Genomic DNA, 230,686 nt, shown 5'->3' with positions numbered 1-230,686 from the left:
CCGTCGTCGTCCCCGTCGCCTCCCTGCTCTACCTCGCCTGGGTGGACTGGCGGCTGACGCTCGTCGCCCTCGCGCCCGTGCTGCTCGGCCTGCTGCTCCAGCGGATGCTCCAGAGCGAGGACCGGCAGCGCGAGGGCCGCCGGATGGGCGAGGCCATGGGGCGCATCGGCGCCGCCTCCGTCGAGTTCGTCGAGGGCATCTCGGTCGTCAAGACCTTCGGCGGCGGCGGCCGCGCCCACCAGCGCTACCGCAAGGCCGCCGACGAGTTCGCCGACTTCTTCCTGACCTACGTGGCGGGCGCCGCGGGCCTCGCCTCCCTCGCGGCCCTCGTGCTCTCCCCGCCCTTCGTCCTGCTGCTCGTCCTGGCCGGCGGTACGGCCCTGATCGCGGCCGACGCCATGCCGCCCACCGACCTGCTGCCGTTCCCGCTGCTCGCCGTCGCGCTGACCGCCCCGATCGCCGCGCTCGGCCACGGCCTGGACAACGTCCACGCCGCCGAGCGGTCCGCCGAGCGGATCCGGGCCATGCTCAACGTCGCCCCGCTGCCCGAACCGGTCACCCCGGCCGAACCGCAGGGCGACCGCGTGGAGTTCCGCGGCGTCGGCTTCGCCTACGACACCGGCCGGCCCGTCCTGCGGGGGATCGACCTGGTCCTCGAACCGGGCACCACCACCGCACTCGTCGGCCCCTCCGGCGCGGGGAAGTCCACCCTCGCGCAGCTGGTCCCGCGCTTCTCCGACCCGACCAGCGGCTCCGTCCTCCTCGGCGGCGCCGACCTCCGGGACATCCCCGGCGAACTCCTCTACCGCCACGTCTCGTTCGTCCTCCAGGACGTCCGGCTGCTGCGGACCGCAATCGCCGACAACATCGCCCTCGCCGTACCGGACGCCGACCGCGCCGACGTCGAGCGGGCCGCCCGCGCCGCCGGCATCGACGAGCGCATCCGGGCGATGCCCCGCGGCTACGACTCCGTGATCGGCGAGGACGTGGGCCTCTCCGGCGGCGAGGCCCAGCGCCTCTCCATCGCCCGCGCCCTGCTCGTCGACGCCCCCGTCCTCGTCCTCGACGAGGCGATGTCCTTCGCCGACGCCAAGACGGAGGCCGAGGTGCGCGCCGCCCTGGCGACCCTCGTCGAGGGCCGCACCCAACTCGTCATCGCCCACCGCCTGGAGACCGTCGCCCGCGCCGACCGGATCGTGGTCATGGAGGAAGGGCGGATCGTGGAGAGCGGCAGCTACCGCGAACTGATGGACATGAACGGCAAGTTCGCCGCCATGTGGCGTGCCCAGCACGCCCGTGCCGGCCGGAAGAAGGAGATCGGCCGATGATCAGGCTGCTGCTGCGGGTCCTGGGCGAGCGGCACTCGGGCCCCCTGCGCCGCACCGTCGCCCTGATGTCCGTCTGCGCCGTCGTGGAAGGACTGTCCTACGCGCTGCTCATCCCGCTGCTCAAGGCGCTGCTCGACGGCGACGCTGGGGACGCCTGGCCGTGGCTCGCCGCCTTCGCCGCGGCCGTCCTGGTGACCTCCGTCCTCGGCTACTTCAGCGACAAGGCCGGCTTCCGCACCGGCGGTGAACTCTCCCGGGGCCTGCACCACCGCCTCGGCGACCACCTCGCGGGCCTGCCCCTCGGCTGGTTCACCCCCGGCCGGGTCGGCGACGTCTCGGGGCTCACCAGCCGCAGCGTGATGGAGGTGATGTCCGTACCGGCCCACCGGCTGCGGCCCCTCATCAACGCCACCCTGATCCCGCTCGCCGTCGTCGTGGTGCTGTTCTTCTTCGACTGGCGCCTCGCCCTCGCCGGCCTCGTCGCCGTCCCGCTGATCGGCGGCGTACAGCGCTGGACGTCCAAGGCCACCGCCCGGCAGGACGCCGAGCGGGCCCACAGCAGCGACGAGGCCGCGGGCCGCGTCGTCGAGTTCGTCCGCGCCCAGCCGGTGCTGCGGGCCGGCGGCCGGACCGGCGAGCGCTTCGGCCTCCTCGACGACGCGCTGCACCAGCAGTGGCGCAGCAGCCGGCGGGCCGCGCTCAGCGGCGTGCCCGGCCTGCTCGGCCTCACCTTCTCCGTCCAGGCCGTCTTCACCGCCGTCCTCGCACTCGGGGTGTACCTGACGCTGGACGGCGGACTCGGCGCCCCCGAACTCCTGGCCATCATGATCCTGGCCGCCCGCTGCGTCGACCCGCTGCTCTCGCTCGCCGACCTCGGCGGCATCATGCGGGTCTCGCGCGGCGAGCTGGAGCGCATCGACGCCGTCCTGACCGAACCCCCGCTGCCGCGCTCCGAGACGCCCGCGACCCCGGCCCACGACGGCGTCCACCTCGACGCGGTCGGCTTCCGCCGCGGCGACCGCGAGGTGCTCACCGGACTCTCCCTGGACGTGCCGCAGGGCCGGCGCGTCGCCGTCGTCGGCTCCTCCGGCGCGGGCAAGAGCACGCTCCTCCAGCTCGTCGCCCGCTTCCACGACGTCGACGAGGGCGCGGTGCGCCTCGGCGGCGTCGACGTGCGCGACATCGACAGCGAGGACCTGATGGCCCGGATGTCCATGGTCTTCCAGGACGTCTACCTCTTCGAGGGGACGATCGAGGACAACGTCCGGATCGGCCGCCCCGGCGCCACCACCGAGGAGGTGCGGGCCGCGGCCGTCGCCGCCTCCCTCGACGAGGTCGTGGACCGACTGCCCGACGGCTGGAACACCCAGGTCGGCGAGGGCGGCGCCGCCCTGTCCGGCGGCGAACGCCAGCGCGTCTCGATCGCCCGCGCGCTGCTGAAGGACGCGCCCGTGCTGCTGCTCGACGAGGCCACCTCGGCCCTCGACCCGGAGAGCGAGGCGGCGGTCCAGGACGGACTCGACCGGCTCATGGCGGGGCGTACGGTCATCATGGTCGCCCACCGCCTCAGCACCGTCGAGAACGCCGATCTGATCGCCTTCCTGGAGGAGGGCAGGATCGTCGAACAGGGCAGCCACGAGGAGCTCGTACGGCGAGGCGGCCGGTACGCGGAGTTCTGGCGCATCGCCGCACACGCGGCGGCCTGACGGCACGACGGCGAGCGCTCGCCGGTCACACTTCGTCCGACACACGGGGGGTAGGGATGTCACGCAGCACCGCAGTGCAGCCGGTGGATCTCCGCGAGGAGCTCACCGCGCTGCTCGGCGTCGCACTCGGTCCCGACGACGAGGACGCCAATCTCTTCGAACTCGGCTTGCAGTCCTTGCAGTTGATGACCCTCGTCAATCGGTTGAACCGGTCGGGCGCGGGCGTCGACTTCACCGAGATGGCCCAGGACCCCCGACTCCGGTCCTGGGAGGCATTGTTGACGGCCCGTCGGTCCGAACCGGACCGCGCGCCGGAGGAGCCCGCCGTGCCCTTCGACGCGGGCGCGCCCTTCGGGCTCACCGCCGTGCAGCAGGCCTACTGGATCGGCCGGGGCGCCGACCGGCCGCTCGGCGGCGTCGGCTGCCACGCCTATCTGGAGATCGACACCCGTGACGTGGAACCGGACCGGCTCGAATCGGCCGTCCTGGCCCTGATGCGCCGGCACCCCATGCTCCGCGCCTCCTTCGCCGACGACGGGACCCAGCGGACCGGCGAGCAGATCACCTGGCCCGGCCTCACCGTCCACCACCTCGCGGAACTCCCCGACGGCGGGGACGAGGCCCTCGCGCGGTTACGGGACCGGCTCTCCCACCGGGTGCTCGACGTCGCCCGCGGCGAGGTGTTCGACGTCCAGCTCAGCCGACTCCCCGACGGAACCCAGCGCCTCCACGTCAACGCCGACCTGCTCGTCGCCGACGTCCACAGCATCCGGCTGCTCCTCTCCGACCTGGCCGCGCTGTACGCCGACCGCACGGGCGTCGAGGAACTCGGGTACGGCTTCCCGCAGTACCTCGCCGACACCGCCGCCCGCCGGACGGCCGACCGCGAGCGGGCCCGCGCCCACTGGCGGCGCCGGCTCCCGGACCTCCCCGGCGGACCGGCGCTCCCGCTCGCCGTGGACCCCGGCGACATCGGCGCGCCCCGCTTCGTACGCCGGGACCACACCCTGTCGCGGGAGGAGTGGACGGCCCTGCGGCAGCGGGCCGCCGAGCACGGCGTCACCCCGGCCGTGCTGCTCGTCACCGCCTTCTCCGAGATCCTCGCGCGCTGGAGCGGACAGCAGCACTTCCTGCTCAACATCCCGCTGTTCGACCGCGACCAGGGAATCCACCCCGACATCACCCGCATCGTCGCCGACTTCACCAGCCTGCTGCTCCTGGACGTGCGGCTGGCCGGGGAGGACGGCTTCGCCGACCGTGCCCGGGCGATCCAGCGGCGACTGCACGAAGACGTCGGCCACGCCGCGTACACCGGGGTGGATGTCCTGCGCGACTTCGTCCGCACCGACACCGGAACCCCTCGTACGGCTCCGGTGGTCTTCGCCTGCAACCTCGAGTCCCCGCTGGTTCCCGACGACTTCGCCGACCGGTTCGGCGAACTGTCCTGGATGGTCTCCCAGACCCCCCAGGTCTGGCTCGACCACCAGGTCTACGGCACCCGCGACGGCGGACTGCTCCTCGCCTGGGACGCCGTCGAGGCCCTCTTCCCGGACGGCGTGATCGACACCATGTTCACGGCCTACACCGAGCTGCTCCGGGGCCTCGCGCAAGCCGACTGGAACCGGCCACCGGACATACCCCTGCCCGCCTCCCAGTTCCGATGTCGCGCCGACGTGAACTCCGTGACCCGCCAGGAGAGCGGCCGCCTCCTGCACCAGGCGTTCTTCGAGCGGGCGGCGGCCCGGGCCGCGGCGCCCGCGCTGCTCTGGGGCGAGGACGGCCGCCTCACCCACGGCGAACTCGCCGACCGGGCACTGCGCGTGGCCGGAGCGCTCGCCGCCCGGGGCGTCGGGCCCGGCAGTCCCGTCGTCGTCACCGCGCCCAAGGGCCCCGACCAGATCGCGGCCGTGCTCGGCGTCCTCGCGGCGGGCGGCACGTACGTCCCCGTGGGCGTCGACCAGCCCCCGGAGCGCAGGGACCGCATCCACGCGCTCAGCCGCTGCGTCCTCGTCCTCGACGGTACGGGCACGGCGCCGGAGCAGGGGGCCGGGACGCCCCGCCTGCCGCTCGCCGAGGCCCTCCGCGCGGCGCCGCTGGACGCCCCCGTGCCGCTGTCCGGCGAGGAGACCGCGTACGTCATCTTCACCTCGGGCTCCACCGGCACGCCCAAGGGTGTCGAGATCAGCCACCGGGCCGCGGTCAACACCGTGGAGGACATCGACGAGCGCTACGGGATCGGCCCCCGGGACCGGGTGCTCGCCGTCTCCGCGCTGGACTTCGACCTCTCCGTGTGGGACGTGTTCGGACCGCTCGCCGAGGGCGGCGCCCTTGTCCTGGTGGACGAGGAGGACCGGCGCGACGCCCACCGGTGGCGCACGCTGTGCGAGCGGCACGCCGTCACCGTGTGGAACTCCGTACCGGCGCTCATGGACATGCTCCTGACGGCCTCCGACGGATCACCGCTGCCGCAGACCCTGCGCCTCGCGCTGCTCTCAGGCGACTGGATCGGCCTCGACCTCCCCGGGCGGCTGGCCCGGGCGACCGAGGGCCGGTGCCGGTTCGTCGCCCTCGGAGGCGCCACCGAGGCGGCGATCTGGTCCAACGCCCACGAGGTCACCGAGGTGCCCCCGCACTGGCGGTCCGTCCCGTACGGCAGGCCGCTGGCCAACCAGCGCTACCGGGTCGTCGACCCGCACGGCCGTGACTGTCCGGACTGGGTGCCCGGAGAGCTGTGGATCGGCGGTACGGGAGTGGCGCAGGGATACCGCGGTGAGTCCGCGCTCACGGCGGAACGTTTCCCCGACGCCCCGGACGGACGCTGGTACCGCACCGGCGACCAGGGGCGCTACTGGCCCGACGGCACACTGGAGTTCCTGGGCCGGATCGACCACCAGGTCAAGATCAATGGCTTCCGGGTCGAACTCGGCGAGATCGAGTCGGTGCTCCAGACCCACCCCGCCGTCGCGCACGCCCTCGCCGCCGTCATCGGCGACCGCACACGGGAGATCGCGGCGGCGTTCCTGACGCAGGTTGCTCCGGCCACCCCGGCGGCCGCTGACGTTCAGGCGCTCGCCGCCCTCCAGGCCTCCGCCACCGCCCTGGCGAGTGCGGAGGGCGAAGCCGAACTGGCCGAGACGTTCCTCGCCGCGCTGCTCGCCCCCCTCCTCGGCCCGCCACAGGGCGCCCCCGGGGAGCAGGGACCCGCCGAGCCGGCCCCGCTCCTGGCGGCCGGGCCGAACCGTGAACTCGTCGCCTCCTGGCTGGAGTTCCTCCGAGGGCGTGACGTCCTCGGCGGCCCCGAAGGCTCCCTGACCCGAGGCCCCCGCTGGAGCACCGTGCGCGACGGGGAACGGGCCGGCGCCCTGCGCGCCCGGATCGCCGGAACCGCCCTCCAGCCGCTCGTCGACGCCTGGGCCGGTGCGCTGCCCTTGCTGAGCGCGGTGCTCGCCGGCACGGCGCCCCTCGACGCCCTGGACGACGACCCGGTCCTCTCTCCCGACGGCCTCGCGCTCCAGCCGCCCGGCACCGCGGTCTGCCTGGACGCCGTCGCCGAGCAGGTCGAATCCCTGCACCGGGAGGCCGCCCGGCCGCTCGACGTCGCCGAATGGGCCGGCGCGGGCGGCCGGAGCGCCGCCGCGCTCCTCGACCGGATCAAGCCCGGCACGGTCGACTACACGCTGCTCGACCCGCGCGCCGCACGGGCCGCCGCCGCCGAGGACCGGCTCGCGGGCCGCGGGCACCCGGTGCGGACGGCACGCCAGGACGCCTTCGCCGTCCCCGAGCCGAGGCTCGCGGCCTTCGACGTCCTGGTGGTGAACGACGTCCTGGGCCGGGAGCCGGAACCGGACGCGGCGGCGCGGGTGTTCGCGCTGATGGGCAGGCCCGGCGGGCGGCTGTTCCTCCTCGCACGGGAGACGGCGTCCCCGGCGGCGATCCCGACCGTGGCCACCCCGTCCCCGGCCACGGACGCGCCGCGATGGCTGCGGGCCCTGGAACTCGCCGGGTTCACCGACCGCGAGGTGACCCTTCGCGAGCCCGACGGCACGGCACTGATCACCGCCCGCCGCCCCGCCACGGAGCCCGCGACGGAGTCCGGGCCCGCCGCGCTCCGCTCCTGGCTCGCCGACCGGCTGCCCGCGCACATGATCCCGGGCTCCCTCGTCGGGCTCGCCGAACTCCCGCTGAGCGCCAACGGCAAGGTGGACCGGCGGCGCGTCGAGCAGGCGCTGCGCGAGGCCACCGCCCCGGCGGAGGGCGTGGACGATCCGCCGAGGGGCCCCGTGGAGGAGGCCGTGGCGGAGCTGTGGGCCCGTGTCCTCGGTGTCCCCGTGACCGCGCGCGGGGCGGGTTTCTTCGCCCTCGGCGGTGACAGCCTGACCGCGACCCGCCTGGTCGCCGCCATTCGCGGCCGCCTCGGGGTGGAGCTGCCGATGCGGGACGTCCTGCGGGCTCCGACCGTGGCGGGAATGAGCGCGCTGGTGGGCGAGTTGAGAGGGGCGTCCGGTTCCGGCACCGACCGGGGGCCGGGCGGCGAAGCCCGGGCCGGAGCGCCGGGTGACCCGTCCGACGCGCTCGTGGAGTACGAGGAGGGGGAGCTGTGATCCCGGCGGACCACGCTGCCCCGTCCCCGCTCCGCACGTTCTCGCCGCGCACCCACGCGCGGGCCCGGCTGATCTGCTTCCCGCACGCAGGCGGGGCCGCGGGCGGCTACCGGGCGTGGGGCCTGGACGCGCCCTGGGACGTCGAGGTGTGCGGGGTGCAGTACCCCGGCCGCGGCGACCGCTTCGACGTGCCGCCGGCCACGGACCTGGAGAGCCTCCTGGACGACCTCGTGCCGGGGCTGTCCCGGGGGCGGACGGGCGAGGAGCTCGCCTCCACCGTGCTGTTCGGGCACAGCATGGGCGCCCTCGTGGCGTACGAGGCCGCCCGCAGGCTCGCGGTGACCGGCCGGCCGCCGGGGGCGCTCGTCGTCTCCGGGCAGCCGGCCCCCCTGCGGAGCCGGGGCGGCGCCCTCCACCGCGCCTCCGACGCCGAGCTGCTCGCGGACCTGACCAGGCTGGGCGGCACCGCGTCGGACGTCATGGACAACCGCGCCCTCCTGGAGGCCCTGCTGCCCGCCGTCCGGAGCGACTACCGGATCGCCGAGACCTACCGTCCGCTGCCCGGCGCCCCGTTGGGCATCCCGGTGACCGTGCTGTACGCCGACGACGACCCCGAGGTCACCGCGGACGAGGCCGCCGCCTGGGCCGGGGTCGGCACGGGACCCTGCGCCGTGGAGGTGTTCGGCGGCGGTCACTTCTATCTGGAGACGCGGCGCGCGGACGTCCTTCCCCGGGTGTTCCGGGCGGTGCGGGCCGTGCTGTCCGAGACCGTCCCCGCCTGGCCGTCCACCCCGTGAGCCCCGCCGGACGGCGGCGGCAGCGGGGCCGTACACCCATCGTTCCGCACCGGACCCGAGAGGATTCCCATGCAAGAGGGCTGTGTGCCGTGGCCTGAGTCGGCGGTTCGTACGTACCGGGAGGAGGGCTACTGGACCACGGAGGTCCTCGGGGTCTGGCCCGCCGCCCGCGCACCGGAGGCACGGGCGAGAACCGCTCTGGTGACGCGGGCCGGGGTCCTGACCCACGAGGAGGTCGACCGCGCGGCCGACCGCATGGCCGCCGGGCTGCTGGGCGCGGGTCTGGCACCGGGCGACCGGGTCGTGGTGCAACTCCTCGACGAGGCCGAGCTCGTGGTGCTGAGCCTGGCGCTGTTCCGCACCGGCATCCTGCCGGTGTACGCGCTGCCCGCGCACCGTTCCGCGGAGATCACCCACCTGGTGAGCACGGCCGGGGCGGCGGCCTACGTCTGCCCGGAGCGGGTGCTCGACTGCGACTTCCGGCTCCTCGCCCAGGAGGTGCTCGACCGGACGGACAGCCTCCGGCAGGTGTTCGTGGCGGGCGATCCCGGGCCGTTCACGGCCCTGTCGTCCGTCGACGCGGAACCCGTGGCGCTGCCGGCGCCCGACCCCGAGGACGTGGCGCTCTTCCTGCTGTCCGGCGGCACCTCGGGGCCGCCGAAGCTGATCCCGAGGACCCACGCCGACTACGCGTACCAACTGCGCGAGACCGCGCGGCTCTGCGGGGTCGGCCCCGACAGCGTCTATCTGGCGGCGCTGCCGGTGGAGCACAACTTCGCCCTCGGCTGCCCCGGCGTCCTCGGCACGCTGCGCGCCGGCGGAACGGCCGTGATCGCCCCCGCGCCCACGGCCGACGCCTGCTTCCCGCTGATCGAGCGGGCACGCGTGACGATCACCTCGCTCGTCCCGCCGCTGGTGCCGCTCTGGCTCGACGCGGCGGAGTGGACCGACCACGACCTGTCCTCCCTGGAGGTCCTCCAGGTCGGCGGCGCCCGGCTCGATCCGGACACGGCCCGCCAGGTCCCGAAGGCCCTCGGCTGCACCCTCCAGCAGGTGTACGGGATGGCCGAGGGCCTGCTGAACTTCACCCGGCTCGACGACCCCGAGGACGTGATCGTCCACACCCAGGGGCGGCCGCTGTCACCGGCCGACGAGGTGCGGGTGATCCGGGAGGACGGGGCCGAGGCAGGACCGGGGGAGGTGGGGGAGCTGTTCACCCGTGGCCCGTACACCCTGCGCGGCTACTACCGCGCGGGGGAGCGCAACCGCACCCGGTTCACCGAAGACGGCTTCTACCGCACGGGCGACCTCGTGCGGCGCACCGAGCACGGTGACTTCGAGGTCGTCGGCCGGATCAACGACGTGGTCAACCGGGGCGGGGAGAAGGTGCCCACGCTGGAGGTCGAGGAGCATCTGCTCGCCGCCTTCCCGCTCCTCGGGGCGGCCGTGATCGCCCTGCCCGACGCCCTGATGGGGGAGCGGACCTGCGCCTGCGTCGTCCCGCGGGACCGTGCGAACCCGCCGACCCTGCGGGAGGTGAAGGCCGCGTTCCGGGGCCGTGGCGTCGCCGCGTACAAGGTGCCCGACCAGCTGGTGGTCCTGGAGCGGCTGCCGATGACGGGCGTCGGCAAGGTCGACAAGCGGGCGCTGCTCGCCCAGCTGGAGACCTGACCGGGCCGGGGTCTGGTGGGGCCGGACCGCCGGGGCCCCGATCAGGCGTCAGGGCCCGGACCACCGGACGGTGGTCCGGGCCCTGACGTCATGTCGCCTTCCGCCCGGGCCCGGTCCGGGCGAGCAGCCCGTCCACGATCGCCAGCAGGCCCTCGCGGTGGGTGTCCCGGGTGGTGATCTCGTCCCACTGGGCGGCGAGCGAGGCGAGCCGGGGGAACTCCTCCGGGGTCAGGGCCGCGAACGCCCGGTCGCGGTGCGGCGGCCGCTCCAGCTCGGCGTGGTGCCGCTCCCGGTTCACCCGGATGGTCAGCTCGCCCGCGGTGTAGTACCAGATGACGCGGTAGGCGTAGACGGCCTCCTCGGGGCTCAGCCCGCAGCCGATCGCCGCGTCGATCATGTTCTCCACGATCCACAGGGCGGAGACCGCCATCAGGTCGTCGGAGGCGAGCACCTCCACGATCCACGGGCACTCGGCGAGGATGTCGTGCAGTGCCTGGCTCGCCGCGATCAGCCGCTCACGCGGGTCGGCCGGCAGCTCGGGGCGCGGGAACCGCTGGGCGTGCCGCTCCAGCAGCAGGAGCAGCAGCTCGTCCTTGTCGCGCACGTGGTGGTAGAGCGCCATCGCGGTGCTCGACAGCTCCGTCGCCAGCCGCCGCATCGACAGGTGCTCGGGCCCCTCCGTGTCCAGGACGTGCTGGGCGGCCGTGAGGATGGCCTCCTGGGACAGGCGGGGTGGGCGTCCGGTCCTGCCGGTGCGTCGGGTCTGAGGTGTCATCCTCGTGTCTTCCTGTTGCTCGTGCCGGGTGCGGAACGGGGCGTCGGTCGCGGGGCGGTGGCGGCCCGGCCCGGGTCCGCCGCCGCCCGGCCCCGGCACCGGCCGTCCCGCTCATCCGGGGCGCCGGGCGGAGGGTGACGCCGATGTCATCATGCCCGGTCCGCCGGTCGGGACCTCCGTCGTCCGGGCCGTCGTGCGCGGCAGGTGACGGGTGATCCAGTCGGCGGTGTCCCCGGGCGGCAGCGTAGCCGCCATGACGTGGACGCCGGACGGGACCCGGCCCCGGGTGACCTCGTCCGTGGTGATCGAGGCGATCACTCCCACGAGGCCGGACACGTCCGTGCAGTGCAGGAGCGCGGTGCGCCGCACCGGGGTGCCGTCGGGCGTCAGACCGTCGAGGGACCCGTACATGACCTGGTACGGAGAGCTCCCGGCGGCGTCCCGGAGGCTCGCCCTGGCCAGTTCTCTCGCGGCCGCCATGAGGGCCCCGCCGTCGCCTGCCGCCGGGTGTCCGAGGGCGAACCGGTCGAGGAAGGCGGGTACCCCGGGCCCCTTGAGGACCTCGTGCCAGTGGGCCTCGTGGAGTCTCAGCAGGTAGGCCTGCTGCCGTAGTTCCTCGGGGAGGACGCGGCGGACGGCGACGGCGTGGGGCGGCAGCGGCGGGGCGGGGGAGGGCAGTTCCTCGGCGAGCGCCCTGAGTTCGTCGTCGGCCGCGTCCGGGGCGGTGGTACGGCCGCCGGTGCCGCCCGTGGGGCCGGTGGCGGGCCCGCCGGCCCCGTACGGCTCCTCCGGGAGGTCCACCGCGAGGCGTTTGCCGAGCAGGCAGGAGACGGCCGTGTGGGGCGGGATGGCGCCGAGCCCGCCCCACCAGCCGCTGAACCGGGTCGCCGAGTCCAGCCCTTCGGCCAGCCAGCGCGGCACCCAGCCGGCCAGCGTGCCGGAGAGTCCGGTGAAGAGCACGGCGGAGCGCGGTCCCGCCGGGGTGCGTGAGCCGCCGTCGTCGGTCATGCCCACGTAGTGGACGCCGGCGGCGAGGACGGAGGCGCGGACCCGGCCGCGCAGCGAGAACGCCGTGCCGGAGCAGTCGAGGACGGTGGCGCAGCCACGGCTGAAATGAGTCAGCCTCTGGCTGTCGGAGGCGTCGACCACCGCAGCCTCGGCGCCGGCGCCGAGCTGCCGGGCGATCCGCCAGGCCGCGGCGGCCGAACGGCCGCCGATCCGCAGGCGGTAGCCGCCCTCGGCGGCGAGGATGCGGGCCGCGGCCGCGCCCACGTTCCCGTATCCGCCGAGGATGCCGATCATCGGTGCGGGGTGCGTGTTCATGCGTGTTCTCCCGGGTGGGGCCGCCGCCCGCCGAGCAGTCCCTCGACGATGTCCTCCAGGGCCCTCCGGTGGGTGTCGCGCGCGGTGAGCGCGGGCCAGCGGTCGGCGAGCGAGGTGACTCGGGGGAACGCCTCGGGCGACAGGGTGGCGAAGACCTGCTCGCGCTGGGTGGGGCGGGTCAGTTCGGCGTGGTGCCGGCGGCTGGTCGTACGGATCAGGAGGACGCCGACGGTGTAGTGCCAGATGGCCTGATGGGCCTGGGCGGCCTCTTCCAGGGTGAGCCCGCACTCGACCGCCGCGTCGAGGAGGGCCTCCATGACCCACAGCGCCGCGACGGCCAGCAGGTCGGGCGAGGCCAGGATCTCGCGCAGGAACGGGTACTGGGCGAGGACGTCGTGGAGCAGCTCGGCGGCGGCGAGGAGCCGCTCGCGGGGGTCGTCGGGGAGGACGGGCCGGACGGCGCCCCGGGACCGGGAGGCGACGAGCAGGAGCAGCAGTTCGTGCTTGTCGCGGACGTGGTGGTAGAGGGCCATCGGCGTGATGGAGAGTTCCTTGGCGAGCCGGCGCATGGACAGCTGCCGGGGTCCCTCGTCGTCGAGGATGCGCAGCGCGGCCACGACGATGCTCTCCTGCGAGAGGGGTGCGGCCCGCCGCGCACCTCCTCTGCGCCCGTTTCGGGGCTTCATCCTTGCTTCTCCCATCGGAGTCGTGGAGCTGTCCGGTCCGCGCTCCGGCCGCAGGCCGGATCACCGTGCTGCGCTGGGCTCTTGGGGAGGGGGGTGACATCGACAGGAGCCCGGGCTACAGTTATTGTACGCGTACGTCTTACGAGTAAGAAAACTAAGGAGGCGGAGCGATCGCGGGAGGCGACGACGGCGTCGGCGCCCGTACCAGACGGCCCTGCCGCTCATCCGTGGACGGTGCGACGGGCAGGGTCCCGGGCGGCCCGGCAACTCCCCCGTGCAAAAGCGCCGGGCCGCCTTCACCGAGTCCTTCGTGACGGGAATTCATCCATGGTGTGGTCAAATCGTGGGGTGACCGAAAGTTTGTTGATTTGAGTTGAAGTTGTTAGGTAGAGTCGGCCACCTGTTCGACCACTCCTGGGGATTTTCAGGGCGTTGTCGGGGGAGTCGGCGACCCGGGTGCAGCGGACTAATTCCGGGTGCACGACGGTGTGTGGGAGAGAACGGCAAGGTGCTCTCCTCCTGCATGCCTAAACGATTCTTCGGGCCAGGTCGGCGTCGCGGTCCCATTCCGCGACGCTCTTCCCGTGCTGCCTTTTCCGTAACGCTTCGTTAATACTTCTCTGGTTATCTCCTGTGGGATCGGTCGAGTGTTTTCCGCCCTTGTAGTGGTCAATTTCGGTCGTCAGCTGCAGGAGGAAGAACCATGGCTTTCTCGTACCATTCAACGATCGTGCGCACCCATGTCGATCCACTGGTCGCGGCAACCGGGCTCGCCGCCTCGGGCCTGTTCGCCACCTACGTCGTCTACGAAGGCCCGCACGGCTGGTCGGTGGCCGGCGGCATCGCGGCCGAGGTCCTGCTCAAACGGGACACCGTCCGATGTACCAAGGACGGCCACACGGTCGAACGGCCCTGGCAGGGCGACCCGTTGGCCCAGGTGCGCGAGTTCCTCGACGGCCTCGAACTGGACGGCTGGCGCGCGTACGGCTGGACCGCCTTCGAGCTCGCCTACGCCGTCGCCGGCCGCCCCGTCGACAACGACGTCCTGCTCCACCTCGTCGTGCCCCGCACCGAGATACGCCTCTCCGGCCACCAGGCCGTCCTGCGCGGCGTGGACCCGGCCGAGACCGCCCGCGTCGAGGCCGCCCTCACCGCCCTGCGGCCCGGCCCGGAGATCCCGGACCGGCCCGTCACCGCCGACATCGAGGCCGGAGCCGCCGCCTACCGCGAGGCCATCGCCGGCGTCGTGGACCGCATCCGCGACGGCGAACTCCAGAAGGCCGTGGTCTCCCGGATCGTCCCCGTCAGCTCCGACGTCGACCTCCCGGCGAGCTACCTCGCCGGACGCCGCGCCAACACCCCCGCCCGCTCCTACCTGCTGGCCATGGGAGACCTCCAGGCCCTCGGCTTCAGCCCCGAGACCGTCGTCGAGGTCGAACCCGACCGCACCGTCTCCAGCCAGCCGCTGGCCGGCACCCGGGCCCTGACCGGCGACCCCGAGCAGAACCGGCGGCTCCGCGAACGGCTCCTCGCCGACCCCAAGGAACTCCACGAGCACGCCATCTCGGTCAAGGTCGCCGTCGACGAACTCGCCGGACCCTGCAAGCCGGAGACGGTGGTCGTCCAGGAGTACATGGTGATCAAGGAGCGCGGCTCGGTGCAGCACCTGGCCTCCAAGGTCGTCGGCCGGATGCCCGAGGACGCCAGCCCCTGGGACGCCTTCGCCGCCGTCTTCCCCGCCGTCACCGCCTCCGGCGTGCCCAAGCACGCCGCGTACGACGCCATCGTCGCCAGCGAGCCGCGCGAGCGCGGCCTCTACGCGGGCACGGTGATGACGGTGGCCCAGGACGGCTCCATGGACGCCGCCCTCGCCCTGCGCAGCGTCTTCCGCCGCGGCGGCGAGACCTGGCTCCAGGCGGGTGCGGGCGTCGTCGAACACTCCGTACCCGACCGGGAACTGGAGGAGACCCGGGAGAAGCTGAAGTGCGTCGCGGACCGCCTGGTGGCCCGCGGCACCGGGCACGGAGCGGTGCCGGTGACGGCATCCGAGAAGCGTCTGAATGTCTGACTCACCCCCCACCGAGCGGTCCGACGACCGCGCACACGACCTCAGGAGGCGACAGGGCGATGCCGACAGCGGGGGAGCTCTTGGAAGTACAACTGCTCGGTCCGGTACGGGCCTGGCGGCACGGAAGAGAAGTCGTCCTCGGCCCGCCCAAGCAGCGAGCCGTGTTCGCGCTGCTCGCCGGCCGGGCGAACGACGTGGTCAGCGTGGACCACATCATCGACGCCGTCTGGGGCGGGGACATCCCCCAGACCGCGGCCAACGGCGTCCACACCTACGTCGCCGGGCTCCGGCGGGTCCTGGAACCCGAACGCAGCCGGCGGGAGAGCGGTGAACTGCTCATCTCCACCGCCGGCGGATACGCCCTGCAGACCGACCCCGAGGCCGTCGACGCCACCCTCTTCGCCCGCCGGCACGCCCAGGCGCGCCGCGCCCGCACCGAGGGCAGGCTCCAGGAGGCCCTGGAGACCGCGGAGTCCGCACTGTCCCTCTGGCACGGCGAGGCGCACTCCGGGGTGCCCGGACCGTTCGCCGCCATGGAACGGACCCGGCTCCAGGACCTGCGGCTCACGGCCGTCGAGGAGTGGGCCGCCGACATGCTGGAGGCGGACCGCCCCGTCGAGGCCGTCACCGTGCTCCTCGGCGCCGTAGCCGAGGAGCCGCTGCGCGAGAAACTGCGCTGGCTGCTGATGACGGCCCTCTACCGCTGCGGCCGCCAGGCACACGCCCTGGAGGTGTACGCCGAGACCAGGAGGCTGCTGCGGCACGAACTCGGCATCGACCCCGGGCCCGAACTCCGGTCCCTGCACCAGCAGATCCTCACCGGAAGCCCCGGCACCTGGACCGGGCCCGCCGGCAGCTACGCGATCGCCCCGACCGGACCCCGGACCGCGGGCCCGGAGCCCGCCAAGGCCCGCATGCTGCTCACCGACACCCCCAGGCCCGCCCAACTGCCTCCCGTCGCCCGGGGGTTCGTCGGGCACTCCCGAGAACTCGGCCAGCTGGCCCGGCTCCTGACCGAGAACGACGGCCGGAGCGCCTCCACCCCCATCGTCGTCGTCGACGGACCGGCCGGCGTGGGCAAGAGCGCCTTCGCGCTCGCACTCGCCCACCGGGTCTCCGAGCACTTCCCCGACGGCCAGCTCTACGTCGACCTGCGCGGCACGAGCATGGAGGGCCGCTCCCTGAGCGCCTCCGAAGCCCTGCTCCAGGTGCTGCGCAGCCTCGGCGGCGACAACGCCCGCATCCCGGGGGACCTGGCGAGCAGAGCCACCCTGTACCGGAGCCTGCTGCACGGCAAGCGCGTCCTCGTCATGCTCGACGACGTGCTCAGCGCCGACCAGTTACGGCCGCTGATCCCCGGCGGCTCCTCCTGCGTGCTCAGCACCGGCAGGCAGCGCCTGGGCGGTCTCGCCGTCCGCGACGGCGCGCACCTGCTCCGGCTCGGCCCGCTCGGCACCCAGGACGCCCTGACGCTGCTCCGCTGCCTCAGCGGGGACCGGCTGCGGCACCAGGAGGCTGTCGCCCGGCGGCTCGTGGGACTGTCCGGAGGGCGGCCCCTCGCCCTGCGGATGATGGCCGAGACCCTGGCGGCCAACCAGGACGTGCCGCTCGCCGCACTCGTCGAGCGCTTCGCCGCGGAACACGGCAGGCTCGACCGGCTGGCGGCCGGCGGCAACGCCTCGACGAGCCTGCACACCCTCTTCGAGACGTCCTACCAGGCGCTGCCCGACGAGGCCGCCCGGATGTTCCGGCTCCTCGGGCTCTTCAGCGAGGGCCTCATCACGGTGTCCGCCGCGGCCGACCTCACCGGCACCACCGAGGCCGCGGCGGCGGTCACCCTCGAACAGCTCGCCCAGCACCACCTGCTGGTCGTGGCCGGCCGGGGCGAGTACCGCTTCCCCGAGCTGATGCGGCTCTACGCGGCCGAGTGCGCCGAACGCGAGCCACTGCCCCACCGCAGCGCCGCCGTCGCCCGACTGCTCCAGGCGGCCGCCTCGGTCGCCTAGCCGCCCACCCGCCCGGAAGGAGCGGGCCGGAACCGTGTGCCCCGTGCGCCCCCCGTGGCCACGGGGCACACCCGTGCCCCCGCGGGACGCCCACGGAGCCATCAGAGACCGTTCAGAGCATCTGTAGGCGGCTGAAGGAGAGTGGTCGCCATGAGCAGCAACCAGGTGGCACTCCTCCTCTTCGACCTCGCGTTCATCCTCGTCCTCGCCCACGGACTCGGCCATCTCGCCACCCGGATCGGACAGCCGCCGGTGGTGGGCGAGATCCTCGCCGGCGTACTCCTCGGACCGACCCTCCTCAACGGCGCGGTCTCCGACACCCTCTTCCCCCACGAGATCCGGCCGCTGCTCGGCGCGATGGCCGACGTGGGAGTCACCCTCTTCATGTTCGGCGTGGGCCTGGAGATCGAACGCCAGGCGTTACGCGGACGCGGCCGGATGGCCGCCGGCGTCAGCCTCGGCTCGACGGCCGTCCCCTTCGTCCTCGGGATCGGCCTCGGCTACTTCCTGCTCCGCGGCCACCCCACCGACCAGAAGGCGGCCTTCATCGTCTTCATCGGCCTCGCCGTGTCCGTCACCGCCTTCCCCGTCCTCGCCAGGATCCTCTCCGACCGCGGACTCACCGGCACCACGCTCGGCGGCATCGCCCTGGCCACGGCCGCCCTCGTCGACATCGTCGCCTGGACCGCCCTGGCCGGCGTACAGGCCGGGATCGGCAGCTCCGGCAGCCACTGGCGGGTCGCCCTCATGATCCCGTTCGTCCTCGTGCTCTTCCTCGTCGTACGGCCCTGGCTGCGCCACCGGACCCGCCGCGGCGACGGCCGGGCCACCACCTCCTCCTGGTGGTACGCGCAGATGCTGATCGGCGCCCTGCTCTGCGGCGCCGCCACCGAGGCCATGGGCATGCACTACATCTTCGGCGCCTTTCTCTTCGGCCTGATCATGCCGAGCGACGGCGCCGAACGGCTGCGCGCCGACCTCATGCAGCGCACCCGCACGGTGACCTCGCTGCTCCTGCCCGTCTACTTCGTCGTCGCCGGACTCAAGGTCGACCTCCGGCAGTTCGGCTGGGCGGAGACGGCGGAACTGGCCGCCGTCCTGCTCGTCGCCGTGGCCGGCAAGTTCGGCGGCACCTACCTCGGTGCCCGCGGCACGGGGCTGCCCGGCAGGCCCGCCGTGGCCCTCGCCGCGCTCATGAACACCCGCGGACTCACCGAACTCGTCATCCTCGGCGTCGGACTCCAGGCCGGACTGCTCGACGGCTCGCTGTACTCCCTGCTCGTCGTGATGGCCCTCGTCACCACGGCCATGACCGGACCGCTGCTGACCCGCACGTACAAGAAGCCCGTGATCGTCCCGGAGCCGGGAAGCCCCACCGGAGAACCGGTGCGGGAGCGCGACCGCTCCACCTCCGTCACCCCCTAGGGGGAGCGGCCGGCAGCCGCGTCGCGGCCACCAAGGACCAGAAGGAGACGCACACATGCTCTCGGCCGGACTCCGGGAACCCGTCCGCCCCCTCGCCCCAGCCCACGACCGGCCCGACGCGGCCGCCCGCACGCTCGACGGGCTGTTCACCCGGGCCGCCCGGCGCCACCCGCTGGCCCCCGTCGTCCGCGAGGGGCGCCACGTCCTCTCGTACGGCAGGGCCGAACTGCTCTCCGCACGGCTCGCCACCGCCCTGCTGCGCGCCGAGGTCCAGCTCGGGGACCCCGTCGTCGTCCACTGCGAGGACCACCGGCAGGCGGTCGTCGCCCAGCTGGCCGTCCTCAAGGCGGGCGGCGTCTGCGTCCCCGTACCCCGCGACCTCGACACCGGGCAGGCTCGCAGGACCGCCGCCGTCAGCGGCGCCGACACCGTCCTGTGCGGCCGCGCGACCCAGCGGGCCTGGGACCACGGCGGCTGCCGGCGCAGCTTCCTCCTGGACGACCCCGAGCTGTGGAAGCGGATCGCGGCCCGGCCCCTCGACCGGGCCCTGCCGCGCTCCGCCCCCACCGAACCCGCCTATCTGCTCACCGCCGAGGAGGACCCGGAGGCGTCGTCGGGCCACCTCGTCGACCACCGGGCCTGGCACCTGGCCATGGCCGCCAGAACCGCGCAGATCGGCCCGGCGGGCCGGACCGTCACCGTCGCCGAACACCCCACCGGCCCCGCCACCCTCTCCGCGATGTGGTGGGCCTTCGCCTCGGGCAGCACCCTGCACGCCCGGCCCGGCGGGCTCGTCGCCGGGCTCGACGGGGTCGTCGCGGTCTGCGAAACGGGGGAGTACACGCGCGTACTGGACGCCCTGGCGGCGGAGCCCCGCCCGCCGCGGCCCCGGACGGTCCTCCTCGTGGGCGCCCCGTGCCCGCCCGAACTGGCGGCCCGGCACGCCGAGCTGCTGCCCGCCACCCCCCTGCGGGCCGAGTTCGCGCCCGGGCGGAGCGTGCTGCCCTGGGCGGTGAGCACATACGCCGCGGGACAGGACCCGACCGCCGGCGCGGGCCCCGTCGTCGGGGCGGCGCCCGGCGTGCGGCTGAGCGTGCGCGGCGCCCTGGGGGAGAACCTCCGCACCGGGCAGCCGGGGGAGGTGTGCGCGCGGGGGCGGACGCTGCCCTTCGACGTCATCGGCCACCGCGCCGGCCCCGGCCGGGGCGGCGTCCTCCTCCGCTCCGGCTTCGCCGGACGACGGAACCCGGACGGGGGCGTCGAACTCACCGGCCCCCGCCCGGCCCAGGCCCCGCGGACACGCTGACCGAGCGCCGAGACGCCCCGCAGGCCAGGCGGTGTCTTCCATCGATCTAGGCGACAGGGATGATGTTGACACTCAGTTTCGGGTCAGCCGCCACTGTGGCAAGGTAGGCGTGAAATCGCAGGTCGAATGTGTACTCGCTGCCGTCGGCCGGGATTCCCCGGTGCTGAGCCATGGTCCTGGGGTCGGACTCCCACGGGTCGATCGTCCTCGTGCCGTTGGCGAAGGAAACTGTTCCCGCCGACCGCTCTTCCCAGTCCCAGTTTCCGAGGTTCGGACTCGTTCCCTCGATGCGGTAATCGAATCGATAGGATTCGTACGTCCTGGAATCTCCTTGGTACTTCGGGGGTGGGCACTGCACCGAGATTCCCGTGAAGTAGTCTTCGCTGAACCCTCGTGATTCGCGTCGCAGTCCGTTCCCCAGCGGCTTCACTGTACTTTCCTGCGGGCCGGTGAATCGCCACCGGACTTTGTTGGCGCCAGAATTTTCGTCCATTCGGTCGGGCGGCCCGGTGGGCGGGGCGTATTCATCCACCACGGGGTCAGGAGGTGTGGGAATGTTGAGCAGCGTATCGGCCTTGTAGTCGTATTCCACTCCTTCTCTGGGGTCGCTCGGCATCTGCCGGGCGAGCCTCATGCCCCCGTTGGCGTCCGGGCATTCCAGGATCCAGCCCATCTTCACCACGACATCCGATACGACGCTTCTCCGTACCAGTTTCAGGCCTCCGCCGGATTCTTTCATCCATTCGTCGGAGACTGATTTCACCTTGAAATATACAGGCCGGGCAAGGATCGTCTTTCCGGTGAGAGGAACGATTTTGACCTTGTCGCTGACGCTGAAGGAGACCTTCTCCTGCTTGCTGACTGAATCTGCGCTGCTTGCGCTGAATCCGAGCAGGCCGGAAATCGCGCCGTCCGGGAGGTTGGGGTACTTCGCCCTGAGAGCGTTCTCCGCCGTTTTCACGACGATCCCCAGTACAGATTTGACGGTGCTGCGCCAGTCCTCGCTGCCGCCACCGCCACCCACGGGGATCGTCTGAGTGGTGGATCGCTTTTCTTCGATCGTCAGCTCATGGGCCCCGCCCTTCACCTGGATGGGCCTACCCGCATCCTCGATGTAAATTCCGTGCCTCTGGTAGAACGGTAGGGCGACCGCATACCGAAGGCCGTTGGCAGGAATGGCGTCAGGGCTCGCGAATGAATCCCTCCCCATCCCGCTCACCCCGGGGGCTTTTTCGACGGTGTACGACTCGGTCATTTCTCTCCACTCCCTGCGGCACGTGCGGCAAGTCGCCGACGCCAACAGGCTTCCCCCACCAGCGACGGGCCGGTGACGGGCGAGCGGAATGATCACTCTCCTGGGGGCCCTGCGCGACGCCACCCCGGGGGCCCGTGCTGAGGGGATCAGAAGTCGGCGGGTCGCACCGTCATGGACTGGGGTGACTGCCGGGGAACGTTGTCGCACCGGTAGGCCCCCGGCCTCCGCTCGAGGACCAGGCCGAGGCAGGTGCCGAGAGCGAGTTGGCCGTAGTAGTTCGGGTGCAGAGACTCCTGGCGCTGGCCCTGTCCCAGGCCGCTGGTGGTGAAGCGGACCCACTCGCTGCGGACGCTGGAGGGACGCTCGCCCTTCCCGACCTGGCTTGTGGTGTCGGAGCAGACCTCACGCCCGTCGAATGCGTGGGAGAGGTCGAGGAACTCGGTGTTCTGCTCCTGGGCCACCCGGGCGAGACCGGCGCTGACGGCAGGTCCCAGCTCGTCGTGCGCCCAGGTCAGGTCCTTGTCGAAGAACGGGCAGCCACCGGTGTAGAGGCGGTCGTACTTGTCGCCGGGGTACCGGATCCGAGCGGCGTCCGGCAGCGGGCTGGGCGCGGACTGCAGAATGAGCCGGTAACTGCCGGCCGGATGACCTGCCCGGGTCATCGCGGTGCGTACGTCGCGGACCGCTGCGGTGACGGCGGCGCGCATGGCCGGCAGGCGCTGGTCGACGACCTTGGCCTGCTCGGGCGAGCAGGGTTTGGCGAAGAGCGGGGGTTTCACGAAGTTCTTGGCGCAGGCGCTGATGATGCCCGAGAAGCCGAGGTCGTTGCCGCCGACGGAGATGACGACGGCGTGCACGGGGTGGCCGTCGGCGGTCATCTGGAGCTGTTCCGCCTGGGAGGGCCGGCCCTTGAAGGGTTCGCCGCCGTTCTCGGGAAGCAGGATCGCCGTCGACGTGGCGCCGGAGCAGGCCAGATTGACACGCCGGTCCGACCCCGGAGCGGAGTGGACTTCGGCGCTGTCGGAACGATTGCAGCCGTCGTCGTAGCTGGCGCCGTACACCGTGTGGGGGTCACTGGCGCGGGTCTGCGGGTCCCATGCCCGGTCGGTGCCCGCGTGACCGGCCGCGGACTCGTTGCTGTTGCCGGCCCACCGGCCGGCTTCACCGGAAATGAAGCTGTCCCCCAGCGTCACCAGCAAGGGTCTCTCGTCCGCCGCAGCAGCCCGGGCGGGAAGAACAGAGGCGGAGACCAGAGCGGCCGACACGGCAAGCGTGCCGGCAGCCGCAGTGACGAGTGCCTTCTGACGCATGTTCCGGAGCGGTGGCATGCCGTCGTTTCTACCGTCGCGAGGGCACCTGTCGAGTGCGCCACGCGGTCACCGGCCTCCCCGAGTGCCGAGTGCCGAGTGCCGAGTGCCGAGGGCACGGATGCCGTGCCCCCTGGGCGGTCGCACCCCCTAGACGAGTAGATCCGAAGTTCCGCTCCGCCCAGTCCGACGTCAACCTGGTACCTGGCCGGGCGGCGGCTCACCCGCCAGTGATCGGGCCGAGGTAGGTACCGCCGGAGACGTCGATGATCTGGCCGGTCACCCAGCGGCCCTGCGGGCCCGCCAGGAAGCCCACCACATCTGCGACGTCCCCCGGCTCGCCAATCCGTCCGAGCGCGGTGATCGCCTCAAGTCCGGCCACCGCCTCCGGAACGCCGGTCCACCCGGCCGTCATGTCGGTCAGCACCACCCCGGGTTCGACCGTGTTCACGGTGATCCCGCGCCGACCCAGCTCGTTGGCGAGCGACGGGCTGAGGGCAGCCAGCGCCGCCTTGGTGACGGTGTAGCCGATCTGGAGGGGGTTCGCGATCCGGGTGGCCGCAGAGCCCACGTTGACGATCCGTCCGCCGTCCCGCAGCAGCGGCAGCGCCCGCTGGACCACGAAGATCGGCGTGCTCACGTTGACCGACAGAAGCCGCTCGAACTCCTTCTCGGTGAGCTGCCCGATCGAGCTGACCGAGTGGATGCCCGCATTGTTGACCAGGATGTCCAGCCCGTCCGCACCGTGGTCCGCCAGCCCGGCGGTGAGCCCCTCGAACAACCGGTCCACCGCGCCGCTCTCGCCGAACCTGGCCTGTACCGCGAACGCCCTGCCGCCGGCCTCGGCGATCAGCGCCACGGTCTGCGCGGCGGCCGCGTCGTTGCCCCCGTAGTGGACCGCGACCAGCGCCCCCTCGGCGGCGAGCCGCAGGGCGACCGCGCGCCCGATCCCGCGCGAGCCGCCCGTCACCAGCGCGGCCCTGCCGTCCAGTTCCCCCACGATCGCCTCTTCTCTCGTGCTGCCCCGGCTGATTCCGGGACCGATCTCGAGTAGATCCGAAGTTCCGCCCCGCCAAAGGGACGAGGGTGGTCAAGATCAGTTTGTGACGACCGACCTGAACACCCTCTTGACCGCACTCTACGTGAAGATCGACGACGAGATCGGAGGAACGCGATGGATGGGCCGACCGCCTCTGCTCAGCGACTCCGAACTCGTCTGCCTGGCCGTGGCGCAGGCACTCCTCGGCTGCCACTCCGAGGCCCGCTGGCTGCGCTACGCGCGCAAGCACCTGAACGGCATGTTTCCCTACCTGCCCCAGCGTGGCGGGCTACAACAAGCGACTGCGTGCAGCACTTCCGCTGGTCAAGCGCATGATCAGGGAACTCGCCCGGGACAGCGACTTCTGGACCGACACGGTCGGGATCACCGACTCCACCCCGGTGCCGTGCGGCATGTCTCGCCCGACCGTGAAACGCTCGAACCTGGCGGGCTGGGCCGGCTACGGCCACTGCGCCTCCCACTCACGGTTCTTCTGGGGCCTGCGCCTGTACCTGGTCTGCACTCCGACCGGCATGCCGATCCTGTGGGCACTGGCCAACCCGAAGCTCGGCGAGCGCGAGGTCCTGGCCGCGATGCTCGAGGTCGATGCCAAACTGGTCACCCGACGCGAAGGCATCCTGCTCATCTCCGACAAGGGCTTCGCCTCGAAGGCGTTCGAGCAGGAACTCGCCGAGCTGGGCATCGAGCTCCTGCGGCCCGCGTTCAAGCGCGAGAAGCAGCGCTCTGGCGAGCCGATGCTCAAGAAGGTCCGCCAGCTGATCGAGTCGGTCAACGACACCCTCAGGGGGCAGCTCGACCTGGAACAACACGGCGGGCGGACCTTTGCGGGCGTTGCGATCCGGGTCGCCCAGCGCGTCCTGGCGATGGCCGCCGGCATCTGGCACAACCACCAGACCGGCGCACCTGTCACCCGCTCGCTGATCGCGTTCGACCACTGATCACATCGGATCTACTCGTCTAGGCCCCGTCCTGCTCGTCGCTCCGGGCCGTGACCCACTGCCACTGGGTGTACGCGTCCCAGGCGAACTCCGCCCCGTGCCGGGCCCCGTTGCCCGAGGCGCCGAAGCCGCCGAAGGGCACCACCGCCTGGTGGTTCACGGTCTGGTCGTTGACGTGGACCATGCCCGTCCGCAGCCGGTCGGCGAGCCGCAGCCCCCGCTCCACCGAACCCGTCCGGACCGCCGCCACCAAGCCGTACTCCGTGTCGTTCGCCACGGCCACCGCCTCGTCGTCGTCCCCCACGACGATCACCGGCGCCACCGGACCGAAGATCTCCTCGGTGAACGCCGGCATCTCCCGGGTCACCCCGGTGAGCACGGTCGGCGGGTAGAACGGCCCGTCCGGCAGCCCGCCCGCCCGCAGCGCGGCGCCCGCCGCGACGCTGTCGCGGACGATCCCATGGGTCCGCCGCAACTGCCGGGCGTCGATCATCGGCCCCAGGTCGACCCGGTCGGTCCACGGGTCGCCCACGGACATCCGGTGGGCCTCCCGGACCAGCAGCCGGGTGTACGGCTCGGCGACCGAGGCGTGCACGATGTGCCGACCCGCCGCCATGCAGATCTGGCCCTGGTGGAAGAAGGACGCGAACGCCCCGGCCGCCGCGGCCGCCGCGAGACCGGCGTCGTCGAGCACGATCAGCGCGTTGTTGCCGCCGAGCTCCAGCGAGACCCGCTTGAGACCGCGCCCCGCCGCGGCCCCCACCTCCCGCCCGACCGCGGTCGACCCGGTGAACGACACCATCGCCACCCCCGGTTCGGCCGTCAGCGCGCTCCCGGCCACCGCGTCACCCGGCAGCACGTGCAGCACCCCCTCCGGCAGCCCCGCCTCCTCGAAGAGCCGGGCCACCACGAGACCGCCGGAGACCGCCGTACGGACGTCCGGTTTGAGCAGCACGGCGTTGCCCAGGGCCAGCGCCGGGGCCACCGAGCGCAGCGCGAGCAGCAGCGGCACGTTCCACGGGCTGATGACCCCGACCACCCCCAGCGGCACCCGGCGGGCCAGACTCGACCGGCCCGGCTCGGCGGGCAGGACCTGACCGTGCGGCCGGGTCGGCAGGGCCGCCGCCTGGAGGAGCTCCTCCACCGTGTCCGCGATCTCGGTCTCCGCCTTCGCCCGGACGCCGCCGCCCTCGCGGATCAGCCACCGGGCCACCTCCGCGCGGTGCCCGTCGAGCACCGCCGCCGCGCGCCGCAGCACCGTCGCGCGGGCGGCGGCGGGCAGGGCGCCCCAGGCCGGCTGGGCCCGCGCCGCGCCGGCCGCGGCCTTCGCGACGTCGGCCGCGTCGGCGACGCCGACCCGGGCGAGCGTCTTCCCCGTCGCCGGTTCGGTCACCTCTACGGCGCCCCCGGCGACCGGGGCCCGCCATCCGTCGCTGAACAGCGTCCCCGTGAGCCCGTCCACGTCGACCAGGCCTGTCATGCGTTCCTCCTGAGGTTCCGGCGTGCGGGTTTCCCGCTCACGCGGGGTGGGCGTGACGCGTGACGGGTACGTCGACGAGCACGGGCCCCGGCTGTCCCGCGGCCCACGCCACGGTCTCCGCGAGGTGCGCGGTCGACCGGGCCCGTACCGCGGTGATGCCGAAGAACCCGGCGAGCCGTGTGAAGTCGAGCTCGGGCGGCGCGAGATCGAGCCCGTCGGGGCCGCCCGGGGCACCCGAGAGGCCGAGGAAGTCCCGGGCGGGCGCCAGGTCGAGGCGGGGCGGGACGAGATCGAGGCCTCCCGCGCGGCGGCGGGCAGCCCGGCCGCGCTCCCGGCGCGCCGCCGTCTCCTTGAGCGTCCGGTACTCGCCGTTGTTCATCACCACGAAGGTGACCGGCACGCCGTAGTGCGCGGCGCTCCACAGCCCCTGCAGCCCGAACAGGGTGCAGCCGTCGCCGAGCACGGCCACCACCGGGCGCGTGGGATCCCCCAGCCGGGTCCCGACGGCGGCGCCGATGCCGGAACCCAGGCCGCCGCCCACCGTGTGCACATAGGAACGGGGGCGTTCCAGCGGCAGCACGGAGCGGAGCAGCAGCCCGCTGGTGATGGCCTCCTCCACCACGACGGCGTCCGCCGGGAGGCCGGCGGCGATCGCGTGCACGGCGGCCAGCGGGTCCATCGGGGCGTCCCCGTACCCGGCGAGGGCGCGCGCCCGCACCCGGGCCCGGGCGGCCTCGTGGACCCGCCCGGCCTCCGCGGCCCGGCCCGGTGCCTCAGGGACCTTCCCGGCGAGCTGGGCCGCCATCGCGCCCAGCGTGACCCGTATCCCGCCGACCAGACCGAGTGCCACGGGGAAGGTGCGTCCCGGCTCGGCCGGGTCGTCGTCGAGCTGGACGACCTCGGTCCCGGCGGGGATCGGCGAGCCGGGCTCGTAGTGGTGCGCCATGAACGCCCGGGTGCCCGCGATGCACACCACGTCGTGCCCTTCGAGGGCGCTCCTGATCGCCGAGTGGCGGGCGTCGAGCATGCCGGCGTGCAGCGGATGGGTGGTCGGGAAGTCCACGCCGTCGTGCATCGGCTGGTGGAAGACGGTGGCCCCCAGCGCCTCGGCGAGCGCCACCAGCTCGGCCACGGCGCCGTCGCGCCCCACCCCGTCGCCCGCGACGATCGCCGGGTGCCGGGCGGCGGCCAGCTTCTCGGCGGCCTCCGGCCAGCCGGCGGCCGGGCCGAGCCCGCACCGCACGGACCGGGGCGCGGGCGGGTCGATGGCCGTCTCCTCCTCCAGGAGGTCCATCGGGATGGAGAGGAACACCGGGCCGGCGGGCGGCTGGACGGCGAGCGCGAAGGCGCGGCGCAGCATGCCCGGGAGGTCGTGGGCGTGCTGGACGTCGAAGGTGTGCTTGACCACCGCCCGGGCCATGCCGACCAGGTCGCCGGAGAGCATGGGGTCCTGCGCCAGATGACGGCGGTCCTGCTGGCCCGCGGTCACCACGAGCGGGGTGCGGGAGCGGCCGGCGTTGAGGAGCCCGACCATGCCGTTGGCCAGACCGGCCGCGATGTGCAGGCTCACGAAGGCCGGGCGGCCGGTGGCACGGGCGTACCCGTCGGCCATCGCGACCACCGAGGCCTCCTGGACGCCGAGGACGTAGTGGAGGTCGGGGGCCGCCGTGACCGCCTCGACGAAGGGCAGTTCGGTGGTGCCCGGGTTGCCGAAGACCCGGGTCACCCCCTCGTCGCGCAGCACCTCCAGCATCGCGTCGACGGGCCTCACGAGCCGCCTCCTGGCCGCGCCGCCGACCGGCCGGCGCTGAACCGGTCCACCTTGTCGATCACGTCGGGGCTGTAGAGCCGCAAGGCCTGTTCGAGCGCGAACTCGGCGGCGTACGCGCGGAGTCGGTCGACCGGCTCCTCCGCGAGGTTGATCATGTGCCGGTTGGGTACGACGGCCGGGCTCGCGAGCCGGGCGACCGCGGCCGCCACGCTCGCGTCCATCAGCTTCGGGTCGACGACCTCGTCGCAGACCAGCCGCGCCTCCGGCTCGCGGGCCCACAGCTTGCGGCCGGAAAGGATCACCTGCCGGGAGAGGCGGCCGCCCGCAAGCGAGGTCAGCCGGAGGTTGGCCATGCCCGGCACGATGCCCTCCTGGGCCGCCGGCAGGCTGAAGTACGCGTCGGCGGCCGCGACGACGTGGTCGACGGCGAACAGCAGCTGCATGCCCCCGCCGATCGCGAAGGTGTCGACGGCCGCCACCCACGGCTTCTCCACCAGCGGCCGGGGCCAGGCGTCGTCGACCCGGACACCACGGATCAGCTTGTGGAGATAGCCCAGTTCACGGCGGAGCAGGAAGTCCACGAACGAGATCCGGCCCTGGTGCAGGTCGACCAGGTTGATCCCGGCGCAGAAGACCCGCCGGCCCTGGTAGCGGGGATGGGTCATCTTCCCGCCGCGCAGCACCCCCACCTTGACGCGGTCGTCGAGCAGCGCGAGGTCGACGGCCGTCTCCAGGTCGTCGACGAGCTGGTTGTCCTCCGCGTTCAGGAACCGGCCGTTGCATAGGGTGAGGTGCGCCGCCTCGCCGATCCGCTCAAGCCGGACGGTGCCCAGCTCCAGGCTCCCCGTCCGGCCGAACTCGCCGAGCAGCGACCGGGCGCGCCGGGTCGGCCGCAGCAGCGCGTCCATCAGATGGGGACCGGCCTCCGGCGACCGCAGCACCTCGTGGAAGAAGATGCCCTGGTCGATCTCCCGGCCGTCCTTGTCGGCCTGCGCGCACTCCCGCTCGGCCGCCATCTGCGCCTCGGTCGGCGTCAGCCCGGGAAACGCCTCCGCCGCCGCGAACACCAGCTCCGACAGGGAGAGTTGCTCCCGCAGACCGCCGGTGAGCACGTGGTAGACCCGCTCGGCGTGCAGTCTCAGGAACGCGGCGCGGGCCCGCCGCTGGTCGGCGAGCACCTCGGTGGCGAGCCGCCGCTGCTCCGGGTCGCGCCCCGACTTGGGCGGCAGGTCGGCCAGTACCTTCTCGGCGTCCGCCGTGTACGCCATCAGGGCGCCCGCGTCGGCGGGCAGCGAGCCGGTGGGCACCGGAGGCGCGGCGGACCACCGCTCCTCGGCCGGCACGGGACGCACCGTCATGTTCCGCGCCCCTTCCCCGGCGGCCATCAGGCGTTGCCGCGAGCGCCGGCGAACTCGTCCCTGGTCCGGCGCAAGGTCCGGTCGCAGGCGGCGAGATGCTTGCCCAGCGCCTCCTCGAAGGCGGTCACCCCGGCCTCGCTCACCAGCTGCCGCCGGATCGCGAGCTCGGCGGCGTCCAGCCGCGCGAACCGTTCGGCGAGCCGGGCGGCGACGGCCGCCGGATCCTTCGCCGTCTGGTCGAGCAGCCCCAGGGACAGCGCACGCCGCGCCGAGAGCTCCGCGCCGAACAGGACGAGCCGGCGGGCGACGAGACCGCCGAGCTGATGGGTCAGGCGGTGCACGGCCATGCCCGCCCAGACGCCGCCGTTGTTCACGGGCACGGCGATCCGCGCGCCCGGCGCGCCGATCCGGTGGTCGGCGGTGAGCAGCACGTCGAGCGCCGGGCCGCTGCACACCCCCTCGACGGTCACGATCTTGGCGAACCGGCCCTGTTCGAGCCGCCGCAGGGCCCGCTCCCAGCGGCTCACCACATCGATGCCGACGTCACCGGGCCAGTTCTCCGCGGGGCCCGTGCCGTGCAGCCGGATCACGGCGCTCGACGCGCCCCCGGCGTCCTCCATGCGGTCGCAGAGCGCGGTCACGTCCGCGACCAGCAGCGGGCACAGCGGACGGGTGCTGTCGATGTCGAGGACGGTGTCGGGGGCGGCCGGAGCCTGCGCGAGATCGGAAGAAGACATGACTGTGTCCTGATCGTCGGTACGGACAGAGGGAGTGGGTGGTACGAGGAGTCCGGCGCCCGTGGCGGGGGCCGCGGCTCAGTAGCGGACGAGCGCCGTCTCCAGGGTCGACCCGGGGCCCATCGTCATGAGGACGCCGTAGTCGCCGGGGCGGGTCACGCCCTCCCGCAGCAGCTGCTCGTACGAGAACAGGAAGGAGCCGCTGGAGAGGTTGCCGTAGTCGCGCAGCACGTCCGTGGTGTGCCGGACGTCGTGCCGGGTGAGGCCGAGGTTGACCGACACCGAGTCGATGACCTTCTTGCCCCCGGAATGCACCAGCCAGTGTGCGATCTGACTGCGCCGCAGCCCGGTCCCCTTGAGCAGGTCCGTGACGACCTCCTCGGCGTGCGCGCCCACCACGTACGGCACGTCACGGTCGAGGAAGAAGCTGAACTTGCCCTGGTCGTCGTCCCAGTCGTAGCGCATCGCGTCGACCGCGTCCGGCACGATGCGGCTCGCGTACTTCAGCACCTGCGGGCCCGGCCGGTCCGGGGCGTGCGACACGGCGATCGCCGCGGAGCCGTCCCCGAACAGGCTGTTGACGACCGAGGTGCGCATCGTGCCGTCGAAGACGTACGCCGCCGAGCACACCTCGACGCACACCATCATGGCGATCCGGCCCGGGTTGGCCGAGGCCCAGCCGGTGGTGGCGTTCAGGGCGTTGAGGCCGGCGTTGCAGCCCATCCCGACGATGTCGAGGCGGCCGCAGTCCGTGGGAATGCCCAGCTCGCGGATGAGCAGCGCGCTGAACCCGGGCGTCAGCAGGCCCGTCGAGGTGACGCACACCAGATACCCGATGTCGCTGACGGCGGCGCCGATGCGCTTGAGGCAGGTCTGCAGCGCCCGGGCGCCCAGCTCCGTGCCCCGCACCTTGTGCTTGGCGAGCAGTTCGCCCTGGGTCTCCATCCGGGGCCGGCCGTCGTCGCCGTACGGCGGAACGTTCAGGAAACGCCGTTCTATCGCACTGTTGAGGAACACCGAACGGATACGCGGATCCTCGATGTCGTACAGGTCGAGGAGGTCCTCCTGGGAATAGGAGGAATCCGGGTTGGCGGTGGCGACTCCCAATACGGTCGGCCCGCTCCGCGTGGCGGCCCAAGGGGTCGTGCGTTCACTGAGGATCATTCTGACTGCCCCTCGATCAAGTCGGTGGAAAGGCCCTCGATGCTCTGTGAAAGACTCGCGGAGTCAGCCTAGCCACGGAATGCGGAACACTGGAGACCCCTCCTTCTGTGAAGGTCGTCACCGGGCTCCCTAGGGGGAATAGGGGGATGAATGAGAAAAGGCATCGGCGAGTAAGGGGTCGGTACGCGGCGAACCCGCCGTCGAATTCACCCCCGACGGTTCTTCCTCGTCCTCGAGAAATCCCGGAAGGTCCGTGCGGCTGCGCACCCCGAGTTTCCGGTAGACCTGCGTCAGATGCTGCTCGACCGTGCTCACCGTGATGCACAACCGCTGGGCGATCTGCCGGTTGCTGTGCCCCCGCGCCGCCAGACCCCCTACCCGCCGCTCGGCGGCGCTCAGCTCCGCCGCCTGCTCACCGCCGAGCACACCACCGGAGGCCCGGGGGCCGCCGGAGCGGCCAGGACCGCCGGACGCGGCCCCGGCCGGCGGCGTACTCGCCGCGCCCGGCCGCAGGACCCGCGCGAGCCGCTCCGCGTGACACTCCCGCGCCGCCCGCCACGCCCGCCGCAGCACCGGCCGGGCGCGGCGCGAATCACCGGCGGCGGCATGGGCGTTGCCCAGATCGGCCAGCGCGTGCGCGAGCTCCACCCGGTCACCCGCCGCCTGCAGCGCCTCCACGGCGTCGCCCAGCAGCGGCGGCCGCTCGTGCGGCTCCAGCGTCGCCGCCAGCTGCCGCAGCGCCCGGCCGAGGGTGCGCTCGTCGTCGACGGGCAGGCCGTCGAGCTGCTCCTCGAGCAGTGCGCGCGCCTCCGCCCGGCGGCCGAGCCGCACCATCGCCTGGGCGGCGTCGATCCGCCACGGCAGCTGACGGGGCCCGTCCGCCGCCCAGTCCCGCAGCAGCCGGCCGCAGGCCCGGAAGTCGCTGAGCGCCGCGTACGGCCGGTCGATCGCCAGGTGGTACTGCCCCCGCGCCCGCAGGTACCGGAGCCCGAACGGCGTCTCCATCAGCGCGGCCGGCAGTGGGACGTTCAGCTGCGCGGCGGCCTCCTCCAGCCGCCCCGTCTCCACGGCCGTGACGAGCAGACAGGCCAGCGGCGCTCCGGCCAGGACGCCCCAGCTCGCCGCCGACGACTCGGCCAGGGCCTCGGCGGCGAACGTGCCGGCGGCCGGCAGCTCGCCCCTCAGCAGCGCCGCGTCGGCGCGTGCCGCGGTGACCAGTCCGCGCCAGTCGGGTCCTTCGTGACCCGCCGCGTCCGCGAGGACCGGCAGGCACCACGGCGCCACCGTGGCCAGCCGCTCGGGCCTGGCCAGGGCCAGCAGCCCCAGGGCGATCCGGGTCAGCGGCTCGTCGGTGCGCAGACCCTGCCAGAGGTGGTCGCCGGACACCGCCCCTTCGCCCCGCACCGCCGCGAGCACCGTGGCCACCAGGGAGGGCGCGGAGCCCGGCGGGGGCGTGCGGACGGGGGCCGGGGACCGGGTGGTGCGGTGGTGCCGCTGCGCCGGGTAGCAGAGCTCGAGGCAGGCGCGCACGGCTCCGAGCTCCGCCGCGTCCGGCCCGGATTCCGTCCTGGCGAGCCGGTCGAGGGCGGTGGCCGCCTCGTCCACCCGCCCGTGCCACAGCAGGTGTTCGAGCACGGAGAGGGACTGGCGGTCCGTCAGGTGGCCCCGGTGCAGGGCGTCCGTGAGCTGCCCGAGGTGGCGTACGACGCGGGCGGGGTCGAGGCGCCACTCGGCCTCGGCGAGCACCGCCCGGCTCACGGCCCGCTGCTGCTCGTCGTCGGCGAGGGTGTGGGCGAGCTCCAGGCAGTCGACGGCGAAGTCGACCTGACCGCCGGCGGTCGCGCGGGCGGCGGACTCCTGGAGCACGGCGGGTGCCCAGGGCTCGTCGGTGTCCCCGGCGGCGATGAGCTGGAGGGCGACCGAGACGGGCGGGCCGCCGTCGGCGTGCAGCAGGGCGGCGGCGCTCCGGTGCCAGGCGACGCGCCCGGCCGCGCCGAAGTCCCTGAGGACGGCGGCCTGGGCCACCGGATGCCGGTAGCGGCCCTCCCGCAACAGCCCCGAGGTGCCGAGGAGTTCGAGGAGGGCGCGGGTCTCGATCGCGCCGAGGCCGGTGAGCCGGGCGACCAGGTCCGCGTCCGGCGCCTCCCCGATGACCGCGACCGCCCGGGCCACGGCGAGCGCGTCGGGACCGAACCGGTGGAGGCAGCTCACGGCCCGCTCGGCGAACCGGTCACCGACCACGAGGGCCGTGGGCGGCTCCGCTCCCGCCGCCCGGGCGTGTGCCTCCCAGTCCTCGGCGAGCGCCCGTACGAGCAGCGGGTTGCCTCCCGTGACGGCGAAGGCGCCCGCGGCGAGACTGTGCGCCACATGGGCGTCGAGGTCGTGCGCGAGCAGGGCCGCGACCCCGTCGCAGGACAGCGGGTCGAGCCGGATCTGCGTGCAGTACGGCAGCCGCGACAGCTCGCCGCGGACGTCGGCGTGCCGGGAGCCGGAGCCGTCCTGGTCGCTGAGGACGAGCATCACCCGGGCGCGGCGCAGCCGCCGGGCGAGGAAGAGCAGACAGCGCAGCGAGTCGGTGTCCGCGTGCGACACGTCGTCGACGCCGAGCAGCAGCGGATCCTCGGCGCTCATGTCGAGGAGGATCCGGGCGACCCCTTCCAGGACCTGCGGACCGGCCTCGCCCTCCGGCCGGCCGGGGCGGCCGATCAGCGCCTCGGCCCGCTCCGCGTACGCGGCGCCGGCGCCGTGCAGGAGCTGGCTGAGGAGGCCGAAGGGCAGCTGCCGCTCCTCCGGCGAGGCCGCGGCGCCCAGGAAACGCACCCGGGGGCCCGCGACCCGCTCCGCGAAGGTGTGCAGCAGCTCCGTCCTGCCGACCGCCACCGGGCCCCGGAGCACGACGACGCTTCCCGCCCCGTCCAGACACCTCTCCAACAGGGCTGACAGCTGCGTGAGGTGACGCTCCCGCTCGACCAGCACCATCCGTGTGCACCTCCTCGCGCCGCGACGGGTTCAGTCTGCGCGCGGCCGTCTGAAGGAGTGCTGGACGTTCTCTCGGGGGCCCTGACCTGGAGGGTCCGGGCCAGCGCGGCGGCGCGCACGGGCGCGCACACGACGGACCGGCCGCGCGGGGGAGAGCCCGCACGGCCGGTCGGATGGTGGGGTGGCTCAGCCGCGGCCGCCCCGGTCCGCGGGAGCCGCCTCCCCGGCCCGTACGTCGGAGCGGGCGCCCGCCCCGCCGCCCGGACGGGGCGCCGGGCCGGGCACGGGGCCGGGGCTCCGGCGGGGGAGGAGGAACACGGCGACGAGGACAGCGAAGACGAGCAGCGCGCTGTTGGCGGCGAACACCATGCCGTACCCGGAGGTGAGCCGCTCGCGCACAGAGTCCGACGCGGCGGCACCCGCCGTGGCGGCGGCCGCGACCGCGCTCATCGAGGCGAGGCCGATGCTGCCGCCGAGCTGGCGGGCGCTGTTGAGCAGGCCCGACGCCATCCCGGCCTCGTTCGGGGCGACCCCCGCGGTCGCCGCGTTGGCGATCGGGACGAGCAGCGGTCCGATGCCGAAGCTGGTCACGAGGGACGGCCCCAGGATGTCGACCAGGAAGGTGCCGTCGGGCCTGATCCGGCTGAACCAGAACATCCCGATCGCGCCGATGACGCCGCCGACGATCAGCAGCTGCCGGGCCGGGAACCGGGCGAGCAGCTTGACGGCGTACAGCGAGCCCACGACGAGGCCCAGGCAGAAGGGCAGGAAGGCGAGACCGGCGCTCAGCGCGCCCATCCCGAGGACCTGCTGGAGGTAGAGCGAGACGAAGTAGAAGGAGGTGAAGATGTTGATGGAGACCATCATCATGTAGAGGTTCGAGGCGGAGACCGACCGGTTGGTGAGCACACCCAGCCGGAGCAGGGGTTCCTTGGCGTAGGTGCCCTCGTAGACGAAGAACCCGGTCAGCAGGACCGCCGCCACGATCAGGCTGCCGATCGTGGTCGTCGAGCCCCACGGCTCGGTGTCGGTCCTGACCAGTGCGAAGACCAGCAGCGACGTGCCCAGCGTGGCCAGGACGGCGCCGACCACGTCGAGCCGCCGGGCCGTGTCGCCCGCGCCGGCCGCCGGGACGTGCCGGGTCGCGAGCCAGGCGCCGACGAGTGCCATCGGGACGTTCACCAGCATGACCCAGCGCCAGTTGATGTACTCGGTGAGCAGCCCGCCCACCACGACGCCGACGGCCGCGCCGCCGGCCGTGACGGCGCTGTACACGCCGAGGGCCTTGCCCCGCTGTGGTCCCGCGGGGAAGCTCGTGGTCAGGACCGCGAGCGCGGCCGGGGCGATGAGCGCCGCCCCGACGCCCTGCGCGGCGCGCGCGGCGATCAGCTGGCCCGGGTCCTGGGCGAGACCGCCCAGGAGCGAGGTGATGCCGAAGAGCGCGAGGCCGAGCAGCAGCAGTGGCCTGCGGCCGAATCGGTCGGCGGCCCGTCCGCCCAGGAGCAGCAGTCCGCCGAAGGTGAGTGTGTAGGCGTTGACCACCCAGGACAGTCCCGACTCGTCGAAGCCGAGCGCCGTCCGCATCGACGGCAGAGCGACGTTCACCACCGAGACGTCGAGCGAGACCATCAGCTGGGCGACGGAGACCGTGGCCAGGATGCCCCCGGGGCTTACGGCCCGTTCCTCTCGTGCCGAGTTTTTGTACATGTAAAAATAGTAGCCACGCGGAATGGGCTTGTCGAGCGGCATCCCCCTACCGGAACCCCTGTCCGAGCAGCTCCGCCGTGAGCTCCCCGGTCGGCTTCACCACCGCGCAGCAGCTCGCCGCCCAGGCGAGCGCCGCCCGGTGCTCGCGCTCGCTGAAGTCCGCGACCGCGTCGGCCGCGAGGAACACCTCCAGGTTGTGGCTGAACGCGTCGAGCGCGGTCGTGACGCCGCCGAGATGGGCGTACACCCCGCAGATCAGCAGCTGGTCACGGCCCTCGGACCGCAGCCGCCGTTCGAGACCCGAACCGAAGAAGGCGCTGTAGCGCCAGGCGGACAGCACACAGCCGCTCGCGTCCGGGGCCAGCTCGTCCACGATCGCCGCGTCCTCCAGGACGTCGTCGAGGCCCTTCCCCCAGAAGTCCGTGAGGAGGCCGCGCTCGCCCGGCGCCTGGGTGCCGGGCTGCACGGTGTGCACGACCGGCATCCGCAGCCCGCGACAGGTCGCCAGGAGGGCGGCGCAGTTGGCGAGCAGCGGGGTCAGCGGCGAGGCGCCGCGGACGTACGGCCGTAGGAAGAAGCCCTGCATGTTCAGCACCAGCAGGGCCGAACGCCCGGGATCCGGGCGCCAGTCGACCCGGTTCGCGGAGAGCGGGTCCGGGTCCGGCATCGGGTAGGGATCGATCACGGTGACGACCATGGTCCGCCGTTCCCTCCGCCGCCGTCAGGAGATGAAGTCGTACGACAGGAAGCCGTTCTCCGCGTCCTCCGCCCACGATCCGTACCGGCGCATGCCGTACAGCAGCGGCCACGGCCGGCTCAGCGCGGTGACCAGGGTGACCCGCGCCATCACCACCACGTGGTCCCCGACGGGCTGTTCGGCCGTGACCGTGCAGTCGGCGATCGTGTGCGCCGCCTCGACCAGATGGGCGCCGCCGTCCGTCGCCGCGACCCACGCCGAGCGGTCGAACCGGTCCACGGCACCCGAGCCGAACAACTCGGCGGTGGCGCGCGCGTGTTGGTGCAGCAGGTTCACCGAGAACGACCCGCTGTCCAGCACCGCGCCCAGGGTGGGGCTGCCGGCGCGCAGACAGACGAGCAGGGTCGGCGGATCGAGGGCGACGCTGCACAGCGAGGTGCAGGTCATCCCCCAGGGGACCCCGTCGGGGGAGATCGCCGTCACGACCGAGACGCCCGTGGGGAATCCCGCCATCAGACGGCGCAGATCGGCTTCGTACCGCTGGTGCGACATGGGTCCTCACTCGCCTCGGTCACGGGGACGCGGACTGGGAACGGTCGGGAACGGTGGGGAACGGTCGGAAATCGATGTGAAGGGGCCGGACGGCCCGCGGCACAGCCCTCGGCACGGCACGGCGTGTGGCGCCGTGCCGTGGCCGCAGGACCCGGGTCAGTACCCCCCGCCACCGCTCCCGGACTCGGCCTCCTTGGCGAGCGCCATGCCCCGGGCGGCGTTCAGCATGCGCTCGCCGATCTCCGGCGGGGCCTGGGTGCGCGACCACTCCTCGGCCGCCTCCATCCGCTCCCGCGTCATGTTGAAGCAGCGGTTCTCCGGCAGCCCGAACTTGTCGGCGTGCGCGATGAAGTCCACTTCCTTCTGGATGTACTCGTGGATGCGCGCCGCGGCGTCCGCCGGATCGACGTCGCCCGCCTCGACGGCCTCGCACAGCTCCCGGGTCAGCGTGCCCATCCGGACGAAGCTCTCGCTGATCGGGAGGGGCGATCCCGGGTTGCCCGAGCGCTCGGTCTCCAGGAAGACGTCCGGGTCACCGGTCTCGCTGTACCGGTAGTAGGCGTCCTCGACCATCATGTTGCCGCTCATCGTGCCGAGCATCCACGTCCGGTTGACGGCGTTCCACAGCTCGTAGTGCCCGAAGCCGACGAACGAGCTGTAGACCAGGTCGTCGTGGAAGTCGAACAGACCCTGCTGCAGGGCCTCCACGTGGGCGAACCGCTCCTTCGACCAGTCGCCGTCCCGGGAGGCCGCGATGAGCCGCCAGCCCAGGGCGTTGACGAGCTCCAGGGTGTTGGCGAGGCCGCGCGAGTACAGCGCGTCGATGAATCCGGCGGCGTGCGAGGTCAGGCAGTACCGGTCGCCGACGACCGTCCCGGCCGAGTACTGGAGCCGGCCGGTGGAGACCCACGGACGGACCGCCTTCGCGCCCTCGAACTGCCAGGCGATCTCCGGGAACCGGGCGAGGAAGTCCTCGAACTCCCGCTCCGGCGGCAGCTCGCCCTTCGGGTACTTCCGCGGGTCCAGCGTGAGGCCCACGCTGCACAGCGGGTTGCGGGCCGCGTCGTGGTTGTCGAAGGGGATCACCCAGAGCCAGCCGCCGTCGAAGACGTGGTGCAGCGTGCCGTGGTGCCACGGACTCGGCTGGTCGTGCTCCCGCGCGGTCGGCGAGTCGTCGAAGGGCTTCACCCCGATCATGTGGGTGAACAGGCAGCGCGAGTGGGTCCTGGCCCGCGTGGGCGTCTCGCGCAGCTCGAACTTCTCCGCCAGCGGCGAGCGGAACCCGCTGCCGTCGACCACGTAGGAGGCCCGGAACTCCTCGCCGTGCTCGGTGCGCAGCACCGCGCCCTCGTCCGGGTCGATCTCGATGTCGGTGACCCGGGTCGCGAGCCGAGCGTCGGCGCCGTACCTGACCGCCACGTGGAACAGGTGCGCGTCGACGTCCTGCCGGAACAGATGGGTCTCGGTGCGCAGGTCGAGCGGAACCACCAGTTGGTTGATCTCCCGCGGGTTCTGCGGCTGCCCCTCGCGGTGGTAGACGAAGCCGAAGTTCTGCTTCTGGCCGCAGTTGGGGGAGATCTCCTCGATGGTCCCCTTGTAGTTCGACAGCGCCTTCAGCTCGGGCACGTCGTACCGCTTGGCGATCAGCCGGGCCAGCCCCGAGGTGTACGGGATGGTCGACTCGCCCACGGCGAAGCGCGGGTGGGTGCCCGCGTCGAGGATCAGGGTCCGCACCCCGTTGCGGGCGAGCACCGCGCCCAGCATGCCGCCGGCCATGCCGCTGCCGAGGATCGCCACGTCGTACCGGTCTGCCGCCGCGGGGGCGGAGTTCTTGCCTGGCACCAGTTTTTCCTTCCCTTGGACGTTCGGCCGGTCGGCTCAGTTCTCGGTGGTGGCGGAGAACTCGGGCTCCGGTACGAGGTCGTCGACGGTGATGTTCAGGGCGAGGTGCTTGCCGCGCAGGCCGGCGAGGAGGGTGACGAAGTCGTTCGCCGGGGTGTTCTTCTCCTCCGGGTCGATGATCGACTGCGCCAGCTTGTGGTAGTCCTCCTTCTTCAACGACCGGTCGTAGAAGCGCTCCACGAAGGACCGGACCTCGTTGAAGAAGCTCAGGTAGGCGGTGGCGTACCGCTTGAGCGCCACCTCCTCGATCTCCGGGTACTGGAGGACCTTGTCGATCACCCGGGACAGGATGGAGCCCGCGGTCGTCGCGAGGGCGACCCCGGTCGAGATCAGCGGGTCGACGAACGCGGCCGCGTCACCGACGGCGGCCCAACCCGGCCCGAACACCGTCTGGTTGGTGTACGACCAGTCCCGGGCGCTGCGGAAGCCGGCCGACTGGCGCGCGTCCCGCAGCATGTGCTTCAGCTTGGTCGTCTTCTCGACCTCGTCGCGGAAGAGCTGTTCGAGGTTCTGGTCGCTCTCGCCGGCGACCGAGCTCGGCGTCACGAAACCGACGCTGACCGTGCCCTTGTCGAGCGGGATGCCCCAGAACCAGCCGTTCTCGATGCCCTCGATGAGGATGTTGGTGTACTGGTCGCCGGGCAGCCGCTCGCAGTTGTCGAAGTACGTCCACACGGCGACGTTGCGGAGCTTGTCGTGCCAGTGGATTTCGGAGTACCGGCGGGTGAGGACCCGCGCCTGGCCGGAGGCGTCCACCACCATGGCGGCCTTGACCTCGTACGTCTCCTTGCCGCCGCGCACCGCGAAGCGCACGCCGGTGACCCGGCCGTCCTCCTCGACGGGCTCCTTGACCGTGGCGTCCTCGACGACGAACGCGCCCAGCTCCCGCGCCCGGTCCAGGATCATCGCGTCCAGGTCGGCCCGCCGGGTGTGGTACGCGAACGGGTAGTCGCCGCCGTCGACGAAGGAGAAGTCCCAGGCCGCCTGCTCGCTTCCCCAGACGAACGTGCCGCCGTATTTGCGCTCGAATCCGCGCTGTTCCATCCGCTCGGTCAGCCCCATTTCCGCCATGGGGGCCATCACGACCGGAATCAGCGATTCGCCGACGTGATAGCGCGGAAAACGCTCGCGGTCGAGAATCAGCACCTGGTGACCGCGCTTGGCGAGAAGCCCGGCGGTGGTGGCACCGGCCGGGCCACCACCGATGACGATGACGTCGAATTCAGTGGGTATGCCGGTGAGAGTGGACGGCATGCTCGACCTTCCCGATCCGAAACGTGCCGAGACCCGCCGGAGCGGGCATCCACGGCACTGTGTTGGCTGGACCCAGTCAGGTTCGACGAGACGGGCTGAACGCCTTCTGCACGGCCTCTGGACGACTCCTTGGGGAATCCGGAACAGCCGCTGAATCGGGGGAATAATTAGGGGTTGTACTCGCCGACCTGCGCTTTCTAGCGTTACGCCAGGTGTGCTCGCCGGCCACGGCAGGCCGGCGGGCGAGCTCGAGCAGGCAGGAGCGTACGAGTGACGCAAGTCGATGACATCCGGCCCCTATCAGCGGTATTGCGGGCCCATGCGCTCGACCGTCCGGACAAGGTCGCCTTCGCCGACGAGGAGCGCCACGTCACCTACGCACGGCTCGCCGAGCGTACGGGGCGGCTGGCCGGCCATCTCGCCGGGCACGGACTCCGGCGCGGCGACCGGGTCGCGATCCTCCTCGGCAACAGCGTCACGACGGTCGAGAGCTACCTCGCCGTCACGCGCGCCGCCGCCGTGGGCGTACCGGTCAACCCCCAGTCGTCGGACGCCGAACTCGCGCACCAACTCGACGACAGCGGCGCCCGGTTCGTCATCACGGACGGCCCGCACCTCGACCAGGTCGAGCGGCTGCGGGCCACCCGCGAGGGCATCCGGGTGGTGCTCGCACGGGGGTACGGCCCCGGCGGCGGCCCGCACGGTCCCGGGCCCGAAGCGCCCGCCTCCGAGGGCGCGCCCGCCCTGGACGGGACGTCCGCCCCGGACGGGGCACCCGGCCCCGACGGGCCGCTCTCCTTCGAGGAGCTCGCCGGGAGCGAGCCGGCGCAGGCCCCCCGGGACGACCTCGGGCTCGACGAACCCGCCTGGATCCTCTACACCTCCGGCACCACCGGCGCCGCCAAGGGCGTCGTCTCCCACCAGCGCGCCTGCCTCTGGTCGGTGCGCTCCTCCTACCAGGGCGTCCTCGGCCTCGGACCCGACGACCGGCTGCTGTGGCCACTGCCGCTGTTCCACAGCCTCGCGCACATCCTCTGCGTCCTCGGCGTGACCGTCAGCGGCGCCACCGCACGCATCCTCCCCGGCTTCGGCGCCCGCGACGTCCTCGACGCCCTGCGGGCCGAGCCGTGCACGATGCTGCTCGGCGTCCCGTCGATGTACCTGCGTCTGGTGGCCGCGGTCGAGGCCGTGGAGGAGGCCGGCGGCAGCGTCCCGAAACCGCGCCTCTGCGTGGTCACCGGCGCGGCGACCGGCCCGGAGCTCGCCTCCGCCGTCGAGCGCGTGCTCGGCGCGCCGCTCGTGAACAGCTACGGCGCCACCGAGACCTGCGGGGCGATCACCCTGAGCCGCCCCGACTCCGAGCGCCCCCCGGGCACCGTCGGGACCGCCGTGCCCGGCAGCGAACTGCGCCTGGTCGACCCCCGCACCGGCCGCGACGCGCGGACCGGTGACGAGGGGGAGGTCCTCGTCAGGAGCCCGGGTCTGCTGCTCCGGTACCACGACCGGCCCGAGGAGACGGCCGCCGCGCTCCGCGACGGCTGGTACCGCACCGGGGACCTGGCGCGGCGCGACGCCGCGGGGCGTCTGACGATCACCGGCCGCGTCAAGGAACTCGTCATCAGGGCAGGGGAGAACATCCAGCCCGGCGAGATCGAGGACGTCCTGCGGACGGTGCCCGGCATCGCCGACGCGGCGGTCACCGGCCGCCCGGACGAGGCCCTCGGCGAGGTCCCCGTGGCGTACGTGGTCCCCGCGGCCGGCGGCTGGTCGCCCGCAGAGGCGCTGGCGGCGTGCCGGGAACGGCTCAGCTACTTCAAGGTCCCGGCGGAGCTGTACGAGATCGCCGCCCTCCCGGTCACGGGCTCGGGCAAGGTCACCCGCCGGGCGCTGCCGGGCCTCCCGGCCCGCCTCCGGGCCCTCGGCACCGGCCACCACGAGCGGCTGTGGCGTACGACCTGGGTCCAGTGCCCGGCTCCCGACGCGGCGGCGGAACCGGCGGGCGCCGCACGGTGGGCCGTGATCGGCGCGGAGGTACCGGCGTTCGCCGAAGCCGTACGCCGAAGGGGCGGCGTCGCCGAGACCTTCCCGGACCCGGCGGCGGCCCGCGCCGCCGGGCCCTTCGACGGACACCTGCTGACGGCCCCCGCTCCGGACCCGGACGCGCCGGCCGAGGCCGCCGCCGAGTCGCCCCTCCGGACGGCGGAAGGCCCGCCCGCGGCCCGGACCCTCCTCCTCACCCGCTCCGGTGTGTCCACCGGCCCGGACGACACACCGGACCCGACGGCCTCGGCCGTACGCGCCCGGCTCCTGGCCCGGGGCGGGGACGGCACGGTCCTGGTCGACCTGGGCCCGGAGGACCCCCGGCCGACCGGTGGCCTCGCCGAAGCCGAAGCCGAAGCCGAAGCCGAAGCCGAAGCCGACGGCGCCTTCGCGGGCGCGGCGGCCCGGGACGCCGACACCGGGGACGCCCCCGGCTCGGACGTACCGAGCCCGGACGTCGAGGCCTGGCTGGCGGTCCTGTCGGCGCCCGCCGGCGAGACCGAGTTCGCCTTACGGTCCGGGGCGGCGCTCGTCCCCAGGTTGGCCCGGGTGCGGGCGGCGGGAGAGGTCGCGCTGCCGTCCGGCGGGCCCGGTGCCGCGCTGGTGACCGGGGCGGGCACCGGGATCTCCCGCGTCCTCGCGACCCATCTCGTCGTGAACCACGGCGTCCGCGACCTCGTCCTGGCGGACGCCGGGGAGGAAGGTGATCCCGGCGCCGTCGCCACCCTGGCGGCCGACCTGACCGGGCTCGGCGCCACCGTCACCGTACGGACCGGGCGCCCGGACACGGCCGAGCGCGCCTCCGCGCTGCTCGGCGCGCTCGGGCCCGACCGCCCGTTCGCCCTGGTCGTCCACCCGGTGACCGCCCCCGCCGACGCAGAGGCGGCGGGCCGGCTGCTCGACCTGACCCGCCGGAGCGAAGGCACGACCCTCGTCCTGTGCGGGAGGGCCGCCCCCGGCGACCCGTCCGAGGCCGCGGCCGCCGCCCACGCCGCCGCGCTCACCCACGACGTCGCCCACGCGACCTTCCTGGCCTTCGGCCCGGTCGCCCCCGACGCCCCGCAGCCCGGCCTCGCCGCGCTCACCGCCCGCGAGGCGGGCGACGCGCTCGACGCCGTACGGGCCACGGCCGGCGGCCCCGCGCTCGTGCTGCGTACCGACCCCTGGACCCTCCGGGCCCCCGGAGCCGAACGGCTGCGCCGGATGCTCCCCCGGTACGCCGAGGACACCGCCGCCCCCGCGGCCCTCGACGAGGGGCTGCGGGAACGCCTCGGGGTTCTCCCCGGCAGGGCGCGGCAACGGGCCCTGACCGCACTCGTACGGGAGGAGGCGGCGGGTGTCCTCGGGCTCGACGCCCCGCGGCGGATCGACGCCGGCCTCGCCTTCACCCGCCTGGGGCTCACCTCCCTCACCGCCGTCGCCCTGCGCGACCGGCTGGCCGCCCGGACCGGTCTGCGGCTGCCCGTGACCCTGGCCTTCGACCACCCGACGCCCGCCGCCGTCGCCGCCGTCCTGGACGGCGAACTCTTCGGCGCGCGGCCCGCGACGGACGCGGCCCGGCGGACGTCCGAGGACGCCGGCACGTCCCACCGGACCGGCCCCCGCCACGACGCCCACGACCCGGTCGTCGTCATCGGCATGAGCTGCCGCTACCCCGGCGGCATCGCCTCCCCCGACGACCTGTGGCGGTTCGTCGCCGAAGGACGGGACGCGATCGGCCCGTTCCCCACCGACCGCGGCTGGGACCTGGAACGGCTGCTGAGCGGCGACGGCACCGCCCCCGGCACCTCCGCCACCGGCTCCGGCGGGTTCCTCGACGCGCCGGGCGACTTCGACGCGGCGTTCTTCGGCGTCAGCCCGCGCGAGGCCCTCGCCATGGACCCGCAGCAGCGGCTGCTCCTGGAGGTCGGCTGGGAGGCGGTCGAACGCGCCGGGATCGACCCCACGTCCCTGCGGCACACGGACACCGGCGTCTACGTGGGGCTGATGTTCCACGACTACGCCCAGCACACCGGCGACCTCCCCGAGGACCTGGAACGACTCCTCGGCACCGGCACGGCGGGCAGCGTCGCCTCCGGACGGCTCGCCTACACCCTGGGGCTCAACGGCCCCGCCCTCACCGTCGACACCGCCTGCTCCTCCTCCCTCGTCGCCGTCCATCTGGCCGCGCAGGCCCTGCGCCGTGGCGACTGCTCGCTCGCCCTCGCCGGCGGGGTCGCAGTGATGGCGACCCCGAGCACCTTCGTGGAGTTCAGCCGGCAGCACGGCCTCGCGGCCGACGGCCGCTGCAAGGCCTTCGGCGAGGGCGCCGACGGCACCGGCTGGTCCGAGGGCGTCGGCGTCGTCGCCCTGGAGCGCCTCTCCGACGCCCGCCGCCACGGCCACCCGGTGCTCGCCGTGATCCGGGGGAGCGCCGTCAACCAGGACGGCGCCAGCAACGGCCTGACCGCGCCGAGCGGACCCGCGCAGCAGCAGGTGATCCGCCGCGCCCTGGCCGCCGCGGGCCTGACCCCCGGCGACGTGGACGCCGTCGAGGCGCACGGCACGGGGACCGTGCTCGGCGACCCGATCGAGGCCAACGCCCTCCTCGCGACCTACGGCCGGGGCCGGGACCCCGAACGCCCCCTGCTGCTCGGTTCGTTCAAGTCCAACATCGGGCACGCCCAGTCCGCGGCGGGCGTCGGCGCCGTCATCAAGATGGTGCAGGCGATCCGGTACGGCGAGCTGCCCAGGACCCTGCACGCCGAACGGCCCACGCCGGCCGTGGACTGGTCCGGCGGAGCCGTCCGTCTCCTGCGGGAACACACCCCCTGGCCCGTGACCGGCGACCGGCGCCGCGCCGCCGTGTCCTCCTTCGGCGTCAGCGGTACCAACGTCCACCTCGTCCTGGAACAGGCCCCCGAGCCCGACGCGCCGCCCGCCCTGCCGCCGGCCGTGCACCCCGACACCATGCCGGTCCTCCTGTCGGCCCGTACCCCGTCCGCCCTGCGCCGTCAGGCCGAGCGCGTCCTGGACGCGGTCCGCGCGGACCCGGGCCTGCCCGTCCCGGACCTCGCGGCCGCCCTCGCCACCACACGTACCGCCTTTCCCCGGCGTGCCGCCTTCGTGGTGGAGGGCCGGGCCGAACTGGAGCGTCGACTGCGGTCCTTCGCCGACGGGGAGGACGGCGGCGCCGAACCGGACGAGGTGCCCGCCGAGCCCTCGCTCGCCATCGGGTTCACCGGCCAGGGCAGCCAGCACCCGGGCATGGGAAGGGAGTTGTACGCCGCCTTCCCGGTCTTCGCCGAGGCGCTCGACGCGGCCTGGGCCGCCCTCGATCCGCATCTCGAACGGCCGTTGCGGGATGTCATGTGGGCGCCCGACGGCACCGCGCGGGCCGCGCTGCTCGACCGTACCGACTTCACCCAGGCCGCGCTGTTCGCCCTGGAGGGGGCCCTGTACCGGCTCGTGGAGTCCTGGGGCGTCGTCCCCGACGTGGTCCTCGGGCACTCCGTCGGCGCGCTGACCGCCGCACACGCGGCCGGGGTGCTGTCGCTCCCCGACGCCGCCTCGCTCGTCGCCGCCCGGGGCCGGCTGATGGCCGCGCTGCCGCCCGGCGGCGCGATGACCTCGATCGAGGCGACCGAGGACGAGCTCCGCACCGAACTCCGCGCCACCGACGGGGTGTTGGCGATCGCCGCGGTGAACGGCCCGCGCTCCGTAGTCGTCTCAGGGGAGGAGAAGGCGGTACGGACCGTCGGCGAGGCCTTCCGGGCCCGTGGACGCCGGGTCACCGCACTCCGGGTCAGCCACGCCTTCCACTCGCCCCTCATGGACCCCATGGTCGAGGAGTTCAGGGCCGCAGCCGCGCGCGTCACCTACCGGCCGCCGCTGCTGCCGATGATCTCCGACCTCACCGGACGGCCGGCCGACCCCGCCCACCTCAGGTCGCCCGACCACTGGGTGCGGCACGTCCGGGAGACCGTGCGCTTCGCCGACGCCGTACGCGCCCTGCCGGGCCAGGGCGTCACCGCCTTCCTCGAACTCGGACCCGACCGGCAGCTCACCACCATGGCGGCCGCCGGCGCCCCCGGCTCGGGACCCGCCCTCTGCGGCGGACTGCGCCGTGGCCGCTCCGAGGTGCGCTCGCTCCTCGACGCGGTCGCCCAGGCCCATGTGCGCGGAGTGCCCGTCGACTGGCGGGAGTTCTTCGCCGGGGGCCCCACCCGCCCCGTCGACCTGCCCGTCTACCCCTTCGAGCACCGGCGGTACTGGCTGGCCTCCGCACCGACCCGGACCGGCGGCGCCACCTCCGTACCGGAGGCACCCGCGCCGCCGACCGGCGACACCCCGGGCCCGGACCGGCTCCGCGCCGACCTGGCCCCCCTCACCGACGACGAGCGGGAGCGGCGGCTGACCGATCTCGTACGGGGGGAGATCGCCGCGGTCGCGGGCTTCGACGGCCCGCACGAGATCGAGGCGCACCGCAGCATGACCGACCTCGGGCTCGACTCGGTCTCCGCCGTGGACCTCAGCACCCGACTCGGCGCGCGCACCGGACTCGACCTGCCCGCCTCGCTCGCCTTCGACCACCCCACGTCGACGGCCATCGCCCGCCACCTGCTCGCCGCCCTCCGGACACAGGGCCTCACCCCGGAATCCGGGCAGGACGCCGGAACCGACGGCGGGACGGAAGGCGGGAAGCACGCCGGGATCCGGGCGGCGGAAGGCACCGTCTTCGGCGCACTGGCCCGGCTCGAAGCCTCCGTGGACCGCGACCGCCCCGACGCCGCCGCCCGCGACCGGCTCGTCGAACGGCTCCGGGCCCTCACCGCACGGCTCACCGAAGGGCCTGCCGGCGGCCCGAGCGCCGACGACACCTCGATCGGCGACCGGATCGGCGAGGCCACGACGGTCGACCAGCTCTTCGACCTCATCGACAACGAACTGAAGGGACCCTGACGTGACGGGCACCGAGGAGAAGCTGGTCGACTACCTCAAGAAGGTCACCGCCGAACTGCAGGAGACCCGCAGGCAGTTGCGGGGCGCGCTGGCGGCGAGCCGGGAGCCGATCGCCATCGTCGGCATGGCCTGCCGCTACCCCGGCGGCGTCCGGACGCCCGAGGCCCTGTGGCGGCTCGTCCTGGACGAACAGGACGCCATCTCCGGCTTCCCGACGAACCGGGGCTGGGACATCGACGGCATCTACCACCCCGACCCCGACCGGCCCGGCACGTGCTACGCCCGGGAGGGCGGCTTCCTCCACGACGCCGCCCTGTTCGACGCGGAGTTCTTCGGGGTGTCGCCCCGCGAGGCCCAGGCGATGGACCCGCAGCAGCGGCTCCTCCTGGAGACCGCCTGGGAGGCGTTCGAGCGGGCCGGGATCGACCCGACCTCGCTGCGCGGCAGCGACACGGGCGTGTTCGCCGGGGTCGTCCACCACGACTACGCGACGGCCCGGGTGCCGGAGACACTGGAGCCCTATCTCGTCACGGGCCTCTCCGGCGGCGTGGCGTCGGGCCGCATCGCGTACACCTTCGGCTTCGAGGGTCCCGCGGTCACCGTGGACACCGCCTGCTCCTCGTCCCTCGTCGCCCTGCACCAGGCGGCGCACGCACTGCGCTCCGGAGAGTGCGAGCTGGCCCTCGCGGGCGGTGTGACGATCATGGCGACCCCGCGCGCCTTCCTCTCCTTCAGCCGGCAGCGCGGCCTGTCGCCCGACGGACGCTGCCGGGCGTTCGGCGCGGGCGCCGACGGCACCGGCTGGGCCGAGGGCGCGGGCATGCTGCTCGTCGAGCGGCTGTCCGACGCCCGGCGCAAGGGCCACCCGGTGCTCGCCGTCCTCCGCGGCTCCGCGGTCAACCAGGACGGCGCCTCCAACGGCCTCTCCGCCCCCAACGGCCCCTCGCAGCAACGGGTCATCCGCAAGGCCCTGGCCCACGCGGGCCTCGCCGCCCGGGACGTCGACGTCGTCGAGGGGCACGGGACCGGGACGAAGCTCGGCGACCCGATCGAGGCGCAGGCGCTCCTCGCCACCTACGGCCAGGAGCGCGACGCGGGCCTCCCGCTCCACCTCGGCTCGATGAAGTCGAACGTGGGCCACTCCCAGGCGGCGGCCGGGGTCGGCGGCGTGATCAAGATGATCGAGGCGATGCGGCACGGCATCCTGCCGAGGACCCTGCACGCCGACGAGCCGACCCCGCACGTCGACTGGTCGGCCGGCGACATCGAGCTCCTGACCCGGCGGCGCGCCTGGCCCGAGACGGGACGCCCGCGCCGGGCGGCGGTGTCGTCGTTCGGCATCAGCGGCACCAACGCCCACGTGATCCTGGAGGCCCCACCCGAGGAGCCCGCCAGGGACGCCGCGGAGACCCGCCCCGAGGCGCGGTCGCGGGAGGCCGCGGAGGGCCGCCGCGAGGCCGCCGGGCAGGGCCGGACGGAGACCGGGCCCGGGCCGTCCGCGACCCCTCCCGAGGCGCCCGGCCGCGCCCGGCCGCCGGTGCCCTGGCCGCTCTCCGGGCGGGACGCCGGAGCGCTGCGGGACCAGATCGGGCGGCTGCGGGCCCATCTCGACGCGGCTCCCGCCGACCCCGAGGACGTGGCCCACTCGCTCGCGCGGCGCGCGGTCTTCCGGCACCGGGCGGTGCTCCTCGCGGCGCCGCAGGCGCCGGCGGGCGGCTCCCCCCGCGCGGTCACCGGCGTCGCGCGCCCCGGCGGCACCGCGCTGCTCTTCTCCGGCCAGGGCAGCCAACGCGTCGGCATGGGCAGTGAGTTGTACGAGACGTACCCGGTCTTCGCGGAGTCCTTCGACGCCGTCGCGGAGCACACCGGACTGCCCCTGAAGGACGTGGTCCTCGGCGGGACCCCGGACGGCCTCCTCGACCGCACGCGCTACGCCCAGCCCGCGCTGTTCGCCGTCGAGGTGTCCCTGTTCCGCCTGGTGCGCGCCCTGGGCCTCGACGTCCGGGCCGTGGTCGGCCACTCGGTGGGCGAGATCGCCGCCGCCCACGTCGCCGGAGTGATGTCCATGGCGGACGCCTGCCGCCTGGTGGAGGCGCGCGGACGGCTGATGGACGCGCTGCCGCCGGGCGGCGCCATGGTGGCCGTGGAGGTCACCGAGGCCGAGGCCTCGGCTGCCCTGGCCGGCCTGGAGGACCGGGTCGCCGTCGCCGCCGTCAACGGTCCCGCGTCCACGGTGCTCTCCGGCGAGGAGGGCGCCGTCCTCAAGCTGGCCGACGCCTGGCGTGAACGCGGCGTCCGCACGCACCGGCTGACGGTCAGTCACGCCTTTCACTCGCCGCTCATGGAGCCCATGGTCGACGCCTTCCGCGAGGTCGTGGCGGGCCTGGACCTCCACCGGCCCACTCTGGCCGGACTGCCCGCCGAGGTCGTCGACCCCGAGTACTGGGTGCGGCACGTCCGCCGCCCGGTGCGGTTCGCCGACGCCGTGGCGCGGGCCCGTGAGGCCGGCGCGGTCCGCTGGCTGGAGGTGGGGCCGGGCGGCGTCCTGACCGCCCTGGCCCAGCGGATCGTGCCCGACACCGAGGAGCACGTCTTCGCCGCGGCGCTGCGGACGGACCGGCCGGAACCCGAGGCGCTCCTCGTGGCCCTGTCCCAGGTCCACGTGGACGGCGGCACGGTCGACTGGAGCGGGCTCTGTGCCGGGGGCAGGCTGGTGGACCTCCCCACGTACCCCTTCCAGCGACAGCACTACTGGATCGAGGACCAGCCCCTGCCGCCGACCGCGCCCAGACCGGGGACCGCCCCGTCCGGCACCGGGACCGCGGCGGAGGGGGCGGCGGCCGCCGAGGTCCCCCTCTCCGAGCGGCTCGCCCGGCTGACCGGCGCGGAACGGCTCGCCGCCGTGCGCGAACTCGTCCTCGCCGAGGCCTCGGAGACCCTCGGCCACACCGGCACCCTGATCACCGCCGACCGCACCCGGCAGGAGCTGGGCTTCGACTCGCTCACCGCGATCGAACTCCGCAACCGGATCAGCCGGACCCTCGGCGTCCGCCTCCCCCCGACGCTCGTCTTCGACCACGAGGACCTGGGCGAGATCGCCTCCTTCGTCGACGCCCGCCTCGACGACGCCGCCACCGGCCGGTCCACCGGCCACGGCCCCCTCGGTGAGGACGGCTCCGGCCTGCTCACGGAGCTCTTCAGGGAGGCGGCGGCCGCCGGCCGGCTCGACGACGCCGTGACCCTCACGGAGGCCGCCGCCCGGATGCGGCGGACCTTCACCGACGCCGAGGACCCGGCGGTCCGGCGCACCCCGGTCTGGTTCGGCCGGGGGCCGGCCCGCCCCACGGTCGTCTGCCTGCCGTCGTTCAGCGCGATCGCCGGCGTCCACGTGTACGCCCGGTTCGCGGACGCCTTCGGCGACGGCTGGCGGGTGGCCGCGCTGGCCCATCCGGGCTTCGTCCCCGGCGAGCCGCTGCCGGACTCCGTCGACGTCCTGGCCGAGCTGCACGCCCGCACGGTGCTCGACACGGTCGGCGCGGACCCGTTCCTCCTGGTCGGACGCTCCGCCGGCGGCTGGGTGGCCCACGAGGTGGCGGCCGTCCTGGAGCGGATGGGCAGGGCGCCGGACGGTGTCGCCCTGCTCGACACCCCGGCCCGCGCCGACGACCCGCGCGGGCACGCGGTGATGGTCGGCGGCATGCTGGAGCGCGACAGCCGGCTCGTCACGATCGACGACTACCGGCTGACCGCGATGGGCGGCTACTCCCGGCTGTTCCGGGAGTGGAAGCCCGAACCGATCGCCGCCGCCACCCTGCTGGTGCACGCCGCCACCCCCTACGGGGCCGACGAGGCGCGGATCGCCTCCTGGGACCTCCCGCACCAGGCGGTCAAGGTGACGGGCGATCACTTCACCATGCTGGAGCGGCACTCGGCGACGACGGCCGAGGCGGTCGAGCAGTGGTCACGGTCACTGCTGTGAGAGGGCGACGGCCGCCGCGTACGAGTGCCCGACCGGGACGTCGGTCAAGGACCAGCCGGGTACGGCGGCCGGCCCGGGCCCCGTCCCCACGTAGGTCCGTTCGAGACCGCCCGCCAGTCCCTCTCCCGTGCCCTTGAGGTAGGCCTCCTTGCGTACCCAGCACCGCGTGAACGCGGCCGTACGGACCTCCGGCGCCAGCCGGGCGAACTCCTCGCGCTCCCGCGGATGCAGGGTGTCGGCCACCAGGTCCGACACCCCGGCCGCGGGGAACGCCTCGACGTCCACGCCCACGGGCCGCCCGGCGAGCCCGACGAGCACCAGGTCCTCGCTGTGGGAGAGCGAGAAGTGGATCCCGCCGTCCCGCACGGCCGGCCGGCCGTGCGGACCTCCGCAGAGGGGACAGTCCTCCCTGACGAACACCACCTCGTCCGGCGGCGTCCCCAGGTAGTGCCCGAGCAGCCGCCGCAGACCGCCGTGCGCGGCGAGGTACCGCGTCCGGTCGGCCTCCCGCAGCAGCGCCGCCGACCGCTGCCGTTCCCCGGCGTCCAGGAGTTCGTACGCGCCGGGGTCCGCCGTCACCGGCACCAGCCAGAGCGCCACCGACCCGTCCACGACGGGCGGCACGGACGGGTCCGGCCCGGCGCCGGCCCGCAACACCCGCACGGGGCTGATCTCCGAGGTCATGCCGCCATTCTGCACCGAAGAGAGGACCGACGGATGCTCGACGACCTGCGGTGCGTCCGCTACGAGAAGCGCGGCCACGTCGCGTACGTCACCCTGGACCGTCCGCACGTGCTGAACGCCACGGACCTGCGGACGCACGCCGAACTGGCCAGTGTCTGGGACGACTTCGAGGCCGACGACGACCTCTGGGTCGGCGTCCTGACCGGTGCGGGCGAGCGCTCGTTCTCGGTCGGCCAGGACCTCAAGGAGCTCGCCGGCCGGGACGAACGGGGCACCCCGCCCGCCACGTTCGGCAGCCGCGGCAAACCCGGCTGGCCCCGGCTGACCGAACGGTTCTCGCTGTTCAAGCCGTTGATCGCCCGGGTCAACGGCTACGCCCTGGGCGGCGGTTTCGAACTGGCCATGGCCTGCGACATCGTGATCGCCGCGGAGCACGCCGAGTTCGCCCTGACCGAGGCGCGACTGGGACTCGTGGCGGGCGCCGGAGGGGTGTTCCGGCTGACCCGGCAGGCGCCCTTCCGCGTCGCCATGGGACACCTGCTCACCGGCCGCCGGATGACCGCCGCCCGCGCGTACGAACTGGGCCTGGTCAACGAGGTCGTCCCGGCGCACCGCCTCGACGCCTGTCTCGACGGCTGGCTCGAGGACGTCCTGAGCTGCGCGCCGCTCGCCCTGCGGGCGGCGAAGGAGGCCGCGACCGTCTCGGCCGGCCTGCCGCTGGAACGGGCCTTCGCCACCCGGTACGTCTGGGAGGAGCGGCGCATGGTCAGCCGGGACGCGGTGGAGGGCCCGCGGGCCTTCGTGGAGAAGCGCCCCCCGAAATGGACCGGCACCTGACGGAACAGCCCCCCCCCGCGACGGGCCGGCACCTGACGGAACAGCCCCCCCCCGCGACGGACCGGAAGCCGACGGAACCACCCCCACGGAAAGGCCAACGCCATGCGTCTCCACTCCGCTCCGGGCCCAGGACGGGCCGGGGCACCGCCACCGCCGGCGCGGCTGAGCGTCCAGGAGTTCCTCGACGAAGCCCCGATGGGACCGAGACAGCGGCTCGTCGCCCTGATCGGCCTCATGGTGATGATCGCCGAAGGACTCGACATCAGCATCGCGAGCTTCGTCTACCCCCACCTCATCCGCGACTGGGGCACCTCGATGAGCGCGGTCACCACCACCGTGACCGCCGGGGTGCTCAGCATGGCCGCCGGCGGAGCCGTCGCCGGACCGCTGGCCGACCGGTACGGACGCAAGGGCGTGACCGTCGCGGGCCTCCTCCTCTTCGGGGCGGCCACGGCGGCGATGGCCCTCACCACGACCGTGGGACCCTTCGCGACCCTCCGCGTCGTCGCCTGTGCCGGGCTCGGCGCGGTCGCCCCGGTCGTCATGGCGGTCGTCGCCGACGCGACACCGGCCGCCCGCCGCGCACCCGTCGTGGCGCTCGCCTTCGCGGGCGTCGCCGCCGGGACGGTGGCGGGCGGACTCTTCGCCTCGACCGTCATCCCGGGCCTCGGCTGGCCCGCGGCCCTCGCGATCTGCGGCCTCGCCCCGCTGCTGCTGATCCCCCTCGTCGTCGCCTACGTCCCGGAGTCGGTGAGCGTCCTGCTCGCCCGTGGCCGCCCGGCCGAGCGGATCCGCGAGACCCTCGCGCTGCTCGCCCCCGGCCGGGACACCTCCCACGTCGACCTGACCGGCGCCAGGGACCAGGAGCGACAGCCACGGCAGCGGGTCGGCGCCCTCGTGCTGTCCCGCGCCTTCACCGGGACCACCCTGCTGATCTGGTTCTGCTACTTCGTCCTGCTCGGCGTCGTCTTCCTGCTCCTCAACTACCTTCCGCTGCTGGGGGAACGGGCCGGACTCACGGCCGCGCGCACCGGTTTCGCCGTCGGGCTCTTCGGCGCCGGGACCCTCTGCGGACAGCTCCTCGCCTCGCTCGGCCTGCGGCGGTACGACCGCTTCCGCGCCCTCGCGCTGGCGTCGTCGCTCAGCGCGCTGGTCGTCGGCGTCACGGCGGCCGCACGCACCGGCCACACGGGGATGTTCGTGCTGGTGGCGGTCCTCGGCGTGTGCCTGGGCGCGTCCCTCGGCGCGCTCCAGGCGGTCGGGGCGCTGGCCTACCCGGCGACGCTGCGGGCGACCGGCATGGGCTGGATGAGCGGCTGGGGCCGCCTGGGCACGCTCGCCAGCGGAGTGCTCGGCGGGGTGCTCATCGGCGCCGGCTGGGGCATCTCGCAGCTCTTCCTGCTGCTGTGCGTCCCTCTTGCCGTCACCGGGGCTGCGGCCCTGGCACTGCGGCGGGAGGTCACGCGGCGGGGCGGGGGCGTCGAGGGCCCCCGCCCCTGAGCGGTGCGCGGGGGCGGCGCCCCCGGCGGCTCAGCCGGCCGTGGCGGCGCCGAACCACGCGGGCATCCGGGTGAGCAGCTCCTGCTGGTCCTCGCCCGCCCACACGACGTGGCCGTCGGGACGCAGCAGCACCGCGGGCACGTCCAGTTCCTCGCTGACCTCGACGACGTGGTCGACCCGGTCCTCCCACCCGGCGACCGAGAGCCGGCCGGTCTGGTCGAGCAGCAGTCCACGGCCCTCGTGCATCCGCTCGTAGAGCCGGCCGTGCTTGAGCGCGAGGTCCCGCATCCGGCGGCCGAGCAGCTCGTGGCCCTCGCCGACGTCGTAACGGACCGAGATCGCCGTGATCTTCTCGATCAGGTACCGGTTGACGTTCTCGAACTCCACGAGTTCCGCCATGAGCCGGCGGACCGCCTGCGGCCCCGGCTCCGTCGACATCAGCTGGATCTGCGCGCGGGTGTTGTCCAGGACCTCGGTGGCCACCGGGTGCCGCTCGGCGTGGTACGTGTCGAGGAGTCCCTCCGGCGCCCAGCCGTCGACCTCGGCGGCCAGCTTCCAGCCGAGGTTGAACGCGTCCTGGATGCCGAGGTTGAGGCCCTGCCCGCCGGTCGGCGGGTGGATGTGCGCCGCGTCGCCAGCGAGGAACACCCGGTCGACCCGGTAGCGCTCGGCCTGTCGGGTGGCGTCGCCGAAGCGGGAGAGCCACCGGGGCGAGTGCACGCCGAAGTCCGTCCCGGCGTGGGCCCGCAGCTGCTGCTTGAACTCGTCGAGGGTCGGGGAGGCCGTCCGGTCCTCGGCGACGCCCTCGGCGGGGACGACGACGCGGAAGACCCCGTCCCCCAGGGGCATCGCGCCGAATCGCTGCTGGGTCTTGCGGACCTCGGTCATGACGGAGGTCAACTCCTCCTGGGAGGCGGTCATCTCCATCTCGCCGAGCAGGGTCTCGACCCTGGACGGCTCGCCGGGGAACGCCACGCCGAGCAGCTTGCGCACCGTGCTGCGGCCGCCGTCGCAGCCGACGACGTACCGTGCGCGCAGCTGTTCGCCGTCGGCCAGGTCGACCGTCACGCCGTCCTCGTCCTGGCGGAGACCGACCAGTGCCCGGCCGCGTCGGATCTCGGCTCCGAGTGCGGTGGCGTGCTCGGCCAGCAGCTGCTCGGTGATCACCTGCGGGACGGCGAGGACGTACGAGTGCGCGGTGTCCAGCCGCTCGGGCCACGAGGTCGCCAGACCGGCGAAGAAGCCGCCGACCGCGACCGTGTGCCCGCGTTCGAGGAAGCGCTCCAGGAGCCCGCGCTGGGCCATCACCTCGATGCTGCGGACGTGCAGCCCCTGCGCGCGGGACTGCCGCGTCGGCTCCGTCTCCTTCTCCAGCACGAGTACGCGCACGCCGTGCAGCCGCAGTTCGCCGGCCAGCATCAAGCCGGTCGGACCGCCACCGACAACGATCACGTCAAACATGAGAACCGCCCCGTTTCCGCAGGTCAATTGGTACGGCTGTGGATTCTGCCGTACGACGGGGGCCTTGCCGCAAGCCCCCCTGTGCGCTATAAGTTGAGAGTGGCAAGGAGTGGTTTTCCCTCCTTGCCTTTCTCTTTGTCTCGCGTGTTACCGGTTGGTAGGGCATGCTGGCGGCCAACATCCACACGGCCGGGGGCTGAGGTAGCGGTGACGACTTTCGAGGAACGCGAGACGGTGCACGCCTTCCGGGACGACGCGCTGGGGGAGCACGACGCCGTCGGGCTCGCCGAGGCGATACGGCGGGGCGAGGTCGGCGCCGCCGAGGTCGCCGAGGACGCCGCCGAGCGGGTACGGCAGGTCGAGGCGCGGCTGCACGCAGTCCAGACGCGCGTCGACGCCCCCGTGCCCGGCACGGCGGGCGGCGCACTCGCCGGAGTGCCGACCTTCGTCAAGGACAACACCGACTTCCTCGGCCTGCCCACCGGCCACGGCAGCGCCGCCTTCACCCCGAGGACCGCGCGCCGCCACGCACCCTTCGCCCGACAGCTCCTGAGCAGCGGCGTCACCGTCCTCGGCAAGACCAGGCTCCCCGAGTTCGGCTTCAGCCCGGCCACCGAGTACGAGCACGCCGAACCGGTGCGCAACCCGTGGAACACCGCGTACTCGGCCGGGGGTTCATCGGGCGGCAGCGCCGCGCTCGTCGCCGCCGGAGCGGTACCCATCGCCCACGCCAACGACGGCGGCGGCTCGATCCGCATCCCCGCGGCCTGCTGCGGACTCGTCGGACTCAAGCCGACCCGCGGCCGGGTCGTGACCAACGACCAGAGCCGCCGGCTGCCCCTGGACATCGTCTCCGACGGCATCGTGAGCCGGTCCGTACGGGACACCGCCGCGTTCCTCGCCGCCGCCGAGACCCACTGGCGCAACCCCGCACTCCCGCCCCTGGGACTCGTCGAGGGCCCGTCGGACCGCCGCCTGCGCATCGGGTTCCTGGTCGACTCGCCGAACGGCGTCCGCGCCGACGCCGTCACCCGGGCCGCCGTGGACGAGACCGTGGCGACCCTCGAACGGCTCGGCCACACCGTGGAACCGGTGGAACTGGACCTCGACCCCCGCTTCACCGAGGACTTCCTCGTCTACTGGGGCCTGCTCTCGTTCCTGATCGGCGCCACCGGCCGCACCTTCGGCGCCGACTTCGACCGGCACCGGATGGACGGCCTGAGCCGGGGGCTGCGCGAGGAGTACCTCAAGAGCTGGCGGCGCACCCCGGCCGTGCTACGGCGGCTGAAGCGCACGAAGGTCGCGTACGCGGCCGCCTTCCGCGGGCTCGACCTCGTCCTCACGCCCGTCCTCGCCCACACCACCCCGCGCATCGGGCACCTCAGCCCGACCGTCCCCTACCCGACCCTCGTCGAACGCATCCTCGCCTACGTCGCCTTCACGCCCGTCAACAACGTCGTCGGCACGCCGTCGATCTCCGTCCCCGCGGCGACCACGACACCGGACGGGCTGCCCGTCGGCGTCATGTTCTCCGGCCGTCCCGGCAGCGAACGGAACCTCCTGGAGGTCGCCTACGCGCTGGAGGCGGACCGACCGTTCCGCCGCATCCAGGACGTCAGTCGTCCAGAGCGCGCTTGAGCTGCGCCTTGTTCATCTTCGAGCGGCCGTCGAGGTTGCGGCGCCTGGCCTCCTCGTACAGCTGGTCGTACGTACGGCCCTGAGCGCCGCTGTGCGAGCGTTTGCCGCCGCGCTCGCCTGAGGACATGTCCTCCAAGGACAGCTTGCTCGCCGTCTCCGACTCGCCGTGCCGGGCGCGTTCCTTGTTGACGGTGCGGGCGGCGATCTCCTTGGCGCGCTTCTCGCTCTCGCCGCGCTGCTCCGCGCTCTCCTTGATGTGCTCGTACTGCCGTTCCCGCTTCGGGCTGGATCCGCGCGGCATGACGTGCTCCTTCCCTCGTCGTCCCGGCCCCGTTCGATCGGCCGGCTGGTCGTGCCCGTGCGGCTACCCGCACCCACCCCGCTCACTCCTCGCGCTCCGCGGTGTGCCGGCGGCGCGCCCACAGCGGCAGGGCGAACCAGCACAGCAGGTACCAGGCGAGGACCGCCCCGACGATCCACGGGACGAGCCCGTCGTCCGTGGCCACCCGCAGGATGAGGAAGAGCGCGCTCGTGAGCGTGGCGAGCAGGAGCACGATGCCGACGAAGATGAGCCGGGACGCCCAGGTGACCGCGTGCGGCTTGAGCCGCCGCCCGGCGACGACACGGTGGAAGGACACCGGCCCTATGAGCGCGCCGGTGGCCAGCGACCCGAGGACCACGGTGGCGATGTAGATCCCCTTGTCGGCCGAGCCGAGGCTCTCGAAGCGGGGCGTGAAGACCACCGTCAGCAGGAAACCGAGCAGGATCTGGACGCCCGTCTGGGCCACCCGGGTCTCCTGCAACAGGTCCTGCCACTGCCGGTCGGCGCGCTCGTCCGCCGTCTCCTCGCGCCCCCTCCTGCGGCCCGTCCCGCCCGACGCACCCGTCCCGCCCGTCCGGCCGCGCCCGTCATCGCTCTCCCGCCCGGTGCCGTCGTCCGCCATCCGCCCTCACCTCCCGCTCCCGGGGCCCCGCGCGCAACCCGGGGGCCATACGCCCCGACTGCCCCGTCGGCCGGGGTCACATCCGTACCCGGGACACCCTTCGTGGCAACCCACGAGACACCGCTGCCGACCGGAGCGCACGGCCGGCGGCCTCCACTCGCCGTGCCGGGAGCCTCCGGCGTATCGTCGGCCTCAGCCCTGATGGCCGCGGCGACGGGAAGCGGAGCACTGGATGTCAAGGGATGCGACGGTGACGGGTGACGTCGGGCCCACCGGCCCACGTCTGACGGCCGCCGTGCGGTGGAGCGGTGCCACGGCCGTCGTCACGGTCACGGGCGAACTCGACCGGGACACCCAGGAACCCCTGCGCGAGGCCCTGGCCGGAGCGCTGGAACGGCGCCCCGAGCGGATCGTGGTCGACTGCGCACAGCTCGCGTTCTGCGACTCCACCGGGCTGAACCTGCTGCTCACCACACGCCTTGAGGCCATCGAGGCGGGCGGCGCACTGGAACTCGCCGCGCTGAGCCCGCCGGTCGCGCGGGTCTTCGACATCACCGGTGTCATCGCCGTGTTCACGGTGTACGAGGAGCTGCCGGGGGAACTCGCCGAAGGAGAGCAGCCGTGAACGCGGCGTGGAGCCGGGGACGGCGGAGGCGGGGATGAGCGAACCGATCCGGGTGCGAGGGCAGATCAGGCGCCTCGGGCTGCCGAGCGGCGAGTCGGTGGTGGCGCGCTGCCGCGACTTCTGCCGCGTCGCGCTCGAAGACTGGGACTGGCCGGGTTCCCCGGGAACCACGGGCCTCACCCCGGCGGAACGCGAGCTGGCGATCGAGGACGTGCTCCTGGTGGTCTCGGAAGCGGTGACCAACGCCTGTCTGCACGCCGGCGGCCCCACGGAGCTGGTGATCCGGCTCGCCCCCGCGGACCCGCGGCGGCCCGCCGAGGTGGCCGGCGACCTGCGGATCGAGGTGAGCGACCGGAGCAGCCGCACCCCGGCCTTCCGCCCGCACGGCGCGCCGGGGACGCCGGGCGGCAACGGTCTGATCGTGATCGACCGTCTGACGCGCGCGTGGGGCGCCGTCACCACGGAGGCGGGCAAGTCCGTCTGGATGGAGGTGGCGACACCGGTCCCGGCGTCCCGGCCCCGGGCCGGCGCGGGGGAGACCCCGTAGGAGCGGAGGTGGCGACGCCGGTCCCGGTGTCCCGGCGTCGGGCCCGCGCGGGGAGACCCCGTAGGGGCGGAGGGGGCGACGCCGGTCCCGGTGTCCCGGCTCTGGGCCCGCGCGGGGAGACCCGGTAGGAGCGGCCGGCGGCCGAGGCGCGCGGCACCCGGGCCCAGGACTCGGGGGCCCATAGGGTTGCATCGGCCGAGGTGCGCGGCACCTGCGCCGAGGCTTCGGGGCGCGCGCCGGGAAGCGCGGGGCAGCCCGCGGGACCCGGCGCACGACGCGACGGGTCCCGCGGGCTGCCGCCCGGCGGGACGTCAGGTCCGCTTCGCGGCGACCCTCCGGGCGGCGGCGGTCCCGCGGGTCCCTGACGCGGGCGACCCGGTCGCGGCCTCGGCCGCCGGCGGGTCCTCCGTGGTCAGGGCCGTACGCAGGCCGCCCAGGATGCGGCTGAGGAGCCGCGACACGTGCATCTGCGAGAGGCCGAGACGCTCGCCGATCTCCGCCTGGGTCAGCTCGCCCCCGAAACGCAGCGCCAGGATCGTGCGGTCCCGCTCGGAAAGGGCGGCCACGAGCGGCTTCAGCGCCTCCAGGTTGAGCACCTTCTCGAAGGCGTCGTCATCGCTACCGAGACAGCGGGCGAGCATGCCGGGCCCGGCGTCCTCGTCGTCCACGGGCACGTCGAGCGAGCGGCTGGCGAACCCGTTCGCGGCGATCCGGCCCTCGCGCAGCTCGTCCTCCGTGATGTGGAGACGGTCGCTGAGCTCGGCTGCCGTCGGCGGCCTGCCCAGCTCCTGCTCCAGGGCGTCGTTCGCCTTGGCCACGTCGAGGCGCAGCTCCTGCAGCCGCCGGGGCACGTGGACGCTCCAGCTGGTGTCCCGCAGGTGGCGCCGGATCTCGCCGAGCACCGTGGGCAGGGCGAAGGACATGAACTCGTTCCCGCGTGCGGGGTCGAAGCGGTTGATGGCCTTGATGAGGCCGACCGTGCCCACCTGGACGAGGTCCTCCCAGTTCTCGCTGGAGTGACGGAACCGGGTGGCCGCGTACTTGACGAGGCTCAGGTTCAGCTCGACCAGGGTGTTGCGCACGTACGAGTACGACGCCGTGCCCTCCTCCAGTGAGCGCAGCCGCTCGAAGAGCGCCGTCGAGAGCGTCCGCGCGTCCGAGGTGCTCACGGCCAGGGGGTCCGCGATCTCCGGGAGACCGGTCAGGGCCTCCGCCGGCGGCTCGGGGCCGGCGCGCGGGGGGAGGGCCGAGGTTCGGCCGATCCTGGCGGTGGTGCGGTGGTTCGACATGAAGGCTCCTCGAAGAGGTCCCCTCTGAATTCATACCCGTTCCCGCGCCGCGCACGCGACGGGGGAACGGGAGCGAACGAGGAAGGGGGAATGCGGACGCTCCGTCGGGGCAGGGGCCGGGTGGACGAAGCAGAGAGGCGGGGTGGGAACGAGCGAAGACAGGGCGGGATGGGAGTGACCACGGGACATCGCACACCGCACACGAGCCGGCATCCGGTTCCGCGTGACGCGGCCGAGGCGCGCGCCCGGGTGGCGGAGGCCTTGGAGGTGGCCGCGCTGGAACCGGGGACCCCGCCCTCCGCGACCGCGGTGGGAGACGCGCTGCTCGTGACGTCCGAGCTGGTGACCAACGCGCTGCGGCACGCCGGCGGGCTGACCGGCTTCGGTGTGGACGTCGACGCGAGCGCCGTGACGATCAGCGTCGCGGACCCGAGCGGTGAGCTGCCGCACTTCACGGACGTCCGCAGACGGGAACGGGCCTGCGGCGCGGCGGAAGGCGGCTTCGGCTGGCCGCTGGTCCGGCAGCTCGCGGAGGAGGTCAGGGTGTTCCTGCCGCCGGGCGACGGCAAGACCATCGAGGCGCGGCTGCCGCTTCACTGAACCGGCTCCGTCCTCGGCCCGTCGAAGAGCCAGCCGGTGCCGGTCAACCGGAGCAGGCGGGTCATCCGGGGGCTCGCGGCGACCACCCGGAGGGGGAGGCGCCCGATGTCGAGGTGCTGGTACCGGGCGGCCAGGAAGGCCCGCAGGCCGGCGCAGTCGCAGAAAGTGACGGCGGAGAGGTCGAGGGCGACGCCCCCGGGGTGGGCGCGCAGCGCGTCGGTGAGGGCGCGCAGCAGCGTGGAGGCGGTCGAGGCGTCGATCTCACCGCTGACGAGGAGGGTGCCGTCCGGCGTGACATCCGTGGTCATCCGCGGAGGTGCTGCCGGGACGGCCGCGAGCGGGGTGGGATTCATCGTGGGCTCCCATGGGGTCAGCCACTGTGGGCTGTTTCATCACCATCATCCGCATCTGTCACAAAATATGTCAAGAAAAACATGAGATGTATTTCCGGTCTTGCGGCTCATGAGAAGACCGTCCCATAATGTCCGTATGAGTGACAGTGCAGGTGACCGTCAGTCATGGACGTTCCTGACGAATCACGCCCGTGTGCTGGTGGTGATCGCCAGGGACCCGGGCGTTCGCCTTCGGGACGTCGCCGCCGCGTGCGGCGTGACCGAGCGGACGGTGCAGGCCATCGTCGCGGATCTCGAAGCCGCCGGATACCTCACGCATGCTCGTGAAGGGCGGCGCAACCGCTACCGCCTGGCTCCCGGCAAGCGTTTCCGGCACCCGCTGGAAGGCGACTACGAGATCACCGGTCTCCTCGACCTCCTCAAGGCCTCACCCGGCGACGGCTCCACCGGGCGCCACGCGGCGGACCGAGACGGCGACGGCCGGTCCCGGGCGGGCCGCCCCGACGGCGACCACGCCGAACACGACGGCGACGGCCGGTCCTGGGCCGGGCGCCCCGACGGCGACCACGCCGAAAGAGACGGCAACGGCCGGTCCCGCGCGGGCCGCCCGAACGGAGACCGCGCCGACGGAGACCGCCCCAACGGAGACAGCCCCGACGGCGACCACGACCACGACGGCGCCCCCCGGCCGGGCGCCGGCTCGCGCGTCCTCCGCTGAGACGCCCGGCCGCTATCGGTCGAGGAACTCGGCACACCGGTAGGGACCGAGGCCCGGGCCCTCCGGCGGTACCAGCGTGACCCGCACGTCGTCCGCCCTGACCTTCGGGTCCAGGACGGACTGGGCCCGCGCCAGCGAGCACACCAGCTGCCCCGTCCCCTGGTCGCGGCCCGACCCCGGGTACGGCCCCTCGAGCCGGACCGTCACCCCCGTGCCCCGGCCGGTCACCGTGTAGCCGCCGATGTCGACCAGGTTGGTCAGGCCGTCCCGCCGCTCGGCGGGCGGCGGACCGGCGGCGAGCAGCTTCACCACCGAGCCGAGGTCCGTCACCTCCCGGTCGAGCACGGGCACACTCCGCAGGCCCGCGTCGGACGCGAAGTACAGCCTGACCCCGCGGGTGAGCCCGGTCGCCGGTTCACCCGCGCCTATCACCCCGGTCGGCTGGACTCCGCACCCCACCAGGGCCGTCCCGAGCACGCCGAGCAGCACCCCCGCCCGTACCCTCACTCCGTGTCCTCTCCGGTACGCCGCAGGGGCAGCCGCAGGGTGAACACCGCGCCGCCCTCCGGGCCTTCGGCGACCTCGATCGTGCCGCCGTGCAGACGGGCGTTCTCCAGCGCGATCGCCGTGCCGAGGCCGCTGCCCTGCCCACCGGTGTCGGACGCGCTCCGGGTGCGGGCCGTGTCCGCCTTGTAGAACCGGTCGAAGACCCGCTCCCGCGCCTCCGGCGGCAGGCCCGGGCCGTGGTCGGCGACCTCCAGCGCCACCCGCGCGCCGCCGTCCGCCGCGACGCCTGTGCCGAGGGTCACGACGACCGGCGGCGCGCCGTGCCGCAGCGCGTTGCCCACCAGGTTCGCGACGATCACGTCGACGCGCCGCCGGTCGACCACCGCCCGGACGCCCTCGTCGAGGCGGACCTCCACCCGGTCCGTCCACCCGCGCAGCGCGAGCGACGCCCGTACGGTGTCCGCCAGATCGGTCTCGGCCGCGTTCAGTTCGACCGCGTTCGCGTCGAAGCGGGAGATCTCCATCAGGTCCTCCACGAGCCGGGAGAGACGGGCCGTCTCCGCGCCCACGGTCCGGGCCGCCCGGGCCGCGTCGGGCGGCAGCTGGTCGGCGTCCTCCTCCAGGACGGTCGCGACCATCGTCATCGCCGCGAGCGGCGTGCGCAGTTCGTGCGACACGTCCGCCACGAAGCGGCGCGCCTTCGCCTCCTGGTCGCGCAGCCGGGCGTCGGAGGCCTGGAGGGCGTCCGCCGTCTCGTTGAACGTCCGCGCCAGATCGGCGAGTTCGTCGTGGCCCCGGACCGCGACCCGGCTGCCCAGCTCGCCCGCCGCGAGCGACCTGGTGGCCCGCCCCAGCTTCCGCACCGGACGCAGCACCGTCCCGGCCGCGAGCAGCGCCAGCACGGCGGCCAGCGCGACCACGGGCAGGATGCCCGTCCGCACGGAGTCCAACAGGGCCGCGGTGTCGTCGCGTTCGGCCCGGAGATCGGTGATCACGAAGACCTCGAGGCCGGAGGCGCGGCGGTCCCCGTCCGCGTACGTCACGGGCATGCCGACCACCAGATACGGCTCGTCCCGCCACGTCACCCGCTGGAACCTGGCCCCGTCCCCGGCGCGTACGGCCGACCGCAGCGCGACGGTGATCCGGCCGTCCGTGTCCGCCAGCGGGTCCGAGGCCGCCACCAGGTCCCGGTGACGGGCGACCACGAGGCGGGCGCCGAGGCCGTCCGAGATCTTCGCCGCGAACCGGGACAGCGCGCGCTGGTCGGGCGGCAGGTCGAAGTCGGCGGCGACCGCGGTGACCCGCGTCCTGACGTCGTCCACGGCGGCGTCCTGGGTGCGCCGCAGGACGGCGGTGCGCGCGTCCCGGTAGGCGAGCGCGGTCGCGGTCACCGCGCTGACGAGCGCGACCACGACGAACGTCACGACGAGCCGGGTCCGGAGACCGCCGACGAGCCGCCGGGAGCGACCGCCGCGCCCACGGCCCCTCACAGCGGCCCGAAGCGGTAGCCGAAGCCCCGTACCGTCTGCACGTACCGCGGCCGGGCCGGCACGTCCTCCAGCTTGGCCCGCAGCCGGCCGACCGCCGCGTCCACCAGCCGGGAGTCACCGAGGAAGGTGTGGTCCCAGACCGAGGCGAGGAGCTGTTCGCGACTGAGGACCCGGCCGGGGGAGGCGGAAAGTTCGAGCAGCAGCCGCAGCTCGGTGGGCGGCAGCGGGACGGGGACGCCGTGCTTGGTGACGGTCAGCGCGGCCCGGTCGATGACGAGCCCCGCGAGGTCGGCCCCGGCCACCCGGCTCACCGCGGACGGCTCCGCGCGCCGCAGCGCGGCCCGGATCCGGGCCTCCAGGACGGGCGCGGTGACCGGCTTCACCACGTAGTCGTCGGCGCCCGCCTCAAGACCCGTCACGATGTCGTGGTCGTCGCCTCGCGCGGTCAGCATGATGACCGGCAGCGTCGCCGTGCGGGCGCGGATGCGCCGGCACACCTCGAAGCCGTCCATCCCCGGCAGCATCAGGTCGAGGACGGCCAGCTCGACCCTCGCCCCCTCCGGGGCGTCGAGCAGCGCGAGCGCCTCCTCCCCGGTGGCCGCCGTGTCGACGCCGTACCCGTGGCGGCGCAGCACGAGCTCCATTCCGTCCCGGACGGACGCGTCGTCCTCGATGAGCAGTACATGCGGCATGCGGTCGATTATGGGTGCCGCACGGACCCCGCGGCGGCCCCGGGAGGGGGTCGACGCCCAGGTCGGAGGCATTGTTACGTTCCCATCATGTCCCCATGGAACCGCCATCACGTGTCCTGGCGAGGGTGAGGGACATGAGCCAGCAGACAACCTCCCGCGTCCCCGCCCGGCTGCGCCTGACCGCGCTCGCCGCGCTCCCCGTCCTCGTCCTCACCGTCGCCTGCGGCGGCGGTGACGGCGCCGGGGGCGCACCGAAGAACGACGCCATCGCCTCCGTACCGGAGACCGTTACGGCCACCCCCGCCGCGAAGGACACCGCGGGCCCGAGCGCCCGGCCCGCCGGGAAGAGCGCCTTCTACGACGCCCAGCTCGCCTACGTCCGGTGCATGCGCGTCAAGGGCGGCTACCAGGACTTCCCCGACCCCAAGCTCAGCGGCCACCTCGACTGGGGCAAGGTCGAGGAGATCTCCTCAAGGCCCGGCCAGATGGAAGCGGCCAAGGGCGGCCGGAACGGCGTCTGCGTCCCCGAACTCCAGAAGGTCATGCAGGCCGAGCCGGCCCGCGACCAGCAGAAGGACTACGAGTCGATGCTGGCGCACGCCAAGTGCATGCGGGACAACGGCATCTCCCGGTTCACCAACCCGACGATGAGCGGCGGCAACGCCCAGCCGGGCGGCGACCCGAACCCGGCCGACCCGGCCATCGACAGCGGCTCACCGGCGTACAAGCAGGCCCGCGAGGCGTGCAAGGCGAAGCTGCTCGACGGTCTGGACGGCATGCAGTGAAGCGCCGCACCGCCCTGCGCACGCTCGGCGCCGTGACCGTCGCCGCCGCCGTCACCGGGGGAGTGGTCCTCCTGGGCGATCCCCTCGGCGGCGCCCCCGGCTCCGGCGCCGCCGGCCGGAGCGGCGACGCGCCGCCCGCCACGGCGACCGTCGTCCGCACCGACCTCGTCCGCGCCAAGACCGTCGACGGCACGCTCGACTTCGCACAGCGCAGGCCCGTCAAGTCCGCCGTCGTAGGAACGGTCACCGTCGCCGCGACCGAGGGGAGAACGGTGACGAGGGGGCAGGCCCTGTACGAACTCGACGACAAGCCCGTCACCCTCCTCTACGGCCCGGTCCCCGTGTTCCGCGAGATGAAGACCGGCGACCGGGGCAGCGACGTCCTCCAACTGGAGCGCAACCTGCGCGACTTGGGACACGGAGCCGGACTGTACGTCGACACGCGGTACGACAAGGACACCGAGACGGCCGTCAAACGGTGGCAGAAGTCGCTGAACCGGGAGCCCACCGGCCGGGTCGGCAAGGGCGAGGTCGTCTTCCAGCCGGGCCAGGTCAAGGTGGTCTCCGCCGACGCGGCCCTCGCCGACCAGGTCGGCCCGGACCGGCCCGTCCTCACCGTCGCCTCCACCCGGCCGGTCGTCCGGGCCCGGCTCGACCAGACCGACGGCCCCCTCACCGCCGCGGGCACCAAGGTCGAGGTCACCCTGCCCAGCGGGAGGACCGCCGCCGGACGGGTCGCCGGAACCGTACGGCCCGAGGACACCGGCACCGGGGACGGCACGGCCGGCCAGGACGGCATCGTCGTCGAGGTCGTCCTCGACGGCGGCACGCGCGCCGCCTCCGGCGAGGACACGAAGGCGCCGGTCAGCGTCAGGTTCGTCAGCGAGTCCCGCAAGGGCGTCCTCGCGGTGCCGGTCGAGGCGGTCCTCGCCCTGCGCGGCGAGAACGGCGGCTACGGCCTCCAGATCGTCCAGGGCGGCACGACCACCACGATACGGGTGGAGACGGGGATGACCGCCGACGGCCGGATCGAGGTCAGCGGCCCAGACGTGCGCGAGGGCCTCACGGTGGGAGTCGCCGCGTCATGAGCCACGCCCCCGCACCCGCCCCCGCTCACCCGGCGCCCACCCCCGTCGTCGAGCTGTGGAACGCCACCAAGGCGTACCCCGGCGGCGTCCACGCCCTGCGCGGCGTGAACCTCACCGTCGACGCCGGCGAACTGCTCGCCGTCGTCGGACCCTCCGGCTCCGGCAAGTCCACCATGCTCCACGTCATGGGCACCCTCGACAAACCCACCAGCGGTACCGTCCGCATCGCAGGCCACGAGGTCTCCGCGCTCTCCGACAACCGGCTCTCGGCCCTGCGCGCCCGCCACATCGGCTTCGTGTTCCAGCACTTCCACCTCGCGGCGGGACGCGACGCCGTCGACAACGTCGCCGACGGACTGCTCTACGCGGGCGTACCGCTCAGGGAACGCCGGGCCCGGGCCCGCGCGGCGCTCGCCCGGGTACGCCTCGACCACCGCGGCTCCCACCGCCCCCACCAGCTGTCCGGCGGCGAGAAGCAGCGGGTGGCCATCGCCCGCGCGCTGGTCGGCGAGCCCCTGCTGCTGCTCGCCGACGAACCGACGGGCGCACTCGACACCGCGTCCGGCGAGATCGTCATGGAGCTGCTGCACGAGCTGAACGCCATGGGAACCACGATCTGCGTGATCACCCACGACAACGAGATCGCGAACTCCCTCCCGCGCCGCGTCCGCTTCAAAGACGGCGAGATCGTCGCCGACGAACGTCCCGACTCCCGCGAGGACGGGGTCACTTCATGAAGCGCGCACTCACCCCCGCCCGGCTGCCCGCCCGCGACGTCCTCCGGACCGGCGCCGTCGGCCTCCGCGCCCGCCGCGCCCGCGTGGTGCTCTCGGCCCTCGGCATCGCCATCGGCATCGCGACGATGGTCGCCGTCGTCGGGCTCTCCGAGTCGAGCCGCGCGGACCTGATGGCCCGGCTCGACCGCCTCGGCACCAACCTCCTGACCGTGGAGGCCGGCAAGGACGCCCTGGGCCAGGAGGTCAGACTCCCCAAGAACGCGGTCGCGATGGTCGAGCGGATCGGCCCCGTCCAGCACGCCACCGGCACCGGCGACGTCGACGCGCGCATCCGCCGCAGCGACCTGGTGCCCGAGGAACGCACCGCCGGCGTCACCACCCAGGCGGTCCGCACCGACCTGCTCGCCGCGCTCGGCGGCGAGGTCGACCGCGGCGTCTGGTTCGACCCCGCCCGCGAACGGCTCCCGGTCACCGTCCTCGGAGCGGTGGCCGCCGAACGGCTCGGCGTCACCCGCACCGGCGAGACCATCATGATGAACGACACCCGCGTGGTCGTCGTCGGCATCCTCAAACCGCTCGAACTCGTCCCCACCCTCGACCGGGTCGCGATGGTCGGATTCCCCGCCGCCGAACGCCACTTCGGCTTCGACGGGCACCCGACCACCGTCTTCGAGCGCTCCACGGACGCCTCGGTGGAGGACGTACGGGCGATCCTGGCCCGCACGATCAGCCCCGGCGGCGAAGGGGGAGTGAAGGTCTCCCGGCCCTCCGACGCGCTCGCTGCCAAGGCCGCCACCGACAAGGGCCTGACGACCCTGATGCTGGGCCTCGGCGCGGTGGCCCTCCTGGTCGGCGGCGTCGGCGTGGCCAACACCATGGTCATCTCCGTCCTGGAGCGCCGCCAGGAGATCGGTCTGCGGCGTGCCCTCGGCGCGACCCGCAACGCGATCCGGCTCCAGTTCCTGACCGAGTCGCTCCTGCTCTCGGCGCTCGGCGGGGCGACCGGGGCGCTCCTCGGGGCGGCGGCGACGTACGGCTTCGCGCGGTTCCAGGGCTGGACGGCGGTCGTCCCGCCCTGGTCCCTCGCGGGCGGTCTGGCCGCCACCCTCCTGATCGGCGCGGTCGCGGGCCTCTACCCGGCCGTCCGCGCCTCGCGCCTCCACCCGACGGTGGCCCTCAACGCGACGTGACCACCGGGCCGTCGTCCTGCGGGTGCGGGAGGAACTTCGCCGCCTTCCGGGCGAGGACGGCGGCGAAGAACTCGGGGGCGTCGTCGGGCCGCATGCGGGTCAGCGCGACCATGCCGGTGACCACGGCGTCGACGACCTCCTCCTGCACCTGCTCCCAGCTGTGGCTGCGGCCCTTGCGCGGATTCGAGGCCCGGGCTCCGATGACCGCCTGGGCGGCCTCCCCGACCTCCTCGGTGAGCTTGAGCACCTGCATCGTCCACTGCTCCTCCGGCGTCAGTCCCCGTCCGGCGTCGAACTCCGTGAACAGGGCCGAGAGCGAACGGATCGTGTCCCACGGGTCGTCGTCCCTCACGGGGTCTCCTTCGGCGTGCCACCGGTCGTCGTGTCGCGCGGGCGGTAGCCGCCCGCCTGCAGGGTGAACATCGAAGCGTAGGCGCCGCCGAGGGCCATCAGGGAGTCGTGCGAACCTGACTCCGTCACGCGGCCGCGGTCGAACACGAAGATCCGGTCGCAGTCGACGACGCTGGCCAGCCGGTGGGAGATGAGCACGGTGATCTGGTCCTCCCGCAGCCGGCCGCGCAACACGGCCTCGTAGACGGCGTGTTCGGACGGCGGGTCCATGCTCGCGGTCGGCTCGTCGAGCAGCAGCAGGGGCGCCTTCTTGTACAGACCGCGGGCCACGGCGATCTTCGCCCACTGCCCGCCGGAGAGCTCCTGCCCGCCCCGGAACCGCTTGGAGAGCAGCGTCTCCCACTGACCGGGCAGCGCGGCGACGACCTGGTCGGCCCCGGCGGCGCGGGCCGCGTCCAGAACGCGCTGGGGATCCGCCTCGGTGAGCGTGCCGGTGGACACCGTGAGGTTGGCCAGGGCGCTGAACGGCAGGTGCAGCGGGTCCTGGAGCACACAGGCGACCCGCGCGTGCACCGACTCGGCGTCCATCTCGGCGACGTCGGTGCCGTCCCACCGCACGGTGCCGCGCTGGGGCTCGTACAGCCCCGCGAGCACCTTGGCGCAGGTGCTCTTGCCCGAGCCGTTCAGCCCCACGAACGCGACCGTCTCCCCGGCGTGCAGCCGCAGCGAGATCCCGTCGAGGGCCGGAGCGTCCTTGCCCGGATAGGTGAACCCGACGTCCTCAAGACTGATCGTCTTCACCTGGTCCGGCGCCCGGAGCGCGGACCGCCGTGGCAGCAGCCGACGGCACTTCTCCTGTACGGCGAGGAGGTCGTCGACCCACAGCGCGTGCTCGTACACGAGGTGCGCGACATCGACGAGCCGGGTCAGCGACGCCTGCCCGGCCTGGATCGCCAGGACCGCCCCGGCCCCGGCCGCCAGCGGCAGCCACCCCGCGATCAGCATCGCCCCGAGGGCCGCGTACGTGATCCCGGTGCCGAGGCCGCCGACCGTCCGGCCCGCCAGGCTGAGCGCCGCCGAGTGGGTGCCGAGGCGGGTGTCCTCCTCGGCGATCCTGGTGGTCAGCCCGCGGTGCTCGGCCAGGAGCGCGCCCTGGGCGGTGTCCGAGCGCAGCTCGGCGGCCGCGTCCACGTCGAGCAGCAGCCAGGAGAACACCCGGACCCTGCGCTGGAGCGCGTTCCAGCGCATGAAGGAGCGGAACCGGTCCCGTGCTCCCCGCACGGCGGCCGCGCCCACCGGCAGGACGGACAGCAGCAGGAGCGGCAGGAGGGCGGGGTGCAGGACGCCGAGGACCCCCGCCGTACCGAGGATGCCGAGGGCCGCCGAGGCGAGGGAGACGACCTGCCCGACGATCTGCCGGGCGAAGTACAGCCCCCGGTCGTTGGCCCGGTGGACCTCGTCGTGCCAGGCCGCGTCCTCGACGGCCTCCAGGCGTACGTGGGCCGTGAGCCGCAGGAACTCGCATTCGAGCGCGGTGCGGATCTTGGGGGTGACCCGCGCCTGGGCGACGGCGACGGCCGCTTCGAGCAGCGCGCGGGCGGCGAGGAAGCCGACCACCGTGAGGAGCTGGGGGACCGCCGCGCGGACCCGGTCGGGCGTCGGGCCCTCGGCGAACAGCTCCCGGAGCACGGCCACCGAGGCCATCAGACCGAAGGCGCTCATGGCGGCCGACGCCAGCTGGCAGCCGACGACGGTCGCGGTGGCCCCGCGGTCGGCCCGCCAGGCGAGCCGCCCGATCCGCGCGATGATCCTCGGCAGCCGCGCCAGCACCTCACGGACGGTCGCCTGCGCGGCGGCGCCGTCGTGGACCGCCCAGTAGGCGTCCTCCAGCTCCGCCGTGAGGTCCCCGTCCCGGGGGCCCGCCGAGATGCTCGCGGGGGGAGGGGACAGCGGGGGAGGGCTCGGGGGCGCGGGCCGCGGCGCCGGAACGCCGGCGCCGGCCCCCGTCCCGCTGGTGTCGGTGGCATCGCTCAAGGGGGCCTCCGGGGTGCGTCTGTGGGTACGTTGCCGAGCTCAACGACATCGCGTCGACTTCGAACACACGTGTTTCAGACGCTCCCCGCACCCCACGGCGGCGCGAGAAGCCGAGCGTGCGGGATACACCGACCCTTGGCCGCGACGGCCCCGCCGCCGAGCCGGCCCTGGCCGAAACGCCGACGGTGACCGTCGGAAGCGAGGACAGGAAACCGTGCGGCACCGGCCCCCCGGCGGACCGGTCGACCGGCCTACTTGCCGCGGCGGATCCGCGCGGCCTGCCGGGCCTCGGCGGCCTTACGGGCGTCCGCGGCCTTGCGGGACTCGTTCTTGGCGCGGCCGGGGCGGCCCGGGACGGTCCCCATGCCACGGAAGGCCGCGCCGCCGCGCCTGACGCCCTCCTGGCTCTTCGCGGCGCCGTCCACGGGCACGCCCGAGGGCTTTCGGGCGCCGGTGATGCGGGTCAGCGCGGCCTCGCCCGAACGGACCTGGGTGACCTGGGGGCGGATGCCCGCGTCCGCCATGAGGCGGGCCACGTCACGCCGCTCCTCGGGCGTCACCAGGGTGACGACCAGCCCGGACTCCCCGGCGCGCGCGGTGCGCCCGCCACGGTGCAGGTAGTCCTTGTGGTCGGCGGGCGGGTCGACGTTGACGACGAGGTCGAGCTCGTCGACGTGGATGCCGCGCGCAGCCACGTTGGTGGCGACGAGGACGGGGACCTCGCCGGACCGGAAGCGGTCGAGGGTCCGGGTGCGCAGCGGCTGGGACTTGCCGCCGTGCAGCGCGGCGGCCCGCACGCCGCTGCCGAGGAGGTGCTTGGTGAAGCGGTCGACGGCCGCCTTGGTCGCCAGGAACATGATGACCCGTCCGTCCCGGGCCGCGATCTCCGTCGCGGTGGCGAACTTGTCGGCACCGTGCACGTGCAGGACGTGGTGGTCCATCGTGGAGACGGTGGCGGACGAGGGGTCGACGGAGTGGACGACCGGGTCCGCCAGGTAGCGCTCGACGAGGAGGTCGACGTTGCGGTCGAGCGTCGCGGAGAACAGCATCCGCTGGCCCTCCGGGCGCACCAGGTCGAGCAGCTCGGTGACCTGCGGCATGAAGCCCAGGTCGGCCATCTGGTCGGCCTCGTCGAGGACGGTGGCGGCCACGCGGTCGAGCCGGCAGTCCTTGCGCTCGACGAGGTCCATGAGGCGGCCGGGGGTGGCGATCAGGACCTCGGCGCCGTCGCGCAGGGCGGTCGCCTGACGGCCGATCGACATGCCGCCGACCACGGTGGCCAGGCGCAGCTTCAGGGCCCGGGCGAACGGCTCGAGCGCGTCAGTGACCTGCTGGGCCAGTTCCCGCGTCGGGACGAGGACCAGCGCGTGGGGCCTGCGGGACTCGGCGCGCCGTCCGGCGGCGCGGACGAGCAGCGGCAGGCCGAAGGCGAGGGTCTTGCCGGAGCCGGTGCGGCCGCGTCCGAGGACGTCGCGCCCCGCGAGGGCGTCGGGCAGGGTCGCGGACTGGATCGGGAACGGCGTGTCGAGGCCGAGCCGGGCGAGGACGTCGAGGACCTCGGCCGGCAGGTCGAGCTCGGCGAAGGAGGCGGCCGGCGGCAGGGCCGGGGTGCCGGCGGGCGGCGCCGTGAATTCGTCCTTCGCCGCGGGGGTGCTGTGCGTGTCGTTCATGGGGCCTTCCTCGAAACGGTGCGTTTCGAGGAATTCACGACCGGGCCGCGGCCCGATGAATTTCAGGAACGTACCGAACGCGATATGCGTGCGGATCCGGCCACGCCGAGGGATGGAAATAGGCGTCCGGTCCGTGAAAAGTCTGATATATGCCTGGGAATACGTCGAACTGCCTGGAAAACACAACGAGCCGGGGCCCTCACCACGTGGGTGAGGACCCCAGCTGCGTCGGACGTGTCAACGTCAGGCGGGGAGGATGTTCTCCGCCTGCGGGCCCTTCTGGCCCTGCGTGACGTCGAAGGTCACCTTCTGGCCTTCCTGGAGCTCACGGAAGCCCGAGGTGGCGATGTTGGAGTAGTGGGCGAAGACGTCCGGGCCGCCACCCTCCTGCTCGATGAAGCCGAAGCCCTTTTCCGAGTTGAACCACTTCACGGTGCCGTTAGCCATGTCAAATCTCCTTCGGGGCGTAGCCCTGGAAGCCGCACTGTGCGGATTCCGGCGTCGCCGTGATGATTGCCCCGTCCGGAAAACTGCACCGAAAACACAGAAAGTGCCTGACGATGTCGAATCGTCAAAGGCACTGTAAGTTTCTTTGGGAACCACGACTGCAACTGCTGTCGACTGTACCACGTCCCCCGCGGGCGTGCACGAAATTGCTTCAATTCTCGTGTCGCACCGAGCGGGAGGGCATTGCCAGGACGAACGTGACCGTCATCAGCAGCGCCCACGCGCCGAACTTGGCGAGGGACACCGGCTGCCAGCCGTCCAGCTGGTGCGGATAGCTCCACGCCCCGACGTACGTCGCCGCGTTCTCCGCGACCCAGAGGAAGAAGCCGATCAGGACGAACGACAGGGCCAGCGGCATCCGGTGGTCGCGTTCGCCCACCCGGAACCGCACCCAGGTCCCCGCCGTCGCCACGAGGAGCAGCGCCGCCAGGGCCCACCGGGCGTCGGGCAGCCAGTGGTGGCTGAAGAAGTTCACGTACACGGCGGCGGCGAGCACCGCCGTCGCCCGCGGCCGGTAGCCCGTCAGCCGCAGGTCGAAGAGGCGCCGCGCACGGCAGACGTAACTGCCCAGCGCCGCGTACAGGAACCCGCCGTACAGCGGCACCCCGCCGACCTTCGTCAGCGCCTCCTCCGGATAACTCCACGAGCCCATCCGCACCTTCACCAACTCGAAGAGCAGGCCCGTGGCGTGGCAGGCGGCGATCACCGCGATGTCCCGCCCGGTGTCCCACCCGACCTTCCAGGCCACGACGGTGAGGACGATCCCGTACAGCAGCAGCAGGTCGTAGCGGGCGACCGGAAGGTCCGGCAGCAGGGAGGAGACGGCGATCCCCCCGACGAGCGCGACGGCGAAGGCGCAGCACCGCGCCTCCAGTACGGCGAACCGCAGGAGCTGGCGTATCCCGTGCGTGAACGTGTCCATGCGGGGAGGGACGCCGGAGCCCCGCGATCGGTTCGCGCCCCCGGGCCGGTGACGACGGAGCGCCCCCGGCCCGGATACGACGGCGCGCCGCACCTCCCGGAGGAAGTGCGGCGCGCGGTCGTGCCGTTGGGCGGGTGGGGATCAGACCGCCGGGGCCGGGAAGGTCGGGTACTCCACACCGGAGACGTGCTGGACGACCCGGATGACCTGGCACGAGTAGCCGAACTCGTTGTCGTACCAGAGGTAGAGGATCGCGTTGTCGCCGTCGACCTTGGTGGCGCCGGCGTCGACGATCGACGCGTGGCGCGAGCCCACGAAGTCCATCGAGACGGCGTCGGGGGCGGTCGTGAAGTCGATCTGGCGCTTCAGCGGCGAGTGCAGCGAGACGTCACGGAGGTACTCGAGGACCTCGTCGCGGGTGGTCTCGCGGCCGAGACGCAGGCTCAGGATGGCGATCGAGACGTCCGGGACGGGGACGCGGATCGAGCTGCCGGTGATCGGGGCCTTGAGGTCCGGCAGCGCCTTGGCGACGGCCGAGGCTGCACCGGTCTCGGTGATCACCATGTTGAGCGGCGCGGAGCGGCCGCGACGGTCGGCCTTGTGGTAGTTGTCCAGGAGGTTCTGGTCGTTCGTGAACGAGTGGACCGTCTCCACGTGGCCGCGGAGCACGCCGTACTCGTCGTCCATCGCCTTCAGCGGCGGCACGATCGCGTTGGTGGTGCAGGAGGCGCAGGAGAGGATCTGCTCGTCCGGCTTGATCGTGTCGTGGTTGACGCCGTGCACGATGTTCGGCACGTCACCCTTGCCGGGCGCGGTCAGGACGACCTTGTCGATGCCGGGGCGCAGGTGCTTCGACAGGCCCTCGCGGTCACGCCACTTGCCGGTGTTGTCGATCAGGATGGCGTTCTCGATGCCGTACGCCGTGTAGTCGACCTCGGAGGGGTCGTTGGCGTAGATCACCTTGATCGTGTTGCCGTTGGCGACGATCGTGCTGTTCGCCTCGTCGACCGTGATGGTGCCCTGGAACTGGCCGTGGATCGAGTCGCGGCGCAGCAGCGAGGCGCGCTTGACGAGGTCCTGGTCGCCACCGCCGCGGACGACGATCGCGCGCAGGCGCAGACCGTTGCCCGAGCCGGCCTTCTCGATGAGGAGCCGGGCGACGAGACGGCCGATGCGGCCGAAGCCGTAGAGGACGACGTCGCGTCCGTCACGGCGCTCGATCTTGTTCTCACCGGTGGCACCGGCGACGGCCTCGGCGGTGAACTCCTCCACCGTGAGACCGCGGTTGTCGGTCTTGTACTCGGCGGCCAGCATGCCGATGTCGATCTGGGACGGGCCGAGATCGAGGGTGGTGAGCGTCTGGAGGAACGGGAGCGTCTCGGTGACCGACAGCTCCTCGCCGGCGATCTGGCGGGCGAAGCGGTGGGTCTTGAGGATGCTGACCACCGACTTGTTCACCAGGGAGCGGCTGTGGACCAGGACGGTGATGTCCTGCTCCCGGTGCAGCTTCCCGATGATCGGGATCATCGACTCCGCGATCTCCTCGCGGTTCTTCCAGCTGGTGAACGAGTCGTCATTGACAGTCACAAGTTTATCTTTCGAGCTAGGCGGCGCTCATATGGTAACCCCCGGCCGGTTTGATCAATCAAGGGGTGCCGAACCGTACGATGGACGCCGTCGGGACCCGCCTCTGGGCAGGTGGGACGGCCTACCAGGATGCGGGGGCATGGTGGTGAAGTTCGGACTGCTCGGGACGCTCGTCCTCCACGACGGCACGGAGGCGCGTCCCGTCGGCGGACCCAAGGTCCGCGTCCTCCTCGCGGCACTGCTGCTCCAGGCGAACCGGACCGTCTCCAGGGACGCGCTCAAAGAGGCCCTGTGGGGCGATTCCGTCCCCGCCAGCGCCGACGCCGCCCTCGCCAACCACCTCACCCGGCTCCGCCGGCTCCTCGCCGCCGTGGACCCCGAAGGAGCCGAGGAGCGCCTGCGCACCCTCGCCCCCGGCTACCAGCTGCTCGTCCACGAGGGCGAGCTCGACGCCGACGTCTTCGAGGCGCGCGTCCGGGCCGTACGGCACGCCCACCGGCGCGAGGACTGGGAGGAGGTCCGCCGGGAGGCCGCGCTCGCCATGCCGCTGTGGCGCGGCACGCCCCTCGCCGACCTGGCGCCCTTCGCCGACTCCGAGGGCCCCGCGCTCCGGGTCCACCAGCTCGCGGAGGCCCGCCTCCAGGCCCTCGAATGGAGCTTCGACGCGGAACTCCAGCTCGGCAGGCACCAGGAGGCCGTCGCCGCGCTCAGCACGCTCGCGGCAGAGCACCCTCTGCGGGAGGGCTTCCACCGGCGCCTCATGCTGGCCCTGCACCGGTCCGGCCGGCAGGCCGACGCCTTCGCCGTCTACCACCGGCTCCGCCGCAGCCTGGTGGACGAACTCGGCACGGAACCCGGCGACGCCGTCCAGCGCGCCCACCAGGAACTCCTCACCGGCGAACCGGCCCCCCGCCCGCCCGCCCCCGCGGCGCGGACCGCGCCCCGGCCGCCGTTCCAGCTGCCGTACGACGGGGACGCCTTCACGGGCCGGGCGGCGGAGACGGCGGCGATCCGGACGGCGCTGGGGCTGGCCGGACCGGAGGGAGCCGGGGACACCGACGACCACGCGGCCGGACCGGCCGGCGCGACCCCCCGTACCCGACCCGTCGTCATCTCCGGCATGGGCGGAGTCGGCAAGACGGCCCTCGCCGTCCACGTGGCGCACCGGGTGAGCGAGGCGTTCCCGGACGGGGCCCTCTACGCGGACCTGCGCGGCTACTGCGTCCACGGCGCGCGCACCGCGAACGAACTGCTCGCGCGTTTCCTCTCGGACCTCGGCGTGCACCACGACACGCTGCCCGACGACACCGACGACCGGGCCCTGCTCTTCCGCGCCGCGCTCGCCGAGCGCCGCGTCCTGCTCGTCCTCGACAACGCGCGCAACGCCGCGCACGTGGCGCCGCTGCTGCCGGCCGGCGGACCCAGCGCCGTACTGATCACCAGCCGGCAGCTGCTCGCCGACCTGCCGGGCGCCGTCACCGTCCCGCTCGCCCCGCTGCCCGAGCCGGACCAGCACGCGCTGCTCGCCGCCCTGGCCGGGGCCGATCGCGTACGGCGGGAGCCCGAGGCGCTGGCCGACATCATGGCGGCCTGCGGCGGGCTGCCGCTGGCCCTGCGGATCGTCGGCGGACGGCTCGCCTCCCGCCCCTCCTGGCCGCTGGCGCTGCTGGCGAAACGACTCACCCCGCACCAGGGCCGCCTCGAAACGCTCACCATGGGCACCTTCGACGTCCGGCAGACCTTCGCGATGAGCTACGTGGCCATGCGGGACGGCGACCAGCCGCTGGAACGCGAGGCCGCGCGCGCCTTCCGGCTGCTCGGCCGGGCGTGGCCTGGCCACGGGGTGACCCCGCAGTCCGCCGCCGCGCTCCTCGACGTCACGGAGACCCGCGCCGCGGCCGTGCTCGACGTCCTGGCCGACGCCCACCTCGTCCTCAACCCGGAGCCCGACCGGTACGTCCTGCACGACCTGCTCGGCGAGTACGCGTGGGGGAGGGGCGAGGAGGAGGACACGGAGGCGGACCTCACCGCCGCCACCCTGCGGCTGCTCTCCTGGTACGTCACCGCCCTCGCGACGGCCTCGCTCGTCGCGACCCGCGAGTCGCAGTCCCCGCCGCCGCTGGCACCGGAGACGGGCGTGCCGCTGTCGCTTCCCGTGTTCGCCGACGACGACGCGGCGATCCGCTGGACCGCCGGCGAACTCCCCGCGATCCGGGCCGCGCTGACCCGCGCCGGGGAGCTGGGCCGGTCCGACATGGCCTGGCGGCTCGCGGTGGGACTCTTCGGGTACGCCGGAACGCACTGGTGGACGACGGAGTGGGACACCTGCCTCGGGCAGGCGATGGACATCGCCCGCGCCCACGACGACACGCTGGGCCAGGCGTGGCTGCACCGGCGGATGGCCGTGGCGCACGGCATGGCCTTCCGCAACGAGGCCTGCCTCGCCCATCTCCGGATCGCCCTCGACCTGTTCACCGCGCGCGGCGACGTCCTGGCCCAGGCGTCCATCCTGGGCAACATGTCGTCGCTGTACTCCCAGATCGAGGACGCCGAACAGGCGCTGGTGTACGCGGAGCTCTCGCGCGACCTGTACCGGGAGGCCGGCAACACCCGGGGCGAGGCGCTCGTGCTCATCCGGATCGCGGACGCCCGGCAGCTGCTCGGCGACCTCGACCAGGCGGCGACGGCGATCCGCCGGGTGATCGAACTGCTGCGGACGGACGGTCACCGGCTGTTCCTCGCCACGGGGCTCACCAAGTACGGCGACATCCTGCGCGCCCTAGGCCGCCGGGACGAGGCCTTCGCGGCCCTCACGGAGGCGCTTGCCATCAGACACCGCATGGAGGACGCCGGCGGCACGGCCGACTGCCTGGCCTTCACCGCCCGCGCCCACCACCACTTCGGCGAAGGGGAGGCGGCCCGGGAGACCTGGCGGACCTGCCTGGAACTGGCCCGCACCCACAACCTGACCACACGGATAGACGAATGCCTCAAGGGCCTCGCCGCCCTCTCCGTCCCCGCCTAGAGGCCGCCCGCCCCCGCTCACGCGCCCCCACGCGCGTCAGGAGAAGACGAGGCGGCGGAAGACGTCCCTGACGCGGGACAGCGGGCCGGGGTCGCGGGTGAGGTAGAGGCGGTTGGTGAGGAGGACCGCCCAGCGGTCCCGGGCCGGGGACACCCACAGGCCCGTCCCGGTGAACCCGAAGTGCGCCCAGACGCCGTCCGCCGGGTCGGTGTACGGCGCCGGATGCCAGAACAGGCCGCGCGGGGGCACCAGTGCGCCGGTGTGGACGCGCAGCGAGGCGGCCGTCCACGCGGCGGAGAACGTGCCGGGCACCGGGTCGAGGAGATGACGGAGGAAACGCCCGATGTCGGGGGCGGTCGTGAAGACCCCCGCGATCCCGCAGGCGCCACCGAGCGCCCGGGCCGAGAAGTCGTGGACGGTGCCCTGGAGATGGCGGCCGCTCTCCTCGTCGTACTCGGTGGGCGCGCAGCGCTCCCTTGCCGCGGCCGGGAGCGGGCCGTACCGCGTCTCCGTCATGCCGAGCGGGGTCCAGACCCGCTCCTCGGCGAGCCGGGCGAGCGGCCGCCGGGTGAGGTACTCGGTGAGGTAGCCGAGGATCAGTGCCGCCCGGTCGGTGTACGCGACGGCCTCCCCGGGCCGGTGGCGGAGCGGCTCGGCGAGGACGCCGTCGCGGATGTCCTGCGGATCGGAGCCGTACAACGGCCGGAGGTTGGCCCGCAGCGGCATGCCCGCCGTGTGGGTCAGCAGGTGGTGCGCGGTGACCCCGGCGACGGGCCGCCCCGCCGCCTCGGGCCAGTAACTGCCCAGCGGGGCCGCGAGATCGAGCTTCCCGGCGTCCACGAGGGTGCCGGTGACGGCCCAGACCGCGAGGATCTTGGTGAGGCTGGCGACGTCGAAGAGGGTGTCGTGACGCACGGGCCCGGCGGGGCGGGCCGGGTCGAGCACCCCCACCGCGCCCCGCGAGAGGGTCGTACGGGCGTCGCCCACGGCCCAGACGAGGCCGGGGCAGACGCCCGCGCGCACGGTGTCGGAGAGGAGTCGCTCGAAGGGGTCGCGGCGCGGTACCAAGGCGTGCCTCCGGCGGGTTGGGGGCCCTGGCCTGGTGGGCCGTGCTCCGGAGTCATGCCCCGGCGCCACGGGAAGACACCCTTCCGCCGGTCCCCTTGCCCGTCGTTCACCCCCGGGTCACGTGCAGGTGACCTCGTCGCGCGGGGTGTAGTGGGTCTTGAAGGTCTCGCGCTTGACCTCGGCGCCGCCGTTCTTGAACACCCGGTCCACGGCGATGTCGAAGCCCTCCAGGGGAGGCTGGGGCACACAGGCCTTGCCGGTGCCCTCGGCCTTCTTGGGCTCCGTGAGGTTGGTGCGCGGTCCGGCCACCGCCTCCACGGAGTCGTACTTCTTGGTGCCGAGGAAGCTCACGGTGACGGAGGAGTCCGTCGCGCCGGCCTTGATGTAGATCGGCTTCCCGGTGTCGTTGCGGAACTTCAGGTCGAGCGAGCCCCAGGCGACGGTCGCCTCGCGGCCGGCCGGGTAGCGCTCGATGTAGAAGGAGTGGGCGCCGTACTCGACGGGCTTCACCCCGGCGAAGAACATGGCGTTGAAGACGGTGGTGGCCATGGCGGACACGCCGCCGCCGGGCGCCGAGCGGTACTGGCCGTCGAGGATCATCGTGCCGTCGACGAAGCCGTTGTCCGGGGTGCGCTCGCCGACGGTCTTGTTGAAGCTCCACACGGCACCGGGCTGCACGACCGAGCCGTTGATGAGCTCGGCCGCCCGGCCGATGTTCGTCGTCCGGTAGGGCGCGGTCGGGAAGTTCACCGTGAACGTCGACATCTGCTCCGTGATGCCGAGCCGGGCGAGGGAGCCGGCGGTCAGTTCCGGCTGGGTGACCGTGGTGGCCACCGGCGCCGTGCGCGCGGCGCCCGACTTGGTGAGCAGCGGGCGGACGGCGTCGCCGAGGGCCTTCGCCGTCACCTCGTGGCCCGGCCGGCCCTCCGACTCCACGACGACCTTGCCGTCCCGCACCCCGAGGGTGGCCTCGACCGGCGCGCCGGTCAGGGCGGCGACCGGCCGCGCCACGTCCGGGTCGCGCAGCAGCGCCTCGGCGTCCAGGTCGGCGGTGAGCCGGCCGGCGTCGTTCTTCACGGTGAGGTGGTCGCCGAGGGTGGCCGCGGAGATCCGCAGCCGGTCCTTGCCGGCCGTGAGCGTCACGGGGCCGGAGACGGCGGGTTCGGCGTACGTGTCGAGGAAGCGGGTGACCTCGGCGGCCGGCAGCTTCGGCTCGGTCACGGTGACGGGCAGGACGACGGGAGCGGCGCCGGTGGCGGCGGGGTAGGCCGCGCGCAGGGTGTCGACGGCCTTTCCGGTGTCCAGCTTCTGGCCGGTCACCGGCCGGGTCGCGACGGCCTTGCCGGCGCGGAAGGCGACGGAGCCCTCGCGCACCGCGCGGTCGTTCTTCTCGGCCAGGCCGTCCACGAACGCCCGTGCCTTGCCGGCGTCGTAGGCGAGGACCGGCCGGATCTCGCGCTCGCCGGACGAGAAGAGCCGCCCGATGACGGTGACCGGGTCGCGGGAGGGGTCGGCCGCGAGGTCGACGGTCTTCGCGAGGTCGACCGTCAGTCCGGCGGACGCCGGCTCCACGGTCGACGCGCGGTCGCCGACCCGCACGGGTATGGGCGCGCTCCACGCGGCCGGGGCCTCGGCGGCCAGCTTGGCCCGGGCCTCGGCACGGCTCATGCCGCCGATGTCCACGCCGCCGACCCGGGTGCCGGCGGATATGTCGTCGCCGGTCGCGAACAGCCCCGCCACGTACAGGCCGCCCGCGGCGACGGCGACCACACCGGTGGCGATCGCGGCCGTCCGGAGACGCGGACGGCGCCCCTCGCGGGGCGTCCGGGCATGGTGGGTCGTGGAGCGAGGCACACGCTCTCCCGTGGCTTCGAGGTCGGGGGGAACACCCGACGGTACGCCGAAAGTGTGTCTTATGCACATAAAGACGTTCTGACCTGCGGAGATACGAAGGGGAGCGACGAGGTCACGGAGAGTGATCGGGGACTCGCCCGGAAGCACCCCGCCTAAGCTGGACCGATGCCTGCCCCGCCCCCGAGCCCCGGGCCCCAGTCCGTCGACCGGGCCCTCGCCGTCCTCGACGCCGTCGCCGACGCCGACCGGCCCGTCGGGGCCAAGGCGCTGGCCCGACAGCTCGGCTGCGCCCTCTCGACCGTCTACCACCTCACCGGGCCCCTCCTCGCGCGCGGCTACCTCGTCCGCACCTCCGAGGGGTACGCCCCCGGGCCCCGCGTACCGGCCCTGCAGCGGTCCCACCAGCGGCACCACGGGCTCGGTGCCGGCACCGGCGAGCTCCTCGGCCTGCTGCGCCGGGCGACCGGCGCGGAGGCGTACCACACCGCCTACCGCGACGGCCTGATCACCGTCGTCGACACCACCGCCCCGGTCACCGACCCGGCCCACCCCTTCGTCCCCGGCCCCGAGGACCGCGCCCACGCGACCGCCCACGGCAAGGCGCTGCTCGCCGCGCTGCCCCGGCCGCTGCGTCGCCGCTACCTCGCGGAGCACGGGATGGCCCGCTTCACCGAGCGGACCATCACCAGCGCCGAACGCTTCGAGGCCGAGGTCGACCGGGTACGCGGACAGGGCTTCGCCGTGTCGGTGGGCGAGGCGGACCTCGCGTACACCTGCCTCGCCGTGGCGCTGCCCGAGCGCGGCGACGGCATCGTGCACGCCCTCTCCGTCTCGCTGCCCACCGAGGGCTTCGGGCGGCGGCAGGGCGGGATCATGGCCGCGCTCGCCCGGGCCGTACCGGAGTTTCCGGCCCTGCCGGAATCCTGAGCGGACCCGCTGGCCGCACCCCGCCGGGGCGCCGCACGCTGGACGCATGATCTTCATCGCCGTCCGCTTCACCGCCCGCCCCGACCACGCCGACCGCTGGCTCGACCTCGTCGACGACTTCACCCGCGCCACCCGCGAGGAGCCGGGCAACCTCTTCTTCGACTGGTCCCGCAGCGTCGACGACCCGAACGTCTTCGTCCTCCTCGAGGCCTTCGCCGACGCCGAGGCGGGCGCCGCCCACGTCGCCTCCGCCCACTTCACGGCCAGCCTGGCCACGATGGCCGGAGCCATCGCCACCACCCCCGAGATCATCAACGTCGAGGTCCCGCAGCAGGGCTGGGGCGCCATGGCCGAGCTCGCCCCGACCGGCGCCTGAGCCCCTCCCCGGCGTCCCCGGGACGCCGCCGCCCCGCCTGATAGGTTCGCGTGCACACGCAGGCGGGGCGGCGGCCCGAGGGGAGAGGCGGCACATGGCGGCGAGCGGACGGCAGACCGGCAGGCCCACCCTGGAAGAGGTCGCGGCCAGGGCCGGAGTCGGCCGCGGCACGGTCTCCCGGGTCATCAACGGCTCGCCCCGGGTCAGCGAACAGGCCAAGGCCGCCGTCGAGCGGGCCGTCGCCGAACTCGGCTACGTCCCCAACCGAGCCGCGCGTGCCCTGGCCGGCAGCAGGACCGACGCCGTCGCCCTGGTCATCCCCGAGACCGAGTCCCGGCTCTTCGCCGAGCCGTACTTCCTCGACATCATCCGCGGCGTCAGCGGCGAACTCGCCGACGCCGACAAACAACTGCTCCTCACCCTGATCCGCAGCGAACAGGAACGGCAGCGCTTCGAGCAGTACCTCGCCGCCCAGCGCGTCGACGGCGTCCTCCTCGTCTCCGTGCACGGCTCCGATCCGCTGCCCGACCAGGTCCGCGCGCTCGGCCTGCCCGCCGTCCTCAACGGCCGCCGCACCGAGGACGAGCGCGTCGCCTTCGTCGACTCCGACAACACCGGCGCGGGCCGCACCGCCGTCGCCCACCTCGCCGCCCGCGGCCGCCGCGCCGTCGCCACCATCACCGGCCCGCTCGACATGTACGTGGCCCGCTGCCGCCTCGACGGCTACCGCGAGGGCCTGACCGACGCCGGACTCGCCCCCGACGAGACGCTCGTCGCGAACGGCGACTTCACCGAGGAGGGCGGCCGGCGCGCCATGCGCGAACTCCTCGACCGCAGGCCCGACCTGGACGCCGTCTTCGCCGCCTCGGACGTCATGGCCGCGGGCGCGCGCGGCGTCCTGCGCGAGGCCGGCCGCCGGGTCCCCGAGGACGTCGCCCTCGTCGGCGTCGACGACTCGGCCGTCGCCCGGCACATGGACCCGCCGCTGACCAGCGTCCGCCAGCCCATCGAGGAGATGGGCCGCACCATGGCCCGGCTGCTGCTCCAGGAGATCGCCGAACCGAGCGGACCCGACGAGCAGCCCCGGCAGATGCTCCCGACGGAACTCGTGGTCCGCGCCTCGTCCTGACGCGCCCCGCCCCGACGGGGCCCTTCGGTGCCCGGACGGCTCCGAGATGCAGCCGCCCCTGGCGCCCCGGAGAATGGACACCGTACGGGGTCCGTATCCGCGACAGGGCGCTCCGACGGCGTCCGACCCGGCAAGGGGGCGGTCGACGATGTCGCTGCGCCAGCCGAACCGGCCGCTCGCCGCGACCGGGACACTGCGCCGCTGGACCCTCGTGTACCTCCTCGTCGTGGCCGGGCTGACGGTCGCCTATCTGCAGGTCCCCGCCCGGCACACCGTCCTGTGGGCGCTCATCGGGCTCGGCGGCGTCGGCGCCATCCTCGTCGGGGTCCATCTGCACAAGCCCTCACGCCGCTGGCCCTGGCTGGTGCTCGCCGCCGCCAACCTCGCCTTCGTCGGCGGCGACACCGCGTACAACGCCCTGGAGGCCTTCTTCGGGCAGATCAGGCCCTTCCCGTCCGTGGCGGACGCCCTCTACCTGGTGACCTACCCGCTGTTCGCCGTCGGCCTGTTCGGCTTCATCCGCTACCGGGCCGTCGGCCGTGACCTCGGGGTCGTCCTCGACGCGCTCATCCTCACCTCGGGCCTCGCGCTGCTCTCCTGGGTCAACCTCATCACCCCGCTCGCCAGGAGCGAGGACATGAGCTGGATCGAGAAGGCCATCTCGATCGCCTACCCCCTCGGCGACGTCCTGATGCTCGCGATGCTGGCCCGGCTCCTCGTCCCCGGCGGCCTCAGATCCCGATCCGTACAGCTCCTCACCCTCGGCACCTGCGGCATCCTCGCCTCCGACGTCATCTACGGCTTCCTCCAGCTCCGCGGCACCTGGCAGGTCGGCACCCCCTGGGACCTGGGCTGGGTCGTCTTCTTCACCGCCTGGGGACTCGCCGCCCTGCACCCCTCCATGACGGGCCTGACCGAACGCGCCCCCGAACCGGCACCGCACGTGGCCGAGCGGCGGCTCGTCCTGCTCGCCTGCGCCTCGCTCGTCGCGCCCGCCCTGCTCCTCTTCCAGTCGCTGCGGCACGACCGCGACCAGGACATCGCCGTCATCGCGATCTTCTCGGCCCTGATGTTCCTGCTGGTCCTCGCCCGGCTCTGGGGCATGATGAACGACCACGGCAAGTCCGAGGCGCGTGAACGCAGCCTCCGGATCGCCGCCGCGTCGCTGGTCGCCGCCCTGAGCCCGCGCGAGGTCGCCGGCGCGGTGGAGACGGCGTCCGCCACCCTCTTCGGTCCCGGTACCGCTCACCGGGTCCTCCTGCTCACCCGGGACCGCAAGGGCGGCCTCAACGCCGTCGCCACCGCCGGCCACCCCTGGAGCTGCCACACCGACGAGCTGACCCGGCCCGCCTCCGTACGGCCCGCCACCGGCCCGGAGTCCGCCCGGCCGGCCGCGCCGGAGCCCGTACGCCCGCCCGGCCAGGACCGGGACCCCGGCCAGGACCCGGCACCGGACCACGACGAGACGACCGGCCCCCACGGCCCCGCCGGCCCGCGGGCCACCGGCACGGCCCCGCCCGAACCCCACGGCACCGCCTGGCCCGACTCCGTCGCCGAGGGGACCCGGCTCCTGCCCGTGCACCGCCTGGACCCCGCCGTCGCCGCGGAACTCGCCCCCGAGCTCTTCGTGCTGATGTGCCCCCTGAAACTCCAGGCCCCGGCCGGACCCGAACCCCTGCTCGGCGTCCTGCTCCTGGCCGGCCCCGAGAAGAAGCTCGCCGAGATCTCCGGCTCCGCCCAGTCCCTCGCCTCCCAGGCGGCCCTGGCCCTCGAACGCTTCGCCCTCAGCGAGGAGGTCAACCGCCGTACCAGCGAGGCCTACTTCCGTACCCTCGTGCACAACACCTCGGACGTGATCCTCATCGTCGACGACGACGACACCGTCCGGTACGCGAGCCCCTCCGCCGAGACCATGTTCGGCCGCTCCCTGCTCCCCGGGACCCCGCTCACCGACCTCGTCGCCCCCGCCGACACGGCCGCCGCCCTGCGCGTCCTGTCCGACGCGCGCACCCGTGCCTCCGTCGACGCCCGCGACGACTGGAAGCTGCTGCACGGCGGCTCGGCCGACCTGGAGGTCGAGGTCCGCTGCAGCAACCTCCGCGACGAGAACACCGTGCACGGCCTCGTCCTCACCCTCCGCGACGTGACCGAACAGCGGAAACTGGAACGGGAGCTGACCCACCGGGCGTTCCACGACTCGCTCACCGGGCTCCCCAACCGCGTCCTGCTCCTCGAACGGGTCGAACGCGCCCTGCTCAGGGGCCGCCGCGAATCCACCCTGACCTGCATGCTCTTCGTCGACCTCGACGACTTCAAGGTCGTCAACGACACCATGGGGCACTCCGTCGGCGACGAACTCCTCGTCGCCGTCGCCCGCCGCCTCACCTCCGTCCTGCGACTCACCGACACCGCCGCCCGGCTCGGCGGCGACGAGTTCGCCGTCCTCATCGAGGGCGCCCGCGAAACCCGCGACGCCGAGGCCCTCGCCGCCGAGATCGTGCACACCCTGAGCCAGCCCTTCCACCTCACCGACGGAGCCGTCTCGGTGTCGACCAGCGTCGGCGTCGCCACCGTCCTCGACAGCGCCCACGCCGAGGAGCTCCTCGGCCACGCCGACCTCGCCCTGTACGCGGCCAAGGCGGCCGGAAAGAAGCGCTGGCGGCTCTTCCACCCCGAGTTCCACTCCAAGCTCGTCGCCCGCCACGAACTCCAGGCCGGCATGGACACGGCCATCGCCGACCACGCCTTCGCCCTCCGCTACCAGCCGATCGTGGAGGTCCGCGACGGGGCCCCGGCCGGGCTAGAAGCACTGATCCGCTGGCCGCACGCCCGCCGCGGCATGGTGCCGCCGGACCAGTTCATCGCGCTGGCCGAGGAGAGCGGGCACATCATGCCGCTCGGCGCCTGGGTCCTCGAACACGCCGCCCTGGACATCGCCCGCTGGCAGCGCGCCCGCCCCCAGCGCGCCCCGCTCTACGCCAGCGTCAACGTCTCCGCCCGCCAGTTCCGCGACCCCGGCTTCCTCGAAGGCGTACGGCGCGCCCTGCGCTCCTCCGGGCTCGCCCCCGGCTCGCTGGTCCTGGAACTCACCGAGACCGTCCTGATGCGCCGCGACGCCCAGATCAGGACCACCATGGCGGCCCTGAAGGAGCTGGGCGTCTCCATCGCCATCGACGACTTCGGCACCGGGTTCTCCTCGCTCAGCTACCTCCGCGAGTTCCCCATCGACGTCCTCAAGGTCGACAAGTCGTTCATCGACAACATCACCACCGACCCCCAGCAGGTCGCCCTCGTCGAAGGCATCGTGCGCATCGCCGACGTCCTCGGCCTCCAGGTCGTCGCCGAGGGCATCGAGCACGAGGAACAGCGGGCGCTGCTCGCCGAGATGGGCTGCCGGTACGGACAGGGCTACCTCTTCGCCCGGCCCATGACCGCCCACCAGGCCGAGTCCTATCTGCACCGGTCCGCGCCGGCCGGGGAACGGCCACCGCTCCGCCCGGCCGTCCGGCCGGCCGCGCGGGCGGCCCACCACCCCCCGCGCGCCTCCCGCTGGCGCGACCTCGAACACCTCCACCGGACCAGCCGCATGTGCGACGCCGTGATCGACGAGGTCGACGGCCGCCGCATCCGGGTCGGCGAGGACTGGCTCATCGACTTCGCCTCCTGCAACTACCTCGGCCTCGACCTCGACCCGACGGTCATCGACGCCATCGAACCCGAGGTCAGACGGTGGGGCACCCATCCCAGCTGGTCCCGGCTCATCGGCAGCCCCCGGCTCTACCCCCGGATCGAGGAGCGGCTCACCGAACTCCTCGGCGCCCCCGACACCCTGCTGCTGCCCACCATCACCCTCATCCACCAGTCGGTGATCCCGCTCCTCGCGGGCACCGGCCAGGTCTTCGTCGAGGCGCGGGCCCACCGGACCGTGTACGACGGCTGTGTCGTCGCCCGGGGCCAGGGCGCCGAGATCCACCGCTTCCACGCCGAACGGCCCGACGAGCTCGAGGCGCTGCTGCGCGGCGCGCCCGCCGACGCGACCCGGCTCGTCTGCATGGACGGCGTCAACAGCATGACCGGCAACTTCCCCGACCTGCCCACCCTGGCCCGGGTCTGCCGCGAGAACGGCGGCCTGCTGTACGTCGACGACGCCCACGGCTTCGGTGTGATCGGGGAGCGCCGCCCCGGCGAGACCAGCCCCTACGGCTCGCGCGGCAACAGCATCGTCCGCCACCTCGGCGAGACCTACGACGACCTGGTCCTGGTCGGCGGCTTCTCCAAGGCGTTCTCCTCGCTCCTCGCCTTCCTCGCCGTCCCCAAGTGGCTCAAGGACCATCTGAAGGTGGCGGCGGCCCCGTACCTGTACTCCGGTCCCTCACCGACGGCCTCGCTGGCCACCGCCCTCGCCGGGCTCGACGTCAACGACGCGCGCGGGGACGAGATCCGGGCCGTCCTGTACCGCAGGACGGCCCGCGTCCTCGCCCATGTACGCGCCCTGGGCATCGCCACGCCGAACACCGACGGACTGCCCATCGTCGAGATCCCGCTCGCCGACGCCGACGACCTCGACGACGTCGCCTCCTTCCTCTGGGAGCACGGCATCTACGTGACGCTCGCCTCCTACCCGCTGGTCCCGCGCGACCGGGTCGGCTTCCGCATCCAGATCACGGCCGCCAACACCGACGAGGAGATCGAGGAGCTGTGCGGGGCGCTCACGGCACTCGCCGGACGGTTCGCCCTGCAGACCGCCGACGCCCGGGCCGCGAGCCCCGGTGCCGTCACGGCCGGCCGGACGCCGGAGCCGTGACGCACGGGACCGGGCCGCGCCCGCCGGCGCCGCCCCCGAGCCGACCGCCGGCCTCGCCTGTGCGCCGCAACCGGGACGCCGACTGGAACCTCTGGCCCGTCGCCGACTACCTCGCCGAGAACTACCGCAGGCTCCACCCCTGCGACATCGGCGTCATCCGCCACCACGCCGCCGTCTACCGCCGGTACGCCCCCGGCAGCCTGGCCCGGACCCTGGAACTCGGCGCGGGCCCCAACCTCTATCCGCTGATGCTCGCGGGCGCCGCGAGCCGCCGGATCGACGCCCTCGAACCCGGCGCCGCCAACGTCCGCTACCTGCGCCGCCAGCTGGACCACGGCCCGGACGCCAGCTGGGAGCCCTTCTACCAGCTGTGCCGGTCCCTCGACCCGGCCCTTCCGGCCGACTGCGCGGAGGCGCTCCGGCCGGTCCACGTCGTGCGCGGGACCGCCGCCGACCTGGTCCCCGGCCGCTACGACCTGGCCTCGATGAACTTCGTCGCCGAGAGCGTCACCGAGGACCCCGGCGAGTTCACCGCCCTGTGCGAGGCGTTCGTCCGCGCGGTCCGCCCCGGCGGCCGGCTCCTCGCCGCGTTCATGGCGGGCATGCCGAGCTACCGCATCGGCGCCGGACCGGTCTGGCCCGCCTGCCCGGTCGACGAGGCCGATCTGCGGGCCGTCTTCGCGCCCCGCACCACCGGCCTGCGGATCGTCCGGCTCGCCAAGGACCCGACCCTGCCCGAGTACGGGGACACCGGCTTCCTCCTCCTCACCGCCGAGCGGCCCGGCTCGCCGGACTCCCCGCCGGCGCCTCAGGGGTGACGCCGGATCGTCTCCGCGTACTCCTCCAGGGAGGAACCGGGCGTCCCGTCGTACAGCTGCTCGTCGAAGGCCCACATGAGGCCTTCGAGGCCGCAGGACGCCATCTGCCGGTACGCCGTCTCCGTCACCCCCGGCCGGTACGGGGAGACCTGCGGTCCCGCGCTCTCCCCGGTCAGCCGGTCGAAGCCCGCGCTCCGGGCCACCGCCACCACCCAGCGCGCCGAGGACCAGTCGCGTACGGTCGCGTCGTCCGGGGCGGCGGGGTCCGTCCGCGCGTCGGTCGCCGAGCAGCCGTTGTCCGTGGGGTCGCCCGTGCCGTCCACCAGGGCGGTGGTGACGATGCGGACCGTGTCCCGGTGCTCGACCAGGGGAAGGGTCAGGAAGAACCCGACGCCGCGCGCGACGAGCCGGATCGACGGCGTGTCGACCAGCCGGTCGTCCACGGCCGCCGCCAGGTCCGAGGGGTAGAAGCCCGCCCCCGGAACCAGGATCTTCAGGGCTCCCTCGTAGCCGAGCGAGTCGTACAGGCCCAGCTGCCAGTTCACCGCCCCCGCGAGCGCTCCCGCGTACCACTCGTACCAGCGCCGCACCTCCTCCCGGGTGAACGGCCTGCCGTGGTAGGTCCGTTCCCCCGGGCGCCAGCCCGGATACGGGCTGCTCTCCTGGGCGTGGCTGTCGTACGCCCAGAACTCACCGGGCCCGCCGCTCTCCGACAGCGGCGTCGGATAGGAGAACTCCCCGTTCTCGTTGACACCGACCCTGACCGCCCAGAACCGGTCGAGACCGATCAACCGGTCCACCGCGCGCGCGTACTCGGCGATGTGCTCCCGCACGGGCTCGCTGAACACGATGTTCGGCGTGCTGGTGGACCGCTCGCCGAACTGGTTCACGTAGACGGACTCGGGAAAGGCGTCCGGCAGCCAGGACGGCGGATGGTTGAGGCCGAGCCCCGCCTCCACCCGCAGCCCCGCCGCGGCGAACTCGTCCAGCCGGTCCCGTACCTCGCGCGCGTACTCCTCGTCGTACACGCCCTGTTCGGGTTCGAAGCTGCCCCAGTCGATCTGGAGGTGGGCCACCCGGATGCCGTGCTCGTACTCGGTGCGGGCCCGGTCGGGATCGGTCTGCAGGGTGCCGTACCAGTACGGCTCCCGCTCCGGGTCCTCGTGCCGCAGCACGCCGAACGCCCCCACGAGCAGCAGGACCACCGCGCACACGACCAGCACGCCCGGGACGCCCCGGGGGCCCGCCCGCCACCGCGCCGTCATGACAGCAGCTCCCGGTAGAGGGCCGCGTACCGGGCCGCGAACCGCTCGGGGCCGAAGTGGTCCTCGACCAGCGCACGGCCCCGCTCCGCGAGCACGTCCCAGGACCGCGGCTGGTCCAGCAGCCAGGCCAACTGCTGCCCGGTGCGGCGCGCGTCGCCCGCCGGGGCCCGCAGCACGGCGTGGCCGAAGTCGGAGAACTGCGGCAGGTCGCTGAGGATCGCCGGCCGCCCCGAGGCCAGCGCCTGGAGCACGGTCAGCGGGATGTCCGCCTTCCCGCCGAGCACCGCCGGCGGGAACAGCAGGACATGGGTCGTGGAGAGCAGCTGGTGCATGTCGTCGACGTAGCCGCGTACCTCGACGTCCCTGAGCCCGGCCAGACCGGCCCGCTCCCGCAGTGCCTCGTCGAGCGCGGCGGCGTTCTGGCCGGGCCGGGCGCGCATCGCGAGCACCAGCCGGAACGAGGCCCCGGCCCGTACGGCCTCCGCCGCCGCGTCGATCGAGGTCTCCGCCCCGCCGTGCGGATCGTGGTGCCCGGCGAACAGGACCACCGGGAGCCCCTTGGGGCGCGGCAGGTACGGCCACGCGTCCAGGCCGATCATGGGCGGGACGACCCGGACGTCACCGAAGTCCGCGGCCCGCAGCCTTCGGGCCATCGACTCGGACAGGGCGACCGTGGTCCCCAGCGGGCGGACGCGCCGCAGGAAGCGGGTGTCCATCACGCCGGGCACGGTGTGGACGACCGGCCGCCCGCCGAGCAGCAGCGGCCGCAGCCACGAGAAGGCGGGGAAGGCGCGGCCCACGGTGAGGAAGGCGTGCACCAGGTCGACCCGGCGCGCGAGGACGGCCCCGGCGACCGCGGACTGCAGCCGCTCGGAGACGTGCGGCATCCCGTCCCTGGAGAGGACGCGGACGGGACGCCCGCGCGAGGGACGGGCCTGACGGCGGCCGGGCCACTGCGAGAACCAGACGAAGTCCACCTCGGGCAGGGACCCGAGGACGTCGGCCGCCAGCCGCACGTCACAGCCCTCCGCCCCGTCCAGCGGACTGCTGGTCAGGAGGAGGACGCGGGGCCGCTCACCGCGGCGCATCGCCGGCCTCCGTCACGGGCGGACCGGGCGCCGGGAGCAGCGGCCCCGTCACCGCCGAGCCGGGCACGGCGAGTTCCGTCAGGTCCGGACCGGGCAGCGGCGACGGCAGCCGGTACAGGGCGAGCGTGCCGTACGTGGGCCCGTCGAAGGCGAACACCGGCCGCAGCCCGTCCGTCATCCGCTCCACCTCCGTGAGCGGCGAGCGGCCGTAGCCCTGCTCGATGACCCGCCACGGCACGATCACGTACCGGGCGTCGTTGGCCGCCTGCTCCGCGGGCGTCACCCAGTGACCCAGCCGGTAGGTGTCGTTGAGCGCCCAGTTCGTCACGCCCCGGGTCCGCTGACCGTCGACGGTCACGATCCCGCTGCCCGCGGGCAGATGGGTGAGCAGATAGGCGCGGAGGCGGTCGAATCCGTCGTCGGGAGTCCAGCGGTCCCTGGCGTACACGACGGCGGGGGTGGCGAGGACCGCGACGAGGACGCCGCAGGCCAGGACGCGCAGCCGGGGCCGCCGCCGGGACGGCACCGGCAGGGTGACCGCGAGCGCCACCAGATTGGGCACGAACAGCAGGTACAGCGCCTGCTCCTCCAGGGTGCCGACCGCGACCGCGTACGCCAGGGTGACGATCGCCGAGGCGTGGAGCAGGGCGAGCAGCCGGTACACCGGCTCCTTGCGCCGCAGCAGCAGGAAGAGCGCCACCGGGGTGAGGGCGAGGAGCAGGTACGTGGCCGCGTACCCGGGGAGTTCGTCGAGGAGCCGGCCGGCGAGCGAGGGGGTGCCCGCCGCGTTGAAGCCGGTCTCCTGCACGATCCCGAGCAGCCGCCGCACGCCGGACGTCTTCGCCGCCCAGAACTCGTCGAAGTGCCCGAATCCGGACAGCAGCGCCACGTACACGGCGTACGAGGCGACGGTCACGGCGGTGGTCAGGGCGACGAGCCGCCGGGGCGGGCCCCAGCCGAGCGCCAGGGCGGCGAGCAGGGGCAGCACGGTGATCAGCACCGCGTGGTCCTTCGTCAGGACCGCGAGCCCCAGGAACAGTCCGGCGAGCGCCGCCCTGGCCCGTGGCCGGGCGGGCGGATCGGCCCCGGCGAGCCCGACGAGGACCAGATAGCCGGCGAGGATCCAGACCATCGTCGCGGTCTCCAGCAGGACCCGGTCATTCTGCCGGACGCAGAACTGGTCGAGGGCGAAGACGAGACCGGCGACGGCGCCCGCGCCGCGCGAGCGCACCCGGGCGACGAGGAAGACGATCAGGGCCGCGGTGACCCCGGCGAGCAGGGCGTTGAGCACCCGGGAGGAGTGCACGCCGGCGATGATGTCGGAGTGCTCTCCGACCACCTTCGTCCAGCCCGCCTCCAGGTAGAAGTAGCCGGGCGGGTGCAGGAAGAACAGGCCCTCGTCGGTCCGGGGGAAGCCGCCCGCCGCCGCGCTGTCCCCGAGCCGCCGGTAGATCGGCTCGTCGACGAACAGGTCGCCCGCGCGGCTGATCTGGATCAGCCGCAGGACCACCGTGAGCAGGGCGGCGCCCGCCGCGTACACGACGGTGGGCACAGGACCGCGACGGCCGTGCGGACCGGCGGGGGAGGCGACCGGCGGCGCCGGTCCGGTCCCCGCGGACACGGGAGCGGTACGGGGAACGGTCACGGCACACCTCCAGCGGTACGCACCCCGCGGGCGGACCCGCGCGCGGGTGCCGGTTTCCCGGCCGGTCCGGGCGGGTCGGTCGCCGTCGCCCCGGGCAGCAGGTACACCTCGGGTGCGCGCGGCACGCGGCCGTCCGGGAACAGGGCGTCGACCTGGGTCCCGTACCCCCGGATCAGCTCGGCCTTGCGGTCGAGTCCCCGCTCCCAGGCCCGGGCCACGAGACCGTTCCGCGCGGTGAAGCGGGCGTCGGGGCCGGCGTGCTGGTCGTACGGGAAGTCGCTGTAGTACACGACCGGGCGGCCGCTCCGCTCGGCCGCGGTGCGGACGAGGACGTGGTCGGCGTGCCCGCCCACGCCCAGCGGGGCGAGCAGCAGTCCGCCGGAGCGGCCGGGGAGCAGCTCGTCGACCGTGCCGGCGACCAGGCGCAGGGTCTCGGCGTCGTGCGGGGAGACCCGGCCCCGGGACAGGTGCAGCCGGTACGTCGGGTACACCTGGGCCACCTCGGGCAGCAGCCGGGCCAGCCGCCCCGTGCCGGGCCGGGGCCGGGGGAGCCGCCGGAACAGGCCGTCGACCAGGCCCACATGGCGGATCGCGACGTCGAGCCGTTCCAGGACCCGCCGGTCCTCCGCCCGCCGCTCGGCGAACAGCTCCTCGGCGTCCCCGGCGCCGGTCTGCTTCAGGTACTGGCGGGCCGAGAGGGTGTACGGCGGCGGCGCGGCCTCCGTGAACAGCGTGGCGACCGTCACCGGCGCCCGCCGCCCGGCCCAGCCGAGCAGCCCGCCGCAGGACAGGACGGCGTCGTCCAGGTGCGGCGAGAGCACCAGGATCGGCACGTCCGATCCGACGACGGTGCGGACGAATCCGGTCAGCGGGTCGTCTGCCATGACGCACCCCTCTTCCTCGGCCGCCGTGCGGGGGCGGGAGTGTCCAGAAGCCGGTGGGCCAGGGCCAGATAGCGGCCCGTCATCTCGTCCCACGTGTACCGCTGCGCGGCGAGGCCGGAGCGCCGCCCGAGCCGGCGCCGGAGCGCGGGGTCGGCGGCCAGCTCGTTCATCCGCCGTCCGAAGGCCGCCACGTCGAACGGCGGTACGGCCACGTCGCCGCCGTCGCGCATCCAGCGCAGCGCCGGCAGGTCGAAGTGCAGCACGGGCTTGCCGTACGACATGCCTTCGAGGGCCACCAGGCCGAAGGTCTCGTGCCGGGACGGCATCACCAGGAAGGCGCAGTCCCGCAGGAGCTGTCGCTTGCGCTCCTCCTCCGCGTACCCCACCCAGTGGATCCGGGGCTCCGGCCCGGAGGCGTGGGCGGCGACGAGCGCCGCGAGCCGGCGCTCCTCGGCCGGGGTGCCGCTGCCCGCGAGGAGCAGTTCGAGCGGCGGCCCGGCCCGGTCGTACGCGTCGAGCAGCAGGTCGAGGCCCTTGACCCAGGTGTCGATCCGCCCCAGGAACAGGATGAACCGCCCGCTGCCCAGCCGGTTCTCGTCGAGGTCGCGCCGGTCGACGCCGTTGGCGATCACCTGCACGTCGGCACGCGGGCTGAGCCGCCGGACGACCGAGCCGTCCGCCGCGTTCATCACCACGATGTGCCGGTAGCAGCGCAGCCCCAGCCGCTCGACCAGGAAGAAGGGCACGTGGTAGCGCCGCCACAGGGCCTCGGCGCTGCGGCCCTGGTCGATGCCCACGACGGGCGCGCCCGTCGTCAGCGGCAGGAAACTGGTCGAGAACGGCGGAGTGAAGCTCTCCAGCCACAGGTCGTGCCGGATGCGCCGGGCCACGAACGGCAGCAGCGTCAGGAACAGCAGCTGCCCGGCGCGCGGCCCCGCCCGGCACACCGGCAGCCGGACGTACCGGATGCCGTCGCGCTCCTCGCCGCCACCACCGCGGCCCGCCGTCACGACGGTCACCCGGTACTCCTCGGCGAGCCGCCGCGCCACCTTGTCGACGACCAGGGCGCCGCCGCCCCGGTAGGCGGGGTTCTTCGCGTCGTCGTAGATGGAGACGACGACATGGCGCCGCCGCCGGTCGCCGCCGCCGGCCGGCTCCAAGCCGAGCCCCGGCGCCTGCCCGGGACCGGCCTCCCGCCGCCGCTCCGACTCCCGTTCCCGTACCGCTTCCAGGATCCGGTCGAGGGCCTCGGCCGCCACCCGCGACGCGGGCCGTTCGCCGTCCAGCCGCGTGATCCGCGGCAGCCGCCGTGACCAGCTGCGGTAGCGGGCCCACCAGACGGTCGGGGGACCGGCGACCTCCTCCCAGCCCCGGCCCCGCAGGGTCTCGGGCCCGGTCTCCACGAGCAGGGTCAGCCCGTAGCGGTCGGCGACCCGGCGGAACGCCGACGCCGCCGGCGCGCCGGCCGGCAGGTCGAACTTCACCAGTCCGTCCAGCGGCCCCCGGTCCGTGAGCACCACGGCGTCCCCGCCCCGCGCCCGCCGCCGGGCCCGCAGCCGGGCCAGCGCGATCCGGGCCGACAGCTCGCCCGCGTCCAGGAACGCGTGGGCACGGCGCAGCCCGGATCCCCGGCGCTCGGGATCACCGGCGCGCCGTGCCCACTCGCCCCCGCCCGGTTCCTCCGGCTCGCTCACGCGGGGCGGAACCGGGAACCTCCGGCACAGGAAGCAGCCGTAGCAGTGGAGGGCGACGACCGTCAGACCGCGCTCGGCGAGCAGCGCCGAGAGCCGGCCGACCAGCGAGGACTTCCCGGCGCCGTCCGGTCCGGAAACGGCGACGAGCAGCGGGCCTCGTGAGCGCGTCATGGCACCCGCCTCCGAAGTCTCTTGGTCACCACGAGCGGCACCCGCAGGGACGCCTCGCGGGTCGCGGCACGGACCCGGCCCTCGACGAGGAGGTGGCCGGAGTGTTCGGCCCCCACCCGGAGCGAGGTCCGCACCGGGAGCGGCAGCGGCAGCGGGACGGGTTCGCCCCGGTCGAGCCGCTCCATCGCCGCCACGGCGGCGGCGAGGGCCCGCCGGCCGCCCGCGGACCAGCCCTCGCGGGCGGCTTCGCGCCGGGCCTCCTCGACCACGTCGGGGTGGAGGAGGGCGCGCAGGGCGAGGAGTTCGGACAGGTCGAGGGTCAGGTTCTGGAAGAGGGCGTGCGCGAGCCAGATCCGCAGCCGGTCGGAGGGGCAGGGGGTCAGCCAGGCGTGGTCGGGGGCGCGGTCGACGGGGGAGCCGTTCACGGAGCCGTGCGCCGGGCCGTTCACAAGGCCGTGCGCCGGGCCGTTCACGGAGCCGTTCACCAGGCCGGGCCGCTGAGCCCGGGCGAAGAGCCGCTCGGTGGGCACCACCGGCACCCCGAACCACGAGACGGAGCCGTGCAGATGCGCGGCCGGTCCGCTCGGCGGTTCCAGGAGCACCTTCGAGGAGCGCTCCAGCCAGTACGTGGTGCGGTGCGCGTACCAGCCGTCGAGCGCGGCCTGCGCGGCCCGCAGCCGCCCCGGCGGCACCACCAGGTCGAAGTTCCCGTACACGTAGTCCCCCGCCAGATCGGCCTTGATGAGGACGGTCGGGATGCCCGCCGCCCGCAGCCGGTCCGTGGACTCGACGAGGTTCCGCCGGAACAGCCCGGTCGCGCGCTCCACCTCGGAGAGCGTCCGCGCGAGCTGACGGGGGTACGCCCGGGCCAGCCGGCCCTCGACCTGGTTGCGCCGGGCCGCGGCCAGCGCCCCGAGCAGCTCCTCGTCGCCGGCGGGCCGGACCCGGCCCCGCCACACGGCGTCGACGAGGAGCGGCACGGACCGCTCGTCGTGGACCACGGCCCGGGTCCTTCCCGCCGCGGCCACGGGGCCCGGCGCCCCGGCCGCCGGCGTCCGCGGCTCCGTGTCCCGGCCGCCGCCGGCCCCGTCGGCCGGGACGTCCTGGCCCGGACCCGGCGCGGGGACGGGAGCTGCGCGGCGCCGCCCGAAGAAGCGCCACAGGGCGACCACCGTGACCGCGAGCGCGGCCACGAACCAGACGACGGGGTACGGGCGGAGCAGGGCGAGCCCCGCGGCGAGCGCGAGCAGCGGCAGCACGACCCGGCCGAACGGCCGCTCCGCGACCCCGAACCCCTGCCGCCGGGCGTGCCGTACGGCCAGCAGGAGGAGGGCCGCGACCGTCCCGCAGAGCCCGCCGATCGCCATCCCGAGCACGTCCCCGGTGACCCAGCCGGACACCAGCGCGGCCACGTACAGGGCGAGGCCCCCGAGCAGCGTCCGCAGACAGGCGTAGTCGTTGACCGCCTGGGCGAACGTCACGAGCAGGGCCAGCGCGCCGAGCGCGAGCCCCGCCGTCGCCGTGCAGGCCATCAGGGTGGACACCGTCGCGTACCCGGCGGGGAAGACCTTCGTGAGCACCGCCCCGGGCACCGTCGCGGCCACCACCGTCAGCGGCAGCGCCACCGTCAGGTACATCCGCAACGCGCTCGCCGTCAGCGGATCACCGGCCCGGCGCCGCGAGAGCGCGGGCAGGAAGGCGATCGACACCGCCCCGGCCAGGAACAGCGGGACCCGGCCGAGCATCACCGCCGCCTGGTAACTCGCCGCCGCCGCGCGGTCGGTGGGCAGCATCGCGACGAGGACGATGTCCACGGCCGCGAGCAGCGCCACCACGCCCTGCAGCGAGGCGACGCCGCCCGCCCGCCGCCACAGCTGCCGGTCGACACTCACGGAGCGCCACGCGCGGCGGGTCCCGTCGCGGAGCCCGCGCGGCCGGAAGAACACGTACGGCAGGACGGCGACCCCGAAGGCCGCGAGCGCCCCCGCCTCGCCGAGGCCGAGCGCCGAGACGAAGAACAGCCCGACGCCGAACTTGAGGGCGGCCTCCACGGCGGTGAGCACCGCGAGGGTCCGGAGCCGCTCGGTGCCCTGGAGCCAGCCCGCGCTGACCCGGGTGACGTAGATGGCGAGCGTCGAGCCCGCGACGACCAGCGCCGTCGGCGTGCTCGCGAACCCCATGGCGACACAGCCGACCGCGGCCGCCGCGACGACGCCGCCCAGGACGGCGGTGACCACGGCGAAGCGGACCGCCTCGCCGCGCTCGGCGTCGGAGCGGGCCCGGGCCAGCGCCTGCGCCAGCATCCAGGGCACGGTGACCACGGCGACCGCGGCGGTGCACACCACGAGCCCCTGACCGGCGGCGAAGCTGGCGTACTGGGAGACGTCGAGCATCCGGGTGAGGACCAGGGTGTAGGCGTAGTTCAGCGCGCCGACCAGGACCACGGCGGTCGCGATCCAGCGGGCGCCGTGCACCGCCGTGGCCTCGTCCTGGTGGAGCGGCGGCCGCTCCGCGACCCGTCCGGCGGGGCTCATGGCCGCCGCCCGGGGCCCCGGCCCGACGGGGGCCGCTCGTCCGCTTCCGCGGCACCGAGCAGGACGTCGTGGCCGCTGGCGAGGACGATGTCCGCGTCCGTGACGGCGAGTCGGCGCAGCGCGCTGAGCGCCCGCACCTCGTCGCAGCCGTGGAGCAGGACCCGGAAGGAGTCCCCGTCCCGCTGCCAGGCGTCGGTCTGCCGCAGGGCGGTGCGCACCGCCCGCTCGGTGGAGTCGGGGTCGGCGGCGGTGAACCGCGTGATCACGGACAGGTCGCTGGCCGAGCGGCGGGAGCGCCGGTGCCGGTGGATGCGCTGGAGGTCCTCCAGGACGACCTGCGCGAGCCGTTCGGCGCTGGCGTCCCAGGAGAAGGCGGCGGCCCAGGCACGGCAGCGGGCCGCGGCCAGCGACCGGGCCTCGGGGGCGGACAGCGCGTCCAGGGCCGAGGCGACGCCGGCCGCGAGGTCCGCTTCCCGGTCGAGCAGCCAGCCGTTGACGCCGGTCCTGATCGCGTCCCGCAGCCCGGGGACGTCGAAGGCGAGGGCCGGGGTGCCGACGCTGTTCGCCTCGATGACGGCGAGCCCCCACCCTTCGGCGACGGACGGCACGACCGTCAGCCACGCCCGGTGGAACAGCTCTTGGCGGCGCTCCTCGGAGACGTACCCGTGGAACACGACGGCGGAGCCGATGCCCAGGCCGGCGGCGAGTTTCCGCAGCGACGCGCCTTCCGGGCCGTCGCCGCAGAGGTCGACGCGCAGCTCGGGCCACCGGGCGAGCAGCGCGGGCACGGCCCGGAGGATCAGGTCGACCCGCTTCTGCGGCACCAGCCGGCTGACCACGGTGAGGGCCGGGGTCCGCGACCGCTGTCCGGTGGGCGCCGCGCGCTCCGGGAGGGGGCGGCCGTTGGGCACGATGTGGATCGGGTTGCCGAAGCCGAGTTCGCGCCGGGTGCCCTCGCGGGTGGACGGCGACACGACGACCACCGGCCGCCCCCGGTAGACCCGGCGGCTGACCTGCTTCTCCAGGACCCGCCCCACGGCGTTCATCGGCCAGTCGAAGCGGGTGTCGAACTGGTGCTGGTGGACGTGGTGGATGACGCAGATGTCCGCGGTCCAGCGGGGGGTGAACAGCGGCGAGAAGAACGGGATCCCGTTCTGGAAGTCGACCACGGCGTCGTACGCGTGACGGTGGCGCAGCAGGTGCGCCGCGGCGGCGGCGTACACGCCGAACGTGCCGCCGCCGCGCACGACGCGGATCCCGTCGCGGTACTCCCGTGCGCGTGATCCGGGGTACCGCGACGAGACGAGGGTGACGTGCGCTCCGGCCGCCACGAACCGCCGGGCGATCTCCCAGCAGTACGCCTCCGCTCCGCCCGCCTCGGGGTGGCCGGGGTCGCGCCAGTTGAGGAAGGCGAGGTCGGTACGGGCGAGCCGGTCGAGCGCCGTCATGGTCATCACCTGGCCAGGGAGATCCGCAGGAGGTCGGCCATCGAGCGCAGTCCGTCGCGCCGGGCCGAGAAGGTCGAACCGGGGACGTCGTGCCAGACCACCGGCACCTCCACGACGTCCCGCCCGGCCCGCACCACATGGGCGAGCAGCTCCACGTCGAAGGCGAAGCCGTCGACGCGGCAGTCCCGCACGATCGCGTGGGCCAGGGGACCGTCGAAGAACTTGAACCCGCACTGGGTGTCCGCCACCCCGGGCAGCGACAGGTGCGCGAGCGTGCGGAACAGCAGCCCGCCGCCGCGCCGCAGCGCCGACTGCTCCACGGCGAGGCGCGCCCCGGGGGCGTGGCGCGAGGCGATGACGGCGCCGTGGCCCGCCCGCAGCAGGGCCATCACCCGGTCGAGGGTCTCGACGGGGGTGGCGTTGTCGGCGTCGGCGAAGCCGATGTACCGGGCCGACGAGGTCTCGATCCCGCGCCGGACCGCGGCGCCCTTGCCCTGGTCGCTGCAGCCGATGGCGTGCACCGGGACGGGGGAGTCGGCGAAGCGTTCCAGGACGTCGAGGGTGCCGTCGGCGCTGTTGTTGTCGACCACGACGACCGCGGACGACCAGGGGCGCTCGGTGAGGAAGGCGACGGTGGCGGCCACCGTCGACGGGAGCCGGCGCTGCTCGTTGTAGGCGGGGATCAGGAGTTCCAGTTCCACCGGCGGGCGGACGAGCCGGCGGGGGAGCGGTGCGTGCGCGCGTGCGGTGGTCATCACGCCTCGCCTCCTCGGGGGAAGGCGCGGGGCGCGGGGCGCACGGGCGCGCGGCGGATCGGTGCGGGGGTCGGTCGCTGCTCAGCGGCTCCGGCGGGCGGTGGTCCGGCCGGACCGGCTGGTCCGTCGGAGCGGCGGCCCGGCCGGGCGGTGCGGCGGTGTGCCGTACGGGCGCGTCGCCTGCGGGCCGCGCCACGAGGCCGGCAGGCCCGGCTCCGGGGCGGCGGGGCGGCGGCGGTGAGCCGGTCGGACGCCCGGCGCGCCGGGTGGGCGGTGGGGCGGTGGGCCGGGCGGCGCGGCGTGTGGCGCCGGGCGTCGGCGAGGGGCCAGTCGGTCGTCCGGCGCAGCGGGTGCGCCACGGACGCCGCCGGCGTTCGGCTGTGGGCAGTGGAGGTCACGACGAGCCTCTTCCGGCAACCGACCCTGCCGAGGGTGTGCACTCAGGGTCTGTTCTGTCCTGAAATGATGCTTTCCTCAGCGTTAGCATCTTTTCGGGTGGTTCGTCAACCGGAAGCCCGGTGGAAGGACCGACGCGCGCCGCGCCCGCGCCGCCGGTGCGCCAGCCGCGACAGGGCGTTGTGCGGCCGCTCGTCGAGCAGCGTGCCGAGGATCCGCGCACCGTCGCGGACCGTGCGCGGATGCGACGGTCCGTGCGGACGCGGCAGTTCGAGACTGGGCACCTCGGCCACCCGCAGCCCGTAGTGCAGCGCGTGCGTGACCAGTTCGGCGCCCAGCTCCACCCCGTCCTCGCGCAGGTCGAGCAGGTCCACGAAAGAACGCCGGAACGCGCAGAACCCGTACCAGAGATCGGTGAGGTGCTGGCCGTACACCTGGCGCGCGACCCGCAGCAGCGCCCGGTGCCCGAGCCGCCGCGAGAGCGGATAGTCGGCGAAATCCCCGCCCGCGATGAAGCGTGATCCCTTGACGAAGTCGAAACCGCTGTCGAGATAGTGCAGATAGTGCGGGATCTCGTGCGGCGACATGCTGCCGTCGGCATTCATCAGGACGACCAGATCCCCGGTCGCTGCGAGCAGCCCGGCATGCGGCACGTCACCCCGGGAGGCGTCCCAGGTCCCGATCTCGCGCACCGCGGGCCCCGCGCCGAGCCCCGCACGCGAACGGCCGCTCCCGGTCGTGCCGCCGACCAGGACCACATCGCCCACGCCGGACGGCACTTGGTCGAGGAGCCGGTCGAGCACCGGTCGCGGGTCCCCGTCGCCGGGGCGGACCGTGAGCACCAGACTCACCGACCGTGTGCCGGAACCCGGTGCGCGGTCGGTCGAACGGCGCCGGGGATGCGAATCGCTACTCATCGGTTCGGCCTTCCGCGCGGAAATCCCGCGTTCCTCAGAATCCTGCGCCGGAGGCGATGCCGTCAAGAAATCCGAAAAGATATGCGCGGGACCAAGAAGTCATGCCCGGCCGCCCCTTCTGCGGCCGCATTCCAACGGGCATACAATCCCGTCATGGCAGGGCGAATTGAGGACTACGCCCTCGTCGGTGACCTGGAGACGGCGGCGCTCGTCGGGACCGACGGGTCCGTCGACTGGTGGTGCGCCCCCCGCTTCGACTCGCCCGCCTGCCTCGCCGCCCTCCTCGGCGACCCGGAGCACGGCCGCTGGCTCCTCGCCCCCGCCGGCGAAACCCGCTGCACCCGCCGGAGTTACCGGGGCGACACGCTCGTCCTCGACACCGTCTGGGAGTCCCTCGGCGGCACCGTGCGGATCACCGACTTCATGCCGCCGCGCTCGCCGCGCGAAGAAGCCCCGCGGATCGTCCGCGTGGTCGAGGGCATCGCCGGACGCGTCGACATGCGCGGCGAGTTGAGGGTCCGCTTCCACCACGGCAGCATCGTGCCCTGGACCCGCTCGCTGGACCGCCGCACCGTCGCCTGGGTCGCCGGACCCGACGCCGCCTACCTCGCCAGCCCGCCGGGCGTCGAACCCCGCGTCACCCCGGACCGCGCCACCGTCGAGTTCACCGTCACCGCCGGCCGGCGGCTCGCCTTCGTCCTCGGCTGGCGCCCCTCGCACGCCCCCGCGCCCCCCGCCGCCTCGCCCGCCGGCATCGACGCCGCCCTCACCCGTACCCTCGCCTTCTGGACCGACTGGGCCGCCGCGCTCCGCTACGAGGGCCCCGCCCGCGAAGCCGTGATGCGCTCCCTGCTCACCCTCAAGGCGCTCACCCACGCCCCCACCGGCGGCGTCGTCGCCGCGGCCACCGCCTCCCTCCCCGAGACCGTCGGGGGGCAGCGCAACTGGGACTACCGCTTCTGCTGGCTCCGCGACTCCACCTTCACCCTCTCCTGCCTGCTCCGCGGCGGCTACCGCCGGGAGGCACTCGCCTGGAACGACTGGCTGGTCCGCGCGATCGCCGGCGATCCCGCCGACCTCCAGCCGCTGTACGGGGTCGAGGGCCAGCGCCGGCTCCCCGAGACCCTGGCCGACTGGCTGCCCGGCTACGAGAACTCACGGCCCGTCAGATTCGGCAACGCCGCCGTCGACCAGTTCCAGCTCGACATCTACGGCGAGGTCCTCAACACGGTGTACTCGGCCGTCCGGGCCGGAGTCGCCCTCGACGCGTCCGCGTGGGCCCTGGTCGCCTCGCTCCTGGAGTACCTCGCCAAACGCTGGCGGGAACCGGACGAGGGGATCTGGGAAGTCCGGGGCCCACGCCGCCACTTCGTCCACTCCAAGGTCATGGCCTGGGTCGCCGCCGACCGGGCCGTCCGCCTCGCCCGCGTCGCCGGACTCCGCGGCTCCCTCCGCCAGTGGCAGGCCCTGCGCCAGGAGGTGCGCGCGGAGGTCTGCGCGCGCGGCTGGAGCGACGAGCAGCGGTCCTTCACCCAGTCCTACGGCAGCCATCAGATCGACGCCACCGCCCTGTTGATCCCCCGCCTCGGCTTCCTGCCGCCCCACGACCCCCGCGTCCTCGGCACCGTACGGGCGATGGAACGGCTCGACGACCACGGCTTCCTGCGCCGCTACGGCGACGCGCGCGACGGCGGGACGCACCAGCTGGACGACCTCGGCGGCGCCGAAGGGGCCTTCGTCGCCTGCACGTTCTGGTACGCCGACGCGCTGGCCGTCACTGGGCGCCCCGACGAGGCCCGGACCGTCTTCGAGCGGGTCCTCGACATCCGCAACGACGTCGGCCTGCTCGCCGAGGAGTGGGACCCGGTGGCCGGCCGCCAGCTCGGCAACATGCCGCAGGCGCTCAGCCACGTCGCCCTGGTGAACACGGCGTTCACGCTGTACGGGACCCGGCGCCGCGACCGCACACCGCCCCGCCCCCTCACTGTGGCATGATCGCGCCGACTTCCGGCACCGTGCGGGAAGCCCCGGGGGTGGCCCATGCAGTGGTATCTGATCGTGCCGAGCGCGCTCGCGGTCCTGTTCGCGGCCGGCGGGACGGCGGCGCTCCGGACCGGCTGGATCCCGCCGTTCCAGCGGCGGCGCGTCCAGCGCCCCCGGCTCTTCGGCTGGGCGCAGCTCGTACTGGCCGCGGCCTTCGCGGCCCAGACCGCCGGATACCTCCTCGGGGACCGCGAAGCGCGCCACGCCGCGGGGATCGTCACCCTGCTCGCCCTGCTCTGCGGGCTGATCCTCGCCGTCGCCGCCCAGCTCTCGCGCGAGAACCGCTGAGCGGCCACCCCCGGACCCCGCCGCATGTCGTTCGGGTGAGTCCAGCGGGCGCCGCTGCCGCGCGTGGGTTCGAATCGGGGCATGGCTTCCTACGACAGGCCCCGCGCGGGCGGCTCCCCCAGGCCGCTGGAGACCGGTGACACCTGGTGGTACGCCGCCGTGGCAGGTGAGGCCGCCGGATCGTTCAGCACCCGTGTCCGCACCCGGACCCGACGCGGCAGCCTCGGGGCCGTACTCCTGCTCACCCTCACCTACGCCGGCCTCGTGCTCACCGCCACCGGCCGCCGCTGGAGCGACGCCGCGCTGACCGGCCGCCGTGCCGACACCGCGGCCGCCACCCTGCTCCGCGAGCACCCCTCGCTCGCCGGACTCACCACCGGCTCCCTGGTCGCCGGCTCCGTCCTGCTCCTCGCCGTCGGCCTGATACGCAAGCGGTACGCCCTCACCGGCATCGCCGCCGGCACGGTCGTCACCGCCCTCGCCCTCACCGGACTCCTCCAGCGGTACGCGCCCCGCCCCCGGCTCGCCGACGCGGGCGGCCTCCTCCCGAGCGGCTTCCCCAGCGCCCAGACCACCCTCGCCCTGGGCATCGCCTTCGGACTGGTCCTCGTCGTCCCGTACCGGCTGCGGAGCATCGCCGTCGGCTCCGCCGCGCTCTGGGCCGCCGCCGTCGGCGCGTACACCATCGCCGCCGGACAGCACCGGCCCGGCGACGTGATCGCCGCCGCCCTGCTGGTCCTGGCCGTCTTCTGCGGCCTCCTCGCCTTCCTCGCCCGCAAGGGCAGGGTCCGTCCCGGCCCCCGCCGCGGGCCCGCCCTCCCCGGCCTCCCGGCGACCGTGCCGCTCGCCCTGCTCGCCGTGGCGGGCCTCGGCGCGGGCCTCTGGCTCCTCGGCGACACCCTCGCCCTGCCCGCCGCCGCCCCCTACGACCCGGCCGAGCTCCGGCTCGCCCACCGCTGCGGCCAGGCCCTCGCCGCGGGCGTCACGGCCGCCGCCGCCCTGCTCCTGCTCGGCCTGCTCCGCCGCGTCGACGTGGACGGCGCCCCCGCCGCGTACCGGCTCGGCGGGCCGTTCGTGGAGGCCGCCGGAGTGCCCGGGGACGATCAGGTCGTGGGCCCCTTTACCGAGGACCTCGATCACGAGATATCTTGATGTCGAGCAATCTCGCATACGCAGACGTGGAGCGGAGCACCCGGTGACTGACTCGACCATCATCTACACCCACACTGACGAGGCGCCTGCCCTGGCGACGTACTCGTTCCTGCCCGTGATCCAGGCGTATGCCTCGCAGGCCGGCGTCACGGTCGAGACGCGGGACATCTCCCTCGCCGGCCGCATCATCGCCGTCTTCCCCGAGTTCCTCGAGGAGGGCCAGCGCATCCCCGACGCCCTCTCCGAGCTCGGCGACCTGGCCAAGACCCCCGGCGCCAACATCATCAAGCTGCCGAACGTCTCGGCCTCCATCCCGCAGCTCAAGGCCGCGATCGCCGAGCTCCAGGCGCAGGGCTACGCCCTCCCGGACTACCCGGACGACCCGCGCACGGAGCAGGACAAGGACGTCCGCGCCCGCTACGACAAGATCAAGGGCTCGGCCGTCAACCCCGTCCTGCGCGAGGGCAACTCCGACCGCCGCGCGCCCGGCTCGGTGAAGAACTACGCCAAGAACCACCCCCACCGCATGGGCGCCTGGACCCCCGAGTCCAAGACCAACGTCGCCACCATGAGCGAGAACGACTTCGCCTCCACCGAGAAGTCCGTCGTCATCGCCAAGGACGACACCCTGCGCTTCGAGTTCACCGCCGCCGACGGCACCACCAGCGAGCTCCGCCAGCCGCTGAAGGTCATCGCCGGCGAGGTCGTCGACGCCGCCGTCATGCGCGCCGCCGCCCTGCGCACCTTCCTCGGCGAGCAGGTCGCCCGCGCCAAGGCCGAGAACGTGCTCTTCTCCGTGCACCTCAAGGCCACGATGATGAAGGTCTCCGACCCGATCGTCTTCGGACACGTCGTCCGCGCCTTCTTCCCGGCCACCTTCGCCAAGTACGGCGAGGTGCTCGCCGGCGCCGGCCTCTCCCCGAACGACGGCCTCGGCACCGTCCTGGGCGGCCTCGACGCCATCCCGCACGGCCTCGGCGCCGAGATCAAGGCCTCCTTCGAGGCCGAGCTCGCCGCGGGCCCCGCCCTCGCGATGGTCGACTCGGACAAGGGCATCACCAACCTGCACGTGCCGTCCGACGTCATCGTCGACGCCTCGATGCCGGCCATGATCCGCACCTCCGGCCACATGTGGGGCCCGGACGGCCAGGAGGCCGACACCCTCGCCGTCCTCCCGGACCACAGCTACTCCGGCGTGTACCAGGCCGTCATCGACGACTGCCGCGCCCACGGCGCCTTCGACCCGTCGACCATGGGCTCCGTCCCGAACGTCGGCCTCATGGCGCAGAAGGCCGAGGAGTACGGCTCCCACGACAAGACCTTCGAGATGGCGCAGGCCGGCACCGTCCGCCTCGTCGACTCCGAGGGCACCGCCCTCCTGGAGCAGGAGGTCGCCGAGGGCGACATCTTCCGCGCCTGCCAGACCAAGGACCTGCCCATCCAGGACTGGGTCAAGCTCGCCGTCACCCGCGCCCGCGCCACCGGCGCCCCGGCCGTCTTCTGGCTGGACGAGAACCGCGCCCACGACGCCCAGCTGATCGCCAAGGTCAACGAGTACCTCCCGCAGCACGACACCGAGGGCCTGGACATCCGCGTCCTGTCCCCGGTCGAGGCCACCAAGTTCTCCCTGGAGCGCATCCGCCGCGGCGAGGACACCATCTCCGTCACCGGCAACGTCCTCCGCGACTACCTGACCGACCTCTTCCCCATCCTGGAGCTGGGCACCAGCGCCAAGATGCTGTCGGTCGTCCCGCTGATGGCGGGCGGCGGCCTCTTCGAGACCGGCGCCGGCGGCTCCGCCCCGAAGCACGTCCAGCAGCTCGTCAAGGAGAACTACCTCCGCTGGGACAGCCTCGGCGAGTTCTTCGCCCTGGCCGCCAGCTTCGAGCACCTCGCGACCTCCACGGGCAACTCCCGCGCCCAGGTCCTCGCCGACACCCTCGACCGCGCCACCGGCACCTTCCTCAACGAGGACAAGTCGCCGACCCGCCGCCTCGGTGGTATCGACAACCGCGGCAGCCACTTCTACCTGGCCCTGTACTGGGCCCAGGAGCTGGCCGCCCAGACCGAGGACGCGGAGCTCGCCAAGGCCTTCGCGCCGCTGGCCGAGACCCTCTCGACCAACGAGCAGAAGATCGTCGACGAGCTCGTCGCCGTCCAGGGCTCCCCGGCCGAGATCGGCGGCTACTACCAGCCCGACCCGGCCAAGGCCGCGGCCGTGATGCGCCCCTCGGCCACCTTCAACGAGGCCGTCGCCTCCCTCGCCTGACCCGGTCGCCCCGCGCGTACCGCCCCGGACGGAACTCTTCCGACCGGGGCGGTCCCGTCGGTGGCGCATCCGCCGTCCGGGTGTGAACCTGGATGGATGAGCTGGGCATCTTGGACGACCGCCGGTGTCTACACCGGGCGAGGTGGGGTGCTGACCGTCGAGGGCGGGGTCGTGACGGGCGATCTGACCGTGCACACGACCTGGACCCGGGTGGAGCGGGAAGCACGTGTGGCCGTGCAGTACAGCGGCGCGTCCGACTGGTTCACCATGTCGGGCAGTCCCGTTCCGTGCGAGTCGGAGGAGGAGAGCCGCGATCTGCACGACGCCGTCGTGGCAGCCGTCCGGGAGGGGAACAGGGCCACGGTCCCGTCCCTGCCCGTACCACCGGTCTGACCACCACCGCCGGACCGCTACCGTGTGGCCGGACCGGGTCGCCGGCGTGTGACCGGAACCGGAAACCGGAACTGACCGGACCCGGACTCGGACCCGGACCCGGACCGGAACCGGAACCGGAACCGTGAGCCGGACCCCGACCGTGACCGTGACCGGCGCCGATCGTCGATCACCCGGATAAAGTGTTATCCCTCCCGCGCCCACGGGTCTCCGAACGACGGGTGACCCGGACCAGGGATGAGGGAGCAGATCCATGCACAGCGACGAGCGCCGCACCACCGCGCTGGTGGAGGCGGCCAGGGCCGGTGACGCGGAGGCCAGGGACGCACTGGTACGCGCCTACCTGCCCCTCGTCCACAACATCGTCGGCCGGGCCCTCGACGGCCACGCCGACACCGACGACATCGTCCAGGAGACGATGGTCCGCGCCCTCGACGGCCTGACCGGCCTCCGCGACCCGGACCGCTTCCGGTCCTGGCTCGTCGCCATCGCCATGAACGGCATACGGCGCCGCTGGCGCGAACGCCAGCAGGCACCCGTGCCCGGCCTCGACCGGGCCGCCGACCTCGCCGACCCGGCCGCCGGCGACTTCACCGAGGTCACCATCCTCAGGCTCGGCCTCTCCGGACAGCGCCGCGACGTGGCCCGCGCCACCCGCTGGCTCGACGAGGACGACCGCGAACTGCTCGCCCTGTGGTGGCTGGAGGCCGCGGGGGAACTCACCCGCGCCGAACTCGCCGAGGGCCTGGGCGGGCTCTCCCCGCAGCACGCCGCCGTCCGCGTCCAGCGGATGAAGGAACGCCTGGAGACCGGCCGGGCCGTCGTCCGCGCCCTGGACGCCGTCCCCCGCTGCCAGGACCTCGCGGAGACCGTCACCACCTGGGACGGCCGCCCCTCCCCGCTCTGGCGCAAGCGCGTCGCCCGCCATCTGCGCGGCTGCGACACCTGCACCGCCCGCGTCAACGGCCGCAGCGGCCTCGCCCCCGTTGAGGGCCTCCTCGTCGGCATCGGCCTCGTACCGCCGCTCGCGATCACCGCCGCGCACGGTCACACCACCGAGTCCGTCGGCTACGGGACCGTCTCCCGCTGGACACCGCTCCGGCGCGTCGGGGTCGCCGGGGCCGCCGCCGTCGCGGTCCTCGGCGCGGTCGCCCTCCTCGTACCCCAGGAGCAGCCGCACGCGCGCGTGGCGCCGGACAGGCCGGCGGCCGCACCCGCCCCGACGACCGCCACCCCGGCCCCGGCGGTCACCACCGCCTCTCCCACCCCCGCGACGGCGTCCCCGACGCCCCGGCGCACCACCCGCCCGGCGCCCACGCCCACCCCGGCCGCCGAGGAACGGGTCACCGGACTCGTCAACCAGCTGCGGGCGAAGGCGGGTTGCGCCCCGCTGCGGATCGACCCCCGCCTCACCGAGGCGGCCCGCGGCTACGCCCGCGACATGGTCGCCCGCGGCTACTTCGGGCACGCGAGCCCCGAGGGCGAGTACGCGGACGCGCGGATCACGGCCGCGGGCTACGCGTGGAGCGCCTGGGCGGAGAACCTCGACCGGGGTACGGCCGACCCGGCGGGGGTCGTCGACGACTGGACCGACGGGTCGATGCACGAGCGGAACATGCTCGACTGCCGCTACCGGGACACCGGAGTCGCCTCGGCGCCCGGCCCCGGCGGCCGCGTCTGGGTGCAGAAGCTGGCCGCGCCCGCCTCCTGACGGCGGGCTCTTCGGGCAGCGGCTCAGCGTCTCGCGCCGAAGTCCTGCACCCACCAGGGGCCGTTGGCGGTGAGGTTCACGCCGACGCCGATGTCCTTGAAGGCGCAGTTGAGGATGTTCGCCCGGTGGCCGGGGCTGTCCATCCAGTCCTCCATCGCCCGGGCCGGGGTCTTCGGCCCCCGGTGGATGTTCTCCCCCCAGGTCGACCACGTGTACCCGGCGCCGGTGATCCGGTCGCCCGCGTCACGGCCCTCCGGATTGTCGTGCTGGTAGTAGTCCCGCGCGGACATGTCGTCGGCGTGGCCCTGCGCGGCGGTCCGCAGATGGCTCTCGGAGCGCAGCGGTGCGCAACCGGCCTTCTCCCGCTCGGCGTTGGCGAGGGCCACGACGTCCTGGACGTACCGCGCGGCCTTCCCCGCGGGCGTCACGGCGGCCTTCGTCCCCGCGGGCGGGGCGGCGCCGGGGGCCACGCCGTGCCGCTCGTATCCCGCCAGCTGCTCCCGGGGCTGCGCGGGCGCCTGTTCGCGGTCCACCGCCGGCGTCGCCGGGGTCTTGCGGAGCGGGGAGGGCGTGGGCGCGGACGGGGGTGCCGTCGGGAGGCCGGGCGCCGTTCCCCGTACGGCCCCGGGCGCGGCCGCCGTGACACTCCCGCTGACGGTGGCCACGTACATCCCCGTGGTGACCGTGAGGAGGGCGGCCGCGGCCCCGGCCAGGGTGACGGCGGTACGGAACGAGGGCCGGCGCGGGCGGAGGACGCCGCCCTTGCGGTGCCGGCCGCCGGTCCGCGCCGCCGGGCCCGCCTCCGGTGCGGGCTCCGGCGCCGCGTCCGGCGCGAAACCGCCGGGGTGCGCGCCGGGTTCAGGGTCTTCGGGACGGCCGGGCCGGTCGTGGTGCCGCATGGAGCTCCGCTCTCTCGCCGTGGTCGCCGGACGGTCCGGCGCTGGGAGAGCCACCGGGGCGACGGCGATAACACTGTCCGGCCCCGGCCACCCCGACACTCCTCGTCAACGCGACGCGTCAACCTGACGCGTCAACCCGTACTGAACCCTTTCAGTCCTGTGGGACGACCGCCACCGGACAGGGCGCGAGGTGCAGCGCCGCGTGCGCCACGGAGCCGATCCGCGGACCCACGGCGCCCCGCTTGGCCCGCCGTCCGACCACCAGGAGCTGGGCCGGCCCCGACGCCGAGAGCAGCACCTGGCCGGCACTGCCCAGTTCGACGTGCTCGCTCACCGGCACCTCCGGGTAGCGCTCGCGCCACGGCGCGAGGGCCTCGCGCAGCGCCTTCTCCTCGTACGGGACGAGCCCGCCGGCCTCGTCGGCGAGCCGCATCGAGGCCGGGCTGTAGGTGTAGAGCGCCGGCAGGCTCCAGGCGCGCACGGCGCGCAGCGCGGCCCCTCGCGCGGCGGCCGTCGCGAAGGCGAAACCCAGGGCGGCGGCGCTGTCCTCCGGGCCGCCGAGCTGCCCGACCAGCACGTGTCCCGCGGGTGGTTCGGCCGGCTCGCCGTCGCGGGAGCGGACGGCCACCACGGGGCGGGTGGCCCCGGCGATGATCTGCTGACCGTACGAACCGAGCAGGAACCCCGCCACCGCCCCGTGGCCGCGCGAGCCGATGACGAGCATCTCCGCCCGCTCCTCGGTGCCGAGCAGCGCGGCGACCGGCGTATCCCGGAGGACCTCGGCCCGGACCGTCAGCGCCGGGTACCGGGCGGCGACCGTCGCCTCGGCCTCCCGGAGCACCTCGTCCGCGACGCGCTCCTGGGTCGCGCGGTCCTGGACCAGGGGGAGATCGATCGGCTCCCAGCGCCAGGCGTGCGCGAGCCGTAGCGGGAGCCCCCGGTGCAGGGCCTCGCGGGCGGCCCAGTCGGCCGCGGCGAGACTCTCGGGCGAGCCGTCCACTCCTGCGACGATCTCACGACTCATCAGGCTGCCTCCATGGGTGCGGTGTCGGGCCCGCCGGACGCCGGGCCCTTCTCCTCCCAGCTTGGGCCCGACGGCCGCCGAACAGGAGGGCCGGACGTCCCGACATGCCGGTCCGTCCGGCCTTCCGGCCCGCTGTCGGCCGCCCGCCGTGCGGTGCGGGCCGGGGTCAGGCCTGCAGGGTGAGCCGGGCGTGGGTGCCGTTGAGGTAGTGGTCGCCGATGTCGCGGAGCCGGTGGGCGGGCTGCGTGGGGGCCGTGAGCGCCCGGGCGTTGCGCCAGAAGCGGTCGAAGCCCGGCCCGCCGTCCCGGGCGTCCGCGCCCGCCTCGCCGTCGACGAGTTCCAGGACGCGGGTCGTGATCTGCACGGCCGCGTGGCCCGTGACGGTCTCGGCCGCCGCGACCAGGACGGCGATGTCGGCCCGTTCCTCCGCGCCGAGCCGCCAGGACGTGAGCAGGCCGTGGTGCAGGGCGTCCGTCGCCCGTTCCACCACGGCGGCGGCGGCGTGCGCGGTGGTCGCCAGCTCCCCGTAGGCGAGCAGCAGGTACGGATCGTCCCCGGTGGCGAACTGTACGGAGCCGTCCGGGGCGCCCGCGGGACGGGCCGCCCGCGCCGGACCGGCGTGGCCCGCGCGGCTGATGTCCCGGGCCTCGGCGAGCGCCCCCTCGGCGATGCCGAGCCCGACCTCGGTCAGGAGCAGCCGCAGCGCGAGCGGGGCGAGGGTGGTGAAGGGGGCGGCGGCGTGCTCGTCGTGGGGGAGCGCGCCGAGCACGTCCTCGGGAGCCACCGGGACCCCCTCGAAGGTGACGGTGCCGGCGCCCGCGAGGCGCTGCCCGACCCGCTCCGGCCCGCTGTCCGTGAACACCCCCGGCCCCGCCGGGTCCACGAGGACGACGAGCAGGTCGCCGCTGCCGCCGGGGCGGGCGCCGACGACGAGCCGGTCCGCGACGGAGACCGCGGAGGTGAAGGCGCGGGTGCCGTCGAGGACCCATCCGCCGGAGCCGGCGGGGGTGAGCGTGAGGCCCGAGCCGCTCTCGGCGCGCGAGGCCTCGATGCCCCCGGCGAGCAGCCAGCGCTCCTCGGCGGCGCGGACGTGGAGGGGGGTGCCGACCGTGCCCGGAGCCGGCCCGGGCCGGCCGCCGCCGGGCTCCCGCGCGGGGCCGAAGAAGCGACTGCTCCAGGACAGCGCGTAGTGGTGGGCGAGGAGTTCGCCCACGGAGCTGTCGGCGGCGGATATCTCCCGTATGACGGCGCAGGCGGCCCGCCAGTCGGCGCCGCGCCCGTCCGGGCCGGGCGCGGTGAGCAGGGCGGGGAGCCCGGCTTCCTGGAGCCGGGCGACCTCGTCGAACGGCGCCTTGCCGGCCCGGTCCCTGACGAGGGCGTCGACGGCGAGGTCGTCGGCGAGTTCGCGGGTGACACGGGGCCAGATCTCGTCGTCGGCGGTCCGGTGCGCGGGCGGTTTCCTCGGCGTACTCACGTCACCTCACATGATCCCTAGTATCCCCACTGGAATACTAGGGATAGTGGCAGAGGGGGTGGCCAGGCCCCAAGGGGCGTCCGCAGGTTGGACAGGCTCGTCTTGCTTTATGAGACGAAGTCAAGTCGGCGCAGGCCGGGGGCGGTTGCCCCTCCTCTTGCCGGGGCCGGCGGGGCCCCTTCCGTCAGGGGTTGGTCCAGGCCTCCGGATCGTCCGCGAGCGCGACGATCCCGTCCGGCAGCCGCGCCGCCGCCACCTCCGCGAGCGACACGCCGAGCACCTCACGGACGCCGGCCCGCAGGGCGATCCACAGCGTGAGCAGCGACTCGGCCGGACCCGTGTACGAGAGGTCCGGCGGCCGTTCCCCGCGCACCGAGACCAGCGGGCCGTCCACGCAGCGGATCACCTCGGCCACCGAGATCGACTCCGCGGGCCTGGCCAGCCAGTAGCCGCCGTTGCCGCCGCGCTGGCTCTGCACCAGGCCGCCCTTGCGCATGTCGCCGAGGATGCCCTCGAGGAACTTGTGCGAGATGCCCTGATCCTCGGCGATGGCCTCGGCCTTCAGCGGCCCGGCGTCCTGGGCGGCGGCGAGCTGGAGGGCGGCACGCACCGCGTAGTCGGCCCTGGCTGAAATGCGCATGCGCGCATTATTCCGCACGCTTCTCGGAGGCGGCCCGTACCGCACCCTTGACGGCGTCCGGGACCGGCCCGACACTCGGTGGCGGGCAAACCGAGCGAACAGGTAGGGAACCATGGGACGCAGCGGTCGGCGGGACAGCACACTCGCCGCACCCCTCCCGCGCCGCCTGTCCCTCACCTCACGCCGCCACATCGACCTGCTGCGGGTCTGCAGCGCGGCGAGTCGAGGGCCCCGCCGAAGCGGTCCGCCCGCCCTCGTGTCCACCGGCTGAGACACCGCGTCCGTCCGACCGCCGTCGCCGTCCGATCGCCGTCGCCGGCCGCGGCCGGGGTCGACGGCCCACCGTCGTCCTCCCCTTCACCGACGTCCGCCGCGCCGCGGACGCCGCCCGCCCGACCCAGCACCGAGCACCCCCAAGGGAGAAGCATGTCCGTCGTCCCGTCCTCGCTGCTGCCCGCCTCCGCCGCGCCCGCCTTCCGGGGCCGGATCGGCCGCGACGTGCACAGCGGCCACTACGCCGTGCCCCACCGCTACCGCCTCCACATCGCCCCGTACGACCCCGGCTGTCTGGGCATCGCCGTCACCCACAGCCTGCTCGGGCTCGACGACACGCTCCCGCTCACCGTGCTGCCCGAGACCCCCGACAGGCCCGACGGCGGATACGCCGCCCTCCGCCCGCTCTACGAGGCGAGCGCGCACCTGTACGACGGACCGGCCGCCGCACCCGTCCTCAGCGACGGCTGGACCGGACGGATCGTCAGCACCCATGTCCCCGACATCCTCCGGGACCTCGCGCTCCGCTTCCGCGGCGAAGGCCCCGACCTCCTGCCCGAGGAGCTCCGCGGCGAGATCGAGGCGGTCACCGACCTGTGCGAGCGGAGCGTCAACCGGGCCGCCCAGCGGGCCGGGGAGCTCGGTCTCGACGGCGAGGCCGCCCACCGCGACCCGCTCACCGTCCTCTTCGCCGCCCTCGGCTCCCTGGACCGCCGCCTCGCCCGCCACCCCTATGTGCTCGGTACGGCCCCGACCGCCGCCGACGTCCAGGTCTGGGTCACCCTCGTCCAGCTCGACACCGTCCACCGCTGGCATCTGGACGCGGCGGCGATGGACCGGGTCGCCGGATACCCGGCCCTGTGGGAGTACGCCCGACGCCTCGCCGCGCGCCCCGAGTTCGCCCACCGGCTCGACATCGAGGCGGTCATGCGCCACCACCGCGCCCACTGCCGCGGCCGCGAGGCGGCGGGCGCGGCGATCCGCCTGGTCGACTGGCCCGGCACGCGGGTCTGAGCGCCCACCGAGGACACCCGGCGGCGCCCCGCGTCAGCCGACGCGGTGGCCCGTCAGGGGAGCCGTGTCGTCGCCCGCGCCCGCGCGGACGCCGCGCAGGAAGGCCTCCAGGGCCTCCAGGGAGGTGTGCGAGGGTTCCCACCCCAACTCCCGGCGGGCCCGCTCGGTCGCGAGCAGCGGGATGTGCCGCACGGCGTCGAAGAGACCGGGGGAGGCGGAGACCAGCCGGAGCCGCCAGGCCGCCGCCAGCGCCCCCCGCACCGCGCCCGCCGGAACCCGGACCGGATGGGCGTGGAACAGTTCGCCCAGCGCCGCCCCGTCGAGCACCGGCTCGGCGGCCAGGTTGAACGCGCCCCGGACGTCCCGCACCACCGCCCGCCGATACGCGTCGGCCGCGTCCTCCGTGTGCAGCACCTGGAAGCGCAGCCCGTCGAACTCCGGGAGCACCGGCAGCAGTTCGGGCCGCATCAGCTGCCCGGGGAAGAAGCGCGCCGCGAAGATCCGGCGCTGCTCGCTCGCCGACTCCTCCTTGAACAGGAACACCGGACGCATCCGGACCACCCGGATCAGCGGATGGTCCCGCTCGAAGGTGTCGAGGACCCGTTCCAGATAGGCCTTCTCCCGGGTGTACGCGGCCCCCGGCCAGCCGTGCGTCGGCCAGGCCTCCGAGACCGGCGCGCCGCCCTTCGGGCCGGGGGAGTAGGCCCCGACCGAGGAGGCGTACACCAGCGCCGGCACCCGGGCCGCCGCGACCGCGTCGAAGACCCGTACCGCCCCCAGGACGTTGGTCTCCCAGGTCGTCACCGGGTCTCGGGTCGGTCCGAACCGCCAGGCCAGGTGCACCACGGCGTCCGCGTCGGCGACGTACCGCGCGAGGCGGGGAGCGTCCTGGTCCAGGGAGAGGTCGAGCTCGGCCCACTCCACTCCCGGGAGTTCGAGCCCCGGCCGGCGCCGGGCGAGGCCCAGCACCGAGCCGACGCCCGGATCGGCCGCCAGGGCCCTCACCAGACTCGTGCCCACATTGCCGGTGGCGCCGGTGACGACCACCCGCTGAATCGTGCTCGGGTTCATGCTCTCGACCCTCCGCCATCAGCGGCGGAACCGCATTCCGGGGCCCACCTCTGCCCGGAGCCGTCACGCAGCGTGTCCGTGTCGGTCGCGGGCGTGGCCGTCGACCGGGAGTATGGAGCGACTCACGAAGGAGGACACCATGCTGCTGCCCGACAGGAACACGGTCGACCGGCTGCTCCGGCACTACCGTGCGCAGGAGCGGACCGTGCTTGCCAGGCCGTGCGACCTGTCGGCGCGCCGGCGCTTCGAGGACACGGCCTACACCCTGTGCGTCCTGATGGGAGAGCGGACCGCCCGGGAGGCCGTCCTCGCCGCCGAGCGGTACGTGGCCGGAACCCGCCCCGTCTCCCCGCCGGCCCTGGAAGGCCTCCCGCGGGCCTGATCCGTACGGAGACGATCAGGATTTGAGAAGCGTCGCGATCCGGCCGCCGATAGCGTGGCAGCCATGGACCCCGCGACCTGTCCGCCGTCGGGCACGACGGGTCGCCCCGGTCCGGTTTTCGGCCCCGTGCGACAGCTGGAGAGACGATGAGCAAGGCCCCCCGGGCGGACAAGCAGCCGGCACACCCGGCCGACCGGCACGACCTGATCCGGGTGCACGGTGCCCGTGAGAACAACCTGAAGGACGTCAGCATCGAGATCCCGAAGCGCCGCCTCACGGTGTTCACGGGCGTCTCCGGCTCGGGCAAGAGCTCCCTCGTCTTCGACACCATCGCCGCGGAGTCGCAGCGGCTGATCAACGAGACGTACAGCGCCTTCGTCCAGGGCTTCATGCCGACCCTGTCCCGGCCCGAGGTCGACGTCCTCGACGGCCTGACCACCGCGATCATCGTGGACCAGCAGCGGATGGGCGCCGACCCCCGGTCCACGGTCGGCACCGCCACCGACGCCAACGCCATGCTGCGCATCCTCTTCAGCCGGCTCGGCAAGCCGCACATCGGCCCGCCCAGCGCGTACGCCTTCAACGTCCCCTCGGTCTCAGCCCGGGGCGCGATCACGGTCGAGCGCGGCGACAAGAAGGCGGTCAGGGCGACGTTCAACCGCACCGGCGGCATGTGTCCGAACTGCGAGGGCCGCGGCACGGTCTCCGACATCGACCTGACCCAGCTCTACGACGACTCCAAGTCGCTCGACGAGGGCGCGCTCACCATCCCCGGCTACACGCCCGGCGGCTGGAACTACCGCCTCTACAGCGAGTCCGGCCTCGTCGACCCGGCCAAGCCGATCCGCAAGTACACCAAGAAGGAACTCCACGCCTTCCTGCACCACGAGCCCACCCGCATGAAGATCGCGGGCATCAACATGACGTACGAGGGGCTGATCCCCCGGATCCAGAAGTCGTTCCTCGCCAAGGACAAGGAGGGCATGCAGTCGCACATCCGCGCGTTCGTGGACCGGGCCGTCACGTTCACCACCTGCCCCGAGTGCGACGGCACGCGTCTCTCCGAGGGCGCCAGGTCCTCGAAGATCAAGCGGATCAGCATCGCCGACGCCTGCGCGATGCAGATCAGCGACCTGGCCGCCTGGGTCCGCGAGCTCAAGGAGCCGTCGGTGGCGCCGCTGCTCACCGCGCTCCAGCTGACCCTCGACTCGTTCGTCGAGATCGGCCTCGGCTACCTCTCCCTCGACCGGCCCGCGGGCACGCTGTCCGGCGGCGAGGCGCAGCGCGTCAAGATGATCCGGCACCTCGGCTCCTCGCTCACCGACGTCACCTACGTCTTCGACGAGCCGACGGTGGGCCTGCACCCCCATGACATCCAGCGGATGAACGAGTTGCTCCTGCAACTGCGCGACAAGGGCAACACGGTGCTCGTCGTGGAGCACAAGCCGGAGACGATCGCGATCGCCGACCACGTCGTCGACCTCGGCCCCGGCGCCGGTACGGCCGGCGGCACCGTCTGCTTCGAGGGCACGGTCGACGGGCTGCGCAAGGCCGGCACCGTCACGGGCCGTCACTTCGACGACCGGGCCTCCGTCAAGGACACCGTGCGCGAGCCCGACGGCACCCTGCAGATCCGGGGCGCGACCACCCACAACCTGCGGAACGTCGACGTCGACATCCCGCTCGGGGTCCTCACCGTCATCACCGGAGTCGCCGGTTCCGGCAAGAGCTCCCTCGTCCACGGCTCCCTCCCGCCCGGCGCGGACGTGGTGTCGATCGACCAGAGCCCGATCCGCGGCTCGCGCCGCAGCAACCCGGCGACGTACACCGGACTCCTCGACCCGATCCGCAAGGCCTTCGCGAAGGCCAACGGCGTGAAGCCCGCCCTGTTCAGCGCCAACTCCGAGGGCGCCTGCCCCACCTGCAACGGCGCGGGCGTCATCTACACCGACCTCGGGATCATGGCCGGCGTCACGTCCACCTGCGAGGACTGCGAGGGCAAGCGGTTCCAGGCCTCGGTCCTCGAATACCTCCTCGGCGGCCGGGACATCAGCGAGGTGCTCGCGATGTCCGTCACCGAGGCCGTGGAGTTCTTCGGCTCCGGCGAGGCAAGCACCCCGGCAGCCCAGCGCATCCTGGCCCGGCTCGCCGACGTCGGCCTCGGCTACCTCAGCCTCGGCCAGCCCCTCACCACCCTCTCGGGCGGTGAGCGCCAGCGGCTCAAGCTGGCCACCAACATGGCCGAGAAGGGCGGGGTGTACATCCTCGACGAGCCGACCACGGGTCTGCACCTGGCCGATGTCGAACAGCTGCTCGGGCTGCTCGACCGGCTCGTGGACTCCGGCAAGTCCGTGATCGTCGTCGAGCACCACCAGGCGGTCATGGCCCACGCCGACTGGATCATCGACCTCGGCCCCGGCGCCGGTCACGACGGCGGAACGATCGTCTTCGAGGGCACGCCCGCCGAGCTGGTGGCCGCCCGCTCCACGATCACCGGCGAGCACCTGGCGGCGTACGTGGGCGCCTGACGGCCCGCCGGACGCCGCCGGACACCCGGTGGCGGCGGCCCGGCGGTCCGTGTCCTCACACCGCCGGGCCGCCCCCGCCGCCCACGCCGTCCACGACGCCCACGTCGGCCAGGGGGAACAGGGCGCGGGGCGCGTCCACGCACAGGTCCCGCGAAGTGGGGCCGCCGAAGCGCAGCCGGTCGTACGCCGTGAACGCGGGCTCCAGGGCGTCGAGCTCGTCCACGCGCGCGTGCAGCGCCTTACGCCACTCGGGGGAGGGGTCGGCCACGGCCGGACCCTCCCCGGTCCCCGTGGGCCCGCCGGAAACCCCCGCCAGCAGTTCGGCGATCTCCGCCGTCAGCTCGTCCTTCCGCCGGATGTGCGCTGGCGTCACCGTGTGGAGACAGACGTACCGGCCGCTCAGATACGCCACCCACTCCGCCTCGCCCCGCGCCCGGTCCTCCCAGTGCCCCGTGAACCACGCGCGCAGCCGCTCGGATCCTCCCGCGGCCCCCGTCAGCGAGAACAGATCGCGCGGCACCATCTCGGCGCCGTCCGAGCGCAGATAGCCCGGCAGCGGGAGCAGCCCCTCCAGCATCAGCCGCCGGGCCCCGTCGGCGTCCCGCCCCAGCGCGGCGCACAGCTCCTCCAGGGGGACGAACTGGGCGGTGACGTACGCGTCGTCGGCCGCGGTCATCGGATGGTCGCCGTTCACCTCCCGGAACCGCTCGGCGATCCGCCCCGCAAGCGTCCGCTCCGTCATCGCACGACTCCCTCGGAAAGACCGTCCGGGACTCTCCCGCACGGTGTTCCCGCAGGCTAGGAGCCGGACCGTGCGGCGCCCGCCGAACCGTCGCCGGCACGACCCGGTCCGGCGTCTCCAGTGGCGCCGCACGACCGGCGGTCCAAGGGGCGGGCACGCCCCCGCCCGGGCGCTCAGCCCGCCCGGCGGGCGGCCCTGCGCCGCAGGGCCCAGAGCGCGAGCGCCGCCGCGCAGGCCGAGCCCACCAGGGCCAGCGGAAGCCCCGCCGAGGCACCCGAGGGCGCCGCCACGCGCGCGTCCCCGCCCGCCGCCGGCTCCGACCCGGCACGCGGCGCGGCACCCGCTGCCCGGCCGTCCCGCCCGGCGGGCCCTTCACGGGTCACCGACACGGCCCGCGCCGCCGAACCGGCCGCCTTCGTCCGTACCGGCAGCAGCGAGCCCACCGGCTGGACCCGCCCCGCCGCCGCGAAGCCCCAGTCGAGGAGGTCCCGGGCCTCCTCGTACACCGCGAGCCCGCCGCCGCCCTGCGGGTTCATCACCGACACGACCAGGGTCCGGTCCCCGCGCCGGGCCGCGGAGATCAGCGTGTTGCCCGCGTTGCTCGTGTAGCCGTTCTTGATGCCGATCAGCCCGGGGTAGCGGGCCACGCCGTCCGCACCGGTGAGCAGCCGGTTGGTGTTGGCGATGCCGTACGACCAGGAGCCCGCGGGGAAGTCCGCGTACGCCGTCGAGCAGTACTTGGTGAACGCCGGGTCCTGGAGGCCGGCCCTGCCGAACACCGCCAGGTCGTACGCCGAGGACACCTGTCCCGGCGCGTCGTACCCGTCGGGCGACACCACGTGCGTGTCCATGGCCCCGAGCGACCGCGCCTTCTCCTGCATCCGCCGGGACATCGACTCCCAGCCGCCGTTCATGGCCGCCAGGACGTGCACCGCGTCGTTCCCCGAGCTCAGGAACACCCCGTTCCACAGGTCGGAGACCTTGTACGTGTACCCCTCCTTGACCCCGACCAGGCTGCTGCCGTCGCCGATCCCGGTCAGCTCGGAATCGGCCACGGTGTGCTGGGCGGACGGCTCCTGGTAGGGGAGCGCGGTGAGGGCGAACAGCGCCTTGAGGGTGCTGGCCGGCGGCAGCTTCCGGTGCGCGTTCCGCGCGGCGAGCACCTCTCCCGATGAGGCGTCCGCCACCACCCAGGAGAGCGCGGAGACCTCGGGCACGCCGGGCGCGCCCGGCAGCGGCTGCACCTGGGTCCCCTTCCGGTTCAGCCGGGCCGGGTCGACGTACTGCCGGACGGGCGGCGTGGGCTCCCGGAACGCCGCGGCCGAGGCGACCGTCGGGGCGGAGGTGACAGGAGACGCCGTGGCCGCCGGAACGGGCAGCACGAACAGCACCGCCGCGCTACCGGCGGCGGCATGACGAACAGCTGACGTGACGATCATTCAGCCACCGTAGGAAGGAGGCGGGGCACGCGCAGATCGGAGTGCGCCGACCGGCGTAGCGGACGTGGCGTACGGCGGCGCGTCGTGAGCCCGCCCGGGTGTACGGGCCTCCCGGGCCCGCTGTCGGTGGCGCAGGGCATGCTGGTGACGTGCCCTCACACCCGTACCAGAGCAACGCCGTTCCGGCCGAGACCACCGGCGCGCGTCCCGCCGAGCCGACCGCCCGGCCCCTGCCCGGCCCAGCGAGGCCCCCGGGGACCGCCGCCGGCGGCCCCTTCGGCGCGCCCGCCTTCCGGACCGACCGGCAGTCGCGCCAGGCACCCGCCGGGCACATGATCGTCTGCGGGGACGACGCCCTCGCCCACCGCCTCGCGAGCGAACTGCACGAGGTCTACGGGGAGCGGGTCACCCTGCTCGTACCGGTACCGCCCGACGCCCCGAGCACCCCCACCGCCCGCACGGGCCGCGCGCTCGCCCTCTTCGGCCGGGTCACGGCCGCCGTCACCCGCACGAGCCCCGCACCGGCCGCCCCCACGGGGGCCGACCCGGACGGCGGCGAGACCACCGGCACCCTGCGCGTCGTCCACACCGCCGAAGCAGACGACCGGGCGCTCGGCGACGCCGGCGTGGAGCGGGCCGCCGCGCTCGCCCTCGTCCACGAGGACGACGAGACCAACATCCGGGCCGCGCTCACCGCCCGCCGCCTCAACCCCCGGCTCCGCCTGGTCATCCGGCTCTACAACCGCAAGCTCGGCCAGCACCTCGAAACCCTCCTCGACCAGGCCGCCGCCGTCGCCGAACCCGGCCTCGACCCCGAGAAGCTCGACGCCGCCACCACCGTCCTCTCCGACATCGACACCGCGGCCCCCGGCCTCGCCGCGGCCGCCGTCGCCGGCACCAGCAAGGTGGTCCAGGCGGGCGGCCTGCTCCTGCACGCCGTGGAGCGGCTGCCCGCCGCGGGCGAGGCCCCCGACCCCCGCCGGTGCACCCTCGCCCTGCTCTCCGCCACCGCCGGCGACCCGGCGGGCTGCGAGGGCTCCGAGAGCAGCGGCGAGGCCGGCCCCCAACTGCTGCCCGACGACCGGACGGTGGCCGCCGCCACCGGTCGTGCCGCCCTCACCCTCGAAGCGGTCACCGCCGCGGGGCCCGCCCAGTCCCCGGCCCGCCTCGCCGCCTCCGCGCTGCCCGTCGCCTCGCTCTTCTCCCGCCGACTGCGCTGGTCCCTCACCGGCGCGGCCGCCGCCGTCCTCGCGCTCGCCCTCGCCTCCACCCTCACCACCGGCGACCACCCGCTGCACGCCGCCTATCTGACGCTCCTCGACATCTTCGCCATCGGCGACCCGGCACTCGGCGAGTCGACCAGCCGCCAGGTCATCCAGATCCTCGCCGGCTTCGTGGGACTGCTGCTCCTGCCGGTGATCGTCGCCGCCGTCATCGAAGGCCTCGGCACCTTCCGCACCGCCACCACCCTGCGCCGCCCGCCGCGCGGCCTCTCCGGACACGTCGTCCTCCTCGGCCTCGGCAAGGTCGGCACCCGCGTCCTCGCCCGGCTCCGCCGGCTGAACATCCCCGTGGTGTGCGTCGAGTCCGACCCCGAGGCCCGGGGGGTCGCCGTCGCCCGCCGGCTGCGGGTCCCCACCGTCATCGGCGACGTCACCGAGGAAGGCGTCCTGGAAGCCGCCCGGATCCACCGAGCCCACGCCCTCCTCGCCCTCACCAGCGTCGACATCACCAACCTGGAGGCGGCGCTCTCCGCCCGCGCGGTCTCCCCCGATCTGCGGGTCGTGCTGCGCCTGTTCGACGACGACTTCGCCACCGCCGTGTTCCGCACCCTGCGCACCGCCCACCCCGCGGCCCTCACCCGCAGCCGCAGCGTCTCCTACCTCGCCGCGCCCGCCTTCGCGGGCGCGATGCTCGGCCGTCAGGTCCTCGGCGCCGTCCCGGTCGAGCGCCGGGTGCTGCTCTTCGCCGCCGTGGACGTCGCGGACCATCCGCTCCTGGACGGCCGGACCGTCAGGGAGGCGTTCCACGCGGGGAAGTGGCGGGTGATCGCCCTGGACGGCAGCGCCGGCACGACGGGCCGCGAAGGCTGGCGCCTGGACCCGGACCGCACCCTGAAACCGAGCGACCGCGTGGTGGTGGCCGCCACCCGCCGCGGCCTGGCCGAACTCCTGGGCCGCGGAGCCCGGACACCCACGGCCGACGGCGACTGACCAACACCCCACCGCCCGGCGCGCGTCCGACCCTTGACCGTGCCCGGAAAGTCCCGCCTGGCCCGCGGGCAGACGGCGCTACTTTCCGGGCACAGCCTTGCCCCGTCCCCTCGCGCCCCGCACTGTGGGGGAGTCGTACCGCCCGGACCTCGCCACCGGCTCGTCCTGTCGTCAGGAGCCCTCAGTGAACGCACCGAAGAGCACCGCCCCCGGCCGCCGCGCGCCCCACCGCCTCGACCCCACCGGCCCCTGCCCGCACGCCGTCAACGCCCGCCTCCTCGCGGAGGGCGCCGTCACCCCCGTACTCCTCCCCGGCGACATCGACGGCATGGCCGTCCTCGGCCACGACGCCCTCCGTGACTTCCTCTCCCACCCCGACGTCGCCAAGGGCCCCCAGCACTTCACCGCCCTCTCCGAGGGCCGAATACCCGACGGCTGGCCCCTGCGCACCTTCGCCACCCTCCCGGGCATGATGACCGCCGACGGCGCCGACCACCGCCGTCTGCGCGCCCTGGTGAGCAGCGCCTTCACCGCCCGCCGGGTGGAGGAACTGCGCCCCCGCGTCGCGACGGTCGCCGCCGGACTCCTCGACGGACTCGCCGAGGCCGCCGAACGGGGCGACGGCGTCGCGGACCTCCGCCGCCACTACGCCCTCCCGCTGCCGCTCGGCGTCATCTGCGAACTCCTCGGCGTCGACCGGGCCCACCAGGACCGGCTGCACGAGCTCTCCGCGCTGGTCGTCGCGACCGACATCGGGCCCGACCGCGCCGTCGCCGTCAACCGCGAGCTCCTCGAACTCCTCACCGCCATCGCCGCCGCCAAGGCCGCCGATCCGCGCGACGACCTCACCAGCGCGCTCATCGCGGCCCGCGACGAGGACGGCGACCGGCTCGGCCCGCACGAGCTGATCGGCACCCTGCTCCTGCTGATCGTCGCCGGCCACGAGACCACCCTGAACCTGGTGACCAACGCCGTGCGGGCGCTCTGCTCCCACCGCGACCAACTCGCCCTGGTCCTCGACGGCCGGGCGAGCTGGTCGGACGTGGTGGAGGAGACGCTCCGCTGGGACAGCCCGGTCAGCTACTTCCCGTTCCGCTATCCCACCCGGGACCTCACCGTCGACGGCACCCTCATCCCCCGGGGCACCCCCGTCCTCGCCGGCTATGCGGCGGCGGGCCGGGACACCAAGGCCCACGGCCCGGACGCCGACCGCTTCGACCTCACGCGTACGGCGACGGTGAAGCACCTGTCACTCGGCCACGGCCCGCACTACTGCCTGGGCGCCCCGCTCGCCCGGATGGAGGCGGCCGTCGCCCTGGAGACGCTGTTCACCCGCTTCCCCGGCCTGGACCTGGCCGTCCCGGAGTCCGAGTTGCCCCGGCACTCCGGGTTCGTCGGCAACAGCGTCCGGACGCTCCCGGTCCGGCCCGGCGGCTGACGGCCCCTCCCCTCGTGGCCGCGCCGCCTCAGCCGGTGCGCCCCCACGCGGTCGCCGGGGAGGCGCGCAGGGAGGAGACGAGCCGCAGCAGCCGGTCCTCGTTCCCCGCGAGGCCGGCGGCGCGGAGCGCCTCGTCGGCCTCGGCCATCGGGTGCGTGAGCATCACCCCGGCGTACGGGGCGAGCTGTGGATCGGTCAGCACGGCCTGGGTGGACTCGAGCAATCGCAGGTACGCCTGGGCGGCCGCGCGCTCTCGGGCGGTGATCGTGGTCATGTCGGGCTCCCTCTCGACAGTTCGGCGCTCACCACCCTCTCGCACGGGTCTGACAATCGCCCTCAGCCCTGCCCGTCGAGCCGCGCCTCCAGCCGTTCGAGGAAGACCCGCTGACCCTCGACGAGCAGCGGACGGGCCGCCTCCGGGCTGAACCAGTCCACCCGGTCGATCTCGGGGAACTCCCCCTGGACGCCCGACCGGGGCGGCCACTCCATGGTGAAGGTGCCGGGCACGATCCGGTCGGGGTCGAGGTCGCCCTCGACCGCCCAGACGGTGACGAGCTTCCCGTTGCGCTGCCGGGACTCGCCGAGGTCCCACCACTCGCCCTCGGGGGCCGGAAGTCCCAGCTCCTCCTGGAACTCGCGGCTCGCGGCGGCCTCCGGGGTCTCGTCCGGCTCGTACTCCCCCTTGGGGATCGACCAGGCCGACTGTTCGCGGGAGGCCCAGAAGGGCCCGCCCATATGGCCGATGAGGACCTCGACGCCGCCCGCGGTGGTACGGCGGAAGACCAGAAGACCCGCGCTGCGTTTGTCCGGCATGCCGACCAGTGTGGCCGAAGGCCCCGGCCCCCGCAGCCGCGCACGCCACGCCTCCGTACGCCCCACCCGTACGCCGCGCCGAGCCGCGTACGCCGCTTCGCGTACGCCCGCGCCCCCGCGCGTCATTCCTCGGCGGCGCTGATCACCACCGGCCCGCCCCCGAGGTCGGCTCCGCGCGTCCAGTGGGGGAGGAGCCGTACCGAACGCCAGGGGACGAGCGTGGCGCCGAGCCGCTCCCGGCGCAGCGGGGCCCCGTCCTGGGTGAGCGTCAGGACCGGCCGGTGCAGGCGGCGCTCCGCCCGTACGAGGAGGGCCGGGGCCTGCGGGCCGAGGAGCCCGGGCGTCACCCACCGCAGCGGACCCGCCGTCACCACCGGCACCCCACCGCTCGGCCAGGGCCGTCCGGCGAGCCGGTCCAGCACCGCGGCCACCACCGCGCGCCCCTCGCCGGCGGCCACGGGCGCGGGTTCCCCGCCGTGCAGCAGGTTGCCGACCGCGAAGACCCCCGGCTCGGCGGTGCGGAAGGAGCCGTCCGTCACCGGCCCCAGGGTGCCCGGGGCGAGCGGCAGCCCGCCGGCCCGGGCCAGTTCGTGGTCCGGGATCCAGTCGCCGGTGAAGACCACCGTGTCGCAGCGGAGCACGGCCGTGCGGCGGTCCTCGCCCCGCACGGCGACGCCGGTCAGCCGGCCGCGCCCGAGCAGCTCCGTCACGACCGTGCCGGAGAGCACCGGAACGGAGCCGAAGGGGGCCCGCCTGGCCGGGAGTTCGGCGACGACGGCCGCCACCTCCACCCCGGCCGCGCGCAGCGTCCGCACCGCGCCGAGGGCCACGGGGTCCCCGCCGACGACCACCGCCCGGCGCCCGAGGTGCTCCGCCGGTGCGGCGAACCGCAGGACGAGCTGCTGGAGTTCGCCCGTGGTGAGCACTCCGGCCGGGCGTGAACCGGGTACGAGCCGGGCGCTGCGGGGCCGTTCGCGGGCTCCGGTCGCGAGGACCACCGCCCGGGCCCGGACGCGTTCGAGGCCGGTCGGGGCGGTGACGTCGAGGGTCAGCGGCCCGGCCCAGCCGGTCGCCGACGCCCCGGTCCGCACGGTGGCCCCGGCCCGCAGCGCCGCCCGAACGGCGCGCCGCGCGAAGGCGGGGCCGTCCAGGGGCCGGCCCCGGCTGTCCGCCCCGAAACCCGGCCGGGCGCAGTGCCGGGGGACTCCGCCCGCGGTCCGTTCCCGTTCCAGGACCTCGACGCGGCCCGCGCCGCCCGCCGCGAGCCGGGCGGCCGCGGCGAGCCCGGCGGGTCCGGCGCCCACCACGAGGACGTCGACCGTGCGGTTCACCGGGCGCCCTCCCCGTACTCCCGGTACTCCTCGAACAGGGCCCGTACCTCCGCGCCGCAGTAGTGGCCCTGGCAGCGGCCGCCACGGGCCCGGGTCCTGCGCCGCAGGCCGTCGAGGCCGCCGGGCGGGATCGTCGAGGTGAGGGCGGCGCGGATCTCGCCCCGGGTGACCCGCTCGCAGTGGCAGACGACCGACCCGTACTCGGCGTCGCCCGCGATGAGCCGGGCGTCCCGGTAGGGACGGGGGAAGGCCTCGCCGAGGTTGGGCATCCGCAGGGCGGCGAGCGGGCGTTCGGGTCCGGGGTCGAGGCCGCAGTCGGCGAGCAGCCCCAGGACGTGCTCGGCGATGGCCAGGGAGGCGGTGAGCCCGGTGGAGCGGATGCCGCCCACCGTGACGTACCGGAGCGCCGGGTGCGCGGCGATCCGGTAGTCCTCCTGACCAGTGGCGGCCCGCAGCCCCGCGTACACGGCCGTGACCTCCTCGTCGAGCAGCGCGGGCAGGATCCGGCCGCCCTGCTCGCGGAGCCCGGCGAGCCCCTCGGCGGTCGTGCCGGTGGCGGTCTTGTCGTCGAGGTCCTCGGCGGTGGGGCCGAGCATCACGTTCCCGTACACGGTCGGTGCGATGAGCACCCCCTTGCCCAGCGGGCCCGGCACGGGCAGCAGGATGTGCCGGACCAGGTCGCGGGCGAACTTGTCGAAGACGAGCAGCTGGCCCCGGCGCGGGGTGACGGTGAAGTCCTCGCGGCCGACCAGCGCGTCGACGGCGTCGGCGTACAGCCCGCAGGCGTTGACGAGATGGCGGGTGCGCAGCACTCCGCGCCGGGTGACGATCCGGTGGTACGGGTCACCCGTGCGCACCTTCTCCACCCGGCAGCCGAGGTGCAGGTCGACACCGGAGCGGACGGCCTGCGTGGCGTACGCGAGGGTCGTCGTCCAGGGGCAGATCACCGATTCGCCGGGAACCTGGAGGGCGGCGAGCGCGCCGGGGCCCAAGTGGGGTTCCCGCGCCCGGAGTTCATCGGCGTCGAGCAGGCGCGTGGTGCGGTGTCCGTTGCGTTCGGCCTTCTCCGCCAAGCGGGGGAGGGCGGTGCGCTGCTGCTCGTCCCAGGCCACCAGGAGGGCGCCCACCGGCTCGACGGGGATGCCGGTCCGGCGGGCGTAGCCGGCGAGCAGCCGGTGTCCCTCGCGGACGAGCCGCGCTTCGAGCGTCCCCGGCGCGGCGTCGAAACCGGTGTGCAGGATCGCGGTGTTGGCCTTGGAGGTGCCGTCCCCGACGTCGTTCGCGGCCTCCACGAGCGCCACGCGGAGCGGGTGGCGGGCGAGCGCGCGGGCGATCGCCGAGCCGACCACCCCGGCGCCGACGACCACCACGTCGTACGCCGCGTCCGGTCCGGTGGGGAGCGGACCCCGGCGGGTGACGTCCCCGTGCGGCGCGCCCGCGCCGGGCACGCCGGTCCCGTTCAGGCGGGGCGCGCCGGGCCCGTTCCCGCGAGGCGCGCCGGTCCCGTTCACGCCCTCGCCGGGCAGGCGCGTCCCCGGCACGGTCATGCCGCGCCGGTGGCGGAGCCGCCGTCGGTCCCCGACCGGTCGACGAGCGCCGCCACCTCCGCGCGGAACCGGGCGAGCCGCGCCGCGGCCTCCTCGCCCGAGACGCGCGGTTCGTACACGGCCGACGGCTTCCACTCCGGCACGGCCTCGCGGAGGCTGAGCCCGGGTTCATGGCCGAGCCGGGCCACCGCGCCCACGCCGAGCGCCGTCGCGTCGGGCAACGAGGCCACTTCGACGGGGAGTTGCAGGAGGTCCGCCTGGGTCTGCATGAGCAGCGCCGACCGGGTGAGGCCGCCGTCGGTGCGCAGCGAGGTCAGCGGCGCCCCCCGGTCGGCCGCGACGGCCGAGGCGAGCTCCACGACCTGGGCGGCGATGCCCTCGCAGAGGGCGCGGACCAGATGGCCCGGGGTGGTGTCCAGGCCGAGTCCGGTGAGGGAGCCGCGGACGTCGCCCCGCCACCAGGGCGCGGCGAGTCCCGCGAGCGCGGGCACGAAGGTGACCCCGCCGGCGTCCGGGACGCCGCCGCCGACCGGGTCGATCTCCCGGGCCCCGGCGATGACGCCGAGGTCGGTGAGCCAGCGCACGGCCGAGGCGACCGTGTACACCTGGCCGTCGAGGCAATGGGCGGCCCGTCCGCCGAGCCGCCAGGCGACACAGCTGACCAGGCCCGACGTGGCGCGCCGGGGCTCGGGGCCGGTCTGGGCGAGGAGGAAGGCCCCGGTGCCGTAGGTGCATTTGGCGGCGGCCGGGTCGTCGGCGCTCTGGGTGAGGAGGGCGGCCTGCTGGTCCACCAGGAGCCCGGTGAGGGGCAGCGGCGGGCCGAACGCGGTCGTGGTGCCGACGGGCGTGTCGCAGTCGACGACCCGGGGGAGGCGTTCGCCGCCCAGGCCGTACAGGTCCAGCGCCTCCTGTGACCAGGCGAGCGTGTCGAGGTCGAGGAGCCCGGTCCGGCCGGCGGTGGCCGTGTCGGTGACGAAGGCGCCCGTGAGCCGGTGGACGAGCCAGGCGTCGCTCGTGGTGACGACGCCGGCGCCGGTGGCGTGGCGACGGATCCAGGCCATCTTGGGAGCGGCGAAGTAGGGGTCGAGGGGGAGGCCGGTGAGCCGTCTCAAGTGCTCGGCATGGGCGTCGAGTTCGGCGCAGAGGGGGGCCGAGCGGCGGTCCTGCCACACCAGCGCGTCGGTGAGCGGGTCGCCGGTGGCGGGGTCCCAGGCGAGGACGGTCTCGCCCTGGTTGGCGAGCCCCACGGCGACGACCGGGGTGCCGGCCTCCGCGAGCGCCGCGCGCCCGGCGGCGACCACGGAGTCGTACAGCTCACGCGGGTCGACCTCGACCAGGCCGCCGGGCAGGTAGCGGGGCCGCACCGGGGCCGTACCGCTGCCGATGACCCCGCGGTCCGGGCAGAGGACGAGGGCTTTGGTGCCCGAGGTGCCCTGGTCGACGGCGAGTACCGGGCCGCCCGTCATCGTGCCGCTCCTGTCCCTGGACCGCTCGGTGATCATCCGATCACCGAAAAGGGTCAGGGTGCCGTCGTCGCGGGCCCGCGTCAACCCCTGGCGGGGGACCCCGTCAGGTTCCGCCGGACATCCTGACAGTAAGTCAATTTCAGTCGCTGTCTGAATAGTTACTGTCAGGAAAGAAAGTGGACCGGTCACATCCAGAGCCCTCTATAGTGATCGCCGATCAACGGCCGGGACGCCCGCCGGGGGACTGACCACCCCCTCCATCCACCGAGGACCCATGTCATCCACACCACGCCCCACCCCCTGATGGCCGGACACGGCTTCCGCCCCGTCTACCATCCCGCGGGCCACGACCACGCCCTGCGCAACGCCGTCCAGGACCTGCGCACGGGGCGTTGGGTCGCCATGGCCAGGCTCCTCGACGAGACCTCGGACTGGGACGGGTGGACCCGGCGCACCCAGGTCCTGGCCGCCGTCGCCGCCGGCACCGACGTCGTCCACATCTGGCGGACCGAACAGCCCGGGAGCCTCGCCGCGACCGTGATGCACAGCAGGGTCGCCGTCGAGCGGGCCGTACGCGCCCACCGTGCCGGCCACCCCCGCACCCGGGACCTGTGGCACGAGGCCTGGACCGCCTGCCGGGAGGCCGCCGACCTGGCCCCCGACGACCCCGTGCCCTGGGTGGGGCTGATCGCCCTCGCCGCCCTCGACGGCCGCCAGCGCATGGCCGAGCACCGGCTCGCCCCGCCCGCCCCCATGCTGCCGCCCGGCCCCTGGGGCCTGCTCGCCGAGGCCGAGAAGCGCGACCCGCACAACCGCGAGGCGCACCACCGCATGCTGCAGTTCGTGTACGCCCGACGCCCCGGACCGCTCTCCGAGGCCGTCAACTACTCCCACTGGGCCGCCTCTTCCGCCCCCGTGGGCTCCGCCCTGCACGCCCTCCCGCTCTACGTGCGCGTCGAGCGCTACCGGCGCGAGCGCGGCCAGGAGCGCGCCCTCGACCTGCACTGGGTCGCCGAGGACGCCGTACGCGACGCCCAGCGGGCCCTCGACACCTGGTTCCTCTTCTGCGCCACCGACGAGGCCTCGGTGCTCGACCTCAACCACCTGGCGCACGCCCTCTTCGGGGCCCTCCGCTTCACCGACGCGGCCCGCGTCTTCGAAGCCCTCGGGCCGTACTACACGACCCTGCCGTGGGCGTACCGGACCCCGCACCCGGAGGACCGCGTGCTCGCCGAAGAGGTCTTCGTCCGCGCCCGGGCCCGCTGCCTCAGCGGCTGATCCCCCCCCCGCACGCACCCTGGCCCCGCTCGCCCCCCGGTCCCGATCACCCCCCGTCCCCCCGGAGGAACCCATGTCCCGCACCGCCGCCCCCACCGACGCGCCACGCACACCACTCCCGGCCCAGGACGAGGAGGCACGGCTCAGAGAACTGGGCTACCAGCCCGTCCTCGCCCGCCGGATGGGCGGCTTCGGCAACTTCGCCATCAGCTTCTCGGTGATCTCCATCCTCTCCGGATGCATGACCCTGTACGGCTTCGGCATGGGCACCGGCGGCCCCGCCGTCATGCTGTGGGGCTGGGCCGGCGTCGGCCTCTTCGTCCTGTGCGTGGGCCTCGCCCTCGCCGAGGTCACCAGCGCCTACCCGACCTCCGGCGCCCTCTACTACATGGCCGACCGGCTCGGCGGCCGCCGCTGGGGCTGGTACACCGGCTGGCTCAACCTGCTCGGACTGCTCGGCGCGATCGCCGGCATCGACTACGGAGCCGCGCTCTTCACCGGTGCCTTCCTCAACCTCCAGTGGGGCTTCGAACCCACCGCGGGCTCCACCTTCCTGATCTTCCTGGCGATCCTGCTGCTGCACGCCGTCCTCAACCTCTTCGGCGTCCGCCTGGTCAGCGTGCTCAACTCGATCAGCGTCTGGTGGCACCTCGCGGGCGTGGCGGTCATCGTCGGCGCCCTGGCGTTCATACCCGACCGGCACCAGTCCGCCGAGTTCGTCTTCACCGAGTTCGTCAACGACACGGGCTGGGCCAACCCCTTCTACGTCGCCGCGATCGGCCTGCTCCTCGCCCAGTACACCTTCTCCGGCTACGACGCCTCGGCCCACCTCTCCGAAGAGACCTCCAACGCCTCCGTCGCCGCCGCCAAGGGCATCGTGCGGGCCATCTGGGTCTCCTGGATCGCCGGTTTCGCCCTGCTCGCCGGACTGAGCTTCGCCATCCAGGACTACGCCGCCACACAGAACAGCGCCACCGGCGTCCCGCCCGCCCAGATCCTCCTCGACGCGCTCGGCTCCGGCGGCGCCACCGCCCTGCTCCTCGTCGTCATCGTCGCCCAGCTCTTCTGCGGCAACGCCGAGGTCGCCGCCGCCAGCCGCATGGTCTTCGCCTTCAGCCGCGACAACGCCCTGCCCGGCTCCGCGATCTGGCGGAAGGTCAGCGGCCGCACCCAGACCCCCGTCCCGGCCGTCTGGCTCGCCGTGACCGTCGCCGCGCTGCTCGCCGTGCCCTCGCTCTACTCGGCCACCGCGTACGGCGCGGTCACCGCGATCAACGTCATCGGCATCACGCCCGCCTACGCCATCCCGATCTACCTGAGGCTGCGCGCCGGGAACCGCTTCACCCCCGGACCGTGGAGCCTCGGTCGCTGGAGCAAGCCGATCGGCTGGATCGCCGTCGTGTGGGTGGCGATCGTGACCGTACTGTTCTGCCTGCCGCAGAAGTCCCCTGTGACGGTCGACACCATGAACTACGCGGTGATCGCGCTCGCCGTGGTGCTCCTCCTGGCCAGCGTCTGGTGGTACGTCGCCCGCCGCTCGTACGGCACGCCGACGGCGTACGGCACGGCCCGCGAGGAGGCGGAGATCGCCGAGGGCATCGTCTGACGCGGCCCGGGGCGCAGCGGGGCCGCGCAGAGCCCCCCGCCCCGACCCGCGATCGCCGAGGGCCCGGCTCCTGTCCCCGTACCGGACAGGAACCGGGCCCCGGCCCTTCTCAGACGCTGAACTCGTACGTCCAGGCGGCGGACCGGGCCGAGAAGTCGATGTCCGTGATCTCCAGGGCGTGCCCGTGCTGATCGCTCACCACCCGGTGGACGAGCAGCCGGGCCGCACCGCCGGCCGTCGTCGTGGTCGGGTCGGGCGGGACGCCGACCGACTCCCGGTGCGTGACCCGCAGCCCCGCCTGGTGCATCCAGTGGTAGAGCAGCCGGAGGTCGGGCTGCTGACGGCAGTCCCGGCCCCGCCGGTAGCGGGCCAGCTGAGGGATCTCGGTGACGGCGGGCCGGGAGAACCAGGACACCGCCCGCTGCAGGGCCACTCCCTTCGGCTCGAACACCACGTGCCGGTGCACGAGGGTCGGCTCGCCCGGCGCGAGCAGCAGCCGGGGCGCCAGCGGTGTCGGCGGCGGCTCCCACGTCAGCGAGGCCCGTACCAGCGCCTCGGCGGCGCGGGGGCCGCCGGGGAAGGTGGGCCGACGGGCCGTCAGAGCCGGTGTCACGGGCTCGCCCCCGGTCTCGGCGGCGGCGAAGGTGCCGCGCCGGTCGGTGACCACGAGCCGTTCGTCCCGCAGGAGTTGGAGTGCGCTGCGGACCGTCTGACGGTTGACGTGGTACCGCTGGGACAGGGATCGTTCCGAAGGGAGCCGGCTGCCGGGGGAGATGCGCCGGTGGGCGAGGTCCTCGCGCAACGCGGCGGCGACCCGCAGATAGAGCGGCGCGTCCGCCGTCGCCTCGGAATCGGGCTCGGCCATGATCAGACCCTCTCTTCGCTCAGCGTGACCGCTTGGGCCGGGTGGGTGATCAATTCCTATCATTGGTCTAAACCATTTTGCTAGAGCGGTCCGGCAGAGTGGCCGAAACGAGCGAGGCACCTTGTAATGAGGGAGCAGGTGACAGGGGGCGGGACCACGGCTGCGGAAAGGTCGGGTGAGGCCGGATGACGACACCGTCGGAGCGTGCCGCACGGGGCAAGGCCGCCCGCAAGCGGGTCTCCCGCTCCTCCCACGGCCGCTGGATACCCAGTTCCCAGCGCCCCGACCCCGTCGACGTGCTGGAACGCCAGGCCGTCGACCGGCTGCCCGACCTCGTCCCGCTCCGCTACGGCCGCATGGCCGTCTCCCCCTTCGCCTTCCTGCGCGGCGCCGCGGCCGTCATGGCCGCCGACCTCGCCGCCCAGCGGCACACCGGCCTCACCGTCCAGCTCTGCGGAGACGCCCACCTGCTCAACTTCGGGGTGTACGCCTCACCCGAACGGGCGCTCCTCTTCGACGTGAACGACTTCGACGAGACCCACCCCGGCCCCTTCGAATGGGACGTGAAGCGACTCGCCGCGAGCGTCGCCGTCGCCGCCCTCCAGAACGGCAGCACCAAGGCCAAGGCCCACCGGGCGGCCCTCGTCGCCGTCGAGTCGTACCGCAGCACCGTCAGGCGCCTCGCGGGCCTCGGGGAGCTCGCCGTCTGGTACGAGCGGATCTCCGCCGACGACCTCATCGCGCTGGTCCACCGCGACGACCGTGCCCGCCTCCTGAACCGGCTCTCCCGCGCCCGCCGCCGCACCAGCCTCCAGGCCCTCGGCAAACTCACCGAGACCGACGCGAGCGGCGCCCGGCACATCGTCGACGACCCGCCGCTCCTCGAACGGACCACCGACCTCGACCGGGTCACCTTCGGCAAGATCTTCAGCGACTACCGCAGCTCGCTCGCCGAGGAACGACGGGTCCTCCTCGACCGCTACCGCTACCTCGACGCCGCCCGCAAGGTCGTCGGCGTCGGCAGCGTCGGCACCCGCTGCTTCGTCCTGCTGCTCGAAGGCCGCGACGACGGGGACCCGCTGATCCTCCAGATCAAGGAGGCCGGCCCCTCCGTCCTCGAGCCGTACCTGGCCCCCAGCGCGTACAGCCACCAGGGGCGCAGGGTCGTCTGCGGCCAACGCCTCACCCAGGCCGCGAGCGACATCTTCCTCGGCTGGATGACCGGGCCCGAACAACGCCACTTCTACTGGCGCCAACTGCGCGACATGAAGGGCTCGGCCGAGGTGGAGACGATGACGCCGACCCTACTGCGCGACTACGCGCGCCTGTGCGGACGAGCCCTGGCCCGCGCCCACGCCCGCTCCGGCGACCGAATCGCCATCGCGGGCTACCTCGGCGGATCGGACGTCTTCGACCGCGCTGTCGCGGACTTCGCCCTGGCCTACGCACGCCAGAACGCCGACGACTACGCGGCACTCGGAGCGGCGATAGCCGCGGGGACGGTGGCGGCGGCCCCTGGAGCGTGAACGGCCCGGGGGCGGCCGCGCCCCGTGAACGGCCCCGGGGCAGCCGCGCCCCCGGGGCCGTTACGGCCCCGAGGGCAGCCGCGACGCTCGGGCCGACGCCGCGCTCGGGCGGACGCGGCGCTCGGGCCGACGCCGCGCTCGCGCCGCCCGCCGCGTCCGGGCAGCCGCGTTCGGGCACCCGTGTCCGTGCGGCCGTCGGCACGGTGTGACGAACCGCTACGCGTCCCGGCGCAGCGGCGGCCCGGACGGGGTCTCGGCCGGCGGGCCGAAGAGGACCGCTCGCGCCACCGCGGGCGCGAAGAGACTCGACAGTGGGGCCGTCAGCGTCAGCGCCGCACGGAACGGCGTCCCCACCACCGGATCGCCCGCGGCCCGCGCCTGCACCCGGCTCAGGTACCAGCCGAGCACCTTGTCCATCGGCCCCGGCCGGGCCGCGTCCCCCGTCGCCCCGGGCATCTTCTTGTCGGCGCCCGCCGAGATGTCCCAGGCCTGCCGGGAGGCGTCGAGCAGCGCCCGCTGCACCGTGCGGGTCGTCGGGGTGCGCCGGGGATCGGCGAGCGCGCGGCGCAGCGCGACCGCGCTCAGCGCGGCGACGGCCATGCCCTGCCCGTAGATGGGGTTGAAGGCGCACAGCGCGTCACCGGTGGCGAGGAAGCCGGCCGGGCGGCGGCCCGGACGGTCGTACCGGCGCCGGATGTTGGCGGTCTTCCGGAAGCCGTAGACGGGGGACACCGGCTCGGCCCGCGCCAGCCAGTCGCTGAGCACCGGATGCGGCAGCCGCTTGGCGTAGTCCTCGAACGCGCCTTCCTCCGTGGGCGGTTCGTCACCGCGCAGCCCCGAGAGGGTGACCAGGTGACGGCCGTCGCCCAGCGGGAGCGCGACACCGCCGTACACCTGGCCGGGGTTCGGCACGATGTAGTAGCCGAGCGCGTCGGTGGCGTCCGGGTCGGCGTCGGGGGAGCGGTAGAAACGGGTGCCGTACGCGAGACCGGTGTCCAGGGTCTCCTCGTGCGGGGCCTCCGCGCCGATGCCCGCCAGCCAGTCGGCGGCCTTCGTGGACCGCCCGGACGCGTCCACCACCAGATCGGCCGCGAGGGTCCGGGGCTCCTTGTCGGCCCCGGCGCCGCGCTCGCGCAGCCGCACGCCCCGCACGCGCGAGGAATCGCCGGTCAGGCCGACGGTCTCGACGCCCTCGACCAGCTCGATCCGAGGATCGGCCAGGACGCGCTGCCGCACCAGCCATTCCAGCTGCGGGCGCGGCCCGGTGTAGAAGTGCGCGGTCGCGGGGGTACGGCGGTACCACACGCCGTTCTGCCACTGGACCATGTCCTCGGGCACACCCACCTTGGGCGCGCCCAGCGCGGTCAGCTCGTCCATGAACCCCGGGAGCAGCTCGTCGAGCGCCCGCTGCCCGCCCGCGATCAGCACGTGCAGATGCCGGCCCTGCGGGACCCCCGGCCGGGCCTCCGGCCCCTCGGGCAGCCGGTCGCGTTCGACGACCGTCACCTTCTCCGCGTGCTCGGCCAGCACCCGAGCGGCCAGCAGCCCAGCGAGACTTCCCCCGATGACCACCGCGTGACGTGTCGCACGGCGCCCCAAGTCGTCGGCCATACCCGCCCTTTCGTGTCGTGGAACTCCAACACCCCAGTATCCAGCCCAGCCCCACAACCCGAGCGCCCGGCCGCACTGTTTCGGCCGCGCGACGCTCCGCCTACAGTGTCGCGTGTGACACACGAACGGGCGACGGGCCCCAAGGGCTTCAGGTAGCCCGCCAGGAGATCCCTGGCGGTGCTCACCGATGGAGTCTCCTTGGCGCGCACCGCACACCACATCCCCGCCGCACGCCGCCGACCGGCGGCCGAGCAGCCCCCCGGGGCCCCTTGGCGTTCTCTCGTCCTGCGTGACCTCCGCTACAGCGCCGCCTGCCTCGCCGAGGCGACGCGCGAGGAGAGACGCCCGCAGCCGCGCGCGATCCGCCGCAGCGTGGTCTTCTCCACCTGGCCGCGATTCAACGGGGACTCTGGCGTAGCGAGTTGGTCGGCGAGGGCGGAACGCCGGGCGCGCGGGCGCCTGCGCACGGAGGCGGGACGCCTCCTGCGCGTCGTGAACACGCCCTACGGGCCTCTCGACGCGGACGCCGTCGAAGGGGCCGACATCGCCCCGGCGTACCACCGTCACTCCTCGCTCTGGCTCGCCTGACGCAACCGGCCCGGAACGTCACTCCGGTCCGAGTTCCGTCAGGGCGTCCGTCAGCCACTGGACCCAGAAGCGTTCCATGTCGATGCCGCCGCGCAGGACGAGGTGGCGCAGGCGGTCGGGTTCCGTGTGGCGGCGGGGTGGGGGGAAGTCGCGGGTCTCGATGGTGAGGTACTCGTCCAGCTGTTCCTGATGGAGGGCCAGGTGGCGGGTCAGTTCCGCGCGGAGGCCCGTCGCGCCGACGACCGCCGCCGCGCGCATCCGCAGCAGCAGCGCGGCCCGCATCGGCTTGGGGTCCTCGGACCTGGCGACCCAGGTGCCGAGTTCCTCGCGGCCCGCGGGCAGCACCTCGTACTCCTTGCGCTGTCCCCGTACGGGCACCGGGGCGGGCAGGGCACGGATGTGCCCCGCCTGCTCCAGTTTGCCCAGCTCGCGGTAGATCTGCTGGTGCGTGGCCGACCAGAAGTAGCCGATCGACTTGTCGAAGCGGCGCGTCAGTTCGAGGCCGGAGGACGGCTTCTCGAGCAGCGCGGTCAGGATCGCGTGCGGGAGGGACATGCACGCATCCTAGGAGGGGCCGGCCACGGTGATCACAGGGTGGCCGCGAGCCGGGTGCCCTGGTCGATGGCCCGCTTGGCGTCCAGCTCGGCGGCCACGTCCGCGCCGCCGATCAGGTGCGCGACCCGGCCCGCCGCGACGAGCTCCTCGTACAGGTCACGCCGCGGCTCCTGGCCCGCGCAGAGCACGACGGTGTCGACGGGCAGGAGCTGCTGCTCGCCGCCGATCGTGACGTGCAGGCCCTCGTCGTCGATCCGGTCGTACGACACGCCCGCGACCATCGCGACGCCCCGGTGCTTGAGCTCGGTGCGGTGGATCCATCCGGTGGTCTTGCCGAGCCCCGCGCCGACCTTGGTCTCCTTGCGCTGGAGCAGGTGCACCTGCCGCGGCGGCGCGGTCCGCTCCGGGGTGCGCAGTCCGCCGCGGTTCTCGTACGCGGTGTCCACGCCCCACTGGCGGAAGTACGTCTCGGGGTCCTGGCTCGCGCCTTCCCCGCCGTCCGTGAGGAATTCCGCGACGTCGAAGCCGATGCCGCCCGCGCCGATGATCGCGACCCGCTCGCCGACCGGCGCGCCGTCCCGCAGCACGTCGAGGTAGCTGACGACGCTGGGGTGGTCCGCGCCGGGGATGGCGGGGGTGCGGGGGGAGACGCCGGTGGCGACGACGACCTCGTCGAAGTCGTCCAGGTCGCCGGCGGAGACGGGGGTGTCGAGGCGGACCTCGACGCCGCGCTCGGCGAGCTGCACGCGGAAGTAGCGCAGCGTCTCGTCGAACTCCTCCTTGCCGGGGACCCGCTTGGCGATGTTCAGCTGGCCGCCGATCTCGGAGGCCGCGTCGAAGAGGGTCACGGAGTGGCCCCGCTCGGCCGCCGACACCGCGCAGGACAGGCCGGCCGGGCCCGCGCCGACGACGGCGATCCGCTTGGCGCGGCGGGTGGGGGAGAGGACCAGCTCGGTCTCGTGGCAGGCGCGCGGGTTCACCAGGCAGGAGGTGATCTTCAGGTTGAAGGTGTGGTCCAGGCAGGCCTGGTTGCAGCCGATGCAGGTGTTGATCGTGTCGGCGCGGTCGGCGGTGGCCTTGGCGACGAAGTCGGGGTCGGCCAGGAAGGGGCGGGCCAGCGAGACCAGGTCGGCGCGGCCGTCGGCGAGGATCTCCTCGGCGACGTCGGGGGTGTTGATCCGGTTGCTGGTGACGAGCGGCACGGACACCGCGCCCATCAGCTTCTTCGTCACCCAGGTGTAGGCGCCGCGCGGCACGGAGGTGGCGATGGTGGGGATCCGCGCCTCGTGCCAGCCGATGCCGGTGTTGATGATGGTGGCGCCGGCCGCCTCGATCTCCTTGGCGAGCTGGACGACCTCCTCCAGGGTGGAGCCGCCGGGCACCAGGTCCAGCATGGAGAGCCGGTAGACGAGGATGAAGTCCTCGCCGACGCGCTCGCGGATGCGGCGGACGATCTCCAGGGGGAAGCGGACGCGGTTCTCGTAGGTGCCGCCCCAGCGGTCGGTGCGCTGGTTGGTGGCGGCGGCGATGAACTCGTTGATGAGGTATCCCTCGGAGCCCATCACCTCGACGCCGTCGTATCCGGCCTCCTTGGCGAGTTCGGCACAGCGGGCGTAGTCCTCGACGGTCTGCTCGACCTCGGCGTCGGTCAGCTCGTTCGGTACGAAGGGGCTGATGGGGGCCTTGAGGGCACTGGGGGCGACGAGGCCGGGGTGGTAGGCGTAGCGGCCGAAGTGCAGGATCTGCATGGCGATCCGGCCGCCTTCGGCGTGCACGGCGTCGGTGATCAGCCGGTGCTCGGCGACCTCCTCGGCGGTGGTGAGCTTGGCTCCGCCGTCCCAGGGGCGCCCGGCGGCGTTGGGGGCGATGCCGCCGGTGACGATGAGGCCCACGCCGCCCCGGGCCCGCTCCGCGTAGAAGGCGGCCATGCGCTCGAAGCCGTGCTCGGTCTCTTCGAGACCGACGTGCATCGACCCCATGATCACCCGGTTGGGCAGGGTGGTGAACCCGAGGTCGAGCGGGCTCAGCAGGTGCGGGTACGGGGTCATGCGGGCGCCTCCTCGCGCAGGATCGTCGCCCTCAGTTCTAGGGGACCCCCTTCCGTTATGCAACTAGTTGCAGAAGATCTGAGGCGTGATCTCTACTACTCGGTAGCAAGTGACGCGGCGGCGCCGGGTCAGCCGCCGGACGACTCCGCGGCGACCGGCGCGACGACCGGCCCGGCACCCGCGTCCAGCCACGCGTCCAGTTCCTCCGGCGTCCGCGGCTCCGGCCCCTCCGCACCGAGCAGCCCCCGCGCACGCAGCAGCCGCGCCACCGCCGTGCCCCAGGGCCGCCGCAGCCGGGCCTCCGCGAGCAGCGCGTCGTCCGCGAGGAGCTCGGCCACCGGGCCGGTCCGCAGGCCCGAAGGCGCGAGGACCGCCGCCTCGTCCGCCCAGCGCAGCGCCAGATCGACATCGTGCGTCGCCATCAGCACCGTCGTCCCCGCCTCCCGCAGCCGCCCGAGTGCGTCGAGCAGCCGCTCCTGCCCGTGCGGGTCGAGCCCCGCCGTCGGCTCGTCCATGATCAGCACCCGGGGCCGCATGGCCACCGCGCCCGCGATCGCCGCCCGCTTGCGCTGCCCGTACGACAGCAGATGCGTCGGCCGGTCCGCCAGCGCCACGATGTCCAGCGCCTCCAGTGCCTCGCGCACCCGGAGCCGTACCTCTTCCTCGGGAAGTCCCAGGTTCATCGGACCGAACGACACGTCCTGACCCACCGACGCCGCGAACAGCTGATCGTCCGGATCCTGCACCACCAGCTGCACGGTGGTCCGCAGCCGGGTCAGTCCCTTCCGGTCGTACGCCACCTCCGCCCCGTCGAGGAGCAGCGCCCCGCTCCCGCACCGCAGCCCACCGCTGAGCAGCCGCAGCAGCGTCGTCTTGCCGCTGCCGTTGCGGCCGAGCAGCGCGACCGCCCGCCCCTCGGCGACGGCGAAGTCCACGCCCGACAGGACCGGCGGCCCGTCCTCGTAGGCGAAACCGGCGTTCACCAGCTCCACGACAGGGGTCGGTGACATCACGGCAGGAACCTTTCCAGTACGAGAGTGAGGACGACGAGCCCCGCCAGCAGGGCGCCCGTCGCGGCGAGGAACCGGCGGGACACCGCGCACGCGGGCACCAGCACCCGCAGCGTCCCGTCGTATCCGCGACCCGCGAGCCCCGACTGCAGCCGCTGCGCCCGGTCGAAGGCCCGCACGAACGTGGTCGCGCCGAGACCTCCCAGGGACCGCCAGGTCGCGGCCCGCGAGGTGAGCCCGAGCCGGGCCGCCTGCGCCTGCCGGATCTTGGTCAGCGAGTCGAGCAGCAGGAAGATGATCCGGTACATCACGAGCGCCACGTCCACCACCGGGGCCGGCACCCCGGCCCGTACGAGCCGGGGCAGGACGTCGGACACCGGCGTCGTGAACGCGAACAGCAGCACCCCGAGCGAGGCCGAAGCGGTCCGCAGCAGCAGCCCGCCGGCCTGCGCCGGACCGCCCGGCGCGAGCGCCACCAGACCTCGCTCCCCGCCGACCTCGAAGAGCAGCGGGATCGCTCCCGTCACACAGAAGCCCAGGGGGATGCGGAACGCCCGCCACAGCGCCCGGCCCGGCACACCGGCCGGGCCGAGCAGCACCGTGAGCGTGGCCGCCGCGACGAGCGGCGCCCCGGGCCAGGGCGGCAGGGACACCGCGCACAGGGTCAGACCGAAGCCGAGCAGCGCCTTCTCGGCGGGATGGCGACGGCGCCAGCGACTGCTGTGCGCCGCCGCGTCGATCGGCAGCATCGGCGGCTACGCGTCCCGACCGTCGACGGCCCGGACACCGGAGGCGGCGCCGGCACCGCTGTCGCTGCCGGTACGGGTGCCGGTCCCGGCGTCGGCGCCGATGCCGGCGCCGGTCCCGGTCCCGATCCCGGTCTTGGTGTCGGCTTCGGCGGCCGCGGGCACGCCCTCCGTCCCCGTCGCCTCCGTCCCGGCCGCGCCCGCCCGGGCCGCCCCCTGCCTGCGGCCGCGCCGCAGGCCGAAGTAGTACGCGAGGACGCCCGCGCCGAGGGCCGCCTGAAGGGCGAAGAGCGCGGACTCGATCTCCCCGGACGGCGGTTCGTAGAGCGGGCTGAACCACGGCTCGTAGTCCGGCTGGAGTTCGGTGATCGCGGTCTCCGCCTCCGCGTCCGCCCCCGTGAAGGGCTCCTCCTTGTGGTCGCCGAGGCCCAGCGCCAGCGGCAGGACCGCCAGCGCCGCGACGACGAGCAGCAGCAGGGTGTTGATCTTCGCGTTCCGGCTCATCGCGCGGCCGCCCCCTCGTGTCGCTCGGCCGTACGCCCGGCGAGCACGCCGAGCCGGATCAGGTCGCCCTTGCTGGACTGGGTGAGCAGCCGCATCACAAGCACGGTGAGCAGGCCCTCGCTGACGGCGAGCGGAATCTGGGTCACGGCGAAGATGCCGCCGAACTTCGCCAGGGCGCCGGGCACACCGCTGCCCGGGTCGGGGAACGCGAGCGCCAGCTGGACGCTGGTCACGCAGTAGGTGGACAGGTCGGCGACGAACGCGCCGAAGAAGACGGCGACCATCAGCGGCGCGCCGAAGCGGCGGAACAGGACGTACGTCCCGTATCCCGCCCAGGGCCCGACGATCGCCATCGAGAAGGCGTTCGCGCCGAGCGTGGTCAGCCCGCCGTGGGCGAGCAGCAGGGCCTGGAAGAGCAGGGTGATCGTGCCCAGGACCGCCATGATCGGCGGCCGGAACAGGATCGCGCCCAGGCCGGTGCCGGTCGGATGCGAGCAACTGCCGGTGACGGAAGGCAGCTTGAGAGCCGACAGGACGAACGTGAAGGCGCCCGAGGCGCCGAGCAGCAGGGTGGACTCGGGATTGGACCGCACTTCACGGGTCAGCGCGCGGACCCCGTGGACGACGAACGGCGCGGACGCGACGCCCCAGGCGGCCGCGTGCACAGGGGGCAGATACCCCTCGGCTATATGCATGGTTGGGAGACCCTCTCCAGCACCTCGTGGATGGACAACGCACCCTGGCCGGTCTCCTGGCTGACGGTCATTCCGTCCGACTCCGCCTTCCCACACCACGGCGGTCTCCCGACGTGGTCCAGTGGCTTCCCCGAGGGTGTTCCCCGCGGGGGTGGAGCCGGACCTCCCGATCACAGTGGCGAGGGCCGCACCGGTACTGCACCGGTTTCCCGTACACCAAGGCCCTGCGACATTAGTGGCTTGACCAGGCGCATCACAACACGGCCGCCACCAGATGTGGCCCTTCGCTCACTGCGCGCAGCCGACGCGCCCTCGTCCCGGTGCCGTCACTCCTTGCGGTAGGCGTACGCCTCCGACGCCGCCGCGGCCACCGCGTCGAGGTCCCCGCCCGCGCTCGCCGTGACCAGCGCCGCGACGGTCCCCTCGACGAACGGGGCGTCGACCAGTCGGGCGCCCTCGGGCAGTTCGTCGCCCTCGGCGAGCAGGGCCTTCACGGTGAGCACCGCGCTGCCGAGGTCGACCAGGATCGCCACCCCGGCGCCCCCGTCGACGGCCTTCGCCGCCTCGGCGATCAGTTCCGCGCTCGTCCCCAGACCGCCGTCCGGCGTCCCGCCGGCGGGGGCGACCGGCGCCAGATCGCCGCCGCCCGCCAGGCCGCGGGCGAGTTCGGCCACCGCCGTCGCGACCGCGGCGCTGTGCGACACGAGCACGATCCCGACGGGCCCGGGACCAGCTCCCGCGCTCACGTCACCGGCCCCGGCTTCCGCGCTCACGCCGGCACCTCCGGGCTCTCCGCGCCGGCGGTCTCGTCCAGCGCCGCGAACAGCAGCGCCGAGGACGTGGCCCCCGGGTCCTGATGCCCCACCGACCGCTCGCCCAGATAGCTGGCCCTGCCCTTGCGGGCCCGCAGGGGTACGGTCGCGAGCGCGCCCTCCTCGGCCGCCGCCCGGCCCGCAGCGAAGGACTCCCGCAGCCCCTCGACGGCCGGCCCGAGCGCGTCCAGCATCGTCTTGTCGCCGGCCTGGGCCCCGCCCAGCTGGGACACCGCCGCCACCCCGGAGGCGAGGGCGTCGGCCAACTGCGCGCGGGTGACGCGCTCGTCGTCGCCCAGCGCCTTTCCGGTACGGCGCAGCAGCGTGCCGTACAGCGGTCCCGACGCGCCGCCCACCGTGGAGATCAGCTGCCGCCCGGCGGTGGTGAGCACGGCGCCCGGCGTCGTGGGCGGCTCCTTCGCCAGCGTCTCGGACACGGCGGCGAAGCCCCGCTTGAGGTTGGCGCCGTGATCGGCGTCGCCGATGGCCGAGTCGAGCTCGGTGAGCCGGTCGGCCTCACGGTCGACGGCCTCGGCCGCCGCCGTGAGCCAGCGCACCAGGAAGTCCGTGCCGTACGTCTCCGTCATGTCCCTGTCCCTGTCCCTTTCCGGTCCCATCCCCCCCGTCACCGGCCCCAGCGCAGCGCGGGCGTCTGCACGGGCGCGTCCCACAGGCGCAGCAGCTCCTCGTCGACCTCGCACAGGGTCACCGAGCAGCCGGCCATGTCGAGGGAGGTCACGTAGTTCCCGACCAGGGTCCGGGCGACGGCCACCCGGCGCTCGCCGAGGACGCGCTGCACCTCGGCGTTGAACCCGTAGAGCTCCAGGAGCGGCGTCGCGCCCATCCCGTTCACCAGGGCGATGACGGGGCCGGCCGGGGCCAGGTCCTCGACGACGGCGTGGACGGCGAAGTCCGCGATCTCCCGGGACGTCATCATGGGCCGCCGCTCGCGGCCCGGCTCGCCGTGGATGCCGACGCCCAACTCCAGCTCTCCCTCGGGGAGATCGAAGGTGGGGCTGCCCTTGGCCGGGGTCGTACAGGCGCTCAGGGCCACGCCGAAGGACCGGGACCGTGCGTTGACCCGGCGGGCGATCGCCTCCACCCGCTCCAGCGGGGCGCCCTCCTCGGCGGCGGCACCCGCGATCTTCTCCACGAACAGGGTGGCCCCGGTCCCGCGCCGGCCGGCCGTGTAGAGACTGTCCGTGACGGCGACGTCGTCGTCGACCAGAACCTTGGCGACCTGGATGCCCTCGTCCTCGGCGAGCTCCGCCGCCATGTCGAAGTTCAGTACGTCACCGGTGTAGTTCTTGACGACGAAGAGCACTCCGGCACCGCTGTCGACGGCCGCGGCGGCCCGCACCATCTGGTCGGGCACGGGTGAGGTGAAGACCTCTCCCGGGCACGCGGCCGCCAGCATCCCGGGCCCCACGAAACCCCCGTGCAGCGGTTCATGCCCCGACCCGCCGCCGGACACCAGCGCGACCTTCCCGGCCACCGGCGCGTCCCTCCGCACCACGACCCGCCGCTCGACGTCCACGGTGAGCTCGGGGTGGGCCGCCGCCATTCCGCGCAGCGCGTCGGCGACGACGGTCTCGGGGACGTTGATGAGCATTCTCAAGGGTGTCTCCTCGCGAAGCTGTGACAAGTCTTTCCGCAGGTCATCGACTATGGGGGGACGCCGGCTCCAGTGATGGTGCGTCAGTGGCCGCCCCTCGTCGACGTGGGCAGCACCGAACCACCCTCATGGGCAGTATCGACCTCGCGGCAGTGAAGGTCACGCGGATCTGGCGTACGAGGGCCTCGTACCCCTCCTTGGAGGATGGGGTACGAGGCCGGCCGTCCTTGGCGTCGCGAGCGAGCGGTGTTACTTCGGCATGAGGACGGTGTCGACGATGTAGACGTTGGCGTTGGACGTCTTGACGTTGCCGCAGACGACCTTGGAGGTGTCGTTGACGGTGTAGTCCTCGCCGGAGCCCTTCGTGGTGAGCGTGCCCTTCTGCAGGGTCTCGAAGGTGCCGTTCTCCAGCTGCTTCGGGGTGAGCTTCTCGCCGACGACGTGGTACGTGAGGATCTTGGTGAGCATGTCCTTGTCGGCGAGGACCTTGTCGAGGTCGGCCTTCGGAATCTTGGCGAAGGCCTCGTTGGTGGGGGCGAAGACGGTGATGTTCTCGGCGTTGTTGAGGGTGTCGACGAGTCCGGCCTGCTTGACCGCGGTCACCAGGGTGGACAGGGCCGGGTTGTTGGACGCGGCGGTGGCGACGGGGTCCTTGGCCATGCCGTCGAAGGAGCCCGCGCCCTCCTTCGGGACGCCGGCGCAGGCGGGGCCGAAGGGCTGGTCGCCGGTCATGGCGTCGTCGGTGGGCGTCGCGGTGGTCTGTGCCTGGTCGCCGGCCGCGTTCGGCGGGGCGGCCTTGGTGGCGCTGTCGGAGTCCGAGCACGCGGCCAGGGAGAGGGGCAGCAGCGCTGCCGCCGTGACGGCGATGGCGGTGCGACGGATCTTCATGCTGTTCATGATCGCTTGCTCCTTGAAAGGGCTTCTTCTACGGGGTGTGGAGGTGGTTGGTCACGGTGCGCGGGCACGGTTCTTCGGTGTGCCCGGGTGGGGTGGTCTAGGTGACGGTGACGAAGACGCTGTGCCGGCCGCTCGCTCCGTCGGGGATGGTCCGGGTGCGCTGTTCGGTCTGGGTCTGGCCGGTGCCGTCGGTGGCGCGGACGGTGATGTTGTGTCCGCCGGCGGTGGCGTTCCAGCGGTAGGACCACTGGCGCCAGGTGTCGACGCCGGCCTGGGCGGCGAGGTCGGCGTCCTGCCAGGGACCGTCGTCGACGCGGATCTCGACCCGGCTGATGCCGCGGTGCTGGGCCCAGGCGACGCCGGCGACGACGACGGTGCCGGCGTTCGGGCGGGCGAAGGGCTTGGGGGTGTCGATGCGGGACTGGGTCTTGATCGGCGCGCGGCGGGCCCACTTCCGCTTGACCCAGTACGGGTCGTAGGCGTCGAAGGTGGTCAGCTCGATGTCGGTGATCCACTTGCAGGCCGACACGTACCCGTAGAGGCCGGGGACGAGCATGCGTGCGGGGAAGCCGTGGTCGAAGGGGAGAGGCTCGCCGTTCATGCCGACCGCGAGCATCGCGTCGCGGCCGTCCATGACGTCCTCGACCGGGGTGCCGAGCGTCATGCCGTCCACCGAGCGCACCACCAGCTGATCGGCCTCGCCTCCCCGCGACGGGGGGATCACGCCGGCCTCCTTCAGAAGGCCGACGAGGGGGACGCCCAGCCAGCGGGCGGAACCGATGTAGGGGCCTCCGACCTCGTTCGAGACACAGGTCAGGGTGATGTCACGTTCGATGAGGGGCCGTGCGAGAAGCTGGTCGAGGGTGTAGGTGAGGGGCCGGGCGACCCCCTTGCCGTGAATACGCAGCCGCCAGGTTCCGGCATCGACCTTGGGGACGGTCAGGGCCGTGTCGACGCGGTAGAAGTCGCTGTTGGGAGTGGCGAAGGCGGTGACACCGGGGACCTTCAGCTGGACGCCGGCAGGGAGGGCGGGTGCCGGGGAGGCAGGCCCGGGCAGGACCAGACCCTCGCGGGAAGCGACGGCTCCCTGGCCTTGCCGGCCTGTGAAGAACCTGCCCAGCGCGCCGGCCGAGGTCGCCGCCACGGCTGTCACACCAGCCGCGGTGAGAAAGCCACGCCGGCTCCATCCGCCCTCGCCGTCCTCTCCGCCCGCGCCGGCCGGGTCGGGCACCCGGACGGCTTTCGCCGCGAGGACATAGAGGGCGAGTGCTCCGGCAAGTGCCCCGGCGGCAGAGGGGAGGACGTCGCCGAGGCCGGTGGAGTCGGGGCGGCTGAGGGCGGCCGCCGCTCCGACGACCCCGAAGAGCAGCGCGCCTGCGGCGCCCGCTCGCCGATGGGACAGGGCGAGGACGCCCAGGGCGAGGGCGAGGAGGGCGAGCATCGCGAGGATGCCGAGCTGCAGGACGGTCTTGTCGTTCTCCCCGAAGGTGCGGATCGCGAAGTCCTTCACCGCAGCGGGCGTGCGGTCGATCACCGCCCCGCCCACGACGGTCACCGGCCCTGCCTCGGGCCGCACCAGTCCGGCCACCAGCTCGGCCACGGCCAGCGCCGTGAAGGCGGCCAGGAGCCCGGCGAGGGCACCGAGTGCGGCGCGGACGAGTTTGCTGCGGAAGCTGCTCACACCCGGCATTCGGCAGCCCTCGCCCGGCGGATTGGTCCCGTATCCGAAAGAGTGAAACCGTGCGCTCGTCCCGCAGCGGGGCCGGCGGGACACCGGTTCGCGGCCACCCCGTCCTGTCGGCGGCGGAACGGGTCACCCCAAGGGGGCGCCGGTGACGAAGAGCGCTCCCATCCGCAGGGCCGTCCGCTACGAAGAACGGGCGACACACGAACAGATTCCCCACAGCGGACCGTCTCCGGGGACGGTCCGGCCCCGCACGAGCGACGACACAAGGAGCGGCATGCGATGGACGCCCCGCCCCCCGACGGCCGCCCACGGCCGTCCCTTCGCCTTCTCCCCACGGGGGGAGAGGCGAAGGTGAACCAACCCATCCCCTTCGGCACCGGCCGTCCCGCCGACACGGGCCGAGACGATCTCACCGACGTCATGCAGCAGGTCGCCCAGGGCGACAAGCAGGCGTTCTCCGCCCTCTACGACGGCCTCGCCCCCCTGGTCTTCGGCATCGTGCTCAAAGTCGTACGCGACCGGGCCCAGTCGGAGGAGGTCGCTCAGGAGGTCATGATCGACCTGTGGCGCCAGGCCGCCCGCTACCGGCCCGAAGCCGGTTCCGTCAGGACCTGGGCCGCGACGATCGCCCACCGCCGGGCCGTCGACCGGGTCCGCTCCGCCCAGGCGGCGACCGACCGCGAGCACGCCCAGGCCGCCCGCGAGCACACCACCGCTTTCGACGAGGTCGCCGAGCAGGTCGAGACCCGCCTGGAGTCCGAGCAGGTCCGCCGCTGCCTGCGCGGCCTGACCGAGGTCCAGCGCCAGGCCGTGACCCTGGCCTACTACCAGGGACTGACCTACCGTGAAGTCGCCGAAGCCCTGCGCACGCCTCTTCCCACCATCAAGACACGCATGCGCGACGGGCTCATCCGGCTCCGCGACTGCATGGGGGTGACCACATGAACCACCACGCCACCGACGCCCACACCCTCGCCGCCGCCTACGCCCTCGGCGCCCTCGACGACACCGAGCGCAAGGAGTTCGACGCCCACCTCCGGACGTGCGAGGCCTGCCGGCAGGAAGTCGCCGAGTTCCAGGCCACCACGGCCCGCCTCGCCGCGGCCGTCTCCCACGCGCCCCCGGCCGCGGCGAAGGCCGAGGTCATGGTCGCCATCGACGGCGTACGGCAGCTGCCCCCGCGCATTCCCGCCCCCAGCGCGGTGCCTGCCCTCGGTGGTTTTCTCCGTCGTCGTGCGGTGCCCTGGGCGCTCGCCGCCAGCGTGGCCGCCGCCGTACTCGGAGGCGTCGCGGTATGGCAGACGCAGAGCGGACAGGACCTGGAGCAGCAAGCCCGCCAGGCCCAGCAGCAGCTCGACGCGGTCAGCGCCGTCCTGGCGGCCCCGGATGCCCGCACCGTTCACGGCAAGGCCGCCAACGGAGCCCTGACCACCGTCGTCTCCTCCGACCAGCAGAACCAGGCCGTCTTCACCGCCGCCAACCTTCCCGCGCCCGGTGTCGGGAAGACGTACCAGCTGTGGCTCGACCACGAGGGCACCATGCGCCCGGCCGGACTGATGGAACACGACGGCACCGTGATCCTCGCCGGGAACCCCGCGGACGCGGGAGCCGTCGGGCTCACCCTGGAACCCGCCGGAGGCTCCCCCGAGCCCACGACCGCCCCCCTGCTCCTCATGGCCATGCCCGCCTGACCGATCGAGGTCCACGGAACACCGGCTGGGCGCCCCGGAAAACACGCTCCCATCCGACAGGCCGTCCGCTGCGAAGTACGGGTGAAGCGCAGCAGTCGGGCGGCGTGTCGAGTGGCGGGAGCGATCGTGGTCGAACAGCGCAAGGCGGCGGTAGTAGGCGCCGGCGTGGCGGGCCTGACGGCCGCCTACGTGCTGGCGTCCTCGTACGAGGTCACCCTGTACGAGGCGGACGGCCGGCTCGGCGGCCACGCCCACACCCGCGAGCTGCCCGGTCCCGGCGGTCGGGCTCTCCCCGTGGACTCGGGATTCATCGTCCACAACGAGCGCACCTACCCCACCCTGCTCCGGCTGTTCCGGGAACTGGAGATCGGCACGCAGGACGCCGAGATGAGCATGTCGGTCCGGTGCGACGGGTGCGGGCTGGAGTACGCGGGTGCCCGGGGCGCGGCAGGTCTCTTCGCCTCCCGCGCGGCCCTGCGGGCCCGGTACCTCCGGCTCCTGGCAGAGGTACCCGTCTTTCACCGAGGTGCCCGGCGGCTGCTGGCGCGCGGGGCTCATGCGGGCGTCACCTTCGGGGACTTCCTGCGCGAGGGCGGGTTCTCCCCCTACTTCGTCAGCCACTTCGCCCTGCCGCTCGTCTCCGCCGTGTGGTCCTGCCCCGCCCGCACCGCGCTGTCGTACCCGGCCGCCTATCTCTTCGCCTTCCTGCACCACCACGGCCTGCTGTCGATCACCGGCTCCCCGCAGTGGAAGACCGTCACCGGCGGCTCAGCCTCCTACGTCACCGCCGCCGCCAAACGCGTCCACCGCATCCGCGCCTCAAGCCCGGTCGAAGCCGTCCGGCGCACGGGCCGGGGCGCTCTCGTCACCACCGGTGACGGCGACACCGGCGCATACGACGCGGTGGTCATCGCCACGCACCCCGATCAGGCGTTGCGCATGCTCGCGGACCCCACCGCCGACGAGAAGCGGGTGCTGGGCGCCTTCACGTACGCGCACAACCCCACCGTGCTGCACACCGACACCTCCTTCCTGCCCCGTTCCCCGAAGGCACGGGCCAGCTGGAACTACCGGATGAGCGGCTGCGAGCCCTCCACCGCACCCGTACGCGTCAGCTACGACATGGAGCGCCTCCAGCGGCTGCCCGCCGGCTCCGGCTACGTCGTCACGCTGGGCGGTGAGGACGGCATCGCCACGGACCGCGTGGTCGAGCGGATGGTCTATGAGCATCCGGTCTACACGCCCACGTCGGTCGCTGCGCAGAAGGAACTGCCGCGCCTCAACACCGGTGTCACCGCGTACGCCGGGGCCTGGCACGGCTGGGGTTTCCACGAGGACGGCTGCCGATCAGGTGTCCAGGCGGCCCGTTCCCTGGGGGTGGACTGGTGACCCGCACCGAAGGAGACGCCGTGTCCGTCGGGCCCCTGGGCGCGGAGTCCGTCGCGGCGCTGTACGACTGCGTGATCACGCACGTCCGCCGTACGCCCCTGCGCCACACTCTGCGGCACCGCACCTACCTGTGGTGCGTGGATCTGGACCGGCTGCCGGTGCTGCCCCGGCCGGTGCGTCCGCTGGCCCGCTTCGACGGCCGCGACCACTTCGGCGGAACCGCCGGGTCCGTCCGTGCCGGACTCGACGCCTTCCTCGCCGCCCACGGCGTCGACCTGGAGGGCGGGCGGGTGGTGATGCTCGCGCACGCCCGGGTGTTCGGGTTCGTCTTCAACCCGCTCAGCGTGTTCTGGTGCCACGACTCCTCCGGCGCCCTGGTGTGCGTCGTCGCGGAGGTCCACAACACGTACGGGCAGCGCCACTGCTACCTGCTGCGCACCGACGAGGCCGGTCGGGCGGAGGTGGACAAGGACTTCTACGTCTCGCCGTTCTTCGCGGTCGAAGGCCGCTACCGCATGCGACTGCCGCTGCCCGGCGAACTCCTGCACCTGACCGTCCACCTCGACAACGCGGACGGCCAGGCGTTCACCGCCGTCGTCCGAGGTCGTCGCCGTACCGCCACCACCCCAGCCCTGCTCTCCGCAGCCGTGCGCAGGCCCTGGTCCACCGCCGCCGTCTGGGCCGGGATCCGCCGCCACGGCATCCACCTGCTGCTGCGCGGCCTGCCCGTGCACCCCCGCCCCCGTCCCACCCCGCAGAAAGGCATGTCGCCGTGACCCGTCCCACCGCGCAGAAAGGCATGTCGCCGTGACCCGTCCCACCGCGCAGAAAGGCATGCTGCCGTGACCCGACCCGCCCTCGTCTCCCAGGGCCGCTCCCGACCCACCGACCGAGGAGCCGGGATCCCTCCGCAGACGCCGGACACGATCCCCGTGGCCACCGCGCCCGCCGTACGCCGCGCGGACGTCGACGCCGGCCGCTGGCCGGATGTGGCTCGGCCGCCGTCGGCGGCACCCGCCCGCACCGCCATCGCCAGGCACTTCGTCGGCCGGGCCCTGGACCGGCTGGCCCTCACCGGGCCCGCGACCGGCGCCCGCCCGTCAGCCGCCGGCCCACGGCTGACGCTCCACGACCCGGACGCCTTCCACCGCCGGATCGGCCGGCACGGGCTGATCGGCTTCGGCGAGTCCTACATGGCCGGTGAATGGGACAGTGACGACCTGGCCGGCGTCCTGACCGCCCTCGCCTGCCGTGTCGACGACCTGGTCCCCGCTCCGCTGCGCCGGCTCCGCGGCCTGTGGGTATCCGCCCGCCCCACCGCCGACCGGAACACCCGCGGCGGGGCCCGCGAGAACATCCACCGTCACTACGACCTGTCCAACGACCTGTTCTCCGCGTTCCTCGACCCCACCCTCACCTACTCCTCCGCCGTGTTCACCGCCTTCCCCGCCCGCTTCGAGTCCCTCGCCGCCGCCCAGCACCGCAAGATCGACCGGCTCCTGGACCTCGCCGACGTCGGCGCGGGCACCCGGCTGCTGGAGATCGGCACCGGCTGGGGCGAACTCGCCCTGCGGGCCGCCGCCCGCGGCGCCCGGGTCACCACCCTGACCCTCTCCGCCGAACAGGCCGCCCTGGCCCGCGAGCGGATCGCGGCAGCCGGACTCACCGACCGGGTCGACGTCCAGTTGCGCGACTACCGCGACATCGAAGGCCGTCACGACGCCGTCATCAGCGTCGAGATGATCGAAGCGGTCGGCGCCGAGTACTGGCCCGCCTACTTCACCGCCCTGCGCAGCGCACTCGCCCCCGGCGGCAGGATCGCCCTGCAGGCCATCACCATGGGCCACCAGCAGATGCTCCACACCGCCGCCACCCACACCTTCATCAGCAAGTACGTCTTCCCCGGCGGCCTGATCCCCTCCCGCGAGGCCGTCGCCGAGCACTCCGCCGCCGCCGGCCTGCGCACGGCTGCCGACCGCGGCTACGGCGAGCACTACGCCGAAACCCTGCGCCTGTGGCGGGAACGGTTCACCACCGCCCGAACCACCGTCGGCGGCCTCGGGTTCGACCCGGTCTTCCAGCGCATGTGGGAGTTCTACCTCGCCTACTCGGAAGCCGGATTCCGCTCCCGCTACCTCGACGTCCGCCAACTCCTCCTCACCGAAGGGACCCACCGATGAGCACCGCCGCCGACCGGCTCGCACAACTCGTCGGCCACTTCCTCCCCGGCCCCCTGCCCGTTCGCCTCACCGCCTGGGACGGCAGCCAGGCAGGCCCCACGGACGCACCCGGGGTGATTCTCCGCTCGCCCCGAGCGCTGCGCCGCGTGCTGTGGCAGCCGGGCGAACTCGGGCTCGCCGAGGCCTACATCACCGGAGACCTCGACGTCGAAGGCGACCTGGCCGAGGCTCTCTCCCACGCCGGCCGCACCGTCCGCGAGCGGCCCACCGTACGCCCCGGACGGGCGGGCCTGGCCGCGGCCACCGTCGTCGCCGCGCGCCTGGGCGCGGCCGGCCCGCCCCCCAGGCGCCCCGACGGGAGGGCACGCCTGGCCGGCAGCCCGCACAGCGCCGCCCGGGACCGCGCGGCGATCAGCCACCACTACGACCTGTCCAACGACTTCTACGCCCTGTTCCTGGACGAGTCGATGGCGTACTCCTGCGCCTACTGGGCCCGGCCCGACGACCCCGCCTACACCCTGGCGGACGCCCAGCGGGACAAACTGGAACTGATCTGCCGCAAACTCGGACTGGGCCCGGGGGACCGCCTGCTCGACGTGGGCTGCGGCTGGGGCTCCCTCACCGTCCACGCGGCCCGCGAACACAAAGTCCGCGTCACCGCGGTCACCCTCTCCCGCGCCCAGCACGGCTTCGTCACCGAGCGCGCCGCACGCGAAGGTGTGGCCGACCTCGTCGACGTCCAGCTGCGGCACTGGCGGGACATCGACGGCGGCTACGACGCCGCGGCGGCCGTCGAGATGGGCGAGCACGTCGGCGACAGCGAGTACCCCTCCTTCGCCACGAAGCTGCACGACGCGCTGCGTCCCGAGGGCAGGCTCCTGATCCAGCAGATGTCCCGGGGCGCCCGCGCACCCGGCGGAGGCGCCTTCATCGAGACGTACATCGCCCCCGACATGCACATGCGGCCCGTCGGCCGCACCGTCGACGTGCTGGAAGACTCCGGCTTCGAGGTCCGCTCCGTCGAATCCCTGCGCGAGCACTACACGACCACCATCGACGCCTGGCGTTCCACCCTCGAACGCCGCTGGGGCGATGTCGAGTACCTCGTCGGAACGACCACCGCCCGGGTGTGGCGCCTCTACCTGGCCGGCGCCTCACTCGCCTTCGCCGAACGCCGCATGGGCGTCGACCAGATCCTCGGCGTGCGACCCGCCCGCGAGGGGACGTCCGGCATGCCGGCCACCCCCGGCGCCTGGTACCCACCGGTGGGCCCGGCGTGAACGGCACCGCCTGGAGCGCGCTCCTCATCAACCTCGTCGCCTGCGCGGCCACGGCGGGCGCGCTGCTCCTCGCCACCTTCGCCGTGGCCGTGCGCCGCGGGCTGCACCGGATCGTCGACATCGCCTGGGGCCTCGCCTTCAGCGCCGTCGCCGTCGTCACCTGGCTGCTGTCCGCCGGACACGGCGACGACGGCCGACGCCTGCTCGCCGCCGCGGCGACCGTCCTGTGGGGACTGCGGCTGGCGGCACACATCGCACGGCGCTCGCGCGGCCACGGCGAGGACCCCCGCTACACGGCCCTCCTCGCCAAGGCGCCCGGCAACCGGACCCTCTACGCGCTGCGCACCGTCTACCTCGGCCAGGCAGCCCTCGTGTGGCTGATCTCCCTGCCCGTCCAGGCAGCCTCCTACAGCTCCGCCCCGCTGGACCTGCCGGCTTTCTGCGGCATCGCGCTGTGGGCGCTCGGACTTGCCTTCGAGGCCGTCGGCGACCACCAGCTGGCATGCTTCAAGCAGGATCCGGCCAACCGGGGGCGGATCATGGACAAGGGGCTGTGGGCGTGGACCCGGCACCCCAACTACTTCGGGGACAGCCTCGTCTGGTGGGGCCTGTATGTGCTCGCCTGCACCGCCTGGCAGCCGGCCCTCATCGTCCTCGTCTCCCCGGTCCTGATGACCGCGCTCCTCACCGTCGGCAGCGGCAAGCGCCTCCTGGAGAAGCACATGTCAGGACGTCCCGGCTACGCCGCGTACGCCGCGCGCACCAGCGGCTTCTTCCCCCTGCCACCCCGCAGAACCGCCCGCGGCACGCCGGAGCGCACGAAATGAGCGCATCCGACGGAAGCGGCACATTCCGTGCGCTGCACCTGCCCGACCTGCGGATGAGAGCCTGCGCCCGGGCGCTCGGCAAAGTCACCCTTTCGCCGGGGGTCAGTGATTGGCCATGTGGCCCCCACCATGGCTGTCGATGGTGCCGCAGTTGGCGGGGGCGGTGGCTTCCTGGGGCAGCTTGGGGTCGAGCTCGCTCTTGCCCTTGCCGAAGTCGTACATGCCGTTGCCGTTGGGGTCGATGCCGTGCTGGACGACGTGGAGGCGGCTGATGTGGTCGGCGACGGCCTGGGAGACGGTGATCGTCCGCGCGTAGGACAGGTTGCCGTTCTTGTCCGCGACCGGCATCCGGTCGACGGCCAGCCCGCTGGCCTTGCTCGTGTCGCCCTTGGTGGTCAGGGAGATGTTGATGTCGCCGTAGGCGGGGAGGCCCTCGGCGGTGGAGACGATGCCGTCCCCGTTCTTGTCCGCGCTCGTGTCGGGGCAGGTGAACTCGTGGCCGGTGGTGGAGCCGTGGATGTGCTGGGCGTGGGGCTGGCCGGGGACCAGGCCCTGGGACTCGATCTTCACCGTGAGCTGGCGGCCCTGCAGGGTGAGCTGCGCGGTGCCGCGGGCCCCCGAGTCGTTGAGGGGGAGCAGCGTGACCTGGTAGTCCCTGCCGTGTCGGGTCTGTGAGCCGCTGTCGTTCCCGTCGTGGGCCAGTGCCGGGGCCGCCACGGAGAGCGTGAGGGCTGCGGGCACGGCCAGGAGAGCGACGAGGCGGGTGGAGCGCTTGGCTGTCATCGCGATGCATCCCCTTCCGGGGAGTTTCACCGGCACGAGGCCGGGTCGCGTTCCGGACTTTTCGTCCCTTTCATCCTTCATTCGGGGCGATCATGAAGGAGGATTGCCCACCGGTCGCACCCCCTCTCCAGCGCGAGCGTGAACCTGCTGGTCGGCCGCGCTGGGGCAGCTCCGCCGAAGGACGCTTGCCGTCACAGGCCCCGTGTGGAGCACACCGGGGGGCGGGCCGGTGCGACGGCTGGTGTCACCTCGTAGGCTGCCGCCATGACAGAGAAGATACTTACGCCGACGCCCCGCGACGCCTTCGACCTGCTCATGGCCGGTAACAAGCGCTTCGTCTCCGGCGCCCCCGAGCACCCGAACCAGGACGCCGCCCGCCGCACGGAGACCGCCCCGTCCCAGCAGCCCTTCGCCGTGCTGTTCGGGTGCTCCGACTCCCGGCTGGCGGCCGAGATCATCTTCGACCGGGGCCTGGGCGACCTGTTCGTGGTCCGTACCGCCGGACACGTCGCCGGCACGGAGACCCTTGGTTCGATCGAGTTCGGCGTCTCCGTCCTCAAGGCGCCGCTGGTCGTCGTCCTCGGTCACGACTCGTGCGGCGCCGTTGCCGCGGCCTGCTCCGCCTTGGACGAGGGGAAGACGCCGGGCGGCTTCGTCCGCGACGTGGTCGAACGGGTGAACACCAGCGTGCTGGCCGCCCGCGCCGCCGGACGCGAGAGTGCCGAGGAGATCCTGGCCGAGCACATCGAGCACACGGTGGACCTGCTGCTGGAGCGCTCCCGCGTCCTGGCCGACGCCGTGGCCGAGGGCCGCCTCGGCGTGGTCGGGCTGTCGTACCGCCTGGCCGACGGCAGCGCGCAGCTCGTCGCCGCGCGCGGCCTCGACGTGGCGGTCCCCACCGCGTCCTGACCACTCCCGCTCCCCGCCCGCGCCGTATCGGCGCGGAGCGGCGCAGCAGCGTACGCAGATGGGCGGCGTCGTCGTGCCCAGCTGCGCCTGGAAGCGGCGGTGCGGCGTCGCCGGACTGACCGCCGCGCGCGTCGCGACGTCGGACACGGTGAGCGGTGGCGGATGACCGCAGCGGCCCGCGGCGCCGCCGTTCTCGGCGGTGCCGCGGGCCGCTGTCGCTCGGACGGCGGCGGCCTCATCAGGGCCGAGGCCACCGCGGGTCCCGTGGCCGCGACCGGTCGGGCGCGGCCACGGTCCTTCTCAGTGGGCGCCCGCGTACACCTTGCTCGCGAACTCGGCGATCTGCTGGTCGGTGAGGTTCTGGGCGAGGTTGGCCTCCGAGATCATCCCGCAGAGACGGTGCCCGTCCTGCACGTCGATCACCGGCAGTCGCTTCACCTGGTGCTCCTCCATGACGTGCAGCGCGTCCGTCGCCGACGCCTCCGCGTCGATCCAGTGCAGCTCACCGCCGAGGGAACCGCACTCGACCTGCGCCGGGTCGTCTCCGGCGGCCACGCACTCGACGACGATGTCACGGTCGGTGACCATGCCCTTCAGCTTGTCGTCATCGCCACAGATGGGCATCGCGCCCACCCGCATGTCCCGCATCATCCTCGCCGCGTCCTGCAAGGACTCGTGCTCGCCGACGCACTGGGTGCCCGCCGTCATGATGTCGCGAGCCTTGAGCGGCTTGTTCTCTGCCATGGTCGCTGCTCCTTTCGTGGCACCGCACGGTTTGCGTACGTACTGGGCGCCTGCCCTGTTCTCCCGACGCGACACGCATCTCCGGCGCCCGTCGGGCGGCCCTCGGGCCGGGCTTCTCCGGACCGCTCGCCGACGGGTCACGCATACGTTCGGACGGGCGGGGCACGCGAACGTCAGCCACCGACGGCTGCTGGGGCACGGCCCCACGGCGGTCATCCAGGCCTCACAGGCGGGAACATGAGCGCGACTGACGACGACAAGAACGAGACGTCCGAAAAGCTCGACATCGCCACGGCCATGCGTCGTGCCTCCGCGCAGCTCTCGGAGCTGCTGCGGTGCGAACCCGGATCCGTGTCCGCGGTCAAGGCCACGGAAGACGGGTGGGCGGCCGAGGTCGAGGTCGTCGAGCTGGAGAAGGTTCCGGACACGATGAGCGTCATGGCCTCGTACCGAGTGGCCCTCGACACCGAGGGGCGACTCGTGGCGTACGAGCGCACACGACGCTACGCCCGGGGCCAGATCGACCGTCGCTGACGGCGCCGGCGGGCGCCGGCCCTCTCTCATCGTGGGGGGCGGCGTCGTGCCCGTGGGCGTCGACCGACGCCACAACGGAAGGAGTTCACCGTGACACTCGTCCAACAGAGCAATGCCACGAGCGGCGGAAGCGGCTCGGGAAACCTTTACGACGTGCTGGAACTCATTCTCGACCGTGGGCTGGTGATCGACGCGTTCGTCCGCGTCTCGCTGGTCGGCATCGAGATCCTCAAGATCGATGTCCGCGTGGTGGTCGCCAGCGTGGACACGTACCTGCGGTTCGCCGAGGCGTGCAACCGGCTCGACCTGGAGTCCGGGCGGAAGGCGCCGACGCAGCTCACCGACATCGTCGGCGAGGTGACCGAGAGCGGCGCGAAGGGCAAGTCCAAGGGGGCGCTGACCGGCGCCGTCGAGGCCTTCACGGATTCCCTGCAGAGCAAGCGCGAGGAGTCCGAGGAGGAGCCTCGCAAGCGGCCGGCCCGCAAGTCCACCTCCGGCCGTACGTCCGCCACCCGACGGGAGGAGTAGCAGATGCCGACCTACATCTACGCCATCACCGGCGCCGACCACCCCCTGCGGCTGGACGGCCTCCAGGGCGTGGGCGACCCGCCGTCACCGTTGCGTACGGTCGCCGGGGGCGATGTCACCGCCGTCGTCAGCGACGCCCCCGAGGGGCTGCGGGCCAAGCACCGGGACGTGCTGGCGCACGAGGCGGTCCTGGAGTCCCTGATGGCGGACGGGGCGACGCTGCCGATGCGCTTCGGCCTGCTGGGCCCGGACGACGACCAGGTCGGCGACGCGCTGCGGCGGGACGGCGACGCCTACCGCGCCCGCCTCGCCGAACTCGCCGGCCACGTCGAGTTCAACCTGAAGGCGGCCCGCGACGAGCAGGACCTGCTGCTGGAGATCGTGGCGGAGTCCGACGAGATCAGAGAGCTCAACGAACGCACGAGGTCGGGCGCCGCGGGGCAGGACGACCGGATCGCGCTCGGCGAGCTCGTCGCCGGCCAGGTCGCCGAGCGCGGCAAGGAGCGGGCGGAGAAGACGCTGGAACGCCTGCTGCCCAGCGCGGCGCGGGCCGCGCGCGCCGAGCCCGCCGCCGGTCAGTTCCTCAACGTCTCCTTCCTGGTGCCCGCCCCCTCCGCGGACGCGTTCGTCCGTGCCGTACGGGACGAGGCCGACCGGCAGGGCGAGGCCTGCACCTTCACGCTGACCGGACCCCTGCCGCCGTACAGCTTCGTGTGACGCGTGAGACGGCCGACACGGCGAACGCCGGGAAGGACAGGCGGACATGGGACTCCTCACCGGAATCCTGACCCTGCCGCTCGCACCGCTGCGCGGCACGGCGTGGGTGGTCGACCAGGTGCTGCTCGCCGCGGAACGGGAGTACTACGACCCCGAACCCGTACGGGCGCAGCTGGCGGCACTCGTGGACGACCTGGCGAACGGACGCGTGGAAGCGGAGGAGTTCGACCGGCGCGAGGACGCGCTTCTGGACCGCCTCGACGAGATCGAGGCGTACCGACGGCGGACGGAGAACGGTTCATGAACCGGCACGAGGACTCGGCGGGAAGGAACGAGGTGCACCGGTGACAGCGAAGAACTCGACGATCGCGGCCGCGCTCGTCGGAGGGTATCTCCTGGGACGGACGAGGAAGGCCAGAATGGCCGTCGGGGTGGGGATGTTCCTCGCCGGCCGCAGGCTGGACCTCGACCCCCGGCGGATCGGGAAACTGCTGGCCGCCTCACCGGTGACGGGGGCGCTGAGCGAGCAGGTCCGCAGAGAGCTGTTCGAGGCCACGAAATCGGCCGCGGCGCGGACTCTCACCCAGCGCGCCTCGGGCCTCGCGGACTCCCTGCAGCGGCGCACGAAGGCCTTGGGCGGCGAGGAAGCCGAGGAACCCGACGGGCACGAGACCGAGGCCGAGACCGAGGCCGAGACCGAGGCCGAGACCGGGGCCGAGACCGGGGACGGCGCGCGCGAGAACGCCGCACAGCGCACCACGGCGAAGCGCACGCCCAAGAAGAGCACGGCGGAAAGCCCGCCCAAGAAGAGCCCGCCGAAGAAGAGCACCCCGAGGAAGAGCACCAGCCGCTCGTCCTCCCGAGGCGGCTCCTCCGGCGCCGGCGCCCGGAAGACGACGGCGTCCCGCACGCGCAGGAGCAGGAGTGACGACGATGGGTGACTCGGCGCTCGGCAGGATCAGGAACGACCTCGCGGACAACCCCGCCACCGAGAGACTGAAGGAGGAGCTCCGGCGCTATCTGACCGCGCGCGCCGAGGACGCGGTCACCCGGCTCGGCAGGCGCCTGGGCGAAGGCGTGTCCCGGCTGGCCGAACCGTCAGCCGGCCGGGGCGGCCTCACCCAAGGCCTCGCCAAGGGCCTCAGGAAGGGAGGCGAGGCCCTCGGCGAGGGCAAGTCGCCCGCACGGGCCGCCCTGACCGCGGGGACCTCCGCCGTCAAGGACACCGTGAAGGGCAAGGCCAAGGACCTTCTCGGCACCGGCCGTACCTCCGGCGGAGGCGCGCGGAAGAGCGTGACCATCGTCGAGGACATCGACGTCGGCGTCCCCGTCCGCGACGCGTACGACCAGTGGACGCAGTTCCAGGAGTTCAGCACCTTCGCCAAGGGGGTCGTCAGCGTCGAGACGGCGGACGACACGACCACCCACTGGAAGGTGAAGGTCGCCAGGTCGACCCGCAGCTGGCAGGCGAACGTCACCGAGCAGATACCCGACAAGCGCATCGCCTGGACCACGGAAGGCGCCAAGGGCACGGTCCGCGGCGCGGTGACGTTCCACCGCATCACCGAGGACCTCACCCGGGTGCTGCTCGTACTGGAGTACTTCCCCAAGGGACTCTTCGAGAGGACGGGGAACATCTGGCGCGCGCAGGGCAGGCGCGCCCGGCTGGATCTCAAGCTCTACCGCAAGTTCCTGATGCTGCGCGGAGACGCCACCGACGGCTGGCGCGGCGAGATCCGGGACGGCGAGGTCGTGGTCGGCCACGAGGAAGCGGTCGAGGAGGAGCGCCGGGCCGACGAGGAGTTCGACGAGCCCGACGAGGAGTACGAGGAGCCCGGCGGCGAGGAAGCCGACGAGGAGTTCGAGGAACCCGACGGGGAGTACGAGGAGTTCGACGAGCCCGACGGCGAGGAATTCGACGACGACGAGCCGACAGAGGGCGAGCCGCCGACTGAGGACGACTCGACCGAGGACGAGCCGGCCGACGACGAGCCGACCGACGACGACCGCCGTCCGCGCGGATCCGGGCGCCGTACCCGTCGCCGCGCCTCCGTCGGCAGCTGACCGACCGCAGAGCAATCCCGGAGAACAGAGGTCGCCACCGTGTCCGAATCCTTCGCGGGACGCCTACCGGCATCACCGCACGCCGCATCGCCGAGCAGTCGCCAGGGCTCGTCCGCGAACCTCGCGGACATCCTGGAACGCGTGCTCGACAAGGGCATCGTGATCGCCGGCGACATCCAGATCAACCTCCTCGACATCGAGCTGCTGACCATCAAGCTCCGGCTGCTTGTCGCCTCCGTCGACAAGGCCAAGGAGATGGGCATCGACTGGTGGGAGCATGACCCTTCGCTCTCCTCCCGGGCGCGCCCGCCCCGCCAGGTCGGCGGCCCCGGCGCCGGTGACGGGGCCAGCAGGGAAGAGGTCCTGGCCGACGAGAACGAGCGTCTGCGCGCCGAGCTCGTACGGCTGCGCGCCGCGGGTCCGTCGGAGGACGGACCGGAGCCGGAGCCGGAAGAAGCCACCCGCCGCGGAACGGAGGAGGCACGATGAACGCACCCTCGACGGCGTACGTGTACGGCGTCGGCCGGGACGACGGCAGCCTGGCCGGTGTCGTCGGTACGGCGAGCGGAGTCGACGGCCACGGCGTACGGCTCGTCGCCGCGGGCGGCCTCGTCGCCCTGGTGTCAGCCGTGCCGGAGGCCGCCTTCGACGAGGCGGCGCTGCAGCGCCGCCTGGAGGACCTCGACCTGCTGGAGGAGCTTGCCCGGGCCCACCACGCGGTGGTCGACGCCGCGTTCGCGCGGGCGGTCGTCCTGCCCTTCAGGCTGGCCACCGTATATCGCGACGAGGACCGGGTGGCCGAGGTGCTGGGGGGCCACCGCGAGAGGTTCACCGAGCTGCTGGGGTGGCTCGACGGCCACGTCGAGCTGGGCGTGAAGGTCCACGCGGACCCGGAGTCGGCGGCCTCCCTCGCGGGGACCGCGCCCCAGGAGCCCGGCGGAGCGGCACCGGCGGCCGGTTCGGGACGCGCGTATCTGCGGCAGCGCATGCAGCGACGGCGCGGCACGGAGGACCTCTACCGGGCCGCCGGCGCCGTCGCGGACGAGGCCGCAGGCGTGGCGCGGCAGCTCGCGCGTGCCGCGGTCGTCCACCGGGCCCAGCAGGGTGGACTGTCGGGGCGGCAGGGGGTGAACATCGCCAACCACGCGTACCTGGTGTCGGCCGACGGCGAGGCACGCTTCCGCGAGGAGGTCGAGGCGGTGGCGCGGTCGGTGCCGGGGGTACGGGTGGAGGTGACGGGCCCGTGGGCCCCGTACTCCTTCGCGGCCCCGGCCCCGGCCTCCGCCCCGGCACCCGCACCCGCCTCCGCCCCGGCCCCCGCACCCTCGGGGGTCACCGAGGGCGAGGGGACGGTGGCGCGATGAGCACGCCCTTCGTGGAGCACGCCTCCCACGAGCCGGCGGAGCGTCTTTCCGGACCGCCCGTCGCCCTCATCGACCTGCTGGACCGCCTGCTGACCGGAGGCGCGGTGCTGACCGGAGACATCGTGCTCTCCATCGCCGACGTGGACCTCGTCCACATCGATCTGCGCGCGGTCATCCGGTCGGTCACGGGCGACGCCCCCGCTCCCTGGGCGGGACGACCGTCCGGGGCCGGTGCTCCGCCCGTGGGCCGCGCTCAGGAGGCGGGGAGGTGAGCCGGGTGGAGGACGCGAACGGCGCCGCGGCGGGCAGTGCCGTGTCGCGACGGCTGGCCGTCGACCCCGACACGGTGGAGCGGGACCTCGTCAAACTCGTCCTGACCATCGTCGAACTGCTGCGGCAGCTGATGGAACGCACCGCCGTGCACCGCGTCGACCAGGGCGACCTCGGCGAGGACGAGGAGGAACGCATCGGCATGACGCTGATGCTCCTGCACGAACGGATGGAAGAGCTGTGCGAGCGCTACGGCCTGTCCATGGACGATCTGAACCTGGACCTGGGCCCGTTGGGATCGCTTCTCCCGCGCGATCCCCTCGGCCGGTGAGCCGGCCCCGTACGGCACACGGGTGAAGCGATCCCCGTTTCACCCGCGAAAGACCGGCAAGGAGGAATGCCATGAGTACATCGAACGGAAGTGCCAAGAGCTCGGGTCGCACGACGACGCGGAAGTCGCCCGCCAAGCGGGCCGCTTCGACGGCCGAGAGCGCCCGGTCGAAGACCACCGCCGCGGCGGGCGAAGCGAAGACCGCGGCCCGGGGCGCGGAGGAGACGACGAAGAACGCGGTGCGGGGCGCGGAGGAGACGACGAAGAACGCCGGCCGCGCTGTGGCGAGCGGCCTGGAGACCGGCCGGCGGGCGGTCACGGCGAACGCGGGGAAGGCCGCCAAGGCCGCGACCGCGGCCTGGGCGGTCGTGCAGCACAGGAAGGCCCTCGCCGCCGGTGCGGCGGCAGGCATCGTCGGCGTCGCCGGCGCCGCGTTCGCGGTCGGCCGCTCGACCGCCAAGCCGGCCGTCGGGCCGCTGACCAGGCTCGCGGGCGGACGGATCTGACCGCACCGCCCCTGATCCCGCGCCGAGTGCCCCCGCCCCCGGTCCGCTCCGAAGAGTCGGAGCGCACCGGGGGCTCCGGCGGGCCCGGCGCCGCCCGGCCGAGGAGCGGAGGAACAGCACCATGACGGAGAATCCGTGGACCTTCGGTGCGGACTGCGGCCACCTGCCGGGGACCGACCTGACCGGATGGGACGTCGAGGCCGCCGACGGTCACATCGGAACGGTGGCCGAGCACTCCGACGAGGCCGGTGACGTCCACCTGGTCGTGGACGCCGGGGCGTGGATCTTCGGCAAGCTGCTCGTTCCCGCCGGTGCGGTCGCCCGATTCGACGCGCGCCGCCGCACCCTATGCCTGTCCCTGACCAAGGAGCAGGTCAAGGACGCGCCGCAGTTCCTCCCCGACCGCGATCTGGCCGACCGGCAGTACCGGGAGGACGTCGCGGCCTACTACCGGATGGCCCTCGACTCCTGCCCGTGATCGGGCCCGCGGCGCGGCAGCGGCAGCGTTCGAGGGACGGGTACGTTTCAGGGAGATCCAAGCGGAAACCCGCCCCTCATGGTGCGAATCGGATACACGATGATGACCGAGCAGGCCGGACCGCGGGATCTGGTCGACCATGTGGTGGGAGCGGAACGGGCGGGGTTCGACTTCGCCGTGATCTCCGACCACTCCTTCCCCTGGCTGGAGGCCCAGGGGCACGCGCCGTACGCGTGGAGCGTGCTGGGCGCCGCCGCGCAGGCGACCTCCCGGATCCCGCTCATGACGTACGTGACCTGCCCGACCTTCCGCTACCACCCCGCGGTGGTCGCGCAGAAGGCGGCCACGATGCAGCTCCTGTCCCAGGGGCGCTTCCGGCTGGGCCTGGGGTCGGGCGAGAACCTCAACGAGCACATCGTCGGCGCGGGCTGGCCCGCCGCCCACGTCCGCCTGGAGATGCTCGAAGAATCGGTGGAGATCATCCGTGCGCTGTTCGCCGGCGGGAACGTCAGCCACCACGGCCGCCACTTCGACGTCGAGAACGCCAGGCTCTGGGACCTCCCCGACGAGCCGCCCCCGATCGGGATCGCCGCCTCCGGAGACCGCTCCTGCGAGCTCGCCGGACTCCACGGCGACCTGCTCGTCGCCACCGAGCCGAAGCGGGAGCTGGTGACCGCGTTCGGCGCGTACGGAGGGGCCGGCAAGCCGTGTGTCGGTCAGCTCCCGGTCTCGTACGACCCCGATCGCGCGGCGGCGGTGGCCCGGGCGCACGACCAGTTCCGCTGGGCCCTCGGGGGCTGGAAGGTCAACGCCGAACTTCCCGGCCCCGCGGGCTTCGCACAGGCCTCGCAGCACACCAGGCCGGAGGACGTCGCGGACGCCATCCCCTGCGGTGACGACGTGGACGCCTTCGTCGACGCGGTACGCCCCTACAGCGACGCGGGATTCACCGAGATCGCCCTGGTCCAGGTGGGCGGTGACCGACAGCGACCCTTCCTGGACTGGGCGGAGACGAAGCTGCTGCCGGCCCTGCGAGAGCTGTGAGGAAGGGGATGAGGTTCGTATGTGCCGCTGGCTCGCCTACTCCGGTTCGCCCCTCCTGCTCGACACCGTGCTCTACCGTCCGGAGCACTCCCTGATCAACCAGAGCCTCCATGCGCGGATGGGGGTCGAGTCGACCAACGGCGACGGCTTCGGCGTCGGCTGGTACGGCTCCGACGGCGACGGTACACCGGCGGTCTTCCGCGATGTCGGACCGGCGTGGAACAACCGCAATCTGCAAGAGCTCGCGTCGCACGTCCGCTCTTCCCTGTTCTTCGCCCACGTCCGCGCGTCCACCGGCTCCGCGGTCCAGCAGACGAACTGCCATCCCTTCCGCCACGGTCGCTGGCTGTGGATGCACAACGGGGCCATCGCGGACTTCCCCCGGCTGCAGCGGGACCTGTGCATGGCCGTCGACCCGGTGCTCTTCCCCTTCATGGAAGGATCGACGGACTCCGAGGTGATGTTCTACCTGGCGGTCACCTTCGGCCTCGACCAGGACGTCCCGGGAGCGGTCGCCCGCATGGCCGGCCTGGTCGAGAGCCTCGGCGCGCGGCACGGCGTGCCGGAGCCCCTGCAGATGACGGTGGCCGTGAGCGACGGGGAGCGCGTCTGGGCCTTCCGCTACTCCAGCCAGGGAAAGTCCCGCTCCCTCTTCTACAGCAGCAGGGCCGAGACCGTCCGGCGCCTCCACCCCGAGCTGGAGTATCTGAGGGAGCTCTCCGACAGGACCCGCCTCGTGGTCTCCGAGCCCCTGGGAGACCTGCCGGGCGTGTGGAACGAGCTGCCCGAGTCCAGCTACGCCGTCATACCTTCCAGCTCGGCGGCGGACTACGTGCCGTTCTCCCCGGGCTGAGCCGGTCCCGTGCCCTCTGTCACATGAGGTGTTCAGGGCTCCGGCGGGTGCCATTCAGTGAGGAGGAGGGTCGCGTCGTCGTTCAGGCGCTGGTCCTGGTGCACCAGGATCTGCTGGATCAGACGGCGCAGGGCCTCGGGCGCGGGGAGCCCGTCGGTCAGGGCACGTACGACAGCGTCGGCCAGACGCTGTTCGCCGAACAGCTCACCGGCGGCGGAGCGGGCGTCGGTGACGCCGTCGGTGAACAGCAGCAGCCGGTCGCCGGGCTGCAGCTGGGTGCTGTGGACGGGCGGCGGTGGAATGTCGTAACCGGTGAGCCCGAGGGACGGATGGGGGGCGCGGTCGAGTGCGCCGGTCACGACGCGGCGGTCACGGATCAGCAGCGGGGGAGGATGGCCGCAGTTGATCCAGTCGAGCCGGCCGGTCCTCGTGTCCAGGTCGGCGATCACACAGGTCAGCAGCCGACCGGGGATCCAGCGGTCCAAAGTGCTGTCGATCTCCACGGCGATGTCGTCGAGGCGGCCGCCCGCGCGCCGGGAGGCCCGGCAGGCGGCCAGCGCCGTGGCACTGCAGCCGCCGGACGCGAGATCGTGACCCATGGCGTCCAGCAGCGTCAGGTGCAGATCGTCGCCGGCCAGGCTGTGGTCGTACGCGTCCCCGCCCACGTCGTACGCGGGTTCCAGGATGGCGCTCGAGGTCACCGCCGCGGTGCCGATGGTGCGCGGCGGCAGGAACGCCCACAGCAGCTCGGCCTGAAGGCTCATCGGCCGGGTGCGCATGGTCTGGGCCAGGAGATCGCTGTACGGCTGCTTCGCCGCCAGGATCATGGCGAGCAGGTCGGCGAGGGCCTCGCACCGGCGCAGGAGCGGCGCGTCGAGTTCCGGCGCGGTCACCCGCAGCACCCCCAGCCGGCCGATGCCGTCCACCACCGGGATCCAGGCCGTCTGCTCGGAGGCCCCGGCCTCCGGCCGGCTCAGCTGGGTGGTCTCGGTGCGGTAGGCGCGTCCGGCGAGCGAGTTGTCGACGGGCAGGGTCTCCGGGGCCGCGGCCGCGCCGTCGGCGCCGGAGACCCGCGCCTGCTCGGGAGCGAGCAGCGCGACCAGATCGCGCTGCTGCAGATCGGCCACGTACACGCGGGCGCTGGACAGCCCCAGTCGCTCACCCACGTCCTGCAGGAGGCCGGGGATCGCGGGGAGCGCGAGGCGGTGGGACGAGGCCAGCACATCGGCCAGGACGGAGCCCAGGGTGTCGTTCTCCACTGGCACGAGACCGCCTTTCGCCGCCGCTCACCGGGCCGACCGCGGTGAACGTCCCGATCGTCCCATCATGCGCCGGGACCGGGCCGGCCGCGGGAGGCGCCGCGCGGGACGCGGGCGGTTCCACGCGGCCGGGCGAGCGGCCGTCAGCGGTGGCCGCGCACCTTGGAGAGGAAGCGCATGACCTGGGAGCGCCTGCGGGGGTCGGCGGCGGCCCTGCGGACGGACGCCGCCGCGCTACGGCCCTGAGGGCTGTGGGCGAATCGCTTGATACGGGTCAGCAGTGTGCTCACGGGACTCTCCTCGGAGTCGAGGGTGGGGGCCGCCGGGCGAGGGCACGCCGGGCTTCGCTTCTGGCGTTCCGTGTTGCCCGTCGCCGCCGTCCCACACCCTCGGGCCCGCCGGATCGCGCGGTCCGTCCGGACGAAGTTCCATGTTTGACGCGGGCACATCCGGTGAGACGGCGCTCATCAGTGATTCCGAGAAAGTCATCCATCGATCTTGTGGAGGTGGACGCGTATGGTCCCGCTGCTTCTTGTTCTTCTGCTCGCCCTGCTGCTCTTCGGCGTCGGCTTCGCCGTCAAGGCGCTCTGGTGGATCGCCGTCATCGTGCTCGTAGTGTGGCTGCTGGGCTTCGTCGCCCGGCCGAAGGGCGGCTCGGCCCGCTGGTATCGCTGGTAGGCGGGCCTCCGCCGTCCTCCGACGGCATGGACCGCCCCCCGGCGGAAGGGAGCCCGGGACACTCCGAACGGAGTGTCCCGGGCTCCCTTCCGCGCTCAGGAGGTCGCGCCGGCGCGCGGCCTCCCGGCTCCGTCCGCGAGGCCGGGGAACCCGGGGCAACGACGTGTTCCGGCCGTATGACGAGGCACCGCCCTCCTCGTGTCGATCACGGAGGGGTAGTGTCGTCATCATTGCCGTGCGGCAACGATCGCGGCCGGAGACGTCCTGGGGGAGCGGGCATCCGGCTTGGTGACCGGGTCCGAACGGTCCGTAAGCGGCAGCGTGTTGGGGAACGAGGATGGGGCATGTCTGACATGACGACCGAAGGCTCCTCTGTCCGGGTGCGGCCCGGGCCGGCCGCGGTGGGCGAGCCCGAGCTGCGACAGCTCCTGGCAGGCCTCACGGCGGTGCGGGACGGTGATTTCGGCACCCGGCTGCCCGACGAGGCGGACGGCCTCATGGGCGAGATCTCCCTGGTGTTCAACGGGATGGTCGACCAGCTCTCCCTGTTCACCTCCGAGGTCACGCGGGTCGCCCGCGAGGTCGGCACGGAGGGGACGCTGGGCGGACAGGCCGCGGTACCCGGGGTCTCCGGCACCTGGGCCGACCTCACCGACTCGGTGAACGCGATGGCCGGCAACCTCACCACCCAGGTCCGGGACATCGCCCAGGTGGCCACCGCGGTCGCCAGGGGCGACCTCTCCCAGAAGATCGACGTGGACGCGCACGGCGAGATCCTGGAGCTGAAGAACACCATCAACACGATGGTCGACCAGCTCTCCTCGTTCGCCGACGAGGTCACGCGGATGGCCCGTGACGTGGGCACGGAGGGCATTCTCGGCGGGCAGGCCGATGTGAAGGGCGCCTCCGGCACCTGGCGCGATCTGACCGACTCCGTGAACTCCATGGCGGGGAACCTCACCGCTCAGGTGAGGGCGATCGCCCATGTCGCCACCGCGGTCGCCAACGGCGATCTGTCGAAGAAGGTCGACGTCGACGCCCGCGGCGAGATCCTGGAGCTGAAGACGACCATCAACACGATGGTCGACCAGCTCTCGGCCTTCGCCGACGAGGTGACCCGCGTCGCCCGCGAGGTGGGCACCGAGGGCAACCTCGGCGGCCAGGCCACCGTCCGGGGCGCCTCGGGCACGTGGAAGGACCTGACGGACAACGTCAACGTGATGGCGTCCAACCTCACCGGGCAGGTGCGTTCGATCGCCCAGGTCGCCACCTCCGTGGCCCGCGGTGACCTCTCCCGCCGGATCACCGTGGAGGCCAAGGGCGAGGTGGCCGCGCTCGCCGACACCATCAACACCATGGTGGACACGCTGTCGGCGTTCGCCGACGAGGTGACCCGCGTCGCGCGCGAGGTGGGCACCGAGGGCCGGCTCGGCGGCCAGGCCAGGGTGCCGAACGTGGCCGGCACCTGGAAGGACCTCACCGACAACGTCAACTCCATGGCGAACAACCTGACCGGCCAGGTCCGGAACATCGCCCAGGTCACCACGGCCGTCGCCAACGGCGACCTCTCCAAGAAGATCGACGTCGACGCCCGCGGCGAGATCCTCGAACTCAAGACGACCATCAACACCATGGTCGACCAGCTGTCCTCCTTCGCCGCCGAGGTCACCCGCGTCGCCCGCGAGGTCGGCAGCGAGGGCCGGCTCGGAGGACAGGCCGAGGTCGAGGGCGTCTCCGGCACCTGGAAGCGGCTGACCGAGAACGTCAACGAACTGGCCGGCAACCTCACCCGACAGGTTCGCGCCATCGCCGAGGTCGCGAGTGCGGTCGCCGAGGGCGACCTGACCCGCTCGATCACCGTCGAGGCCTCGGGCGAGGTCGCCGAGCTCAAGGACAACATCAACGCGATGGTCGGCTCGCTGCGCGAGACGACCCGGGCCAATCAGGAACAGGACTGGCTGAAGTCCAGCCTGGCCCGGATCTCCGCCCTGATGCAGGGCCACCGGGACCTGGCCGTCGTGGCCGAACTCGTCATGGACGAACTGACCCCGCTCGTCGCCGCCCAGTACGGCGCGTTCTACCTGGCCGAGGAGGGAACGGACGGCGTCGAACTCGGCCTCGTCGGCTCCTACGGCCGTCCCGCCGGAGACCAGGGCCGGGACCGCTTCCGGCTGGGCGAGTCCCTCGTGGGACAGGCCGCCCGCAGCCGCCGCACCATCGCCGCCGAGAACGTCCCCGCCGACTACGTCACGATCTCCTCCGGACTCGGCAGTACGTCCCGGGGCAGCCTCGTGGTCCTGCCGGTCGTCGTCGAGGACCAGGTGCTCGGCGTCATCGAACTCATGTCGTTCACCCCCTTCACCTCCGTGCACAGGGACTTCCTGGAGCAGCTCATGGAGACGGTGGGAGTGAACCTCAGCACCATCGTCGCCAACGCCCGAACCGACGAACTCCTCGACGAGTCCCAGCGGCTCGCGGGCGAACTGCGCTCGCGCACCGAGGAGCTCCAGGTGCGCCAGGAGGAGCTCCAGCGCTCCAACGCCGAACTGGAGGAGAAGGCGGCCCTGCTGGCCACGCAGAACCGCGACATCGAGGCCAAGAACCTCCAGATCGAGCAGGCCCGACAGGAGCTGGAGGACCGCGCCCAGCAACTCGCGCTGGCGTCGACGTACAAGTCCGAGTTCCTGGCGAACATGAGCCACGAACTGCGCACCCCGCTCAACAGCCTCCTGATCCTGGCCCAGCTGCTCGCCCAGAACCCGACCCGCAACCTCACGGCCAAGCAGGTCGAGTACGCCGGCATCATCCACTCCGCCGGGTCGGACCTGCTGCAGCTGATCAACGACATCCTCGACCTGTCCAAGGTGGAGGCCGGGAAGATGGACTTCAACCCGGAGCGCGTGCCGCTGCGCAGGCTCCTCGACTACGTCGAGGCCACCTTCCGCCCCCTCACCACGCAGAAGAGCCTCGCCTTCTCGGTCACCACGGCCGCCGGCGTCCCCGTCGACCTGGTCACCGACGACTCCCGGCTGCGGCAGGTGCTGCGGAACCTGCTGTCGAACGCCGTCAAGTTCACCGAGCACGGCAGCGTCGAACTCCGCATCGAACCGGCGTCGGACGCCGAGCTTCCCGTGCCGGTCCACCGGGGCGGCCCCGTCGTCGCCTTCCGGGTGACCGACACCGGCATCGGGATCGCCCCCGAGAACCTGGAGGCCATCTTCGGCGCCTTCCAGCAGGCCGACGGGACGACCAACCGGAAGTACGGGGGCACCGGTCTCGGGCTCTCCATCAGCCGCGAGATCGCGTTTCTGCTCGGCGGTGCCCTCACGGTCACCAGCGTGGCCGGCGAGGGCAGCACCTTCACCCTCTACCTGCCCGTCACCCGTACCGACGTCACGGAGAAGCCCGCCGCCCGGCAGCTGGAGGCCGCCGAGGTCTCGGTACCGGCCCTTGAGGCCGCCCCCGCTCCGGCCGCCGGACCCGGCACGGCGACGGCCCGCCCGACCCGGCGCCTCCTCGTGATCGAGGAGCGCCCGCGCGGGCTCCTCGCCGTCGTCGCCGAGAACGCGGTCACGCAGCTCTCCGCCGACGGCGGGCACGCCGAGCGGACGGACATCGAACTGATCGCGGTCGTCGGCCCGCAGGAGGCGGCCGCCGCCCTCGCCGACCAGCCGTTCCACTGCGTCGTGCTCGACCTCGACATGGCGGACGGCGACGCCCTGCGGTTCCTGGCCGCCATGGACGGCGACGAGGCCCTGCGTACGGTGCCGGTCCTCGCCCACAACAACCGCCGGCTCCCCGCCGACGAGGAGGGCGCGCTGCAGGAGCTGGCCCGCCGCCGCCCGCTGGAGCTGCTCTCCAGCCTCGACGAACTGCGCGAGCGGATCGCCCTGCACCTCTCGGCGGAGCAGCCCGGTGACGTCGTGCCGCTGGTCCGCGGTGACCACTGGGCGCCGGCACCCCAGGCCATCGACACCACGCTGCACGGCCGGACCGTCCTCGTGGTCGACGACGACGCCCGCAACCTCTACGCCCTGAGCGGCATCCTGGAGCTGCACGGCGTCACGGTGCTGCACGCGGAGAACGGCCGGAAGGGGATCGAGACGCTGCTGGCGAACCCTGCCGTGTCCCTCGTCCTGATGGACGTGATGATGCCGGAGATGGACGGCTACACGGCGACGGCACGGATCAGGGAGCTGTCGCAGTACGCGGACCTGCCCGTGATCGCGGTCACCGCCAAGGCCATGCCGGGCGACCGCGAGAAGAGCCTCGCGTCGGGCGCCAGCGACTACGTCACCAAGCCCGTCGACGCCGACGAGCTCATCGCCTGCATCGGCCGCTGGCTGAACGATGGATAGCCCCGTGACCGTCCCCGACGGGCCCGCCCGCACGCCGCGGCGGGCCCCGCGCCGCCCGGGCGCACCCCGCCCCCGTCCCTGCGGCGGCCGCGAGGCCGCCCTGACCGAGGAGTCGTCTACGTGAGTGGCCCCCGACCCCGGGCCGGAGACCCGACCGCCGGGCCCGCCGCGGACGACGCTCCGGCGCCCGTGGTGCCCGCCGGCGTCCCGGGCCCCCTTCCCTCCGACGGTGAACGCCCGTCGTCGCGGGACGACGTCACCGACGGCCGGCTGGCCGCGACGGTGGAGCGGCTGCGCGGCGAGGTGCGCGCCGCGCACGCGGCGGCCGAGGGGCGTGCCCTGATCGAGCTCGCCAAGGGAGTCCTCGTCGAGCGCCTGGGCTGCGGCCCCGCCCAGGCGGCGCGTCAGCTCGCCGCGCTGTCCGACCAGGCCGGGCTGTCCCGGCTCGAGCTGGCCGCGGACATCATCAACGAGGCGGCCCGCGACCGGGTCGCCGAGGTCGCGGACGAGTTCGTGAGGACGGTCATCGACGAGCCCGACACCGCCGGGCCCGCCGCCTCGGTCGCCGTGCGTCTGCGCACGGCGGAGAGCGCGGCGCTCAGCGCCGACGACACCCAGGCCGTCGCCGACACGCTGCTCGCGCACGCCCTCGAACCCCTGGGCGCCGTCGCCGTGGCGATCTGGACCACCGGAGCGGACGGTTCGCTGAGCCTGCGCGGCCACGCGGGGTTCGGCCCCGACGAGGCGGCCCGCTGGCACTACGTCCCTCCGGGGGTGACCACCGCGGCCCGGCAGGCGCTGACCGGCCGCCGCACCGTCTGGTACCCGTCGCTGTCCGCCGCGGGCATCCCCTCGATCGGACGCGCGCGCCACCCCGACGGCGGGCGGGTCGTCGTCCCCGCCGGGACCGGCGGCCGTATCCACGGCGTCCTGGAGATCTGCTGGGCCCGCCCGCTGGACCCCCAGCCGCAGGCCGTGCAGCGGCAGATCGAGGCACTCGCGGAGCTCTGCGCGCACACCCTGGAGGCGCTGCCCGATGCCACGGCCCCGGCGCGCTCCCTCCGCCCCGCCGTCGACGGAGCACGGGAACTGGCCGAGCTGTCCGACGGGCTCTACGACCCCGCCCTCGTCCTGACCCCGCACCTGGACGAGGAGGGAAGGCTCGCCGACTTCCGTATCCGGCACGCCAACGTCCACTTCCAGGACCCGGCGGGCAGGCCCCGCGGCGCCGTCGACGGGGCGCTGCTCCTGGAGGCGTACCCCGCGACGGCCGGCGAGAGCGAACTCTTCGAACGGATCGAGCGGGTCTATGCCACGGGCGAGCCCTACCGCGCCCGCCGCACCCGGCTCACCGCCCTGGTGGACCAGGTGCCGCTGACCTCGCTCGCCGACATCAGCATCAGCCGGCACGCGGGGAGCGTCCTCCTCATCTGGCGCGTCGAGGACGAATCGGCGCGCCTGGCCAGTCTGTTGCAGCACGCCCAGCGGCTCGGCCGGGTCGGGGCCTTCGAGGAGGACGCCCTCACCGGGGACATCACCTGGCACGGCCAGCTCTTCGAGCTGTTCGGCCGCCGGCCGACGGAGGCCCCGGTCGCCCTGCGCGACCTGGTCGGCCATGCCCACCCCGACGACTCCGGCACCATCCGGCGCTTCCTCAAGACGGTGCTGCACCAGCGCCAGGTGGGCTCCGCGGCCTTCCGCATGCTGCGCCGCGACGGGGTCACGCGGCACATCCGGGTGACCGCCGAACCCGCCCTCGGCGTCGACGGCGGCCTGGAGGCCGTCCGGGGCGCCTACCAGGACATCTCGGCGCAGCACTGGACCGAGGTCGCCCTCACGGCCACCCGCGACCGGCTGGTCGCCACGGAGGAGGCCGCCGAGGAACGCAACCGGCTCACCCTCCAGCTCCAGCACGCCATCATGCCGCCGGTCAAACCGCCGCTCGACGCGCCGGACCTCGAGGTCGCCGTGCGCTACCGCCCGGCCGAGTCCGAGTCCCTGGTCGGCGGCGACTGGTACGACGCCGTGGTGCTGCCGTCCAAGAAGGTGCTCCTGTGCGTCGGGGACGTCGCGGGCCACGGAGTGGAGGCCGCCACCGGGATGGTGGTCCTCCGCAACGCCCTGCGCGGCCTCGCCGTCACGGGCGCCGGGCCGGGACAGCTCCTGTCGTGGCTCAACAGCGTCGCCCACCACCTGACCGCCCAGGTCACGGCCACCGCCGTCTGCGGGATATTCGACCCCTCGACCCGCACCCTGCGGTGGGCCCGGGCGGGGCATCTGCCGCCGGTGCTCGTCCGGGGCAAGGAGGCGGTCGACCTGCCGCTCCTGCGGGGGCTGCTGCTGGGGGCGCTCGCCGAGGCCGAGTACGAGGAGGCGGAACTCCGGCTCGAACCCGACGACATCGTGCTGATGTACACCGACGGTCTCGTCGAGCGGCGGGACACCCCGGTGGAGGACTCCGTCGCCCAGCTGCTCACCATGGCCCAGCAGCCGTCCGACAGCCTCGAACAGCGGCTGGACCAGCTGCTGGCGCGCAGCAAGTCGGACACGGACGACGACACCTGCGTGGTCGGTGTCCAGGTGTCCTGACCCCCGACCGACCGACCGACCGACCGTCCGTCCGTCCGTCCGTCCCACGACCTTCCCCCCACACGGAAAGCAGGGAAACATGTCCGAGCGCGAACCGAACCTGGATGTCGACGTCGAGATCCGTGACGCCCGCACGGCCGTGCTGTCCGTGGCGGGTGAGCTGGACATGGACACGGCCGGCCGGCTCGCCGACCACCTGGCGGAACAGCTCGGCGAGGGGCGGCACCATCTCGTCCTCGACCTGTCCGCGCTCGGCTTCATGGACTCGTCGGGTCTGAACGTACTCATCAGGTCGGTCCACCGGGCCCGGGAGGCGGGCGGAGACCTGTACCTCGCCGCGCCGAACCCCGCGGTGCGACGCATCCTGGAGATCACCGGGGTGACGACGACGCTCCCGCCGCACGACCACCTGGCCCAGGCGCTGGCCGCGGCCGGCGGCGGCAGATAGCGCAGGGGTGCGGCTCCCGGGCACGGGAGCCGGCCCAGGAGGAAGGAAGAGGGAGACCGTGCACGAGATCGCCGACGTCGAACAGGCGCTCCGGCAGGCCGCTCCGCACCGGTTGGTGAGCGTCGTCGAGGACGCCCTGCGGGAGCGCTGCCACGCCCTGCGGGTGGAACTCCGCCTGGCCGACTACGGCTTGCGGACGCTCCAGCTCGTCGAGCGCACCCCGGGGGCCGATCCGTCGGTCCCGATCCACGACAGTCCCCAGGGACGCGCCTTCGGCGCCCAGGAGCCGTACGTCGTCCACGGGCCGGCGTCGGTCCTGATCCACCTGCCCGTCACCGTCCGCGGGGAGCGGCTGGGCGTCCTCACGGCGGAACTGCCCCCGGGGACCGATCTCCGACCCCTGCTCCCGGGGCTCGCCCAGGTCTGCGAGGCGCTCGGCCACGAGATCCTGGTCGCCGAGCGGGACACCGACCTGTACGTCCTGGCACGGCGGGCGACGCGGCTCACGCTCGCGGCGGAGATGCAGTGGCAGCTGCTGCCCGGCCGTTCGTGCGCCCGTCCCGAGTTCGCCCTCGCCGCCCATCTCGAACCGGCCTACGCCATCTTCGGCGACAACTACGACTGGTCGGTCTCCGACGGCCGTCTGACCCTCACCGTCACCAACGGCATGGGGGAGGGCATCGAGGCGGCCCTGCTGACGAACCTCGCGATCAACGCGCTCCGCAACGCCCGCCGGGCCGGTCTCGACCTCGCGGACCAGGCCGCGCTGGCCGACCAGGCCGTGTACGCGCAGTACCGGGGCGCCGCCTTCGTGTCGGTGCTCCTGCTCTCCTTCGACCTGGCCACGGGCGAGGTGGAGGCGGTGGACGCCGGTTCGCCACGGCTGTGGCGGCTGCGGGGCCATTCCGTCGAGTCCATCGGCTTCGAGGCGCAGCTGCCCCTCGGCATGTTCGAGGACACCGGCTACGTCTGCGAGCGGTTCACCGTGCGCCCGGGGGACCGCCTGCTGTTCGGCAGCGACGGCGTGTACGCCGCCGTGTCGCCGGCCGGGGAGAGCTATGGGGACCGGGCGCTCGCCCGCGCGCTCAGGGGGACGCGGCTGCTGCCGCCCAGTCAGGTCCCGCAGGCGATGCTCCGTGAGCTGAGCACCCACCACGGCGGCGGCTCGCTGGAGGACGACGCCCTGGTCGTCTGTCTCGACTGGCACGGCGCCGCGTCAACAGTTGCCGTGTGACAACTGTATCCTTGGGGCAATACCAGGCGTGCGCCCGGTAGGACACATCATGACGACCAGGGGTGGCGATGGGGACATGGGACACGCGCCCGGCCGGATCGGAAACCGGCCCCGCGCCGGGATCAGGCCGAGCTGACGTCCTTCAGCGGCGTGCGCGGGCGTGACGAGGCGGCCGGCCCACCCTCTCCCAGGGCCTCGTGGAACCCCGTGAGCCCCCGCAGCAGGGCCTTGCGGCTCGTCGGTGACATGTCGGCGATGACCGCGAGCAGGGCTTCCTCCCGCTGCACCCGCAGCTCTCGCAGGTACGCCTTGCCGTGCACGGTCAGATGCAGCTCCAGCTGCCTCCGGCTCACCGGGCTCGGCAGGCGCTGGACGAACCCCAGCGCCTCCAGCCGGTCGCACATGCGGCTCACCGAGGGCGGCGCGGAACCGAGCAGGTCGCCCAGGGTGCGCAGACTGATGCCCTCCTCGCGGTCCAGGCTGTACAGCACGCGCAACTGACTCGCCGAGACCGGTGTCGACGACACCATGTCCCGGCCGCGTTCCCACAGCACCTCCAGCAGCTCGATGAGCTCCCGGGCGGCCTCGGCCGTCTGCTGCGGTTCCCGCGGCGGCGGGGCGGGGTCGGTGTTCATGCCTGCCCACACTCCTCGGGCGTCCGGGGCCGAGGACGTCGGCCTTGCGACGGACCGGTCATCTCCACATCTCTCCAGAAGGCGGTACGGATCCGGTGGATCGACACGTGACAGTGGAAGGCGCACTGCGCGGGGCGGCACCACACCTCCTGCTGGACTCCCTCCGTACCAGTCTCACGCAGCTGTACGCCGCGTCCTGCGCCGACCTGCTCCTCGTCGACTACGGATTCACGTCCCTGCGCCCCGTGCCGCCCGCGCAGGCGCCCGCCAGGGCGCCGCACGTGCCCGTGGACGAGGGGCCCGCCGGTCGCGTCTTCCGCACGCAGCAACCATATCTTTCGCGTGATGTCGGGCCCACGGCGACCGTTTACCTTCCCGTCACGGTCCGCGGCGACCGGTTCGGCGTCCTCGTGGTCGACGTGCCGGCGGACCGGGGCACGCCGCAGACCACCGCGAGCCTCGCCCGGGTCGCCGAGACCCTCGGACACGCCCTGCGCGTCGCCGACCGCCACACCGACCTGTACCGCAGCACCCGCAGGACGCACGCCCTCAGCGTCGCCGGGGAGATGCAGTGGGACACCCTCCCGGGCCGGGCCTGCGCCGGACCCGCGTTCGACCTCCACGCCCACTGGGAGCCCGCCTACACCTCGGGAGGGCACCTCCTGGACTGGAGCGTGACCGAGGACGAACTCCTGCTGATCGTCGCCGACGGAGTGGGCCCCGGCACCCCGGCCGCCCTGGTGAGCACCTTCGCCCTGACGGCGATCCGCAACGCGCGGCGGGCCGGCCTCGACCTGGTGGGCCAGGCCAGCCTCACCGACCAGGCGCTCTACGGGCAGTACCGGGGCAAGAGCCCGCTGGCCGCCCTGCTGCTCCGCATCGACCTGACCAGCGGCGAGACCGAGGTGGTCGACGCCGGGTCGCCGACGCTCTGGCGGATCCGCGGCGACGTCACCGAGCGGGTCGAACTCGACCGGCAACTGCCCCTCGGCATGTTCGAGGACACCGTCTACGCGCCCCAGCGCCTGCGCCTCCTGGCCGGCGACCGGCTGGTCTTCGTCGCCTGCGGCACGGCCGAGCCCCGGACCCTCGGCGCGTACGAGGCGCCGGACGGCCCCGTCGCACGGGCCCTGGCCCGGACCCGCCACCTGAGCGGCGCGGACGCCCCCGGCGCCGTCGTCCGGGAGCTGCTCGACACCTCCCGAGGAGCACCGGAGGCCGTGCTCGTGCTCTGCCTCGACTGGCGCGGCCACGGGGCGGCGGCGCCGGACGGGAGGAGGGGCGGGGAGCCCGCTCCGACCCTCCCCGACGCGTCTCCTCGGGTGTGATCCGCGTTGTGGGCGGTGTGGGAACCGTGAAGAGGGGAAAGGCGGAGTACGAGGTGCCCGGAGCACCGCCCGGACGAGGGGAGTACCAGCGCCATGACCGACGCGATGACCGCGGAGACTGCGGCACGGGATCCCTTGCTGTCCGCGAGTGTCGTCTACGACGAGTCCTCCGACGGCGGGGCGATCGCCGCCGCCCGTGCCTTCACGGCCGACTTCCTCGCGGCCGCCCCGCCCGTGCGGGGCGCACCGGTGGCCGACGAGCGCGTCGAGCTGGCGCAACTGGTGGTCAGTGAACTCGTGACCAACGCGGTCCGGCACGCGGGCGGCCACTGCCGGCTGCTGCTCGAGCTGCGCCGGGACACCCTGGAGATCTCGGTGTACGACCGCGCGGCCGCCGCCCCCGTACCCCGCGGGCACGATCCCGGGCGGATCGGACAGCACGGCGTCGAGATCGTCGTCGCCATCTGCGAGAGCGTCAGCGTGGAGCCGGAAGCCGAGGGGAAGCGGGTCCGGGCCTGCCTCTCCCTGCTGCCGGAGTACGCCGACGCGGCGCCCGCAGGCGGTCACCGGGGGCCCCTGCGCACACCGCCGCGGGGCACGCCGCCGCGTACGGGGGCGACGCTCCACCACGCCATCGCCACTCCGACACAGAACACCAGGAACAACATGACCGGCACGACGGAACCCCTCCGGGTCGAGGACCACGTTCGAGGATCCGACTGACCGCGAACCCGGCGCCGAAACACGTCACTTCATCACGAAGGGCCGGGGGAGGGCGGGCCGAAGCAGGCGGTGACGTCCTTGCCCCGCGGGCAGGAGCGGATCCGCACATCGTCGGCGAGGGCGTCGATCAGCAGCAGGCCGCGGCCGCCCAGGGCGTCGTCGCCGGGGTGCCGTTGCTCGGGAACACGGGACGAGGCGTCGTGTGCCGTCACGTGCAGACACTCCTCGTCCCAGGTGAGGATGAGCTGCGCGTCGCTGTGGGCGTGGATGTGCGCGTTGGTGACCAGTTCGGAGACCGCGAGCACCACGGAGTCCACCAGGTCCGGTGCGGTGCGGTCCCAGCCGAGCGCCGCCAGATGCTCACGCGTCCAGTCGCGTGCCGTCTTCACACTGCTGCCGAGGGGGAGCGACCGAGCCCACCCGACGGCTCGCAGTGAGGGATCCCGTGTCATGTCTCTCCTTGTCATGTCTCTTTCTCGAACGACCGGCCACCCTTCTTCTGCCCAGCGACCTGCGGAAGAAGCGGCCCATAGGGGCCCCGACGGCCCCGACGGACACCGCAGTAAGATCGACGGCGAATTCGTCGGTGTGGACTCCGGAGTCCCGGGTATGCGAGCTGACACGGAGTCACGATGACCGGTTCGGGACACACGTGAAAGGAGAACGGCGTGACGCTCACCACCATGTCGGCCCAGAGGATCGAGGCCGGAACGGGAACGCTGCCGGTGGTTCCGGACGCGTTGGCGGTCGCGCCCAAGGACGCACGGGCCCTGTCGAAGGTCTTCTTCCAGGAGCTCACGGTCCTGGAGGAGGGAACGCACGAGTACCAGTACGCGCGCAACACCCTCATCGAGATGAACATGAGCCTGGTCCGCTACGCGGCCGGCCGGTTCCGCCACCGCGGCGACGAGATGGAGGACATCGTCCAGGTCGGCATGATCGGACTGATCAAGGCGATCGACCGGTTCGAGCTGTCGCGTGAGGTCGAGTTCACCACGTTCGCCGTCCCCTACATCGTCGGAGAGATCAAGAGGTTCTTCCGGGACACCTCCTGGGCGGTGCACGTGCCCCGCCGACTGCAGGAGGCCCGGGTGGAACTCGCCAAGGCGACCGAGGAGCTGAGCACGCGCCTGGGCCGGACCCCGACGTCCAAGGAACTCGCCGAGCTGATGAGCCTCACCGAGGAAGAGGTCAACGAGGCCCGGCTGGCCTCCAACGGCTACCACTCCTCGTCGCTCGACGCCGCGCTGAGCGGCGAGAACGAGGACAGCGAGGCCTCCCTCGCCGACTTCATCGGCAGTGAGGACCCCGCGATGGAGCTGGTGGAGGACTTCCACGCCCTGGCCCCGCTGATCGCCGAGCTGGACGAGCGCGACCGGCAGATCATCCACCTGCGGTTCGTCGAGGAACTCACCCAGGCCCAGATCGGGGAGCGGCTCGGCTGCTCCCAGATGCATGTGTCCCGGCTGCTCTCGCGCACCATCAAGAGCCTGCGCCAGGGCCTCCTGGAGACCGGCTGATCCGTCGTCCCCTCTCGCCCGTCCGCGAAGGCTCCTCCGCCCCCCCCGGGGCAGGGGAGCCTTCCGCGCGTGGGGCGGTCGGTCACCGGAGGGCGAACCGGTCGGGGTGGGCGGCGTTCCAGTCGGCCGCCCACGACGGCGGGACCGACGCCGGTACGAGCAACTGCCCGGCTTCGAGCGGCGCGTACAACTCGGCATGGGACCGGACGGTGTTCGGTCCGACCCGGCGCAGCAGCATGTCGGGCGTCAGACCGCCCGATTCGTCGAGGCCCATGGCGGCCATGATCTGCAGGGCGCTCCCGACCGTCGCCTCCTGGAAGCGCTGGACGCGGCGCGCCTTGTCCTCGACGTCCAGGGCCCGGGCGCGCCGGCGGTCCTGGGTGGCGACTCCGACGGGGCAGGTGTTGGTGTGGCAGCGCTGGGCCTGGACACAGCCGAGGGCGAACATCATGGCCCGGGCCGAGTTGGTGTAGTCGGCGCCCTGGGCCAGCCGTTTGACGATGTCGCCGCCGGTGGCGATCTTGCCGGACGCGCCGATCCGGATCCGGTCGCGCAGGCCGGCGCCGACCAGGGAACGGTGGACCGTCGTCAGGCCCTCGGTCAGCGGGAGCCCGACGGTGTCCGCGAACTCCAGCGGCGCGGCCCCGGTGCCGCCCTCCGCCCCGTCGACGACGATGAAGTCGGGCGTGACGTCCTCCTCCAGCATCGCCTTGCAGACGGCGAGGAACTCGCGGCGCGATCCGACGCACAGCTTGAACCCGACCGGCTTGCCCTCGGCGAGCTCCCGCATCCGGCGCACGAAGCGGACGAGCTCCCTCGGGGTGCGGTAGACGCGGTGGTACGGCGGGGAGACCACGGTCCGGCCCTCGGGGACGCCACGGGCCGCGGCGATCTCCCGGCTGACCTTGGCGCCGGGCAGCACACCCCCGATGCCGGGCTTGGCGCCCTGGCTGATCTTCAGCAGCACGCAGGCGACCTGGTCGAGGGCGGCCTTCTCGGCGAACCGCAGCGGGTCGAAGTCGCCGTCCTCCGTGCGGCAGCCGAAGTACCCCGTCCCGACCTCCCAGACGAGGTCCCCGCCCGGCGCCAGGTGGTGTTCCGATATCCCGCCCTCGCCGGTGTCATGGGCGAAGCCCCCGCGCCGCGCGCCCTCGTTCAGGGCGCGGATCGCCCGGTCGGAGAGGGAGCCGAAGCTCATCGCGGACACGTTGAGCAGGGCCATGTCGTAGGGCCTGGTGCAGTCGGGGCCGCCGATCCGGACCCGGGGCGGTTCGGTGGGAACCGGCCGCGGGGCCATGGAGGGCACGAGGTAGTCGGCGCCCGGCCGGTACAGCTCCAGCTCCGTGCCGAAGGGGTCGGCGGCGTCGGTCCCCTTCGCCCGTTCGTACACGATGGAACGCGTGTCCCGGTCGAAGGGAGCGCCGTCGATGTTCCGCTCGACGAAGTACTGCTGAACCTCGGGACGGATCTTCTCCATCGCGAACCGCAGGTGCCCCAGGAGGGGGTAGTTGCGCAGGATCGAGTGGCGCCGCTGGACGACGTCGTACGAGGCGACCGCGGCGAGCAGGAGAGCGGGACCGGCCGCGCACCACCACCAGGGCGACAGCAGGACGGCCGGCAACCCGGTGGCGAGTGCGGCGACGGCCGGGAGGACCAGGAGAAGAAGCGTCGGCATGAGGGCCGTATGTCCCGAATCGCCCAGGCCAAGCACACGTCGACCCCGGCACCGCGCCCTCGCGCCGGGCGCGTTGTACCAGGACTCCGGATCACCGGCGCACGTGCCGTGCTCGGCCGCCCGGGCGGTCCGTCCGCCGAGGACCGGGCGACGAATCCGGGGGAACGCCAGGTGGCGTGCCGCACGGTGCGCTAGCGTCGCGACCGTCGAACGCGTTGACGAACGGGGTCGGTTGGATGGTGGCGGAGGAGCTGACGGCGCTGGCCGCGGCCGGAGGCGCCGCGGTCGTGCAGGCGGCCGGAACCAGCGCCTGGCAGGGCCTGCGGCAGTCGGTGGCGGAGTGGTTCGCCCGGGGCGACGGGGACCGCCGGCGCGTCGAACTGGAACGGCTCGACCACAGCGCGGCCGCCCTGGAGACGGCGCCGGACGAGGAACGGTCCGGCGTGCGCAGCGGCCAGCAAGGAGCCTGGCAGGCCCGCTTCGAGCAGGCGCTGGAGAACCTGAGCGGCTCCCAGCGCGAGGAGGCCGCCGCGATCCTCCGGGCCCTGTTGCGGAGACACGCGCAGGCGGACGGAGCGGACGCACCCACCGGCGGCACCACGATCCACGGCGACGTGGACATCCGGGCCGACCACGGTTCCGCGGCGGCGGTACGGATGCGGGACGTCACCGTCGGAACCCCTCCGCAGCCGGGTCCGCAGCAGGGCTGAGCGGGCTCGGAGGCGGTCAGGCCCCGCACATCACGGCAGACACGGTCATCTCGGCCACCCACGGTGGGCTCGCGGTCGGCCACGTCGGCAGCATCACGTACTACGGCTCCGCGCCGGAGCACGGCGACGGCCGGTTCGCCACCCGAACGGGCGGCCCCGACCAGCGGCTCCGCCCGTACCTGCGCGCCGTCGGCGCGGCAGCCGACCAACTCCCGCACCCCGGGCTGGCGCCGGAGCCCGACGCACCGTCGCTGGCGGACGTCTACGTGCCGCGGCGCGCCACGGCCCGGGGCGCGCGGACCGCCACCCCCGCCGAACACGTCTTCACCGGCGACGACCCCATCCGGGTCCTGCTGGCCGGGCCGGGCCAGGGCAAGTCGACGCTCCTGCGGCACCACCTGCTGTCCGCCTCCCGGCACCTGCTGGCACCGGAGCCCGACGCGGACGCTCCGACGATCGCCTTCCCGGTACTGATCCGGGCCGGTGACCTGGTCGGCGCGCCCCTGCTGGCGCCCGCCCTGGCCCACGCGGTGACCGAGGAGTACGGTCCGTTCGGACTGAGCGAGGCGTTGACCGAGGACTTCTTCCGCCACCCGCCGCGTCCCGGCGCGCGGTGGCTGGTCATGGTCGACGGCCTCGACGAGGTGCCCGACCGGACGGCCCGGCTGGCCCTCCTCGACCGTCTCGCCCGCGAAGCCGGGACCCCGGACACGCCCTACCGGTTCCTCGTCGCGACCCGCCCCCTGCCCGGCGGCGAACTCGCCCGGCTGCCCCGCGCCACCGGGCACCACACGCTGGAGCCCTTCACGGACGACGACGTCCGCAGCTACGTACGCAAACGGCTGCACGCGCTGCCCGACGCCGACCGCCACGTCCGGGCGTTCCTGCACGGCGTCCGCCGGACCCGGCTGGAGGACCTGGCCCGCATCCCCCTGATGACCGCCATGCTGTGCCACCTGTACGAGGCCGACACCGATCGTCCCCTGCCCGACGGACGGGCCGGAGTCTTCCGGTCCTTCGTCGAACTGCTCTACGAGGAGAACGTCCACAAGGGCGTCGGCGAGCTGCACGACCGTGCCATCCGCACCCTGGTCGACCGCTACCAGATCCCGGAGGACCGCCGCACCGTCGAGAAGGCAGCCGAGAACGCCCGGGAACACCTGCCGGTCCTCATCGATCACCTGGCCCACGAGAGGATCGGCGGGAACCGCGCTCCTGCCACCGCGATCCTCTCCGCGCACCCGCACGCCCGACGGCCCGACAAGGTCAAACCACCCCTGTGGGACGCACTGCTGGCCTCGCTGCTGCGTTTCTGCGGCCTTCTGGCGGGCCAGGGCGACGACGTCGAGTTCCTGCACCGCACGCTCCTGGAGTACCACGCCGCCCGTCACGCCACCCGCGACCCGCAGGCCCGCATGCTGCTCTTCGACCGGCTGTTCCCCGCCCAGCGGCTGCGCGACCGACTGCGCCGGGCGGCCCGGCGTACGTCCGGCGTCGAGCCACTGGATCCACTCGGCCTCGAACCCTCCTACCTCGGCTTCCTCCTCGACGCCCTGCTGGCCTCGGAGAAGCCGCTGGCCGCGGCCACGCTACGGGCCATGGAAGGCCTGTTCGGATCCGCCGAGATCACCGGGTACCACCTGCTCAAGGCGCAACTCCAGCTCGGCAGCAGCCTCCCGCGGCCGAAAGCGGCACGGTGGCTGACCGCGTTCGCGACCAGCCCCGACGCGGACGACCGCAACCGGGTGGAGGCCGCCTGGGACCTCGCCGAGCTGGAGGGCCATCTCGACGACGGCGCGGAGCTGCTCGCCCGGCTCGCCGGAGACCGCGCGCTCCACGCGGACCACCGCACGTGGGCCGCCGAGATCCTGGCCGGCCTCGAAGGCCACGAGGCGGCCGGGGCCACGCTGCTCCTCCGGCTCATCGAGGACCTGGCACCGGATCCGTACAGCGTGCTCGGCGCCGCGACGGGTCTGGCCCGGCTCACCCACCACGGCTCCCTCGGGGTGCGGCTGCTCACCGAGTGCGCCACCGACCCCGGGACCGAGGTCCATATCCGCTGCATGGCGGCCCACTCGCTCACGGAACTCGACGGGCACCGCGAGTCCGGCGCCGCGCTGCTGCTCGACCTCGCCCAATACGGCTCCGTCACCGCCGCCAGGCACCTCGCCGAGATGGACGGGCTCCACCGCGAGGACGGGGTGGGTCTGCTCACCGCGTTCGCGGGGGACACGGCCACGCCGCCGTACGACCGGGCGAGGGCCGCCGCGGCGCTGGCCGGCGTGGCGGGCCACGCGGATCGTGCCGCCCGGCTGCTCACCGAGCTGGCCCGGGAGTCGCTGCCCGGCAGCGACTCCCACCTGACGGCCGCCGAGAGACTCGCCGAGCTGGACGAGGAAGCGGCCGCGGACCTGGTCCGGCCCGTCGTGACCGGCCGTGCCGTCCATCCGGGAAACCGGCTGCGCGCGCTTCTGCTCCTGGCGCGCTCCACCACCCACCAGGGCGAGGCGGCCCCCCTGCTCGGCGGCATCGCGGCCGACACGACGACGGAGGCGTACGACCGCACGACCGCCGCGACGGCGCTGGCCGACCTCGACGGTCACCGCGAGGAGGCGTTCGCCCTGCTCCTCGGCATCGCCGGGGACGGCGGCGCCCCCGTGTGGGACCGGATCACCGCGGCCTCCCGACTGGCCGAGCGCGGTGACGAACGCTCGGCCGGACTCCTTGCGTCCTTCGCCGCGGATCCCGCGGTCCCCTCGGACGTCAGGGTTCGCGCCGCGAGTTCCCTGGCCATGCTGGACGGCCACCGCGCCGCCGGCCTGCGGCGCCTGGCCGCACTGGCCAACGACCCCCAGGGGGCCAAGGCGCAACGGACCGCTGCCGCGACCTCGCTGACCACACGTGAGTTCTACCGGATCCGTCGATGAGCGCCGCCCGGTCACGGCCCCGGACGAACGGCGGGTCGCCGGCCGTCCCGCCGGACGAGGACGGGGCGTCCGATCGTGGACCGCGATCGGACGGCCCGCTCCTCGACTCCTCGGCCGAGGCCTTCGGACCCGGAGTTAGGGCGCGTCCACGAGGGTCCGGCCGTCGGTGACGAAGCGGGCGGCGGCGCCGTTGGCGTAGGCGGCCTCGACCCGGGCCTGCTCGGCCGCGTCGGCGACCGCGTTCACACACGCCGTACCGGCGCTCGACCCCGACATCAACTGTGAGCACGGGCCGGGCTTGGTGTCGGGCAGGCCCAGGCTGTGGCCGATCTCATGGGCGGCGATACGGGTCTTGTCGTACCCCTGGGCCACGGCCTGACTGCCGAGTTCGACCCGGACCTGCCGACCGGGTCGGACGGGGCCGAGCGTGGCCTGGGGCCAGCCGGTGGTCGCCACGATCACGATCTCCGCCCGGGTGCCCGGCGCGGCCTCGACCAGCCTGACGTTGTCGACGTGGGCGTTCCACGAGGCCACGCCGGCGGCGATGGCGGCCTCCCAGCCGGCCGCCCGGCTGTCGTCGTACCGAAGCGTCACGACCGCCGCGGCGCGCACCGCAGACGGCTCCGTCGTCGGTGCGGGGGTGGCGGTGGCCGTGGTGGCCGTTGCCGTGGCCAGGACGACCGTGACGCCGGCGGTGGCCGTCCTCAGCCATGAGGAGAGAGACATGGTGCTCCTTCATTCGTGGGGGGAATCCGGGGCCATCCGACGGTAAGCTCCCGCGCCCCTGAATGTCATGAGCCTGACATGCCTGACTTCGCCAACGAACCTATCTCTGAACGGAGTTGTACGTCACTCGGAACCGCTTCTAAGCCGGCGGAGGCGGCTCGCGCCGATGCAGCGAATGTCTCACGCGGGGCAACTCGTCGTCGAAGAGGCGGCCGACCAGCGCGCCGCCGAACACGACCACGCCCACCGCGACCAGCCACGTCTGGATGACCAGGAACGCGCCGAACGGCCCGTAGGTCACGGCGCTCGACGCGATCAGCGGCGAGAACACGAGCCGGGAGAACACCCGCAGCCCCATCAGCCCGATCACGGTGGCCACCGCGCCGGGCAGCAGGGCGCGCCATCCGATCCGGCCCCCGAGCAGCAGCCGCTGCGACCACCAGAAGAACAGGATGCCGCTCAGCGTGGTGACGACACCCCCGCCCGGACCCTGGCGCCAGAAGGCGGCGACGGCGAACAGGTACAGGACCCCGAGGAGGACGGCGAGCCACAGCACGTGCCGCCAACGGGCCCGCCAGCGGGCCGGGGGCAGGTTCCAGACCCTCTCGTAGCCGCTCTGCACCACCGTGCCGAACGAGAGGCCGAACACGGCGAGCAGCGCGAGGCCGAACGCGGTGGTGGCCCGCCGCACCTGGCCCGGCAGCGCGAACAACCGCTCGATCTCCACCCGGGCGGGCTCCGAGACCCCGAGCCCGTCGCCGAGCCACTGCGCGAAGCCCTTGCCGCTGCCCGCTCCGGCCGCGGACACGACGATCAGCAGCGGTACCAGGGTGAGGAATCCGAGGGCGGCGAACCCCAGCGAGCGCTGCCACAACTCCAGCCCGCTGACCGGCCCCCACCAGTGCCCGGCGCGCAGCCGGCGGATCACGCTTCGTATCCGCTCGAACGGGGACCGCCGTCCGGCGCGACCGGCGGCCATCAGCCGTCCGGCGCCCGAGCCACGGCCGGCACCGTCGGCCCGCCTGTGGCGCTCGCGATGTCGAGCATGGCGCGCTCCAGGAATTCGCTGCTATCTCCACCGTAGGACCGACACCTGACGGCAGCCACCCTCGGGCCGTAGCCGTAGCCGTAGCCGTAGCCGTAGCCGTAGCCGTAGCCGTCGCCGACCGGGCCGCGCCCAGACCCCGGCCCTGGCGCTCTGACCGGGAACGTGCCGGTGTGTCTTCAGCCCTGCCTGCTGTCCTCCGGTGCCGTGCTCGGCGCCGGTGCCCCGGCGCGCGGCACCGGGACGAACGGCCGCCGCACACCCGCGGGTTCGGGTGAGGTGCCGCAGGCCCGGCCGATGTGGTCGAGCAGGCGCAGCAGCGCGGTGCGGGCCTGCGGGGCCGCCCCCGGCTCGGCGTCGAGCCGGGCCAGGGTGCGGTGGACGCGGCGCAGCGCCCGCCCGGTGCGGCCTGCGCGGTGGTCGGCATGGGCGAGGGCGTACTGGGCGAGGGCGGCGGCCCAGGCGTCGTCGTGGTTGTCCGGCCGGGCGAGCGCGCGGTGGGCGGTGCGCACGGCCGCTTCGGGGGAGGACTGTGCCTGCACGACGGACAGCGCCGCGAGGCTGACGGCGGCTCGTGGTCCGCCGGCCGCCCCCTCCGGGATGGTGTCGGCGGCCGCACGGTAGGCCCGGGTGGCCGCCTCCGGATCGCGCCTCTGCCACGCCAGCGTGCCCCGGACGTGGGCGATACGGCCGAGGAGGGCGTCGTCCCCGGCCATGACCGCGGTCGGCCAGGCCAGGTCGAGGAGCCGCTGCGCCGTCCAGGGATCCTGCGCGGTGATGAGCCAGGCGGCAAGCCACCGTCCGCGCGCCACCAGCGGGCTGTCGGTCCTGACGTGCCGCAGCAGACCGAGCAGCAGGCGGCTGCCCTCGGCGCCCCGCTCGTGCGCCGCCCACCAGAACCAGAGGTGGAGGACCGCTTCCAGGGCGTTCGTCGTGTACGCGGACTCGTCGGAGCCGTCCGTACGGCCCTGGGGGCGTCCCGCCAGGGCCATCAGCTCGTCGTGCTCGTCCAGGACGATCTGCGCCGCCTGGTGCTGCAACCCCATGTTCCACAGCGTTTCGGCCACGGCGGCGACACCCCGGTAGTGGATCGCGTGCCGCACCAGGACCTCCTGCGACTCGCCGGCCCTGCTGAGCCGTTCGGCGCCGAAGTCGCGGGCGGCCCGCGTCATCCGGTAGCGGTGCGGGCGCACCACCCCCGGTTCGCCGATCACCTGGAGGACGCCCGCCGCGCTCAGCACGGCCAGGCAGGAAGGCACCAGGTGCGGCTCGATCCCGTCGCCCGAGCACAGCTGCACCGCCGCCGCCTCGGTGAACGGGCCCGCGAAGACCCCGGCCCGGTGCCACACCCTCCGTACCGTCTCGTCGCAGAGCGCGTGCACCGCGCCGAGGGACGCGCGCAACGACCGGTGCCGCCGCAGCAGCGGCCCCGGGCCCGTCAGCCAGCACTGGTCGGTCTCCAGGCGGGTCGCGAGTTCACAGACCGTTCCCTCGACGAGCTGGCCCGCGGCCAGTTCGATGGCGAGCGGCACACCTTCGAGGAGTCGGCACACCCGTGTGACGTCGGGGAGGTCGTCATCCGTGAGGGGCGGGCCGCCGCGCGCCCGGGACAGGAAGAGCTCGACGGCGGGAGAAGGCCCCGGCGCCCCCGCCGGGCAGTCGACCGCCAGGGGCGCCAGCCGTACGACCCGTTCGTCACCCAGCCCGAGGGCCCGGCGCGCGGTCACCAGGACGCGGAGTGCGGGCACGGCCATCAGCAGCCTCTGGACGAGCCCCGCGCACTCGGTGTGGACGGGGTCGACGTCGTCCAGGACCAGCAGGAGCCCACCGGCCGACACGGCGGACGCCGCCTCGGTGGCGTCCGCGTTCCGCGGGCCCGGTGGATCCCCGGCCGCGGCGGTGAGCGCACGGACCACCCGCGCGGTCAGCGCGCCCGGCCCGACGGGCACGCCGTCGTGCCAGCGGACCCTGACCATGGCCCGCCACGGCCCACCGGCCCGGGGACCGGCGACCGCGGCGGCGAGCCGGCTCTTGCCGACACCCGCCGCGCCCGCCACGGTCACCAGCCGGTGCCCGTCGAGGGCCGCCCGCAGGTCCGCCACCTCCGCGGCGCGGCCGACGAGGTCCCCGGCCCGCCCGGAACGGCTGCCGGGACCGCCTTCGCAGCCACCGGCAGGTGTCCACACGTTCGGGTACTTCACGACCTTGCCCCCATGGCTCGCGTCACGGACGCCCCGCTCCGAGGCCATGAGTTACGGCGGGAAAGCCGCTGGCCCCGCTTGCAGAACCGTCACTGCAACGAGGGCGTCACAGGAGCCCCAACGCGGAACCGGGCCATCGGTGACGCGGCCGCACACCGGACCACCCTCCGTGGCGAACGCCCAAACGCATGCCCGGTCTCACTTCAGATGGCGGCTGAAGAACCGGCCCGCGGCGTCCGCGGCGAACTCCGGGACGCCGGTGTGCCCGCCCATGTTGGCATGCAGGGCCTTCTCCGCCGACCCGAAGGCGTCGAACAGGTCCAGGGCCGCCTGCCGGTCGTTGCCCTCGTCGTCCCACTGCAGCAGGACGTGCAGCGGGATGGTGACCCGCCGTGCCTCCTCGAACATGGCGCGGGGTACGAAGCTCCCGGCGAAGAGTCCGGCGGCCATGATGCGCGGCTCGACCGCCGCGAGCCGGACGCCGATGGAGATCACGCCGCCGGAGTAGCCGACCGGGCCGCCGATCTCGGGCAGGGCGAGGACGGCGTCCAGGGCGGCCTGCCATTCCGGGACGGCCCTCTCGACCAGCGGGAGGATCAGGGCGTCGATGATCTCGTCGGTGACCGGCTCGCCGGCCGCCAGCGCCCGGCGCAGTTCGGCGCGGGCCCGGTCGGCGGCGGGCCAGCGGGGCCGGTCGCCGCTTCCGGGGAGTTCGATGGTGGCCGTGGCGATGCCCTCCGCCGCCGAGTGCCGGGCCCGGGCCACCAGCCGCGGGTACATCCTGCCCAGCCCGAGGGGAGGGTGGCCGAGGAGGATCAGCGGAACCGGGGCGGACGCGGACGCGGCCGCCGGGGTCCACAGGATGCCGGGGATCTCCCCGAGGGTGAAGGTGCGTTCGAGTACGCCGTCGTCGAGGCGCTGCTCGGAGGTGACGTGCATGGTCGTGCCTTTCGGGAGTGCGCTGGATCGGCGCTCCCGGGCGACCTGCCTACCGCCCGACCGTGACCCCGGAGGGGAGCACCCATGTCGAAACTGCGTTCACGGGTACCACCTCCTCGTTCTCTCGCACGGCCTCCGGAGAACCTAGCAGCCGCTGTCCCTCGCCCGTCAAACGGTTTTCGCCGTGGCTCCACGGCCGGTTCGTCCTACGGGGCGGGGGCGGGGGCGGGCGCGGCGGCGGTGGCGGGCCGGCGGGCCGACGCGAGGAACTCGTCGAGCATCGCCGTCTGGACCTCCTCGGGGAAGCGGGCGGGGTCGAAGAGGGCCTGGACGACGAGGCCGTGCGTGAACGCGACGGCGGAGGCGGCGAGCCGTTCCAGGTCGGCGAGGGCCGGGAGTTCGCCCAGGTCGCGGGCGGCCTCCAGGTGGGGGAGGAGGGACGCGCGCAGCCGGGTGTAGCGCTCGGCCTGTGCCGCGGCGAGGTCGTCGTCGGCGAGGGACAGGTCCCAGGAGCCGACCCAGACGCGGTTGCGGGCGGTGTCGCCCGGGGTCAGCGGCAGGATGTCCAGGAGCATGACGCGCACGGTGGCGAGGCCCTCGGTGGGCCGCGCGCGGCGGGGACGTTCCGCGGTGCGCTTCTCCAGCAGGTCCAGGGCGTGCGTGAGCAGGGCCCGCTTGGTCGGGAAGTAGTGCATGAGCATTCCGGTCGAGACGCCCATCGCGGTCGCGACGGCGCGCAGGGTCAGACCGCCGAACCCCTTGTCGGCGAGCACCTGCCACACCGTCTCGGATACGTCCTCACGGCGGGCGGCGCGGTCTCCACGTGCGGGGGGCATGCTGCTAGCTTACGTACCGAACGCTTGTTACGTACCGAGGGAGCGCCGTCCACATGTTCACCCTGCCGATCGGCGACCGTGCCCGGCTCCGCCCCCTGGAGCCCTGGCAGGCGCCGGAGTTCCTCGCCCACATCGACCGCGCGCGGGACACCGTCGACCCGTGGATCCCCTGGGCGACCTTCAGTACCGACCTGCCCTCCGCCACCGCCACCCTCCAGCGTTACGCCGACCGCCGGGCCGCCGACAACGGCGGGATCTTCGGGATCTGGCTGGACGACACCCTGGTCGGCGGCGTCATGTTCCCCCGGTTCGACAGCGCCACCGGGGTGTGCGAGATCGGCTGCTGGCTGGAGCGGGCGGGGGAGGGGCACGGCCTGGTGAACCGGGCCTCCCGGGTGCTCATCGACTGGGCCTTCACGGAGCGGGGCATGAGCCGGGTCGAATGGTGGGCCTCGGCGGGCAACTCCCGCAGCGTCGCGGCCGCCCGCCGGCTCGGCATGACCCGCGACGGCGTGCTGCGGCGGCACACCCCGTACCGGGGGGTGCGGCACGACATCGAGGTCTGGTCGGTCCTCGCGGAGGAGTGGCCCACCGCCGGGGAGGCCCCCGGCTCCGGCGTCCAGGCCGAACTCGACCGGCTGATGGGCGTGTTCGTCGGCGCCTTCACCAACACCGGCGGGACCCGGCCCGACCTCGGCGTCATCCGCGAGGTCTTCGTCCCGCAGGGGCGGATCATCGCGAACGTCGGAGCCGAACCCGTCGTCTACGATCTCGACGCCTTCATCGAACCCCGTCAGCGGATGCTCACGGACGGGACGCTGACGGAGTTCTCCGAACACGAGGTCAGCGCCCGTACCGAGATCTTCGGATCGATCGCCCACCGGTTCAGCGCGTACCGCAAGTCCGGCTACCTCAACGGCGAGTGGTTCGAGGGCTCCGGCCACAAGACCACGCAGTTCCTGCTGACCCCGGCGGGCTGGAGGATGTCCTCGCTGGCCTGGGACGACGCTCCCGCCACGGTCCCCGCCCCGGGTCCCGCGACCGCCCCCGCCGCCGTGGCCGAGTGACGGCGCCGCCTTCCCCGTTCGTGAAGAACCGCCGAACGCCAGGTGTCTCCTCCGTCACTACCCTGTACGGGAGTTGACTCCGTGTCCCACGGGGGCGAGCGTTCGGTGCGGGGCGAACGTCGGCCCCGGCGACGGTGGGACGGACGGGGGAGTCGGTCATGCTCGCACGAGCGCTGCGCGTACCCGCGCTGCGGAAACGGTTGCTCTTCACGGTGCTGGCCGTCGTCCTGTTCCGGCTGGGGCAGAACCTGCCCCTGCCGGGCCTCCGAGCCGACGCCCTCGAGGCCCCCGGCGTCGACGCCGGCGGTGGCGGGGAGGCGGCCGGGGGAGACCCGCGGCTGTACGGCCTGGTCGAGCTGCTCACCGGCGACGGGCTCGGGGAGCTCTCGGTGCTCACCTTCGGAATCCTGCCCGCCCTCGCGGCCCGGCTCGTCGCCGACCTCGCGGGCCCGCTGATCCCGCGCGTCCGGCTGCTGGCGGCGTCCGGCCAGGACGGCGCCGCCGTCCTCGCGCGCCGGACCCGATGGCTCGCCGTCCTCCTGGCCGCCGTCCTCGGCGTGGTCGTGACGACCGGGGTGTACGGCGACGGCTGCGTCCCGCTCACCGGCCTCTGCGCCCCGGGGGAGTCCGGCCTCGTCCAGGAGCGCGCGGACGGCCCGCTCGGGGCTGTGACCCTGGTGGCCTGCATGACGGCCGGCGCGGCGGTCGTCCTCTGGCTGAGCGGGCTCATCACGGCCCGTGGGATCGGCGAGGGACTCTCCGTCCTCCTCGTCGCCCAGCTCGCCGCGGTCGTCCCCGGCCAGGTGGCGGACGCGGCCCGGGAGACCGGTGGCGCCCGCGCCGCGCTCGTCGTCCTCGCGGTCGTCCTCGCCCTCGTCGTCATGGCGGTTCTCGCCGTCCTCGTCGGGCAGGCGGAGCGGCGCATCCCGCTCCAGCGCACCAAGCGGATGATCGGCCGCCATCCCCTCGGCCCCGCGCCGACCTACGTTCCGGTCAGGGGCGGACAGGGCGGCTTCGGCATGATGATCCCGGCGTCCCTGCTGCTGCTCGTGCCCGCCCCGGCCGGGCCGTGGCTGCTGCCCGGGTACGTCCTGCTCGTCCTCGGGCACGCCTGGCTCCGGGCGGGCACCGAACCGGACACCGTCGAGGTCGCCGAGCGCCTCAAGCGGTCCGGCATGTTCGTCCCGGGAATCCCCATGGGCCGGCCGACCGCCCAGTACCTCGCGTACGTCCGGTCGAGGATCGGCCTGGCCGCCGCCCTCTGCATGACGGTCGTCGCCCTGCTCCCGGTGGCCGCCCTCCTGGTCCTCGACGGTCCCGCCGAGCGGTTCGCCCTCAGCGCCACGACGCTGCTGATCGTCGCCGGCGCCGCCGTCGGCACCGCGCTGCCGGCGACGCGGCAACTGGGGTCCTTCGCCGCGCAGCACGCCTACGGACCCATCCTGCGCTGACCCGGCCCGCCGCCGCGCCCGCGGTCACCAGCCGCGGGCGGCCTCGACGAGGAGATCCCGGACGCGGGTGACGCCGGGGTGGGCCGGACGACCTGGGCGCTGGGTGAGGTAGGCGGTGTTGATGGGCGGGTCGTCCGGCCGGTGGAGGGCGACGAGGGCGCCGGAGGCCAGCTCGGCCTCGCACAGGTAGCGCGGCAGCACGGTGAAGCCCGCGCCGGCGGTGACGGCGGCCAGCACACCGCGCAGATCGGGCACGGTGACCGCGGCGGGACGGGACAGCCGGGAGCCGAAGACGTGGCGCCAGTAGCGGCGGGCTATCGGCAGGTCCTCGGCGTAGCTGACCAGGGGGACGGCGTGCAGCGCCGCCGGCCCCTCCTCGGCCAGCGGCCCCGCGAGGCGGTCGGCCCAGCCGGGCGCCGCGACGAGGACGAACTCCTCGTCCATCAGCGGCACGGACGTCAGGGCCCGCCCGCGCGGCCGGTACGTGGCGATCACCAAGTCGTGGCGGCCCGCGCGGAGTTCGTCGAGGAGCGCTTCGGTGAGGCCGGGTGTGATGCGGAGCCGTACCCCTTCGGCCGCCAGTGGGGCCAGGGCGGGCAGCACCCGGGTGCAGAGCAGTTCGGCAGGACCCGCGAGGTGCACGGGGGCGGCCCGCTCGTGCGGCGCGGTCTCGTGGCCCGTCGCGGCGGCGAGGGCGTCGAGCGGACCGGCGACCCCCGCCGCGAGGTCGTGGGCGACCGGGGTCGGGGCGGCGCCGCGCGGCAGGCGCTCGAAGAGCTCCCGTCCCGTCTGCCGCTCCAGGGCGCGGATCTGGGTGGTCACCGTCGGCTGGGAGAGGCCCAGGAGCCCGGCCGCGGCGGTGAAGGAGCCGGAGCGGTAGACCGCGAGGAAGGTACGCAGCAGATTCAGGTCCGCGACGGGCGCCGCCCGGGGCCGCGCACCCTCGTCCGTCCCATCAGAATCCGTATGCCTCACGGGGGAAGCCTACCCATGTCCCTATGGGGGCGACCGGAGGGAGCTCCTCGGACGGCTGAACGGCAGGACGCCCCCGCGCCCTTTCGGCGTACGGGGGCGTCCGGTCGGTCGCGTCAGCGCAGGGTCTCCAGGAGCCGCTCCGCGAGCGGGGCGGACGAGGCCGGGTTCTGGCCGGTGATGAGGTTGCGGTCGACGACCACCTTCGGCGCCCACGGCTCGCCGACCTGGACGTCGACGCCGGCCTCGACCAGCCGGCTCTCCAGGAGCCACTTCGCCTTGTCGGCGAAACCGGACTGCGTCTCCTCGTCGTTGGTGAAGGCGGCGACCCGGTAGCCGGCGAAGGCGTTGCTGCCGTCGGCCTTCGTGGCGGCGAGCAGCGCGGCCGGACCGTGGCAGACGACGGCGAGCGGCTTGCCGGAGTTCAGCGCCTCGATCAGGAGCGCGCCGGAGGTGGCGTCCACGGACAGGTCCTCCATGGGGCCGTGGCCGCCCGGGTAGAAGACGGCCGCGTAGTCGGCCAGGTCCACGTCCTCCAGACGGAGCGGGTGCTTGAGTTCGGTCATCGAGTCCAGCGTGGCGGCGACCTTGTCGGCACCCTCCTGTCCGCCGTTGAACTCCGGGGCCAGGCTGCTCTTGTCGACGGTGGGGACGACGCCCCCGGGGGTCGCGACGACGACCTCGTACCCGGCGGCCGTCAGCGCCTCGTACGGGGCGGCGGCCTCCTCGGCCCAGAAGCCGGTGGGGTGCTTCGTACCGTCGGCGAGGGTCCAGAAGTCGGCGCCGGTCAGCACGAAAAGGATCTTGGGCATGAGGGTTCTCCCGGATGGTGGGGGCCAGGGTCCGGCCCGGGGCGGTGATCGCCGACCCGGCACCCGGCACCCGGTCTCGGGGACCGCCGGGGTGGCGATGTCCTCGAACGTAGCCCCGTCCCGGAAGGCTTTCCAATGCGGAAACCCATGGCTGCCATCGGAAGTCCGATGGCTCCCGGGGAATAGTCTCAAGGCCCTGGCCTGCGGAAAGACACGGCGGCCCGGCGGCTCGCCGGACCTCCCGCCACTGGCGCGGTGGCTCCCGCCGTACCCCGCGAGGTACGCCGACCGGGTGCACCCCGCACCCCACCCCGGCCAGCAGCCGTACCGGTGTCAGCGGGGTGTATGGATGGGGCGCGTCCCCGTCAGGGGAGCGTTAGGAGGGCCCCGGGAGCGGTGGTCGCCGGGCATAGCGTCGAGGACACCCCCGGTGCGACCGTGCCGGGGACCGTGCCTCGTTCCTCGGGAGGAACCCATGGCAGACGCCCTGTACGGAGACGACGCGGAACCTGGGGAACCGTTCCCGGCCGGACGGCTCTACGTACCCGTCCGGCCGGGAACCCGCGGCTGCGTGACCCGTCTGTTCCGCACGCCGGTCGGCGACAGGACCGCCGTCGCGTTCACCGACCCGGCGCGGCTGAGGGCCGTACTCGGGGCGGACCAGCCCTGGATCCGGCTGTCGGAGCCCGCGCTGCGGGCCCTCATGAACCCGCTTGACGTCCGGGAGCTGAGGATCGACCCGGTCCTGACGGCACCGGCACCGGCACCGGCTCTTGCGGCGGCCGTCCCGGCGTCGGGTCGCACGGCGGAGCCGGCCCGGCCGCAGCCCCGGCCGCTGACGGCTCTCGCGAGCTGAAGGGAGATGAAGAGGTGACCACCGTTCCCCTGTCACCGGCCCGCAAGGCCCCCACGGCGCCGACCGCACCGAGCACCCCTGAGGGATCGGCCGTTCCAGCCGCCCCCGTGCCGCCGCCGACCCCTGCCACCGCGCCCCGCCACGGCGGCGCGCCCACCCCCGGCCACGGCGGCACGCCTGCCCCCGGCGACGCGCTCTCCGTCTGGCCCGCGAGCACCGTGGAAGAGCCGCACGGCCGCCTCCTCGTCGGCGGCGTGCCCCTCGCCGAGATCGCCGAGGGCCACGGCACCCCCGCGTACGTCCTCGACGAGGCCGAGGTGCGCGAGCGCTGCCGCACCTACCGCAACGCCTTCCCCGACGCCGAGATCCACTACGCGGCCAAGGCCTTCCTGTGCCGCGCCCTCGTCCACTGGGTCGAGGAGGAGGGCCTCGGGCTGGACGTCTGCTCCGCGGGAGAGCTGGAGCTGGCCGTCACCACGGGGTTCCCGGCCGAGCGGATCCTGCTCCACGGCAACGCCAAGTCCCCGCAGGACCTGGGCACCGCCCTGCGCCTCGGGGTGGGCAGGATCGTCATCGACACGCCCGCCGAGATCGCGCGGATCGCCGCCGCCGTCGGCAGCGGCGGCCATCAGAAGGTCATGGTCCGGGTGACGCCGGGCATCAGCGCGGGCGGCCACCGGAAGATCCGTACCGGCTCCGACGACCAGAAGTTCGGCCTCTCGCTCCGCGACGGCCACGCCCAGCACGCCATCGCCCGCGTCCTGGACCAGCCGCAGCTCGAACTCACCGGAATCCACTGCCACCTGGGCTCGCAGATCACCGACGTCAAGCCGTACCTCGTGGCCGTACGGCGGCTGGTCGGCCTCATGGCCAGGGTCCGCGACACCCACGGGGTCACCCTGCCGGAGCTCGACCTCGGCGGCGGTCACGGCATCGCCCACCGCCCCGGCGAACCCGCCCTCGACCTCACCACGCTCGCCCGCAAGGTCCGTGCCGAACTGGCCGAGAGCTGCGCGGCGGCCGGGCTCCCCGTGCCGCGCCTCGTCATCGAGCCGGGCCGGGCGGTCACCGGCCCGGCGGGTGTCGCCGTGTACCGCGTCCTCGCGGTCAAGCGGACGCCCGGGCGGACCTTCGTGGCGGTGGACGGAGGCATGAGCGACAACCCCCGGCCCGCGTTGTACGGGGTGCGCTACGCCCCGCGCCTGATCGGGCGTCACTCGTTGGCCGGGCCCGAGCGCGTGACGGTCGTGGGCCGGCACTGCGAGGCCGGGGACATCCTGGCCGAGGACGTGCCGCTGCCCGCCGACACCCACCCGGGCGACCTGCTGGCGGTGCCGGTGGCGGGGGCGTACCACCTGTCGATGGCGTCCTCGTACAACCTCGTGGGCCGTCCCCCGGTGGTCGCGGTCCGCGACGGCCGGGCCCGGCTCCTCGTCCGCAGGGAGACCCTGGAGGACCTCAGGGCGCGGGACGTCGGCCTGTAGACGAATGCGCTCCGGGCCGGTGCCCACGGAGCTACTCGCTGGTACGTTCCCTCACCACCGGCCTTCCGCACGGAGCCGCCGGAGTCAGGGGAGGGGCGGAAACGATGGTGCGAGGGACGGGCGGGGCGCTGCCGGGCGGAGCCACCGAGGCGGAGGGGGCGCCACCCGGCGGGCGTACGGAGACGGACGAGGTGCTGCCCGGCGGGCGTACGGAAGCGGACGAGGTGCTGCCCGGTGGGCCTACCGAGGCGGACGAGGTGCTGCCCGGTGGGCCTACCGAGGCGGACGAGGTGCTGCCCGGTGGGCCTACCGAGGCGGACGGGGTGCTGCCCGGCGGGCTCGCTGAGGCGATACGGGGGACGGCCGAGGACATCGCCTCGGTCCTGCGCACGGCCGCCGGGCCGGACGCGGCCGGGCTGCCCGTACCGCGCTCCACCTGGACCCTCGGCGAGGCCGCCGCCCATCTCGCCCAGGCGAACGCCCTCATGGCCGAGCTCGCCGCCGGCCACGAGCGGCCCCACGGCGACGGCACTCCGGGCAGCCTGGCCGCAGCGAACGAGCTCGCGCTCGCCGGGTTCGGCGAGCGTGAGCCCGGCCCGCTGGCCGAGATGATCACCGCGCAGGCGGCCGCCTTCCTCGCCGCAGTGGAGGACCGCGACCCGGACGCGCCGCTCACGACGCCGCTCGGCGTGATGCGCCCGGCCGTCCTCGGCTCGTACCTGCTGACCCACATGCTCGGCCACGGCTACGACCTGGCCCTCGCCCTCGGCCGCCCCCACATGCTGGACGCGCACCGGGTCGAGCTGACGCTGCCGTTCATGAGGGAGGCGATGCCCCGGGTGACGGACCCCGCCGCCGTCGCCGGACTGACGGCCCGGTTCGCGGTACGGCTCCGCGGTGGCCCGGCCTTCGGCGTCGCCGTCACGGACGGCACGGTCGAGGTCAGCCACGCGCCGCCCGCCCGGCCGGACTGCACCATCCTCACCGAGCCGGTCGCCTTCCTCCTCCTGGGCCTCGGCCGGGCCGACCCATGGCCGGTGATCGCCCGCGGCAAGGCGCTCGGCTGGGGCCGCAAACCCTGGCTCGCCCCTCGTTTCCCCCGGCTCTTCCGCGCCCCCTGACCGCCCCTGCCGCCGCCCCCGTGCGTCGGCGCCCCGGCCGATGGATCCTGGAGGTGGAAAGGGGCCGCGCCTCGGTCGCGCGCGGCCGGCTGTGCGAGGAGGCAGACCATGAGCCGCACCCTGGAGTGGACCGTCGGCGTGGAACTGGTCGAGGAGGACGGGACCACCAAGGCCGAGGCCCGACTCCTCACCGGCAATTCGAACCTCACGGGCCACGGCTCCGCCCGGTGCAACCCGGCGGACGTGGACGTCCCGGCGATCGGTGACGAGCTCGCCGCGAGCCGCGCGATGAAGGACCTGGCAGGAAAGCTGATGCGCGAGGCGAACAGGGAGATGGAGGCGGTGGGCGCGGGGACCGTCCCCCAACACACCGGCCCCGGCTACGGCTGGCCGGAGGCGGTCACCTAGGCCACGACCGGAAAGTCCCACCTGGCCCGCGGCGGACGCGACCTAGCGGCGGACACGGGCTGGCGGCGGACAAGCCCTAGAGGCGGGTCGCGGTGCGGACGAGGGCCGCCACCGCTTGAGACCTGCTGTGCGGCGGCCAGGCGATGACGGTGGTGACGGGCGGCGCGTCCGGCACCGGGACCGTCGCGTGATCGCCGCGCAGGTGAGCACGGAGGGACTCGGGCACGACGGCGCAGGCGCGGCCGAGCGCGATCAGCTGGAACAGCTGGGTGTGGTCGCGCACCCGCGGGCCGGGTCCTTCGGGACAACTCCCGTCCCGTCGCGGCCAGCGGGGCAGCGGCAGGTCCGTCAAGGCGGTGACCTCCGCCATCGACAGATGGGTGCGGCCGGCCGACGGGTGCCCCGCGGGCAGGACCACCATCTGCCGCTCGGTGTGCAGGTCCTCGGTGTCGAGTCCGGCCGTCGTGTCGAAGGGCCGCTGGAGCAGGGCGACGTCGGCCCGCCCGTCGCGCAGCAGACGCTCCTGCTCGCCGGGCCCGCACAGCAGCACCTCGACGGCGACCGCGCCGGGCTCGGCGGCGTAGGCGTCCAGCAGCTTCGACAGCAGTTCGCTGGAGGCCCCGGCCTTCGTGGCCAGCACCACGCCGGGCGGTCCGGCAGCCGCGCGGCGGGTGCGGCGCTCGGCGGCTTCGACCGCGTCGAGCGCGGCCCGGCCCTCCCGCAGGAGAACCGACCCCGCCTCGGTCAGGGAGACGCCGCGAGCGGTGCGGTGCAGCAGGACCACTCCGAGCCGCCGCTCGAGCTGCTGGATCGCCCGCGAGAGCGGTGGTTGTGCCATGGCGAGCCGCTGCGCCGCCCGACCGAAGTTCAACTCCTCGGCGACGGCGACGAAATACCGTAGCTCCCGCGTCTCCACCGCGCCATCGTAACGGCGCTCATCACGACCGATATCCGCGCGGTATCACCGCCCACCCAACCGGTCTTGGACGTCCCGCCCCGGTCCGCAGCACGCTCGACGACATGAGTGCACAGAGGATCGCGCTGGTCACCGGCGCGAACAAGGGAATCGGTTACGAGATCGCGGCGGGCCTGGGCTCCCTCGGCTGGCGAGTCGGTGTGGGCGCGCGGGACAAGCAGCGTCGCGACACGGCGGTGGAGAAGCTGCGCGCGGGCGGGACCGACGCGTTCGGCGTTCCGCTCGACGTGGCGGACGAGACGAGTGCGGTCGCCGCGGCCGAGCTGATCGCCGACCGGGCCGGCGGGCTCGACGTCCTGGTCAACAACGCCGCGATCACCGGCGGGATGCCGCAGACGCCGACCACGGTCGATCCCGCGACCGTCCGGGCCGTGGTGGAGACCAACGTGATCGGGGTCATCCGCGTCACCAACGCGATGCTGCCGCTGCTGCGCGGCTCGGCGTCGGCGCGGATCGTGAACATGGCCAGCAGCGTCGGCTCGCTCGTCCTGCAGACCACGCCCGGCATCGACATGGGCCCGGCCCTGGTCGCGTACTCGGCGTCCAAGACCTTCCTCAACGCCGTCACCGTCCACTACGCCAAGGAACTGGGCGACACCGGCATCCTGGTCAACTCCGGCTGTCCCGGCTACACCGCCACCGACCTCAACGGTTTCCAGGGTGTCCGCACCCCACGCCAGGGCGCGGCGATCGCGATCCACCTCGCGACCCTGCCGGACGACGGACCGACCGGCGGATTCTTCGACGACGGCGGCACCGTGCCCTGGTGACGGGCTCACCGGGCGCGCTTCGGCCGGAGCGCTAGACCGCCCCGCCCTCCGGACCCGGTTCCGACCCCGGTCCCGGTTCCGACCCCGACCCCGACCCCGGCCCCGGTCCCGGTTCCGACCCCAGCCCCGGCCCCGGCGCCGTTTCCTCCCCCTCCTCGTACGTCAGCCGGTCCTCGACCTCCACCACCCCGTCCACCGTCTCGCACAGCCGGACCAGGATGGGGCCGATGCCGGGGCGGTCCAGGGTGCCGCTGAGGGTCACCCGGCCCTCGTCGACGTCGATGTGTACGGCGGAGGGGGAGAGGCGCAGGATGCGGACGACGACGTCCTCGCGGATCTCCTCCTGGATCGAGCGGTCCCGCCGCAGGAACAGCTGGAGCAGATCGCTGCGGCTCAGCACGCCGATCAGCCGTCCGTCCGCGTCCACGACCGGCAGCCGCTTCACTCGGTGCCGCTCCATGAGGCGGGCCGCCTCGACCGCCGTCCAGGAGGGCCGGGCGGTGACGACCGGGCTGGACATCATGGCCTCGGCGGTGCTCGGCCCGTCCTTGGCCGTGTGGCGGCGCAGCAGATCGGCCTCGGAGACCACGCCCACGGGCCGGTGCTCATCGTCGACCACCGGGACGGCGGTGATGCCGTACTCGTCGAGGAGTCGCGCGATCTCCTTGAAAGACGTCCCGGGCTGCACCGCCACCGCGGTCGGCGTCATCAGGTCGGCGACACTGCGGTGCCTCATCGTCCGTTCCGTCCCTTCTGGGTTCCGGAGTCCATGATCTCCTACCGCGCGCCGGTGCGGGACGAGGGGTGGTGCGAGAGGCCCGGGCGGTGACCGGGGCGAGCGTCCGGGACAAGCGTCCGGACAAGGTCTTGCGAGGGTTGTCATGCTCATGGTTACTTCGGGTAAGCCCACTCCACGAGCAGGAAGAAGGAGCCCCGCATGCCCTCTCCCCGCACCTCGCCCACCCGTCCCCGCCGCCTCGCCGCCGCCCTCGCGGTCGCCGTGGCCCTCGTCGCCACCGCGGCCGGCACCGGCTCCGCCGTGCCCGAGGCGCCCGGCGCCCGCGACGCGAGCGCCGGGACCGGGCTCCGCGAGGCGATGTTCGTCGGCAACAACTGGGACGGAACGGCCGACGTCATCGCCTCCCAGGGCGACTTCGAACGCATCGGCCGCCTCAACGTCATCCCCGACAAGGAGGAACGCCTCCGCGAGATCTATCTGAACCCCGTCAAGCTCGCCTTCTTCCTCGGCGTCCGCAGCGGACCGGGGGAGGGGCACGACCAGTTCGTCGACGACATGTACGCGTCCCCCGACGGCTCCTCCATGGTCGTCTCCCGGCCCAGCTTCGCCGACGTCGTCTCGCTCGACCTGCGCACCGGCCGGATCAACTGGCGCTTCCCGGTGGCCGGTTACCGCGCCGACCACATGGCCGTCTCGCCCGACGGCACCCGGGTGGCGGTCTCCGCCTCCACCGCCAACACCGTGCACGTCCTCGACGTCGCCACCGGCCGTGAGCTCGGCTCGTTCAAGACCGGCGACAAGCCCCACGAGAACGTCTTCACCTCCGACGGGCTGCTGTGGAACATGTCCATCGGCGAGGTCACCACCGCCCTCGACGCCCCTTGGCTCGACTGGACCAAGGGCGACCGGCGCATCACTGTCGTCGACGCCACGACCTTCAAGACCGTCCGGGTCATCGACATGCGCGAGCGCCTCGACGCCTTCGGCCGCAAGGACCTCTCCGACGCCGTCCGCCCCGTCGCCTTCACCCCGGACGAGAAGAAGCTCTACTTCCAGGTCTCCTTCTACAACGGCTTCCTGGAGTACGACATCGAGGCCGACCGCATCACCCGGGCGAAGGTCCTGCCGGGCAACCCGAAGACCGACCCCGACCGGACCACCTGGGTCAATGACTCGCGTCACCACGGCCTTTCGATGAGCCCCGACGGCGCCAAGCTCTGCGTCGCGGGGACGATGGACGACTACGCGATGGTCGTCGACCGCGAGTCCCTCCAGGAGGGCCCGCGCGTCGAGGCGTCCAAGCCGTACTGGGCGACCGTGAGCGGCGACGGCCGCTCCTGCGTCATCTCCGAGAGCGGAGCCGACCGGGTCACCGCGATCGACTTCGCCACCGGGCAGCGCGTGGCGTCCGTGGCCGTCGGCGACCACCCGCAGCGCGTCCGCCTCGCTCGCGTCCCCGCCGACTGGACGGGCCCCAGCGGGAGTTGAGGCGAGCGCCCGTCGGCGAGCGACGCCGAAAGACCGACAGCGGGGGCCGGCCGGATCAGACATGTGATCCGGCCGGCCCCCGCCCCTGTGCGCTCAGGCGCGGTGCACCGCGACCTCGTAGAGCGAGTAGCCCCACTGGGTGGCCCGCCGCTCGCCGTGGAACCGTACGTAACGGGCCGACGTCGACGGGAACTCCGCCGTGTCGTACCCGCCGTCACCTGCGTCCGTGCGCCACACCGTCCGCCAGTCCGTGCCGTTCTCGGACACCTCGATCCGGTACTGACGGGCGTACGCCCGCTCCCAGTCCAGGGTGACCCGGCCGATCCGGCGTACGGCCCCGAGGTCCACGCCCAGCCACTGGTCGTCCGACCAGTCGCTGGCCCAGCGCGTCCCGGTGTCGCCGTCGAGCGCCCGGCCCGGTGCGTAGCTGGTGAACGGGTTCCACTCCGAGGAACTCGCCGAACCCGGCGCGCCCGCCGCGAGGTTGACGCCCGGCTCGTGGTTCTCCGTCGCCTTCCACGTGGTCAGGTACGACTCGGCGCCCTTGGCCATCTCGTCCACGATCCCCCGGCCGCCGGTGAGCCGCACCTGCTCGATCCAGTCCGGCACCATGCCGTTGTGCGCGGCGCCGTCCGTGTTGAGGTCCCAGGTGCGCTCGCCGGTCACCTGACGGTCGATCACCGAACCGCCGTCGACGCTGCGGAAGGGGTACGTGACCGAGTTCGGCTTGCCGTTCCCGACCGGGGCGGGCCAGCCGCCGACCCCGTTCATGTCGGTGCCGTAGCCGAGGCCGACCTTGTACTTCGCGCGCAGGTCCGCCTTCTGGCCGGCCTCGCCGACGAAGCCCTCCGCGCCGTTCATGTACTGGGCGACGAAGCCGCCCAGCCGGTAGAGCCGCTCGGTCCAGTCCAGGTCCATCCAGCTGTGGCTGGAGATCACGCCCGGGTACTCCTCGGACTCCAGGATGTCCAGCGCCCGCCCGGCCGCCTTGACGCTCATGTGGTCGAGCTCCAGCATCATCCCGCGGTCGATCATGCCCCGCAGCGCGTGCTCGCCGAGCCTGGTCAGACCCCGGGTGTTGCACTTCGCGTCGGAGGCGTACGAGGGGACGCTCACCCCCGCCGGGAGCTTGGCGGCCATCACCGGCGCGGCCGCGAGGCCGATCGGGTTGTCGTGCTGCGGGCCCGTGCACTTCTCCGTGGCCCAGAAGGTGCCCGTCGACAGGAACTGGCCGATGTTGACCGCCGTCCCGATCGCGCCCGAGTCGAACCGGACACCGCACAGCGCGTTGTCGAACTTGTGGCACAGGAACATGCTGCGCACCCCGAGCCCGTACAGCTCGTCGAGGCCCCGGTCGATGTCCTCCTTGCTGCACTGCGCGACATCGAGGATCTGCTTGCAGCCGAACGGCTCGGAGGTCTCCACGCCGAGGACGACCGCGAGCTTGCCCTGCTCGATCACCGACCGCGCCTGCGCGGCGTCGGTGACGATGCGGAACCAGCCCTTGCCGGGGCCGCCGTACATCCCGTCGACGTAGTCCTGGAGTTCGTACGTCTTACGGGCCTGGAGGCGGATCGAGGTCATCTCGTCGCAGCTCCGGTCCCGGGGCAGGATCGAGCAGATGAGGCCGTTCGTCACCAGGTCGTTGACGAGGACCCGCTGCCCGCCGCGCCAGGCGCGCTCCACCCAGGCGTAGTAGTTCTGCTGGTGGGTCAGGGAGTTGTGGGCGGGCCAGTCCTTGAACGTCGGCCAGCCCACCGGGTCGTGGTGCCCGTCGGCGCCGCCCGTGATGTTCTCGAAGAGCGCGCCCGAACCGTCCGGGTAGTGCTCGGGACAGTCCTTGAGCGCCTCCGCGGCACCGGCCGTGGAGAACGTCTGGCCGCAGATGAGCCGGCCGCCGAACCCTTCGTTGGACATCAGGTGATTGTGCGCGTCGACGAAGCCGCGCACCTTCCCCTGGGCGTCCGTTCCCGTGAACGGCGCTCCGGTGACGTTGATCTGCGAGTCGGCCGCGGGCCGGGAGGTGGGCTCCCACCACGCGCCGCCGGCGGCGGCCGCGGGGACGGGACCGGAGCCGAAGAGCACGGCGGCCAAGGCGAGGAACAGCGCGAGAAGGGCGGATCTGCCGCCGGTTCCGCGCGTCAGGGGACGAGTCATGGTCAGCGATGCCTCCGGTCGGTGGGGTGTCCCGGGCGCCCCGAGGATCGCGGTGTTGGCGGAGTGAGTCAAGGGTCCGGGACAGATGACCTGTTCACCGGGACAGGGTTCACCCATCCCGATCACATGTTTCGCTTCCGGAGCGCTATCCCTCGATCAGCGACACGAGTTGATCGGCCGTCAGATCGAGCAGGTCAGTGGCGGTCTTCTCGTCGGAGAGCACCAGGAACTGCAGCGTCAGGCCGTCGATCGCCGCCGCGAGGTAGCGCGCGACCGTCTCCACCGGCACCCGCGGCTCCAGACCGCGCATCGCCCGGACCTGCTCGACCAGCGCGCCCGCCGACAGCGCGTACTGCTCGTACTGGGCGCGCGCCAGATGCTCGAACCCCGGCTCGCGCAGGGCGTACTGGGTGAGGTCGTACGTCAGCATGTGCTCGCCCGGACGGGCCGTGACATGGTCCCAGTACGACTGGAGCGCGCCCCGCACGGTCTCGCGCAAGGTCGCTCCGGGCTCGACCGCCGACATCACCCGCGCCACGTAGTTGGCGTTGATCGTCTCGATCGCGGCTTCGAGGAGGGCCTGCTTGGACTCGAAGCAGTAGTGGAAGACGCTCAGCGACACACCGGCCTCGGCGCAGATCGACCGCGTGGTGGTCCGGGCGACCCCGTCCCTGGTCATCGCCCTGATCGCGGCCTCGACCAACTGCCTGCGTCGTTCGGCCGACGGCATCCGCCCCATGGTTCCTCCTCGCGTCCGGCGCAAGGGTAACCGCAGCTTCCGCGGGCTCCTACGGAGCGGTCCCCGACCCGGTACCCGCCGCGGCCGCCGGCCCGTGCTCCGGCCACGCGTCGCGCCCGGCCACCAGCAGCACCAGGGCGGCGATGTTCCAGGCGTCGTCCTCGCCCCGGTGATGACGTCCTTCCAGCGGAAGCCCGGCGATCTCCAGGGCCTGCGCCATGCCCGGACGCCTGCGCAGCCCGAACGCCTCCGTGAACACCGCCTTGGCGTTGGTGTGACGGTGCCCGAAGGGGTACGGGGTGCCGGTGGCCCGGCACTGCAGGGCGAACTGCTTGCGATCGTAGTCACCCCAGCTCGCCCAGGGCCGCGCACCGGCCTCGTACGTGGTGGCGAGCAGCCGGCAGGCGGCGGCGAAGTCCAGTCCGGTGTCCACCTCGGCCTGGGTGAGCCCGGTCAGCTCGGTGCAGAACGCACTGACCCGCGACCGGGCCGGCCGCACCAGGATCCGGTGCCGGGAGAGCCTCTCGCCCGCCGCGAGATCGACCACGGTCAGCCCGATCTCGATGATCTCGCTGACCGCACCGGGCGGCCGCTCGCCGTCCCAGCAGGTCGCCTCGACGTCGACGATGTTGACCAGTCCCCCGTGCGTCATGGGGCGAGCCTAGGAGTGCCGGGGGTGATCGGCACCCGATTTACCGCCGCCCGCCGCCCGCCGCCCGCCGCCCGCCGCCCGCCCCCTGGCTCAGTCCCGCTCCAGGTCCAGGACCTCGCGCAGGGCCGCCACCGCGTGGGCGCGGTGTTCGTCGAGCCACCGGACGGTGGCCTCCTCGTCGCCCTGACGGAGCGAGGAGATGACCGCGCGGTGTTCACGGACCGCCTGCTTCCGGTGGGGATCCTCGGCGTAGTACAGCGCGCGGTACGCGTCCGTGGAGTCCCACAGGGTCGTGATCAGCCGGACCAGGCGCGGCATACCCGACGCCTCGATCAGGGTGAAGTGGAAGAGGCGGTTCGCCGCCGCCATCGCCGTCACGTCGCCCTCCTCCGCCGCCCGCTCCACCTCGCGCTGGATGCCTTCGAGCGTCGCCACGATGCCGTCCGGAAGCCTTCGTACCGCCAGCCGTACGGCCTCCGTCTCCAGGAGCTCACGGATCCGGTAGATCTCCTCCAGGTCGGCAAGCGACAACTCGGCGACGAAGTAGCCCCGGTGTATGTGATGGACGACCAGGCCCTCGGCCTCCAGGGCCTTCAGCGCCTCGCGCAGCGGCACGCGGCTCACCTCGAACCGGGCCGCGAGGGCGTCCTGCCGGATCTGCCCGCCCGGCCTCAGCTCCCCGCTGGTGATGGCGCGCCGCAGTTCCTCCAGGACGAACTGCTGGGCGGTCTGCGGCCGCCGCTTCTGCACCGCGCTGCTCATCGCCTGTGACCTTCCGTTCCCTCGTGCCGCCCACCGGCGGATCCCTCCACCGGTGCCGACCATCTTCCTACGCCCACGGAACTACGGAGTCCGTGTGATCGTCCCCGTCGCCGCCCGTCCGAGGGAGGCGAGCAGCTCGTCCGTGTGCTCGCCGAGCCCCGGGGGAGCGGTGCGGTACGCGGCCGGGGTGGCGCCGAACCGGATCGGATGCGCCACCTGACCGGGACCCGCCGCCGACTCGGGGACCCGTGGCGCGAGCCCCAGCCGGTCCGCGAGGCCGAACGCCGCGGCGAGGTCGTTGATCGGCCCGCACGGCACCCCGGCCGCCGTGAGCTCCTCGAACCAGCCGTCGGCGGTACGGGCGGCCAGCGGCCCGGCGAGGGCCGCCCGCAGCTCCTCCCGGTGGGCGACCCGGGCCGTGTTGGTCGCGAAGCGGGCGTCCCCGGCGAGGCCGGGCAGCCCGAGCCGCTCGCAGAGCGCCCGGAACTGCCGGTCGTTGCCCACGGCGAGGACCATCGGCCGGTCGGCGGCCTCGAACACCTCGTACGGCGCGATGCTCGGGTGCCGGTTGCCCATGGCGCGCGGTACGACCCCCGCCCCGAGGTGGGCGGCCGCCTGGTTGGTGAGGGCCGAGAGCAGCGAGGAGAGCAGCGACACCTCGACCCGCTGGCCCTCGCCCGTGCGCTCCCGGTGCCGCAGGGCGGCGAGGACGCCGAGGCCCGCGTGGAGCCCGGTGATGACGTCGACCAGGGCCACCCCGGCCTTCGTGCCCTCACCGTCCGGTTCACCCGTCACGCTCATGAGGCCGCCCATGGCCTGGACGAGCAGGTCGTAGCCGGGCAGCCGGGCGCCCTCGCCGGTGCCGAAGCCGGTCACCGAGCAGTAGACGAGCCCGGGGTTGCCGGCCCGCACGTCCTCGTACCCGAGGCCGAGCTTCTCCATCGTGCCGGGGCGGAAGTTCTCCACCAGGACGTCCGCCCGGTCCACGATCGCGCGTGCCGCCGCCAGGTCACCGGGGTCCGTGAGGTCGAGCGTGACGGACCGCTTGTTCCGGTTCACCCCGAGGAAGTACGTGGCCTCGCCGCCCGCGAACGGCGGCCCCCACGCGCGCGTGTCGTCACCGGACCCGGGCCGCTCGATCTTGATCACGTCCGCGCCCAGGTCGGCGAGGAGCATCGTCATGTACGGCCCCGCCAGGACCCGGCCGAAGTCGGCGACGACGATCCCGGACAGGGCACCCGCCGGTGGGGTGTCCGGTTGGTCTGTGCGCATGCGGTTCTCCCTCACGCCGATCGGATCCCGTCGGACCGTACGGCGGGGATATCGGATTTTCAATACTGGATCCAATATCCGATCTACCGCTACGCTTCGGCTCGCCGAGTCGCCACAGCCGCCAGGAGGCCGTCCGTGAAGTCGCAGTCGTCGCAGTCCAGCACCTCTCCTGTCCACCCCTTCGACCTGCTCGCCGTCGACGGACTGCTGACCGACGAGGAGCGCGAGATCCGCGGCACCGTGCGTGCCCTCGCCGACCGCGAACTGCGCCCGCACGTCGCCGGCTGGTTCGAGAAGGGCGAGATCCCCGCCCGCGAACTCGCCCGCACCCTCGGCCGCGTCGGCGTGCTCGGCATGCACCTGGAGGGCTACGGCTGCGCGGGCACCAACGCCGTCGCGTACGGCCTGGCCTGCCTGGAGCTGGAGGCCGTCGACTCCGGGCTGCGTTCGCTCGTCTCCGTGCAGGGCTCGCTCGCCATGTACGCGATCTGGAAGTACGGCTCCGAGGAGCAGAAGCAGCGCTGGCTGCCCAAGATGGCGGCGGGGGAGTACATCGGCTGCTTCGGCCTCACCGAGCCCGACGCGGGTTCGGACCCGGGCGCCATGCGGACCAACGCCAAGCGTGACGGCTCCGACTGGATCCTCAACGGCACCAAGATGTGGATCACCAACGGCTCCGTGGCCGACGTCGCCGTCGTCTGGGCCCGTACCGAGGACGGCGTACGCGGCTTCCTCGTCCCGGCCGGCACCCCCGGGTTCAGCGCCCCGGAGATCAAGATGAAGCTGTCGCTGCGGGCGAGCGTCACCAGCGAACTGGTGCTGGAGGACGTGCGCCTCCCGGCCGACGCGATGCTGCCGGAGGCCCGGGGCCTCTCCGGCCCCCTCGGCTGCCTCAACGAAGCCCGGTTCGGCATCGTCTTCGGCGCGCTCGGCGCCGCCCGCGACTGCCTGGAGACGGCCGTCTCCTACGCCCGCGACCGCACCGTCTTCGCCCGCTCCCTCGCCTCGTACCAGCTGACGCAGCAGAAGCTCGCGGACATGGCCGTCGAACTCGGCAAGGGCATGCTGCTCGCCCTCCACCTGGGCCGGCTCAAGGACGCCGGCGCGCTCACCGCGGAGCAGATCAGCGTGGGCAAGCTCAACAACGTCCGCGAGGCCATCGCGATCGCCCGCGAGTGCCGCACGATCCTCGGCGCCAACGGCATCACCCTGGAGTACCCGGTGCTGCGCCACGCCAACAACCTGGAGTCGGTCCTCACCTACGAGGGCACGAGCGAAGTCCACTCCCTGGTCATCGGCAAGGCGCTCACCGGCGAACAGGCCTTCCGCTGAGCCGCACCGGAAGGCCGTCCTGACGCGGGCTCAGCCCGAGGTCACCCGGTCGACGAACGCGTCCAGGTTGCCCGTCAGCCGGGCGACCTGCTCGTCGAGCGTCAGGGACTCCTCGTGGCGCCGGCCGCGCAGCTTCGGCTGCCGCTTGCCCCGCACGTACAGGGAGCAGGCGAGGTCGGCGCAGAGGTAGATCCCGACGGTGTTCCCCTCGCGGCCACGGGCTCCGGCGAGCGGTGCCACCAGGAGCGTGACGCCCGAGGAGGCGTGCCCGGTCAGGCAGACCTGGCACATGCTCGACTTCATGGCGCTCGTCCGGCCGGCGGCCGGCACGCGCAGGCTCACCCCGACCGGGCCGTCCGCGCGGGGCACGACCAGATGCGCGCGCAGCGGCGCGCCCGGATCGACCCAGCCGAGGAAGTCCAGGTCCTCCCAGGGGAGTTCGGCGAAGTCGAGCGGCAGCTTCAGTCGTGCCGCCTCGCCCTTGGTGGAGTTCACGAAGGACGAGCGGATCTGTTTGTCGGTCAAAGGTTCCACTCGATGGACCGTACACGGACCCCGGCCGACGGGCACCCGAATAAGGCCCGCCCCCCCGGCGCGGGGCGCTCAGGCCACCCAGTCCGGCAGCGCCGGGTCGGTGAACCTCCCCGGCGCCCCGTCGAGCGCCGCCGCCAGCCGCTCCGCCGCCGTTTCGTACGCGTCCTCAGGCAGCGTGTACGGGATGCGCAGGCGGTGCTCGTGCGTGCCCGGGTCCACACCGAACCGCGCACCGCCCTCCACCCGCACCCCGTGCCGCGTGCCGCGGGCGGCGAGGACGGAGGCGGCCGGCCGTCCCAGGTCGATCCACAGGCACAGCCCGCCGGGCGGCGTCTCCCAGCGCCACTGCGGCAGATGGCGGGCCAGGGCCGCGGCCAGCGCGTCCCGGCGCCGGCGCAGCTGCGCGATCCGCCGCGGCAGGATCACGTCGAGGCGGTCCATCAGCGCGACGGCCACCAGCTGGTCGAGGACCGAACCCGCCAGGTCGGCGGTGATCCGGACCCGGGCCAGCTCGGTCACGACCGGGGACGCGGCCCGCACCCAGCCGACCCGCAGCCCGCCCCAGCAGCTCTTGCTCAGCGAGCCGACGGAGACGATCTGCTCGCCGTCACCCCCGGCGGCCGTCGCCGCGAAGGGCAGCGGCGCGGGCACGTCCAGGGCGATGTCCGTCAGCGTCTCGTCCACGATCAGCCAGGTCCCGGTGGCCCGCGCGGCCCTGGCCAGCTCCCGGCGCTGCTCCTGCGGCATCAGCCGGCCGGTCGGGTTGTGGAAGTCCGGGATCAGATAGGCCATGCGGGGCGCGGTCTGCCGGAGCGCCGCGTCCACGAGACCGGTGTCCCAGCCGGCCTCGGTGACCGGCACCGGCGTGACGCGGAGCATCCGGCCGCGCATCGCGTCGAGGGCGTTGGGGTACGAGGGGTTCTCGGCGAGGACCCGGTCACCGGGCCGTCCCAGGAGCGTCAGCACGAGCGACAGCGCCTGCTGGGCCCCCGTGGTGACGAGGATCTGCTCCGGGAGGGTCGGCAGCCCCCGGGCCGTGTAGCGCGCGGCGACGGCGGCCCGCAGCACGGGCAGCCCGTACGGGTGGTAGCCCTGCGATCCGGCGTAGCGCGGCAGCTCGGCGGCGGCGCTCGTGAGCGCGGCGGCGAGCTCGTCCGCCGGGGCCTCCGGGGTGGCCAGGGCGAGGTCGACGGCCGCCCCTGCATCGCCGTGGAAGGCCCCGAGGGCGGTCGGAGCCTGGTTCTCCGGCAGCGCCGTCCAGGTGCCCGCGCCGCGTCGGCTGTGCGCGTATCCGCTCTCCCGCAGCAGGTCGTACGCCCCGGTCACCGTCGTCCGGCTCACCGCGAACACCGTGGCCAGCTCCCGCTCGGCCGGCAGCCGCAACCGCAGTGCCACCCGCCCGTCGAGCAGCGCCTCCCGCACGGCCCGCGCCAGCTCCCGGTAGCCGAACCGGCCCTCGGGCGGCGGGGTGAGCAGTGACGCGAGCTGCCGGCCCGTCAGGGTCCGGTCCGCTGTGGCGACGACGCGTGCCACTGCCATGCCAATCACACCCCATTGGCTCTGCTGTCAGGTCCAATGAGAGTACAGACTCCCGTCACCTGGCCTGGTCGCCAGGGAGAAGCCGCGGGCTGGGCGGTGTCAGGCCACCGGCTCCAGGCCGGGGAGGGCCGGAGCGGACCCGAGAGCCGCGCCCGGACCCGGGGCCGGGACCGACGGCGAGGTCGTGCCGGAGCCCGAGGGCGTCAGCGGCGCGAGGTTCGCCGGGGAGCTGGCCGTGGTCGACCCGCCGGGGGACAGAACCGACGAACTCTCCGTGACCGGCGCCGACTCGGGGCCCGACGACTCGGTCGAAGGCGAGGTGTCCGTCGACGGTGGCGTGTCGGACGGGGACGTCTCCGTCGACGGTGAGGACGGGGGCGGCGAGGACGTCGGCGGCGAGGTCGTCGACGCCGAGGGCGAGAGCGTCACGGGGCACGGCGACGGGGTGACCCCACCGCTCGGCGTCGGCGTCTCGGTGCCCGTCACCGTCACGCACGGCACCGGCGAGGAGGGGGAGACGGACGTCGAGGCCGAGGTCGAAGGCGACTTCGACGGGGTCTTGGTGGGCGGCGGAGGCGGTGGGGTCGGCCTGTCGTGCCGGCCGTGGTCGCCGTGCTGCCGCGCGAACCAGCTGTCGTCCTTGGGGTCGTACACCACGAAGACGTTCACGACGGTCACCGAGGGCGCCACCACGACGACCTGGTTCGAGCTGTAGCCCTGCCACGCCGTTCCGGTCGTACGCGGCGCCTTCTGCGCCACCGGACCCGTGAGCGGATTGCCGCAGGCGCAGCGCACCTTGGGCACCCCGCGGTCGTCGACGAGGACGGCCGTACCGGACTGGAGCACCGACTGGAAGGTGGTCGCCGCGCCGTCCCGGAAGCCGTGGTTCGTCACCCGGGTGTCGGCCCGGAGCTGGAGCGGGGTCAGGGAGCGGAGGTAGCCCGGCACCTCGTTCCCCGAGATGCCGAGGACGGCGGCGAAGGCGTTGTTCTTCGCGGGCTCGGCGGAGAGGAACCGCACCTGCTGCTCCACGTCGCAGCTGGCCACCGACTGTGTCCCGCCGTAGAGGCCGGGCGTCGAGCCCGACACCTCGGGCGTGGCGGAGGCGGTACGGGGCGGCAGCGAGGCCGGCGAGGCGGAGGCGGTGTCGGCGCGGGCCGTCGACGGGGTGAACGGGTCCGGTCCCGACGCCGCCGCGTTCTGGAGGAAGACCTCGCCGCCGCCGGATCCCGTCGAGCCGCCTCCGTCGTCGGGGCGGTTGGTGAGGACCACGGCCAGCGCCGCGGCGGCCACCAGGACGGCGGTGGCGGAGGCGACCTTGGGGACGGAGCGCCACCAGGGGCCCTTGCCGCGGCCGCCGTTCCCGGGGGCGGCCGGGCCACCGCCGGAGCCGCCGCCACCACCGCCCCCGCCGCCCCCCGAGCCGCCGTGGGGCGGCCCCGGGGGCGGCGGGGGACCGGCGGTCCCGGGGCGTGTGCTCGGGCCCGAGAGGGGGCCGGAGGGGGGACCTGCGGGCGGGACCGACGGGGGGCCGGACGGCGGGTGGGAAGTCACTTTTTTCCCTTTCTTCCGTTCCGGGCCCATTGTGTGCGCCGAACGGGGCCGGTCCGCAAGCGGAGCGGCGGCGATCGGGCGGAGGACCCGCCGCCGGACCACCGTCCGCGAGACGGCAGCCGTCCCCGGTACTAGCGTGGTCAGCGTGAGCAGTCGGCTCCCCACCTCCACACGGCCCGCCGCGACCCCCACCGGGCTCCTCATCCGCGTCGCCGTGCAGGCCCTGGCCGCGGTGGTCGCCGGATACGTCGCGATGGGCGTCACGGCGGGCCTCGGCCTCTGGGCCGCGGGCGCCGCCGACCTGCCCGGCGGCTTCACCGCCGTCCTCGCCGCCGTCGTCGTCATGGCCGTCGGCGGCAAGGTCGAACTCGCCGGCGACGCCGGATCCCTCGCCGGAACCCAGGCCGAACTGACCGCCATGCCCCTCACCGTCACCCTGGTGGGCGCACTGGTCACCGGCTTCTGCTTCCTGCGCCCCCTGCGCCACCACGCCGTGACCAGCTCCCGCGAACTCCTCGCGCGCGCCGGAGGGACCGTCGTCCTGTGGCTCGCCGCCCTCGCGGGCCTCTCGGCGCTCGCCCGCCACGACTTCCGCATCACCATCGGCGGCGGCGAGGACCAGGGATCGCTCACCGACATCTTCGGCGAGCTCCTCGACGCCGTGAACCCCACCGTCGGCTTCCGCACCGACGTCGGCCCCACGCTGTTCTACGGGCTCCTGTGGATCCTCGGCGTCATCGTCGTCGCGCTCCTCGTCTCCCGCAGCACCCCGCTGCCGGCCCGGCTGGTCCGCTACCAGGAACCCGTCCGGCCCGCCGCCCACGCGATGCTCCTCCTGCTCCTCGCGTACGTCGCCGTGGGCCTGGTCATCGGCGTGGTCGTGGCCGCGACCAAGGGCCACGCCGCCGAAACACTCGCCGTCCTCCTCCTCGGCCTGCCCAACATCACCTGGCTGGCCCTCGGTGTCGGCATCGGCGGCTCCTGGGAGGGCGTCGCCGAAGGGCCCTTCGGGCTGCCCATGCCGCAGGTCCTCGACGCCGTTCTGCGCCAGGGCGACGGCACCGGCGACACCCCGGACCTCTCCACCATCGACCTGGGCTCGCTCGCCGCCCAGGACGGACGGGCCTGGTGGCTGCTGCCCATCGCCGCCGTCCTGGTCCTCGCCGCGGCGTTCGCGGCGGCGGTCCGCTCCCCGGCCAGGACCCGGCTCTGGCAGCACGCCCTGCGCCTGGGGGTCGCGTTCGCGCTGACCATGCTGGTCGTCACCCCGATCACCCTGGTCGAGGCCCACTTCGGCCTCTCCGTCCTGGGCATCGGAGAGCTCGAATCACTCGGCGGCCAGGTGATCCTGCGCCCCCACATCTGGGCCACGGCCGGCCTCGCCCTCGTCTGGGGCCTCTTCTTCGGCTTCCTCGGCGGCCTGCTCGCCTCCCGCGTCCACCGCAAGGGCGAGATCGAGCAACCGAAGCGCCCGCCGGCCCCGGAGGGACCACGATCCGAGCGGTGATGTGCACCGGCGCGAACTCCGCGACCGCGCGGAACGTCCCTTGCGTGACGCCCCGGACCGTACGCGCCTGGCGCTCGACGTCGGAACTGCGCGGCAGGGTCGTGATGCGTGAAGGGGAGTGGCTGTAGCCGGACCCGCCGGACGTCAGAACAGCAGGTCTCTCACCGCGTCCCAGAACCAGTTCCAGACGACCACCGCCAGGACCGCCAAGCCGATCAGGACCGCGTAGAACCAGGAACAGCCGCGGCCCTCGGCGCCGATGTGGGTCTCGTCCCGGCCGCCCAGCTCGCCGTCGAAGAAATCCATGGTCTTCCCCCCTCGTCCCGATCCCCACCGGGCACGTGCCGATCCCAGGACCCCCCGGTCCGCAGGACGTGTTGATCCCTAGGGACGTGGTTTCGCCCGCCAGGGTTCCGTCCCCCCGCCTTGACGCCCTACAGCACGCGGAACACCGGCCGCGCCCACGAGGGCGGGTCCCGGGGCGGCCCCAGCGGCTCCGGGCCCCGTGGCACGTCCGGACCGGCGCCGCCGCCCGTCAGGGCCGCGCGCAACGCGGCGACGAACTCCAGACAGGTCCCGTACCGCTCCTCCGGCGACTTCGCCAGCGCCTTCGCGAACACCGCGTCCGCCGCGTCCGGCAGCCCCGGCCGGACCTCCGAGAGCGGCGGCGGGGGATCGTACTGCTGCGCCCACAGCACCGCCCAGTCGGTGTCACGGCGGAACGGCGGCGCCCCCACCAGCGTCTCGAACACCACGCACGCCAGGCTGTACACGTCGCACCGGCCGTCCACCGGCTTCCCCGAGATCTGCTCGGGCGCCACGTAGTCCAGCGTCCCGACGAACTCGCCCACCGTCGTGAAACCCGTCAGCGACAGCGACTTCTTCGTCAGGCCGAAGTCCGTGAGATAGACGTGCTCCGGATGGTCCCGGTCGGTGCCCTCCGCCACCAGGATGTTGCCGGGCTTCACGTCCCGGTGCACCAGGTCGTGCGCGTGCGCCGCGTCCAGGGCCGAAGCCACCTGCACGGCGATCCGCCCGGCCTTCACCGGCGGCAGCGGCCCCTCGCGGTCGAGCAGCGCGACCAGGTCCTGCCCCGCCACGTACCGCATCGCGATGTACAGCACCCCCTCCGTCTCGCCCGCCTCGAAGACCGGCACGATGTGGGGGTGGTCGATCGACGCGGCGACCCGGGACTCGTGCGCGAACCGCTTGCGGAAGGTGTCGTTGCGGGCCAGCTCGGGGGCGAGCAGCTTGAGCGCCACCGTGCGGTCGAGCCGGAGGTCGAGCGCCCGGTACACCACCGCCATGCCGCCGCGCCCGATCTCGCCCTCCACGCGGTAGCCCGCGATCTCCTTCCCGATGAGCCCCGAGGGCCGGCCCGCCGGGAGCTCCGGGTCGTCGCCCGGGCCGCCGGCCATCAGTCCTCACCGGCCGTTCCCGGAGGGCTCTTCACGACCTGGGTGGGCGGCGGCGCGGGCGCGGCGGGCGGCTCGGCGCGGGGTACCTCCTGGGTGGGCGGCGCCTCCGGCGGCTCCGCGGCGTGGTCGTCGGCCCGGGGCACGACCTGGGTCGGTGCCGGCGGTGCGGCGCTCACGGGCACGGAGTCGATCTGCGCCACCACCTGCGTCGGCTCGTGCACCGGCGGCAGGCCGGGATGCCCCTCGGCCCCCGCGGCCCCCTTGCCCGGGGTCCGTCCCGCGCCGGGCGCCCGTTCCCCCGCGTCGGCCCCGGCCCCGGCCCCGGGCACGGCGGCCGCCGCCACCGAGGGCGACGACCCCGCCGCGTACGTACTCAGCCCCACCCCGTCGCAGTACACCCACCGCTCGTGCTCCGCGTCGTACAGCCACACCGACTCGCCGTCGACGACCATCCCCACCCGCAGTCCGCGCGTCCGCAGCCGGAAGTTCTCCCCGTCCAGGCGGCCGGCGCCGAGCGCCTCCGCCGCCCGCCGGTAGCGCCCGAGCGCGTCCTCCGCGCGGGCGATCAGCGGGCGCGGATCGGCCGTCCTGGTGAGCGGGCCGCCCGCCGCGGGCGGATCGTCCGGGACGGTGACGAGGAGCCGGGCGTCGACCCACGCGGTCCAGCCGTTGGAGCACAGGATCCGCCCCCAGTCACCGGCCCGTTCCTCCAGGCGCACGGGCAGGAACGCGTCGAGCGGTGTCGTCGGCAGCCCCGGGTCGGGCGCCTCCCACGCGTCGAGACCCGAGCGCGGCACGACATGGGTCGGCCGGAAGTCCGGCACGTACTCGGACACGGGGACGCTCACGGGCCTACCTCCGCACGCACGGGCCTACCTCCGCATCACGACCGGCTCGTGGCGGCGCAGCAGCCGCGCCACGACCAGGCCGAGGACGAGACAGAGCACCACCATCATGCCCATGTCGAACAACCAGGCCCCCGCCGTGTGATCCATCAGCGGATCCGCCGTCTTGTCGCTCGGCGCGACCTTCCCGATGTCGATCGTCGCCCCCATCGCCGCGAACGCCCACCGCGAGGGCACCAGCCAGGCCAGCTGCTCCAGGACCGGCGTGCCCCGCACGGTCAGGAGCGCCCCGCAGAACACCACTTGCACGATGGCCAGCAGGACGAGCAGCGGCATCGTCACCTCCTCCTTGCGGACGAGGGCCGAGACGAGGAGCCCGAGCATCATCGCGGTGAAGGCGAGGAGCGCGACCGCGAGCGTGATCTCCACCAGCGCGGGCATGAGGACGCCCTTGCCGCCGGGCACGTTCAACGGGACGCCGATCAGGGCCACCAGGGTCAGCACGACCGCCTGCACGACCGTGATCAGACCGAGGACCACCACCTTGGAGGCGAGATACGCCGAACGGGACAGGCCGACGGCTCTCTCGCGCCGGTAGATCGTGCGCTCCTTGACCAGCTCGCGCACGGCGTTCGCCGCGCCCGTGAGCACTCCGCCCACACAGAGAATGAGCAGCACGTTCAGGGTCGACTCGGGGTTGAGGCTGCCCTCGGACAGCGCCCGAGCCATCGCGCCCATCACGAACGGCAGCGCGATCATGATGGCGAGGAAGGTGCGGTCGGCGGCGAGCGCGGCCGCGTACCGGCGGACCAGGGTCCGCAGCTGCGAGCCCCAGCTCTGGGCCTTCGGCGGCGGGGCGGGCTCCCGGAGCGGCGGGGCGGCCCCCGGGACGGGGACGTCCGGGCGGGCCGTCGCCTCCGCGATGTAGCGGCGGTGGAAGCGGGACGAACGGTACTGGCCGGCCCAGTCGCGGCCCCGGTCGTTCTCGAAGGCCTCGAAGGCCTCCGGCCACTGGTCGAAGCCGAAGAACCCGAGGGAGTCCCCGGGCGGGCCGTAGTAGGCGACGCGGCCGCCCGGCGCGAGCACGAGCAGCCGGTCGCACACGTCCAGACTGAGCACGCTGTGCGTCACCACGACGACCGTCCGCCCGTCGTCCGCGAGCCCGCGCAGCATGTGCATCACCGACCGGTCCATGCCCGGGTCGAGGCCGGAGGTCGGCTCGTCGAGGAAGAGCAGCGACGGCTTGGTGAGCAGTTCGAGGGCGACGCTCACCCGCTTGCGCTGGCCACCGGAGAGGCTGTGGATCGGCTGCTCCGCGCGTTCCACGAGGCCCAGCTCCCGGATCACCTCGTCCACCCGGGCCCGCCGCTCGGCCGGCACGGTGTCCTCGGGGAAGCGCAGCTCGGCGGCGTACCCGAGGGCGCGGCGCACGGTGAGCTGGAGGTGCAGGATGTCGTCCTGAGGGACGAGCCCGATGCGCTGCCGCAGCTCGGCGTAGTCGCGGTAGAGGTCACGGCCGTCGTAGAGCACCGAGCCCCGGTCGGCGGGGCGCTGGCCGGTCAGCGCGCCCAGGAGCGTCGACTTCCCGGCCCCGGACGGTCCGACGACCCCGAGCAGGCACTTCTGCCCCACGGGGAACGACACCTCGTCGAGGAGCGTCTTGCGCCCGTGGTCGACGGTGACGGCGAGCGACTGGACGTCGAGGGAGACCTCACCGGTGTCGGTGAACTCGACGAGCTGCCCACCGATCAGGCAGAACGCGCAGTGGCCGACACCGACGATGTCGGCCGGCGTCACCCGCGCGTCGACGACGGGGCTGCCGTTGAGGAAGGTGCCGTTGTGACTGCCGAGGTCATGGATCCAGTAGGTGCCGTCGGGGTGGGCGCGGAGCTCGGCATGGCGCCGGGACACCACGAGATCGGGAACGACGACGTCGTTGTCCGGCGCCCGGCCGATCCGGATGCTGTGCGCGGGCAGCGGCCGCACGGACGTCGGCTGCCGGAAGGTCCCGGTGGCGGCGGGATACGAGACGGATGCCGGCCGAAGCGGACCGGCGCGCCCGGAGGGCGCCGGGGACTCGGGGGCCGGGGACTCGGGTGGGGGCTGCGGGGCGGGCGGGGTCTCCGGTACGACGACGGGCCCGGGCGCGGATTCCGGTGCGGCGGGTTCCGGCACGGCCAGGGGATCGCGTACGGCCTCGGCGGGAGGCTCGGGCGGGGCGATCGGCTCGCGTACGGCCTCGGCGGGAGGCTCGGGCGGGGTGATCGGCTCCCGTACGGCGTCGGGGGGAGGCTCCGGCGGGGTGATCGGCTCCCGTACGGCGTCGGACGCCGGGTCCGGGGTGACGACCGGCTCGCGTACGGCCTCGGCGGGAGGTTCCGGCGGGGCGATCGGCTGCCGTACGGCGTCGGGCGCCGCACCAGCCGCCGCCCCCGCCCACGCCGAGAGGACCGCGCGCGGGCCCTCGTCCCGATGCCCGAACCGTACGACCGTCCCGGCGCCCACCTCCCGCCGCCCGGCCACCCGCAGGCCGTCCGCGTAGGTGCCGTTGGTGCTGCCCTCGTCCGCGAGGGTCCAGCGGCCGTCGGCGGCCCTGAGCACCGCGTGGTGCCAGGACACGCGCGCGTCCGTCAGCACGATGTCGCCGTCCGGGTCGCGCCCGATGCGATAGACGCGGCTCGGGATCATGCGCGTCGCGTCCCCGTCGATCTCGAGGACCAGATCGGGCGCCGCGGGCGCGACGGGCCGCTCTCCCATGCGTGAATTTTATCCGCCGACGCTCGTCCCTGCCCGGGATGAGCGCGCCGGTAGGGTGGGCGGTCGCCGCAGCACGCGCCCGACCGAGGAGGAACCACCCGTGCCGAAAGGTGTCACCAGGCGCCGGCCGCGTACCCGCGCGGCGCTCCTGAAGGCCGCCCTGGAGACCTTCGCCGAGCACGGCTTCCACGCCACCACGATCGAGCAGATCTGCGAGCGCGCCGGATACACGCGGGGCGCGTACTACTCGAACTTCGCCAGCAAGGAAGAACTCTTCCTCGCCCTCTTCGACGAGCACAGCGACCGCACCGTACGGCGCCTCGCCGAGGCGATCGACGCGCTGACCGCCGAGGAGTACACCCTGACCCGGCTCGCGGAGCTCGCCGCCCGCGTGGAACCGGACGAGCGGGACTGGTACCTGGTCACCACCGAGTTCACCCTGCACGCGATCCGCGACCCGCAGGCCGCGTGGGTGCTCGCCCGCCACGACGAGCGGCTGCGGGCCGAGATCGCCCGCGGCCTGACGCTCGTGCTGCGCCGGGCCGGGCGCGAACTGACCGTGGACGCCGACCGGTTCGCGCGGCTCCTGATCGCCCTGCGCGAGGGCGGACTCGCGCAGAGCTATGTGGAACCGGCGGAACTGCCGCCCGGCAGCCTGGAACGGCAGTTCCTCGCCCCGCTCCTGGAGGCGTCGACCCGGGAGGTCCCGGCCGAGGGCGACACGCCCCCGGCCGGCCGCGGGTGAGGTGCGTCCGGCCACCGGTCGGCCGTCACCGACCGCCGTTCAGTCGAAGAGGTCCGGGTCGGACGCCGTGATCTGATCCCACAGCGGCCGCGCCTGGAACCAGCCGGCGAGGTGGCCGCCGATCTGCCCGCGCGTGAGCAGGGCCGTCTCCCGGTCGATGTGCTGCGGGGTGCCCGCGGCCATCGCGAGGAGCTGTGCCTGGCAGGAGCGTTCCATGGTGACGAACCACCAGACGGCCTCGGCGACCGAGTGGCCGACCGTGAGCAGCCCGTGGTTCTTGAGGATGACCGCCTTGTGGTCGCCCAGCGCCTTGGCGACCCGCTCGCCCTCCTCGGTCTCGTTGACCACGCCCCGGTAGTCGTCGTAGATCCCGTGGTCCTCGAAGAACGCGCAGGCGTCCTGGGTGATCGGGTCCAGCGGGATGCCCAGGCTGGAGAACGCCTTGCCGTGCAGGGAGTGCGAGTGCGCGGCGGCGACGGCGTCGGGGCGGGCGGCGTGGACGCGCGAGTGGATGACGAACGCGGCCCGGTTCACCGGCCTGCGCCCCTCCAGGACCGTGCCCTCGTGGTCCACCAGGATCAGGTCGGAGGCCTTGATCTGGCCGAAGCTCATGCCGAAGGGGTTGACCCAGAAGGCGTTCGGGTCGCCGGGGTCGCGGACCGTGATGTGCCCGGCGACCCCCTCGGAGAACCCGAACCGTCCGAAGATCCGGAACCCGGCGGCGAGTTGCTCCTTGCGGTACCGGCGCTCCTCCTCGACCGAGTCGAAGGTGGGGGGCAGCGGCAGTACGGCCCCGTCGGGCAACGGTCCGACGGCGGCGGCGAGCGCGGGCGGCACGGTGCTCATGGGGCGGCTCCTCGGCGTAAGGGCGGGGCGGGGCGCGCCAAAAGATACAGAGATGTATCCGATACGACAACGGACGGCGGGCCGGATCCCGGTGCCACCCCGAGGGGGTACGCCGGTCAGGCGGCCGGCGCCCCGAACCTGGCCAGGTAGTGCCACACCCGCTTCACGTCCTGCGGGTCGTACGCCCCCGAGCCCGCCGCCTCCTGCACGATCCGGGGGTCGAGCCACCCGTCGACGGCGATCCGGGCGCCCAGCTCCACGTACTCCGGCCCCCGGAACTCCGGATGCCGCCGCAGTTCCGCCACCGAGAGGCGGAAGCCGCCGTGCCACTCGACGGGGCACGGCAGCCGCCGGGCGGCCGCCTCCACCTCCGTGCCCCGGTGGCTGGGATCGAGGACCAGCGCCTCCACGTCACGGCCGATCAGCACCGGACCGTGGATCTGCGCCTCGACGTAGTCGTCGAGCAGGTCCTGCTCGTCGGCCTCGGCGAGCGCGACCAGGCCCATCCGGGAGGCGACGCCGAAGTCGGCCGGTTCCAGGAAGCTGTCCGGGTAGCAGAAGGTCGACCGGTCGAGGGCGGCGGCCGTCAGCCGCAGATGGGCGGAGCCGAAACGGGGAGCGGCGCCGAAGGGACGGCGCCGGAAGTCGAGGGCGCCGTAGACCGGGCGCGCGTCCGCGGGCGCCTCGTCGTAGGCCCCGCCGAAGATGCGGCTCTCCCAGCGCCAGCGGTCCCCGCCCGGGCGCGCGGTGAGGCCGCCGTTGCTGGTGCCGGTGACGAACTGGGAGCGGTAGACCCCCTCCTCCGCCAGGAGGTGCAGGAAGTGCGGGTGGAAGTTGAGGGTGACCCGCAGGGACGGATCGAGCGGCTCGCCGGCGGACCGGGCCGCCACATGTGCGAGGGCCCGGGCCGCGTGGGCGTGGACGTCGGGGTGCGCCGCTCGGGCGTGGGTGTCGATCTCCGTCATCGGGGCATTCTGGCGGAGGGCCGGGGGTTGCGGCCCGGGCTTTTCGGTGGCTACGGTCGGCGACCGGGAGGGGTAAGCGCTTTCTGTCCGGCCTCGACCGCAGCCTTCGACCTGGGAGTCCTCGCGTGCCCACCGCCGACGTCCTGATCTACACCCGCACCGCGGGCTACCGCCACGACTCGATCCCGGACGGCGCCACCGCGCTCACGGAACTGGCCCGCGACCTCGGGCGGGCGGCGGAGGTCACCGAGGACCCGGGCGTCTTCACCCCCGGCCGCCTCGCCGGGTGCGCGGCGGTCGTCCTGCTGTCCACCACGGGGAACGTCCTGACCCCCGAGGGGCGCAGCGCCTTCGAGGCCTACCTGAGGGGCGGGGGAGCCCTCCTCGCGGTCCACGCGGCGGCCAACGCCGAGCCGGACTGGCCCTTCTACGGGGAGCTGCTCGGCACCCGCTTCGACGGCCACCCCGAGATCCAGCCGGGCGTCGTCCTCGTCGACGGCCACGACCACCCGGCGACCGCCCCGCTCCCGGCCCGCTGGGCCTGGACCGACGAGTGGTACAACTTCACGTCCGACCCGCGCGGGACCGACCGGCTTGGTACCGGCGCGCCGGGGGCCTCCGAGTCCGGCGTACGGGTGCTCGCCCGGGCCGACGAGTCCACCTACCGGGGCGGCACCCACGGCGACGACCACCCCCTCGTCTGGTGCCGGGAGATCGATCGGGGCCGCATGTTCTTCACCGCCCTGGGCCACGCCTCGGAGACGTACCGCGACCCCGCCTTCCGCGCCCATCTCTCGGGCGCCCTGAGCTGGCTCACCTCTTAGGTCGAGGCGGGGCCGTCCCTCGTCACCGGCTCCCGCCGCCGCCCCTCGGTTCGGCGACACCGGCATGCGGCCCACAGGGGCGGGTACGCGTATCCGAGCCGGGCGTCGGTGGTCACCCCACCGCCCCGCCCCTGTTGCGTCCGGCCGGGTAAGGCGGAAGGTTGCAGACGGGGGCCGATGGCAGGAGGAGACAGGTCATGGGCATCGCCACCGTGAACCCCGCGACCGGCGAGACGCTGCGGGTGTACGAGGCACACGGTCCCGAGGAGGTGGAGCGGCGGATCGCCGCCGCCCACGAGGCGTACCGCCAGTACCGCACCACCTCCTTCGCCGAGCGCGCCCGCCTCATGCGGGCCGCCGCGACGCTCCTCGACGAGGACACCGAGGACATCGCCCGCACCATGACCGTCGAGATGGGCAAGCCCATCGCCGCCGCCCGCGCCGAGGCCGGCAAGTGCGCCAAGACCATGCGCTGGTACGCCCGGAACGCCGAGGAGCTCCTCGCCGACGAGCACCCGGCGGAGAGCGACGTCCAGGACTCCGGCGCGGACGTGGCCCGCGTCCACTACCGGCCGCTCGGCCCGATCCTCGCCGTCATGCCCTGGAACTTCCCGCTCTGGCAGGTGATCCGGTTCGCCGCGCCGGCGCTCATGGCGGGCAACACGGGACTGCTCAAGCACGCCTCCAACGTGCCGAGGACCGCGCTCTACCTCGGCGACCTGTTCCGTCGCGCCGGCTTCCCCGAGGGCTGTTTCCAGGCCCTCCTCATCGGGTCGCGTGACGTCGAGCGGGTGCTGCGGGACCCCAGGGTCGTCGCCGCCACCCTCACCGGCAGCGAACCGGCGGGCCGGGCCGTCGCCTCCGTCGCGGGCGACGAGGTGAAGAAGACCGTCCTGGAGCTCGGCGGCAGCGACCCGTTCATCGTGATGCCGTCCGCCGACATCGTCGGCGCGGTCAAGACCGCCGTCACCGCCCGCGTACAGAACAACGGGCAGTCCTGCATCGCCGCCAAGCGGTTCATCGTCCACCAGGACGTGTACGACGACTTCTCGGAGCGGTTCACGGCGGCCATGAACGCCCTCACCGTCGGCGACCCTCTCGACGAGTCCACCGACGTGGGCCCGCTCGCCACCGAGCAGGGCAGGACCGACATCGAGGCGCTGGTCGACGACGCGGTGCGCCGGGGCGCCACCGCCCTGTGCGGCGGCCGCCGCCCCGAGGAGCCGGCGCTCCGCGACGGCTGGTACTACCGGCCCACGGTCCTCACCGGGATCACCCCGGAGATGCGGATCCACCACGAGGAGGCGTTCGGGCCGGTCGCCACCGTCTATCCGGTCCGCGACATCGAGGAGGCCGTGGCCGTCGCCAACGACTCCCCGTTCGGGCTCAGTTCCAGCGTGTGGACCCGCTCCCCCGAGGACGTCGCCTTCTTCGTGCGGGACCTGGAGGCCGGAGGCGTCTTCGTCAACGGCATGACGGCCTCGCACCCGGCGCTGCCCTTCGGCGGGATCAAACGTTCCGGCTACGGCCGTGAACTCTCCGGCCACGGCATCCGCGAGTTCTGCAACGCGACCACGGTCTGGCAGCGCACCTGACCGCCCCCGGCCGTCGTTGCAGCACGCCTTAGCCGGCCGTCGCCTAGCCGGCCGTCGCCTCAGCCTGCTGCCGTCGCCTCAGCCGGCCGGCGGCAGCAGCGTCGGCTGCCGTCGTCGGCGGCGACCCGTTCAGGCCCCCGTCCACTCCAGCAGCCGGTCCGCCGGCCAGGTGTTGACGACCCGCTCCTCCGGAACCCCGCACTCCTCGGCCCGTGCGCAGCCGATGATCTGCCACTCCAGCTGGCCCGGCGCGTGCGCGTCCGTGTCCACCGCGAAGTACGTGCCCGCCGCCACCGCGAGCCGCAGCAGCCGCCGGGGCGGATCGAGCCGCTCCGGGCGGCTGTTGATCTCCACCGCCGTGCCCGACTCCGCACACGCGGCGAACACCCGCTCCGCGTCGAACTCCGACTCCGGCCGCAGCCGCCCGCCCGCCACCAGACGGCCCGTGCAGTGCCCGAGCACGTCCATCAGCGGGTTGCGCACGGCCCGTTCGAGCCGGCGGGTCATCGCCCTCGCGTCCATCCGGAGCTTCGAGTGGACCGAACCGACCACCAGGTCGAGCCGGTCGAGGAGTTCGGGCTCCTGGTCCAGCGAGCCGTCCTCCAGGATGTCGCACTCGATTCCGGTCAACAGCCGGAACGGCGCCCACTCCTCGTTCAGCCGCGCCACCACGTCCAGTTGCTCCCGCAGCCGCTCCGGCGACAGACCGCGGGCCACCGTGAGCCGGGGCGAGTGGTCGGTGAGCACCGCCCACTCGTGACCGAGGCCCGCCGCCGCGCGGCCCATGTCCTCGATCGTGGCACCGCCGTCGGACCAGTCGGAGTGGAGGTGGCAGTCGCCCCGCAGGGCGGCCCGGAGCGCCTCGCCCCCGCCCGTGGTCCCGTCGGTCCGCAGCGACTCCTCCAGCTCCGCCTCAAGACCCGCCAGGTACTCCGGGACGCGGCCGTCGAGCGCCTCGCGCACCACCGCGGCCGTCTTCGGCCCGAGCCCCTTCACGGCCTCCAGGGTGCCCGCCGCGGCGCGCCGCGCCGCTTCGCCCTCCGGCAGGGCGCCCACGGCCGCGGCGGCCGTACGGAAGGCACGCGCCCGGTAGCCCGGGGCCTGGGCGCGCTCCAGGAGGAACGCGATCCGGTTCAGCGCGGCCACAGGGTCCATGACGTCGCTCCTCCTGTCCACGGGCCCGTGCAGGGCCTTCCTCAGGCACCGTTCGCCGTGGAGTCGGCCGGTACCGGTGCCGGGCCGATCTCGCACCACACCGCCTTGCCCTCGCCTCGCGGCTCGACCCCCCACCGGGAGGCCAGCGCGTCGAGCAGGAGCAGTCCCCGGCCCGAGGTCGCGGCCTCGCCGGGGGTGCGCCGCCGGGGCCAGGCGCTCGACCGGTCCTGCACCGAGAGCCGCACCCGCCGCACCGGTTCGGGCAGCACCTCCAGGGTGAGCACCGCGCCTCCCTCGGTGTGCAGGAGTACGTTCACGAGCAGTTCCCCGGTCAACAGCTCGGCGTCGTCGGCGAGTTCGGTCATGCCCCAGTCGCGCAGGGCCTGCCCCACGGCGGCCCGCGCGTCCGACAGGCCCTGCGGGTCGGCCTGGTGGATGTACTGGTGGATGCGCGGCGCCCGGGGCGTGCCCGGGTCCGGGCTCCGTCGCAGCACCAGGAGCGCCACGTCGTCGCCCGAGCCCCAGCGCTCCCACAGCCGCTCGGAGAGGTGGTCGGCGAGCGCCTCCGCCTGCGGCGGTCCGCTGCTGATCGCCTCCGACAGGGCGGTGAGCCCCGTCTCGATGTCCGAGCCGGGCTGCTCCACGAGCCCGTCCGTGCACAGGACGAGCGTCTCCCCGGGCACCAGGTCGAGCCGTGTCTCCGGGAACTCCTCGTCGCCGAACACGGTCGCGAGCCCCAGCGGCAGCCCGCCCCGCAGCTTCGGCTGCCCGACCCGCCCGTCGGTGTGCCGGATCAGCGGCCCGAGGTGTCCGGCCCGTACCGCGCGCAGGGTGCCGCTCCCCAGGTCCACCTGCGCGTACGTGCAGGTGGCGAAACGATTCGTGTCCAGCTCCGCGAGAAACCGGGAGGCGCGGGCCAGCACCGTCGACGGGGCGTGGCCCTCACCCGCGTACGCGCGCAGGGCGATCCGCAACTGGCCCATGATGGCGGCGGCGTGCGTGTCGTGCCCCTGGACGTCGCCCACCACGATCCCGACCCGGCCGCGGGGCAGCGCGATCACGTCGTACCAGTCGCCGCCGACCTGCCGCCCGCTCCACGCCGCGTGGTAGCGCACCGCGATCTCACCGCCGGTGATCCGTGGGATGCGGCGCGGCAGCATGGTCGCCTGGAGCCCGGTGGCCAGCTCCCGCTCCTCGTCGAAGAGGATGGCCCGCTGCAGCGACTGGGCGACGATCGCCGCGAGTCCGAGCGCGAGGTTGCGCTCGTCGGCGTTGAACGAGGTGCGGCCGCGGTAGAACAGCGCCATCCCGCCCAGCGAACGCGCCTGCGCCACCAGCGGCAGATAGCAGGCGGCACGGAAGTCCAGCGGCGCGAGGTACGGCGCCAGCTCCGGGAAGTCCCGGCCGAGCGAAGCGAACGAGGACACGAACCGCGGGCGGCCGCTCAGCACCGCCTCGGCCAGCGGCAGCCCCCGGTCGAGGCGCCGGATGCGGAGGTCGTTCAGCACGTCGAGGGACTCGCCGCTCAGCGCGATGATGTTGAGCGAGCCGTTCTCGACGAGGCCGAGCGCGAGACCGTCCGCGCCGAGCCGGGCGAGCCCGCCCGGACCGGTCAGGGCGGCCGTCACGTCGTCCACGGTCACCGCGCGCGACAGCGCGTTCGTCGTCCGCTCCACGATGTTCGTCTGGACCTCGCGCCGCTTCTCCAGCTCCTGGACGAAGGCGAAGCGGGTGAGCTCGGCCGTGGTGTCCCGCACGACGCCGACGATCCTTCGCGCCCGCCCGTCCGGCGAGCGCAGGATGCGTGCCTGCACATGCGTCCAGTGGGGTGAACCGTCGGCCTGCGGGATCGGGAAATGAGCGGTGTACGAGACCTCGCCGCTGGTGACCGCCTGCCGTACGACGGCTTCGAGCCTGGCCCGCTCCTCGGGGGCGAGCCGGGCGATCAGCGACACCGGACGGCCGTCGTAGGCGTCCGGGAGCAGCCCGAAGACCAGCAGCCCGGCCTCGTCGACATCGATGGTGCCGGTGTCGAGGTCCCAGTCGAAGCTGCCGGTCCGGTTCATGGCGAGCCACTCGGCGGGCCCGATCTCGCCGTTGCGCGTATGCCGGTCTTCGTCGGTCATCCTCCCCATTGTCGAACCCGCACCCCGCCGACGCCATGGCGATGACACGGCGTGGCGTGAGTTCGCCCCGCCGACGCGGCCGGGCCCGGTCGGAATCGCCGGGCGCGGCCCCGCCCGGGCAGGCTGCCGCCCCCGCCCGGAAACGCCGGTGAGGGGCGGGGGCCCGGCGGGGCAGAATGGGCCGGTGCAGCCGCCCTACCGTGTTCTCGGTCCGTGTCAGGCCCTCCGTACCGACGACGGGACGGAGGCCGCTCTGCGTGGAGCCAGGCTCCGCGCCCTGTTCACCGCGCTCGCCGCGGCCGGCGGGCGCGGGGTGGGCACCGGCGTCCTGATCG

General features: G+C 73.7%; 188 protein-coding genes, 3 pseudogenes and 1 riboswitch (2 of these 192 running past the window's edge). Of the genes and pseudogenes, 90 read left to right on the top strand and 101 right to left on the bottom strand.

Annotated elements, in window-relative coordinates; genetic code table 11:
• The 5 genes from DEJ43_RS02480 to DEJ43_RS02460 form a co-directional block, all read left to right on the top strand.
• On the top strand, window positions 1–1,328 hold the 3' portion of the coding sequence (locus DEJ43_RS02480) for an ABC transporter ATP-binding protein (protein WP_015031720.1). Its footprint begins 514 nt before the window's first position; 1,328 of the gene's 1,842 nt are visible here — the last part of the coding sequence; its start codon lies off the left edge, out of view; it ends in the stop codon at window positions 1,326–1,328.
• The gene (locus tag DEJ43_RS02475) at window positions 1,325–3,034 is read left to right on the top strand and encodes an ABC transporter ATP-binding protein (RefSeq protein WP_015031719.1); all 1,710 of its coding nucleotides are present in this window, start codon (window positions 1,325–1,327) and stop codon (window positions 3,032–3,034) included. The genes DEJ43_RS02480 and DEJ43_RS02475 overlap by 4 nt, the downstream gene beginning before the upstream one ends.
• Window positions 3,035–3,090: 56 nt before the next feature.
• Window positions 3,091–7,635 (top strand): non-ribosomal peptide synthetase, encoded by a 4,545-nt coding sequence (locus DEJ43_RS02470; RefSeq protein WP_015031718.1) that lies wholly within the window; start codon window positions 3,091–3,093, stop codon window positions 7,633–7,635.
• Window positions 7,632–8,432 carry a thioesterase II family protein gene (locus DEJ43_RS02465; RefSeq protein ID WP_015031717.1) on the top strand — a complete coding sequence of 267 codons (801 nt, stop codon included), beginning with the start codon at window positions 7,632–7,634 and terminating at the stop codon, window positions 8,430–8,432. The genes DEJ43_RS02470 and DEJ43_RS02465 overlap by 4 nt, the downstream gene beginning before the upstream one ends.
• Before the next feature lie 69 nt (window positions 8,433–8,501).
• Entirely contained in the window at window positions 8,502–10,103 is a 1,602-nt protein-coding gene (locus DEJ43_RS02460) for a (2,3-dihydroxybenzoyl)adenylate synthase (protein ID WP_015031716.1), read from the top strand.
• Window positions 10,104–10,191: 88 nt separating this feature from the next.
• Here DEJ43_RS02460 and DEJ43_RS02455 read toward each other — a convergent pair whose 3' ends face one another.
• From DEJ43_RS02455 to DEJ43_RS02445, 3 genes are all read right to left on the bottom strand, one after another.
• Window positions 10,192–10,878, bottom strand: a complete 687-nt coding sequence (locus DEJ43_RS02455; RefSeq protein ID WP_015031715.1) for a TetR/AcrR family transcriptional regulator — start codon at window positions 10,876–10,878, stop codon at window positions 10,192–10,194.
• A gap of 111 nt (window positions 10,879–10,989) precedes the next feature.
• Window positions 10,990–12,201: a saccharopine dehydrogenase NADP-binding domain-containing protein gene (locus tag DEJ43_RS02450; RefSeq protein WP_015031714.1), complete on the bottom strand. Its 1,212-nt coding sequence runs from the start codon at window positions 12,199–12,201 to the stop codon at window positions 10,990–10,992.
• Entirely contained in the window at window positions 12,198–12,887 is a 690-nt protein-coding gene (locus DEJ43_RS02445; protein WP_015031713.1) for a TetR/AcrR family transcriptional regulator, read from the bottom strand. The genes DEJ43_RS02450 and DEJ43_RS02445 overlap by 4 nt, the downstream gene beginning before the upstream one ends.
• Before the next feature lie 703 nt (window positions 12,888–13,590).
• Here DEJ43_RS02445 and DEJ43_RS02440 point away from each other — a divergent pair.
• The 4 genes from DEJ43_RS02440 to DEJ43_RS02425 all read left to right on the top strand — a co-directional run bounded on the left by DEJ43_RS02440 (window position 13,591) and on the right by DEJ43_RS02425 (window position 19,692).
• Window positions 13,591–14,955, top strand: coding sequence for a salicylate synthase (locus tag DEJ43_RS02440; RefSeq protein WP_015031712.1), 1,365 nt, complete (start codon window positions 13,591–13,593; stop codon window positions 14,953–14,955).
• 59 nt (window positions 14,956–15,014) lie between these two features.
• Entirely contained in the window at window positions 15,015–16,961 is a 1,947-nt protein-coding gene (locus DEJ43_RS02435) for an AfsR/SARP family transcriptional regulator (protein ID WP_015031711.1), read from the top strand.
• A 150-nt stretch (window positions 16,962–17,111) separates the two neighbouring features.
• Window positions 17,112–18,386, top strand: coding sequence for a cation:proton antiporter (locus DEJ43_RS02430; protein ID WP_015031710.1), 1,275 nt, complete (start codon window positions 17,112–17,114; stop codon window positions 18,384–18,386).
• 55 nt (window positions 18,387–18,441) lie between these two features.
• Window positions 18,442–19,692 carry an AMP-binding protein gene (locus DEJ43_RS02425; RefSeq protein ID WP_015031709.1) on the top strand — a complete coding sequence of 417 codons (1,251 nt, stop codon included), beginning with the start codon at window positions 18,442–18,444 and terminating at the stop codon, window positions 19,690–19,692.
• Window positions 19,693–19,738: 46 nt separating this feature from the next.
• Here the strand turns inward: DEJ43_RS02425 and DEJ43_RS02420 are convergent, their stop codons facing one another.
• The 3 genes from DEJ43_RS02420 to DEJ43_RS02410 form a co-directional block, all read right to left on the bottom strand.
• Complete coding sequence (locus DEJ43_RS02420; protein ID WP_015031708.1) at window positions 19,739–20,947, bottom strand: hypothetical protein; 1,209 nt, start codon at window positions 20,945–20,947, stop codon at window positions 19,739–19,741.
• A gap of 146 nt (window positions 20,948–21,093) precedes the next feature.
• Entirely contained in the window at window positions 21,094–22,140 is a 1,047-nt protein-coding gene (locus tag DEJ43_RS02415; RefSeq protein ID WP_015031707.1) for a GDSL-type esterase/lipase family protein, read from the bottom strand.
• A gap of 334 nt (window positions 22,141–22,474) precedes the next feature.
• Window positions 22,475–23,254, bottom strand: coding sequence for an SDR family NAD(P)-dependent oxidoreductase (locus DEJ43_RS02410; RefSeq protein ID WP_015031706.1), 780 nt, complete (start codon window positions 23,252–23,254; stop codon window positions 22,475–22,477).
• 103 nt (window positions 23,255–23,357) lie between these two features.
• Here DEJ43_RS02410 and DEJ43_RS02405 point away from each other — a divergent pair.
• A pseudogene (locus DEJ43_RS02405) lies at window positions 23,358–24,252 on the top strand (IS982 family transposase).
• A gap of 19 nt (window positions 24,253–24,271) precedes the next feature.
• Here DEJ43_RS02405 and DEJ43_RS02400 read toward each other — a convergent pair.
• From DEJ43_RS02400 to DEJ43_RS02350, 11 genes are all read right to left on the bottom strand, one after another.
• Window positions 24,272–25,732 (bottom strand): aldehyde dehydrogenase family protein, encoded by a 1,461-nt coding sequence (locus DEJ43_RS02400; RefSeq protein ID WP_015031703.1) that lies wholly within the window; start codon window positions 25,730–25,732, stop codon window positions 24,272–24,274.
• A gap of 37 nt (window positions 25,733–25,769) precedes the next feature.
• Complete coding sequence (locus tag DEJ43_RS02395) at window positions 25,770–27,503, bottom strand: thiamine pyrophosphate-binding protein (protein WP_015031702.1); 1,734 nt, start codon at window positions 27,501–27,503, stop codon at window positions 25,770–25,772.
• Entirely contained in the window at window positions 27,500–28,861 is a 1,362-nt protein-coding gene (gene dpgC / locus DEJ43_RS02390) for a (3,5-dihydroxyphenyl)acetyl-CoA 1,2-dioxygenase DpgC (RefSeq protein WP_106433808.1), read from the bottom strand. Before dpgC ends, DEJ43_RS02395 begins: the two co-directional genes overlap by 4 nt.
• 26 nt (window positions 28,862–28,887) lie before the next feature.
• The gene (gene dpgB / locus DEJ43_RS02385; RefSeq protein WP_015031700.1) at window positions 28,888–29,598 is read right to left on the bottom strand and encodes an enoyl-CoA-hydratase DpgB; all 711 of its coding nucleotides are present in this window, start codon (window positions 29,596–29,598) and stop codon (window positions 28,888–28,890) included.
• A gap of 78 nt (window positions 29,599–29,676) precedes the next feature.
• Window positions 29,677–30,762, bottom strand: coding sequence for a 3,5-dihydroxyphenylacetyl-CoA synthase DpgA (gene dpgA / locus DEJ43_RS02380; RefSeq protein ID WP_015031699.1), 1,086 nt, complete (start codon window positions 30,760–30,762; stop codon window positions 29,677–29,679).
• A 129-nt stretch (window positions 30,763–30,891) separates the two neighbouring features.
• A complete protein-coding gene (locus DEJ43_RS02375; protein WP_015031698.1) occupies window positions 30,892–33,741 on the bottom strand; it encodes a helix-turn-helix transcriptional regulator in 2,850 nt (949 codons plus the stop codon).
• Between the two features lie 186 nt (window positions 33,742–33,927).
• Window positions 33,928–35,448, bottom strand: coding sequence for an MFS transporter (locus DEJ43_RS02370; RefSeq protein WP_051025816.1), 1,521 nt, complete (start codon window positions 35,446–35,448; stop codon window positions 33,928–33,930).
• A gap of 46 nt (window positions 35,449–35,494) precedes the next feature.
• Complete coding sequence (locus DEJ43_RS02365; protein ID WP_015031696.1) at window positions 35,495–36,145, bottom strand: isochorismatase family protein; 651 nt, start codon at window positions 36,143–36,145, stop codon at window positions 35,495–35,497.
• A gap of 24 nt (window positions 36,146–36,169) precedes the next feature.
• Window positions 36,170–36,697, bottom strand: a complete 528-nt coding sequence (locus DEJ43_RS02360; protein WP_015031695.1) for a flavin reductase family protein — start codon at window positions 36,695–36,697, stop codon at window positions 36,170–36,172.
• Window positions 36,698–36,853: 156 nt separating this feature from the next.
• The gene (locus DEJ43_RS02355; protein ID WP_015031694.1) at window positions 36,854–38,539 is read right to left on the bottom strand and encodes an NAD(P)/FAD-dependent oxidoreductase; all 1,686 of its coding nucleotides are present in this window, start codon (window positions 38,537–38,539) and stop codon (window positions 36,854–36,856) included.
• Between the two features lie 36 nt (window positions 38,540–38,575).
• The gene (locus tag DEJ43_RS02350; protein WP_015031693.1) at window positions 38,576–39,853 is read right to left on the bottom strand and encodes an NAD(P)/FAD-dependent oxidoreductase; all 1,278 of its coding nucleotides are present in this window, start codon (window positions 39,851–39,853) and stop codon (window positions 38,576–38,578) included.
• A 270-nt stretch (window positions 39,854–40,123) separates the two neighbouring features.
• Between DEJ43_RS02350 and DEJ43_RS02345 the strand changes: the two genes are divergently transcribed.
• Together DEJ43_RS02345 and DEJ43_RS02340 are read left to right on the top strand one after the other, a co-directional pair.
• Window positions 40,124–46,834: a type I polyketide synthase gene (locus DEJ43_RS02345; protein ID WP_015031692.1), complete on the top strand. Its 6,711-nt coding sequence runs from the start codon at window positions 40,124–40,126 to the stop codon at window positions 46,832–46,834.
• Between the two features lie 16 nt (window positions 46,835–46,850).
• Window positions 46,851–50,813, top strand: a pseudogene (locus DEJ43_RS02340) (type I polyketide synthase); the annotation flags it as partial.
• On the opposite strand, the gene DEJ43_RS02335 reads toward DEJ43_RS02340, so the two are convergent.
• Window positions 50,802–51,497: a 4'-phosphopantetheinyl transferase family protein gene (locus tag DEJ43_RS02335; RefSeq protein WP_015031690.1), complete on the bottom strand. Its 696-nt coding sequence runs from the start codon at window positions 51,495–51,497 to the stop codon at window positions 50,802–50,804. The pseudogene DEJ43_RS02340 and the gene DEJ43_RS02335 overlap by 12 nt on opposite strands.
• 33 nt (window positions 51,498–51,530) lie before the next feature.
• Between DEJ43_RS02335 and dpgD the strand changes: the two genes are divergently transcribed.
• Both dpgD and DEJ43_RS02325 read left to right on the top strand, forming a co-directional pair.
• The gene (gene dpgD, locus DEJ43_RS02330) at window positions 51,531–52,334 is read left to right on the top strand and encodes an enoyl-CoA-hydratase DpgD (protein ID WP_015031689.1); all 804 of its coding nucleotides are present in this window, start codon (window positions 51,531–51,533) and stop codon (window positions 52,332–52,334) included.
• A 102-nt stretch (window positions 52,335–52,436) separates the two neighbouring features.
• Window positions 52,437–53,834 carry an MFS transporter gene (locus DEJ43_RS02325; protein WP_079179220.1) on the top strand — a complete coding sequence of 466 codons (1,398 nt, stop codon included), beginning with the start codon at window positions 52,437–52,439 and terminating at the stop codon, window positions 53,832–53,834.
• A 30-nt stretch (window positions 53,835–53,864) separates the two neighbouring features.
• On the opposite strand, the gene DEJ43_RS02320 is transcribed toward DEJ43_RS02325, so the two are convergent.
• Window positions 53,865–55,295 carry a rifampin monooxygenase Rox gene (locus tag DEJ43_RS02320; RefSeq protein ID WP_015031687.1) on the bottom strand — a complete coding sequence of 477 codons (1,431 nt, stop codon included), beginning with the start codon at window positions 55,293–55,295 and terminating at the stop codon, window positions 53,865–53,867.
• Between the two features lie 207 nt (window positions 55,296–55,502).
• Between DEJ43_RS02320 and DEJ43_RS02315 the strand changes: the two genes are divergently transcribed.
• Complete coding sequence (locus tag DEJ43_RS02315; protein ID WP_015031686.1) at window positions 55,503–56,933, top strand: amidase; 1,431 nt, start codon at window positions 55,503–55,505, stop codon at window positions 56,931–56,933.
• Here DEJ43_RS02315 and DEJ43_RS02310 read toward each other — a convergent pair.
• Both DEJ43_RS02310 and DEJ43_RS02305 read right to left on the bottom strand, forming a co-directional pair.
• On the bottom strand, window positions 56,911–57,234 hold the full coding sequence (locus DEJ43_RS02310; RefSeq protein WP_015031685.1) for a hypothetical protein: 324 nt from the start codon (window positions 57,232–57,234) through the stop codon (window positions 56,911–56,913). The two genes, DEJ43_RS02315 and DEJ43_RS02310, sit on opposite strands and share 23 nt — an antisense overlap.
• A gap of 82 nt (window positions 57,235–57,316) precedes the next feature.
• On the bottom strand, window positions 57,317–57,877 hold the full coding sequence (locus DEJ43_RS02305; protein ID WP_015031684.1) for a DUF6328 family protein: 561 nt from the start codon (window positions 57,875–57,877) through the stop codon (window positions 57,317–57,319).
• A gap of 232 nt (window positions 57,878–58,109) precedes the next feature.
• On the opposite strand from DEJ43_RS02305, the gene DEJ43_RS02300 reads away from it, so the two are divergent.
• Complete coding sequence (locus DEJ43_RS02300; RefSeq protein ID WP_015031683.1) at window positions 58,110–58,502, top strand: STAS domain-containing protein; 393 nt, start codon at window positions 58,110–58,112, stop codon at window positions 58,500–58,502.
• 34 nt (window positions 58,503–58,536) lie between these two features.
• Complete coding sequence (locus tag DEJ43_RS02295; protein WP_015031682.1) at window positions 58,537–59,049, top strand: ATP-binding protein; 513 nt, start codon at window positions 58,537–58,539, stop codon at window positions 59,047–59,049.
• A gap of 311 nt (window positions 59,050–59,360) precedes the next feature.
• Here the strand turns inward: DEJ43_RS02295 and DEJ43_RS02290 are convergent, their stop codons facing one another.
• The gene (locus DEJ43_RS02290) at window positions 59,361–60,338 is read right to left on the bottom strand and encodes a SigB/SigF/SigG family RNA polymerase sigma factor (protein ID WP_015031681.1); all 978 of its coding nucleotides are present in this window, start codon (window positions 60,336–60,338) and stop codon (window positions 59,361–59,363) included.
• 249 nt (window positions 60,339–60,587) lie between these two features.
• Between DEJ43_RS02290 and DEJ43_RS02285 the strand changes: the two genes are divergently transcribed.
• Window positions 60,588–60,938 carry an ATP-binding protein gene (locus tag DEJ43_RS02285; protein WP_015031680.1) on the top strand — a complete coding sequence of 117 codons (351 nt, stop codon included), beginning with the start codon at window positions 60,588–60,590 and terminating at the stop codon, window positions 60,936–60,938.
• Here DEJ43_RS02285 and DEJ43_RS02280 read toward each other — a convergent pair.
• On the bottom strand, window positions 60,932–61,291 hold the full coding sequence (locus DEJ43_RS02280; RefSeq protein ID WP_015031679.1) for an STAS domain-containing protein: 360 nt from the start codon (window positions 61,289–61,291) through the stop codon (window positions 60,932–60,934). The two genes, DEJ43_RS02285 and DEJ43_RS02280, sit on opposite strands and share 7 nt — an antisense overlap.
• A gap of 136 nt (window positions 61,292–61,427) precedes the next feature.
• On the opposite strand from DEJ43_RS02280, the gene DEJ43_RS38745 reads away from it, so the two are divergent.
• The gene (locus DEJ43_RS38745; protein ID WP_015031678.1) at window positions 61,428–62,009 is read left to right on the top strand and encodes a helix-turn-helix transcriptional regulator; all 582 of its coding nucleotides are present in this window, start codon (window positions 61,428–61,430) and stop codon (window positions 62,007–62,009) included.
• A gap of 12 nt (window positions 62,010–62,021) precedes the next feature.
• Here DEJ43_RS38745 and DEJ43_RS02270 read toward each other — a convergent pair whose 3' ends face one another.
• From DEJ43_RS02270 to DEJ43_RS02260, 3 genes are read right to left on the bottom strand one after another with little or no spacing between them, the layout of a single operon-like run.
• Window positions 62,022–62,516 (bottom strand): GerMN domain-containing protein, encoded by a 495-nt coding sequence (locus DEJ43_RS02270; RefSeq protein ID WP_015031677.1) that lies wholly within the window; start codon window positions 62,514–62,516, stop codon window positions 62,022–62,024.
• Window positions 62,513–64,006: a sensor histidine kinase gene (locus tag DEJ43_RS02265; RefSeq protein WP_015031676.1), complete on the bottom strand. Its 1,494-nt coding sequence runs from the start codon at window positions 64,004–64,006 to the stop codon at window positions 62,513–62,515. Before DEJ43_RS02265 ends, DEJ43_RS02270 begins: the two co-directional genes overlap by 4 nt.
• Window positions 64,003–64,698, bottom strand: a complete 696-nt coding sequence (locus tag DEJ43_RS02260; protein ID WP_041661982.1) for a response regulator transcription factor — start codon at window positions 64,696–64,698, stop codon at window positions 64,003–64,005. Before DEJ43_RS02260 ends, DEJ43_RS02265 begins: the two co-directional genes overlap by 4 nt.
• Window positions 64,699–64,832: 134 nt before the next feature.
• On the opposite strand from DEJ43_RS02260, the gene DEJ43_RS02255 reads away from it, so the two are divergent.
• Genes DEJ43_RS02255 through DEJ43_RS02240 form a run of 4 tightly spaced genes read left to right on the top strand, consistent with a single transcriptional unit; the run spans window position 64,833 to window position 68,498 of the window.
• Window positions 64,833–65,483, top strand: a complete 651-nt coding sequence (locus DEJ43_RS02255) for a hypothetical protein (RefSeq protein WP_015031674.1) — start codon at window positions 64,833–64,835, stop codon at window positions 65,481–65,483.
• Window positions 65,480–66,571 (top strand): peptidoglycan-binding protein, encoded by a 1,092-nt coding sequence (locus DEJ43_RS02250; RefSeq protein ID WP_015031673.1) that lies wholly within the window; start codon window positions 65,480–65,482, stop codon window positions 66,569–66,571. Before DEJ43_RS02255 ends, DEJ43_RS02250 begins: the two co-directional genes overlap by 4 nt.
• On the top strand, window positions 66,568–67,308 hold the full coding sequence (locus tag DEJ43_RS02245; protein ID WP_015031672.1) for an ABC transporter ATP-binding protein: 741 nt from the start codon (window positions 66,568–66,570) through the stop codon (window positions 67,306–67,308). The genes DEJ43_RS02250 and DEJ43_RS02245 overlap by 4 nt, the downstream gene beginning before the upstream one ends.
• Window positions 67,305–68,498 (top strand): ABC transporter permease, encoded by a 1,194-nt coding sequence (locus tag DEJ43_RS02240; protein ID WP_015031671.1) that lies wholly within the window; start codon window positions 67,305–67,307, stop codon window positions 68,496–68,498. Before DEJ43_RS02245 ends, DEJ43_RS02240 begins: the two co-directional genes overlap by 4 nt.
• On the opposite strand, the gene DEJ43_RS02235 is transcribed toward DEJ43_RS02240, so the two are convergent.
• The 6 genes from DEJ43_RS02235 to DEJ43_RS02210 form a co-directional block, all read right to left on the bottom strand.
• Entirely contained in the window at window positions 68,485–68,850 is a 366-nt protein-coding gene (locus DEJ43_RS02235; protein WP_015031670.1) for a MazG-like family protein, read from the bottom strand. The two genes, DEJ43_RS02240 and DEJ43_RS02235, sit on opposite strands and share 14 nt — an antisense overlap.
• A complete protein-coding gene (locus DEJ43_RS02230) occupies window positions 68,847–70,883 on the bottom strand; it encodes an ABC transporter ATP-binding protein (RefSeq protein ID WP_015031669.1) in 2,037 nt (678 codons plus the stop codon). The genes DEJ43_RS02235 and DEJ43_RS02230 overlap by 4 nt, the downstream gene beginning before the upstream one ends.
• Before the next feature lie 251 nt (window positions 70,884–71,134).
• Window positions 71,135–72,553 (bottom strand): DEAD/DEAH box helicase, encoded by a 1,419-nt coding sequence (locus DEJ43_RS02225; protein ID WP_015031668.1) that lies wholly within the window; start codon window positions 72,551–72,553, stop codon window positions 71,135–71,137.
• A gap of 243 nt (window positions 72,554–72,796) precedes the next feature.
• Complete coding sequence (locus tag DEJ43_RS02220) at window positions 72,797–73,000, bottom strand: cold-shock protein (protein WP_015031667.1); 204 nt, start codon at window positions 72,998–73,000, stop codon at window positions 72,797–72,799.
• A gap of 211 nt (window positions 73,001–73,211) precedes the next feature.
• Window positions 73,212–73,982, bottom strand: a complete 771-nt coding sequence (locus tag DEJ43_RS02215; RefSeq protein WP_041661980.1) for a DUF817 domain-containing protein — start codon at window positions 73,980–73,982, stop codon at window positions 73,212–73,214.
• A gap of 141 nt (window positions 73,983–74,123) precedes the next feature.
• Window positions 74,124–75,569 (bottom strand): glyceraldehyde-3-phosphate dehydrogenase, encoded by a 1,446-nt coding sequence (locus tag DEJ43_RS02210; RefSeq protein WP_041661978.1) that lies wholly within the window; start codon window positions 75,567–75,569, stop codon window positions 74,124–74,126.
• A 139-nt stretch (window positions 75,570–75,708) separates the two neighbouring features.
• Between DEJ43_RS02210 and DEJ43_RS02205 the strand changes: the two genes are divergently transcribed.
• Window positions 75,709–78,594 (top strand): AfsR/SARP family transcriptional regulator, encoded by a 2,886-nt coding sequence (locus tag DEJ43_RS02205; RefSeq protein WP_015031664.1) that lies wholly within the window; start codon window positions 75,709–75,711, stop codon window positions 78,592–78,594.
• A 36-nt stretch (window positions 78,595–78,630) separates the two neighbouring features.
• Here the strand turns inward: DEJ43_RS02205 and DEJ43_RS02200 are convergent, their stop codons facing one another.
• Together DEJ43_RS02200 and DEJ43_RS02195 are read right to left on the bottom strand one after the other, a co-directional pair.
• Complete coding sequence (locus DEJ43_RS02200) at window positions 78,631–79,662, bottom strand: serine hydrolase domain-containing protein (protein WP_041661977.1); 1,032 nt, start codon at window positions 79,660–79,662, stop codon at window positions 78,631–78,633.
• Between the two features lie 117 nt (window positions 79,663–79,779).
• Complete coding sequence (locus DEJ43_RS02195; RefSeq protein WP_015031662.1) at window positions 79,780–81,516, bottom strand: VanW family protein; 1,737 nt, start codon at window positions 81,514–81,516, stop codon at window positions 79,780–79,782.
• Between the two features lie 165 nt (window positions 81,517–81,681).
• Here DEJ43_RS02195 and DEJ43_RS02190 point away from each other — a divergent pair, with 165 nt between their 5' ends.
• The 5 genes from DEJ43_RS02190 (at window position 81,682) to DEJ43_RS02170 (ending at window position 89,570) form a co-directional block, all read left to right on the top strand.
• On the top strand, window positions 81,682–82,443 hold the full coding sequence (locus tag DEJ43_RS02190; protein ID WP_015031661.1) for an IclR family transcriptional regulator: 762 nt from the start codon (window positions 81,682–81,684) through the stop codon (window positions 82,441–82,443).
• Window positions 82,444–82,489: 46 nt separating this feature from the next.
• On the top strand, window positions 82,490–82,819 hold the full coding sequence (locus tag DEJ43_RS02185) for a putative quinol monooxygenase (protein WP_015031660.1): 330 nt from the start codon (window positions 82,490–82,492) through the stop codon (window positions 82,817–82,819).
• A gap of 94 nt (window positions 82,820–82,913) precedes the next feature.
• Complete coding sequence (locus DEJ43_RS02180) at window positions 82,914–83,948, top strand: LacI family DNA-binding transcriptional regulator (RefSeq protein ID WP_015031659.1); 1,035 nt, start codon at window positions 82,914–82,916, stop codon at window positions 83,946–83,948.
• Between the two features lie 148 nt (window positions 83,949–84,096).
• Window positions 84,097–88,752 carry an aminotransferase class I/II-fold pyridoxal phosphate-dependent enzyme gene (locus DEJ43_RS02175; RefSeq protein WP_233447910.1) on the top strand — a complete coding sequence of 1,552 codons (4,656 nt, stop codon included), beginning with the start codon at window positions 84,097–84,099 and terminating at the stop codon, window positions 88,750–88,752.
• Between the two features lie 59 nt (window positions 88,753–88,811).
• The gene (locus DEJ43_RS02170; RefSeq protein WP_041663497.1) at window positions 88,812–89,570 is read left to right on the top strand and encodes a class I SAM-dependent methyltransferase; all 759 of its coding nucleotides are present in this window, start codon (window positions 88,812–88,814) and stop codon (window positions 89,568–89,570) included.
• Here DEJ43_RS02170 and DEJ43_RS02165 read toward each other — a convergent pair.
• The 10 genes from DEJ43_RS02165 to DEJ43_RS02120 form a co-directional block, all read right to left on the bottom strand.
• Window positions 89,561–90,835, bottom strand: a complete 1,275-nt coding sequence (locus tag DEJ43_RS02165) for a beta-galactosidase (RefSeq protein WP_015031655.1) — start codon at window positions 90,833–90,835, stop codon at window positions 89,561–89,563. The two genes, DEJ43_RS02170 and DEJ43_RS02165, sit on opposite strands and share 10 nt — an antisense overlap.
• Window positions 90,832–91,923, bottom strand: a complete 1,092-nt coding sequence (locus DEJ43_RS02160; RefSeq protein ID WP_015031654.1) for a glycosyltransferase family 4 protein — start codon at window positions 91,921–91,923, stop codon at window positions 90,832–90,834. Before DEJ43_RS02160 ends, DEJ43_RS02165 begins: the two co-directional genes overlap by 4 nt.
• A complete protein-coding gene (locus DEJ43_RS02155) occupies window positions 91,910–93,568 on the bottom strand; it encodes a phospholipid carrier-dependent glycosyltransferase (protein ID WP_015031653.1) in 1,659 nt (552 codons plus the stop codon). Before DEJ43_RS02155 ends, DEJ43_RS02160 begins: the two co-directional genes overlap by 14 nt.
• Window positions 93,565–94,452, bottom strand: coding sequence for a PIG-L deacetylase family protein (locus DEJ43_RS02150; protein ID WP_015031652.1), 888 nt, complete (start codon window positions 94,450–94,452; stop codon window positions 93,565–93,567). The genes DEJ43_RS02155 and DEJ43_RS02150 overlap by 4 nt, the downstream gene beginning before the upstream one ends.
• A complete protein-coding gene (locus DEJ43_RS02145) occupies window positions 94,434–96,317 on the bottom strand; it encodes a glycosyltransferase family 4 protein (RefSeq protein ID WP_015031651.1) in 1,884 nt (627 codons plus the stop codon). The genes DEJ43_RS02150 and DEJ43_RS02145 overlap by 19 nt, the downstream gene beginning before the upstream one ends.
• A complete protein-coding gene (locus DEJ43_RS02140) occupies window positions 96,314–98,851 on the bottom strand; it encodes a lipopolysaccharide biosynthesis protein (protein ID WP_015031650.1) in 2,538 nt (845 codons plus the stop codon). Before DEJ43_RS02140 ends, DEJ43_RS02145 begins: the two co-directional genes overlap by 4 nt.
• Window positions 98,848–100,299 carry a glycosyltransferase family 4 protein gene (locus tag DEJ43_RS02135; RefSeq protein WP_041663493.1) on the bottom strand — a complete coding sequence of 484 codons (1,452 nt, stop codon included), beginning with the start codon at window positions 100,297–100,299 and terminating at the stop codon, window positions 98,848–98,850. Before DEJ43_RS02135 ends, DEJ43_RS02140 begins: the two co-directional genes overlap by 4 nt.
• 5 nt (window positions 100,300–100,304) lie before the next feature.
• Window positions 100,305–101,054, bottom strand: coding sequence for a glycosyltransferase (locus DEJ43_RS02130; RefSeq protein ID WP_015031648.1), 750 nt, complete (start codon window positions 101,052–101,054; stop codon window positions 100,305–100,307).
• Window positions 101,054–101,452 (bottom strand): hypothetical protein, encoded by a 399-nt coding sequence (locus DEJ43_RS02125; RefSeq protein WP_015031647.1) that lies wholly within the window; start codon window positions 101,450–101,452, stop codon window positions 101,054–101,056. Before DEJ43_RS02125 ends, DEJ43_RS02130 begins: the two co-directional genes overlap by 1 nt.
• A gap of 105 nt (window positions 101,453–101,557) precedes the next feature.
• Window positions 101,558–102,301, bottom strand: a complete 744-nt coding sequence (locus DEJ43_RS02120) for a glycosyltransferase family 2 protein (protein WP_106433669.1) — start codon at window positions 102,299–102,301, stop codon at window positions 101,558–101,560.
• A gap of 219 nt (window positions 102,302–102,520) precedes the next feature.
• Between DEJ43_RS02120 and DEJ43_RS02115 the strand changes: the two genes are divergently transcribed.
• The 6 genes from DEJ43_RS02115 to DEJ43_RS02090 all read left to right on the top strand — a co-directional run bounded on the left by DEJ43_RS02115 (window position 102,521) and on the right by DEJ43_RS02090 (window position 110,223).
• Window positions 102,521–104,362 (top strand): glycoside hydrolase family 15 protein, encoded by a 1,842-nt coding sequence (locus tag DEJ43_RS02115; RefSeq protein ID WP_015031645.1) that lies wholly within the window; start codon window positions 102,521–102,523, stop codon window positions 104,360–104,362.
• 45 nt (window positions 104,363–104,407) lie between these two features.
• Complete coding sequence (locus DEJ43_RS02110; RefSeq protein ID WP_015031644.1) at window positions 104,408–104,698, top strand: hypothetical protein; 291 nt, start codon at window positions 104,408–104,410, stop codon at window positions 104,696–104,698.
• 81 nt (window positions 104,699–104,779) lie between these two features.
• A complete protein-coding gene (locus tag DEJ43_RS02105) occupies window positions 104,780–105,850 on the top strand; it encodes a phosphatase PAP2 family protein (RefSeq protein WP_015031643.1) in 1,071 nt (356 codons plus the stop codon).
• Between the two features lie 43 nt (window positions 105,851–105,893).
• Window positions 105,894–108,119 carry an NADP-dependent isocitrate dehydrogenase gene (locus tag DEJ43_RS02100; protein ID WP_015031642.1) on the top strand — a complete coding sequence of 742 codons (2,226 nt, stop codon included), beginning with the start codon at window positions 105,894–105,896 and terminating at the stop codon, window positions 108,117–108,119.
• Between the two features lie 96 nt (window positions 108,120–108,215).
• Entirely contained in the window at window positions 108,216–108,512 is a 297-nt protein-coding gene (locus DEJ43_RS02095; protein WP_041661974.1) for a hypothetical protein, read from the top strand.
• A 253-nt stretch (window positions 108,513–108,765) separates the two neighbouring features.
• Window positions 108,766–110,223 (top strand): sigma-70 family RNA polymerase sigma factor, encoded by a 1,458-nt coding sequence (locus DEJ43_RS02090; protein WP_015031640.1) that lies wholly within the window; start codon window positions 108,766–108,768, stop codon window positions 110,221–110,223.
• Between the two features lie 23 nt (window positions 110,224–110,246).
• Here the strand turns inward: DEJ43_RS02090 and DEJ43_RS37950 are convergent, their stop codons facing one another.
• The 4 genes from DEJ43_RS37950 to DEJ43_RS02070 all read right to left on the bottom strand — a co-directional run bounded on the left by DEJ43_RS37950 (window position 110,247) and on the right by DEJ43_RS02070 (window position 114,260).
• Window positions 110,247–111,122 carry a CAP domain-containing protein gene (locus DEJ43_RS37950; protein WP_051025812.1) on the bottom strand — a complete coding sequence of 292 codons (876 nt, stop codon included), beginning with the start codon at window positions 111,120–111,122 and terminating at the stop codon, window positions 110,247–110,249.
• Between the two features lie 151 nt (window positions 111,123–111,273).
• Window positions 111,274–112,146 (bottom strand): universal stress protein, encoded by an 873-nt coding sequence (locus tag DEJ43_RS02080; RefSeq protein ID WP_015031638.1) that lies wholly within the window; start codon window positions 112,144–112,146, stop codon window positions 111,274–111,276.
• Between the two features lie 166 nt (window positions 112,147–112,312).
• Window positions 112,313–113,620 carry an acyl-CoA dehydrogenase family protein gene (locus DEJ43_RS02075; RefSeq protein WP_015031637.1) on the bottom strand — a complete coding sequence of 436 codons (1,308 nt, stop codon included), beginning with the start codon at window positions 113,618–113,620 and terminating at the stop codon, window positions 112,313–112,315.
• Window positions 113,621–113,804: 184 nt separating this feature from the next.
• Window positions 113,805–114,260, bottom strand: a complete 456-nt coding sequence (locus DEJ43_RS02070) for an RrF2 family transcriptional regulator (protein ID WP_015031636.1) — start codon at window positions 114,258–114,260, stop codon at window positions 113,805–113,807.
• Window positions 114,261–114,686: 426 nt separating this feature from the next.
• Between DEJ43_RS02070 and DEJ43_RS02065 the strand changes: the two genes are divergently transcribed.
• Window positions 114,687–115,547, top strand: coding sequence for a glutathione S-transferase C-terminal domain-containing protein (locus tag DEJ43_RS02065; protein ID WP_015031635.1), 861 nt, complete (start codon window positions 114,687–114,689; stop codon window positions 115,545–115,547).
• 33 nt (window positions 115,548–115,580) lie between these two features.
• Here DEJ43_RS02065 and DEJ43_RS02060 read toward each other — a convergent pair whose 3' ends face one another.
• Window positions 115,581–116,618, bottom strand: coding sequence for an NAD-dependent epimerase/dehydratase family protein (locus DEJ43_RS02060; RefSeq protein WP_015031634.1), 1,038 nt, complete (start codon window positions 116,616–116,618; stop codon window positions 115,581–115,583).
• Window positions 116,619–116,757: 139 nt separating this feature from the next.
• Between DEJ43_RS02060 and DEJ43_RS02055 the strand changes: the two genes are divergently transcribed.
• Window positions 116,758–117,000, top strand: a complete 243-nt coding sequence (locus DEJ43_RS02055) for a DUF5133 domain-containing protein (RefSeq protein WP_015031633.1) — start codon at window positions 116,758–116,760, stop codon at window positions 116,998–117,000.
• 146 nt (window positions 117,001–117,146) lie between these two features.
• Window positions 117,147–119,528, top strand: coding sequence for an ATP-binding cassette domain-containing protein (locus tag DEJ43_RS02050; RefSeq protein ID WP_015031632.1), 2,382 nt, complete (start codon window positions 117,147–117,149; stop codon window positions 119,526–119,528).
• A gap of 55 nt (window positions 119,529–119,583) precedes the next feature.
• Here DEJ43_RS02050 and DEJ43_RS02045 read toward each other — a convergent pair whose 3' ends face one another.
• Complete coding sequence (locus DEJ43_RS02045) at window positions 119,584–120,270, bottom strand: DUF6058 family natural product biosynthesis protein (protein WP_071891090.1); 687 nt, start codon at window positions 120,268–120,270, stop codon at window positions 119,584–119,586.
• A gap of 173 nt (window positions 120,271–120,443) precedes the next feature.
• Window positions 120,444–121,709: a D-alanyl-D-alanine carboxypeptidase family protein gene (locus tag DEJ43_RS02040; RefSeq protein ID WP_015031630.1), complete on the bottom strand. Its 1,266-nt coding sequence runs from the start codon at window positions 121,707–121,709 to the stop codon at window positions 120,444–120,446.
• Between the two features lie 332 nt (window positions 121,710–122,041).
• Between DEJ43_RS02040 and DEJ43_RS02035 the strand changes: the two genes are divergently transcribed.
• On the top strand, window positions 122,042–123,922 hold the full coding sequence (locus DEJ43_RS02035; RefSeq protein WP_041663485.1) for an NAD(P)-binding protein: 1,881 nt from the start codon (window positions 122,042–122,044) through the stop codon (window positions 123,920–123,922).
• Window positions 123,923–124,106: 184 nt separating this feature from the next.
• Entirely contained in the window at window positions 124,107–125,360 is a 1,254-nt protein-coding gene (locus DEJ43_RS02030; RefSeq protein WP_015031628.1) for a cytochrome P450 family protein, read from the top strand.
• 28 nt (window positions 125,361–125,388) lie between these two features.
• On the opposite strand, the gene DEJ43_RS02025 is transcribed toward DEJ43_RS02030, so the two are convergent.
• From DEJ43_RS02025 to DEJ43_RS02005, 5 genes are all read right to left on the bottom strand, one after another.
• Window positions 125,389–125,634 (bottom strand): hypothetical protein, encoded by a 246-nt coding sequence (locus DEJ43_RS02025; RefSeq protein WP_015031627.1) that lies wholly within the window; start codon window positions 125,632–125,634, stop codon window positions 125,389–125,391.
• 62 nt (window positions 125,635–125,696) lie between these two features.
• Window positions 125,697–126,173 (bottom strand): NUDIX hydrolase, encoded by a 477-nt coding sequence (locus DEJ43_RS02020; RefSeq protein WP_041661972.1) that lies wholly within the window; start codon window positions 126,171–126,173, stop codon window positions 125,697–125,699.
• Window positions 126,174–126,295: 122 nt separating this feature from the next.
• Window positions 126,296–127,504 carry an FAD-dependent oxidoreductase gene (locus DEJ43_RS02015; protein ID WP_015031625.1) on the bottom strand — a complete coding sequence of 403 codons (1,209 nt, stop codon included), beginning with the start codon at window positions 127,502–127,504 and terminating at the stop codon, window positions 126,296–126,298.
• Window positions 127,501–129,051: an FAD-dependent oxidoreductase gene (locus tag DEJ43_RS02010; RefSeq protein WP_015031624.1), complete on the bottom strand. Its 1,551-nt coding sequence runs from the start codon at window positions 129,049–129,051 to the stop codon at window positions 127,501–127,503. The genes DEJ43_RS02015 and DEJ43_RS02010 overlap by 4 nt, the downstream gene beginning before the upstream one ends.
• The gene (locus tag DEJ43_RS02005; RefSeq protein WP_015031623.1) at window positions 129,048–130,517 is read right to left on the bottom strand and encodes an FGGY family carbohydrate kinase; all 1,470 of its coding nucleotides are present in this window, start codon (window positions 130,515–130,517) and stop codon (window positions 129,048–129,050) included. Before DEJ43_RS02005 ends, DEJ43_RS02010 begins: the two co-directional genes overlap by 4 nt.
• Before the next feature lie 303 nt (window positions 130,518–130,820).
• Here DEJ43_RS02005 and DEJ43_RS02000 point away from each other — a divergent pair, with 303 nt between their 5' ends.
• Both DEJ43_RS02000 and DEJ43_RS01995 read left to right on the top strand, forming a co-directional pair.
• Entirely contained in the window at window positions 130,821–131,795 is a 975-nt protein-coding gene (locus DEJ43_RS02000) for a hypothetical protein (RefSeq protein ID WP_015031622.1), read from the top strand.
• Window positions 131,796–131,868: 73 nt separating this feature from the next.
• A complete protein-coding gene (locus tag DEJ43_RS01995; RefSeq protein ID WP_015031621.1) occupies window positions 131,869–133,401 on the top strand; it encodes an amino acid permease in 1,533 nt (510 codons plus the stop codon).
• A gap of 109 nt (window positions 133,402–133,510) precedes the next feature.
• Here the strand turns inward: DEJ43_RS01995 and DEJ43_RS01990 are convergent, their stop codons facing one another.
• Entirely contained in the window at window positions 133,511–134,266 is a 756-nt protein-coding gene (locus DEJ43_RS01990) for a GntR family transcriptional regulator (protein WP_015031620.1), read from the bottom strand.
• A gap of 185 nt (window positions 134,267–134,451) precedes the next feature.
• On the opposite strand from DEJ43_RS01990, the gene DEJ43_RS01985 reads away from it, so the two are divergent.
• A complete protein-coding gene (locus DEJ43_RS01985) occupies window positions 134,452–135,792 on the top strand; it encodes a DUF2252 domain-containing protein (protein WP_015031619.1) in 1,341 nt (446 codons plus the stop codon).
• 216 nt (window positions 135,793–136,008) lie between these two features.
• Here DEJ43_RS01985 and DEJ43_RS01980 read toward each other — a convergent pair whose 3' ends face one another.
• Window positions 136,009–137,403: an FAD-dependent oxidoreductase gene (locus DEJ43_RS01980; protein WP_015031618.1), complete on the bottom strand. Its 1,395-nt coding sequence runs from the start codon at window positions 137,401–137,403 to the stop codon at window positions 136,009–136,011.
• 198 nt (window positions 137,404–137,601) lie between these two features.
• Between DEJ43_RS01980 and DEJ43_RS01975 the strand changes: the two genes are divergently transcribed.
• On the top strand, window positions 137,602–137,991 hold the full coding sequence (locus DEJ43_RS01975; protein ID WP_202490698.1) for a hypothetical protein: 390 nt from the start codon (window positions 137,602–137,604) through the stop codon (window positions 137,989–137,991).
• Window positions 137,992–138,009: 18 nt separating this feature from the next.
• Here the strand turns inward: DEJ43_RS01975 and DEJ43_RS01970 are convergent, their stop codons facing one another.
• From DEJ43_RS01970 to DEJ43_RS01920, 11 genes are all read right to left on the bottom strand, one after another.
• Window positions 138,010–138,546 (bottom strand): PadR family transcriptional regulator, encoded by a 537-nt coding sequence (locus tag DEJ43_RS01970; protein WP_015031616.1) that lies wholly within the window; start codon window positions 138,544–138,546, stop codon window positions 138,010–138,012.
• A 32-nt stretch (window positions 138,547–138,578) separates the two neighbouring features.
• Window positions 138,579–140,594, bottom strand: a complete 2,016-nt coding sequence (locus DEJ43_RS01965) for an NADPH-dependent 2,4-dienoyl-CoA reductase (protein WP_015031615.1) — start codon at window positions 140,592–140,594, stop codon at window positions 138,579–138,581.
• Between the two features lie 128 nt (window positions 140,595–140,722).
• A complete protein-coding gene (locus tag DEJ43_RS01960) occupies window positions 140,723–141,604 on the bottom strand; it encodes an energy-coupling factor ABC transporter ATP-binding protein (RefSeq protein WP_015031614.1) in 882 nt (293 codons plus the stop codon).
• A complete protein-coding gene (gene cbiQ / locus DEJ43_RS01955) occupies window positions 141,604–142,353 on the bottom strand; it encodes a cobalt ECF transporter T component CbiQ (protein ID WP_015031613.1) in 750 nt (249 codons plus the stop codon). Before cbiQ ends, DEJ43_RS01960 begins: the two co-directional genes overlap by 1 nt.
• Before the next feature lie 6 nt (window positions 142,354–142,359).
• Window positions 142,360–142,854 (bottom strand): energy-coupling factor ABC transporter substrate-binding protein, encoded by a 495-nt coding sequence (locus DEJ43_RS01950; protein ID WP_015031612.1) that lies wholly within the window; start codon window positions 142,852–142,854, stop codon window positions 142,360–142,362.
• A complete protein-coding gene (locus DEJ43_RS01945) occupies window positions 142,851–143,549 on the bottom strand; it encodes an energy-coupling factor ABC transporter permease (RefSeq protein WP_015031611.1) in 699 nt (232 codons plus the stop codon). The genes DEJ43_RS01950 and DEJ43_RS01945 overlap by 4 nt, the downstream gene beginning before the upstream one ends.
• A 29-nt stretch (window positions 143,550–143,578) precedes the next feature.
• Window positions 143,579–143,785: riboswitch (cobalamin riboswitch) on the bottom strand.
• A gap of 90 nt (window positions 143,786–143,875) precedes the next feature.
• On the bottom strand, window positions 143,876–144,322 hold the full coding sequence (locus tag DEJ43_RS01940) for a PTS-dependent dihydroxyacetone kinase phosphotransferase subunit DhaM (RefSeq protein WP_015031610.1): 447 nt from the start codon (window positions 144,320–144,322) through the stop codon (window positions 143,876–143,878).
• Complete coding sequence (gene dhaL, locus DEJ43_RS01935) at window positions 144,319–144,948, bottom strand: dihydroxyacetone kinase subunit DhaL (RefSeq protein ID WP_041661969.1); 630 nt, start codon at window positions 144,946–144,948, stop codon at window positions 144,319–144,321. The genes DEJ43_RS01940 and dhaL overlap by 4 nt, the downstream gene beginning before the upstream one ends.
• A gap of 38 nt (window positions 144,949–144,986) precedes the next feature.
• On the bottom strand, window positions 144,987–145,979 hold the full coding sequence (dhaK, locus tag DEJ43_RS01930) for a dihydroxyacetone kinase subunit DhaK (protein WP_041661967.1): 993 nt from the start codon (window positions 145,977–145,979) through the stop codon (window positions 144,987–144,989).
• Window positions 145,980–146,225: 246 nt separating this feature from the next.
• Window positions 146,226–146,873 carry a fasciclin domain-containing protein gene (locus DEJ43_RS01925; protein WP_015031607.1) on the bottom strand — a complete coding sequence of 216 codons (648 nt, stop codon included), beginning with the start codon at window positions 146,871–146,873 and terminating at the stop codon, window positions 146,226–146,228.
• A gap of 97 nt (window positions 146,874–146,970) precedes the next feature.
• Window positions 146,971–148,563 (bottom strand): molybdopterin-dependent oxidoreductase, encoded by a 1,593-nt coding sequence (locus tag DEJ43_RS01920; RefSeq protein WP_015031606.1) that lies wholly within the window; start codon window positions 148,561–148,563, stop codon window positions 146,971–146,973.
• Window positions 148,564–148,911: 348 nt separating this feature from the next.
• Between DEJ43_RS01920 and sigK the strand changes: the two genes are divergently transcribed.
• From sigK to DEJ43_RS01885, 7 genes are all read left to right on the top strand, one after another.
• Window positions 148,912–149,505, top strand: coding sequence for an ECF RNA polymerase sigma factor SigK (sigK, locus tag DEJ43_RS01915; protein WP_041661965.1), 594 nt, complete (start codon window positions 148,912–148,914; stop codon window positions 149,503–149,505).
• Window positions 149,502–150,251 carry an anti-sigma factor gene (locus DEJ43_RS01910; RefSeq protein WP_015031604.1) on the top strand — a complete coding sequence of 250 codons (750 nt, stop codon included), beginning with the start codon at window positions 149,502–149,504 and terminating at the stop codon, window positions 150,249–150,251. The genes sigK and DEJ43_RS01910 overlap by 4 nt, the downstream gene beginning before the upstream one ends.
• Before the next feature lie 123 nt (window positions 150,252–150,374).
• Complete coding sequence (locus DEJ43_RS01905; RefSeq protein ID WP_051026005.1) at window positions 150,375–151,640, top strand: NAD(P)/FAD-dependent oxidoreductase; 1,266 nt, start codon at window positions 150,375–150,377, stop codon at window positions 151,638–151,640.
• 20 nt (window positions 151,641–151,660) lie between these two features.
• Window positions 151,661–152,416: a DUF1365 domain-containing protein gene (locus DEJ43_RS01900; RefSeq protein ID WP_051025811.1), complete on the top strand. Its 756-nt coding sequence runs from the start codon at window positions 151,661–151,663 to the stop codon at window positions 152,414–152,416.
• Between the two features lie 66 nt (window positions 152,417–152,482).
• The gene (locus DEJ43_RS01895; protein WP_015031601.1) at window positions 152,483–153,820 is read left to right on the top strand and encodes an SAM-dependent methyltransferase; all 1,338 of its coding nucleotides are present in this window, start codon (window positions 152,483–152,485) and stop codon (window positions 153,818–153,820) included.
• The gene (locus DEJ43_RS01890) at window positions 153,817–155,100 is read left to right on the top strand and encodes an SAM-dependent methyltransferase (RefSeq protein WP_015031600.1); all 1,284 of its coding nucleotides are present in this window, start codon (window positions 153,817–153,819) and stop codon (window positions 155,098–155,100) included. The genes DEJ43_RS01895 and DEJ43_RS01890 overlap by 4 nt, the downstream gene beginning before the upstream one ends.
• Window positions 155,097–155,927, top strand: a complete 831-nt coding sequence (locus DEJ43_RS01885; RefSeq protein ID WP_015031599.1) for a DUF1295 domain-containing protein — start codon at window positions 155,097–155,099, stop codon at window positions 155,925–155,927. The genes DEJ43_RS01890 and DEJ43_RS01885 overlap by 4 nt, the downstream gene beginning before the upstream one ends.
• Before the next feature lie 114 nt (window positions 155,928–156,041).
• Here DEJ43_RS01885 and DEJ43_RS01880 read toward each other — a convergent pair.
• Window positions 156,042–156,710, bottom strand: a pseudogene (locus DEJ43_RS01880) (hypothetical protein); the annotation flags it as partial.
• 264 nt (window positions 156,711–156,974) lie between these two features.
• Here DEJ43_RS01880 and DEJ43_RS01875 point away from each other — a divergent pair.
• Complete coding sequence (locus DEJ43_RS01875) at window positions 156,975–157,619, top strand: carbonic anhydrase (protein WP_015031597.1); 645 nt, start codon at window positions 156,975–156,977, stop codon at window positions 157,617–157,619.
• A 300-nt stretch (window positions 157,620–157,919) separates the two neighbouring features.
• On the opposite strand, the gene DEJ43_RS01870 is transcribed toward DEJ43_RS01875, so the two are convergent.
• Window positions 157,920–158,363, bottom strand: a complete 444-nt coding sequence (locus DEJ43_RS01870) for a CBS domain-containing protein (protein WP_015031596.1) — start codon at window positions 158,361–158,363, stop codon at window positions 157,920–157,922.
• 237 nt (window positions 158,364–158,600) lie between these two features.
• Between DEJ43_RS01870 and DEJ43_RS01865 the strand changes: the two genes are divergently transcribed.
• The 14 genes from DEJ43_RS01865 (at window position 158,601) to DEJ43_RS01800 (ending at window position 167,052) form a co-directional block, all read left to right on the top strand.
• Complete coding sequence (locus DEJ43_RS01865) at window positions 158,601–158,897, top strand: gas vesicle protein GvpO (RefSeq protein WP_015031595.1); 297 nt, start codon at window positions 158,601–158,603, stop codon at window positions 158,895–158,897.
• 90 nt (window positions 158,898–158,987) lie between these two features.
• Complete coding sequence (locus DEJ43_RS01860) at window positions 158,988–159,425, top strand: gas vesicle structural protein GvpA (RefSeq protein WP_015031594.1); 438 nt, start codon at window positions 158,988–158,990, stop codon at window positions 159,423–159,425.
• A gap of 3 nt (window positions 159,426–159,428) precedes the next feature.
• Window positions 159,429–160,142: a GvpL/GvpF family gas vesicle protein gene (locus DEJ43_RS01855; protein ID WP_015031593.1), complete on the top strand. Its 714-nt coding sequence runs from the start codon at window positions 159,429–159,431 to the stop codon at window positions 160,140–160,142.
• 46 nt (window positions 160,143–160,188) lie between these two features.
• Window positions 160,189–160,446 carry a gas vesicle protein GvpG gene (locus DEJ43_RS01850; protein ID WP_015031592.1) on the top strand — a complete coding sequence of 86 codons (258 nt, stop codon included), beginning with the start codon at window positions 160,189–160,191 and terminating at the stop codon, window positions 160,444–160,446.
• A gap of 40 nt (window positions 160,447–160,486) precedes the next feature.
• Window positions 160,487–161,083: a hypothetical protein gene (locus tag DEJ43_RS01845; RefSeq protein ID WP_015031591.1), complete on the top strand. Its 597-nt coding sequence runs from the start codon at window positions 160,487–160,489 to the stop codon at window positions 161,081–161,083.
• A complete protein-coding gene (locus tag DEJ43_RS01840) occupies window positions 161,076–162,206 on the top strand; it encodes an SRPBCC family protein (RefSeq protein ID WP_041661961.1) in 1,131 nt (376 codons plus the stop codon). The genes DEJ43_RS01845 and DEJ43_RS01840 overlap by 8 nt, the downstream gene beginning before the upstream one ends.
• Window positions 162,207–162,245: 39 nt before the next feature.
• Window positions 162,246–162,695 carry a gas vesicle protein gene (locus DEJ43_RS01835; protein ID WP_015031589.1) on the top strand — a complete coding sequence of 150 codons (450 nt, stop codon included), beginning with the start codon at window positions 162,246–162,248 and terminating at the stop codon, window positions 162,693–162,695.
• Complete coding sequence (locus DEJ43_RS01830; protein ID WP_015031588.1) at window positions 162,692–163,570, top strand: GvpL/GvpF family gas vesicle protein; 879 nt, start codon at window positions 162,692–162,694, stop codon at window positions 163,568–163,570. The genes DEJ43_RS01835 and DEJ43_RS01830 overlap by 4 nt, the downstream gene beginning before the upstream one ends.
• Window positions 163,567–163,842, top strand: coding sequence for a gas vesicle protein (locus DEJ43_RS01825; protein ID WP_015031587.1), 276 nt, complete (start codon window positions 163,567–163,569; stop codon window positions 163,840–163,842). Before DEJ43_RS01830 ends, DEJ43_RS01825 begins: the two co-directional genes overlap by 4 nt.
• The gene (locus tag DEJ43_RS01820) at window positions 163,839–164,171 is read left to right on the top strand and encodes a gas vesicle protein K (protein WP_015031586.1); all 333 of its coding nucleotides are present in this window, start codon (window positions 163,839–163,841) and stop codon (window positions 164,169–164,171) included. Before DEJ43_RS01825 ends, DEJ43_RS01820 begins: the two co-directional genes overlap by 4 nt.
• Window positions 164,172–164,242: 71 nt before the next feature.
• A complete protein-coding gene (locus DEJ43_RS01815; RefSeq protein WP_015031585.1) occupies window positions 164,243–164,677 on the top strand; it encodes a hypothetical protein in 435 nt (144 codons plus the stop codon).
• Between the two features lie 121 nt (window positions 164,678–164,798).
• Complete coding sequence (locus DEJ43_RS01810) at window positions 164,799–165,155, top strand: hypothetical protein (protein ID WP_015031584.1); 357 nt, start codon at window positions 164,799–164,801, stop codon at window positions 165,153–165,155.
• A 78-nt stretch (window positions 165,156–165,233) separates the two neighbouring features.
• Window positions 165,234–166,199 (top strand): LLM class F420-dependent oxidoreductase, encoded by a 966-nt coding sequence (locus DEJ43_RS01805; protein ID WP_015031583.1) that lies wholly within the window; start codon window positions 165,234–165,236, stop codon window positions 166,197–166,199.
• Between the two features lie 19 nt (window positions 166,200–166,218).
• A complete protein-coding gene (locus tag DEJ43_RS01800) occupies window positions 166,219–167,052 on the top strand; it encodes a class II glutamine amidotransferase (protein WP_015031582.1) in 834 nt (277 codons plus the stop codon).
• A gap of 32 nt (window positions 167,053–167,084) precedes the next feature.
• Here DEJ43_RS01800 and DEJ43_RS01795 read toward each other — a convergent pair whose 3' ends face one another.
• A complete protein-coding gene (locus DEJ43_RS01795; RefSeq protein WP_015031581.1) occupies window positions 167,085–168,317 on the bottom strand; it encodes a PP2C family protein-serine/threonine phosphatase in 1,233 nt (410 codons plus the stop codon).
• A 137-nt stretch (window positions 168,318–168,454) separates the two neighbouring features.
• The gene (locus DEJ43_RS37280) at window positions 168,455–168,601 is read right to left on the bottom strand and encodes a hypothetical protein (RefSeq protein WP_167537134.1); all 147 of its coding nucleotides are present in this window, start codon (window positions 168,599–168,601) and stop codon (window positions 168,455–168,457) included.
• Window positions 168,602–168,827: 226 nt separating this feature from the next.
• Between DEJ43_RS37280 and DEJ43_RS01790 the strand changes: the two genes are divergently transcribed.
• The 5 genes from DEJ43_RS01790 (at window position 168,828) to DEJ43_RS01765 (ending at window position 177,618) form a co-directional block, all read left to right on the top strand.
• The gene (locus DEJ43_RS01790) at window positions 168,828–168,989 is read left to right on the top strand and encodes a DUF5670 family protein (RefSeq protein WP_015031579.1); all 162 of its coding nucleotides are present in this window, start codon (window positions 168,828–168,830) and stop codon (window positions 168,987–168,989) included.
• Window positions 168,990–169,333: 344 nt separating this feature from the next.
• Window positions 169,334–173,347 carry a HAMP domain-containing protein gene (locus tag DEJ43_RS01785; protein ID WP_015031578.1) on the top strand — a complete coding sequence of 1,338 codons (4,014 nt, stop codon included), beginning with the start codon at window positions 169,334–169,336 and terminating at the stop codon, window positions 173,345–173,347.
• A gap of 120 nt (window positions 173,348–173,467) precedes the next feature.
• Window positions 173,468–175,936, top strand: coding sequence for a GAF domain-containing SpoIIE family protein phosphatase (locus DEJ43_RS01775; protein ID WP_015031577.1), 2,469 nt, complete (start codon window positions 173,468–173,470; stop codon window positions 175,934–175,936).
• A 79-nt stretch (window positions 175,937–176,015) separates the two neighbouring features.
• On the top strand, window positions 176,016–176,384 hold the full coding sequence (locus DEJ43_RS01770) for an STAS domain-containing protein (RefSeq protein WP_015031576.1): 369 nt from the start codon (window positions 176,016–176,018) through the stop codon (window positions 176,382–176,384).
• A 58-nt stretch (window positions 176,385–176,442) separates the two neighbouring features.
• Window positions 176,443–177,618, top strand: a complete 1,176-nt coding sequence (locus tag DEJ43_RS01765; protein ID WP_015031575.1) for a PP2C family protein-serine/threonine phosphatase — start codon at window positions 176,443–176,445, stop codon at window positions 177,616–177,618.
• Window positions 177,619–177,740: 122 nt separating this feature from the next.
• Here the strand turns inward: DEJ43_RS01765 and DEJ43_RS01760 are convergent, their stop codons facing one another.
• Window positions 177,741–178,253: a MarR family winged helix-turn-helix transcriptional regulator gene (locus DEJ43_RS01760; protein WP_015031574.1), complete on the bottom strand. Its 513-nt coding sequence runs from the start codon at window positions 178,251–178,253 to the stop codon at window positions 177,741–177,743.
• A 107-nt stretch (window positions 178,254–178,360) separates the two neighbouring features.
• On the opposite strand from DEJ43_RS01760, the gene DEJ43_RS01755 reads away from it, so the two are divergent.
• Both DEJ43_RS01755 and DEJ43_RS01750 read left to right on the top strand, forming a co-directional pair.
• A complete protein-coding gene (locus DEJ43_RS01755) occupies window positions 178,361–179,581 on the top strand; it encodes a PP2C family protein-serine/threonine phosphatase (RefSeq protein WP_233447909.1) in 1,221 nt (406 codons plus the stop codon).
• 93 nt (window positions 179,582–179,674) lie between these two features.
• Window positions 179,675–180,304, top strand: a complete 630-nt coding sequence (locus DEJ43_RS01750; protein ID WP_015031572.1) for an ATP-binding protein — start codon at window positions 179,675–179,677, stop codon at window positions 180,302–180,304.
• Between the two features lie 32 nt (window positions 180,305–180,336).
• Here the strand turns inward: DEJ43_RS01750 and DEJ43_RS01745 are convergent, their stop codons facing one another.
• Window positions 180,337–180,756, bottom strand: a complete 420-nt coding sequence (locus DEJ43_RS01745) for an ATP-binding protein (RefSeq protein WP_015031571.1) — start codon at window positions 180,754–180,756, stop codon at window positions 180,337–180,339.
• Window positions 180,757–180,987: 231 nt separating this feature from the next.
• On the opposite strand from DEJ43_RS01745, the gene DEJ43_RS01740 reads away from it, so the two are divergent.
• Window positions 180,988–181,824, top strand: coding sequence for an RNA polymerase sigma factor SigF (locus DEJ43_RS01740; protein WP_086024664.1), 837 nt, complete (start codon window positions 180,988–180,990; stop codon window positions 181,822–181,824).
• Window positions 181,825–181,906: 82 nt separating this feature from the next.
• On the opposite strand, the gene DEJ43_RS01735 is transcribed toward DEJ43_RS01740, so the two are convergent.
• Window positions 181,907–183,499, bottom strand: coding sequence for an FMN-binding glutamate synthase family protein (locus DEJ43_RS01735; protein ID WP_041661960.1), 1,593 nt, complete (start codon window positions 183,497–183,499; stop codon window positions 181,907–181,909).
• A 215-nt stretch (window positions 183,500–183,714) separates the two neighbouring features.
• Between DEJ43_RS01735 and DEJ43_RS01730 the strand changes: the two genes are divergently transcribed.
• Both DEJ43_RS01730 and DEJ43_RS01725 read left to right on the top strand, forming a co-directional pair.
• Entirely contained in the window at window positions 183,715–184,209 is a 495-nt protein-coding gene (locus DEJ43_RS01730) for a hypothetical protein (RefSeq protein ID WP_233447908.1), read from the top strand.
• A 266-nt stretch (window positions 184,210–184,475) separates the two neighbouring features.
• Window positions 184,476–187,136: an NACHT domain-containing protein gene (locus tag DEJ43_RS01725; RefSeq protein WP_233447907.1), complete on the top strand. Its 2,661-nt coding sequence runs from the start codon at window positions 184,476–184,478 to the stop codon at window positions 187,134–187,136.
• 135 nt (window positions 187,137–187,271) lie between these two features.
• Here the strand turns inward: DEJ43_RS01725 and DEJ43_RS01720 are convergent, their stop codons facing one another.
• The 5 genes from DEJ43_RS01720 to DEJ43_RS01700 form a co-directional block, all read right to left on the bottom strand.
• Window positions 187,272–187,862, bottom strand: coding sequence for a snapalysin family zinc-dependent metalloprotease (locus DEJ43_RS01720; RefSeq protein WP_015031566.1), 591 nt, complete (start codon window positions 187,860–187,862; stop codon window positions 187,272–187,274).
• A gap of 139 nt (window positions 187,863–188,001) precedes the next feature.
• The gene (locus DEJ43_RS01715) at window positions 188,002–188,841 is read right to left on the bottom strand and encodes a YihY/virulence factor BrkB family protein (protein WP_015031565.1); all 840 of its coding nucleotides are present in this window, start codon (window positions 188,839–188,841) and stop codon (window positions 188,002–188,004) included.
• Window positions 188,842–189,086: 245 nt separating this feature from the next.
• A complete protein-coding gene (locus DEJ43_RS01710) occupies window positions 189,087–191,108 on the bottom strand; it encodes an ATP-binding protein (protein WP_015031564.1) in 2,022 nt (673 codons plus the stop codon).
• Between the two features lie 198 nt (window positions 191,109–191,306).
• Window positions 191,307–192,047, bottom strand: a complete 741-nt coding sequence (locus DEJ43_RS01705) for a dienelactone hydrolase family protein (RefSeq protein ID WP_015031563.1) — start codon at window positions 192,045–192,047, stop codon at window positions 191,307–191,309.
• Between the two features lie 206 nt (window positions 192,048–192,253).
• The gene (locus tag DEJ43_RS01700; protein ID WP_015031562.1) at window positions 192,254–192,883 is read right to left on the bottom strand and encodes a TetR/AcrR family transcriptional regulator; all 630 of its coding nucleotides are present in this window, start codon (window positions 192,881–192,883) and stop codon (window positions 192,254–192,256) included.
• Window positions 192,884–192,936: 53 nt separating this feature from the next.
• Here DEJ43_RS01700 and DEJ43_RS01695 point away from each other — a divergent pair, with 53 nt between their 5' ends.
• Together DEJ43_RS01695 and DEJ43_RS01690 are read left to right on the top strand one after the other, a co-directional pair.
• Window positions 192,937–193,950, top strand: coding sequence for a GNAT family N-acetyltransferase (locus tag DEJ43_RS01695; protein ID WP_015031561.1), 1,014 nt, complete (start codon window positions 192,937–192,939; stop codon window positions 193,948–193,950).
• A 158-nt stretch (window positions 193,951–194,108) separates the two neighbouring features.
• Window positions 194,109–195,401: a preprotein translocase subunit SecY gene (locus tag DEJ43_RS01690; RefSeq protein ID WP_015031560.1), complete on the top strand. Its 1,293-nt coding sequence runs from the start codon at window positions 194,109–194,111 to the stop codon at window positions 195,399–195,401.
• A 24-nt stretch (window positions 195,402–195,425) separates the two neighbouring features.
• Here the strand turns inward: DEJ43_RS01690 and DEJ43_RS01685 are convergent, their stop codons facing one another.
• Both DEJ43_RS01685 and DEJ43_RS01680 read right to left on the bottom strand, forming a co-directional pair.
• Window positions 195,426–196,376, bottom strand: a complete 951-nt coding sequence (locus DEJ43_RS01685; protein WP_015031559.1) for a LysR family transcriptional regulator — start codon at window positions 196,374–196,376, stop codon at window positions 195,426–195,428.
• Window positions 196,377–196,489: 113 nt separating this feature from the next.
• Window positions 196,490–197,185 carry a type 1 glutamine amidotransferase domain-containing protein gene (locus DEJ43_RS01680; protein WP_015031558.1) on the bottom strand — a complete coding sequence of 232 codons (696 nt, stop codon included), beginning with the start codon at window positions 197,183–197,185 and terminating at the stop codon, window positions 196,490–196,492.
• A 475-nt stretch (window positions 197,186–197,660) separates the two neighbouring features.
• Between DEJ43_RS01680 and DEJ43_RS01675 the strand changes: the two genes are divergently transcribed.
• From DEJ43_RS01675 to DEJ43_RS01660, 4 genes are all read left to right on the top strand, one after another.
• On the top strand, window positions 197,661–198,041 hold the full coding sequence (locus DEJ43_RS01675; RefSeq protein ID WP_041661958.1) for an SAV_915 family protein: 381 nt from the start codon (window positions 197,661–197,663) through the stop codon (window positions 198,039–198,041).
• A 14-nt stretch (window positions 198,042–198,055) separates the two neighbouring features.
• Complete coding sequence (lysA, locus tag DEJ43_RS01670) at window positions 198,056–199,525, top strand: diaminopimelate decarboxylase (protein ID WP_015031556.1); 1,470 nt, start codon at window positions 198,056–198,058, stop codon at window positions 199,523–199,525.
• A 104-nt stretch (window positions 199,526–199,629) separates the two neighbouring features.
• Window positions 199,630–200,646 carry a maleylpyruvate isomerase family mycothiol-dependent enzyme gene (locus DEJ43_RS01665; RefSeq protein ID WP_015031555.1) on the top strand — a complete coding sequence of 339 codons (1,017 nt, stop codon included), beginning with the start codon at window positions 199,630–199,632 and terminating at the stop codon, window positions 200,644–200,646.
• A 108-nt stretch (window positions 200,647–200,754) separates the two neighbouring features.
• A complete protein-coding gene (locus DEJ43_RS01660; RefSeq protein ID WP_015031554.1) occupies window positions 200,755–201,054 on the top strand; it encodes a DUF1876 domain-containing protein in 300 nt (99 codons plus the stop codon).
• Between the two features lie 76 nt (window positions 201,055–201,130).
• Here the strand turns inward: DEJ43_RS01660 and DEJ43_RS01655 are convergent, their stop codons facing one another.
• The gene (locus DEJ43_RS01655) at window positions 201,131–201,970 is read right to left on the bottom strand and encodes a LysR family transcriptional regulator (RefSeq protein WP_015031553.1); all 840 of its coding nucleotides are present in this window, start codon (window positions 201,968–201,970) and stop codon (window positions 201,131–201,133) included.
• A gap of 104 nt (window positions 201,971–202,074) precedes the next feature.
• On the opposite strand from DEJ43_RS01655, the gene DEJ43_RS01650 reads away from it, so the two are divergent.
• The gene (locus tag DEJ43_RS01650) at window positions 202,075–202,800 is read left to right on the top strand and encodes an SDR family NAD(P)-dependent oxidoreductase (protein WP_015031552.1); all 726 of its coding nucleotides are present in this window, start codon (window positions 202,075–202,077) and stop codon (window positions 202,798–202,800) included.
• Between the two features lie 31 nt (window positions 202,801–202,831).
• Here the strand turns inward: DEJ43_RS01650 and DEJ43_RS01645 are convergent, their stop codons facing one another.
• The gene (locus tag DEJ43_RS01645) at window positions 202,832–203,536 is read right to left on the bottom strand and encodes a CBS domain-containing protein (RefSeq protein WP_015031551.1); all 705 of its coding nucleotides are present in this window, start codon (window positions 203,534–203,536) and stop codon (window positions 202,832–202,834) included.
• Window positions 203,537–203,737: 201 nt separating this feature from the next.
• Between DEJ43_RS01645 and DEJ43_RS01640 the strand changes: the two genes are divergently transcribed.
• Complete coding sequence (locus DEJ43_RS01640) at window positions 203,738–205,027, top strand: outer membrane protein assembly factor BamB family protein (protein ID WP_015031550.1); 1,290 nt, start codon at window positions 203,738–203,740, stop codon at window positions 205,025–205,027.
• A 93-nt stretch (window positions 205,028–205,120) separates the two neighbouring features.
• Here DEJ43_RS01640 and DEJ43_RS01635 read toward each other — a convergent pair whose 3' ends face one another.
• The 5 genes from DEJ43_RS01635 to DEJ43_RS01615 form a co-directional block, all read right to left on the bottom strand.
• Window positions 205,121–207,184, bottom strand: coding sequence for a discoidin domain-containing protein (locus DEJ43_RS01635; protein WP_071891084.1), 2,064 nt, complete (start codon window positions 207,182–207,184; stop codon window positions 205,121–205,123).
• 145 nt (window positions 207,185–207,329) lie between these two features.
• Complete coding sequence (locus tag DEJ43_RS01630) at window positions 207,330–207,923, bottom strand: TetR/AcrR family transcriptional regulator (protein ID WP_015031548.1); 594 nt, start codon at window positions 207,921–207,923, stop codon at window positions 207,330–207,332.
• Between the two features lie 49 nt (window positions 207,924–207,972).
• Window positions 207,973–208,575 carry a 3'-5' exonuclease gene (locus DEJ43_RS01625; RefSeq protein ID WP_015031547.1) on the bottom strand — a complete coding sequence of 201 codons (603 nt, stop codon included), beginning with the start codon at window positions 208,573–208,575 and terminating at the stop codon, window positions 207,973–207,975.
• Between the two features lie 90 nt (window positions 208,576–208,665).
• Window positions 208,666–209,337 (bottom strand): GntR family transcriptional regulator, encoded by a 672-nt coding sequence (locus DEJ43_RS01620; RefSeq protein WP_015031546.1) that lies wholly within the window; start codon window positions 209,335–209,337, stop codon window positions 208,666–208,668.
• An 81-nt stretch (window positions 209,338–209,418) separates the two neighbouring features.
• Window positions 209,419–210,609: a CaiB/BaiF CoA transferase family protein gene (locus DEJ43_RS01615; RefSeq protein ID WP_015031545.1), complete on the bottom strand. Its 1,191-nt coding sequence runs from the start codon at window positions 210,607–210,609 to the stop codon at window positions 209,419–209,421.
• A gap of 135 nt (window positions 210,610–210,744) precedes the next feature.
• Here DEJ43_RS01615 and DEJ43_RS01610 point away from each other — a divergent pair, with 135 nt between their 5' ends.
• A complete protein-coding gene (locus DEJ43_RS01610; RefSeq protein WP_015031544.1) occupies window positions 210,745–211,941 on the top strand; it encodes an acyl-CoA dehydrogenase family protein in 1,197 nt (398 codons plus the stop codon).
• A gap of 30 nt (window positions 211,942–211,971) precedes the next feature.
• Here DEJ43_RS01610 and DEJ43_RS01605 read toward each other — a convergent pair whose 3' ends face one another.
• The 3 genes from DEJ43_RS01605 to DEJ43_RS01595 all read right to left on the bottom strand — a co-directional run bounded on the left by DEJ43_RS01605 (window position 211,972) and on the right by DEJ43_RS01595 (window position 215,568).
• The gene (locus tag DEJ43_RS01605; RefSeq protein WP_041661956.1) at window positions 211,972–212,475 is read right to left on the bottom strand and encodes an FBP domain-containing protein; all 504 of its coding nucleotides are present in this window, start codon (window positions 212,473–212,475) and stop codon (window positions 211,972–211,974) included.
• 69 nt (window positions 212,476–212,544) lie between these two features.
• The gene (gene yczR / locus DEJ43_RS01600) at window positions 212,545–214,014 is read right to left on the bottom strand and encodes a MocR-like transcription factor YczR (RefSeq protein ID WP_015031542.1); all 1,470 of its coding nucleotides are present in this window, start codon (window positions 214,012–214,014) and stop codon (window positions 212,545–212,547) included.
• A 99-nt stretch (window positions 214,015–214,113) separates the two neighbouring features.
• On the bottom strand, window positions 214,114–215,568 hold the full coding sequence (locus tag DEJ43_RS01595; protein WP_233447906.1) for a DUF6777 domain-containing protein: 1,455 nt from the start codon (window positions 215,566–215,568) through the stop codon (window positions 214,114–214,116).
• Window positions 215,569–215,704: 136 nt separating this feature from the next.
• Between DEJ43_RS01595 and DEJ43_RS01590 the strand changes: the two genes are divergently transcribed.
• Complete coding sequence (locus DEJ43_RS01590) at window positions 215,705–217,075, top strand: streptophobe family protein (RefSeq protein WP_015031539.1); 1,371 nt, start codon at window positions 215,705–215,707, stop codon at window positions 217,073–217,075.
• 144 nt (window positions 217,076–217,219) lie between these two features.
• On the opposite strand, the gene DEJ43_RS37275 is transcribed toward DEJ43_RS01590, so the two are convergent.
• The 4 genes from DEJ43_RS37275 to DEJ43_RS01575 form a co-directional block, all read right to left on the bottom strand.
• A complete protein-coding gene (locus tag DEJ43_RS37275) occupies window positions 217,220–217,381 on the bottom strand; it encodes a hypothetical protein (protein ID WP_015031538.1) in 162 nt (53 codons plus the stop codon).
• A 128-nt stretch (window positions 217,382–217,509) separates the two neighbouring features.
• Window positions 217,510–218,493 carry a serine/threonine-protein kinase gene (locus DEJ43_RS01585; RefSeq protein WP_015031537.1) on the bottom strand — a complete coding sequence of 328 codons (984 nt, stop codon included), beginning with the start codon at window positions 218,491–218,493 and terminating at the stop codon, window positions 217,510–217,512.
• Window positions 218,493–219,341, bottom strand: coding sequence for a hypothetical protein (locus tag DEJ43_RS01580; protein ID WP_079179219.1), 849 nt, complete (start codon window positions 219,339–219,341; stop codon window positions 218,493–218,495). Before DEJ43_RS01580 ends, DEJ43_RS01585 begins: the two co-directional genes overlap by 1 nt.
• A 24-nt stretch (window positions 219,342–219,365) precedes the next feature.
• A complete protein-coding gene (locus tag DEJ43_RS01575) occupies window positions 219,366–222,095 on the bottom strand; it encodes an FHA domain-containing protein (RefSeq protein WP_015031535.1) in 2,730 nt (909 codons plus the stop codon).
• Window positions 222,096–222,195: 100 nt separating this feature from the next.
• Here DEJ43_RS01575 and DEJ43_RS01570 point away from each other — a divergent pair, with 100 nt between their 5' ends.
• Window positions 222,196–222,840, top strand: a complete 645-nt coding sequence (locus DEJ43_RS01570) for a TetR/AcrR family transcriptional regulator (RefSeq protein WP_015031534.1) — start codon at window positions 222,196–222,198, stop codon at window positions 222,838–222,840.
• 39 nt (window positions 222,841–222,879) lie between these two features.
• Here DEJ43_RS01570 and DEJ43_RS01565 read toward each other — a convergent pair whose 3' ends face one another.
• Complete coding sequence (locus DEJ43_RS01565) at window positions 222,880–223,686, bottom strand: class II aldolase/adducin family protein (protein WP_015031533.1); 807 nt, start codon at window positions 223,684–223,686, stop codon at window positions 222,880–222,882.
• 116 nt (window positions 223,687–223,802) lie between these two features.
• On the bottom strand, window positions 223,803–224,651 hold the full coding sequence (locus tag DEJ43_RS01560) for a DUF3626 domain-containing protein (protein WP_015031532.1): 849 nt from the start codon (window positions 224,649–224,651) through the stop codon (window positions 223,803–223,805).
• Between the two features lie 125 nt (window positions 224,652–224,776).
• Here DEJ43_RS01560 and DEJ43_RS01555 point away from each other — a divergent pair, with 125 nt between their 5' ends.
• Window positions 224,777–225,475: a ThuA domain-containing protein gene (locus tag DEJ43_RS01555; RefSeq protein WP_015031531.1), complete on the top strand. Its 699-nt coding sequence runs from the start codon at window positions 224,777–224,779 to the stop codon at window positions 225,473–225,475.
• Window positions 225,476–225,672: 197 nt separating this feature from the next.
• On the top strand, window positions 225,673–227,070 hold the full coding sequence (locus DEJ43_RS01550; RefSeq protein WP_015031530.1) for an NADP-dependent succinic semialdehyde dehydrogenase: 1,398 nt from the start codon (window positions 225,673–225,675) through the stop codon (window positions 227,068–227,070).
• A 129-nt stretch (window positions 227,071–227,199) separates the two neighbouring features.
• On the opposite strand, the gene DEJ43_RS01545 is transcribed toward DEJ43_RS01550, so the two are convergent.
• Entirely contained in the window at window positions 227,200–228,225 is a 1,026-nt protein-coding gene (locus DEJ43_RS01545) for a PHP domain-containing protein (protein WP_015031529.1), read from the bottom strand.
• 41 nt (window positions 228,226–228,266) lie between these two features.
• Window positions 228,267–230,351 carry a SpoIIE family protein phosphatase gene (locus DEJ43_RS01540; protein WP_015031528.1) on the bottom strand — a complete coding sequence of 695 codons (2,085 nt, stop codon included), beginning with the start codon at window positions 230,349–230,351 and terminating at the stop codon, window positions 228,267–228,269.
• Between the two features lie 184 nt (window positions 230,352–230,535).
• Here DEJ43_RS01540 and DEJ43_RS01535 point away from each other — a divergent pair, with 184 nt between their 5' ends.
• On the top strand, window positions 230,536–230,686 hold the beginning of the coding sequence (locus tag DEJ43_RS01535) for an AfsR/SARP family transcriptional regulator (RefSeq protein WP_041661954.1). 3,158 nt of this gene lie beyond the right edge of the window; only the first 151 of its 3,309 coding nucleotides appear in the window; its start codon is at window positions 230,536–230,538; its stop codon lies beyond the right edge, outside the window.

Source organism: Streptomyces venezuelae ATCC 10712 (assembly GCF_008639165.1).
Classification (GTDB): Bacteria; Actinomycetota; Actinomycetes; order Streptomycetales; family Streptomycetaceae; genus Streptomyces; species Streptomyces venezuelae.
This window is presented reverse-complemented; position numbering and strand designations above follow the sequence as displayed.

Bases quoted from the DNA above. Each gene is read 5' to 3' on its own strand.
- DEJ43_RS02090 (WP_015031640.1), top strand. From the start codon at position 108,766: ATGCACAGCGACGAGCGCCGCACCACCGCGCTGGTGGAGGCGGCCAGG.
- DEJ43_RS02350 (WP_015031693.1), bottom strand. From the start codon at position 39,853: ATGCCGTCCACTCTCACCGGCATACCCACTGAATTCGACGTCATCGTC.
- DEJ43_RS01850 (WP_015031592.1), top strand. From the start codon at position 160,189: ATGGGACTCCTCACCGGAATCCTGACCCTGCCGCTCGCACCGCTGCGC.
- dpgD (WP_015031689.1), top strand. From the start codon at position 51,531: ATGCTCGACGACCTGCGGTGCGTCCGCTACGAGAAGCGCGGCCACGTC.
- DEJ43_RS02055 (WP_015031633.1), top strand. From the start codon at position 116,758: ATGCTGCTGCCCGACAGGAACACGGTCGACCGGCTGCTCCGGCACTAC.
- DEJ43_RS01645 (WP_015031551.1), bottom strand. From the start codon at position 203,536: ATGAGGCACCGCAGTGTCGCCGACCTGATGACGCCGACCGCGGTGGCG.
- DEJ43_RS02375 (WP_015031698.1), bottom strand. From the start codon at position 33,741: ATGGTGCTGGTCGAGCGGGAGCGTCACCTCACGCAGCTGTCAGCCCTG.
- DEJ43_RS01925 (WP_015031607.1), bottom strand. From the start codon at position 146,873: ATGAACAGCATGAAGATCCGTCGCACCGCCATCGCCGTCACGGCGGCA.
- DEJ43_RS02160 (WP_015031654.1), bottom strand. From the start codon at position 91,923: ATGCGCCGCGGTGAGCGGCCCCGCGTCCTCCTCCTGACCAGCAGTCCG.
- DEJ43_RS02065 (WP_015031635.1), top strand. From the start codon at position 114,687: ATGTCCGTCGTCCCGTCCTCGCTGCTGCCCGCCTCCGCCGCGCCCGCC.
- DEJ43_RS01870 (WP_015031596.1), bottom strand. From the start codon at position 158,363: ATGGCAGAGAACAAGCCGCTCAAGGCTCGCGACATCATGACGGCGGGC.
- DEJ43_RS01760 (WP_015031574.1), bottom strand. From the start codon at position 178,253: ATGAACACCGACCCCGCCCCGCCGCCGCGGGAACCGCAGCAGACGGCC.
- DEJ43_RS02435 (WP_015031711.1), top strand. From the start codon at position 15,015: ATGCCGACAGCGGGGGAGCTCTTGGAAGTACAACTGCTCGGTCCGGTA.
- DEJ43_RS02470 (WP_015031718.1), top strand. From the start codon at position 3,091: ATGTCACGCAGCACCGCAGTGCAGCCGGTGGATCTCCGCGAGGAGCTC.
- DEJ43_RS02240 (WP_015031671.1), top strand. From the start codon at position 67,305: ATGAAGCGCGCACTCACCCCCGCCCGGCTGCCCGCCCGCGACGTCCTC.
- DEJ43_RS01540 (WP_015031528.1), bottom strand. From the start codon at position 230,351: ATGACCGACGAAGACCGGCATACGCGCAACGGCGAGATCGGGCCCGCC.
- DEJ43_RS02005 (WP_015031623.1), bottom strand. From the start codon at position 130,517: ATGACGGGCGGCCCGGTACTCGCCGTCGACCAGGGCACCTCGGGCACC.
- DEJ43_RS02215 (WP_041661980.1), bottom strand. From the start codon at position 73,982: ATGGACACGTTCACGCACGGGATACGCCAGCTCCTGCGGTTCGCCGTA.
- DEJ43_RS01825 (WP_015031587.1), top strand. From the start codon at position 163,567: ATGAGCACGCCCTTCGTGGAGCACGCCTCCCACGAGCCGGCGGAGCGT.
- DEJ43_RS02440 (WP_015031712.1), top strand. From the start codon at position 13,591: ATGGCTTTCTCGTACCATTCAACGATCGTGCGCACCCATGTCGATCCA.
- DEJ43_RS02180 (WP_015031659.1), top strand. From the start codon at position 82,914: ATGGCGGCGAGCGGACGGCAGACCGGCAGGCCCACCCTGGAAGAGGTC.
- DEJ43_RS01545 (WP_015031529.1), bottom strand. From the start codon at position 228,225: ATGGACCCTGTGGCCGCGCTGAACCGGATCGCGTTCCTCCTGGAGCGC.
- DEJ43_RS02165 (WP_015031655.1), bottom strand. From the start codon at position 90,835: ATGACGGCGCGGTGGCGGGCGGGCCCCCGGGGCGTCCCGGGCGTGCTG.
- DEJ43_RS02400 (WP_015031703.1), bottom strand. From the start codon at position 25,732: ATGACAGGCCTGGTCGACGTGGACGGGCTCACGGGGACGCTGTTCAGC.
- DEJ43_RS02430 (WP_015031710.1), top strand. From the start codon at position 17,112: ATGAGCAGCAACCAGGTGGCACTCCTCCTCTTCGACCTCGCGTTCATC.
- DEJ43_RS01970 (WP_015031616.1), bottom strand. From the start codon at position 138,546: ATGTCCCTCCCGCACGCGATCCTGACCGCGCTGCTCGAGAAGCCGTCC.
- DEJ43_RS01560 (WP_015031532.1), bottom strand. From the start codon at position 224,651: ATGACGGAGATCGACACCCACGCCCGAGCGGCGCACCCCGACGTCCAC.
- DEJ43_RS02025 (WP_015031627.1), bottom strand. From the start codon at position 125,634: ATGACCACGATCACCGCCCGAGAGCGCGCGGCCGCCCAGGCGTACCTG.
- DEJ43_RS02000 (WP_015031622.1), top strand. From the start codon at position 130,821: ATGGCCGGACACGGCTTCCGCCCCGTCTACCATCCCGCGGGCCACGAC.
- DEJ43_RS02370 (WP_051025816.1), bottom strand. From the start codon at position 35,448: ATGTACAAAAACTCGGCACGAGAGGAACGGGCCGTAAGCCCCGGGGGC.
- DEJ43_RS02225 (WP_015031668.1), bottom strand. From the start codon at position 72,553: ATGAACGACACGCACAGCACCCCCGCGGCGAAGGACGAATTCACGGCG.
- DEJ43_RS01985 (WP_015031619.1), top strand. From the start codon at position 134,452: ATGACGACACCGTCGGAGCGTGCCGCACGGGGCAAGGCCGCCCGCAAG.
- DEJ43_RS02260 (WP_041661982.1), bottom strand. From the start codon at position 64,698: ATGCCGCATGTACTGCTCATCGAGGACGACGCGTCCGTCCGGGACGGA.
- DEJ43_RS02420 (WP_015031708.1), bottom strand. From the start codon at position 20,947: ATGACCGAGTCGTACACCGTCGAAAAAGCCCCCGGGGTGAGCGGGATG.
- DEJ43_RS01790 (WP_015031579.1), top strand. From the start codon at position 168,828: ATGGTCCCGCTGCTTCTTGTTCTTCTGCTCGCCCTGCTGCTCTTCGGC.
- DEJ43_RS02020 (WP_041661972.1), bottom strand. From the start codon at position 126,173: ATGCCGGACAAACGCAGCGCGGGTCTTCTGGTCTTCCGCCGTACCACC.
- DEJ43_RS02360 (WP_015031695.1), bottom strand. From the start codon at position 36,697: ATGTCGCACCAGCGGTACGAAGCCGATCTGCGCCGTCTGATGGCGGGA.
- DEJ43_RS02035 (WP_041663485.1), top strand. From the start codon at position 122,042: ATGATCGTCTGCGGGGACGACGCCCTCGCCCACCGCCTCGCGAGCGAA.
- DEJ43_RS02115 (WP_015031645.1), top strand. From the start codon at position 102,521: ATGGCAGGGCGAATTGAGGACTACGCCCTCGTCGGTGACCTGGAGACG.
- DEJ43_RS02300 (WP_015031683.1), top strand. From the start codon at position 58,110: ATGTCAAGGGATGCGACGGTGACGGGTGACGTCGGGCCCACCGGCCCA.
- dhaL (WP_041661969.1), bottom strand. From the start codon at position 144,948: ATGACGGAGACGTACGGCACGGACTTCCTGGTGCGCTGGCTCACGGCG.
- DEJ43_RS02145 (WP_015031651.1), bottom strand. From the start codon at position 96,317: ATGACGCGCTCACGAGGCCCGCTGCTCGTCGCCGTTTCCGGACCGGAC.
- DEJ43_RS02010 (WP_015031624.1), bottom strand. From the start codon at position 129,051: ATGACCGTGCCGGGGACGCGCCTGCCCGGCGAGGGCGTGAACGGGACC.
- DEJ43_RS01635 (WP_071891084.1), bottom strand. From the start codon at position 207,184: ATGACTCGTCCCCTGACGCGCGGAACCGGCGGCAGATCCGCCCTTCTC.
- DEJ43_RS02040 (WP_015031630.1), bottom strand. From the start codon at position 121,709: ATGATCGTCACGTCAGCTGTTCGTCATGCCGCCGCCGGTAGCGCGGCG.
- DEJ43_RS37950 (WP_051025812.1), bottom strand. From the start codon at position 111,122: ATGCGGCACCACGACCGGCCCGGCCGTCCCGAAGACCCTGAACCCGGC.
- DEJ43_RS02255 (WP_015031674.1), top strand. From the start codon at position 64,833: ATGAGCCAGCAGACAACCTCCCGCGTCCCCGCCCGGCTGCGCCTGACC.
- DEJ43_RS02220 (WP_015031667.1), bottom strand. From the start codon at position 73,000: ATGGCTAACGGCACCGTGAAGTGGTTCAACTCGGAAAAGGGCTTCGGC.
- DEJ43_RS01615 (WP_015031545.1), bottom strand. From the start codon at position 210,609: ATGCGCACAGACCAACCGGACACCCCACCGGCGGGTGCCCTGTCCGGG.
- DEJ43_RS01705 (WP_015031563.1), bottom strand. From the start codon at position 192,047: ATGCACGTCACCTCCGAGCAGCGCCTCGACGACGGCGTACTCGAACGC.
- DEJ43_RS01735 (WP_041661960.1), bottom strand. From the start codon at position 183,499: ATGCCGACGCTTCTTCTCCTGGTCCTCCCGGCCGTCGCCGCACTCGCC.
- DEJ43_RS01740 (WP_086024664.1), top strand. From the start codon at position 180,988: ATGTCGGCCCAGAGGATCGAGGCCGGAACGGGAACGCTGCCGGTGGTT.
- DEJ43_RS02280 (WP_015031679.1), bottom strand. From the start codon at position 61,291: ATGAATCCCACCCCGCTCGCGGCCGTCCCGGCAGCACCTCCGCGGATG.
- DEJ43_RS02310 (WP_015031685.1), bottom strand. From the start codon at position 57,234: ATGCCGCGCGGATCCAGCCCGAAGCGGGAACGGCAGTACGAGCACATC.
- DEJ43_RS02335 (WP_015031690.1), bottom strand. From the start codon at position 51,497: ATGACCTCGGAGATCAGCCCCGTGCGGGTGTTGCGGGCCGGCGCCGGG.
- DEJ43_RS37275 (WP_015031538.1), bottom strand. From the start codon at position 217,381: ATGGATTTCTTCGACGGCGAGCTGGGCGGCCGGGACGAGACCCACATC.
- DEJ43_RS01980 (WP_015031618.1), bottom strand. From the start codon at position 137,403: ATGGCCGACGACTTGGGGCGCCGTGCGACACGTCACGCGGTGGTCATC.
- DEJ43_RS01815 (WP_015031585.1), top strand. From the start codon at position 164,243: ATGAGTACATCGAACGGAAGTGCCAAGAGCTCGGGTCGCACGACGACG.
- DEJ43_RS02050 (WP_015031632.1), top strand. From the start codon at position 117,147: ATGAGCAAGGCCCCCCGGGCGGACAAGCAGCCGGCACACCCGGCCGAC.
- DEJ43_RS02320 (WP_015031687.1), bottom strand. From the start codon at position 55,295: ATGTTTGACGTGATCGTTGTCGGTGGCGGTCCGACCGGCTTGATGCTG.
- DEJ43_RS02175 (WP_233447910.1), top strand. From the start codon at position 84,097: ATGTCGCTGCGCCAGCCGAACCGGCCGCTCGCCGCGACCGGGACACTG.
- DEJ43_RS01700 (WP_015031562.1), bottom strand. From the start codon at position 192,883: ATGCCCCCCGCACGTGGAGACCGCGCCGCCCGCCGTGAGGACGTATCC.
- DEJ43_RS02130 (WP_015031648.1), bottom strand. From the start codon at position 101,054: ATGACCACCGCACGCGCGCACGCACCGCTCCCCCGCCGGCTCGTCCGC.
- DEJ43_RS02475 (WP_015031719.1), top strand. From the start codon at position 1,325: ATGATCAGGCTGCTGCTGCGGGTCCTGGGCGAGCGGCACTCGGGCCCC.
- DEJ43_RS01565 (WP_015031533.1), bottom strand. From the start codon at position 223,686: ATGAGCACCGTGCCGCCCGCGCTCGCCGCCGCCGTCGGACCGTTGCCC.
- DEJ43_RS01785 (WP_015031578.1), top strand. From the start codon at position 169,334: ATGTCTGACATGACGACCGAAGGCTCCTCTGTCCGGGTGCGGCCCGGG.
- DEJ43_RS01855 (WP_015031593.1), top strand. From the start codon at position 159,429: ATGCCGACCTACATCTACGCCATCACCGGCGCCGACCACCCCCTGCGG.
- DEJ43_RS01990 (WP_015031620.1), bottom strand. From the start codon at position 134,266: ATGGCCGAGCCCGATTCCGAGGCGACGGCGGACGCGCCGCTCTATCTG.
- DEJ43_RS38745 (WP_015031678.1), top strand. From the start codon at position 61,428: ATGAGTGACAGTGCAGGTGACCGTCAGTCATGGACGTTCCTGACGAAT.
- DEJ43_RS01995 (WP_015031621.1), top strand. From the start codon at position 131,869: ATGTCCCGCACCGCCGCCCCCACCGACGCGCCACGCACACCACTCCCG.
- DEJ43_RS01720 (WP_015031566.1), bottom strand. From the start codon at position 187,862: ATGTCTCTCTCCTCATGGCTGAGGACGGCCACCGCCGGCGTCACGGTC.
- DEJ43_RS01950 (WP_015031612.1), bottom strand. From the start codon at position 142,854: ATGAGCCGGAACGCGAAGATCAACACCCTGCTGCTGCTCGTCGTCGCG.
- DEJ43_RS01805 (WP_015031583.1), top strand. From the start codon at position 165,234: ATGGTGCGAATCGGATACACGATGATGACCGAGCAGGCCGGACCGCGG.
- DEJ43_RS01675 (WP_041661958.1), top strand. From the start codon at position 197,661: ATGGCAGACGCCCTGTACGGAGACGACGCGGAACCTGGGGAACCGTTC.
- DEJ43_RS01715 (WP_015031565.1), bottom strand. From the start codon at position 188,841: ATGGCCGCCGGTCGCGCCGGACGGCGGTCCCCGTTCGAGCGGATACGA.
- DEJ43_RS01770 (WP_015031576.1), top strand. From the start codon at position 176,016: ATGTCCGAGCGCGAACCGAACCTGGATGTCGACGTCGAGATCCGTGAC.
- cbiQ (WP_015031613.1), bottom strand. From the start codon at position 142,353: ATGCTGCCGATCGACGCGGCGGCGCACAGCAGTCGCTGGCGCCGTCGC.
- DEJ43_RS02095 (WP_041661974.1), top strand. From the start codon at position 108,216: ATGAGCTGGGCATCTTGGACGACCGCCGGTGTCTACACCGGGCGAGGT.
- DEJ43_RS02110 (WP_015031644.1), top strand. From the start codon at position 104,408: ATGCAGTGGTATCTGATCGTGCCGAGCGCGCTCGCGGTCCTGTTCGCG.
- DEJ43_RS01575 (WP_015031535.1), bottom strand. From the start codon at position 222,095: ATGGGAGAGCGGCCCGTCGCGCCCGCGGCGCCCGATCTGGTCCTCGAG.
- DEJ43_RS01680 (WP_015031558.1), bottom strand. From the start codon at position 197,185: ATGCCCAAGATCCTTTTCGTGCTGACCGGCGCCGACTTCTGGACCCTC.
- DEJ43_RS01840 (WP_041661961.1), top strand. From the start codon at position 161,076: ATGGGTGACTCGGCGCTCGGCAGGATCAGGAACGACCTCGCGGACAAC.
- DEJ43_RS02190 (WP_015031661.1), top strand. From the start codon at position 81,682: ATGCCTGCCCCGCCCCCGAGCCCCGGGCCCCAGTCCGTCGACCGGGCC.
- DEJ43_RS01620 (WP_015031546.1), bottom strand. From the start codon at position 209,337: ATGAGCAGCGCGGTGCAGAAGCGGCGGCCGCAGACCGCCCAGCAGTTC.
- DEJ43_RS01585 (WP_015031537.1), bottom strand. From the start codon at position 218,493: ATGGCCGGCGGCCCGGGCGACGACCCGGAGCTCCCGGCGGGCCGGCCC.
- DEJ43_RS01965 (WP_015031615.1), bottom strand. From the start codon at position 140,594: ATGACCCCGTACCCGCACCTGCTGAGCCCGCTCGACCTCGGGTTCACC.
- DEJ43_RS02425 (WP_015031709.1), top strand. From the start codon at position 18,442: ATGCTCTCGGCCGGACTCCGGGAACCCGTCCGCCCCCTCGCCCCAGCC.
- DEJ43_RS01890 (WP_015031600.1), top strand. From the start codon at position 153,817: ATGAGCACCGCCGCCGACCGGCTCGCACAACTCGTCGGCCACTTCCTC.
- DEJ43_RS02460 (WP_015031716.1), top strand. From the start codon at position 8,502: ATGCAAGAGGGCTGTGTGCCGTGGCCTGAGTCGGCGGTTCGTACGTAC.
- DEJ43_RS01960 (WP_015031614.1), bottom strand. From the start codon at position 141,604: ATGTCACCGACCCCTGTCGTGGAGCTGGTGAACGCCGGTTTCGCCTAC.
- DEJ43_RS02070 (WP_015031636.1), bottom strand. From the start codon at position 114,260: ATGCGCATTTCAGCCAGGGCCGACTACGCGGTGCGTGCCGCCCTCCAG.
- DEJ43_RS02305 (WP_015031684.1), bottom strand. From the start codon at position 57,877: ATGGCGGACGACGGCACCGGGCGGGAGAGCGATGACGGGCGCGGCCGG.
- DEJ43_RS02080 (WP_015031638.1), bottom strand. From the start codon at position 112,146: ATGAGTCGTGAGATCGTCGCAGGAGTGGACGGCTCGCCCGAGAGTCTC.
- yczR (WP_015031542.1), bottom strand. From the start codon at position 214,014: ATGGCAGTGGCACGCGTCGTCGCCACAGCGGACCGGACCCTGACGGGC.
- DEJ43_RS01745 (WP_015031571.1), bottom strand. From the start codon at position 180,756: ATGACACGGGATCCCTCACTGCGAGCCGTCGGGTGGGCTCGGTCGCTC.
- DEJ43_RS02295 (WP_015031682.1), top strand. From the start codon at position 58,537: ATGAGCGAACCGATCCGGGTGCGAGGGCAGATCAGGCGCCTCGGGCTG.
- DEJ43_RS01695 (WP_015031561.1), top strand. From the start codon at position 192,937: ATGTTCACCCTGCCGATCGGCGACCGTGCCCGGCTCCGCCCCCTGGAG.
- dpgA (WP_015031699.1), bottom strand. From the start codon at position 30,762: ATGATCCTCAGTGAACGCACGACCCCTTGGGCCGCCACGCGGAGCGGG.
- DEJ43_RS01945 (WP_015031611.1), bottom strand. From the start codon at position 143,549: ATGCATATAGCCGAGGGGTATCTGCCCCCTGTGCACGCGGCCGCCTGG.
- DEJ43_RS01910 (WP_015031604.1), top strand. From the start codon at position 149,502: ATGAACCACCACGCCACCGACGCCCACACCCTCGCCGCCGCCTACGCC.
- DEJ43_RS01690 (WP_015031560.1), top strand. From the start codon at position 194,109: ATGCTCGCACGAGCGCTGCGCGTACCCGCGCTGCGGAAACGGTTGCTC.
- DEJ43_RS01550 (WP_015031530.1), top strand. From the start codon at position 225,673: ATGGGCATCGCCACCGTGAACCCCGCGACCGGCGAGACGCTGCGGGTG.
- DEJ43_RS02045 (WP_071891090.1), bottom strand. From the start codon at position 120,270: ATGACGGAGCGGACGCTTGCGGGGCGGATCGCCGAGCGGTTCCGGGAG.
- DEJ43_RS02135 (WP_041663493.1), bottom strand. From the start codon at position 100,299: ATGACGGCGCTCGACCGGCTCGCCCGTACCGACCTCGCCTTCCTCAAC.
- DEJ43_RS02290 (WP_015031681.1), bottom strand. From the start codon at position 60,338: ATGTCGAACCACCGCACCACCGCCAGGATCGGCCGAACCTCGGCCCTC.
- DEJ43_RS01630 (WP_015031548.1), bottom strand. From the start codon at position 207,923: ATGGGGCGGATGCCGTCGGCCGAACGACGCAGGCAGTTGGTCGAGGCC.
- DEJ43_RS01665 (WP_015031555.1), top strand. From the start codon at position 199,630: ATGGTGCGAGGGACGGGCGGGGCGCTGCCGGGCGGAGCCACCGAGGCG.
- DEJ43_RS01800 (WP_015031582.1), top strand. From the start codon at position 166,219: ATGTGCCGCTGGCTCGCCTACTCCGGTTCGCCCCTCCTGCTCGACACC.
- DEJ43_RS01660 (WP_015031554.1), top strand. From the start codon at position 200,755: ATGAGCCGCACCCTGGAGTGGACCGTCGGCGTGGAACTGGTCGAGGAG.
- DEJ43_RS02455 (WP_015031715.1), bottom strand. From the start codon at position 10,878: ATGACACCTCAGACCCGACGCACCGGCAGGACCGGACGCCCACCCCGC.
- DEJ43_RS01810 (WP_015031584.1), top strand. From the start codon at position 164,799: ATGACGGAGAATCCGTGGACCTTCGGTGCGGACTGCGGCCACCTGCCG.
- DEJ43_RS02140 (WP_015031650.1), bottom strand. From the start codon at position 98,851: ATGAGCCCCGCCGGACGGGTCGCGGAGCGGCCGCCGCTCCACCAGGAC.
- DEJ43_RS01920 (WP_015031606.1), bottom strand. From the start codon at position 148,563: ATGCCGGGTGTGAGCAGCTTCCGCAGCAAACTCGTCCGCGCCGCACTC.
- DEJ43_RS02445 (WP_015031713.1), bottom strand. From the start codon at position 12,887: ATGAAGCCCCGAAACGGGCGCAGAGGAGGTGCGCGGCGGGCCGCACCC.
- DEJ43_RS01865 (WP_015031595.1), top strand. From the start codon at position 158,601: ATGAGCGCGACTGACGACGACAAGAACGAGACGTCCGAAAAGCTCGAC.
- DEJ43_RS01625 (WP_015031547.1), bottom strand. From the start codon at position 208,575: ATGACGCACGGGGGACTGGTCAACATCGTCGACGTCGAGGCGACCTGC.
- DEJ43_RS02325 (WP_079179220.1), top strand. From the start codon at position 52,437: ATGCGTCTCCACTCCGCTCCGGGCCCAGGACGGGCCGGGGCACCGCCA.
- DEJ43_RS01875 (WP_015031597.1), top strand. From the start codon at position 156,975: ATGACAGAGAAGATACTTACGCCGACGCCCCGCGACGCCTTCGACCTG.
- DEJ43_RS01750 (WP_015031572.1), top strand. From the start codon at position 179,675: ATGACCGACGCGATGACCGCGGAGACTGCGGCACGGGATCCCTTGCTG.
- DEJ43_RS02365 (WP_015031696.1), bottom strand. From the start codon at position 36,145: ATGGTCGTCACCGTGATCGATCCCTACCCGATGCCGGACCCGGACCCG.
- DEJ43_RS02205 (WP_015031664.1), top strand. From the start codon at position 75,709: ATGGTGGTGAAGTTCGGACTGCTCGGGACGCTCGTCCTCCACGACGGC.
- DEJ43_RS01830 (WP_015031588.1), top strand. From the start codon at position 162,692: ATGAACGCACCCTCGACGGCGTACGTGTACGGCGTCGGCCGGGACGAC.
- DEJ43_RS02185 (WP_015031660.1), top strand. From the start codon at position 82,490: ATGATCTTCATCGCCGTCCGCTTCACCGCCCGCCCCGACCACGCCGAC.
- DEJ43_RS02150 (WP_015031652.1), bottom strand. From the start codon at position 94,452: ATGGCAGACGACCCGCTGACCGGATTCGTCCGCACCGTCGTCGGATCG.
- DEJ43_RS01640 (WP_015031550.1), top strand. From the start codon at position 203,738: ATGCCCTCTCCCCGCACCTCGCCCACCCGTCCCCGCCGCCTCGCCGCC.
- DEJ43_RS02245 (WP_015031672.1), top strand. From the start codon at position 66,568: ATGAGCCACGCCCCCGCACCCGCCCCCGCTCACCCGGCGCCCACCCCC.
- DEJ43_RS02060 (WP_015031634.1), bottom strand. From the start codon at position 116,618: ATGAACCCGAGCACGATTCAGCGGGTGGTCGTCACCGGCGCCACCGGC.
- DEJ43_RS02105 (WP_015031643.1), top strand. From the start codon at position 104,780: ATGGCTTCCTACGACAGGCCCCGCGCGGGCGGCTCCCCCAGGCCGCTG.
- dpgC (WP_106433808.1), bottom strand. From the start codon at position 28,861: ATGACGGTGCGTCCCGTGCCGGCCGAGGAGCGGTGGTCCGCCGCGCCT.
- DEJ43_RS01650 (WP_015031552.1), top strand. From the start codon at position 202,075: ATGAGTGCACAGAGGATCGCGCTGGTCACCGGCGCGAACAAGGGAATC.
- dpgB (WP_015031700.1), bottom strand. From the start codon at position 29,598: ATGTCTTCTTCCGATCTCGCGCAGGCTCCGGCCGCCCCCGACACCGTC.
- DEJ43_RS02450 (WP_015031714.1), bottom strand. From the start codon at position 12,201: ATGAACACGCACCCCGCACCGATGATCGGCATCCTCGGCGGATACGGG.